Genomic DNA, 227,473 nt, shown 5'->3' on the forward strand with positions numbered 1-227,473 from the left:
CGCCTGGACTTTTTCGGGGCTGGGCGCGGGGAGGGTCGGCTCGGTCGAGGCTTTACGCTTTCCGAGATAGGCAAGTGACCGAAGAGCGGTGTGAAGATCCTCAATGTCTGCGATGGCCTCACGCGGGTCCTCGTCGAGATGGAACCGAGGTCGCCACGAGCGCATCTCAGCGCGGACATCTTCCGCTTCCTCAGAGTTGTCGAGTTGCCCTGAGATCTCCTCGATGAGCAACAGCACATGTTCTCGCGTAGCCGTCGAGACATGCTCTCGCATGAAACGATCTCGTGCACGGTTGATGCGACTGGAAACCCGTTCGACACTCCCAGCGCGGACAGCTTTTCGCTGCCTGACACCGAGCGCTTCGAATAGCTGACGGAAGTTCTTGGCTAGGGTCTGGCGATCCTGCTCTCGCGTGGCGTCGCTTGCGAGTTCGGCGAGGACGCTCCGAGCGAAGCCGATCTTGTTCAGTTCGAATTTCTCCTGGGCTGTGAGCCTGCGGATCGTTTGCTCCAGAGCGTCAATCGTTCCCTTCGCTCCTGCAGTCGGCAACTCTCCTCCTGAGCCCTCACCGAACACCATCTTGGCGCTCAGTCCGAGCTTCGGGATGTCTATATCGGGAACAAACTCGGCGCAGTAGCTGCTCGCAGCTGCAATCGCGATGTCGATCGGTATCAGGTCCTCAATGGCGACTCTGCCGTGCGGGTTGTCGGTTGTGACACCATCGAGTTCTTCGTCAGATAGTTGAAGCACAAGGTCGTCGGCAATGAGCGCCTTGCGCCGAGCACCACCCCTACGGATTGTTGCCCGAGCTTCGTTGCCTGCTTTATCGCCGTCCAGGAGCGCGATCACTGCCGGCTGTTCAATGTCACGCCCTCTGGCGAGATAGATCAGATACGGGACTTGACTGACACCCCCGGCAGGGACGAGCGTGATGCGGTTGAGATCGAGCCTTTCGCGGTCGGGAGCGTTCTGGCGGCCCAGCCAGCTTGAGATCCCAGCGAGCAGAATCTGATCAGATGGACCCTCCAGCATCAGGTTGCAGGTTCCGATGAAGGCGGTCTCACCGACGAAGCTCCCGAACGCAGATCTGAGTGGCTCGTAGTGGTTCTGCGCAACGCTTGCGACGATGCGTGTCCCCTCGTCGTGTTCACCTTTTTCGAGTACTCGAATTCGCTCGGCATGGTTCTTGTCGATCAGGAACGGTGAATGGGTGACGTAGAGGACCTGTACTGGAGCGCGGGCCTCGTCTTCGGGGTCAGCGAAGTCTGCGAACACTCTCAGGAGATCCTGTTGACCAGAACTAGATAGGAAGCGGTCAGGCTCGTCCATCAGCAGAATTTCCGGTCGCCCGTCGCTGGGAGCCTCGTGGGCGAGGTACTGCACGAAGTAGCTCAGGAAGTACTTGAGGCCATCGCTTCTCTCATCGAATCCGTAGGAGCGTCCAGTCCGATCCCGGATCATGAAGACCAAGTCGTATTCGAAGAGTGCGACGAACAACTCGAACTGACTGTCTTGCGTCCACCAGTGCGGGAAGTTGAGGGCCTTCGACAGCTCACTGTTGATCGTGTCGACGATGCTGTTCGCGTATCCGTTCTTGGTGCGAACTGCGTTCTGCAACTCCACGAACTGGGAACGGTCGAGGCCTGCGACCTTGAGCAACAGATCGGCAGCGAGATGGTACTTCTTGAGTTCCTCTTCGTCGATTGATGTCGAGGTCTTGAAGGAAGTCGAAATCTCATTCGCCTGGCTGACAACGGAGTCTTTCGAGTCGAACCAGTTGGAGTTGTTCGTGAAGGCATCCCAGATGCTGCGAAGCACGCTGCGTCCGACAGCTGCCGTCGTTTTGCCTGTGGCCAGGAACTCCAGGGGGACGCTATCTGGCAGGGGCACATCGGCGTCTATGTTGAACGGCGCTGGAAGTCCGGTTTCGTTCAAGAGCGTCGGCTTCTTGACATGACTGGGTTCCAGCCACTGATCCCCGCGATAAGCGTAAAGACGAAGTTGCGGGGTCGTGTTCATCCGGAAGATGGCAACACGATCAGTTCCGCTGAGTCCTGTCTCGCCGGTCGCTTCCTCGATCGCCTTGATGTCAGCATCACTGATGTCTCGGAACTCGGCCCCGAACTCTGGCCGAATGAGTGTCTTGTCCACGGAGAAGAACGGCGAGTAACGGCAGAAGTCGCTTCTCTCGTATCCTTCGCCGGTAAGTGCAGCGCGCACGGCCGCGAGTACCTGGCTCTTGCCTGACTCATTGCCGCCGACGACAGTAGTGATCTGGTCTTCCAGGCGCAGCCGCACGAACGGGTACTGCGCTCCAGAAGGTGTGCCGTCCCAGGGGTCAGGGCTGTAGTTCGGATTCGACAGTCGAACGTAGTCATAGTTCAGCGAGCGGAAGAATCTTGCGTAAACGGCGGTGAGCTTCATTGCGTCAACCTTTCGGGACAGGTGATATCGGTGGAACTTTCAGGCGGGTAGGTGAACACACGAAAAGCTCATGGCCTTAGAGAGCCTTGCGCAGGGCCTCGAAAAACGACTTGACCGTCGTTTCATTGCTATCAACCCATAGTTCGGCGAGCGCCCTGAGCACGCGCGGACGTCCATATTCTGCCGCGAGGTCATTGACCCAGTCGTGCGCGTCAACGCCTTCCTTTGTGTCGAGGAACCGCGCGAGTTCGCCGTCGGGAACGTTCAGTTTCGCGGCTAGCCGCAGGACGTCTGCTCGAAGTGTCCGGAAGAGGACATCTGGGTCGCTCTCTGTGGGCAGGAAGAGGGCTGGCCACCGATTCTGTTTGGATTCACGGACTTCCGCGCGCTTATCGCCGTCGAAGAGGTATGCGTACACGATCTCGGGCTGAGGAGGCCGAGGGAAGTGCTCTTGAAGCTCGACCATATATCCGGACCCGTTCCCCCAGACAACCACGCTTGCTCTTGCCAACCGTCTGTCATACGCCTCGACGAGGACGTGGGCAAGCATCCATGCCGACTCGTCCTCGACGAAGAAGACATGTCGAATCGGGGGCCGCGCGAGAAGAGTGTCGGCCACTGTCGGGTCGTCCTGGCAATGTGTAGCGATAGCCGTGCCTTCATCGCCAGTACGCAAGAGGACGAATGCCTGCTCCTCGAGCGCGTCCGCAATCATCTCAGAGGAGTGCGTCGTCACAATCAACCGCCATTCGCGGTCCAAGCAGATCCTGAGCAGGCGAACCAGTAGTGCTGAAGCACCAATTGGCGGCAGGTAGGCGTCGGGCTCATCGAGTAGGAGTGTGAGGCCCTCGACATCTCGATACTGCTCGAGGATCCAAAAGAGGAGGTGAACAGAAAACTCGCCCAGCCCCATCTCACGCGATGAGTAGTGAACCCCCTTGTGTTGCACTTCGAAGTACGGGAGCAGTGGCTGCTCGCCGCCCCAGCGGAATCGTTCAGCGACTGCCTTGTCGCTCGGCTCCACCTCGAGCGCATACCAATCAATGAGTTCGTACTCTCGGCCGATGACGCGCTGGACGTCGTCTTGCCGGTCCTCGTCGGGCCCGAGGACATCGAACTCGGCTTTCATCTCGTCGAAGTCTTCGCGTGACCGCAGCACCGTCAGTGCTTGTTCACAGAGAAAGTGAAGATCCAGAAGTAGTCCGTCATCTCCTAGATGGTCTGTGATGGATCGCAAGAGACGCGTCTTTCCAGCGCCGTTGCGTCCCCCAACCACGAGGCACGGCGTCGACAAATCGAGGGTGATCTCGTCGAACTTGGCGATGGCTGGCGGGTCCGCTCGTCGCTTCTTCTTGAGAGAACGCCAGACCTTGACCTCTTCAGCCCCTCTCACGGCGCAGTTTCGGGCTGGATGAGCGGGTCACCCCAACGAACCCTCTCGAGATAGTCCACCACAAGCGTTTGAGCGGAATCTGGTTCCGCGTCAAGTGCCACAAGTAGCTCGCTGGAGGTGCGGTGAGACGGTGTACCGAACTGGGTCTCCGAATAGAGATGGACGGCAAGGTCACGGATTAGCACTGAGGATACATCCGTCACGCGGTATGAGGCGCGGTCATCGTAGAGTCGCAGTATCGCCGCTAGCACCCGGCTTTTCCCGCTATCCGGCAGTTGTTCGCCTCTCTTGACGAGCCCACGGTCTGTCTCAAACTGCGTCAGCAGTGTCGCCGGCACCGATCCGTCAGCAAGCGGAACCCAATGGCAGTAGATCAGCCAGGTCTGAAGAGTGCCCTTGTTGAACTTGACGCGCGAGCCGTTCTCGTCGATCTGTTGAAGCAGCTCAATACCGGACCTGCGAACGCTGTCGATAGTTTTGTCTGAGAACGGTCTCGAAGCTCGGTAAAACTCTTCAACCACGTTGTTATTGATGTGCTGTCGTAGATTCCCTATTTCGAACGCGACACATGTTCGCGCGATGATGTCGTCGTATGCAAGGCGTCCGTTGGTGAAGCCGATCTTGGAGCTGTCCAGTAAACCGATATCGGTGAGGTCGTCGACAGTCTGCCTCACCTGATCGCGGGCCTTACCATGAAGAGCGTTCCGCTTTTCGGGTGGGGTCAGGTTGTACGCCTGATTGAGCCGGAAGAAGAGTTCGTTTGGTTCTTGGGGCCCGTATTCGCTGAGCGTGATGATAGGCAAGACAAATCTGTTCACTGCTTTCCGCACCGAGAACGGGAGCTTCGAGTACTTCAATCCATTGAGGCTCGCGATCAGTTCGTCGTGCGGTTCGATGGTGCCGTCGATCTTCACCTTGTCAGCGAAGAAGTCGCGGATAGCTGCAAGGCGTTGCTGCCCGTCGAGGACAACTTCCTCGCCATCAGTGTCCACGACGATGTGTATTGCCGGGACGTACCATTCACGGAGGATGGTATCGATGAGGCGTTGGCGTCGCTTCGTGTCCCAGATCTCTCCCCGCTGAAAGTCGGGTTGAAGGTCCAGTTCTCCGGCTTCGATTCGGCTCACAATCGTTTCGAGCTGAAGATCGGACTTGTCAAGCTTCACGGGTCTGTTCTCCTGCCAACGGGGGGGCTAGCGTCTCTGCTTCCACGCGTCGCTTGCGAGCCATCTTGTGCAAGTTCACTGGAGTGGCGTCAAGGACACGTTCTACCATCTTCGCGAGGAACGTAGATGGGCTGAGATGGTCCGGAACCGCGTCGTGCCGAATGGTGACGATTGGAAGGTTCGCCAGTGCGCGGTCAACTTCCGACGGTGGGACATCCGAAAGCTCAGCGCCAGCATCCTCGTCAACGGTCAGACCGGCCGCGGCAAGAGGATCTTCGGGTTCTTCACCACTTTCCGTAGGCGGAGTGAGTGTGTCAGCGTACTCGATCATCACTAGACAAGTCGCATGATAGGCGTCGTCTTCACGCCCGAGCTTGCCGAGCAGGTCGATCAGCCACTCGGCGGTATCCGGCTCCTTCTGGAGGATGTCGGAACGCAGTCCGAAGACGAATCCCAGGGCAGCGAGGGGATGTCGCAGGCGCAGGTTCTTGGCGTCGCCGTAGGATTCTTCGACGCGGTTGGCGGCGTTCTTTCCGTACGAAGAGTCCATTCGTTTGGTGGAGATCAGCAACTCTGGTCCGGTTGCCCAGTCAGTCATGATGACGTCGACTTGTTTTAGGTAGTTCTTGCCCAGGATGTTGGCGCTGGCAGAGGTGACTCCGGCAACGGCCGCGCTCCGCGTCAGTCGGGCGTTGAGTTGCGCGCGTTCCTTCGCGGGGACGGCTTTGAGGAGGTTGGCGACGGGCATCGGCAGGATACGGGGATGAGTGCCGCGCGGCCAGGTTGCGTCAGCATCAAAGCCTGCGCGACGGAGTTCGTAGCTCAGCCACACGTCGAGGGATAGAGCTGGCACACCGGTGCGGGTGTCAACGCCGAGGTACAGCGGAACGCCAAGGAGACGTACCAAGGTCTCGTAATCAGGGGCGTACTCCAGTCGCCCGTCGGCGTGCCTGCTCCAAGGGTTCGTGTAGGCCCCGGCGGGAGCAGCTTCCGCGACGATGCGGTCGAAGATGACCCATGCTCTTTCCTTCGCGCTTGGTTCAGCGGCCACTTCGCCCCCTCGCTGTGCGTCGGTCAGTCATGGCCGCATGGGCTTCCCGGACTCGAGCCAGATCAACTTCCGAGACAATGCCCGCCTCTGTAAGTATGACGCGGTCCACGAGATCCACAGCCTGAGCGAGCTTCCCATGCTGCAGCAGTGTCGCGACCCTCGGTTTGATAGCGCGGAGTGCGTCGGCGTGCGCCTGCACGTGTTCGATTGAAGGCATGGCCCAGACATCGGCTTCGCGAGGTTCGAGCTTGAGAATCCCGCCCCCGTACGAACGGCCGACCATTTCAGCATTCAGAAGGGTGACGGAGTTCAGACTGGCGAGAGGCAGCAGCTCTCGCCCCAGCTCCCGAGCATCGTCCTTGAGGTAAACGCCGTGGACGGAATTCAGGTGCCCAGCCTGTGCGCTGTTGGTGGTCAGGCGTGGGGTATCGGCGTTCATGCAGGTCAGTAGCAGGTCCGCTGGCGGCAGAAGCGGGACTCGATACCAGGGCTTACGGACCCGGCACTTGTATGCCTCATCGACGCCGGCGAGATGTCCGGTCGCAATGTATGCCTGAGCCGCGGGAGAGGGAGTATCGGACGGGCGGAACAGCCAAGTAGCCTTGCCCTTCTGCCCCAGTCGGGTCATGGCATCGCTGGAAAGCTCCAGTCCGCGGAGATGGGAACTCCCTGGCGGGGAAAGCCGGACCAGGTCTCTGCGGGTGAGACCAAGCTCTTTCACCCGTGCGGGCGAGAGGGCGAAATACCGGTTGTTGCCAGTCACCATTCCGAGGGTGGTGTCGCCCCAGGCTTCGAGGTTAGTGAAGTGTCCGCTGGCTTTCAGGGAGCGGAGCGGCTCGATCGCGTCCGGGTCGACGAGTACGCCGGTCCACTTGGCTGCGGGGTCCAGCGGTGTCCAGGTCAGCGGGCCACTGAGCGTGGAGAGGGCTTCGGCATCTTGTGCTTGATAGATGGTGGCGTGGTCGGTCGGTCCTTCGTCAAACCCTTCGGCCAGCAGCAGGACGACGTCCGCCTCGGCCTCGGGGAACACCTGCTCGGTGAACAGCACCAGCTCGACACTGCGAAAGCGATCGAAGAGGAACTGCCTCACAGCGGCGGCGTAGTTCACGCTGAGCAGTTCGGCGGGCAGCACGAGACCCATCCGGCCGCCAGGTTTAAGGAACAGGGCGGAGTGGATGGTGAAGGCAGCCCAGCTGGAGGCGAGCGCCGTCAATGCGACGCCGGCTTTGAGCGCGGCAGCGCGGGACCGTGTGCGGGACTCGCCGGTGAAGTCTTGGTAGCGGATATACGGCGGGTTTCCGATCACCACGGAATAGCGGGGCTCGGGTTCGACGAGGAAGAAATCACTGACAATCAGGTTAGGGTCACCCCCGGCCTCCTTGACACGGGCGCGGGCGACGCGGGCGCTATGCGGGTGGATCTCCACCCCATCCACACGGGGTGCCGAGGCGCCACCTTTACCTACTTCTTGGAGACGCCGAACGGCTTGCACAAGGAACGCGGCGTCGCCGGCTGACGGCTCCAGCACGGAGTCCTCTGATGTGCGGATTGCCCAGTTCGTTATGTAACGAGTGATCGAGTCCGGAGTGAAGAACGCGCCGCGAGCCTTCCGCAGCTCAGCCGTGTCGACAGCGGCGGGTGCAGAGGAATCGAACATGTATCCATTCTGCCGCACGCATCAGACAACGGTCGTGAGGCCGCGCTCAACAGCGCGGGGCAAGTGCCGCCCATGCCCCCAGCCGGGCGTTGGTTTGCCGGGACACGGTCGTTGTGCCCAGGTCGACAGAAAGCGCGCCAGATCACGTGGTCCAGGCACGATTTCTGTCGATCAGTCGCTCAGATTGCTTGGGCGAACGCCTCGTCAAGCAGTTCGGCTGTGACGGGGTTCACGGTCTCGTCTCGCTGGATGTAGTGCTGCATCGTGATCCGCGGGTCGGTGTGCCCGAGAAGCTCGGAGGCAAGGAGCGCGCCCTGCGCGTCGTTGACGACAGTCGCGACAGTGCGGCGGAAGCGGTGCGGGGTCACGTTCTCGATCCCGGCCGCGTCCATCACGTCCCGCAAGAGCCGGCGGATGTTGTTCGTCGTGTGCGGTGTCCCCACCCTCGTGCTGAACAGGAGCCTGCCCGGCTCGGTATCGCCGCTACGCAGCAGGCGCGAGCGGATCGCCTGCAGCGCGAACGACGGCAACGCGACACGGCGAACTGAGCGATCCGTTTTCGGATGAATCTGGCGATGCGTCGGTTCGCCCTTTCGGGTGATGATCCTCCCTGCGATTCGCGCCGTCGGGATCGGGCCATCCAAGTCAAGGTCCTGGACTCGGATGGCGAGGACTTCGCCGATGCGGGCGGAGGTGCCGAGCATGACCTCGACGATCTGCCCGAGTTGGCCATCCGGCCTCGGTCCCGCCAGTATCCGCCGGGACTCCCAGGCCTTGATCGCGGCGCGGATGTCCTGTACCTCGTCGATCGTGAACGCGTCGGGGATGGTCTTCCTTCGGTGGAGTCGGGAGACGTGATCCATCGGGTTGCGAGGAAGGATCTCGTGGCGGACCGCGAGCGCGAGTGCGAGGCGGAGGACGGCGCGGGCGTGCTTGGCGCGACTGTAGCTGCGTCTGGCGAGTTGTTTGAGGAAGTAGTCGCAGCGGGCGACCCCGATCTCCCGGAGGGTGAGGTCTTTGAATGCGGGGAGGACGAGGGTGCGCATGTCGCGCTCGTAGAGGTTCCTCGTGGTTCGTGAGAGGCGGTCTTCGATCTCCATGTCTTCCAGCCAGTACGTGACGAGCTCCGGGAACGAGCTGTCGGCGCTCATGCCGTTGAATCCGGGCTGGTACAGGGAGCGTTCGGCGAGCTTCTGCTTGAGCTTGCGCTCCGCGGCGGCCCGTGACGGGCCGGTGGCCTGGACGAGTCGGTTGCTGCCGTCCCAGTCCCGGTATCGGGCGCGGGCCACATGGTTGCCGTTCGGCTGGGCGCGGGTGGCGATGATTCCGAAAGTTCCGATGGGGGTGCGGGGCCTACCCACGTGTGCCCTCCCCCGCTCCGGGAAAGGTGGCAGCGCCAGTAGGGGCAGCGGGCTCGCGCATGGTGTCCATCCAGGCTCGGATGTCGGTGATGCCGAACATGATGCGCTTGCCGAAGCGGTAGGCGCGGGGGCCTTTGCCGTTGGTGCGCCAGTCGTAGATAGTAGAGACGGGCACGCCGAGATAGCAGGCGAGTTCGTCGATGTTCAGGAGCGGTTCCAAGCCGTGCGGGCTGGACTGGTGTTGATTCATCCCTCCAGTCTCGAAGGACAAACGAGCGGGCCCGTTTCCCCCTGCTCCCCGGTCGAGTTCCCCCCGCCCGGCAAGCGAATCACCGCGTGCAGTTGCGGCATCGCTATTCGAACGGTGCAGGAGAGGTGACAGTGCAGTTCCTATCGCGTGCGCGCTGTTGTCTGTTCAGCAGGATCGATCGGCCGAAGTGCGCGGCGGTCGCGGCGTCGGGTCACCCACTCCTCAAGACGAGCGCGGATGAGGAGGACGAGGCTGACCGGGCCCATGATGAGGAACTTGAGCGCGTTCCAGCAGAACAGGAGCACGAGGAGGTTGAGCCAGCCGGGGCCGCCGTCCTCGATCAGCGTGATGCAGTAGTTCGCTGCGAAGAGGTACGGCACGGCGAGGAGCATCGCGGGGATGCCCCACTTCAGGCCGCGGCGGGTGCGGATCGCGTCGAGCGCGATGTTGGTGAGCGTGTAGCGCCGCAGGTAGTAGCGGGCGTGGGCGCTGAGCGCCCAGAGCAGTCGGATCATGGCGTTGTCCTCTCGTGGCACAGCCTGGTGACGAGACAGTGCGTAGAGAGTGGCCCGAGGGCCTGTCCGCGAGGGACGCCATATCAAGGAGGAATCTGCCTCCCTTTCAGAGTACGACTCTCGGCCGACATTCGTACGAGGTGCGCCTGCTCGTTCGGACGGTGCTCGCGCACCTGCCTGGCACACACGGATGGAGTCGGCATGGTCACGATCACTCCTCTCGCCAAGGACGAACGCTCCGCACGGGTCGCCCTGGCTGCGACCTTGGAGCCCGACGACGCGGTGACCGGCAGGCTCCTCGCCGCGGTCGGCGCCGTCGAGACCGTGCGCCTGGCGGCCGGTACCGGCGCGTTCCCGAAGAAGGTCGATTCGGTCGAGGCCGGGATGTGGCGCAACAAGGTCGCCCCGCGAATGGATGCCCGCACGGTCACGCAGGCACTCTCGGAGAGCGACCGTCTCGGGCTGCGCATCCTCATCCCCGGCGACCGTGACTGGCCGACCTCCCTGGATGACCTGGGCGACCGGACCCCGACTGTCCTATGGGTGCGCGGCGCGGCGTCGTTCCTCACCGCGCCGCTGAGCGATCGTGTGACGATCACCGGAGCCCGCGCCGCCACGAGCTACGGCGAGCACGTCACGAGCGAGCTCGCCTCCGACCTGACCAACGCCGAGCGGATCATCGTGGCCGGCGGCGCCTACGGCATCGACGCCGCCGCACACCGTGCCGCACTCGCCGCTGGCGGGCAGACTCTCGTCGTGATAGTCGGCGGCTTGGATCGGCTCTACCGTCCGGCAACCGTGAGCTGCTGGAACGCGCCGGAGACCTCGGCCTGCTCGCCAGCGAGATGCCGCCCGGCGCAGCGCCGACCAAGTGGCGGTTCCTCGCCCGCAATCGCCTCCTTGGCGCCCTGTCCGGCGCGACCGTGATCGTGGAAGCCGGCTACCGCTCCGGTTCCCTCAACGTCGCTGCGCGCGCCGCTGAACTCGGTCGGCCAGTCGGAGCGGTGCCCGGCCCCGTGACCAGCGCGGCCAGCGCGGGCACGCACCGGCTCCTGCACGAGGGAATCGCCGCCCTCGTCACCGACGCTACAGACATCACCGCACTCTTCGGTTCTGCGGATGAAAGCTCGCAAGCGTTCTCACGCGAACCTAGCGTCAGCCATCCCATGCGGAGACCGCCCCGCAGCCTCTAGCCCCACCGCTCCGAGCCTTGGCCGCCCTTCGTTCTCGGCAGCCGTGAAGGATTCCGAACCTGGCAGAGTCACATCCCTGGTGATGCCCTCACCGTTCAGGCTGCGATATAGGCAGCCCGCGCTGCCTTGGCCTTCTCCCAGTCCTCCTGGACATCTCCGACGGTCGGTTTGGTGCTCATGTACTCGGCCGCGTGAGAGTGCCCGGTCATCCGCTCGCACGCGCGGTCAAAGAGAGGTTCGATGACCGCGATCGCGTCGTCGAGTCGGGAACTGTCGATCTTGGACAGGCGCGTCATCATGATGTTCTTGCGATAGCGTTGCGTGACATTTTGCAGCAGCTCCTGCTCTACGAACGCCTCGCACCAGGCTCGGATTAAGTCGTACGTCTCCTTGATGAGCGCATCTTGCACCACGGGTTCGGCACTGGGCATCTCGTGCAGTTTGACGTTGATCCGTTTCGCGAGGTCAGCGGGCGTGTCCAACCTCGGCTCGACGTCCGGCGCCAAGATCCCCTTGGTCTCGCCGCCATCGCGGACCTCGTAGATGCGTGTTCTTAGCTTTTTGTTCTGACGAGCCGTGATGAGCGCAGACGCGAACATGATGTTGTGAGTCAAGACAACGACCTGATGCGTCTCGGCGAGGTTCTGGATTCGGGCCGCGACCTCGTCGAGCCGACGGTAGTCAAGGCTCGTCACCGGGTCGTCGAAAATCAGCGGCGCTTTCGTTCCACGCATCCGGCTTTCGGCGAGGAAGTCCGCCAGCGCCAAAACCTTCTGCTCGCCTTCTGAGAGCACAGCGGACGGCTTGTAGGACGCGACCGCCTTCTTACGTTGAGCCTGCCCGCTCCTGCCTTGGAATCGGAGCGCGACGTGTGGCGCGCGCAAGCGGGCGCACTCTTCGGCGAAGAGCGTCTCGAAGTTCTTGTTCACGAGATCCTCGCTCGCGAGTTTCGACTGCACCGTGAGCTGCTTCGATGCGCCACTCGATATGACACGAGAGAGCTTTTCGAGTTGCTGAGCTCGTCGCGCTCGTCGCACATACTCGCGGGCCGCGGCGAGGTTTCGGTTCAGCTCGATGCGCGCGATCAGCTCTGAGGCGGCCTTTTGCTTCTCGACGAGCGCGGTAGCAGCGTTTGCCTTGTCGTCTGCCATCTGCCGCACGGCAGCACTAGTGCTTTCCAGTTCTGTTGACACGGCAGTAGTAACGGCTCGTGCATCCTCGCGGAGCGTGCTCTGAGTGATGGGCTGTCCATCAGCGGTCTCCTGCGCGATGGCTCGTATCGCCCCGAGAACCTCACCCGCTTGGCCTGCCCATGCAGGAGGTTTCTCGCGGTCCTGCTGCTCAGAGGCAAACTCGATCACGCGAGCCAGTTCTGCTTCGTTGACGGTGAACTTTGAAGCCGCCAGGGTGGCATTCGCATCTTGCACCTGACGGATGAGCGTCTCGTCCAGGAACGTGCGGTAGCGACTGAGCAGGTTCAGAGCCGTCGGGCCGAGTTCCTGCATGCAGTACAAACAGGAGTCGCCGGTGGCCGGGTAGTGCTCGCGGCCAAGGTGTTGTCGATACGAGTCGCCGGCAACGATGAACTCTTGCCACTCTTCATCCGCCGGTCCTGGCAGTTCGTCCTGGTTGAAGAGCTGTTCCCGTGCCTCCGCTCTCCGCTGCTCGGCCTGTTCGAGTTTGGATCGTGCTGTCTCATAGGTGACCGTGTCGAAGTTCTGCGCGGCGTTGAGGGTGCCGAGCAGGCGTGCGAGTTGCCGCTCCGTCTCCTGCGAACTAGAGAGGATCGCGTCGAGAGAGTTCGAACGCAGCGCGGCGACCTCGCCTTCCAGTCGCTCGCGATCGGACTCCGCGTCTTCGGGCAGCGTTGCGAGGGCGTCGAGTTCCGCGAGGTCAGTGGTGGCGCCGAGCGTCTCGATCACTGGGTACACCTTCGTGCCGCGTGTGAACCGTGAGAGCAACGGGTTGCTCCCTGGCGCCAGGGTGCTCACTTCTGCTGCAATCCGCTGCTGCACTCCTTGTATGCCCGTGGCGACGTGAGCAAACAGCGCGAGTTCGGCGGGCGTGTAGACATAGCCCAGGTCACTGTCGACGTGCAGGGACACCGCACTGGCGTCGAACACACTGATGCGAGTGAACGGTGCCAGGCCGGCTTCGTCGCGCCATCGCACCGACGACTCGGTGCCGGACAGGCGATAGGTGATGTCTGCGTTGGGAGATGGCGGGGTATCGAGATGCACGGCGTGCGCGTTCGGCAGGATGTCCTCAGCCGTACGCACGGCCGATATCCGCTTCAGAATTCGCGCATACCCGGTCTTCCCTGATCCGTTCTGCCCGAACAGCACCGTCAGCTCCGAATCGAAACCGAGTTCCTGATCCGCGGCGAGTGCGTTGACACCTTCGATGCTCGCCAGACTGACCAGTTCGAGCGTGTCCTCCTCTGCTGCATCTGCCGCAGCCAGCTCGAGCTTCGGGATTTCGGGGGCTTCACCGTCACCGAGACCCTTCTCGGCGAGGAAGGTGGCGTACGCGGCGTCCAACAGGGCGTCACTCGGGGCCTGCCGCGAGAGGATCGTTTCAGCGGTGATTTGACGCACCCACGCGTCCTGCCCGTTCGCCCAATCCACCAGGAGACGCCGAGGCGTCGCATCCCCCAAGTTGACCGAGACCTCATCAGCGGCCACATCTACCTCCGTCCTGGCGAACGGTGTCAGGAGATACGTGTCGCCGATTCAACTCGAACAGTCATGGTGCTACCCATGATGCCCGACCTCCAGGACCGGAGCGAAGACGACACGGCGTCAAGGCGGGGTGCGCAGTCATCCTGACTCACAGTGATGGCCCGACCTGCTGCGACTGGTCCCTTCGGGTGCGCTCGTGTTCTGGCTGTTCGGCCCGGGTGAGATTCTGTGCCCGGTCGAGCGCGGCGCGGGCACGGGCGGCGTCGATCTTCTGAGTCTCGGCCTCGGCAGGCGCTCCGAGGGGTGCAGGCCCAGTGGCGCCGTAGCGGTCGCGGTAGGCAGCGATGGTGCGAGCAGCGTGCCGCCATGCCTGGGCCGCTCGCGCCTGCTTCGGCTGGACGCCGAGCTTCGCGATCCACTCGTGTTTCTCCGTGAGCGCGGTATCGAGGAGCGCATCAGCCCGGGTCTCGATGAGGTCGCGTCGCTCGGTCAGCGCCTGCCGCATCTCGGACGGCACTGTGCCGGCGGCTTCGGGGATGAGGCCGGCGATCAAGCGTGGTGCCTTCCGCGTGCGACCGGGCCCCGCCGGCCGCGCGGTCACCTTGGCGACGCGGTAGTGCAGGACCGCGGCGATGTCGTCGGCGTCCGCGAACCCACGCGCTCGCACGAGGCGCGGCAGAAGGGTCTCGACGTCGTGCTTGTTCGCCTCGGCCCGCCGTAGCTCGGCGGTCAGTGCTCCGAATGCGGGTGAGGCGATCGCGTCGTCTGCGTCTTCGCCGCTGAGCCCGGAGGAGCGGATGAGCGCGGCCCAGCGGTCGTGTTGTGCGGCGGCGGCCAGGGTCTCGTACTCGGCGGCGAGCTGAGCGATCGAGGCCCGGGCGTCCTGCTCTGTGGTGATCGTCTCGTGAGCGGACAGCTCGGCGCCGACGTGCTGCAGCACCCCGAACAGTACCGACCGGGCGGTGGCCTCTGTGTTGTCGCCGGGATGCGGGCCGTCGTGGGCGGGGTCGGGCTTGTCGACGGCGACGTAGGCGATGTTCTCCTCGCGGCCACGGGTCATGGCGACGTAGAACGTCTCTCGGGTCATCGACGCATCCGCCAGGACGTGGGAGGAGTCGACGGTGATGCCCTGCGCCCGGTGGGACGTGACGGCGTAGCCGAGGTCGAGGTGTTCGGCCGCGTACTCGGCCGGGACGACGACCGAGGCGCCCCATTTGCGTCCGGCGCGGCGGAGGGTGAGGGCGCCGTCGTCGCGGACTTCGGTGACCGTCCATCTGTCGCCGTTGCGAACCCAGGACCGGCCGGCGCGCAGCCGGCGGTCGTTGCGGCGGGTGATGACGGTGTCCCCGGCCGCGGCACGGGTACCGTCGTGCAACTCGACCTCACGGCGAGCGTTCACGGTGCCGTCAAGGATCAGATCAGCCCGCGCCCTGTTGTTGAGCGCCTGGACAGACTCATTCGAGTCGGTCACGAGGACGCTGGCCCGCCCGGCGAGAGTGTCGGAGCGCCAGGCGATGTAGGCGGCGTCGATCATCTCCTCGGTCTCCCCACCGATCACGCGGCTGTGCTCGGCGTAGGTGTCGATGACGTCGGTGCGGCCGTGCCGCAGCGCGAGGGAGGCGGTCTTCTCCCACAGGTTGACGAACCGGCGTACGTCGACCAGCTCCGGCGCGTCGTCGCGGTCCTGAACGAGGAGGGAGAACGCGCCGCCGGCGGTGACGGACTGGAGCTGGGCGTGATCCCCGACCAACAGCACCTTCGCCCCGGCCTCCTCCGCCAAGGTGGTGATGCGGTCGAGGGAGAGCGTGCCCGCCAACGATGCCTCGTCAATGATGACGAGCTGACCCTTGCGGAACGTCTCGCCGGTGCGGTCGTGGGTGTCGAGCCACTTGGCCGTGTTCTCGGTCTGGATGCCGAGGTCATCGGCCAGGACCTGCGCGGCGACCGCAGACGGCGCGAGCCCCACCACGCTGCCGCGCCCGTGCTCGTGCTCCCACGCTCGCCGCAACGCCGACATCGCCGTCGTCTTCCCCGCCCCCGCCGGGCCGACGAGTACATCGACCAGCCGCCCGGAGAGCACGATCTTCGTCAACGCGGCCGCCTGGTCGTCGCCGAGCATCCTCCCCTCGCTGTCCGCTTGTATGGCGATTCGTTCGACGGTTGTCAGCGGCACCGTCGGGGCCGTGGTGGTCCGGGCGCGCTCGAGGAGGCGGTCCTCAGCCTCTAGCAGCACCTCGGAGGAAAACAGCGCGGAGTGCTTCGGCCGGAATACACTCGTGCCGTCCGGCCGACGGAACGCGGCCGGGCTGGATGCAAGCTCGGGCGGCGTCAGGCGCAGCGACGCGGCTTCGGCGGCGTCTACGACCAGGCCGACGACGGCTTCGCGGTCCTCGGTCGACGCGAACCGGTAGCCCATCGTCTGCCGCGCCGCCTCGGCGGTCAGGTTCCACCGGTGCCAGGTGGAGCGCTTCTCACCGACCGCGGCCACCACGTCCTGCCCCAGCGAGGCGATCACGTCCAACGGGACGTCATCGGCGCACAGCAGCAATGGCTCCTCCTTCGCCGTCACGGTTCGCGCCCACAAGGTCGCATCCGACCCGAGCACCCGCCCGGCCCGTTCCCGCCACGAGGCGGTTAGGTCGGCCAGCGACCGCACCTCCTTCTCTGGGCGGGTGGATAGGGTGGCCTGGGCGCGCAGCTTCATGATCGTCGCAGGCGTCGGCCGCCGCCCATGCGCCTCGACGTAGCACTCGATGAGGCGATCGGTCTCGGCGTCGATGTGCCGGGCACGGGTGGAGAACTCCTTGACCAGCGCCTCCGGCACCCCGGTGATCGACCACGCGGGGTTGCGGTCGCGGCCCATGTCGCGGGCCTCCCACTCAACTCCGAAGGTGCGGGCGAGGTGGTCAGCGAAGACGGACTCGTGCAGTTCGGACAGAGCGACGACCGCGGCGTGTATCGGACGCCCATCGAGAGAGCGCCACTTGCCATCGAGGACGGTCTGCACCTTGTTGCTGATGACGACATGCGTGTGCAGGTGCGGGTCGCTCGCCCGGCTGTCGTAGTGATCGAACGCCGTGGCGACCAGACCGCGGACATCGACTTGTGCAACCGCTCCGTCGCGTCCGGTTGCGCCCATGCGGGTGGCTGCAACCTCCCGCTCCATGAACGCAACCACCTCCGCAATCGCCGCGTGGTGCGCGTCCGCGATCAGCGTCTGCGTCCCGGCATCCGCAACCGCCCACAGCACACTCGCGGACTTCGGGATCGAGAACGTGAAGTCGAACCCCGCAACCGCCCGTCGCGTTCCGCGCTCGGCTTCCTCCGTTTCGATGGCTGCGACCGCTTCTGCGCGTGACGCTGGCCCGAGCGATGGATCGAGTGCCCCGGTGCGCGCCTCGATCCGCTCGGCCACGCTCCGGTACTCGGGGTACACGCGGCCGAGCGGTTCCCCAGTGATGGGGTCGCGGCCCATGCCGACCAGGAGCTGGAGCTGGGCTTCGGAGACCTGATCGCCCACGCTGATCCGTCCGCCGCCGAGCGTGGCGACTCCGGCGCCGAGCCAGCGACCCGGCGGAGTGCCCTCGGCGTTGTAGTAGCGTGTCAACGGGGTCGAGAGCGAGCGGTCGCCGTCGCCGGCCGCGACGATGCGCAGCAGGTACTTGTATCCGTCGCCCGCGCTCATCACGCGCATCGAGACCGTCATCCGGGCCGTCTCCTTTCGCTCACTCGGGAGGTGAGCGGAACGATGCCTGTCGCATCAAATGCGACGCGGCGGAACGCGCAGTGCCCTCGATCTGCAAGAGGCGTGGTAGCTCGGAAAGCCGGGATCGGCTGAGACCGACGGCGGGTAATCCGGCGAGTGGCGGGGGCGGCTGGCGAGGCGTGGATGGAGCACCTGGCAGGTGACCAGCTCGGTCGAAGTCTCAGCGCGAGGCGACGACCGGGGATCACAGATCTGCCGGAGCGCTCATGCCGAAACCTGTTCTTCCTCGTCCTCGGATTGGGTCGCTGTTCTCCGGGTACGGCGGCCTCGACCTCGCCGTCGAACACCTCACCGACGGCAGCACGGTCTGGTTCTCCGAACTCAACGAGAACGTCGCCCGCGTGTTCTCCCACCACTGGCCGGACGCCCCGAACCTCGGCGACATCTCCACCATCGACTGGAGCACCGTGCCACCCATCGATGTGCTGTGCGGCGGATTCCCCTGCCAGGACGTCTCAACCGTCGGCAAGCAAGCCGGCCTCGCACCCGGCACCCGCTCCGGGCTCTGGTCGTTCATGGCCGCAGCGATCGAAGCACTGCAACCCGAGTTCGTGGTGATCGAGAACGTGCGCGGGCTGCTCTCCGCGCCCGCCACCCGACCCCAGACCGAAGGAGAACCCGATGCCGAACGCAACCCCGACGACGCAACCCCTGCCGATGCAACCTCTCGCGGTGTGGAACCCGATCCGTGGATGCTGGGAGACGAGTCAGCCCGACCTCTTAGGGCGCTCGGCGCCGTACTCGGCGATCTGGCCGACCTCCGGTATGACGCGGAATGGATCGGCCTACCCGCATCCCTGGCCGGCGCACCCCACCACAGGTTCCGCATCTTCATCACCGCGCACCGCCAAGGCACTGTTCCGAACCCCGCTCGCTTCGGACTCCTCACGCGGCGGGGAGAGCCTGGACACCGTGAAGGCGAGACGGGGTACGGTGGCGCTGTCGCATCAACTCATCGACTTCGCCCTGCACGGACCGCATGGCTCGCCCGCCAGGCAGAATGCATCGGAGACACTGTTCACCCTGATCGAGACCATATTCGCGAATGGGGAGGCTACGCCGACGCCATAGCCCGATGGGAAAACATCACCGGCCGACCAGCCCCACTCCCGGCGCTCTTGACGGCGGACTCGATGCCGAGGCCGGCGCCGGAGTTCGTGGAATGGTTCATGGGCCTTCCACTCGGCTGGGTCACCGATCCTGAACACGACCTGACCGCGAACCAACAGATCACCGCGCTCGGAAACGGGGTACTTCCGTTGCATGCAGTTGCGGCGCTCATGCTGTAGACGGACGCACGGTGGTCGCGCTCAACGCTGGATGGCCAGTCCACTTCTTCTGATGTGGATCATGCACTCGGTGGGGACCACGCGACACGATGATGACGATCATATTTAAGGAGGCCGAGGTGACTGAGATGGTGACGCTCGAAGAACGCACGACGCGATGGAGGTTCCGGGTCGAGCCTCACACGGCCCCGACTTCGGAGGATGTGTGGGAATGATGACATGGACACCCGCTTACCCTGAGATCACGATCTCTTCGTTCACCGGACCGGAGGACGCTCTCGCGTTCCGCCTCCTGAACGAAGCATGGATTTCTCGGCTCTTCACACTGACCGACGAAGACCGTCGGGTACTTGAACAGCCCGTCGAGCACATCATCCGCCCTGGCGGTGACGTGCTCCTTGCTCGTGCAGAAGGCACCCGCGAGATAGTCGGATGCGTCGCTCTCCTGTCGTATGGCGACGGCGTATTCGAACTGGCGAAGATGGCGGTGACTCCGAGCGCACAAGGGTCTGGGCTCGGGCATCGTCTCGTAGCAAGCGCGCTTGCGCGCGCTTCTGAACTGTCAGGGCGACGGGTCTTTCTCGGAACGAGTACACGCCTGTCGGCCGCCGTGCACATCTATGAGGCGGCAGGGTTTCGGCGAATCACACGAAGCGAACTTCCTGTGGAGGACTACTACGCAAGGGCCGACACCCTGATGGAAATCGGCGTCACTCCTCTCGCCGCGTAAGTGAGCAGCAGTCTCGAAGCCTCGCGCGATGAACATCCCGATCTTGAATCCGAGAACGAACAGCATCGAGCCCCTCGTCGGCCCGAAGATCGATTCCTGCCGCTCCTAAGCGCGTTTCAACCAATCAAGAGCCTTCGGCCAGAAGGTGGTCTCGAATCGCTGGTGGAACAGCCCGAAGTGTCCAATTTCGGATACTCCAAGAGTTCGCGGATGGGGATACCATTCCTCGCATTCCGCCGATGATAGATAGCGGAGTGTTCGTCGTGCAGCATCCCTCGTCGCATACGGATCATCGGTGGGGTTCACCGACAGTACGGGAATCGTTAGTCCGGAAATCCGATGCATGATCCGTTTGCCGTCGGCACCAAGGGTCTTTTCATAGTTCGCTGCTCCGCGAGCCCAGTCGAGCGCGACTCCGCGAGGTAGGTTCTCTAGCCATCCCAGTCTTCTCCCTGGAAAGTAGCCGAGCATCGTCGATACGATAGGCATGAAGAGGTGCCACTTCATAAAGAGCTTCAAGCGTTGGCTCTTGTCGTAGTCCGGCCAGTGCGCGTGCTGAGCGCCGACCAGCAGTATCCGATCCAGCTCGCTGGCGTGCGCTGCCAATAGAGCAGCAAACCCGCCGAAGCTATGACCGACGACCCCTATCCGAGCCTTGTACCCGAGGCGGTCGCGGAACCACAGGATGCAAGCTTCAATATCATGTGTTCCCCACTCATGCCAGCGGGTTTTGGATTTTCGATAGTCCTTGACACTCGACGGGGCGGAACGTCCGATTCCACGGAAGTCGGGTACCAAGACGTCGAATCCGTTCTCAGCTAGGTAGGTGGCAAATCGCCAGTAATACCTACCTTGCACTCCGGTAGCAGGCGCGATGATGACGGCCCGCTGATCTTCGTTCGCCAATTGGACGGAATGAAATCGTCTGGCCTGTAGTAGTTGCCCGTCATTGCATCGTATGCTGACGTCCTCCCAGCCTGGCGACGCCGACTCGCTTGGCTCATGGTCGGTCATCGAGTCCCGCCTGTGACGTCCAGAATCGCTCCGTTGACGTAGCTCGCCTCCGCGCTTGTGAGCCATTCGACGGCGGCCGCGATTTCATCGGGAGTTGCGGGCCTGCCCATCGGCGAGCGCTCTCCGACCTCCGCAGCGCGGTTCGGCCTTCCCGCTTTCGCGTGGATCGTTGTGGCTGTCGTTCCTGGGCTCACGGCGTTCACACGGATGCCGTGCCGTGCGGCTTCGAGTGCGAGTCCGGTCGTGAGCGCATTGACGCCTGCCTTCGCTGCGGCATACCAGACATACTCTCCGGGCGCTCCGGTTTTTGCTGCGATGGAGGATACGTTGACGATGCTTCTCGGCATCTCGTCTCGAAGGTCGGCCCAGTGACGCATCGCCTCGCGGCAGAGCATGATGGTTGCGGTCAGGTTCACATCGACGGCCTGCTGGATGTCGTCTTCGTCGGCGCCTTCGAGGGTGCTGATCCTGCCCGTGATGCCCGCGTTGTTCACCAATACCACGGGAGTGCCGAGTTCACTCGCGCGGCGGAAGATGAGCCGGGGCGCGTCCGGAACGGCGATGTTGCACTTGAAGGGGATGACCTTCGCCGTATTCGTTGCGTACTGCTGAGCCGTAGCAGCAGCGTCGTCTTCGTTGTGGCTGTAGACGAGGAACACATGACGACCAGCGCGTGCGAGGCGTCGGACGACCGCGGCACCGATTCCCCTGCTGCCGCCGGTCACGATCGCCACGGTGCCGCTCATGGCGTCGCGGCCTTGGTGTTGGCTCCCTCCGCGGGTGAGAACACGACGTACATGGAGAGCGGCTCGGTGATGTCTACGAAGGAGTGGTGCTCGCCCGCAGGCACGAAGAGCGCGACGCCCGGCACGGCGGGGGCGTCGCCGCTCTCCGTGCGGAGCACGCCCCGACCGGCGAGGATGACGTAGACCTCATCCTCGGTGTGCGGGCTCTGCGGGTCGATGGCCCCGGTAGGAAGGGTATAGGTGCCGATGCTCATCGTCGGCACTCTCAGCACCTCGGTGTATTCGACCTCGTCGGTCTGTTGTGGCGGGCTCGGAAAATGCTTCATGTCGGGTTCCTCCTTGCCCCCCGAGTCCACCACCACGCCGACCGGGAGCGCATGATCCAGTTGAATGAAGTGGATTGATTGTGAATCAGACCACCGCGGGGAGGCGTGACACACCTGTTCGTGTCGTGTCGCGGAAGGTGAGTTGTTCCCAGGCGCCGGCGAGTAGTGCAACACCGTCTTCCAGATCGGCGATCGGCGAGGTGAATGGCAGTCGGATGTAGCGCTCGAAAGCACCGTCGATGGAGAACTTCGGCCCGGCGACGAGGGAGAGCCCGTGAGCTTCACAGAGGCTCGTCAGAGCGGAGCTGGCGGGCTTGTCGAGTTGCGCCCAGAGGGAGAGTCCTCCTTCCGGGTGAGGGATGGTCCATTGCGGCAGCTGCTCTTCCAGCAGCCGGGTCAGCACGGTGCGGTGCTCGGTGAGGAGTTCCCGTCGACGCTGAAGGAGTCCGGGCATGGCGGCCATGATCTGCTCGCCGAGAAGCTGCTCCATCTGCGGGGTGCCGAGGTCTCCGGCAGGTCGTGCGTGCGCGAGGCGGCGGATCATGGCGGTGTCTGCGCGTATCCATCCCAGCCGCAGTCCGCCCCAGATCGATTTGCTCAACGACCCCACGGTGATGATGCCCGATCCATCCGAGGGTGATCGACGTCGCGAGTGCCGGGCGAACGGCCCGTCGTCCCACGTTCGGTCGATGTTCAAATCGGCGGTCGTCTCATCAATGATCAGTGTCGTGCCCAGTGTGCTGGCAGCCTTCGCGACCTCCGCTCTGTCCTCGGGCAGCATGGAGGCACCCGTTGGGTTGTGGAAGTCCGGTACGAGATAGGCCAAGGCGGGCCTCGCGGAGGCGAGTGTGTCGGACAGGTGTTCGACATCCCATCCCTCGCTTGTCACGGGCGTCGTGACGAGGCGGGCTCCTGCACGCTGGAGCGCGTCGTAGGCATGGGGATACGTGGGTGCTTCGATCAAGGCGATATCCGCGCGCACGAGCAGAGTGTGGGCGATCAGGGAGATGGCGTGCTGGCCACCCATCGTCACCATGACCTGATCCGGTGTCGTCGGGAGCCCGCGATCCGTGTAGCGCTGAGCGATGGCCCGGCGGAGCGCAACGTTGCCGAGCAGATCGAACCCCGGCCCGTCCAGTGCCTCGACCATCCGGAGCCCGACCGCCGCAAAGATGTCCCGCAGTCCCTCCACGGGCGGCGGCACCGCCCTCGCGAAGTCAATTGCCCGAGCCTCCGTCGCCCCTCGCAGCTGCCCCGAATCGGGCAGTACAGCGCGGCTCCCCGAACCCTGTTGACTCACTAGGTAGCCGGCGTCCCGCAGCGCCTGATACGCGGCGACGATCGTGGTGCGGCTCCTCCCCGTTTGGGCAGCCAGCTCCCGCTCAGACGGGAGGCGGGTACCGGCAGGCACGCGGCCATCCGCGATGAGCAGACGCACCCGCTCAGCCAGGGCATCGTACACAGGCCGGTCAGGATCGAGGTCGCCGATCAGACCCACCAGGTGACGTGCGGAGAGGCGAGAACCACTAAGGACTGACATAAGTCCAGTTTAGCAAAGTGGCACTGTTCTGTGGGGGTTTCCGTCAGATTGGATTTCTTCATGTCCACTGGATTGCTCTCTGAGGAACGGCCATGAACGCACTAATCGCAACGACGCTGTGGGGCATCGTCCAAGCAGCCGAACGCACCTGTATCGCGTGCGTCTGCATGAAAGAACTCCGCGGCGAGGGAACCTGCTCGACTCGCGGCGAAGAGCGACAAAGCGTGAGCGAGTTCTTCCTCGCCCCGCCCGCCCTGATCACTCTGGCCTTCATCGGTGTCGTCGTGCTTGCACTCTGCATCTATTCGCTATGGCTCGTGAAGCGCGATGGCTATGGGCCGCGTCCGACACGAGACGACTACGACACGAGGAGGCCCGAGCCGTGAACCACCCACCGGAGACGAGAATCGAGCCTGTCGGGTTCATCGGCCTGGGTCTCATGGGGTCAGCGATGGCCCAGAACCTGCACAAGCAAGTGCCGCTGGTCGTGTGGAACCGCACCCCATCTGCGAGCGAGCCGCTTCACGCGGCAGGTGCTACAGTCGCGCCCTCCGCACAGGCGATCTTCGAGAATACGCGCATCATCTTCGTCATGCTCTCCGATGAGACCGCCATCGACACCGTGCTGTCATCGATGAGCCACGACGTCCTCCGGGGCCGGATCATCGTCCTGATGAGCACGGTATCCCCGCACTTCTCAACGGAACTCGCGCGCAGGGTGACGGATGCCGCTGGGATGTATGTGGAGGCTCCGGTGTCAGGATCACGACAGCCCGCCGTCGACGGCACGCTCATCTCGATGCTCGCTGGAGATGACGACGTGTTGGACCGCATCGAGCCCCTGGTTCACGCGATGTGTGCGACGGCGTTTCGGTGTGGCGCGGTTCCGTCTGCGCTCACCATGAAGCTCGCTGTCAACACCTTCCTGATCACACTCGTCACCGGCCTCGCGGAGGCGTTCCACTTCGCCGAAGCCAACGGCGTTGATCCGGCATTGCTGAGCAAGGTGCTCGATACCGGCCCGATGGCCTCGGCTGTTTCCCGCGCGAAGGGCGCCAAGTTCACGGCAGAGGACTGGACCCCTCACGCAGCGATCCCAGACGTTCTCAAGAACAGCCGCCTGGTTCAGGAACACGCCCGACACACCGGGAGCGCCAGCCCGCTCATCGACGTGTGCACCGCGCTATACGCGGAAACTGCGTCACTCGGACATTCGGCAGACGACATGGCCGCCGTGATCGCCGCCTTCCGGGAGCGCACTCGAACAGCAGCCGAAACAACCACACGAACGAACGCATAGCCTGATCGGAGGTACCCACCATGACCGAACCACTCGCACGCGGACAACAGGATCGCGCAGAAGGTCCGTATCCGGCGCTTCATCACGTCGGTCGCGGAGTCGCACGGGAACTTGACATCCGCCTCGATGACCTGGCGATGCTCCGTCCTGTCCTGAGGCTCCCTGACTGGCGATCGAACCTGCGAGTCGGGGAACTTGCCTACGACAGTGTGGCGCTCTCGTCACTCGCGATCAGCCTGCTCGGAGATGATCGTGGCGAAACCGGCGTGCTGGAGAATCCAGTCTCCCTCGATGCGGCGAGAATTCAATCGTCCTTCGGCAGCGAGAAGGTGTTCCGCCTCAATGGTGAAGCCCCCTCGATCTGGGCGCCGCTTTCTGGGTTCTGGCGGGTGGCAGACGGGTGGGTGCGCACGCACGGCAACTACTCCCACCACGCGGAACGTCTCGCCCGGCTGCTCGGACTGCCCGCAGATGCCGAACGTTCCGCTGTCGAACAGGTGATGCTCGGCTGGTCGCGTTTCGATCTCGAAGAGCGGGCTGCCGCCTCCGGTGCTCTGGCCATCGCCGTGCGTGATCCTTCCGAATGGTGGGAGCATCCGCAGTATCCGGTGCTCCGTGAAAGCCCGGTCGTGCAGTTCTCCAGGGTCGGAGCTGCTTCGCCCCGCCCCTGGCGTGCGCACGGAATGCTGCCGCTCTCCGGTGTCCGCGTGCTCGATCTGACCCGGGTGATCGCCGGCCCCGTCGCCACCCGAGACCTCGCCGTCGCCGGGGCCGAGGTGCTGCGCATCGATTCGCCGCGGCTTCCCGAGGCAGGGTGGCAGCACCTCGACACCGGCCACGAGAAACGCTCCGCCCTGCTCGACCTCGATGACCCGGCGGACTTCGCCCGCTTCGAGGCGCTGCTCGCCGACGCCGACGTCGTGGTGCACGGCTACCGCCCGAATGCGTTGACACGCTACGGCCTCGACGCCGAGGCGTTGCACCGGCGTTTTCCCGGCATGGTCGTCGCCCAGCTCTCCGCGTGGGGCACGCACGGACCCTGGGGTGACCGCCGCGGTTTCGACAGCCTCGTGCAGGCCGCGACCGGCATCGCCGTCCTCGAAAGCCGCGACCGCGGCGCAACGCCCGGAGCGCTCCCCGTGCAAGCCCTCGATCACGCCACGGGGCACTTCCTCGCCGCCTCCATCGCCACCGCACTCCGCGCCCAACACGCCAACGGCGGCTCCTTCGACATTCGCCTCAGCCTCGCGCGCATCGCAAACGAACTCCTCGCTGCAGGACCCGCAGACGGCACAGCAGATACCACCGATACGCAGGAGCCGCTCATCACGCAGGTACCGCTTGCTTCCGTGGCTGGCGAACCTACGTCCGTCGTCACATGCGCGCCGCCCGTGCTCGGCTTCCCCGGCGCACCGTCGGATTATCCTTCACCGTTACATGGCTGGGGCAGTGACCAGCCGCGATGGAACAAGTGAACGCGGCTGTCCGCAAGAATGGGCTCTCACTCGACAGCGAGAGCGAGGGCCTTGTTATGTCATGCTTCCGTTTCAGCCCCTTATCGCGCGGACGCGCTCGCTTGCGCGCGCCGAGCGGCCGCAGGCGCTCGACTGTGTGCGTATGGTGTTCGTCCGGGCAGGTTCAGCGGACTTGTTCGGCGAGTTCGGGCGATACAGCGTCGACGTGGGAGACGCTGTGCTCATCGGACCGAGCGTTTCGTGCGGAGCGGTCCCAGACGGCCTCCTGACGTTCACGACGGTAGCTGTTGACACCGACTACGCGATCGATCAAGTCTTCTGGCAGCATGCCGAGGTTCTTCGCGACAAGTACGACGCTGAGGATTTTGCCGCAACGCTCTATCCCGACTCGTTCCAGGTGATGAGGTTGGGTGCTCAGTTTGGGGACGTGGTTTCGAGCCTGGATGAACTGGTGGCATTGAGCCGAACGGGCCAGTACCGTGAGCGTTTCAACCGGATGCAGTCACTCTGGTTCTCGGTGGCCGATATTCTCGCACTGCATCTGAGCACAGTGCCATTCGACGCCGTGGCATCGAGCCGTGCTCCTCTGCGGAACACACGGCCTCATATGCGTCGATTCGTCCCGATTCGGGCGGAGGCGCAGGCTGCCGCCTACCTGCTGGAGAATGAACCCGCGCGTCGTTGGACGTTAGATGACCTTGCTGCTGAAGTTCATCTATCTCGGTCGCATCTCGCTTTCGTCTTTGCGGCGACGTTCGGGAAGCCTCCGATGGCATACCTATCAACAATCCGGGCGAAGAAGATGGCCAAGTATCTGCGAGAGACCGACCTGCCGGTAGAGACCGTCCTGAGAATGGTCGGATGGCGCAGCCGGACACATGCGGCCCAAGTCTTCAGGGAGTTCTCTGGGGTGAATCCAAGCGAGTATCGCAGGCTCCGTGCTCGCGTGTTCTGACCTCTACAGTCCGGCCTTGCCCTGCTTCGTATGGACATCGCAGGCTTACCGGTGGTGCGGCCGGAAGCTCGGCTATGACTGTGCTACGTCGGGCGTCCCCGATCCGAGACCCTGACAGTTGGCATAGCTGCTGCTGCGCTGACTGCCGATGACTCGTTCCGGGCGAACCGTTCGGCGTACCTCATGGTGACAGGGCCGCCACCACTCCGGTGCGCGACCCGCCAGGGAGGAGGCGGATCATGGCTGCACCGAGGAGAAGTCCGGACGAGGCGCGCGCTGCGCGTGATGCGAAACTCGATGAGCTGCATGAGCAGTTGAGCGCGCAGGTCGAGAAGCTGGTCACGGATGATGACTGGAAACGTGCGCTCGAGTTCACCGCCCGGTTCCGGGCGCGCTCGTTCCGTAACACGTTGCTGATCTTCGTCCAGCATCTCGACGCGTATGAGCACGGCCGGCTCACGGCGCCGGAGCCGTCCTATGTCGCCGGGTACAAGCAGTGGCAGACGCTGGGCCGGCAGGTGGAGAAGGGGCAGCCGGGGTACATGATCTTCGCGCCGGTCACTGGCCGGTTCGCGTCCAGCAACCCTGCCGATCTGGAGTCCTGGCGTCGCCTCGGGCGGTTCGAGAAGCCGAGGCCCGGTGAGGTGACGCGGTCCCGGATGGTCGGTGTGCGGCCGGCGTATGTGTGGGATGTGTCGCAGACCAGCGGCGACCCGGTGCCGGAGCGGCCGAGCCCGATGCTGTTGGAGGGGCAGGCGCCGGACGGCCTGTGGGAGGGACTTGCGGCGCTGGTGGAGGCCGAGGGGTTCACAGTGCTGCGGGTCGATCACGAGGGCATGATCGGCGGTGCGAACGGCGTCACGGACTATTCGAACCGGACGGTCGCGGTGCGGTCGAATATGGACGACGCGGCGCAGGTGAAAACGCTCGCGCACGAGCTCGCGCATGTTCTGCTGCACGGTCCGGACAATCCGGACGCGGCCAGGCATCGCGGTGTCGGTGAGGTCGAGGCGGAATCGATCGCGCTGATGATCGGCGCCGCACACGGCATGGACACCACCGCCTACACGATCCCGTATGTCTCGGGGTGGGCGGGCACGGTGAAGGACCAGGAGCCGGCGGAGGTCGTGCAGGCCACCGGTGAACGCGTCCGTAAGACGGCCGGAACGATCCTCGACACCCTACCGACGGTCCAGGTCGGCACCGGTGACCCGCCCGGTCTTGCCCGTGAACCCGCCACGGCCGACCGTCCCGCACACCCAGGGCGCACTGCGGCCGTGCCTGCGGAGCAGCCGCGGCGGGTCGCGGATGCGCTGGTGAGGGGCCTGTGATGAGTGTCGCCAGTGTCCTCGCCGCGCTCGACCAATCGTCGTTGCAGCAGGCTGCGGCACGGCTCGCGGATGCCGGGGTGCCGGTGTTCCCGTGCGTGCCCGGCGAGAAGCGTCCGCTCATCTCGCACGGGTTCCACGAAGCGACCCCCGACCCGTCCCAGGTGGCGGCATGGTGGCGGAGGTGGCCGAGCGCGAACATCGGCATCCCCACCGGCAGCGCGTCGGGTGTCGATGTCGTCGATGTCGACCGCAAGCCGGGCGGCAATGGCTTCGACGCGTTCGGTCCCGCCCGAAGGGCGGGCCTCGTGGACGGATGGGCGGCGGTGGTGCGCACCCCGTCCGGTGGCGCGCACTTCTACTACCCGGCAGACCCTGGCCGGCCGCAATCGTCGTGGCAGGCCGCGGCGGCGCACGTGGACTTCCGTGGCACCGGCGGATACGTCATCGTCCCGCCCTCTGTCGTCACCACCGCGCATGGCCCCGCCAGGTACGCGATCGCGGCGGGAGCCGACCGAGCACCGGGCGTCGTGGATGCGGGCCGGCTGCGGGACTTCCTCAATCCGCGCCCGGCCGCGGCCGAGCATCGCGTGCGCGGCCCGCTCCGTTCGGAGGATGCGAAGCGGCTGGCCGCGTGGGTAGGGATGCGTGCCGAGGGCGAACGAAACCGGGGCCTGTTCTGGGCCTCCTGCCGCCTGGCCGAGGCGGGGCTGTCGTTGCCGGAGATGGTGGACGCGCTGGCCCCGGCCGGCGAACAGGTCGGGTTGCCGCCGCGGGAGGTCGTCACGACGATCCGCTCCGCCTACCGCGCCACCCACACCCACCCTGAGCCCTCCGGCCGTGAGCCCGGTGATGCTCCCCGGCAGATGCCGCGACTCGCTGGACGGGTGCTGTCATGACCTCGACCACGCCTGCGGCGGCGCGATTGAGGGGCGGCCGGGTGGCGGTAGCGACCGCGGTTGCGGGGACGGTGTTCATCGCGGCCGGCGCATTCTGGCTGTCATTCACTGCCCTGGCGGATTTGGCGCGCCGGTCTGGGATCGAAGCGGGGCAGGCGTGGGCGTGGCCGTTGATCGTGGACGGGATCATCGTCGTGTCAACGGTCGCCGTCGTCGCCCTCGCACGGCAAAGATCGGCGTGGTATCCCTGGGTGCTGCTCGCCGCCGGCGCGCTGGTGTCTGTCACGGCGAACGCGATCCACGCTGTTGTCGCCGCGGACGCGGACGTACCGGGTGTGCTGGCGGCGGCGGTGGCGGCGGTGCCTCCGCTGGTGCTGCTGGCGATCACGCACCTCACCGTCATCCTCACCCGCCCCGCACCCGGCGACGCTGCGCCCGGCTCCGTCGCCGCGACAAGTGCGCCGCCGAATGATGAGGGGCCTGAGATGCAGGTGATCGCCTCAGAGCCGGCGTCAGCGCGGACGCCGATGCGGGAGCTCGCGGCACGGCTGCGGGATGAGGAGGGCTGGTCGAACAAGGCGATCGCCCGGCACCTGGGCGTGCACCCGTCCACGGTGGGCCGCTGGTTCGCCCGCCCCGAACTAACCGCCCCGGACAGCAATGAGGAGACGCCATGAACGACGACCAGAACGCCCGCACCGACCACCATACTGCCCTGCACGAGCGCGCGGCACGCGAACCGGATCGGGCCGACGAGATGCCGCACGCGGGTGAGGCATCGCATGAAGGTGAGGTGTCGGCGCTGGCCCGTCACCGTGACCCATCGCTCACCGCCCGCACCTCCAAACCCGGCGCGGGTGCGAAGGTGCGGCCGGGGGTCGAGTGGGTGCGGCCGAGCGAGCTGATGGCGTCCCGGTCAGGTCGAGTCGCCGGGCGCGGCATCGACTTCCAGGCCGAGCTCGCCCGCCGTGCCCGACACGTGCCCGGCCAGACCTACCGGGCAGCACGGAGCAGTGCACGGTCGGGGGCACGGTTCGTCAGTGAGCGAGCACGGAGACTGCCGCCGGTGACCGCGTTCGGTCGCGGCGGCGGGGAGCAGTTCTCGTGGGTGTCGCGCTCGGGGATCGGGCTCGGGTAACCGTCATGACCGTCCCCAGCCGATCCGTGAGCGCGCCTGCTGGGGAGCGTGTGCGCACCTGCCTGTCAGGAGGTGCCGAATGAACACTGCAGCACCCCGCACCCACGCGGGGCGGGATCGTTTCGAGGACTCGGAGGCGCTGCGCGCCCTCCTCACCCGGCTCCATGAGGCCGGGCGTGGAGCGTGGCGGAATGACCCCGAGGCGGCGGCGCTGATGGAGCACGCCGCGAATAAGTACGCGGCCCTGGCCCGCAAGCATGGCCTGGATCCGTGGGAGGCCGCATCGGCCGCGTTCGAGGCGATGCGCGGGGCGGCAACCCGGCGGGCGGACGACCCGTGGGCGGTCGTGACGCGGGCGGTGCAGGTAACCTGCATCGGGGAGGAACGCGGCAACGGGCTGCTGTGCTCGGTGCACCAGGCGCGCCGCCCGAAGTATTCGGTGTTCCACGACGCCGAGCGCTTCAGCGACCGAGAGAACCCGCTGCCCGACTACCACCCGGCCTTCCGCTTCGACCCCTTCGCCGACCCGAGCGACGACGGCGAGGGCGACGGGGTTGGGGTGCGGGAGCGGGTGATGAACGTCACCGCGGCCGTCGAGGACACAATCGCGTTCCTGTCGTGGGTCGGGTGGGAACCGGCGACGGCGCGCGCGGCGGTCGAGTACATCACCACCCGGCTTGCGGAGACCTCCTCGCGGGCGTCGGCGTTCGAGGTGCTGCGCCGTGACCGGCAGGCCCGCGCCCTCCTCGACCTGCCCGGCACCTCGTGGACGGCGCTGCTGCGGATCGTGCTCGGCACCCCCGACCCGGCCCTCGCGCACACCAATACCGGGCGGGGCATGCTCGTGCGGCTGCTGATCGGCCAGCCCCTGCGCGCGCTCCTCACCGACGATGATCTGGTGATCGCGGCCGGGCTTGCCGCGCCACGCCTCGGAGACGATCAGGCATGAGCACGGTGCCGGCGGGGCATATCGAGTTGGAGCGCGCGGTCGACTCCATCATCGTGGGGCGCCGGCACCGGGGGGACTACGGCGATCTCGCACCCCTGGTCGAGTCGATCCGCCGCAACGGGCTGCTCCAGCCCATCACGATCACCCTCGACGGGCACCTGATCTGCGGTGCCCGCCGGCTCGCGGCGATCCGCCAGCTCGGCATCAAGACCATCAACGTGTGGGTGCGCAGCGGGATCTCCGACCGGCTCGGGGAACTCCTGGCCGAGCAGGACGAGAATCTGCTGCACAAGCCGCTGACCCAACTGGAAGCCGCCGCCCTTTACCGGGAACTGAAAGTGCTGCTGGCCGAGAACGCCGCCCGTCGGCAGGAAGCCACCCGGTTCCGGCCCGCTGGCGATGACGGAGAGGATGGTGGTGGAAATTTGCCACCACCGCAGTTCGAGCACGGCAAGTCCCGTTCGCAGGCGGCGATCATGGTCACCGGCCGTGACTCCCACAAGACGCTGGAGCGCATCGGCCGGCTCGAAGACCTCGCCGCCGACCCCACACAGCCCGCCACGGTCCGGCAGCGCGCCACGGAGGAGGTCGAACGGATCAGGGCCGGCGGCAGCGTCCATCCGTCCCACCTGCGTGTGAACGCCGAAGTGCGCCTCGCGGAACTCGACCAGCTCGCCGCCGACCTCGCCCAACCTGCCGAGGTGCGTGAGCAGGCACGAGCCGGAGCGGCGCAGATACGGGCAGAAGAACAGCAGACAAGGGCGGCGGAACTGGAGCAGCTGGCGAAGGCCGCGCTCGCCCGCGTCAAGGCCGCCAAAGCCACCGGGAAGAAAAAGTCGCAGCGTCCGACGCTGACAGCGGTGAACAGCGGCGCCCCGGTGCCGTTCCCGCTGAGCGTGTTTCTGGCGACCTGGGACGACATGACCGAATGGTGGACCCACTACGACCCCGCCGAGGTCGGCCCCGCCCTCACTCCGGAGCAGTGGACCCGGTTCGAGCAGACCATCGCCGGCACGCTCGCGTTCACCGACACCGCCCGCGCGGCCCGGCAGGACTAGGCCGAGCACATCGCCTGATTCCCGGTGACCTCTGCGGGGTGTGGGGTGTGCACCTTCCTGGCAACCACGACCTGCCGTTTGGGAAGGAACCCCGTTTCATGGACTCCGCCGCCCCTGATCGTCGCCGTCGCCGCGTCCTGATCGCCGCCATCGCCGCAGGCCTGGCCCTGCTGATCCTCGTCGGCGTCGGCATCTACGGACTCGTCCGCGGCCCCGTCACCCCCACCGACCCGGCGCCGCCCGAACACTCCACCAGTTCGACGGTGAGACCTGTCCCGGCACCCGGGAGGGAGCTGGAGGCGCTGGAGCAGAACGTGACCCCGGAGGTGTTCGCGCACGCGGTCGCGGAGGCGCTGTTCACCTGGGACACGGCCGCCGGGCACACCCCGTCGGAGTACGCGCAGGTGCTCGCGGACGCCGCGCACGTCAGCGAGGCCGACGCGTTCGTCGGCGACGTCCGCGCCTACCTCCCCACGACCGACGCGTGGGCGCAGCTACGCCAGTACGCCACCCGCCAATGGCTGACCATCGACCGCGTGTTCATCCCTACCGCGTGGGAGACGGCCGTCGCCCAAGCAGCCCCCGGTCAGATCCCGGCCGGGGCGGTCGCGTACACGATCGAGGGGACCCGGCATCGCGACGGCACCTGGGGCACCGCGCCCGTATCCGCCTCCCGCCCGGTGACGTTCACCGTGTTCCTCGCCTGCACCCCACCCGGCCGGAGCTCGGGCGCGGGTGAGTGTGAGGTGCTGCGGCTCTCCGAACTCGACAACCCCCTCCGCTAACGAGAGAGGACACTGTCGTGAAGAAGTTTGCGCTGGTCGCTCTCGCCCTGCTGCTGCTCACCCCCTCGATCTCGCTGATCGGGGTGGCGACCCTCGCCGGGACGTCGGCGACCGCGGCAGTGTGCACGCCGGGGTCGCTGGCGGTCGGCCCGATCCCGGACTCGTTGACGGCGACGACCCGGAACGGGGAGACCGTCACGCTGAATCGGACCCAGCTCACGCGTGCGGCGACGATCATCACCGTCGGCGGGCAGACCTCAGGCGTCGGCCGGCCAGGGGTGCAGATCGCGCTCATGGCCGCGCTCACCGAGTCCACGCTGCGGATGCTCGCCAACACCGGCGCCTACCCAGAAAGCGGCGACTACCCGAACGATGGCAACGGCTCCGATCACGACAGCCTCGGCCTGTTCCAGATGCGGCCCGCCAGCGGGTGGGGCACGGTCGCAGACCTCATGGACCCGATCTATCAGGCTCGAGCGTTCTACGGCGGCCCCACCGGACCGAACTACCCGAGCCCTCGGGGCCTGCTCGACATTCCCGGCTGGCAGCAACTCGACCCCGGCGAAGCCGCCCAAGCCGTCGAAGTGTCCGCCTATCCCGACCGATATCAGAACTATCAGCCGGTGGCCGACGCGATCCTCACCGCCCTCACCCGCCCCGCCCCCGACAGCAACGGCGGTGGTGGGGGTGAGACGCCGGTAGTGCCTGAGGCCACCCGGATCGTGTTCCCGCTCCCGGAAGGCACCTGGGTGCGGACCAGCCCGTTCGGGTGGCGCAGCGACCCGATCACCGGAGAGCGCCGCTTCCACGCCGGCTCCGACTTCGCCGCCGCCGATGGCACCCCGATCTATGCCGTCGCCGATGGGGTCGTCGTGCACGCGAACTACACCGACGGGGGCGGCGGTGTCATCATCATCGACCACACCGTCCGGGGTGAACGGGTCGCGTCGATGTACGTGCACATGTGGGCGCACGGCATCCACGTCGCCACCGGAGACACGGTGACCGCTGGCCAGCACATCGGCGATGTCGGCTCCTCCGGCCACTCGACCGGCCCGCACCTGCACCTGCAAATCCACCCCGGCGGCGCCGGGCATGATGCGGTCGACTCCGACGCCTGGCTCACCAACCATCACGCCGAAGGCATCACTGGCGGCGAATCGGCCCCTGCCATGTGTACCGCGACCGGGGGTGGGGTGTGATGGACGTGTTTCCCGACTTCGGCGGCGTCGGCGGCGCCGCCGAGCTGCGCTCCATCGTCGGGGCGTTGCTCATGTTCGTCCTCGTCACCGCCGTGCTCATGCTCATCATCTGCGCCATCGTCTGGGCGATCGCGTCCTCCACCGGCAACTACCAGACCGCGACGAAAGCCCGCACCGGCCTGTTCGTCGCCATCGGCGCGGCCGCCCTCGCCGGCGCCGGAGTCGCATGGGTCAACTTCCTCCTCGACCTCGGCGCGGAGCTCTGAATCATTGCGTTGGGGAGGCTTACTGGGCTTCCCTGACTTCACATTTGTCGAGAAGTCGTGCGAGGTAGCTGTACGCGGCGAGGCGTTCCATGCCTTCCTGCTCGGTCAGCTCGTCGCGCGTGTGCGTCGTCACATTCCGCACGGTCAGGTTCAGGCCGCTCGCGAGCCCGTTGAGCGCTTTCGCGAGTGGTTCCAGCCCACCTCTCATGCTCCGCGTGGTCTTGTCCGCAGGATCACCCGGCCAGGCGAGTTTCGGCTTGCCCTGCTCGGGCTCACCGGGCGAGAGGGTCTGTTGCCAGAACACGGTGTCATCCACGTCGGTGCGTCCGAGCTTCGCCTTCCAATGCACGGTCAGCGCCTCGGCCGACTCGCGAACCGCGACTCGATACTGATGCGTCGTCCAGTGCGCTGCGGCGGCGGACCAGATGAGCGGGTGTAGTTGGGAAGGCGCGAAACCGGGGAGTCCTGAGTCTTCAGCGGCCTCGGCCTCCGTCAGCAGGGCCCGTAGCCGGCCTCGGATCGTTGCCGCGGTAGAGCGGATGTCCTGTGGTGTGAGAAGCGCTTTGGGCGCAGACATGAGCGACCAATTAGCAATCGGGTCAATCACCCCGACCCCGGCGACCGCGATGTGAGCACCCGTGACCGGCACGGCTTGCGCTGCCGCTCCCGCCGTCTCCGCGACCCGGAGCGCGAGCTGTCGGATCGCCGCCTGATCCTCGCCGTCCTTCGCCCAGACCGTCGGGAACAATCCCCTCGAACTCATGTGATCGGACTCCACCTGGGTTTCCATCCATGCTTCGAACGCCTGCTCGAAATCTTCGACCGCCGCCATCAAACGTCGGAGGTAATCAGCACCATAGGCGGTCACGCCACGCCATCCTTTCCCAGGAACTCGTCGCGAACAGCGACCAGGTTCAGGAAACCATGCACCCCTGACACTTCGGGGATACGTCACGCGCACCTGACCGTCGAAAACCCGTCTCGACCAGTCAAGGAGCATCCCGTGATCGACATCGACCCCAACAGCTCGGGACTTCCCGGCATCGATCAGCTGCGCATCATCGTCGGCGCGGTCATGACCGTCGGCCTGATCCTCTCAGTGCTCGCGCTCATCGTCAGCGCGATCGTGTGGGGGTTCGGCGCGAACTCCTCGAACCCGCACCTCGCCAGCCGCGGGAAGGTCGGCGTGCTCGTCTCGTGCGGGGCGGCGATCATCTGCGGTGCCGCCGTGACACTGATCAACTTCTTCTGGGGCGTCGGGCAGGCCGTCTGATGCACACCCGACATGATTCCCGGCCGCGGGGGTGGCTGCGGTGAGCGTGTGCGATGTCCCGGTCATCTCCTCCGTCTGCGACGCCGTCGGCGAAGGCACCGCATCCCTGGTCGCGGCACCGTTCGACTGGCTCGCCCAGGCGATGGCCGGTGCTGCCGCATGGTTGTTCGAGGCCGTATGGGCCGTGTTCGACACCACCACCCTCGTCGAGGTCACCAGTCCCGAGTACGTCGGGGTGTACAACGTGCTGTTCGGGGTCGCGGTGTTCATCATGCTGGTGTTCTTCTGCTTGCAGCTCATCACCGGCCTCATCCACCGCGATCCCACCGCCCTCTCCCGCGCCGCCCTCGGCCTCGCGAAGAGCGTGCTCGGGTCGTTCCTGGTCATCACGCTCACGGCGCTGCTGTTGGAGGTGACCGACCAGCTCGCCGTGGGGATCGTGCAGGCCACCGGGAACACGATGGAAGGGATGGGGACCCAGATCGGGCTCCTCGCCGCGGGCCTCGCGACGATCAACATCGCCGCTCCCGGCGTCGGCGCGATCCTGACGATCTTCCTCGCCGGCCTCGCCATCAGCGCGGCGGCGATCGTGTGGTTCTCCCTGCTGATCCGCAAGGCACTGCTGCTGGTCGCGGTCGTGTTCGGACCGGTCGCGCTGGCCGGCGCGACATGGGATGCGACCAAGGGCTGGTTCGGGAAGTGGGCGGCATTCGTCATCGCCCTGATCTTCTCCAAGCTCGTCCTCGTCGTGATCTTCCTCGTCGCCATCGGCCAAGTGTCCGCGCCGATCGAGGCGGACCTGGCATCCATCTCGGACCCGATCGCGGGCGTAGTGCTGATGTTCATCGCCGCATTCGCCCCCTACATCACCTACAAGTTCCTGTCCTTCGTCGGTTTCGACATGTACCACGCGATGTCCAGCGAGCAGGAGGCGAAGTCGGCGCTCAACCGGCCCGTCCCGGTGCCGTCTGCCGCGAAGGCCGACTCCGCGAAGAAAGTCCTCGACGGCGGCGCCGACCCCGGCAGCAAACCCACCGGCAGCGGCGGCGGGTCGACGCCGCCACACTCCGGGCCACCGTCTGGCCCGCCCGCCGCTGGCACTGGTGCTGGTGCGGGTGCGGGATCCGCGGCAGGAGCCGGCGCCGGAACAGGAGTCGGGGCTGGTGCGGCGGCGGGTCCGGTCGGTGCCGCCGTGGTCGCCGGTGGTGCCGTGGTCGTGGGGGCTGCGACCGCAGGCCCGAAGGCGGGGAACGCGATCGGCGGTGCTGCGGACGCACAGGCCGGCGCCGCCGGCGAACAGGCCTCCCCGCCGCCCCCGGCCGCGCAGTCCACACCGCCGGCCCCGTCCACACGTCCTGGGGGCGCCCCGTCGTCGGCCACTCCACCGTCGGCCGCACAGACCCCGCCGGCGCCGCGGAAGTCGGACCCGCCGCCCCCGCCTGCCTCCAAGCCGACCGGGAAGGAGTAACCGATGTCTGCGAACGCGCACGCGTCCTCAAAGAGCGAGTATCCGCTGGCAGCGGTGCAGTTCTCCCGCCTGACCAAGCGCGGGATCATGCTCGGCCTGTCCCTGCCCCAACTCATCGTGCTCGGCATCGCCGTACTCACGGTCGTGTTCTCCCTCTACCTCGGCGGCGGCCTCGGGTTCGCATGGACCGCGCCGGTCTGGGCGTCCTGCGCCCTGCTGGCGGTGATCCCAGCCGGCGGGCGGAAGGTGATCGAGTGGGTGCCCATCGTGGCGCGCTGGCTGACCCGCACGTATCTCGGGCAGCTCATCTACCGGCGCCGCATCATCCGGCCCCGGCCCGCCGGCACCCTCGCCTTACCCGGCGATGCGGCACCGCTTCGGGAATGGGAGGACCCGGAGACCGGCGCGGCGATGATCCACGACCCGCACGCGCAGACCCTCACCGCGATCCTCGGCGTGTCCCATCCGGCGTTCGTGCTGCTCGACCCCGGCGAGCAGCAGCGCCGCGTCTCCGGGTGGGGGCGGGTGCTGGCCGCCACCTGCCGGTCCGGGAGGATCGCCCGCATCCAGGTGTCCGAGCGGACCCTGCCCGATTCGGGCACGGGGCTCGCGGAATGGTGGCGCACCCATGGCACGGACGACGGCTCCTGGGCGGCGACCACTTATGCGGAACTCATCGACCGGGCAGGGCCCGCCGGGGAGAGGCATGCGACCACGATCAGCGTCGCCCTCGACATGAAAACCTCCGCCCGGCAGATCAGAACCGCCGGTGGCGGGATCCGCGGTGCCGCTGCCGTGCTGCGGCAGGAGATGACCACCCTCACCACGGCGCTGCGCGCCGCGGAACTCACCTCGGCCGGATGGCTGACACCCGGACAGGTCGCCGTCATCCTCCGCGGCGCCTACGACCCCGCCGCCGCACCCGCCCTGGAACGCCACGGCTACCTCGGCCGCGACCTCGCCACCGCCGGGCCGGTCGCCGTCACCGAAACCTGGGAACGGCTGCGGTCCGACAGTGCGCATCATGCGGTGTTGTGGATCAGCGAATGGCCCCGCTCGCAGGTGTATCCCGGGTTCCTCGCCCCGGTCGTGCTCACCGGCGGCATCCTCCGCACCCTCGCCCTGCACTATACCCCGGTGCGCGCCGATCAGGCCGCTCGTGACCTGCGGAAGAAGAAGACCGAACTCATCTCCGACCAGGCACAGCGCCGCAAGATCGGGCAGATCGAAGACGCCGCCACCAGCGCCGAACTCGATGACGTGCTGCAACAAGAAGCCGACCTGACCGCCGGGCACGGCGTCCTGCGCGTTTCCGGGCTCGTCGCTGTCTCCGCCCCGACTGTCGATGAACTCGACGCGGCCGTCGCCGCCGTCGAGCAGGCCGCCATCCAAGCGTCCTGCGAAACCCGTCGCCTCGTCGGCCAGCAAGCCCAAGCCTTTACCGCCACAGCGTTGCCGCTGTGCCGCACCGTCTGACCCGTATCCATCGCTTCTTGTGAGGAGTCCCGCTCATGCCCACCTTCGATGACCCGCTCTCGGACGCCAGTGAGACGTCCGCCGCGCTGCGGGGCCTCGCCCACGCGACCCGCGCCTTCGCGAACCCGGCGGACACGTACCCGGTGATCGGTGACCTGCTCGCCGGGGTCCGGTCGCTGCGGCAGGTGCTCGACCAGGTCGCCGCCGCGCACATCGCGCCCCGCGCCCGCGCCCATGACGACGCCGGTAACCAGCATGCGGGGGCGACCTTCGCTCTCGCCGCCGCGCACGAGCTGCACCAGGCCGGCACCCTGCTCGATGACGTGGGGGCGCGGCTGGATGCCGCCTCCCAGCACTCCGGCCGCATCGCCTGGCACCCCACGAACCCCACCGAGCTGTCGAACGAGAGTCTCCAGTCGGCCGTTTCCGGCGAGGGTTCGGGGGTGAGGTGGATCAGCGTCGTGTTCCTCCAGGGCTCCGACGCCGACGCGGTGCTGGATCTGATCGATCGGGAGGGGACGGATGCGGCGATCGAGCACTTGGCCGGGTTCGACTACGGCGACGACCCCGTGCAGGCCGCGCTCGAGAACGGGTATGTGTACGACCAGCCCCCGGCCGGGCAGCTCGATAAGATCGCGACGCGGGATGTCTACACCCTCACCTACAACCCGTTCCTCGGGCATGTGTCCCTGCTGCGCGAGCACGGTGCCCTGCCCGACCCCGCCCTCCTGGGCATCACCACCCCCGCGTCGACTGTGACGGCGGTGCGGGAACCGGAGCGTGTCGCGCACCGGTCGGGACGGTCAGCGACGCCGGCGGTGGGCCGGGAGCGGGGCGGGGGCGAATGGTTCACCCGGAGGCCGGGGGCTACGAGTGCGCGGGGGTTGGCGCGGTGACCGGGCGGGAGGATGGACGCCTGCACACGGCGGTGCTCGTCGGCCCGGAAGGTGAACGCCGCCGGGCACGCAAAGCCCGCCGTCAGGCCGCGACCCGGATCGAGACTACTGCCCGCGAGACCCGCAAAGCCGACGCGAAAGCACGGTGGGAGGCCGAACGCGCCGAACGACGAAACACCACCTATCTGCCCGCCGCCGGCGAGCCGGGGCCGGCGGCGCTGCGGACCCCTGGCCGGTTCCGGCTCCCCAAGCACCAGGACACCTCCGCGACTCTGTCCGGGCAGTACCCGTTCCTCGCCGAAGGCGGCCTCGGATCGGAGGGCATCTTCGTCGGCCAAGACCTCTACTCCGGCGGCTCATTCGTGTATGACCCGTGGGTGCTGTACCGGCGCGGGATCATCACCGCCCCCAACGTCGTCCTCGCCGGCATCGTCGGCTCCGGCAAGTCCTCCCTCGCCAAGAGCCTCTATACGCGGTCGTTGCCGTTCGGTCGGCGCGTGTATGTGCCTGGCGACCCGAAAGGCGAACATACCGCCGTCGCCGAAGCGGTCGGCGGGCGGGCGATCATCCTCGGCCACGGCCTGTCCAATCGGCTCAACCCGCTCGATGAAGGCCACCGGCCATCCACCGTCAGCGACGCGGAGTGGGCGCTGCAGGTCGCCTCCCGCCGCCGCGACCTCATCGGCGCCCTCGCCGAAACCGTGCTCGACCGGCCACTGTCGCCGTTGGAGCACACCGCCATTGACCTCGCACTGAGGGATGCGGTGCGCTCGGCGGAGGTGCCGATTCTGCCGATGGTCGTTGACCGCATCCTCACCCCGAACCCTGCCGATGACGAGGACGGGCGCCTCGCAGAGGATGGCCGCCTCGTCGGGCACGCGCTGCGCCGCCTCGTCGCCGGTGACCTCCAAGGACTGTTCGACGGCCCCTCCACAGTGAGGTTCGATCCGTCGTTGCCGATGGTGTCCCTCGACCTCTCTCGCGTCGCGGAGAACTCGACGCTCATCTCGGTGCTGATGACCTGTTCGTCGGCGTGGATGGAGTCCGCCCTGTCGGACCCGAGCGGTGGGCAGCGGTGGGTGATCTACGACGAGGCGTGGCGGCTGATGGCGTACCCGTCGCTGCTGCGGCGGATGGATGCCCAGTGGCGGCTGGCCCGGCACTTCGGGATCGCGAACATGCTGATCTTCCACAAGCTCAGCGACCTCGACAACGTCGGCGATCAAGGCTCAGCGATGCGTGCCCTCGCCTCGTCGCTGCTCGCGAACGCGGAAACGCGGATCGTGTACCGGCAGGAAGCCGACCAGCTCGGCTCGACCGCGACCGCGCTCGGCCTCACCGGCACCGAACAGAAACTGCTCCCCGGGCTCGGCACCGGGCAAGGGCTGTGGCGGATCAAAGACCGATCCTTCGTCGTGCAGCACCAGCTCCACCCCGCCGAGCTCACCACCTTCGACACCACGAGCCGCATGACCACAGACACCCGCGACCCCCAGCGCGGCGAGGCGACCGCGGGCGCGGGTGGTGAGGCATGATGGCCCGGCCCCGCTACAAGCGCACCACCGCCCCCGGTACCCGGCATCAGGAGGAGGCGGTGCCGGTGGTGCTCCCGCACGTGGTCATGACCATCACCGGTGATGGGGCGATGAGTGTCACGCTCGACGGTGCGCCGTGGGAGCCGGAACCGTTCGCGCCGGCCTGGCGGCGGGAAGATTTCGCCCGTCTGCTCGATCAGCTCACCGAGCAGCACCGGTCCCCGGTGCGGGTCGAGGTGCGCGAAGCCGACGGCACCGTGTTCACCGACATCATCACCCCCGGAAAGCCCCGCCACCCCGAACCTGGACCCGCGCCCGAGGCCGCAACGTCTGTGCCGCGTATGGTGCCGGAGCTCGTGGCATTGCGCGGGGAGGGGTTCGTTCCGGGTGAAGATGTGGCGATCGCCGTGATCGTCGCTCACGGCGACGCCGCCCCGGACGGCACCACGCGCGGGCTGATCACCGCCGACCAGCTCGCGACCAGTCCGACCCGTGAGGTGATCCTGTTCGGCCGCATCTCCGGCACCCTCACCCTCGGACGTCCGCAATGAACACGCCCAGGCCGGCGGGCTCGCTCGGGGACGAGCTGAGCAACGTCGGCATCAGTATCCTCGTCGGCGAGGCGATCCTCGCGGCCGTCCTCCGAGGTGCCGGCTCGATTGCCGCCGGGGTCACCGGCACAGCCCAGCCCGTCGGCGGGATCGAAGCCGGCCTCGGCGTCCTCCTCAACCCGGGGGACCCGGCATCAGCGCTTGACGCTCCCGCCCTGAACCCTGTCGCCTATTGGATCACCGCCGCGCTCCTGATCCTCGCCGCGGGTGCCGGAGGGTGGTGGGCGTGGCGGTTCTTCCGTGACCACGGCCGCCACGTCAAGAACGACCCGTACCGGATCGCCGGGATCGCCACGCGCACCGAAGTCGCGAAAGCCGCTTCCGAGGCGGCCCTGCTGCGCCGAGCCGGGCACCTGCGGCCCTCGCTCGACCAACCGGCCCCGGAGAATGTCGGCTACCGGATCGGCACCTCACGAGGCAAGAGCGTATGGGCGTCCGTGGAAGATTCCATCCTGCTAATCGGCCCGCCCCGCTCCGGGAAGGGCGCTCACATCGTCATCAACTCGATCCTCGACGCGCCCGGCGCCGTGGTCACCACCTCCACCCGGCCCGACAACCTCACCGCAACCCTTCGTGCACGTGAGCGGGTCGGGCCGGTCGCGGTGTTCGACCCGCAGCACCTCGCAGAGGGCGTTCCGGCGGGGCTTCGATGGTCGCCGATCCGGGGGTGCGTGGACCCGCTGACGGCGATGATCCGCGCGACCGGACTTGCCGCCGGCACCGGCCTGTCCGCCGGCGGTGTCGAAGGCGGCGGATTCTGGGAAAGCAAGACCCGCACCGCCCTCCAAGCCCTTCTCCACGCCGCAGCCCTCGACCATCGGCCGCCCTCTGAACTGTTCCGGTGGACCCTCGACCCGTCCGCCGCTGCCGATGCGGTGGCGATCCTCACCGCGAACCCGGGAGCGGCGACGGGGTGGGCGGAGTCGTTGCAGGCGATGATCGACTCCGACCCGAGAACCCGAGACTCCATCTGGCAAGGCGTCTCCCTCGCCCTCGCCGCCCTCGCCGACCCCCGCGTCCTCGATGCCGTGTCACCTCGGCCGGGTGAGGACTTCGACCCTGAAGCGTTCCTCCACGCCAAAGGCACCCTGTACCTGCTGGCCACCGGCGCCGGCGCCAACAACAGCGCGGCGCTCGTCGCGGCGTTCGTGGAAGACGTCGTAGAAGCCGCACGCCGCATCGCCGCGACCAGCCCCGGCGCCCGCCTCGACCCGCCGCTGCTGCTCGCGCTCGATGAAGTCGGCAACATCGCCCCGCTCCCGTCACTGCCGACACTGATGGCTGAGGGCGGCGGCACCGGAATCACAACCATGCCCGTGCTTCAAAGCCTCGCGCAGGCGCGCGAGAAGTGGTCGGAGAACGCGGCCGGCGCGATCTGGGACGCCAGCATCGTGAAGATCATCCTCGGCGGGGCCTCCAACTCCAAAGACCTCCATGACCTGACCACCCTCATCGGCGAACGTGACGAGGTGACCGACTCCACCACGATCGGCGACCACGGCTCCCGCACCGCGCAACGCTCCATCCGCCGCGTACCGATCATGCCGCCCGACACGATCCGCACCCTGCCGTTCGGGACTGCGCTGGTCATGCTGCGCTCTGCACCACCCATCGTCACCCGCATGCGGACCTGGACGGACCGCCCCGACGCCAAGACCCTCCGCGCTGACCGCACCGGCATCGAGCACCTGCTGCAACGTCGTCAGCAGGAGGAGCCGGGCGCACCTGCCTGACACAAGGGCGATCCCGGCCGTGGGGCCGCCCGTGATGTCAGAAAGAGGACAGTCCGATGGCTCTCCACACGCAGCAATCTCTCTCCGGGTTCATCGCCTCCGACCCGCAGCTCACCTACACCGAACGCGGCGACGCCCGCCTGTACGTCAAGATCGGGCAGGAGCACTACCGCAAGGAACCGGACGGGTCGTTCACGCAGACTGAGACGACCTTCCACGACCTCGTCGCATTCAAGAAGACCGCCGAGCGCGCCCACGCCCGGCTCGCCAAGGGCGACAAGTTCGTCGCCGAGGGCTACACCCGCGAGTACGACCGCCCCACACCGGACGGCGAGATCGTGACGGCCGAAGAATTCGTAGCGAAGAAGCTCGGCCACGACCTCGCGCGCACTCGCTACGAGGTCGACCGTACCCGGCGTCAGACCGCCGTCGCGCAGGAGGCCGCCGGGCAGACCGTGGATAACGGGGCCCACCGCGAGACACACAGCGCAGAGCCGGCGCTCGGGCTCTGAAGGGCAGTGACCGCGATGAACGAGAACGACGCAGTCCCCGAGACCGACGAACTCGATCTGAGCGACGAGGCTGATGAGTTCGACGGGCCGTTGATCCCGGAGCCGCCGCACCCGATCAACTGGAGCCTCCTGACCGGAGAGGAGGCCGAGGCCGAGTGGCTGGAGCTCAACCGCTGGGTCGACTGGTTGCGCCGCACCTACGGCCTACCTGCTTCGGTGGTTCCGCCGTTCTGGTACCGACATTCAGAATTGCTGTGGGAGTTGAGCGCGCTGCATCTCCATTGGCTGTCTGCCTACGATCCTGAGCAGAATGGCTCCGCGCCGCTGGGCTGGCATCGCGACTTCGCCGACGCCCGCCAGCGACTCCGCGACTGGGTCGCCGCTTCCGGAACTCGCCTCGACCGAGACCGCCCCACCCGGCAGACCACCTGGCCCGGCGAGGACCCAGCAGGCCCAGTCGAGGACACGATCATCGCTCACCGAGATCAGGACTTCGTGCAGTTCGTCCTCGACGATGTCGCCGCACGCCGCCATGCTGAGGAGGACTTCTATGCCGGACTCGCCCCGGACACCGGAGAAATCTCATGAACGAGAACAGCAGCACGATCGTGGTCTCTCCGCTGATGGACAGTCGCGAGATCGCCGCGTACCTCAAGGTATCCGAATCGACCCTGTCGAGATGGCGGTCCGCAGGCCAGGGGCCCCCGTTCCTGAGGCTCGGCGGGATCGCCCGGTACCGGATCGACGCGGTCGACGCCTGGCTGGCGAGCCTGGAGCACGGCCATGCCCAGGAAGGATGAACCGCTCCCGCAAGCGCAACCGAAGCCGGTGCCTCCGGTCGGCGTGAGGATCTCCACCGACCTGGAACGTCGCTCCTACGGCATCCGCGCCCGCGCCCGCTGGACGGACCCAATCAGCAAGCGCCGCGTCATCCGCTCCGAGATCGTCGCTGACGAGGCGGCCGCGCACGAGTTCTTCGACTCCCTGCGGCAGTCATCGGCCAGGGGCATGGACGTATCCATGACGCTCACCGAGTTCGTCACCGCGATCGGCGACCGCTGGGCGCGCGGTCTCGACCCAACCTCCACCGGCGAAACCTACGGGTACGGGCTCAAACTCCGAGTCCTGCCCGCGCTCGGGCACCTGCCCGTCACGCAGATCACCGCCGGGGTGATCGACCGCACTATCGACGCATGGGAGAAGCGCCACGGGGCGTCAACGATCAAGAACTCGATCGCGCCGCTCGTGCGGATCCTCGACGAGGCAGTCCGCGACGGGCTCATCGCGATCAACCCAGCTAAGAACCGTGCCAAGCGCAGCCTGAACCGAAATGCGTTCCGCCTTCAGCCTGCCGAAGAGTCCTCACCGCGTGCTCACGCGATCCCCGATATGAGCACTCTGACGGAACTAGCTAAGGCATGTGGAAAGATTCATCAGTCCTACTCCGACTTCGTCATGCTCGCAGCGCTCCTCGCCGCACGCTCTTCCGAAATATCCGGCCTCCAGTCACGCGACGTCCGGTTCGACAAGAACATCGTGGTCATCGCCCGGCAGACATACCCCGGCAAGGGCGGGCTCATCACGAAACAGACCAAGGGCCGCAGAGAACGCCGCGTCCCGATCCTCGACCCGCTCCGGCCGATCCTCGAACGTCTCACCGAGGGCAAGGAGCCTGAGGACCGGCTACTGGTCGGCCCGAAAGGCGGCGCGCTCACCACCGCCACCGTGCGGGACGCTACGAACTGGGACCAGATCGTCAGCGATCTCGGGCTGCCGGACCTCACCCGCCACGGGCTCCGGCACACCGGGGCTACCTGGATGGCCGACGCAGGCATCCCGCTGCACGTCCTCCAGGACATCCTCGGTCACGCCTCCGTGGAGACCACGCGCGGATACCTGCACCCCGACGACCGCCACCTCGCATCAGCCGCGGAGCAGGCCAACGCCTTCCTCGCCCGATCCGCCAAAGCCAGCGGGCCGACCCGGCGCGGGGCGTCGAGGTCCCTGTGACAGGTAGCTGAAGTCACGATCGGGCGCTCTGGTCCCCTTTTGGTCCCCTTATCCACAGGCAAGGGCTACCGGAGACCCAAATCCGCCGTCCGGGCTCTCGACCCACACGCCCTCGCGTCGGCGAGGGGACCAGAGGGGACCAACGAAAACCCGTCGCCAGACACGACGAAGCCCTGATGAAAATGGCTTCTCATCAGGGCTTTCCCGTCGGGCTGACAGGATTTGAACCTGCGACCCCCTGACCCCCAGTCAGGTGCGCTACCAAGCTGCGCCACAGCCCGTGGCATGGATATTCAGTTGTTCGGGCGACCAGAGCGGGGTAAACCCCTTAACCCCCAGTCAAGTGCGCTACCAAGCTGCGCCACAGCCCGTTGTTCTGCACTCTCGCGCAGGCAACTCCCCTATCTTAGCCGCATCTCGGCCGCCTCCGCGAACCGAGGCGTTGCGGGTGTCGGAGGTCGCGCGTACCGTCACGTGCATGGCGACGATCACGACCGAGCTGGCGACCGCTCCCCGCTGGGACGATGTCCAGCACGCGCTCACGGGCGGCGGCGACGGGGCGAGCTGCCAGTGCATCTGGCCGGTGCTGACCAACAAGGAGTGGAACGCGACGACGACGCCGCAGCGCACCGAGATGTTCCGCGCCGAGATCGACGAGGGACCACCGCCGGGGATCGTCGCGTACGTCGACGGCGAGGCTGCCGGATGGATCCGGATCGGCCCCCGCACCCGCCAGGCACGGATCCCCCGCACCCGCATCATCGCCGCCGCGACGACCGAGCCCTTCGACGACGAGTCGGTCTGGGCGGTGACGTGCTTCGTCGTCCGGCGAGAGCATCGCGGAGCCGGACTCAACCGCATCCTGCTGGACGCCGCCGTCGAGTATGCACGCGGATCCGGCGCTCGCGTGATCGAGGGCTACCCGGTCGACACCGGGGGCGAGAAGCAGCGCGCCAACGAACTGTTCCACGGCACGCTCGGCACATTCCTGGCCGCCGGCTTCACCGAGAGGTCGGAACTCAAGCCGGGGCGCACTCTCGTCGCGCTCGACCTCGCCGCATGAGCGTGCAGCGGGCTCGCCAGCCACTAGCGTGAAAGCATGACCGATGCGCACCCGACCATCGACGACCCCGAGCTCGGCGCCTTCACCCGGGCAACGTCCGAACTCACCGATGGCTCCGTACTCACCCATGACTGGTTCGTCGGCACGGTCTCGGTCGCAGGCACGGAGCTCGACCTCATGCTCGAAGGAACGACTGTCGATGAGGTGACGCCGCTCCTCCCCCGTCTGCGCGAGGTCGTAGCGCGGCTCGACGTGTTGCGACGGCTCGCGACCGACGCCGTGGTCACGAACTTCAGCACCGGTGAGCCCGAGCCACACGAACTCGATGATGCCTTCGCCGACCTCGCACTCGAGACGATCGAGGCCTCCTCCGACGGAACCGTGGTCCTGCACCTGACGGACACCTGCGGCGAACACTTCCCCGAGGGCTACTGGCCCGCTGCACACCTGGGCGTCGACGACACCGTCGATCAGGTCACCGTCGAATCCTGAGTGTCCGCGTGAAGACCACGACCCCTGCGACTGCAACGCCGCGCCCCTACGATGGGGAGATGCAGCGGCGGACGCCTTCCTCGTCGATCATGTGGGCGTTCCTCCCGTACGCCGCGGTCTCGCTGTTGCATGTCGTGCTCCTCGCGGTGGACAGTCCGCTCGCCAGCCCGACCAAACTGCTCCTGATGCCGCTGCTGGCGGTTCCGGTGGTGCTGTCCGCGCGCTGGCTGAAGCCTCCGGCGACACTGATCCTGCTCCTCGCAGCGGTCCTGTTCTCCTGGCTCGGCGACGGTGCGGGCGCCCTCTTCCCCGGCGCGCCGGAGCTGCCGCTGATGCTGCTCTTCTTCGGTATCGCGCACCTGGCATACATCCTGTTGTTCGCTCGCCACCTCGCACGGCGGCGGATGCCGTGGTGGGCGTTGGTCTACGTCGGCTGGTGGATCGCGATGATCGCGGTCGTGGGCCCGCACACGGGCGACCTGCTGATCGCGGTCGCCGTCTACGGACTCGTGCTCGGCGGCACGGCGGCATTCGCGGCCCGCTGCCACCCGCTCATCGCGGTCGGTGGAGCGTTCTTCCTCGCCAGCGACACGCTCCTCGCATTCCGACTGTTCCTCCCCTCGGGGCTCCCGACTTGGAGCAGCCCGGCGGTGATGCTCACCTACACCCTCGGCCAGGGCCTCATCGTCGCCGGCGCCCTGATCGCGTTATGGAAGCGGACCACGTGATGGATGCCGCACGTGTCGACAGCTGGCTCTGGGCGATCCGTGTCTACAAGACGCGGTCGGCGGCGACCACCGCATGCCGTGCGGGGCATGTACGAGTGAACGGCGACAAGGTGAAGGCGGCGCAACAGATCAGGGTGGGCGACGAACTGCGCATCCGCATCGCCGGATTCGACCGGATCCTCATCGTCCGCCAGCTCCTGGTCAAACGCGTCGGAGCTCCGCTCGCGGCGCTCGCTTACGAGGACAAGACGCCCGAACGCGAGCCGCAGGCCGCCCTCGGCCTTCGGGACCGAGGCGCGGGGCGCCCGACCAAACGCGAACGCCGCGACATCGATAAGCTGCGCGGTCGCCACGACGACCGCCTTAGCTGATATCCCGGCATGCGTCGCCTCCGACACCTCGACAGCTTCGAACATACGTTCTAAACTGGAGGCATGGCGAACACGACCGATCTCGACCTCCACGAGAGGCGTCGCATCGTGGATGCGTGGGTCGCGACGAGGCGTCGGATCGCGGCGCTCGAAGCCGAAGCAGCAGAGTTGCTCGTCGAGCAGATCGCCCTCTACGACGCCGATGTCACCGCAAGTCCCTTCCATCGCGAGGCGATCCACCGCTCGATGGTCGCGGAGTTCTCCGCGGCCGGCCATCTCTCGAAGGGCTCCGTGGAGTTCGCCTTTGCCGATGCGCAGGCGTTGCAGGCCCATCTCCCCGCCGTCCGAGCCTCGTTCGCGAGTGGCGCCGTCAGCGTCCAACACGTGCGCGAGATCGCGAGGGCGGGTGCCGTCGTCGCCGAAGCCATCCGCAACCGCAAGGTCGATGCCACCGTCATGGAGCTCTTCGAGGCCGCGGTTCTCGTTGTCGCCGAACAAGACACAGCTGCGCGCACGAAAGCGCATGCACGTCAGGTCGCTGCCGCCCTCGTCGGCGAGACGCTGGTTGAAAGACACCGACGTGCCGCCGAAGAACGGTGCGTGACGGTGAAGTCGCTCGACGACGGGTTGGCGCTGCTCACCGCCGTACTCCCCGAGTGGATCGCCACCGCGATCGCCGACAGGCTGAACCGCATGACCCGCGCGGTCGTACGCGCCCGAGACAACCGCGAAGTCACGCCTCTCCCCTGGTGGTTCGACGACGACGGTGAAGGTATCGATCCCGGAGATCTCTCGCTCGACGACCCGGCGTTTGACCCGTACGACAGCGGGGTGATCCAGGGCGCCGACGGTGACACGTTCGCGACCGACCCCACAGTCGAGCATCTCCCTGTCGACACGCGGACGTGGGCGCAGACGGAAGCCGATCTCTTCACCGATCTTCTCCTGACCGCAGACCCCAGCGCCGCGCACGGAGACGGCCTCGACGGCATTCACGCTCGGGTGCAGGTCACGGTCTCGGCGACCACGCTCACCGGTGCGGATGACAACCCCGCTGAACTCGACGGTCACGGACCGCTGCATCCCGACATCGCCCGCGACCTCGCGGGTCGTAACACCGGCTGGACCCGGCTCTTCCTCGACCCGTCCGGCATGGTGGTCGAGACCGACACCTACACGCCCACCGAAGGGATGCGCCGGTTCCTCCGCGCGCGGGACCGTCATTGCCGGTTCCCGGGGTGCCGCATGCCAGCCCACCGGTGCGAGATCGACCACAACCATGATCACGCCAAGGGCGGAAAGACAAGCCTCGACAACCTCGGCCACTTCTGCCGCAGCCATCACACCCTCAAGCATCCGGACATCCCCGACACGCATCGCTGGAACGCACAGCAGGAGAAGGACGGCAGCGTCACCTGGCACAGTCCGCTGGGGCGTGACTACGCCGACCCGCCACCCCGACGCGTGATGTTCGTCTGAATGACGGTGTCGGAGAAGCTGGAGCAGAAGTCAGTCGTGCGCCGCGAGGAGTTGGAGCAGCCACCCGGCAGATCGGACCTTCACGGCACCGGCGCGCTCAGCTCGTTCGCTGAGCTCCCGGTCGCTGGTGACCACGACGACTGTGCGCACATCAGCGACGCGACGCTCGACTTCGGCGACGATCGCGTCGTCACCCGCAGCCTCGGCTCGAACGACGGCGACCGTGCTCGCTTCGTCATCGATGTCCCGTGCCTGACCCTCGACCACCATCGAGACCTCGGGGAACCACTCGTCTCCGCCGAGATCCAGATCCTCCGCGGGGACCACCAGCGCCTCCAGCCGGAGACGAAGGCGCGCCGCCGCTCCCGCACGGTCCTTCCACCAGCCGTCGGGCACGGACCCCACGACATTCGCGGCGTCGACCACGACCACCGGCCGCACCTCGAGCAGCGCCCGCAGCATCGGCCATGCCGCGGCGAACCCGGGGTGCAACGGTCGCTCGTCGACCTCATCGCTGGGCACCCACTCGAGGGCCACGCTCTCCGGGTCGCTGATCACCGGGTCAAAGGGCACCTGCACATCGGCGATGACCGTCGTGTACGACCAGATGCCCAGATCGAGCACGCTGGTGAACCGAGGACGGACCGCCCCATCAGGCACCCCCGCTTCCTCCTGCGCCTCACGGATCGCCCCGACAATCGCGCTCTCGCCCTCGTGCAGAGCCCCACCGGGCAGCCCCCAGGTGCCACCGAAGTGGCTCCAAGAGACGCGATGCTGCAGCAGGATGCCCCGGGCCGGGTCAAAGGCGAGAAGACCGGCAGCGCCGAAACGCCCCCAGTACTTCTCACCCGACTCCGCGATCACCCAGGCATCACCCGGGTTCCGCGGCCCGTCCGGGCGACGCGGCTCACCAGAGGCAGGAGGTACGACCGTCACCCCTTCAGCCTTTCACAGCATCGGGGTCGTGGCGCCACGGCGCGACACGCGTCGGAACAGATCAGCGCTGACGCTTCTCGCGCACCCGCATGTTGATCACGATGGGCGTGCCCTCGAAGGAGTACAGCTCACGCAGGCGGCGCTGGATGAACCGGCGGTACCCCGGGTCGAGGAACCCGGTGGTGAACAGCACGAACGTCGGCGGGCGGGTCGATGCCTGCGTCCCGAACAGGATGCGCGGCTGCTTGCCACCGCGCAGCGGGTGCGGGTGCTCGGCGACGAGCTCGGCGAGGAACGCATTGAACTTGCCGGTCGGGATGCGGCGGTCCCAGTTCTCCAGCGAGGTCTCCAGCGCGGGGACGAGCTTGTCGAGGTGACGCCCCGTCTTCGCCGAGATGTTCACGCGCGGCGCCCAGGCGACGTGTGCGAGGTCCTGCTCGATCTCACGCTCCAGGTAGCGGCGGCGATCGGCGTTCTCGAGGTCATCGTCGTTCAGGCGATCCCACTTGTTGAACGCGAGGACGAGCGCACGGCCCGACTCGAGGACGAGGTCGATGATGCGCACGTCCTGCTCGCTGATCGTCTCCGAGACGTCGAGCACGACGACGGCGACCTCCGCCTTCTCCAGCGCGGCCGAGGTGCGCAGCGAGGCGTAGAAGTCCGCGCCCTGAGCCATGTGCACGCGACGGCGGATCCCCGCGGTGTCGACCAGGCGCCACATCTTCCCGCCGAGTTCCACGACCTCATCCACCGGGTCGCGGGTGGTGCCGGCGAGGTCGTTGACGACCACGCGCTCCTCGCCTGCCGCCTTGTTCAGCAGCGACGACTTCCCGACATTCGGGCGACCGAGGATCGCCACTCGACGCGGGCCGCCGATCTCCTGCTTCGCGACGGCCGAGACCTCGGGAAGCTTCTTCAGCACGGCATCCAGCAGGTCGGCGACACCACGCCCGTGGATGGCCGAGACGGGATACGGCTCGCCGAGCCCGAGGCTCCACAGCGGTGCCGTCTCCGGCTCCTGCCGGGCGTCATCGATCTTGTTGGCGACGAGGAACACCGGCTTACCGCTCTTGCGCAGCAGCTTCACGACGTGCTCGTCGGTCGAGGTGGCTCCGACCATCGCGTCGACGACGAACAACACCATGTCGGCCAGGTCGATCGCGACCTCCGCCTGCATCGCGACCGAGCGGTCGATGCCACGCGCATCGGGCTCCCACCCGCCGGTGTCGACGAGCGAGAAGCGACGGTCGCCCCACTCGGCTTTGTAGGTCACGCGGTCGCGGGTCACGCCAGGTGTGTCCTCCACAACGGCCTCACGGCGTCCGAGGATGCGGTTCACAAGCGCGGACTTGCCGACGTTCGGGCGTCCGACGATCGCCACCACGGGCAGAGCCGGGCTGTAGTGGATGCCGTCCTCGCCGAGCGTGACACCGGCGAGGAGCGCGGCGTCCTCGTCGTCCAGCTCGTAGTCGGAGAGGCCGGCGCGCAGGGTCTCCGCGCGCTGCTCGGCGAGATTCTCGTCGAGCTGGTCCATCTTCTCGGCGAGCTGGTCGGGGCCGCCTTCGTATTCGTCGTCAGCCACGGTGTGCTCCTTGGATTCGCTCGATCACCGTGAGCACGGCGTCGATGGTCTGGGGGAAGTCGAGTTCCGTCGAGTCGACGACCTCGACGCCGTCCGCGGCGTTGAGGAAGTCGACGACGGCACTGTCTGAGGCATCGCGCTTGTGGAGCGCCGCGGCGACAGCAGCCGCGTTCTCGCCGGCGAGTTCGCCGGCGCGTCGAGCAGCACGCACTTCGGGTGCCGCGGTGAGCAGGATCCGCACGGGCGCATCCGGAGCGACGACGGTCGTGATGTCACGGCCTTCGACCACCACGGCGGGGTAGGCGGATTCAGCGACCAGTGCGCGGAACAGCTCGTTGACCTGCGCGCGCACCTCGGGCACGCGCGCCACGCCGCTCACTGCGGCGGAAACCCGAGAATCACGGATGGCCTCGGTGATGTCAGTGTCGCCGACGCGAACCGTGCGGTCGTCGGGGTCGAGTCCCAGACGCACGGGGAAGTCGGATGCCGCCGCGCGAACCGCCTCGGGGTCCGAGGTGTCGGCGCCGCGATCGAGCACGTGCCAGGCGAGTGCGCGGTAGGCGGAGCCGGTGTCGAGGTATCCGAAGCCGAGCATGCGCGCGACGGCCTTCGACACGCTGGACTTGCCCGAACCGGCTGGTCCGTCGATCGCGATGAACTTCGTCGCATCGGCCACGTGTGCGGGCGCCGTGGACGCGTTCGAGGTGTCAGTCATTGGTGTTCCCTGCAATCCGCCAGCCGCGTTCCTGGAGTCCGGTGATCGCCCCGTGCAGCGCGGCCGGGTCGACGCTGATCTCGGCGAGGCCGAACTGGGCCCCTGGCGAGTGCTCGAGTCGGAGGTCTTCGACGTTGACGCCCAGTTCGCCGAGCTCGCCGAACAGGCGACCCAGCTGACCGGCGGTGTCGTCGACCATGACGACGAGCGACTCGAAGCGCTGGTTCTGTCCGTGCTTTCCGGGGAGGCGGTCGACGCCGTCGTTGCCCTGGCGGATCGTCTCGGCGACCACGCGTCGGGCTCCGGGCGCGCTCGGCTCTCGCAATGCGTCCGCCACTTCTCCGAGGTCGGCGGCGAGAGCATCGAGGATCTCGACGACGGGGCCGGCGTTGGCGCCGAGGATCTGCACCCACAGCTCGGGAGCCGAGGCCGCGATGCGTGTCGTGTCACGAACGCCCTGGCCTGCAAGACGGAGCGCACCCTCCTCCGCCTCCGCGAGGCGGGCGGCGAGCAGGCTCGCGACGACCTGAGGCACGTGCGACGTGAGCGCGACCGAACGGTCATGCTCCTCCGGCGTCATCTCGAGCGGCATCGCCCCGACGTCGAGCGCGAGCGCTTCGACCAGGGCGAGGTCCGTCGCCTTCGTGTCCTCGTCGCGGCACACGACCCACGGTCGCCCGACGAACAGATCGGCGCGGGCGGAGATGGCCCCGCCGCGCTCACGGCCGGCGAGCGGATGCGATCCGATGTACCGGGTGAGGTCGACGCCCCGCGACTGCAGGGTGCGGAACGGCTCGAGCTTCACACTCGCCACGTCGGTCACCACGGCGTCCGGGAAGCGCTGGAGTTCGGCTTGGATGACGTCCGCGGTCACGTCCGGCGGCACGGCGACGACGATGAGCGAGGGGGTGTCGTCGTCGGTGGCGAGGCGGCCGGCCCCGTAGTCGACGGCGAGGCGCAGCTGTGCGGGCGATGCATCCGTCAGAACGACGTCGATGCCCTTCGACCGGAGTGCGTGGCCGACGCTCGCCCCGAGCAGACCGGCGCCGACGACGCGGACGGTCCCGGAGAGACGAGGCGCGACGGCGCCTGCCCTCCGCGCCGTGGGCGCACTCGTCGTATCGGTCATTCGTTCTCCTGCTCGCCTGGCGCCTCGGCGACACCGGAATCACGGCGCGACAAGGTCAAAAGCGCGCCGAGTTCGATTTTAGTCAGTTCCCGCGTCTTCCCGGCCGGGAGGGTTCCCAGGTGGAGCGGCCCGAACTGCCGGCGCACGAGTTCCGTGACCGGATGACCGACCGCGGCGAGCATCCGACGGACGATCCGGTTGCGTCCGGAGTGCAGGGTCAGCTCGACCAGGCTCGACCCGCGCGAGGTGTCCAGCAGCCGCGCCTTGTCCGCAGCGATGGGGCCGTCTTCGAGCTCGATGCCCTTGGTGAGCTTCGAGATCGTCTGGGGCAGCACCGTCCCCTCGACCTTCGCGATGTACACCTTCGTCACGCCGAACGAGGGGTGAGCGAGCACGTGAGCGAGAGCCCCGTCATTCGTGAGGATCAAGAGACCGCTCGTCTCGGCGTCGAGGCGTCCGACGTTGTACAGGCGCTCCTCGAACTGCTCCGTGAAGCGGCGAAGGTCGGGCCTGCCGTTTTCGTCCTTCATGCTGCTGACGACCCCGGTCGGCTTGTTCAGCATGACGTACCGCTTGGAGACGTCGAGCTGCACCGCGGTGCCGTCGACGTCCACGAGGTCGTGCTCGGGGTCGATCCGGCGTCCGAGCTCCGTGACGACGACGCCGTTGACGCGGATGCGCCCTTCCGTGATGTACTGCTCCACCACTCGGCGCGATGCCACACCCGCGCCGGCGAGGACCTTCTGGAGGCGCACACCCTCGGGCGCACCCTCGAATCCTGCGGATGCCTCGAAACCGGTCATCGGATGGTCCCTTCGTCGAAACCGTCTGCGCCGTCATCGAGCAGAGGGGAGATCGGTGGCAGCTCGTCGAGCGAGTTGATGCCCAGGTGCTGCAGGAGCGCGTCGGTCGTGCCGTAGTTGATCGCGCCGGTCTCGGAGTCGGCGAAGAGTTCGGTGATCAGGCCGCGGGCGAGCAGCGTGCGCACGACGGAATCGACGTTCACTGCACGGATGGAGGCGACCTGGCTGCGGGTGACGGGCTGCTTGTAGGCGATCACGGCCAGCGTCTCGAGCGCGGCCTGCGAAAGCCGCGCGGGCGCCTGTCCGCCGACGAACGCCGCCACGAGCGGGTCGAGCTCCTCGCGGACGTACAGTCGCCAGCCGCCGCCGACCTCGCGCAGCTCGAATCCGCGCCGCGGGCCCGTGCCGTTGCCGTCGTAGTCGTCGACGAGCGTCTCGAGCGTCTGCCGCACCGCCGGCACCGGCGAACCGACGGCGGCGGCGAGAGCCACCAGCCCCAGCGGCTCGTCGACGATCAACAGGATGGCCTCGATGCGCTCGGAGAGCGGGATCTCGGTGGACCCGCCGATCCCGTCGTCCGCCGTCTCGGTATCGGTCTCCGCGTCGATCGACGTCTCGGTCTCGGTCAGATCATCGGTCATAGTCGGCCCCCAGGCTCGCGAGTGTCTCGTCCGACCAGGAGTCGGCTGCCCAGCGCAGCGTGAGCTCGCCGAGCGGTTCCAGTTGTTCGAAGGTCAGCGCCGCGTGCCGGTACAGCTCCAACACCGAGATGAAACGCGCCACGACGATGCCCGGCTCGCTCACGCCCGCGACGAGTTCGCGGAAGCTCAGCGACTCGGTGCCGCGCAGGAGGGTGACGACGATCGCCGCCTGCTCGCGGATGCTGACCAGCGGTGCGTGCAGATGGTCGAGTCCGACATGCGGGATCTCTTTGGGCGCGAAGGCCAGCAGCGCCAGCGCCGCGAAGTCGTCCACGGTGAGCGACCACACGAGCTCGGGTGTCTGCGAGCGGTGCTTCTCATCGAGGCGTGCCGCGCGGACGTGCCGCTTGTCTTCGCGTTGCAGGCAACGGGAGAACCACGCCGACACCTCTTTGAAGGCCCGGTACTGCAGCAACCGGGCGAACAGCAGGTCGCGTGCCTCCAAGAGCGCGACGGCCTCAGCGTCCACGAGCTCGCCCTGCGGGAGGAGTCCGGCGACCTTCATGTCGAGCAGGGTCGCCGCGACCACGAGGAACTCGGAGGCCTGATCGAGTTCCTCATCGTTCTCGAGCTCGCCCAGGTAGGCGATGAACTCGTTCGTGACCGCGCTCAACGAGACCTCGGTGATGTCCATCTCATGCTTCGAGATGAGGTTCAGGAGCAGGTCGAACGGTCCGTCGAAATTCGACAGGGAGACCCGGAAGCCCGGTTCGATCGCCGCGGATCCGACGGGCTCGTCCGATCCGCTGCTCACGTCTTCGGCGCGCTCGATGGCCGAAGGGTCGACGGACTCTCCGCTAGGCGACAGCGCCACGGGCGACCAGCTCCCGCGCCAGCCGCAGGTATGCCTGAGCGGCCGCGTGCTCGGGGGCGAACTCGGTGATGGGCACCCCCGACACCGAGGCGTCGGGGAACTTCACGGTGCGGCCGATCACGGTCTCGAGCACGTCGTCTCCGAATGCTTCGACGACACGCTCGAGCACCTCGCGCGAGTGCAGGGTGCGCGGGTCGTACATCGTGGCCAGCAGGCCGTCCATCGTGATGGACGGATTCAACCTGTCGCGGACCTTGTCGATCGTCTCGATGAGCAGTGCCACGCCGCGCAGCGCGAAGAACTCGCATTCGAGCGGGATGATCACACCGTGCGCCGCCGTCAGCGCGTTGACAGTGAGGATCCCGAGGGAGGGCTGGCAGTCGACGAGGATGACGTCGTACTCCCCCGCCACCTGGCGCAGCACCCGGGCGAGGATCGTCTCCCGTGCGACCTCGTTGACCAGGTGCACCTCGGCAGCCGACAGGTCGATGTTCGCCGGCATGACGTCGAGACCCTCGACGCTCGACTTCACGATCGCATCGTGGGCGTCGCGCTTGGTGTCGAGCAGGAGGTCGTAGATCGTCGGCACATCGTGGGTCGGGATGCCGAGCCCCGCGGACAGGGCGCCCTGCGGGTCGAAATCGACCGCGAGCACCTTGCGGCCGTACTCGGCGAGTGCCGCGGCCAGGTTGATGGACGTGGTCGTCTTGCCGACGCCGCCCTTCTGGTTGCACAGCGCGATGATGCGCGCGGGCCCGTGGGACTTCAACGGTTCGGGGGTCGGGAACCCGTGATACGGACGGCCCGTGGGTCCCATGGGGGTCTCGTCGGCCTTCTGCGCCTTCGCCCTGGACTTCGCCACTTTCTCAGCCACCGATTCTCCTGCTCCGTTCGTGCTTGGTCGATTGTACCGGGCGGCCCGTTCCGCAGCCGCCTCGGCACGCGGCAGGGGGCTCTCCCGGATGGGCGGTGTCAGCGGGCGCGGGGATGCGAGGTCGCGTAGATGTCACGCAACGTATCGACAGAGACGTGGGTGTAGATCTGGGTCGTCGCGACCGAGGAATGTCCGAGCAGCTCCTGCACGACACGGACGTCGGCTCCCCCCTGCAGCAGGTGTGTGGCGAACGAGTGACGCAGGGTGTGCGGCGACACCTCCGACGTGATCTGCGCCTTCTCCGCCGCGGCACGGATCACCAGCCAGGCGCTCTGTCGTGACAGGGGCGCTCCACGGGCACCGAGGAACAGCCGCGCCGATGCCCGTCCTTTCGCCGCGAGCGCCGGCCGCACCCTCGTGAGATAGGCGTCGACCGCCTCTCGCGCATAGGAGCCGATCGGCACGATGCGCTCCTTCGAGCCCTTCCCGCGCAGCCGCAGCACATCGCCGTGGGCGAGGTCGTCGACGTCGAGCCCGGTCGCCTCCGAGACGCGGGCGCCGGTGGCATAGAGGAGCTCCAGGAGAGCGCGATCCCGCACCCCGATCGGGTCCTCGGGCGACGGTGCGGCGAGCAGCCTCTCGACCTGGTCGATCGTCAGCGCCTTGGGGAGCCGACGAGGGGCCTTGGGCGGACGCAGTCTCCCGCTCGGATCGTCGACCTCGATGCCCTCACGAGCCAGGAACCGGTGCCAGCCCCGCACGGACGACTGCAGGCGCGCCAGCGAGGTGGAGGCCGGGGCGGGGTCTGCCGACGCACGCTCCGTGATGAAGCGGTCGATCACGGCCGGCGTCACCTCCGACGTGTCGGCGATCCCCTCCCCGGCCAGCCACTCGCAGTACCCACCGAGGTCACGCCGGTAGGCCGCGATCGTGTGCTCGCTCAGACCGCGCTCGATCGTGACGTGACGCAGGTAGGCGTCGAGAGCGCGCTCCAGCAGCATGCGTCAGCCCCGGTCGCGCAGCCTCTGCGCCGCAGCCAGCACACCGATCGTGAGGATGCCGTTGTGCATCCGTCCGCCGAGGACGGCGTCCACCGCATCCGCCAACGGCACCCACTCGACGCGGATGTCCGCCTCTTCGTCCTCCCGATCGTGTGCCGAAGGCGCCGCGGCGACTCCGGTGGCCAAGAAGATGTGGATCATCTCGTCGTTGCCACCCGGGGTGGTCCAAGACGAGACCAGCGGCTCCCAGTGCGCGGCGACGAGGTCAGCCTCCTCGGCGAGCTCGCGACGGGCGGCGTCCAGCGGCGCCTCTCCGTCCACGTCGAGCAGACCGGCGGGCAGCTCCCAGTCGCGGTGACGGATCGGGTGGCGGTACTGCTGGATCAGCAGCACACGGTCCTCGTCGTCGAGCGCGAGGATCGCCACGGCACCGGTGTGCGCGACATACTCGCGCACGATCTCCCCGTCGCCGTAGCGCACCCGGTCGGAGCGCACGTCCCAGACCCAGCCCTTGTAGACGCGGTCGCTCTGGAGGACCTCCGGCTCGAAAGACTCGTCGCGGAGGTACTCCGCCGACTCAGTCATCGGCACTGACGTCGAACAGCTCGCTCGCGCGGTGACGCTCGATCGCGGCGCCGACCAGCCCGCGGAACAGCGGGTGCGGGGCGGTCGGACGCGAACGCAGCTCCGGGTGCGCCTGCGTGGCGATGTAGTACGGGTGCACGTCACGCGGCAGCTCGACGTACTCGACCAGGTCGAGTTCCGGGTTGAGCCCGGAGAACACCAGGCCGGCGTCGGTGAGACGATCACGGTAGGAGTTGTTGACCTCGTAGCGGTGACGGTGCCGTTCCGCGGCCTCCGGCGCCCCGTACAGCTCGCGCGCGAGGGATCCCTCGGCGAGTGCCGCCTGGTACAGGCCGAGACGCATGGTGCCGCCGAGGTCGCCGCCGTCGAGGATGTCCACCTGCTCCGCCATCGTCGCGATCACGGGCTCGGCGGTCTCCGGGTCGAACTCACTGGAAGACGCGCCCGCGATGCCGGCGACGTCCCGCGCGTACTCGATGACCATGCACTGCAGGCCCAAGCACAGCCCGAGGGTCGGGATGCCCTGCTCTCGTGCGAACTTGAGCGCACCGAGCTTGCCCTCGATGCCGCGGATGCCGAAGCCGCCGGGCACGCAGATGCCATCGAGCTCGGCCAGCTGCTCCTGGGCGCCTTCCGGCGTCTCGCACAGATCCGAGGGGATCCAGCGGATGTTCACCTTGGTCTCCTGTGCGAAGCCACCCGCCTTGAGCGCTTCGGTCACCGAGAGGTAGGCGTCGGGAAGATCGATGTACTTGCCGACCAGGCCGATCGTCACCTCGTGCTTGGGGTTGTGCACGGCGTGGAGCACCTTGTTCCAGCGCGTCCAGTCGACGTCGGCCGCCTTCTGGTCGAGTCCGAGCCGACGCACGATGTACGAATCGAGGCCCTGCTCGTTCAGCGTGGAGGGGATGTCGTAGATGCTCGGCAGGTCGACCGTGTTGATGACGCCTTCCACGTCGACATCGCACATGAGGGCGATCTTGTTCCGGTTGCTCGCGCTCACCGGACGGTCGCTGCGGAGCACGAGCGCGTCGGGCTGGATGCCCACTTGACGGAGAGCTGCGACGGAGTGCTGGGTGGGCTTGGTCTTCTGCTCCCCCGAGGCGCCCATGAACGGCACCAGCGAGACGTGGACGAAGAACACGCTGTCCCGTCCGAGCTCGTGACGAAGCTGGCGGGCGGATTCGAGAAACGGCTGCGACTCGATGTCTCCGACCGTGCCACCGACCTCGGTGATGATCACATCGGGGCGCGGGTCCTCGCTCGCCTGCAGACGCATGCGACGCTTGATCTCGTCGGTGATGTGCGGGATGACCTGGACGGTGTCGCCGAGGTACTCGCCGCGACGCTCGCGCGCGATCACCTGCGAGTAGATCTGGCCGGTCGTCACGTTGGCGGCCTCGGACAGATTGATGTCGAGGAAGCGCTCGTAGTGACCGATGTCGAGATCGGTCTCCGCGCCGTCGTCCGTGACGAAGACCTCACCGTGCTGGAACGGGTTCATCGTGCCGGGATCGACGTTCAGGTACGGGTCGAGCTTCTGCATCACGACGCGCAGACCGCGGGCCGTGAGGAGGTTGCCGAGACTGGCCGCCGTCAGTCCCTTACCCAAAGACGAAACGACACCACCAGTCACGAAGATGTGCTTGGTCGTGTCGTTCTTGGGTCCCGCGGAAGAAGAGTTCATCACGGGCTTCGATCCTATCAGGCGGCGGGGGCGCGGAGGCTGAGAAGTTCGCGCGCGTGGGTGAGAGCAGCGTCGGAATCGGCGAGTCCCGAGAGCAGTCGGGCCATCTCCGCTTCGCGCTCACCGCCTTCCAGACGCCGGACGCTGGAGGCGGTGACCGCGCCGTCATTGGCTTTGACGACGGAGAGGTGGTTGTTCGCGAAGGCCGCGACCTGCGCGAGGTGGGTGACGGCGATGACCTGCGACTTCTCGGCGAGTCGGGCGAGTCGCCGTCCGACCTCGATCGCGGCGGCGCCTCCGATGCCCGCATCGACCTCGTCGAAGACGAAGGTCGGCACGGGGTCGGTCGCGGCGATGACGACCTCGATGGCCAGCATGACCCGGGACAACTCGCCACCGGAGGCCCCCTTCGAGACCGATCGCGGCTCGGCGCCCGGATGCGGAGCGAGGAGGATCGCGACGTCGTCGCGACCATGGGTGCTCTCCGCCCCTTCGGAGACCGCGACCTCGAGTCGCGCATCGGGCATCGCGAGGGCGTGGAGCTCTGCAGTCACCGCCTCGCCGAGGCGGACGGCGGCATCGGTACGTGTCGCCGTCAGCGTCGCCGCGTCGGCGTCCAGCTCGGTTCGTGCCGCATCGCGCTCGGCGATGAGCCGCTCGAGGCGGTCGCCGTCGTCATCGAGTTCCGCGAGCCTCGTGGATCCCGTCTGCCAGAGCGCCAACGCCTCGTCGAGGGAGCCGTGAGCGCGCACGAGGGTACCCAGCGCCGCGCGACGTTCTTCCACGGCGGCCAGTTCATGAGGGCCGGACTCGTCGAGGTCAGCGAGGTAGGCGGACAGGAGTCCCGCAGCGTCCGCGATCCGGTAGCCGATGTCCGCGAGGCTCTCCCCGATCTCGGTCAGCTTGGCGTCGGACGCACGCTCGATCACGCGACGGGCCTCCGCGACGAGGGCGGAGGCGTCAGGTTCGCCGTCCTCGTTGGAGAGCGCTCCGTGCGCGAGAGATGCCGCGACACGAAGTTCTTCGGCATTCGCGAGACGCTCGGCCCGATCTGCGAGTTCCTGGTCCTCGCCCGGCTCCGGTGCGGTCGCCTCGATCAGTGCAAGGTCTTCCCGGAGGCGGGAGGCCTCCTCGGCACGACGGTCCCGGTTCTCGGTGATCTCGGAGATCTCGGAGTCCAGTGCCCGCCAGCGGGTGAAGGAGTCCGTGTACTTCGCGAGCGCGTCCGCGATCGGCGTCCCACCGAAGCGGTCGAGCGCGTCGCGCTGTGCCGCGGCGGAGCGCAGACGCAGCTGCTCGGACTGTCCGTGCACCACGACGAGCTCTTCCGCCAGCGACGACAGCACCCCTGCGGGCGCCGCCCGCCCTCCGACGCTCGCCCTGCTGCGTCCTTCGGCGCTGAGCGTGCGCGAGACGTACAACTCCGCGGTTCCCGCTCCTGCGGGCTCCAACTCGCCGCCGGCCTCCTCGACGATCTCGGCGACGTCTCCGCCCTCCGGAACGATCCAGACACCCGCCACCGACGCCTGTGCGGCACCGGCCCTGACGGCCCCGGAGTCGGCGCGCTGGCCCAGCAGCAGCCCCAGTCCGGTGACGACCATGGTCTTCCCCGCGCCGGTCTCTCCGGTGATCGCGGTGAACCCCGGGCCCAGAGGCAGCACCGCATCGGCGATGACGCCGAGCCCCTGCATGCGCATCTCCTCGATCATGACGGCGTCCCCAGGGTTTGGCCGCGCCATCCTTCGACGGGCAGCTGGAACTTGCGCACGAGCCTGTCGGTGAAGGCCGTGGGGTGCAGACGCGCGAGCCGCACGGGGCGCGACGACCGGCGGACGACGACCCGAGCGCCGGGCGGGAGATCGTGGGAGCGACGCCCGTCGCACCAGAGGATCCCCGACCCGTCGGTGCGCTCGAGCATCTCGATCGCGACCGCGGCACCGGGGCTGACGACGAGCGGTTTGGCGAACAGCGCGTGCGCCGACAGTGGCACCACGGCGATCGCCTCGACGCTGGGCCAGATGACCGGTCCCCCGGCCGAGAAGTTGTAGGCGGTCGAGCCGGTGGGAGTGGAGATGACCATGCCGTCGCATCCGAAGCTCGACAACGGCCTGCCGTCGATCTCCAGGACGACCTCGATCATCCGCTCCCGGCTGGCCTTCTCCACGGTGGCCTCGTTCAGTGCCCAGGTCTCGTACACGACCGCGCCGGCGGCGTCTTTCACGCGTACCGACAGGGCGAGTCGCTCCTCGACCTCGTAGTCGCGGTCGATCACCCGGCGCACGGCTTTGTCCATGTCGTCTCGATCGATCTCGGCGAGGAACCCGACATGGCCCATGTTGATGCCGAGCACGGGCGCTCCCGTATCGCGGACCAGCTCGGCCGCGCGCAGGATCGTGCCATCTCCGCCCAGCACGATCGCGAGCTCGAGGTCCGCCGGATCGATGGAGCGACCCAGAACATCGGTGCCGGCGAAGAAAGCGTCCACCGCCGTGAGGGCCTCGTGGTCGTCGGCGGCCAGGACCGGCCGTGCTCCTGCTTCCCGCAGGGCATCGATCACGCGTCGCGCCGCGTCGACGGTGTCGACCCGGCCGGCATGGGCGACGACCAGGATGTTGCGCTCGTTCATCGTCCTCCTGCCAGTCGATTGATGGTGTCCAACCATTCTGTCGGATTGCTGCCGCGCCCCGGCGCGAGGTGCACGAGATATTCCGCGTTGCCGTGCGTTCCCAGAAGTGGTGAGGGAAGGATGCCGAGCATCCCCATGCCGACGTCCCAGGCGCTCCACACCGTGCGCGCGACTGCATCGGCACGGGTGGCGGGATCGGTGACCAGTCCCCCGCGCACCGCCGTCCGTCCGACCTCGAACTGCGGTTTCACGAGCAGCAGGATGTCGGACTCCGCGGTCGCGACCGCCGGGACGGCCGGAAACACGAGTTCGAGGGAGATGAAGGAGAGGTCGCCGACCACGAGGTCGGGGCGCTCCATGACGCCGGTGGCCTCGGCGAGATTCTCGCGCGTCATGTGTCGGACGTTGAAGCCCTCCACGGTGATCACCCCGGGGTCGGCGGCGATAGACGGAGCCATCTGGCCGTGCCCGACGTCGACAGCGAGCACGGTTCGGGCGCCCCGCTCGCGCAACACCTGCGTGAAACCTCCCGTGGACGCCCCCATGTCGAGCGCGAGTCTTCCCGCCACCGGGATGCCGAATCCGTCGAGTCCGGCGATGAGCTTGTGGGCCGCACGGCCGACGTAGTGGTCGGAGCCCGCGACCGTGATCTCGGCCTCATCGTCCACGGCGGTCGAGGCCTTCACGACCTGGCGGCCGGCGACACTCACGAGGCCTTCGGCGATGAGAGTCGCCGCATGACTGCGCGAACGGGCGAGTCCTCGGGCGGCGAGGGCAGCGTCGAGTCGCGTCATCGGGATCCCGAGGTCTCCCGATGATCGAGCTTCGCGCCGCTCTCGAGGCGGCGGGAGAGCTCATCGTGCATGGCCGCGTAGGCGGCGGCGCGCACGGGAAGCGGCTGCCCCTCGATCAGGCGCAGACGGCTCCACAGGCCGTCGGTCGGCTCGCTCGTCGTCTCTTCACTCACGGTTCCACTGTACGCGGCCCCTCCGACGCGCGAAGGAGCCACGCGAGATCGCTCAGGGGCGGTGGAAGGGATCGTCGTAGAGGCGCTCGGGAACACGAAGGACGAACACCGGGGTACCGGACGCCCAGATCGCGGCGGCGCCGGCGCGTAGCAGATCGATCTGCGACCCGGACTCCGACACGATCTCGACGTCAGCCCCGGAGACCCGTACGGCGGCACCGTTCACGGCAAAGATACCGTCTCGCTCCGTCACCTCGGGATAAGGCTCGTGCAGTTCGCGGAGGTCGCCGAGGATGTACGTCGGACGCGAGCCTTCCGGTGCCGCAAGGACGTGCTTGGGGCGGTCGATCCCTGTCAGCACCAGCGCCGAGTCGATGCCGACACGGCTCGCCCCCATGATGTCGGTGTCCAGGCGGTCGCCGATGAACAGCGCCTTCTCGGCACCGAAACGAGCGAGCGCCTCTTCGAAGATGGGCGTCTCCGGCTTGCCTGCGACGGTCGCCAGCCGACCGATGGCTGTGTGGACGGCAGAGACGAGGGTTCCGTTGCCCGGAGCCACTCCCCGTTCACGAGGAATCGTCCAGTCCGTGTTCGTCGCGATCCAGGGGATGCCGCCCTCTTCTTCGGGAAGCTTGAGTGCGAACGCCGCCTCCGCGAGATCGGTCCAGGCGACCTCGGGAGCGAATCCCTGCACCACTGCACTCGGCGCGTCGTCCGCGCTGCGCGTCACCGTGTACCCGGCCTTCTGCACCTCATCGACGAGACCGGCACCACCCACGACCAGGATCGTCGCCGGTGCCGGCACGATCGTCGCCATCAGACGCATCGCGGCCTGCGGGCTCGTCACGACCTCCGAGGCCTCGACCTGGAGCCCGAGACTGCTCAGATGCTCCGCGACAGAGACATCAGTCCGCGCCGCGTTGTTCGTGATGTAGCCGAGCCGTGCGGACTTCGCCGCCTCGTTGAGGCTGTCCACCGCGAACGGCAGCGCACCGGGTCCGGCGTAGACCACGCCGTCCAGGTCAGCCAGCACGGTGTCGACCCCGTCGAGAGGCGTGCGGAGCGGGCGCCGGCGAGAGAACAGCGCCACTACGCCTCCGGGTCCGTGTCGTCGGCCTCGTCTTCGCCCAGGAGCTCGCGCACCTCGTCCTCGACCGTGGGCTCCACAGTCTCGGGTTCGGCCGGCGCGGGCTCGGCCGGCGCAGGCTCAGCCGGCGCGGCCTCGGCCTGAACAGGCTCAGCCGGCGCAGGCTCTACCGGCGCATCGGTGTCGTCCTCGTCGAGGTCGATCTCGATCATGCTGTCTTCGATGAAGATCTCTTCGTCACCGGCCTCATCGACTCCCAGAGCTTCAGCGGCGACCTCGGCCCGGTGCGACCAGAACTCGGCCTCCTCGGTGCGGCCGAGGTCTTCGAGCACAGCAGCGCGCGCTGCGAACAGTGCGGGGCTCCACTCGAACGCACGATCCGGATCCAGCTCCGGGATCTCCAGCTCGCCGAGGGCGAGTTCAAGGTCGCCCTGATCCAGGCGCGCACCTGACATCGCGATCGCCAACGCGACGCGGACGGGCGTGTCCAGCGTCGAACGATCGACCGCCCTACCAGTCTCGAGCGCACGATCGGACCGGCCGATGCCACGCTCGCTGTCCACCATCAGAGCGATCTGGTCGTCCTTGCCCGAGATCCGTCGGTAGGTCCGCAGCTCACGCAGTGCGAGGGCGAAGTCCTCAGTGGCATAGGCGGTGATGCCGAGAGTCTCACGGACGATCGCGATACGGCCGGCACGGCGCGATGCGGCCAGCGCGTGCTGGTGGGCGAGCGCAGGGTCCTCGTCGATGAGGCGGGAGGCCATCGCGAGGTGACGCGCGACGTGCTCGGCATTCTCCTTGCTCAGCGTCTTCAGCTCATTGCGAGCCGCGCCGTTGAGATCACGAGCGGTGACGTCGTCCGGGATCTGCGGCTCATCGAACCGCGGACGCTCGTTCGCCGCCTGCGCGGGACGTTCACGTCCGGCTCCCCCACGTTGCGGGTAGGAGCGCGAACGCTCCCGGTCGCCACCCTCGCGACGCGGGGCGGCGCCATCACGCTTGTACCCGCCCTCACGGCGAGGAGCAGCGCCATCACGCTTGTACCCGCCACCTTCACGACGAGGAGCAGCGCCATCACGCTTGTACCCGCCACCTTCACGACGAGGGGCGCCGCCGTCGCGGTTGTACCCGCCACCTTCACGACGAGGAGCGGCACCATCGCGGTTGTACCCGCCACCTTCACGACGAGGGGCGCCGCCGTCGCGGTTGTACCCGCCACCTTCACGACGAGGAGCAGCACCATCACGGTTGTACCCGCCACCTTCACGACGAGGGGCGCCGCCGTCGCGGTTGTACCCGCCACCTTCACGACGCGGAGCAGCACCATCGCGCTTGTACCCGCCACCTTCACGACGAGGAGCAGCACCATCGCGCTTGTACCCGCCGCCCTCGCGGCGAGGAGCAGCGCCATCACGCTTGTACCCGCCACCTTCACGACGAGGGGCGCCGCCGTCGCGGTTGTACCCGCCACCTTCACGACGCGGAGCAGCACCATCACGCTTGTACCCGCCGCCCTCACGACGAGGGGCGCCGCCATCACGACTGCGATCGGGACCCTTGCCGGAAGGGCGATTGCTGCGCGATCCCTTGTCGTCGTTGCGACGCGGACGGCGCTCTTCCTCTTCCGGCATGATGATCCCTGTTCTCTTCGTATAAACGCAAAATGGCCACCCAGCGTTGGGTGGCCATTTTGTTTAAAAGGAGTCCGGCGGTGTCCTACTCTCCCACAGGGTCCCCCCTGCAGTACCATCGGCGCTGTGAGGCTTAGCTTCCGGGTTCGGAATGTAACCGGGCGTTTCCCTCACGCTATGGCCGCCGAAACACTATTGATGTTTCAATCAAACACATAACAAAGTCATTGTTGTTATGCGGTTCTCGACCGTACATCGAGAACCACTCAGTGGACGCGTAGCACCAACAAACGGTGTGTTATCAAGTCATCGGCTTATTAGTACCAGTCAGCTGCATGCATTACTGCACTTCCACATCTGGCCTATCAACCCAGTAGTCTGGCTGGGAGCCTCTCACCCGAAGGTATGGAAATCTCATCTTGAGGCCGGCTTCCCGCTTAGATGCTTTCAGCGGTTATCCATCCCGAACGTAGCTAATCAGCGGTGCTCCTGGCGGAACAACTGACACACCAGAGGTTCGTCCAACCCGGTCCTCTCGTACTAGGGTCAGATCCTCTCAAATTTCCTACGCGCGCAGCGGATAGGGACCGAACTGTCTCACGACGTTCTAAACCCAGCTCGCGTACCGCTTTAATGGGCGAACAGCCCAACCCTTGGGACCTACTCCAGCCCCAGGATGCGACGAGCCGACATCGAGGTGCCAAACCATGCCGTCGATATGGACTCTTGGGCAAGATCAGCCTGTTATCCCCGAGGTACCTTTTATCCGTTGAGCGACAGCGCTTCCACAAGCCACTGCCGGATCACTAGTCCCGACTTTCGTCCCTGCTCGACCTGTCAGTCTCACAGTCAAGCTCCCTTGTGCACTTACACTCGACACCTGATTGCCAACCAGGTTGAGGGAACCTTTGGGCGCCTCCGTTACTTTTTGGGAGGCAACCGCCCCAGTTAAACTACCCACCAGGCACTGTCCCTGAACCGGATTACGGTTCGAAGTTAGATATCCAGAGTGACCAGAGTGGTATTTCAACAATGACTCCACACGAACTAGCGTCCATGCTTCAAAGTCTCCCACCTATCCTACACAAGCCACACCGAACACCAATACCAAGCTGTAGTAAAGGTCACGGGGTCTTTCCGTCCTGCTGCGCGTAACGAGCATCTTTACTCGTAATGCAATTTCGCCGAGTTCGCGGTTGAGACAGTTGGGAAGTCGTTACGCCATTCGTGCAGGTCGGAACTTACCCGACAAGGAATTTCGCTACCTTAGGATGGTTATAGTTACCACCGCCGTTTACTGGGGCTTAAATTCTCAGCTTCGCCTTACGGCTAACCGGTCCTCTTAACCTTCCAGCACCGGGCAGGCGTCAGTCCGTATACATCGTCTTGCGACTTGGCACGGACCTGTGTTTTTAGTAAACAGTCGCTACCCACTAGTCTCTGCGGCCTCCAAACGCTTTCGGGAGTAAATCCCTATACGCCGAAGGCCCCCCTTCTCCCGAAGTTACGGGGGCATTTTGCCGAGTTCCTTAACCACGATTCTCTCGATCTCCTTGGTATTCTCTACCTGACCACCTGAGTCGGTTTGGGGTACGGGCAGCTAGAACCTCGCGTCGATGCTTTTCTCGGCAGCATAGGATCACCCACTTTTTATCCGCATCGTGTCTCAGCCTCAATGAATCGCGGATTTGCCTACGACTCGGCCTACGCACTTGCACCAGGACAACCATCGCCTGGCTTGGGCTACCTTCCTGCGTCACACCTGTTAATACGCTAACCGCACCAGAATGGGGTCGTACGCTAGGCCCAGAGCGTCACCCCGAAGGGATCAGTCACTGGGATTCAGATACTTAGCACTACTGGATTAGCTTGGGCGGTTCTTCGCCGGTACGGGAATATCAACCCGTTGTCCATCGACTACGCCTGTCGGCCTCGCCTTAGGTCCCGACTTACCCAGGGAAGATTAGCTTGACCCTGGAACCCTTGGTCTTTCGGAGGACGTGTTTCTCACACGTCATTCGCTACTCATGCCTGCATTCTCACTCGTGTAGCCTCCACGGCTGGTTTACACCGCCGCTTCGCTGGCCACACGACGCTCTCCTACCCATCAACACGGCTGGACCACGAAGGCCTACCAATAATGTCAATGCCACAACTTCGGTGGCGTGCTTGAGCCCCGTTACATTGTCGGCGCGGAATCACTTGACCAGTGAGCTATTACGCACTCTTTCAAGGGTGGCTGCTTCTAAGCCAACCTCCTGGTTGTCACAGCAACTCCACATCCTTTCCCACTTAGCACGCGCTTTGGGACCTTAGTTGGTGGTCTGGGTTGTTTCCCTCTCGACTATGAAGCTTATCCCCCACAGTCTCACTGCTGCGCTCTCACTTACCGGCATTCGGAGTTTGGCTGACGTCAGTAACCTTGTAGGGCCCATCGGCCATCCAGTAGCTCTACCTCCGGCAAGAAACACGCAACGCTGCACCTAAATGCATTTCGGAGAGAACCAGCTATCACGAAGTTTGATTGGCCTTTCACCCCTATCCACAGCTCATCCCCTCAGTTTTCAACCTAAGTGGGTTCGGTCCTCCACACGCTCTTACACGTGCTTCAACCTGGCCATGGATAGATCACTTCGCTTCGGGTCTAGGACATGCGACTGAATCGCCCTATTCAGACTCGCTTTCGCTACGGCTACCCCACACGGGTTAACCTCGCCACATATCGCTAACTCGCAGGCTCATTCTTCAAAAGGCACGCTGTCACCCCTACTAAGGAGGCTCCAACGGTTTGTAAGCAAACGGTTTCAGGTACTATTTCACTCCCCTCCCGGGGTACTTTTCACCTTTCCCTCACGGTACTTGTCCGCTATCGGTCATCTGGGAGTATTTAGGCTTATCAGGTGGTCCTGACAGATTCACACGGGATTTCACGGGCCCCGTGCTACTTGGGATACTCTTCGCGCCAAGAGAAGCATTTCGACTACGGGGTTGGCACCCTCTATGACCGGCCTTTCAAGACCGTTCGTCTATACCTTCTTGTAACGCCGCCACCTCGGCAGAGATGACTGAAAAGTCCCACAACCCCCAACGTGCAACGCCTGCCGGCTATCACACACGCTAGGTTTAGCCTGATCCGGTTTCGCTCGCCACTACTAACGGAATCGCGGTTGCTTTCTCTTCCTGTGGGTACTGAGATGTTTCACTTCCCCACGTTCCCTCTACCCGCCCTATATATTCAGGCGGGAGTCACTAGGTCGGCACGCCGCCCAGCGGGGTTTCCCCATTCGGACACCCTCGGATCAAAACTTGCTTATCAGTTCCCCGAGGCTTATCGCAGATTGCTACGTCCTTCTTCGGCTCCAGATGCCAAGGCATCCACCGTTTGCTCTTAAAGACTTGAAATCACATGAGTTTGAATCAAAAACCCGACCAGTCCGAAGACTGAATCAGAAATTGACTAATGATCTTTAAGATCATCTTGTGCAACAACCCGAAGGCTGCTGCAAGATGCTCGCGTCCACTGTGTAGTTCTCAAAGTACGGGCGGTACCCCTCACCGCTTCCCCACCGGGGAAACAACGAAAGGCCCAGAGTAACCAAATGCTTCCAACCCGAAGGTCAAAGCGCATCCGGTCCCTCAGGACCCAACAGCGTGCAGGCACCGACCCCCTCACCCAGAACCTTCCAACCGCAAGCGGCGTACTCATTCCAAGATCAGATCTCGATGCCATGTCAAATGTTCCACCCATGAGCTCCCAGCGAAGAACGTATGCCTTCGATCTGGGTTCTGGACGCCGAAGCGTCAGATGCTCCTTAGAAAGGAGGTGATCCAGCCGCACCTTCCGGTACGGCTACCTTGTTACGACTTAGTCCTAATTACCGATCCCACCTTCGACGGCTCCCTCCACAAGGGTTAGGCCACCGGCTTCAGGTGTTACCGACTTTCATGACTTGACGGGCGGTGTGTACAAGACCCGGGAACGTATTCACCGCAGCGTTGCTGATCTGCGATTACTAGCGACTCCGACTTCATGAGGTCGAGTTGCAGACCTCAATCCGAACTGGGACCGGCTTTTTGGGATTCGCTCCACCTCACGGTATTGCAGCCCTTTGTACCGGCCATTGTAGCATGCGTGAAGCCCAAGACATAAGGGGCATGATGATTTGACGTCATCCCCACCTTCCTCCGAGTTGACCCCGGCAGTATCCCATGAGTTCCCACCATTACGTGCTGGCAACATAGAACGAGGGTTGCGCTCGTTGCGGGACTTAACCCAACATCTCACGACACGAGCTGACGACAACCATGCACCACCTGTTTACGAGTGTCCAAAGAGTTGACCATTTCTGGCCCGTTCTCGTATATGTCAAGCCTTGGTAAGGTTCTTCGCGTTGCATCGAATTAATCCGCATGCTCCGCCGCTTGTGCGGGTCCCCGTCAATTCCTTTGAGTTTTAGCCTTGCGGCCGTACTCCCCAGGCGGGGAACTTAATGCGTTAGCTGCGTCACGGAATCCGTGGAATGGACCCCACAACTAGTTCCCAACGTTTACGGGGTGGACTACCAGGGTATCTAAGCCTGTTTGCTCCCCACCCTTTCGCTCCTCAGCGTCAGTTACGGCCCAGAGATCTGCCTTCGCCATCGGTGTTCCTCCTGATATCTGCGCATTCCACCGCTACACCAGGAATTCCAATCTCCCCTACCGCACTCTAGTCTGCCCGTACCCACTGCAGGCCGGAGGTTGAGCCTCCGGATTTCACAGCAGACGCGACAAACCGCCTACGAGCTCTTTACGCCCAATAATTCCGGATAACGCTTGCGCCCTACGTATTACCGCGGCTGCTGGCACGTAGTTAGCCGGCGCTTTTTCTGCAGGTACCGTCACTTTCGCTTCTTCCCTGCTAAAAGAGGTTTACAACCCGAAGGCCGTCGTCCCTCACGCGGCGTTGCTGCATCAGGCTTGCGCCCATTGTGCAATATTCCCCACTGCTGCCTCCCGTAGGAGTCTGGGCCGTGTCTCAGTCCCAGTGTGGCCGGTCACCCTCTCAGGCCGGCTACCCGTCGACGCCTTGGTGAGCCATTACCTCACCAACAAGCTGATAGGCCGCGAGCCCATCCCCAACCGAAATTCTTTCCAGACGCAGACCATGCGATCACGTCACATATCCAGTATTAGACGCCGTTTCCAGCGCTTATCCCAGAGTCAGGGGCAGGTTGCTCACGTGTTACTCACCCGTTCGCCACTGATCCCACAGAGCAAGCTCCGTGTTCACCGTTCGACTTGCATGTGTTAAGCACGCCGCCAGCGTTCATCCTGAGCCAGGATCAAACTCTCCGTAAAAAAGAAATGCATACGAACACCGGGAAAACGATGAACGCAGCGAGTTTGATGCTGACCAAAGAGACAAATTCATTGCTGACTTCATCCATTGCCAGCCCCCGGAAGGGCTGGTCTTTGATCCAAAGGAATTCTCACCCAGCCGAAGCTAGACGAGGATAATTTGGCATTTGACAAGTGCACGCTGTTGAGTTCTCAAGGATCGGATGCTCCCACGACCCAGTCATCACAACCAGGCCCGCAGGGCAACTTCTCTATCTTAGCCACCCTGTCCCGCTTGTCAAATCGGCGCGCCGTGCAGATCAGTGATCCGCAGCGCAGCTGTTGACAGCCGCAGAAAGGTGGACTCCCTATCCTAGACGCAAGCGCCAGATCTCTCAAGAGAGAGTGGAAGGGATTCGTTCTCCGCTTGAGGGGGGTGAAGCTCTCGGCTCCTCCGCGTCCCTGTGGGGCGAACAAGTAATAAGTTACGTGGGTTCCCGGGTTCTGGCAAATCGAGGGCCACCGCCCGGGCGTGTCGACGCCTCGCCCGTCAGGTTTCCACCGGATCAGGGGATGTTTCGGCTGCGTCAGGTGCTGCGGAGTACGATCGCGCCATGCCCACGCCCCCGGATGAGCCGCTCCTCGAGACGGCGCTCGCACATGCAGATGACGACGATCGTCGGGGCTCGCGTGACGGCGGTGCGCTGTTCGAGCGTGTGCTCGGCGAGCTCGGCATCGCGGTCACTGACCGGTCGTCTGCGGCGCTCCCTGTCGTCCCGCTCTCCTCGCGGCTGGACACCGCCGCTCTCGCCTGTGCCAGTGTCAGCGCCGTGATGGTCGCCGCCGGTCGCTCACCCGAGGCCCTCGACCCCGCGCGGGTCGCCGTCGCGTACGGAAGCGACCGTGTGCTCACCGTCGACGGCGCCGCTCCGCCGGTGTGGTCGCCGTACTCCGGGTTCTGGCGAACCTCCGACGGCTGGATCCGCACCCACGGGAACTACCCCCATCACGCGGCCCGCCTGCGCGCAGGTCTCGGCCTGCGGGAAGGGGCAGGTGCCGAGGCGGTTCGCGACGTGCTCGCGGAACAACAGAGCGCACCGGCCGTCGCCGCCATCACGGCCGCGGGAGGCCTGGCCGTTCGGGTGATGGCGGAGGCCCCCGCGACCGACCGGCTCCTCGGTGCGCGCCCGCTGCTCGAGATCAACCGCGTGGAGGCGGTGTCGCCCTCCCCCTCGTCGCGCTCGACACCGGCCGATGCCCGTTCAGAGCACCGCCCCCTCCAGGGAATGCGCGTACTCGACCTGACGAGGGTGATCGCCGGCCCCGTGTGCACGCGGACACTCGCGCTGCTCGGTGCCGATGTCCTGCGGATCGATCCGCCGCAGCTGCCCGAACCGGAATGGCAGCATCTCGACACGGGACACGGCAAGCGGTCTGCGGTGCTGGATGCGCGTGACCCGCAGCTTGAGGAGCTGATCGAGCGGGCCGATGCCGTCGTCCTCGGATACCGTCCGGCCGCGCTCGATCGGCTCGGGCTGAATCCAGCGGAGCTCGCCCGCCGCCACCCCGGGCTGGTGGTCGCCCAACTCAGCGCTTGGGGCACGGAGCATCCGGATCGGGCCGGGTTCGACAGCCTGGTCCAAGCCGCGTCCGGCATCGCGCTCATCGAATCTCCCGATGGCGACCGCCCGGGGGCACTCCCCGTGCAGGCCCTCGATCACAGCGCCGGTTACCTCCTCGCGGCAGCGGTGACGACGCTGCTTCGACAGCGTCCCCCTCGCCCGGATGGCTCGTGGGTCGTTCGGACATCGCTGCGCCGGGTCGCCGCAGAACTCCTCCTGATGCCGCGACGTCGGCAGTCGAACGCGGCACGCGGCTTCGACGTCGATCCTCACGTCGCCCGCTTCGTCCTCGGAGACACGAGCCTCACGACCGCACGTCCGGCGCTGCCAGGATTCGAGTTCGACGCTCCCCACCCCTGGGGGTCGGATCAGCCCCGCTGGTGACGACGCCCGCGCACCGCGAGCACGACGCAGAGCACCACGGTGATCACGCCCCAGAGTGCACACGCCGGAGGCAGCACACGGTAAGCGAGGTGCTGAACCGTGAACTCCGCATCGAGCGGACCGAACACGGCGAGACCCACCGCCCAGGCTCCGACCAGGATGACCGGCAGCGACACCCACCACGCCAGGCGGACCCCGTGCGGGATCGATTGCGCGGTGTCCAGCCGCGGCACACGACGACGGAGCCAGAGCAACGCCCAGATCCCGATGATCGCGAGACCGATCAGGCTCGATCCGTGCTGAAGCCACTTGAACCCGGGAAGCGGGCCCCACATCTCATCGAGAGCGGGGATCTGCTGCACCCCCCATCGGCCCTCATGCGTGAACAGGTCCCACACGATGTGTGAGAGCACACCGATCAGGAACGACACCGCGAGAAGGACCGGATAAGAGCGCTTCTCCCCCACCCCGACGGCACGTCCCGCCGCGACGGACCCACCTTCACTCCACTCACGGGGAAGTCGGCGGGCCAGCCAGAGCGGAGCGAGCTCGGGTACTGCCGGGCGCAACAGCACACGCCACACCAGGAACAGGACGAACGCGAGCAGCGCCGTCCACAGCACGTTCCCGAACGTGTGGGTGAAGGTGTAGTTCAGTCCGACGCCCCGCACGAACAGCGGAAGATCCGGGGTCATCGCACCGATCGCGATCGCCGCGGGCACCAGGGGCGTCCGCACGAACGGCAGCGCGACGAGCGCGTGGCTGGGAGTGAACGGCATCCGTCTGGATCAGCCGATGAAGACGCCGGCGAGGGTCTTCTTGCCGCGACGCAGCACCGACACGCCTCCGGGGAGCGTCCCCCGGACGGTGGCGCCGTCGTCTTCCACGCGTTCGCCGTCCAGCGTCACGCCACCCTGGCCGATCGCACGCCGAGCCTCGGAGAGGCTCGCCACGAGTCCGGTCGCCACCAGCGCTTCAGTCACCGGGGTATCCGCGGCGACCGTGGCATTCGGGAGTTCCTCGAGCGCGGTGCGGAGCGTGCCGGCATCGAGCGCAGTCAGGTCCCCCTGCCCGAACAGTGCCTCGGATGCGGCGATCACAGCTGCCGTCGCATCGATGCCGTGCACGGTCGCGACCACCTCGAGCGCGAGACGCTTCTGAGCGGCGCGACGGAACGGCTCCGTCTCGACGAGCGCGGCGTACTCCTCGACCTCGGCCCTGCCGAGGAACGTGAAGACCTTGAGCCTGTCGATGACGTCACTGTCCGCCGTGCTGAGCCAGAACTGGTACATGCGGTACGGGCTGCACATCGCGGCATCGAGCCAGATGGCGTTCCCTTCGCTCTTGCCGAACTTGGTCCCATCGCTGTTCGTGATCAGCGGGGTGCCGATCGCATGCACGGAGACGCCTTCGGCGCGACGGATCAGGTCGGTGCCGCTGGTGAGGTTGCCCCACTGGTCGGATCCACCCGTCTGCAGGACGCAGTCGTACTGGCGGTACAGCTCGAGGAAGTCCATCCCCTGAAGGATCTGGTAACTGAACTCGGTGTAGCTGATGCCTTCGTCGGAGTTGAGGCGCGCGGCGACCGCATCCTTCTTCAACATCGTCCCGACGCGGAAGTACTTGCCGATCTCGCGCAGGAAATCGATCGCGCTCAGCGGCGCGGTCCAGTCCAGGTTGTTGACGATGCGAGCCGCGTTGTCCCCCTCGAAGCTGAGGTAGCGCTCGACCTGCGTCCGCAGGCGCCCGACCCACTCCTCGACGGTCTCCCGCGTGTTCAGGGTGCGCTCCGCCGTGGGGCGGGGGTCGCCGATGAGTCCGGTCGATCCGCCGACGAGCCCGAGCGGCTTGTGACCGGCGAGCTGGATGCGGCGCAGCGTCAGCAGCTGCACGAGATTGCCGAGGTGCAGGCTGGGTGCCGTCGGGTCGAACCCGCAGTAATACGTGATCGGGTCCCCTGCGAGAAGGGCGCGCAGCGCCTCCTGGTCGGTGGACACATGGACCAGGCCACGCCACACGAGCTCGTCCCACACGTTCTCGAACGTGGGGTCGATCGCCTGGGGTGCGGTCGTCAGATCAGCAGTTGACACGCGCTCCAGGCTATCAGCGCGGGCAGGGGCGAATCGCCTCACAGCGGTCCGTCGAGGAGTGCGATCTCGTCGACGGACAGGGCGATCGCGGCGGCGTCCATCGCGACCTCCAGCTGGTCGAGCTTGCTGCCACCGAGGATCGGGCGGATGCCCCGCGCGAGCTGCCATGCCAGCACGATCTGACCCCGTCCGAGACCCCGTGCGTCCGAGACCTCATCCAGCGCGGCGAGCCGACGTGCGGTTCCCGGGTGCTCATACACCTCGGGCACGGGCTTCGCGGGGTTGTCGTAGGCGCCGGAGAGCAGCGGGGTGTACGCCCAGATCTCGATCCCGTTCGCCACCGCGAAGTCCCGCTGCTCGTCGCTCAGCACGCCGAAGGGATGGGCCACCCCGGGCGGAAGCGTGCCCGGGCGCGTGCGCAGGTACGTGCTGTTCAGCTGGAACGCGTCGATGGGGGTGCTTCCGAGGGACTTCGCGTGCGCACGGGCACGCTCGATGCGCCAGGCCGGGTGGTTCGAGGCGCCGACGCGGCTCACGGTGGCGTCGGCGGTGAGCGCCGCGAGAGCATCCACGGTCTCCTCGATCGCCACCGTCCGATCCTCCTGGTGGAGCCAGAGCAGATCGATCCGGTCGATTCCCAAACGCTCGAGGCTCCCCTCGACGGCAGCGCGGATCGCACGCGGAGAGAGCCCGGCCCGGTGCTCGGGCCACGACCCCGGCCACAGGGGCTCGGCGCCGACCTTGGTCGAGATGCGGATCTGCCGCCGCGCATGTGGTCGCGCCGCGAGCCACCGTCCGAGCACCTCCTCGGACGCTCCGCCCTGCCCCGTGTCGCTCGCCCAGAAGCTGTAGCAGTCGGCGGTGTCGATCCAGACTCCTCCGCGCTCGACGAAGCGGTCGAGCAGAGCGAACGAGGTCTCCTCATCGACGAGTGTGCCGAAGGACATCGCTCCCAGGACGAGCGGGGATACAGGGGTGTTCCGAGTGGTCATGACCTCACTCTGCAACCTGGAGTGCGCTCCAGGTCAAGCTCTATGCTCGGACCATGACCACGTACACGCCGGCGGAGGCTGCGGCACGCTCCGGTTTCAGCATCGATACACTGCGCTACTACGAACGCGAGGGCATCCTGCCCGCGGTGTCTCGCACGGCCGGCGGCCATCGCGCGTACACCGATACCGAGCTCGGACTCCTGGAGTTCCTCAAGTGCCTCCGGGAGACCGGTATGCCGGTGGAACGCCTGCGTCGCTACGGCCAGCTCTGCCAGCGCGACGACACCGTTCCGGAGCGGATAGCTCTTCTCGAAGAGCACGCCGCAACAGTCGAGAAGCAACTCGCCGACGTTCTCGCGCAGCAGCGGCGTCTCCAGGAGAAGCTGGACTGGTACCGGTCGTCGAGCTGACTCCGTCAGCTGTGCGCCGCCCACCAGACCAGGAAAGCGGCGCCGAGGGCGATCACCCAGCTGACGAGGCTGCCGACGAGGAAGTACTCCGCCCGAGCACCGGTTTCGCCGTCGCGGGAAATCTCTGGGAATCGGACGATGCCCTTCGCGGCGAGCATCGCGGCGAGGATCGGATACGCCGCAGCGAGAGTGAGGATCAGGACGAGGATGCGCTCCAGCGGTCCGATCAGTCGTCCGCCCTTGAATCCGCCGCGAGGATCGCGGGGTGCTGACGCCACCTCATCATCTGTCTCCGTGGCGGCGGCAGTTTCACTGGCGGCGGCGGTTTCTGCGGCGGCGGCGGTGTCGGCGACCGCTGTCACCGGCGTCGCGGCCGGGTCTGCCGGGCGCCAGGTGTGCTCCCCGTCGAGCGCCGCACGGACCACGAGGTTCGCGGATTCCAGGAGGAACACCCCGGCGCCCAGTGCCAGCAGAGCAAGATCGAAGGGGACCTCTCCGAACGGTGACCGGAGGCGCCAGACCGCGCCGATCAGGCCGGCGTCTGGACGAGCACCGAACCCGACGACGGCACCGACGCTCACGACCGCGAGCAGGACGGCGGGCCAGAACCCCAGAGGGGCGGGGCGCTCAGTGGGCATGCTCCACACCCAGAGCGCTCCGACCACCAGCGCGAGCGCCATGGGGAGAAGCGCGTCGCTGACGCTGCCGAGCAGGAGCAGGACCACGGTGACGGTGAGGTAGCCGATCCACCGGCGCGGGGCGGATTGACGCACCAGGTCGGCGGCGCCGACCGCCAGCAGGATGAAGCCGGCGACGATCATGCGCGCTCCCCTCGGAGCGCGGCCACTCCCTCGATGAGCGCGGCCGTGCCCGCGGTGCGCAGCGACTTCGAGACGCTGGGCTGCGTGATCCCTTCCTCGGCCGCGAGCTCCTGCTGCGATCGACCCAGCAGACGGCCGTAGGTGAGTCGCCGTTCCCGCTCGCTCATCGCGCCGACCAGCTCGTCGCGGACGAGGAGGTAGGCGTTCGATGCGGCGATCGTGCTCTCCATGACCTCATCCTGCCCCGGGGCTCCGACAATCCAGGACCGCGTGCGCGGCACGGCGCGACCCTCGCGCTCATGCACGGTCTCGATCGCGGCGCGGGCCGCGTACCAGCCGGGCCCGTCCGCGAGCTCGCGATGGACGGATTCGACCTGACGCACCTCCCCCACCCCGATCCCGAACCGGAAGGCGATACCGTCCGGCAGCCGCAGCTGGATCATCAGGAGCGACACCATCGCGTCGCTCAGATCGAGGTAGACACCCTGTTGCTCGTCTCCTACGGTGGGCGTGAGCGGCTGCGCGGCCAGCGGGAAGTCGACCTCGACCCTGGCTATGGTGTCGTCGAGGACGTGCTGCGCGGCGGTGCGATCGTCGAGCCGGCGAGAGCCCACGATGTCTGCGAGTACCGCGATGACCATGGCATAACCATAACACGCATAACTCTCGACTTATGCTCTAAATGGCTATATTCTGCGAACATGCCTGAATCGCACATCATCCCCTGGTCCCAGGGGACATGGACCACCGCCCCCGCTTCCCCCTCCGGTCTCCCCGACGGCTCGGCTCCCCTCGACATCACCGCCGTGGAGGGCAGCGACGCCTGGCGGCACACCGCCTACGGCTTCGTGCACGACACCGAGCACGCCCTGCTCGCACCCCTCGCGGTCGGCGAGGCGATGGAGGTGTCGTTCCGCGCGCCCTGGGACGGACAGTTCGACCAGGCGGGTGTCTTCGTGCGGATCGACGACGAGCACTGGATCAAGACCGGTCTGGAGTACGCCGACGATCACCTCGGACTCGGCGCCGTGGTCACCGCCGGGGGCTCCGACTGGTCGGTCGGTCACGTCGATGAGTGGCTCGAGAGTGAGATCACGGTACGCGTCAGCCGCTGGGCGGACTCCGTGATCGTGCGCGCCCGTGCCGATGACGGACCGTGGCGTCTCGTTCGGGTCGCCCCGTTCGACGGCACGGCGACGGCATCCGCCGGACCGTTCCTCGCCGCGCCGACGCGCAGCGGACTCACGGTCCGGTTCACCCGGTGGGAACGGTCGTCGGCAGACACCGACCTCCACTGATCCGCTGCGGGCCGGCGGCCCCGCCGTCGACTAGAGGCCGAGGGCGTGGGCGGCCGCCTGCGCGCGAGCGATGAGCTCGGCGCGCTGCTCGGCGACCCGCTCCGGAGCGGTGCCGCCGACGCCGGTCCGCGATCCGACCGAACCCTCGATCGTGAGGACCTCACGCACCTCGGGCACGAGATGCGGGGACACCGAGAGCAGCAGCTCATCGGAAGCGTCCTCCAGTCCGATCCCCTGCTCCTCGCACGCGCGCACGAGCGCACCCGAGATCTCATGGGCGTCGCGGAAGGGCACCCGGCGCTTCACGAGCCACTCGGCGACGTCGGTCGCGAGCGAGAAGCCCTGCGGTGCGAGTTCCGCCATCCGCGCGGTGTCGAAGCGGAGCGTCGCGATCATGCCGGCGAACGCGGGGAGCACGACCTCCAGCGTCTGCACCGAATCGAAGACCGGCTCCTTGTCCTCCTGCAGATCGCGGTTGTACGCGAGCGGGAGGCCCTTCAACGTGGCCAGCAGCCCCGACAGGTTGCCGATGAGACGGCCGGACTTGCCCCGGGCAAGCTCGGCGATGTCGGGGTTCTTCTTCTGCGGCATGATGCTGGAACCGGTCGAGTACCCGTCGTCGAGGGTGACGAAGCCGAACTCGCGGGTGTTCCAGAGGATGATCTCCTCCGAGAGGCGCGAGAGATCGACACCGGTCATCGCCGTGATGAAGGCGAATTCCGCGACGACGTCACGAGCGGCAGTGCCGTCGAGCGAGTTCTCGGCCGGGCGGTCGAGGCCCAGCTCCGTCGCCACGAGCACGGGATCGAGACCGAGCGTGGAACCCGCCAGCGCTCCCCCGCCGTAGGGCGAGACACCGGCGCGGCGACGCCAATCCACGAGCCGTTCCAGCTCCCGCACCAGCGGCCACCCGTGCGCCTGCAGGTGGTGGGCGAGCAGGACGGGCTGTGCGTGCTGCAGATGGGTGCGCCCGGGGAGGATCGCCGTCGGGTGCGCCTCCGCCTGGGCGACCAGTGCGTCGACGACGCGCAGGATGTCTCGTGCGATGACCCGAGCGTGGTCGATCAGATACATGCGCACGAGCGTCGCGATCTGGTCGTTGCGGCTGCGACCCGCACGCAGACGCCCGCCCAGCTCCGGTCCCAGCTCGGCGATCAGTGCCTGCTCGAGCGCACCGTGCACATCCTCGTCCGTCGGCACCGGGCGGAGGGAACCGTCTGCGACACGGCGAGCCACGGCATCCAGCCCCTCGTGCATCCGTCGTGCCTCGTCGGGTTCGAGGTATCCCGCGGCCTCGAGCGCGGTCGCATGGGCATGCGAGCCGGCGATGTCGTACGGAGCGAGGATCCAGTCGAAATGCGTGGAACGGCTGAGCTCGACCAGCTCGGGCGAGGGCCCGGTGGCGAAACGTGCGCCCCAGAGCGCCCCTTCGTTGGTGCCTTCATGCGTCGAGTCGGTCATCACGCGTCCTTCTTGCCGAGCAGCCACACGAGAAGCGCCTTCTGCGCATGCAGCCGGTTCTCTGCTTCATCCCAGACGACGCTCTGCGGTCCGTCGATGACCGAGGAATCGACCTCGTAGCCGCGGTCCGCCGGGAGGCAGTGGATGAAGATCGCCTCCGGGTCGGCGAGCGTCATCGTCTCGGGGGTGACCTTGTAGCCGCCGAGGTCACGGATGCGCGCGATCTTCTCCTCCTCCTTGCCCATCGAGACCCAGGTGTCGGTCACGACCACGTCGGCCCCGGCGGCGGCCTCGACCGCGTCGGTGTACAGCGTGATCGATCCGCCGGTCTCGGCCGCACGGCGGTCGGCTGCCTCGATGACGTCGGCGCGCGGTGCATAGTCCTCGGGCGACGCGATGCGCACGTGCATCCCCGCCGTCACGCCGGCGAGGGCGTAGGAGTGCGCCATGTTGCTCTGCCCATCACCGAAGAACGTGAGCGTGAGACCCTTCAACTCGCCCTTGTGCTCACGAATCGTCAGCAGATCAGCGAGCAGCTGGCAGGGGTGGAAGTCGTCGGAGAGCGCATTGATCACCGGCACGCGCGTGCCGGCGGCCATCTCCTCGAGTCCGGACTGCGCGTAGGTGCGCCAGACGATCGCGGCGACCTGGCGCTCCAGCACCCGTGCGGTGTCGGACGGTGTCTCCTTGCCCCCGAGCTGACTGCTGGCGGTGGAGATGATGAGCGGCGAGCCACCGAGGTCGGCGATGCCCACCGCGAACGACACCCGAGTGCGCGTCGAGGACTTGTCGAAGATCACCGCGACGGTCTGCGGCCCCGCAAGACTCTTGTCCGCCCAGCGGTCCTTCTTCAGTTCGAGGGCGAGGTCGAGGATCTCGGCCTGCTCGGCGGGCGTCAGGTCATCGTCACGCAGCAGGTGGCGGGTCATGCGGATACCTTTCCGGAGAGGGAAGCCTGTACGTCGGCGAGGGCAGCGGTGAACAACTCACGGAACTCTGCGAGCTCGGCGTCACCGATCGTGAGGGCGGGCGCGATGCGGACCGTCTCCGGATTGGCGGCGTTGACGATGAGGCCGCGCTCCTGAGCAGCGGCGACCACGGCTCCGGCCACCGGCGCGGACAGCGCCACGCCGATGAGCAGACCGCGTCCGCGCACGCCGTCGACGAGCGGGGAGTCCATGCCGAGCAGGAACTCACGCAGCTCGGCGCCCCGGCGGGCGGCGTTCTCGACCAGCCCGGCACTCTCGATCTCGGCGAGCACCGCGTCGGCGACCGCGGTCGCGAGCGGGTTCCCCCCGAAGGTGGAGCCGTGGGACCCCGGCGTGAAGAGCGCGCTGGCGGAACCGTAGGTGACCAGAGCACCGATCGGGAAGCCACCACCGATGCCCTTGGCCAGGGTGATCGCGTCGGGCGTGATGCCCTCATGACTGAACCCGAACCATGCGCCCGTGCGGCCGGCACCGGTCTGGATCTCGTCGACGATCAGCAGCGCGCCGTGCGCGAGGGTCAGCGAGCGTGCAGCGGCGAGGTAGCCCTCCGGCAGCTCGACCACACCGGCCTCGCCCTGGATGGGCTCGACGATGACGGCGGCCACCCGATCATCCATCGCCGCCTGCAGCGCCTCGATCGTGGCCGGAATGTGCTCGACGCCACCCGGCATCGGCTCGAAGGGCGCGCGCATGGAGGTCTTCGCCGTCAGGGCGAGCGAGCCCATGGTGCGTCCGTGGAAGCCGTTCTCGAGCGCGAGGATGCGCGGCCGCTCGACGCCGCCGTGCAGACGGGCGAGCTTGAACGCGGCTTCGTTCGCTTCCGCACCGGAGTTCGAGAAGAACACGCGTCCGTCGATTCCGGCACCGGCGAGACGCTTGAGACGTGCGGCGAGGGCGAGCTGGGGCGGAGTGGCGAAGTAGTTCGATACGTGGGCGAGCGTCGCCGCCTGGGCCGACACCGCCTGCACGAAGGCCGGGTGCGCATGCCCGAGGGAGGTCACCGCGATTCCCGCGAGAAAATCGAGGTGGCGTCGGCCGTCGGCATCCCACAGGTACGAACCCTCGCCGCGGACCAGCAGCGCGAGCCGCTCCCCCGCGTTGAGCACGAGATCGCGTGCCGCATCGTCCTGCCAGACGGTCATGCCGTCACCTCATTCCTTCCCAGGACCACTTCGGTCCCGATTCCTTTGCTGGTGAAGAGTTCGACGAGCACCGAATGCGGCACCCGTCCGTCGATGATCGCCGCGGCATCGACGCCGCCCTCGACCGCATCGAGACACGCGCGCATCTTCGGGATCATCCCCGACTCGAGCGTCGGAAGCATGTCGATGAGAGCCTCCGATGTGAGGTGCGAGACGAGCGAGTCGCGGTTCGGCCAATCGGCGTAGAGTCCGGGCACGTCGGTGAGGATCACGAGCTTGCGGGCGTTCAGAGCAACCGCCAGCGCCGCCGCCGCGGCATCCGCGTTGACGTTCAGCGACTGACCGGGGTGGTCGAGGTCGGGCGCGATGCTCGAGACCACGGGGATGCGCCCGGCCACGAGGTGGTCGTGCACCGGGGTCGGGTCGACTTCGACGACATCGCCGACGCGTCCGAGATCGACCTCTTCTCCGTCGATCACGACGCCGCGACGGCGTCCGCCGAAGAGACCGGCGTCCTCACCACTGAGCCCGGTGGCGATCGGCCCATGGGAGTTGATCTTGGAGACGAGCTGCGGGTTCACCTGACCGGTGAGCACCATGCGCACGACGCTGATCGCCTCGGTATTGGTGACGCGGTATCCGCCCTTGAACTCGCTCGGGATCTCGAGTCGCTCCAGCATGTTCGAGATCTGCGGACCGCCGCCGTGGACGACGACCGGCAGCACGCCGACGTACCGGAGATACGCGATGTCCTGCGCGAAGGCGTCCTGCAGCTCTTCCGAGACCATCGCGTTGCCGCCGTACTTGATGACGACGATCTGATCGCGGAACTTCTTCAGCCACGGGAGGGACTCGATGAGGGTCGTGGCCTTCTGCGCGGCGACCTCGGCCGGAGTGTCCTGGATGTCGGTCATGAGGCGTACGCGCTGTTCTCGTGCACGTAATCGTGCGTGAGGTCGTTGGTGAGCACCGTGGCCGCGGCCTCGCCCGACTTCAGATCGATCACGACGTGGGTGGCGCGCGGGGTGAGGTCGACCTCTTCCCGCGGACGGTCGGGACCGCCTTCGGTGCACACGCGGACGCCGTTCATCCAGACGTCGACGTCATAGGGATCGAACTGCGCGTTCGTGGTGCCGATCGCGGCGAGCACACGTCCCCAGTTCGGGTCGTTGCCGAAGATCGCCGCCTTGAAGAGGTTGTTGCGTGCCACGGACCGGCCGACCTCGACCGCGTCCTGCTCGGACACCGCCTGCCGGACCTCGATCGTGATGTCGTGGCTCGCGCCTTCCGCGTCACCCTGCAGCTTCAGCGCGAGTTCCTGACACAGTTCCCTGAGGGCGGCGGCGAAGTCCTCGAGGTCCGGGGCTACCTCCGAGGCACCGTTGGCGAGAAGCGTGACCTGATCGTTGGTCGACATGCACCCGTCCGAATCGAGCCGGTCGAACGTCTTCCCGGTCGCGCGGCGCAGGGCCTCGTCGGCCTGCAGCGGTTCGAGGACGGCATCGGTCGTGATCACCACGAGCATCGTGGCGAGTCCGGGCGCGAGCATTCCGGCCCCCTTGGCCATGCCGCCGATGGTCCAGCCGTCGCGGCTGATCACCGCCGTCTTCGCGACCGTGTCCGTGGTCATGATCGCGTGAGCGGCGTCGTCCCCGCCGTCTGCGCTGAGCTCGGCGATCGCCTGCTCCGTGCCGGCGAGCACCCTCGCCCGGAAGGTCTCGTCTCCGGTGCCGATGAGCCCCGTGGAGCAGATCAGCACATCGCCGGCGCTGACACCGAGGAGTTCGGCTGCCTTCTCCGCGGTCTGGTGGGTCGTCTGGAAGCCGAAGGAGCCGGTGAAGCAGTTCGCCCCTCCGGAGTTGAGCACGACGGCTTCGACGACGCGATCGGCCACGGCCTGCTGCGACCAGATGATCGGATTCGCCTTGGCACGGTTGCTGGTGAAGACGGCGGCGCCGACCTTGCGCGGTCCCCGGTTGACGACGACGGCCACGTCCGGCTTGCCTGTCGACTTGAGTCCTGCGGCGACACCGGCCGCTTCGAATCCTGCGGGGGCGGTGACGCTCACGGCGCGACTCCGTTCAGTGAGAGGGCGCGGGCCTCGGGCAGTCCCAGCGCGATGTTCATGGATTGGATGGCAGCGCCGGCGGTGCCCTTGACGAGGTTGTCGACGGCGGTGACCACGGTGACGCGGTTGGCGGAACGGTCGATCGCGAGACCGATCAGTGCGGTGTTCGCGCCGACCACGTCGGCGGTCCGCGGGAATCGTCCTTCCGGGAGCAGCTGCACGAAGGTCTCATCCCCGTACGCGCTCTGCCAGGCGTCCCGGATCTGCGCATCGGTCGCGCCGGACGCGATCGGCGCCGTCGAGGTCGCGAGGATGCCGCGCGACATCGGGACCAGCACCGGGGTGAAGGAGATCCGGATGCCGTCGGGGTCTGCGCCCGAGGCTGCGGCGAGCGCCTGACGGATCTCGGGAATGTGCCGGTGGGTTCCACCGACGGCATACGGGTTCGCGGATCCGAGGATCTCGCTCGCCAGGAGATTCGTCTTGAGGCTCTTCCCCGCACCGGACGGGCCGACCGCCAGCACCGAGACGATGTCGGAGGCGTCGATGACCCCGGCGGCCACTCCCGGGGCGAGGCTGAGGCTCACGGTGGAGGCGTTGCAGCCGGGAGCGGCGATGCGCGTCGCACCCCGGAGGTGCTCGCGCTGCTTCACGCCGTCGACCAGGAGCTCCGGCACGCCGTAGGTCCACGCCTCATGGAACGCGCCGCCGTAGAACGCGTCCCAGGCCGCGGCCGACGTGAGCCGATGGTCGGCTCCGGCGTCGATCACGAGCGGGGTGTCGCCCAACGCGTCGGTGTACTGACCGGACTGCCCGTGCGGGAGCGCCAGGAAAACGATGTCGTGGCCGGACAGGATGTCCGGTGTGGTCTCCTGCAGCGTGAGGTGCGCCAGGGAGCGCAGGTGCGGCTGGTGATCGACGAGGGGTTGCCCGGCGTTCGAATGCGCCGTGACGGTGCGGATCTCCATGTCGGGATGGTCTGCCAGGAGGCGTAGGATCTCGCCGCCTGCGTAGCCGGATGCGCCGGAGACGGCGACGGAATACGTCATGCTTCTACCTTAACGGTCGGGTCTTCCTCGAAAGGAGGACCGAGGGGCGGGGCCGGAGGCGGCGACACCGGCACTCACCGCCGCAAGGGGGCAGGCAGGAGGGCGGGGTCGCCTACAGTCGGCGGCCGCGGCGTCGGCGCACAGCGATGACGCTCGGAGCGAGCGTCGGAGAAGCGGTGGCGGCCGAAGGCATGTCGCGACAGTAGCGCGGCCCCGGCGGCCACCGCAAATCCGGGCCGTCATCCGGCGGGCGAGAACTCCATCGGCGCGGCGAAGAAGGCCAGCTCGTGCGCGCTCGAGACCTCGAACACGCGGCTCATCCTCGCGCGGGTCGCGGCGTCCGCCCGTGCGGCTGCTCCGGAGGCGTAGAGGATCGCCGTCTCGGTCGCCTCCTCGAACGCAGGGTCGGCGTATGTCGCGAGCCAGGAGGCGAAGGGATGCTGCGGATCCCGCGCATACTCGCCGAACTCCCCGGCATGCAGGCGCCGGCCGAGGTCGGTGTAGAGCCAGAAGCAGGGAAGGACGGCTGCGACGATCTCGGCGTAGTCCCCGCCGAATGCGACCGACCTGAGGTGATCGAGGTAGGCCGTGGTCGCCGCCGACGGTTCCGCGGCGAACGTCGCCGCGCTCACCCCCTGCTGCGGCGTCAACCACGAGGCATGGAGTTCGAGCTCGCCCACGATGGACCCGTGGGCGGAGTGTGCCCAGAACGCCTGCTCAGCCGACGTCGGGGCTCGTCGCGCCGCCTCCGACAGCACCCGGGCGTACTCGCGCAGGTACAGGGCATCCTGCGCGAGGTACGAGAGGAAGGGCTCGCGCTCCAGCGAGCCGTCAGCAAGAGCACGGATGAACGGCAACTCGTCGATCTGTGCGCGGATGTCGGCGATGCGCTGCCACCACTCGGATGCGACCTCCGAGGCAGGGACGTCCGAGGCGGCGACCTCCGACGCAGCGACTCCGCTCGTCGTGTCCGCCCGTTCCCACAGTCCGGCGAAGTGGTTGATGGGGCCGTGCCCGCGCCCCACCCGCAGTGCCTCCCCCGCACGGAGCGATTCACGCAGCCAGCTCCGCGCCGCGCGGACCGCGTGCTCCGGCTCCAGACCCCGTGCCAACAGCGTGGCGAGGGCGGAGGAGAGCGAGCAGCCGGTGCCGTGGGTGCTCGAGGTGACGATACGCGCCCCGCTGTACTCCTGACGTCGCCCGTGACGAGCGTCGATCAGCGCGTCCGGGGCGTCGTTCCCCGCGAGATGTCCGCCCTTGACCAGCACGGCGACCCCGACATCCGTCGACAGGTCTTCCGCGGCGGCGATCGCCTCCGGCCAGTCCCCGACGTCGCGCCCCGACAGGACGGCGAGCTCGGCCAGGTTCGGAGTCACGAGCGTGGCGCGACGGAGCAGATCCCGCAGTTCCCGCTCCGCATCCGGCTGCAGGAGCCGATCCCCCGAAGTCGCCACCATCACCGGATCGAGGACGACGATGGGCGGACGGACCCGATCGAGCCACGCAGCGACCGTCCGGATAACCTCGGCGTCGGCGAGCATCCCGATCTTCACCGCGTCGATCACGATGTCATCCGACACCGCGTCGAGTTGGTCGCGGAGGAACTCTGCCGGCGGCACGTGCACACCGCGCACGCCCTGGGTGTTCTGCGCGGTCAGCGCGGTGAGCACGGCCATGCCGTATCCGCCGTTGGCCGCGATCGACTTGATGTCGGCCTGGATCCCTGCGCCACCGGACGGGTCGCTCCCGGCGATGCTCAGCACACGCGGAACCGAACCTGCGAGCCACCGCCGCCGGAAAGCACGGGCGGTCGCCGCAGGGTCTTCCGCCGCGCACAGCGCCGAGACCACGGCGATGCCGGCTGCACCGGCATCCCGCAGTGCCTCGGCATCGTCGAGCCCCACGCCGCCGATCGCGACGCACGGGAGCGGACTGCGTGCGACGAAGTCACGGAATCCGTCGACTCCGAGCGGCGCCGGGTGATCCGGTTTCGTCGCGGTGGGCCGGATCACGCCGACACCCAGGTAGTCGACCGTCCCCACCGGCAGCGCGAGCACGGCCTCGAGGTGCGCGGCACTGTTCGCCGTGAGGCCGATCAGCGCATCGGGTCCGAGTACCTCGCGCGCCCGCCGCACGGACGCATCGCCCTGCCCCAGATGCACGCCGTCGACGCGCGCACCCCGTTCGCGGGCGGCGACGGCAGCATCCAAGCGGTCGTTCACGACGAGGAGCGCCCGTCCGTCGATCGCCCGCGACACCGCGATCAGCTGTTCGACGATCTCGGCCTCCGTCGCCGTCTTGTCCCGCACCTGGACGACGCGCACACCACCCTCCACAGCCTGACTGACGGTCTCGACGACACCACGATCACCGCAGAGTTCGGGATCGGTCACGAGATAGAGCGAGAGATCGGCGGTCACCGCGCACCGCTCTCGACGCGAGCCTCGGCGACGAGGTCTTCCGGGCGCAGCGCTGCGAGTGCATCCAGCAGCGATACCGCGAAACTGCCCGGACCCCGTGCTGTCGTTGCGGCATGCTCGGCGGCGATCGTGTATCCGAGGCTCGCGGCGGCGACCGCCGTGAGCGCATCGTGCCCCGTCACCCTGGCGGCGCCGAGGAGCGCGGCCATGACTGCGCCGAGGGCACAACCGCCGCCGGTGACCCTGGTCAGGAGCTCATGACCGTTCGCGAGTCGCAGGACCCGCTCGCCGTCGGTGAGGAGATCGACCGGACCCGAGACCGCGACCACGGCACCCGTCCTCGTCGCCAGGGCAGCCGCAGCGTCGGCAGCGGCATCCGTACTGTCCGTCGCGTCGACACCTCGGCCACCCGCGCTGACTCCGGCGAGGGCGAGGATCTCGGAGGCGTTGCCTCGGATCGCGGTCGGGCGCTGATTGGCCAGGTCATGCGCCAGCGTCGTGCGGATCGGCAGGGTGCCGATCACGACCGGATCGAGCACCCACGGTGTCCCGGACGCGGTCGCGCCGGCGACGGCTTCGAGGATCGCAGCCCGCTGCTCCGGCGTGGGCGTGCCGAGGTTGATCAGCAGGCCGGAGGCGACCCCGGCGAACGGCTCGGCCTCGCCGACGATGTCGACCATCGCGGGTGCCGCACCGGCGGCGAGCAGCACGTTGGCGGTGAACCCCGTGACGACCGCGTTGGTGATGCAATGCGTCAAGGGCGGAGCCTCACGCACCACCTCCCACAGCGCCGCGGCGGAGCCGACGAGATCGGTGGTGGATTCAGGACGCAGAAGATCGCTCATCGCGACATCCCTTCGCTAGTACGAACTAGATCAGGTTCGACGGGTCTGTTCTCAGCCGCGGATGCGGCACCCCGTGTCACTGCTCGCAGTCTAGCGATCGGCCAGGAGCGCGCGTTCCTCCGCCCGGGTGAGTCCGGCACGTCGCGGCCGATCGACGCCGCGGGCGCGCTCGTCGACGATGACCCGCCCGATCGTGTCGGCGAGGGCGCGGAGCGAGCCTCCCGACGCACGGAACGCTGCGTTGGACCGCGTCATGAATCCCGTCATCTCCGGCGGCAGCCACAGTGGAAGCGACCGCGGTCCGGCCCAGTGCTCGACCTCCCGAGCGACGAGCCAGTCCTCGTCGGCGACGGCCGTGTCACCGGTGTGCCCTGCTGCCGAACGTACCGCCTCCAGCACGTCGGAGAGCGAATGCCTGTCACCGATCGCGTTCACCACCCCGCTCCGAGTCACCGTCACGATGAACTCGGCCAGGTCGTCGACATCGATCACCTGCGCAGCTCTCCCCTCGAGCGGTGGCAGCAGCACCGGCTCCGCGCCGGCGCGCGTGAACGCCGCCGCCCAGTATCCGAACCTGTCGCTCGGATCTCCGTCCCCGACGATGAGCCCGGGGCGCACGATGAAGGCCCGCGCTCCGAGCGCCGAGACGGCGTCTTCGGCCGCGGCCTTCTGCGCCCCGTACTCGTAGACGTCTCCGGGACGGGCGGGCGGATGACGGGGAGCTGATTCGTCGGCCCCGACCGTCTCATCATCGGCGTACACCGACATCGAGGACACATACGTCCACCGTGCGGCACGCTCACCGAGAGCGTCGACGGCACGAGCGACGTGCGACGCTTGCGAGGAGATGTCGACCACATGGTCCCAGTCGCGCTGTGCGAGTGCGTCGTACGCCTCGGCAGCCTCCCGGTCTCCGCGCACGAGCTCGGCACCCTCGGGCGCAGGTCGTGTTCCGCGGGCGAGACAGGTCACTGCCGCACCGGCATCGACCCATCGACGCGCGATCCGCCCCGAGAGCCAGCCCGTACCGCCGAGGATCAGCACATCCGACATGGCTCCATGTCAGCAGGAATCGACCACACGCGAAAGAGCTTCCGCTCAGAGCAGATTGCGCCCGAGGTCGTGCTCAGTCGCGCAGCGCCGCCCCGAACCGTTCGGCCGCCACCGCGACGCCCGCGAGCTTGGCCTCGGTGGCCTCCGCAGCGGTGAGGGTGCGGTCGTCGGCACGGAACCGCAGGGCGAACGTCAGGCTCTTGGAGCCTTCCGGCACGCCCTCCCCGCGATAGTCGTCGACGAGACGCACGGACTCGAGCATCGCACCGGCGCCCTCAGCGAGAGCCGCCTGCACATCCGCGGCGGGAACCTCGGCCGGCAACGTCAGCGAGACGTCCTGCGTGGCAGCAGGGAACGTCGACAGCGACGCGGCCACGACACGGCCGCCCGCGAGCGACAGGACGCGGTCGAGGTCCAGCTCGAACACGGTCGCACGGCCGGGGAGGTCGGCGCCCTCCGCCACCGCGGGGTGTAGCTCGCCGACGTAGCCGACCTCTTCCTCGGCGATCCGGAGGGATCCGGTGCGGCCGGGGTGGAGTGCGGCACGCTCGGCCTGCACGACGTCGATCTCGACTCCGGCGGCGGCGGCGATCACACGGACGGCGTCCAGCGCCTCGACCAGACCGGCGGGTTCGGCCGGGCGACCGGGCTGGCGCGGTGACACGTGGCCGGTGAGCAGCGCCGAGACGAACCGGTGCTGCGGCGGGATCGAGGCGTTCAGCGCGGCGAGCGTCTCTTCCGACGGGCGCTCCCCCAGGGGCGGCACATCCTCCGTACCGTACTCCACACCGGGCTCGGGCAGGAAGACGACGCCCGTCTCGAAGATCGCGAGGTCGGTGAGCCCGCGCGAGATGTTGCGGTGCGCGGTCTGCAGCAGACCGGGGATGAGCGATCGACGCAGGGAGGGCGCCTGACCATCGAGCGGATTCGCCAGGCGGATGCTCGGCAGGTGCTCCCCCGACGCGGAACCGTGCAGGTCGTTCTGCACCTCGGTGGTGAACGGGAACGACGGTGTCTCGACGAGCCCCGCGGCGGCCAGGGCATCGGCCACGCGACGGCGACCCTGCTGATGCGCGGTGAGCCCGCGACCGGACGGCGGCGTCGGCAGCACCGAGGGGATGCGGTCGAGCCCGTGGATGCGGGCGACCTCCTCGGCGAGCGTCCACTTGTCGGTCAGGTCGGGACGCCAGGTCGGCGGGATCACGATCCAGCCGGACCCTGTCTCGGAAGCGGTGACGTCAGCGCCGATGGTGGTCAGCGCCCCGGTGATCTCGTCGTCGGTGTAGTCGACGCCGATCAGACCCTGCACGAATCCGGCCGGGAGCTCGATCTCGCCGACGAAGACCTCGGCGAACAGTGCGCCACCCTCCTCGGTGAGCGTGCCACCGGCGAGCTCGACCATCAGGTCTGCCGCCCGGCGCGCGGCCGCGAAGGGGATGAGCGGGTCGACGCCGCGCTCGAAGCGCTTGGACGCCTCGCTGGGCAGCTTGTGACGGCGTGCCGAGCGGGCGATGGTCGTCGGGTCGAAGGTCGCGGCCTCGATGAGCACGTTCCTGGTGGTGTCGCTCATCTCCGTCGTGCCGCCGCCCATGACACCGGCGAGGCCGATCGGACCCGACTCGTCGGTGATGAGCAGGTCTTCCACGTGCAGCGCGCGCTCGACGCCATCGAGCGTGGTCATCTTCTCGCCCGGGGTCGCACGCCGCACGGTGATGCCGCCGGTGAGCTTGTCGAGGTCGTATCCGTGCAGCGGCTGGCCGAGTTCGAGCATCACGTAGTTGGTGATGTCGATCAGCACGCCCAGCGAACGCATGCCCGCGAGGCTGAGCCGCGCGACCATCCATGGCGGAGTCGGACGCGAGGGGTCGACCCCCCGGACGACGCGGGTCACGAACTCGCTCGCACCGACACGGCCACGGACCGGCGCGGTGTCGTCGACCACGGTGGTGTGGCCGGTGCCCGGCTGCAGTTCGGCGAAGTCACGCTCGGCGGGATCGCGGAAGTCTGCTCCGGTGGCGTGCGCGTATTCGCGGGCCACACCGCGCAGCGAGAACGCGTAGCCGCGGTCAGGCGTGACGTTGATCTCCACTGCCACGTCGTCGAGACCGAGCAGCGCGATCGCGTCGGTACCGACAGGAGCATCGATGCCGAGATCGGACAGCACGACGATGCCGTTGTGCTCGTCGCCGAGGCCCAGCTCCCGCGCGGACGCGATCATGCCGTCGGAAACGTGACCGTAGGTCTTCCGTGCGGCGATCGGGAACGGGCCGGGCAGCACGGCACCGGGCAGCGTCACGACGACCTTGTCACCGGCCACGAAGTTGTGCGCACCACAGACGATGCCGCGGATGCCGCCGTTCGCCTCGCCCACATCCACCTGGCACCAGTTGATGGTCTTGCCGTTGGACTGCGGCTCGGCCTCGAGCGACACGACCTGTCCGACCACCACGGGACCCGTGATGTCGAAGCGGTGCACGTCCTCCTCTTCGAAGCCGACGGTCACCAGCGCGCCGAGGACGTCCTCGGGCGTGGCATCCGCTGCCAGATCGACGTATTCACGCAGCCACGAAAGCGGGACGCGCATCACACCACCATCCCGTACTGCTCGCTGAATCGGACATCGCCCTCGGCCATGTCGCGCATGTCCTGGACGTCGCTGCGGAACATCAGGCCCCGCTCGATGCCCATACCGAACGCGAAGCCGCTGTACTCCTCCGGATCGATCCCAGCCGCGCGCAGCACGTTCGGGTTGACCATGCCGCAGCCGCCCCACTCGATCCAGCGCGCGCCGCCCTTGAAGGTCGGGTGCCACAGGTCGAGCTCGGCGGAGGGCTCGGTGAAGGGGAAGTAGTTGGTGCGGAAGCGGGTCTTGGCCTCGGGGCCGAAGAGCAGCTTCGCGAAGTGGTCGAGTGTGCCCTTGAGGTGCGCCATCGTGATGCCCTTGTCGATCACGAGGCCCTCGAACTGGGTGAACACCGGCAGGTGCGTGGCGTCGAACTCATCAGTCCGGTACACCCGCCCGGGGCACAGCACGTAGATCGGCACCTCGCGGTCGAGCATCGAGCGCACCTGCACGGGACTCGTGTGGGTGCGCATCACGAGATGGCGCGATGTCGGGTCCACGTAGAACGTGTCCTGCTCCTGACGCGCGGGGTGATCGACGTCGAAGTTCAGGGCGTCGAAGTTGAACCACTCGTGCTCGAGCTCCGGTCCCTCCGCGATCTCCCAGCCCATTCCGACGAAGATGTCGCAGACCTGGTCCTGGAGGAGCGTGAGCGGGTGCCGGGCACCGACGCGGGTGCGAGAAGGCACGGCCGTGATGTCGATGCGCTCGGCCTCGAGTCGCGCAGCGACCTCCGCCTCGGCGAGCTCGGCCTCCTTGGCGGCGAGCGCCTTCGTCACCTGCCCGCGCCCCTGCCCCACGAGCTTGCCGAACGCGGCCTTGTTCTCGGGGGCGACCTGTCGCATCGAGGCGTTCAGGACGGCAAGCGGCGATCCGTCGGCAACGTGTGCGGCGCGGGCCGCCTTCAGCTCGGCGGTGTCGGCGGCTGCGGCGATGGCCGCGAGGGCATCGGCGACCGCGGCTTCGACCGCTTCCGGGGTGATTTCAGGAGACTCTGACACGAGAGTCGAGTCTACCGGCGCGTCGCCCCACCGACCGACGGCGCAACCGCATCAGATGCCCTGAGGCGGTGGTCCGCCGAACCCGCCCCCACCGCGCTGCAGCGTGATCAGTTCGGTATCGGTGCCGTCCTGGTGCGGACGCGGATCCACGCCGCCGGCCGGAACGCCGTCGTGCCCACGCGGCGAGCGCCGGGTGCGGATCTCCAGCCACTTGGCGATCCCGGAGAGGATCAGGCACATGATGATGTAGATGCCGCCGATGACGAACGCCGACTGCAGCACGGGGCGTCCCTGCTGAGACGTGAGCTGCTTCGCGAAGTAGAGGAGTTCGGGGTACGTGATGATGAAACCGAGCGCGGTGTCCTTCATCGTCACGACCAGCTGGGCCACGATCACGGGGAGCATCGCCCGGATCGCCTGCGGCAGCAGGATCAGACGCATCACGCCGCTCTTGCGCAGACCGATCGCGTAGCCGGCCTCCTTCTGCCCTCGGGGCAGGGATTCGACGCCGGCGCGGAGCACCTCGGCGAGGACGGATCCGTTGTACGCCATGAGCGCGATGACGACGGCCCAGTACGGGTCCATCTTGACGCCTGCGACGGGCAGACCGTAGTAGAGCAGCATCATGAAGACGAGGACCGGCACGGCTCGGAAGATCTCGGTGATCGCCGTGACGGGGACACGCACCCAGGCATGATCGGACATCCGACCGATGGCGAGCACGAATCCCAGCGCGATGGCGAGGATCGCTGCGAGCCCGAACGCCGCGAGAGTTCGGCCGAGAGCACCGAAGATCTGCTCCCAGACGGCGCTGAAGGTGAAGACGTACCACCGGGACGCGTCGAACTGTCCGCTCACGTAGAAGCGGTAGCCGATGAAACCGAGCAGGGCAAGCACCACGACGACGGTGGCGACACCGATCAGACGGTTGCGCAGGATCGCCTTGGGGCCCGGGACGTCGTACAGGACGGAAGTCATCGCGCGATCCTCCACTTGTTCTCGAGATACCGTTGGAGCCAGCTGAGGAGCAGGACGAGCGCGACGAAGATGACGGCCACCCAGAGCAGCACCGAAAGCGCATTCTCTCCGCGTTCACTGAGGTAGGAGCGGACGGCTCCGAGCTCGAGGATCGAGAAGCCCGCCGCGACGGTCGTGTTCTTCAGAAGCGCGATGAAGACGCTCATCATCGGTGGCACGACCGAGCGGAACGCCTGCGGGAGGACGACCAGAGTCATCACCTGTCCGAACGGGAGGCCGATCGCCCTGGCCGCCTCCGCCTGGCCGACGGGGACGGTGTTGATACCGGCGCGCAGCACCTCCGCCACGTACGTGGCCGTATAGATGCCGATGGCCAGGATGCCCAGCACGGTGGTGCTGAGCTTCGGCAGCCCGAGCTGCGGGTAGCCGAAGATGAAGAAGAAGAAGACGAGGGTCAGCGGGGTGTTGCGGATCAGGTTCACGTACACCGTGCCGACACCGCGCGCGATGGGCACGGGTGAGACGCGGGCCGCCCCGACGATGATCCCGAGGATGAGCGCGAGCAGTCCACCGCCGAAGAAGATGATCAGCGTGTTCTTGAGCGCTTCGCCCCACAGGTCGAGGTTTCCGAAGATGACGTCCACGCCACCCTCCCCTTCACGATTCGGAGAGGGGGCGGCCCTGGAGCCGCCCCCTCTGTTCGATCAGTCGACGGCCGGCTGGCTGACTTCGATGCCGGACGATCCGAGGTTCTTGTCGAAGATCGCCTGCCAGATGTCGCCGCCGTCGGTGAACATCGTGTTGATGAACTCCTGCAGCGCGGCGTCGTCCTTCGCCAGGCCGACACCGTAGCGCTCCTCGGTGAAGGGCTCACCGACCACCTTCAGGTTGTCGGGGTCCTGAGCCGCGTAGCCGATGAGGATGGCCTGGTCGGTCGTGACCGCCTGGACCTCGCCGGAGAGCAGCGCCTCGACACAGGCCGAGTACAGGTCGAACTCCTTGGTGGGGACATCCGGGTAGTTCTCGCGGATGTTCTGGATGGGTGTGGAGCCGGTGGCCGAGCACACGGTGGTGTCGGCGTTCAGGTCGTCCTCGCTCTTGATGGTGTCGTCGTCGGCCGCGACGAGCAGTCCCTGCCCGGTGATGAAGTACGGGCCGGCGAAGGCGATCTGCTCCTTGCGCTTGTCGGTGATCGAGTACGTGCCCACGTAGTAGTCGATGTCGCCGTTCACGATGGCCTGCTCGCGGTTGGCGGAGGCGATCGGCTTGAACTCGATCTTGTCCTCGTCGTAGCCGAGCGAGGCGGCGATCCAGCGGGCGATGTCGACATCGAATCCGGTGCGCTCACCGGTGGTCACGTCGAGGTAGCCGAGACCGGGCTGGTCTTCCTTGACACCGATGACGACCTGGTCGCGGTCCTTGATGTTGTCGAACGTGGGGCTGCCCTCGAGCTGGACGTCGGTCGCGACCTCGAACCAGGTGCTGTCCTCTCCGGCGTCACCGCCATCGGTGCCACCGGGCGTCGACGGGCTGCCGCTGTTGCAGGCCGTGAGCGCGAGCAGTGCTGTCGCCGCGATTCCGATGCCCGCCAGTGTCCGTGTGCGTCGCATGTGCGTCTCCTTCGTGTGCTGTGTGTGCAGGGTCTGTGTGGTCGGTGTGTGGGCCGTCAGTGCGTGAGGAGCTTCGAGAGGAAGTCCTTGGCGCGGTCGCTCTTCGGGTTCGTGAAGAACTCCTCGGGCTTGGCCTCCTCGACGATCCGGCCGTCGGCCATGAAGACGACGCGATCGGCGGCCTTGCGCGCGAAGCCCATCTCGTGGGTGACCACGATCATCGTCATGCCGTCCTGCGCCAGCTCGACCATGACGTCGAGGACCTCGTTGATCATCTCCGGGTCGAGGGCGCTGGTCGGCTCGTCGAACAGCATGACCTTGGGCTGCATGGCCAGAGCACGGGCGATCGCCACGCGCTGCTGCTGACCACCCGAGAGCTGAGCCGGGAGCTTCGACGCCTGCTGCTCCACGCCCACGCGCTTGAGCAGGAGCATCGCCTCGGCTTCGGCATCGGCCTTCTTGAGCCCACGGACCTTGATCGGACCGAGGGTCACGTTCTCGAGGATGGTGAGGTGGGCGAAGAGGTTGAACGACTGGAACACCATGCCGACGTCCGCCCGCAGGTGAGCGAGCCCCTTGCCCTCGGCGGGCAACTCCTTGCCGTCGATGCGGATGCTGCCGCTGGTGATCGTCTCAAGGCGGTTGATCGTGCGGCACAGGGTCGACTTGCCGGAGCCGGACGGGCCGATCACGACCACGACCTCTCCCGGGTTCACGCTCAGGTCGATGTCGGTGAGCGCCTGGAACTCGCCGTAGTGCTTCTGGACGTTCTCGACCACGACGAGCGGGGTATCAGAGGTCATCATTTCTCCAAGCTAGCCACGTCGTACCCCGGGTTCCAGGGTCATCGGTGAGATTTACACGTTCGTAATCACCTGATCGCGGCACCAATGCAGCTCTGCATGGGTACCCCACGGCCCGCCCCCACGGGCCGCGGGATGGTCCTGCCGCCTCGCCCCCCAACGACAGCTGAGCAGCAGGATCCGATCGTGTGCGATCGACCTCACCTTGGCAGAGCGTCGAGCCCGGTGTCAGACTTCTTGAGGATTTCTTGAGCCGTCAGCCGCGGAAGTCCCGGTAGTAGTCGATCGCGCCGGGATGCAGCGGGACCGGGGCGGTGAAGATCGCCGAGCGACGGTCCAGCAGCGCGGCCGTGGGCACCTCCGCCGCGAGACGCAGGCGTGCTTCGAACAGCCCTGCGAGCATGTCCCTCGCGACGGCGTCCGGGGTTGCGGACGCCGTGACGAGATAGTTCGGCACTGCCATGGTCGGCGCGGAGGCGACGAGCCCATAGGTCCCTGCCGGCACTTCCGCGGGCCGGTACGCGTGCGAGTATCCGTCGTTCACCTCGTTCACCCACTCTTGCTCGATCGGGAGCAACCGGACGGAGGAGGTGTCGGCGAGTTCCGCCACACCGGGTGTAGGCAATCCGCCGACCCAGAAGAAGCCGTCGATCTCTCCCCGACCCATCGCGTCGATGGACTCGCTGAGATCGAGTTGCGGGTTCCGGATCGTGGTGATGCCGACGCCGGCCGCGTCCAGCACGCGTCCGGCGATCACCGTCACCCCGGAGTTCTCCGCCCCGAGCGAGATCGTCCGACCCGCCAGGTCGCCGATGTCATCGATCTCCGAGTCCCCGCGCACGACGATCTGCACGTACTCGTCGTACAGACGCGCGAGAGCGCGCACCGGGAGCGGGTCATCGAACGCGCCCGTTCCCGCCACGGCATCCGCGGCCGCGTCGCCCTGGGCGAACCCGATCACGGCCTCTCCGGAGCTCACGCGCAACAGGTTGTCGACGGATCCGGCCGTCTCGTCGGCCGACATCGCGATGTCCAGCGAGCCCGACAGCTCCTCGGCGAGATGACTGCCGTAGTCGTAGTAGACGCCGGTGGACCCGCCGGCGGCGATCACGTACTCCCCGTCGGTCCATTCGTTCGCGCGCTGACTGCACGCGGCCAACGCTCCCACCAGGAGGATCGAGAGGAGGCCAGCGGTGAGTCGCCGCAGCACCGGCGCGGTCATGGCCTCGTCCTGTCGTGGAGCAGCAGCGAGACGAGGAGACCGCCGCTCTCGGCCGACGAGACCGTCAGTTCCCCGCCCACCGTCTCGAGCAGGTCGCTTGCGATCGCGAGCCCGAGACCGGAACCGGGCGTGTCCTGAGTGTCGGCGTTCCGCCAGAACCGGTCCGTCGCCGCGGCCGCCTGCTCCGGCGTCAGCCCGGGCCCGTGATCGCGGACCGTGACCCGGCAGACGTCACCCGAGCGCTCCGCACCGATCTCGATCCCTGAGCCTTCCGGCGAGTACTTCACGGCGTTGTCGATGACGGCATCCAACGCGCTCTCCACGATCGTCCGGTCGGTGACGCTCATGACGGACGACTCCCCTGACGTCTGCAACGAGATCCCCCGCTGTCCTGCCACGTCCCGCCAGGCGTCGAGACGACGGGCTGCCAGCGTCGCGAGGTCGACCGCGGAGATGGTCGAATCGGTGCGTCCGCCGCGGGCGAGGCCGAGCAGCGTCTCCAGGATCCGCGTCATCCGGCGTCCCTCCTCCCGCGTCTCCTCGACGTCGTCGTCCCACTCGCGTCCGAGTCCGGTCGCCAGGTGCTCGACGCGCAGGAGGAGAGCGTTGAGGGGGTTGCGCAGCTCGTGCGAGGCGTTGAGCGCGAACTCCTGCTGTCGGGTCATCACCCGCTCGATCTGGTCAGCCATCCCGTTGAACACCCTGGCCATGCGACGCAGCTCCGGAGGACCGGCATCCTCCGCGACACGCGCATCCATCTCGCCGCGCTCGATCGCTGCCATCGCCTCGTCGAGCCGCCCGACCGGCGAGAGGACCCACCGGGCGAGACGGAACACCAACAGCACTCCAAGGGCGATCAGCACCAGCGCGATGGCGGAGATGAGCAGAAGCTGTTGCAGGATCGCCGCGCGCGGCGCGTCGGCGTCACCGGCGACAAGCACCGCCCCGATCACATCCCCGTCGTCGAAGACCGGCTCGGCGAGGGCGGCATCGGCGACCGTCCACGGGTACACCGCCGCGGGCTGCTCCGCGCGCCGGCCGGACAGCGCCAGTCTGACTCGTTCCGCGTCCTCCTCCGCGAGCACCCCTGGGCTGTCGTCGCCCGCCGCCCAGATACTCCCACCCAGGTCGAACACCGTGACCTCGATCCCGTAGACCTCCCGGAACCTCGCCGCCTCCGCCTCGATCACCGCGGCACTGCCGGAGCGGAGGGCCTGCCGGGCGCTCGTGACGAAGTAGCCAAGATCACCGAGCTGCTGCGTGTAGAAGGCCTGCTGGACGCTGCGCGCAGCGCTCCAGCCCGCGGCGCCTCCCAGCGCGACCAGGATCGCCACGAGGGGCACGAGGAAGACGATGACCAGACGCCGGCGCATGGCTCAGGAGCCCGCCAGCCGGTAGCCGACTCCGCGGACCGTCTCGATGAGACCCCGGGCCCCGCTCTTCTTCCGGATCGCCCCGACGTGCACTTCGAGCGAGTGGCCGAAGCCCCGCCAGTCCGTGTTCCACACCTCGCGGATCAGACGCTCCTTCGGCACGGCGACACCCGGATAGCGTGCGAGCACGGCGATGATGTCGAACTCCTTGCGCGTCAGGTCGATCGGCACCCCGTCGACCGACAGTTGACGTGCCACGAGATCGATCTGCAGCTCGCCGCCGTGCAGCAGGACCCGCGCGTCGGACTCCGGGCGTATCGGACGCGATCGTCGGGTCACGGCCTCGATCCGGGCGAGGAGCTCATGCACGTCATACGGCTTCACCACGAAGTCGTCCGCGCCCGCGCGCAGTCCCTTGATGCGCTCGGCGACCTGGTTGCGCGCCGTCACGATCACGATCGGCACCTCCGACCGCCCGCGGATGCGGCGACACAGATCGATGCCGTCGACGTCGGGAAGCCCCAGATCGAGGAGGACGACCTCGGTGTCCGCACCGAGGAGTTCCAGCGCTGCCGCGCCGTCCGCGGCACGAACCGTGGCGTAGCCGGAGCGGGCGAGGAACGCTTCGAGCGCGCCGGCGACCCGGTCGTCGTCTTCGACGATCAGAATCCTCATCGACTCGGCTTCCCGCTTCCTTCGTGTGCTTCGCTCAGCCCGCGGAGTCCGCCCGCTGAGCGAAGGCGCTCTCGTAGAGGCACACGCTGGCGGCGGTCGCCAGGTTGAGAGACTCGGCGCGACCGAAGATCGGCAGCTTCAGCACCCGATCGGCGAGCGCGAGCGCATCGTCTTCGAGACCACGGGCCTCGTTGCCGAAGAGCCAGCCGGTCGGCTCGGCGAGAGTGCCCTCCGCTCGGGCTTCGAGCAGGTCGTCACCCTTCACGTCTGCCGCGAGGATGCGGAGGCCTGCCGCGTGCGCACGGGTGACCACGTCGGCGAGATCGCCCCCGACCGACACGGGGAGGTGGAACAGCGAACCGGTCGTGGCACGGACGACCTTCGGGTTGTACGGGTCGACGGTTCGCCCCGTCAGCACGACCGCATCGGCACCCGCGGCATCGGCCGCGCGGATGATCGTGCCCAGATTCCCGGGATCGCGGACCTCTTCGCAGATCGCCACGAGTCGCGGAGAGGCCTCGAAGATGTCACGCACCGATGTCGGCGTCTGGTGGACGACCGCGACCAGCCCCTGCGGAGTCACCGTGTCGGCCATCGCGTTGAGCACGTACTCGGTCACATACTCGACGTCGATGCCGGCGTCAGCAGCCTTCCCCCGGATGTCGGGGTGCTTCTCCCAGCCGCTCGGTGTCGCGAACAGCTCGACGATCGCCTCCGGACGGTAGGTAAGCGCCTCACGAACGGACTGCGGCCCCTCGAGGAGGAACAGGCCGGTCTCGGTGCGCGCGCTGCGCTTGGTCAGCTTGGCGACGGCACGGACTCGGGGCGAACGCGGGTTCTCCAGCACGATCACAGTCTAGGGAACGCACAGCCGGTTCCCGCACCATCCACGCAAGGGCCACCCTCCCCCGAGAAACGCCACAGGGCGCCCTCCCGAAGGAGAGCGCCCTGTGTGAAGAGGTGCTTACGCAGCAGACTTCGGCGCGTTGACGTCGGAGGGCAGAGCCTTCTTCGCCGTCTCGACGAGCGTCGTGAACGTCGCCGCGTCGTTGATCGCGAGGTCGGCGAGCATACGACGGTCAACCGTGACACCCGCAAGGCCGAGGCCCTGGATGAAGCGGTTGTAGGTCATGCCGTTCTGGCGAGCCGCAGCGTTGATGCGCTGGATCCACAGACGACGGAAGTCGCCCTTGCGCTTGCGACGGTCCCGGTACGAGTAGACCAGGGAGTGGATGACCTGCTCCTTGGCCTTCCGGTAGAGGCGCGAACGCTGACCGCGGTAACCGGAGGCGCGCTCGAGGATGACCCGGCGCTTCTTGTGGGCGTTTACTGCCCGCTTGACTCTTGCCATTTTCCTGTGTTCCTATTCGTGCGTTCGGACGCGTCAGCGGCCGAGAAGCTTCTTCGCGACCTTGGTGTCAGCCTTCGACAGCACCTGGTCCTGGTTCAGACGACGGGTGCGACGGCTCGACTTGTGCTCGAGGTTGTGGCGCATCCCGGCCTGCTGCTTCTTCAGCTTTCCGCTACCGGTGATCTTGAAGCGCTTCTTAGCACCCGAGTGGGTCTTCTGCTTCGGCATCTTCTCTTCCTTCGTATGGCGCCTTCTCAGGCGACGGTGTCAACCCGCGGTGCGGGAGTTCTGGGGGCGGGAGCTACTCCGCCGGAGCTGCGGCCGGGGCGTCGGCCTTCGCGTCGCGAGCAGCCTGCTTCTTGTCGGCGCGCTGAGCATCGCGGACGGCGTTCTGCTCCTGCTTGGCCTCCGACTTGCTCTTGAGCGGCGCGACGACCATGACCATGTTGCGACCGTCGATGGTCGGGTTCGACTCGACGGTGCCGAACTCGGCCACGTCTTCGGCGAACTTGCGCAGCAGACGCACACCCTGCTCGGGACGCGACTGCTCGCGACCGCGGAACAGGATCATGGCCTTGACCTTGTCGCCCGCCTTGAGGAAGCCCTCGGCGCGCTTGAGCTTGGTCGTGTAGTCGTGAGCCTCGATCTTCAGACGGAAGCGGACTTCCTTGAGGATCGTGTTCGCCTGGTTGCGGCGAGCTTCCTTTTCCTTCTGGGCGGCCTCGTACTTGAACTTGCCGTAGTCCATGATCTTGACGACGGGCGGCTTCGAGTTCGGGGCGACCTCGACGAGGTCGAGATCGGCTTCCTGTGCGAGGCGCAGCGCGGCCTCGATGCGGACGACGCCGATCTGCTCACCCGCGGGGCCGACGAGGCGGACCTCGGGGACGCGGATGCGCTCATTGGTACGGGGATCGCTGATGCGGAACTCCTTAGACGATGTGATTCGGCCACCGTGACGCTCTCTGCATCACGGGCGAAATCGGAATCGTCCCCGCCCACCGGCATTCAGACGCCGGCTCCGCACCCTGTCTACCGGGTCCGTCTTTGCGAACGGAGCCGGTGGAGTGCAAGACCCGGTAGCCTTGAACGGCAAGCGCGGGTGGGAAGTGAATCCTCTTTCGATCCGGAGCATGACGCTCCGGAGCCCGCCAAAGTCTAACAGAAAGCAAGGCGAAGTGACGAACCAGGCATCGGACGAGGCTGCACGCGAGCGCGAAGAGCGCTGGGCACGTCAGGAGGAGGCCGCGTCGTCGGCCACCCGAGACATCGCCGACGTCCCCGCTGTCGAGGTGATCACCACTGCGGCCGTGCACCTGATGAGCGCGGCTGCCGTCAAACTCGGCCTCGCCGACGACCCGGATGCGGCAGCCCAGCTCGACCTCGACGAGGCGCGCAAGCTCATCAACGCCCTCGCCGGACTCATCACCGCCGGCGCCCCCGAGATCAGCGACATGCACGCACGCTCGCTGCGCGACGGTCTCCGCTCGCTTCAGCTCGCCTTCCGCGAGGCCTCCTCCATCCCGGACCCGATCGGCAAGGGACCCGGCGAGAAGTGGACCGGTCCGGTCAACTGACAGCCGGAACGCAAGCGAGACGCGACGCTCAGGCGCTGCGGCGGAGCTTCACGGTCAGCGAGTCGGCGAGCACGGCGATGCGGTCATCGGACGCCCAGCGCTGGGCGAGGCGGGCGAGAACAGCATCGAGCACCTCGCGCTCGAGCCCATCGACCAGTTCGAGGATCACGACCAACTCCGGACCACGCAGGCGCGCGTCGGGGTCGCCGGCAGCGACGGCCACATCGATCACCGCCAGCTCGTGCGCGACGCTCTCCTGCAGCGCGGAGACCACCTCGGTCGAGAGGAAGCTCGGCACCCAGGGGTGCCCCTGAGCGATCGCCCAGACGGCGGGGCGCCGGAAGACGAACTCGGTCTCGGAGGTCGGGTCGAGCACGATCAGATCGGTGTCTTCGGCGGAAGCCGCCAAGGCGGCACGGAGCGCCTCGACCGGGATCGGTCGCGCCGTGGCATCCCACGCCTGCATCGTCTCGACGGACGAGAACACCGGCTGCACTCGACGCCCATCGGGAGCGGCAACCGTGACGATCGAGAGCTCCTGCGTCTTGTCGACCGGCAGGCCGTTGGGCGCGACGCCCTCCTCACCCTTCTCGGCGATGAGCGGGATCAGCACGCGCGCGGAACGGAACGCGTCGACGACCTCGACCTGACTCCCCTCCCCCGCACGGAAGCGGAGCAGAGCGGCCAGCAGGGCGGGGTCCGCGGAGCCGTCGTCCGCCGCGTGGGGGTTCGACTCGAAGCTGCGCCCCTCCCAGGGGACACCGGCGGAGTCGCCGTGGTTGTGCGACTCGGGCCCGCAGGAGTGCGCGTCAGTCTCCTGCGACATCCAGGGCCTCAGCCAGTGTGAAGGCGCCGGCGTAGAGTGCCTTGCCGACGATCGCACCCTCGACGCCCAGCGGCACGAGCGCACGGAGCGCGGCGATGTCATCGAGGTTCGAGATGCCTCCGGATGCGACGACCGGCTTCGGCGTGCGGGCGGTGACCTCGCGCAGCAGTTCGAGGTTCGGACCGCGAAGCGTGCCGTCCTTCGTCACGTCCGTGACCACGTAGCGGCTGCAGCCGGCGTCTTCGAGACGACCGAGGACCTCCCAGAGGTCTCCGCCCTCTTTGGTCCACCCGCGGGCGGCGAGCGTCGTGCCGCGCACGTCGAGGCCGACCGCGATCGCCTCGCCGTAGCGGCCGATCACGTCGGCGGCCCACTCGGGGTTCTCGAGCGCGGCGGTGCCCAGGTTGATCCTAGCGGCCCCGCTCTCGAGAGCCGCTTCCAGGGTCGCATCGTCACGGATGCCGCCGGACAGCTCGATGTCCACACCCTTGAACTGCTTGATGACCTTGCGCAGGATCGGCGCGTTGCTCCCCCGACCGAACGCCGCATCGAGGTCGACGAGGTGGATCCACTTGGCGCCCTGCGCCGCCCACTCACCCGCCGCGTCCAACGGGTCGCCGTAGCTGGTCTCGGTCCCGGCCTCCCCCTGGGTCAGCCGGACGGCCTTGCCACCGGCGACATCGACCGCGGGAAGGAGCGTGAGCGAGGGAGACTGCGCGAAGTCGTTCATGGATTCCTTGGTTCGGGAAGCTCTGCGGCCCGGAGCGGGCACGAGAACCGAGGGTAGTCCGCCCGAGGGCGGGTGACAAAACGGATGACGTCCACGGGAGGAGTCAGAGGCTGCCGATCCAATTGCGCAGCAGTTGGATGCCCGCTTCGCCCGACTTCTCCGGGTGGAACTGCGTGGCCGAGAGTGGGCCGTTCTCGACGGCGGCGAGGAACGGATCGCCGTACGTCGTCCAGGTGAGGACCGGCTGCGGGAAGGGCGGGATCACATCGAGCTCCCACGACTGTGCGGCGTAGGAATGCACGAAGTAGAACCGCTCCTTCTCGAGTCCGCGGAACAGGACGCTGTCCGCGCCGGGCTCGACCGTGTTCCACCCCATGTGCGGGAGCACGGGAGCGTTCAGTTCGGTGACTGCCCCCGGCCATTCGCCGAGCCCCGCGGTGTCGTGTCCGCGCTCGACACCGTGCTCGAACAGCACCTGCATGCCGACACAGATCCCCAGCACCGGTCGCCCACCGGCCAACCGCCGGTCGATGATCTCGTCGCCGCCGTGGGTACGCAGTGCCTCACGGACGGCCTGGAACGCACCGACGCCGGGGACGAGCAGTCCGTCGGCCTCGAGAGCCGTCTGACGGTCTCGGGTCAGCACCGCATCCGCGCCGGCCTCGGCCAGTGCCTTCACCGCGGAGTGGACGTTGCCGGAGTCGTAATCGAAGACGGCGACGCGGGGCGCGCTGCTCACAGCGCACCCTTGGTCGACGGGATGCCGTCGACCAGCGGGTCCAGAGCCTTGGCCTGGCGGAAGGCGCGTGCGAAGGCCTTGTACTCGGCCTCGGCGATGTGGTGCGGGTCGCGCCCGCCGAGGACGCGCACGTGCACCGTGAGTGCGGCGTTGAAGGTGATGGCCTCGAACGAGTGGCGCACGAGAGACCCGGTGAAGTGTCCACCGATCAGGTGGTGCTCGAACCCGGCCGGCTCGCCGGTGTGCACGAGGTACGGACGCCCGGAGATGTCGACGACCGCCTGCGCGAGGGCTTCATCGAGGGGCACGAGCGCATCGCCGTACCTCGAGATGCCCGACTTGTCGCCGAGCGCTTCGAGGATGGCTTGTCCGAGCACGATCGACACGTCTTCGACGGTGTGGTGCGCGTCGATGTCCGTGTCGCCCGAGGCCCGTACCGTCAGGTCGGTGAGCGAGTGCTTCGCGAAGGCGGTGAGCATGTGGTCGAAGAACGGCACCGAAGTGTCGATACGGCTCGCACCGGTCCCGTCGAGGTTCAGTTCGAGCTCGACGGTGGACTCCGACGTGCTGCGCACACGGCTGGCGGTGCGCGGGGTCAGTGCGGGGCTGCTCATGATGCCGATCCTATCGAGGCCAAGGCGTCGAGGAATGCGGTGGTCTCGGACTCGGTTCCTGCGCTCACCCGGAGGTGCCCGGGGATGCCGACGTCACGCACCAGCACACCACGGTCGTACAGCTGCTGCCAGGTCGCGCGCGGGTCGGCGACTCCTCCGAACAGGACGAAGTTCGACCACGTCTCGTGCGGCGTGTAGCCGAGGGCCTCCAGGGTCGCAGTGATCCTGTCGCGCTGCTCGACGATCTCCTCGACCATGCCGAGCATCACGTCGGCGTTGCGCAGCGCAGCAACGGCGGCGGCCTGTGTGAGCGCGCTGAGGTGATACGGCAGTCGGACCAGGCGGAGGGCGTCGATGAAAGCAGGATCGGCCGCGAGATAGCCCACCCGCGCGCCCGCGAACGCGAATGCCTTGCTCATGGTGCGGGAGATCGCGAGCCGAGGCCGCCCTTCGAGGAGCGTGAGCGCGGAGAGCGCGTCGTGCGGAGCGAACTCCTGGTACGCCTCGTCGACGATGACGACGCCGCGCGCAGCGTCGTAGACGGCTTCGACGACATCGAGACCGAGAGGCGTCCCGGTCGGATTGTTCGGCGAGCAGAGGATGACCACATCGGGATCAGCGGCGCGTACCTGCGCGGCCGCATCCTCGGGCGTGATCGAGTAGTCGGGCTCCCGGGTGCCGGCAATCCACCGTGCCCCCGTTCCCTGCGCGATGAGCGGATACATCGAGTACGTGGGCGCGAACCCGAAGGCGGTGCGCCCGGGTCCTCCGAACGCCTGCAGGATGTGCTGCAGCACCTCGTTGGATCCGTTGCCCGCCCAGATCTGGTCGGCGGTGAGCCCATGACCGAGGTAATCCGCGAACGCCTCGCGAAGCGTCGTGAACTCCCGGTCCGGATACCGGTTCACATCGCGGATCGCCACCGCGATGTCGTCGAGGATGTCACTCGCGACCGCCTCCGGGATCGGATGAGTGTTCTCGTTGACATTGAGAGCGACCGGGAGAGGGGCCTGCGGGGCACCGTACGGCTTCAGCCCGCGAAGGTCGTCACGGAGCGGCAGATCGTGGAGGGAGAGCGTCACCCTTCCCATGCTAGGCCGCCGGTCGGGCGGATGACGCACATCCCGGTGAGGGCTCAGTCCACGTACTGCGCCGGGATCGCGAGCTCCTGACCGATCTGGAGCTCGCCACCACGGAGCACGTTCATCCGGCTGATCTCTCCGATGACGACACGCGGGTCGGCGTTCGGCGCGACCGAGGTGGCGATCGACCACAGGGTGTCCCCGGGCAGGACCGTCAGCGTCTCGACACTCGCGGCGGGAGCATCGACACCGGAGGCGATGGCGCTGCCACCGCTGAGTGCCGCGAAAGCGATTCCGATCGCCAGCGGCACCGAGGCGAGAGCCAGCAGCACACCGCGACCCCGTGCCGTCAGCCGCAGTCGCGTGTGGGGGCGTGCGGGTGCCGGGAGGATCGTTGCGGTGCTGACGCTGATGCTGCTCATGTCGTGCTCCTTAGCCTGTCTCGGGGCGATGGGCCCGGAGGAAGTTGGCGTAGCGTTCGCATTCCCGTCTCGGCCGGGAGCCGTGAATGCGAAGCTACGTTCCGAAGATATCTTCGAGTTCGAACATCTGTCAAGTGTTCTTCGAAACCGGAAACGCGATTCGCCCGACACGCTCGAACAGATCTTCCAGATCGGACTGTTTCTCGGATACGGTTTCGATGAGAACACCACACCACGGGCCTCCGACATTCGAAGAGCGACGTCGGAACACGCACTTAAGGAGCACCATGAGCGAGTACTCAGCCCCCGAGTCGGAGGCACCGCGGACCCGCCGTCGCAAGAGCCTGAGCCCGAAGCAGATGGCGATCCTCGAGGTCATCCAGAATTCGATCGCCCACCACGGGTACCCGCCGAGCATGCGGGAGATCGGTGATGCCGTCGGCCTCAAGTCACTCTCGAGCGTGACGCACCAGCTCGGACAGCTCGAGCTCAGCGGCTACCTGCGCCGCGACCCCGGGAAGACGCGCGCGATGGAGGTCCTGATCGATCTGCCCGGTGCGAGCGGCGAGAACCCTGCCGATGTCGCGACCCCCGTGGGCGATGCCGCGCTCGTACCCCTGGTCGGGCGCATCGCCGCGGGTGTGCCGATCACGGCGGACCAGCAGGTGGAGGAGATCTTCCCCCTGCCACGCCAGCTGGTCGGCAAGGGCGACCTGTTCATGCTCAAGGTCTCCGGCGAGTCGATGATCGACGCCGCGATCTGCGATGGCGACTGGGTGGTCGTCCGCTCCCAGAACAATGCGGAGAACGGGGAGATCGTGGCCGCGATGCTCGACGGGGAGGCCACCGTCAAGGTCCTGCGCCGTCGCGACGGGCACACCTGGCTCCTGCCCCGCAACTCGTCTTTCGAGCCGATCCTCGGTGATGAGGCCGTCGTGCTCGGCAAGGTCGTGGCCGTGCTCCGAGCGGTCTGACGTGCCCCTCTGACCGTCGAGGCCCCCGCTGACCGTCGAGGCCCCCTCCCAGATACGTTTCTGAGAGGGGGCCTCGACGCTGGGCGGGGGTGTCGACCCGCTGCGGGGGTGTCGACCCTGCGCGGGGGTGTCGACCCGGGGTGGGCTACACCCGGACGCTCACGTCCTCACGCACCCGGCGCGTCGCCTCGACGATGTTGCGCAGCGAGGCGGTCGTCTCGTCGTAGCCGCGGGTCTTCAGGCCGCAGTCCGGGTTCACCCAGAGCTGACGTGTCGGGATCTCCTCCACCGCGCGACGCAGCAGCGACTCGACCTCCTCGACCGTGGGCACGCGCGGCGAATGGATGTCGTAGACGCCCGGACCGATGCCGTGGTCGAACCCGACCTCGGCGATGTCGGCGACGACCTCCATGCGACTGCGCGCCGCCTCGATCGAGGTCACGTCGGCATCGAGCGCCCGGATCGCATCGATCACGACACCGAACTCGGAGTAACAGAGGTGCGTGTGCACCTGGGTACCCGCAGCGGCACCACCGGTCGCGAGTCGGAACGAGTCGACGGACCAGCGGAGGTACGCGGGCTGGTCCGCCTTCTTCAGCGGCAGGAGTTCACGCAGCGCGGGCTCGTCGACCTGGATGATCGCGATGCCGGCAGCCTCCAGGTCCGCGATCTCATCGCGCAGCGCCAGCGCGACCTGGTTCGCGGTCTCACCGAGCGGCTGGTCGTCGCGTACGAACGACCAGGCGAGGATCGTCACGGGACCCGTGAGCATGCCCTTCAGGTGCTTGCTCGTCAACGACTGCGCGTAGGCGGACCATCCCACGGTGATCGGAGCCGGTCGCGAGACGTCGCCCCAGAGGATCGACGGACGTGTGGCCCGGGATCCGTACGACTGGACCCAGCCGTGCTCGGTCACGGCGAAGCCATCGAGGTTCTCGGCGAAGTACTGCACCATGTCGTTGCGCTCGGGCTCACCGTGGACCAGCACATCGAGCCCGAGGTCCTCCTGCAGAGAGACGACGCTGGCCACTTCGCGACGCAGGAAGTCGTCGTAGTCCTCGGCGGGGATCTCGCCACGCGTGAACCGGGCGCGCGCACGCCGGATGTCGCCGGTCTGCGGGAAGGAGCCGATCGTCGTCAACGGCAGCACGGGCAGGCCGAGCGCCTCCTGCGCGGTCTCACGCTCCTCGTACCCGACGCGGGAGAAGTCGGCCGTGCTGAGCGCGCGATCGCGGACGGCACCGTCACGAACGCCCGGTGCGGCGAGACGATCAGCCAGGGCCGCGGACGACGCGTCGAGCTCGGCGGCGATCGACGCGCGGCCGACGCTGAGTCCCCGTGCGAGCACACCGACCTGCTCGACCTTCTGGTCGGCGAACGCCAACCACGAGACCAGACGCTCGTCGAGCCGGGACTCGTCGGTCACATCGTGGGGCACATGCAGCAGCGACGTCGACGTCGACGCGGACACGGCCGCGCCGAGCGCACGGAGAGCCTCGAGCCGGTCGAACGCGTGCGCGAGGTCGCCGCGCCAGATGTTGTGCCCGTCGACCACCCCGCCGACGAGGGTCTTGCCCTCGAGCCCTGCAGCCGGGGCGGGCACGCCGCCGCGCACGAGGTCCACAGCGATCGCCTCGATCGGCGCGGCCGCGAGCACCGGGAAGACCTCACCGAGGTCGGCGTACGGGGCGGCGACGAGGATCGCGGGGCGTTGCGTTGCACGTCCGAGCACGTCCAGCGCTCGGGCGGCAGCATCCGCCAGCTGCGCAACGGATGCAGGGAGCGACTCGCTCACGAGCGCTGGCTCGTCGAGCTGCACCCACTCGGCTCCCTCGGCGCGAAGTCGCGCGAGCAACTCCACGTAGACCGGGAGGAGGTCATCGAGGCACGACAGCGGGTCGAAGCCCTGCGGGGCGTCATCCGAGGCCTTCGCCAGCGCGAGGAGGGTGACGGGGCCCACGATGACCGGTCGCGTGACCAGTCCCGCCTCGGCAGCCTCGGAGACCTGCCGGACGAGGCGGTCGCTGGAGAGCGAGAACACCGTCTCCGGGCCGATCTCCGGCACCAGGTAGTGATAGTTGGAGTCGAACCACTTGGTCATCTCGAGCGGCGCACGATCGCCCTCCCCGCGGGCGATCGTGAAGTAGGCGGGGAGTCCCACCGTGCCGTCGGCACCGCGGAGGTCCTCGAAGCGGGTCGGGATGGCCCCGACGGTCACGGCGGCATCGAGCACCTGGTCGTAGTACGAGAAGGACTCGGGGATCGCGGAGTCCTTGCGTCCAAGCCCCAACTCGGCGAGGCGCTCACGCGTCGATGCGCGCAGCTCACGGGTGGTCCGCTCGAGCTCCTCCTCGTCGATGCGGCCCGCCCAGAACGCCTCGACGGCCTTCTTGAGCTCACGGCGACGGCCGATCCGGGGATAGCCGAGGATGGTGCCCTCGGGGAATGCGGTCATGATCTTTCCTTTCGGCGGGGTCTAGTGACGCAGGGCCGGGAGGATCCCGGCTTCTGCGAGGACGGTGAGGACGGTCTCGTGTTGGTTGAAGGCGTAGAGGTGCACGCCCGGCGCTCCCCCGGCGACGACCTCGCGAGCGAGGCGTGCGGCCCACTCGATGCCGATCTCTCGACGACCCTCCGCGGTCGGCTCGACGTCGAGCGCGATGGCGAGCTCGCTCGGCAGGTCCTCCCCCGTGAGCTCGAGCACGCGTGTGAGCCGCGCCGGTGAGGTGATCGGCATGATGCCCGGCAGGATCGGGATCGTGACCCCGGCGCTGCGAGCCCGTTCGACGAACGCCAGGTAGTCGTCAGGGTGGAAGAAGAGCTGCGTGATCGCGAAGGTCGCCCCGGCGGCCTGCTTGGCGAGCAGCGCCTCCACATCCTGCGTGCGGTGCGTGGCCCGCGGATGCCCTTTCGGGAATGCGGCGACCGCGATGTTCACCTTGCGGCGGGGATCGACCCTCGCGGCACCGGGGAGTCCAGGGACGGGTGCCTCCTCGTAGGGAGCCCGTTCGGCCTGCACGCGGTCGATCAGCTGCACGAGCTGGGCCGCACTCTCCAGATCGCCGAGGTCGCCCTCGGTCTGCCCGGTGGGCGGGTCTCCGCGCAGGGCGAGGAAGCTGAGGATGCCGGCATCGAGGAACTCGCGGATCAGCGTCGCGGCGCCCGCGTAGCTGTTGCCGACGCAGGTCAGGTGCGCGAGTGGCTCGACGTCGGTCTGCGTGCGGATGAACCGGAGCACGTCGAGGGAGCGGCCACCGGTCGATCCGCCCGCCCCGTAGGTGACCGAGAGGAAGTCGGGCCCCGCGGCGGCGAGGCGTCGGACGGTGTCGTGCAGCGCTTCCTCGCTCGACGCCGAACGCGGTGGGTAGAGCTCGAAGGAGAACGGCACGCGAGGAGTGCCTGAGGTCTCGGTCTCGGAAGACATCTTCTCTCCTGGGGACAAGTCGGGCCGGGGGCCGCGCACGACACAGAGGACGTCGTTCGCGGGCGGGTGCCGGGCTCGGCTGTCGCTCCACGCTCCGGGGCGAACCGGGGCGTTTCCAGAAACCTAGATCACCCTGTCGGGTCGCCGCACGTGTGTGACGCCGTGTGTCATCGGCCCATAGGCTCGAAGCATGTCGTCCCCTTACGGTTCCTGGCCCTCGCCCTTCTCCGCCGCATCCGTGGCGGTCTCGTCCCCGCGCATCGACGGCGCCCGCTTCGTCGGCTCCGAGATCTGGTGGGGGGAATCCGTCCCGTCCGAGAAGGGGCGCGTGACGGTGCGGAGTTCGTCCGGGGACGAGATCCTTCCCGCCCCCTGGAGCGCACGTTCGCGGGTGCACGAGTACGGGGGCGGCGCATGGACAGCCGATCGCCAGGGCACGCTCTACTTCGTCGATGCGGATGATCAGCGGGTGCGTCGACTCGTCCCTGGCACCGAGCCTGTCCCCCTCACCCCGCAGGGCGCGGCGCACGGAGGCCTGCGGGTGCAGGCCGGGCGTCTGCTGGCCGTGCGTGAAGACCTGTCGACGACCCCGCACACCCGATCGATCATCGAGATCCCGGTCGACGGTTCGGCGGCGGACGACGCGAGCGCGATCCGGGTGATCCGGGAGAGTGAGGGCTTCGTCGCCCATCCGGCGCTCTCCCCCGACGGCAAGCGGATCGCCTGGGTCGAGTGGGACACCGGCCGGATGCCGTGGGAAGAGGCACATGCTCGGATCGTCGCTCTCCCCGCAGGCGACGTGCACACCGTGCCCTCGCGAGCGGCTCTGCAACCGGAGTGGCTCGGCGACGCGGAACTGGTGTTCGCCGATGACTCCGCCGGCCGATGGGGGCTGCACCGCGTCGCTCTCGACGGCGACGTCCCGGGCGCCGAGCCGCAGCCGCTCGCACCGGCGGATGCCGACACGGGCTACGGGCTCTGGGTGCTCGGCAACCGCTGGTACCAGCCGCTGAACGACGGGCGGATCGTGGCCGTGCGGACGAACGGCCGTGACCTGGTGGTCGTGATCGATGCGGATGGCGCCGCACGTCCGATCGATGTCCCCGCGGACGGGCATGTCAGCGTGGACGACGCCGAGGGCACCCGGGTGCTGCTCTCCGGGAACGGCTCACACGTCACACCGGGCCTGTGGGTCGTCGACGTCGACTCCGGAGAGACCGTCACGGTGCGCGGCGGGGAGCCCGTGGACGCCCGGTGGATGCCGCGCGCGGTGCCGATCGAGGTCGATGGTGCGCATGGTGAGGTGCACGCCTTCGCGTATCCTCCCGCGAACCCGGATGCGAGCGCACCCGACGACGAGCTCCCGCCGTACATCGTGCTCGTGCACGGGGGGCCGACGGCGCACGTCTCCGGCGCCTCCTCGACGGCGATCGCCTACTACACGAGCCGGGGCATCGGCGTGCTCGACGTGAACTACGGCGGATCCACGGGCTACGGCCGGGCCTACCGCGAGCGTCTGAACGGGCGATGGGGCGTCGTCGACGTCGATGACGTGATCTCCGCAGCCCGAGGTCTCGCGGACGCGGGACTCGCCGACCCCGCCCGCATCGCCATCCGCGGAGGGTCGGCCGGAGGCTGGACGGTCCTGTCGGCGCTGGTCCGTGGCGGGGCGTTCGCCGCGGGGATCAGCCGCTACGGCGTGGCGGATCTGCGGCTGCTGGCCGCGGAGACCCATGACTTCGAAGCGACATACCTCGACGGACTCGTCGGCCCCCTCCCCGAATACGAAGACGTGTACATCGAGCGTTCGCCGCTGACCCACGCCGACCGCATCGACGTTCCGGTGCTTCTCCTCCAGGGCGGCGAGGACCGCGTGGTCCCGCCGTCGCAGTCGGAGTCGATCCGCGATGCCCTGGCGGCGCGCGGCGTCGATCACGAGTACGTGCTGTACCCGAGCGAGGGCCACGGTTTCCGCAGTGCGGAGACGATCGTCGACTCCCTCGAACGCGAACTCGCGTTCCTCGGCCGGGTGTTCGGGTTCGAACCGCGCCGCTGAGGGCGGGGCGCTACTCCCCCACGCGGTTGCGCAGGCGCATCGCGCGCTCGGCCTCGCGCGTGTCCTGACGCTCTCGCAGGGTCTGACGCTTGTCGTACTCGCGCTTGCCCTTCGCGAGGGCGATCTCGACCTTCGCGCGGCCGTCCGAGAAGTAGAGCTTCAGAGGGATCAGCGTGTATCCGCCCGCCGAAACCGCGTGCGCGATCTTCGCGATCTCCTCGCGATGCAGCAGCAGCTTGCGGACGCGCTTCGCCGAGTGATTGGTCCAGTGCCCCTGCGAGTACTCCGGGATGTGCACTGAATCGAGGAAGACCTCATTCCCCTTGACGAACGCGTAGCCATCGCTGAGGTTGGCGCGTCCCTGACGCAGCGACTTCACCTCGGTGCCGGTGAGCACCATCCCCGCCTCGTACGACTTCTCGATCGTGTAGTCGTGACGTGCGCGACGATTGGTCGCGACGACCTTCTCTCCGCGTTCCCTGGGCATGATGCTCTCCTGTTGCCGTGATGAGCTCGATCGATCTTTCCGGCCGAGCAGCCTTTCAGGCTATCAGGTACGGAGCCAGCGGCGGATCGCGAACCCGGCGGACAGAGCAGCCAGCACCACCCCGATGCCGATCAGCACGGGCACGACGAGCACCGCATCCTGCATCGTCACCCAGGTCGTGATGAAGGGGACCCGACCTCTCAGGTAGCCCTCGACGCCGAAGTGCATACCGGCGACGACCGCAGCGCTGGCGAGCGCCGAGCCGAGGAACGCCGCGAACACGCCCTCCAGGACGAAGGGTGTCTGGATGAATCGGTTCGAGGCACCGACCAGACGCATGATCCCGATCTCCTTCCGTCGGGCGTACGCCGACAGCCGGATGGTCGTGCCGATCAACAGCGTCGCAGCGATGAGCATCAGCACGGCGATGCCGACCGCGATGTAGGTGGCGACGGTCAGTGCTGAGAACAGCGGATCGAGATACTGCAGCTGATCCGTGACCTGTTCGACCCCCGCCTGGCCGCTGAAGGCTTCGGCGAGCACCTGTGACTGGCCCGGATCCTTCATCGTGACGAAGAACACCTCGAACGCCTGGTCCGGCGTGAGAACGCTCGCCTGCTCCGCGCCGAGCTGGTCGACGAGCTTGGCGTAGGTCTCTTCCTTCGTGTCGAAGGTGATGGAGCTGATCAGCGGCGCCAAGGCCTCGCCCTCGAGCTGGGCGCGGACCGCGGCGACCTGCTCCTCGCTGGCCGCACCATCGATACAGGTCTCCGACTCGGACACCTCCGAGCACATGTACACGGCGACCTGGGCGCGCTCGGCCCAGTACCCGCGCATGACACCGATCTGCCCCTGCATCAGGATCGCTGCGCCGACGAAGGTCAGCGACACGAAGGTCACGAGAACGACGGAGATCACCATCGAGATGTTCCGCCGGAGGCCGCCCAGGGCCTCGGCGAGGATGAGTCCGATTCTCATGAGGTCGGGCCCACTTCCTCGTCGTCTTCGTCGGAGAGGCCGAGGCGGTCGGCGACTCCGAGCTCTGCGACATCGACATTCGGGAGGGTGATCGGATGCGTGCGGGGCCGGTTGACGGCGGGCGGCTCGACCACGGCGGGCGGTTCGACGATCCGCGCGGCCTCGGGCGTGAAGGCCTGCTCCGGAGGTTCGACGGTCTGCGGAGGCTCGACCGTCCGCAGGGACGGCTCGGCTTCGACATCCGGGCCCCGGTCCGCGGCCGCGGTCCGCTGCGCGGCGAGCTCCTCGGCGAGGGCAGCGCGCACCACCGAGAGGTCGGCCGTCTGGCGCTGCACCTCCTGCACCGCGGTGAGGGCGGCGGCCGCAGCGGCACCGCGCACCTCCTCCGGCACGAGGCGCGGGATGTTCGAGGTGTCGCCGTAGCCGCCGTGCACCTCGTCGCGCACCATCTCCCCGTCGCGCAACTCGATCACGCGACGCTGCATCTGGTCGACGAAGCCGGCCTCGTGCGTGGCCATCAGCACGGTGGTCCCTCCCGCGTTGATGCGGGCGAGGAGCTGCATGATGTCGACGGAGGTCGCGGGGTCGAGATTGCCGGTGGGCTCGTCGGCCAGCAGCACCTGGGGGCGGTTCACCAGAGCGCGGGCGATCGCGACGCGCTGCTGCTCCCCACCGGACAGCTCGTGCGGCATGCGCTTCTGCTTGCCGTCGAGTCCGACGAGAGCGAGTGCCTCCGGTACGGCCTGCTGTATGAATCCTCGAGAGGATCCGGTGACCTGCAGCGTGAAAGCCACGTTCTGATACACGGTCTTCGAAGGGAGGAGGCGGAAGTCCTGGAACACCGAGCCGATGTGGCGCCGGAAGTACGGCACCTTGCGGTTGGCGAGCGAGCGGAGATCACGACCGAGGACCGCGACGCGGCCCGAGGTCGGCACGTCTTCACGCAGGATGAGGCGCAGACAGGAGGATTTCCCGGACCCCGAGGCACCGACGAGGAAGACGAACTCCCCGCGCTGCACTTCGAAGTCGACACCGGAGAGAGCGGGCTTCGTCGTCCCTCTGTAGCGCTTGGTGACGTTCTCGAACCGAATCATGGCGATTCGAGCCTAAGCGCGCCCCTCCGGCTGGTCGCGAGCGACACCCCGCACACCGTGTCCCTGTGCGCACGAAATGGGGACTATTCCCCATCCGGAGGCCTCACCCCGGTCACCGCCCACTGCTATACATGAAGGGGTCGCCGCACCAGGGAGCGATCGCATTCATCGAGGGGGAATCATGACCACGACACCAGCAGGCTGGTACGACGACGGATCCGGACGCCAGCGCTGGTGGGACGGCCAGCAGTGGACCGAGCACTTCGCTCCCGAGGCTGCGGCTTCGGTCGAGTCCGAGGCCCCCGCTGCGGCTGAGACTCCGTCAGCCCCCGAGGTCCCCGCCTCCGAAGCCCCCGCCGCCGAGGTCCCCGCCGCCGATGTTCCGGAATACGGCTCCCCGGCTCAGCCGGCCGCCGGTTACCCGGGTTCCGCCCCGACCTACCCTGCGGGGTACACGACGTCGCCGTCGGGCTACCCCGCCGCTTCGCCGTACGCTCAGCCCGGCCAAGACGCTCCGAAGAAGATCTCGATCCTCGGACTCGTCGGCCTCGGCCTCGCCGCCATCGGAACGATCCTCGCCTTCATCCCCCTGATCGGATTCTTCGGGTTCATCCTGCTCGGTGCCGGCTTCATCGTCTCGCTGATCTCGCTGTTCCTGAAGGGCAAGAAGTGGCCCGGCATCGCGGGCCTGATCCTCGCCGTCGTCGGCACGATCATCGGCGTCGTGATGTTCTTCGTGTTCGTCTTCGCGGTCGCGCAGACGGCGAGCGAAGAGATCGACAACCTCCCGAGCACCTCCCCGTCGATCGAGGCGACCGACCCGGGCGAGACGGACGGTGCCGACGACGGCACCCGCCCGACCACGTCCGAGGTGGCGGCAGGGCTGACGGCGATCCTCATGCTGGACGGCACCGAGGGGTACACCGAGGAGCAGGTCCTGTGCCTCGCCGACCTGCTCGTCGTCTCCGACCTCGACAACGACACGCTGCGTGCGATCGCCGAGAGCGACGGCACTCTGACGGATCTCGACGCGATCAACGGTCTGGCCGAGGTCCTCGGGGACACCGAGGCCATCACCGCCTGCTTCGTCTCCTGAGACACCACGACAGCGGGAGCGCGAGATGACTACGCCTGCGGGGTGGTACGACGACGGTTCGGGGAACCAGCGGTGGTGGGACGGACAGCAATGGACCGAGCACGTCGTGGCCGCTCCCCCGCGGCCCGCCGAGCCCGCTCCCGCTCCCGAGCCCGCTCCCGCTCCCGAGCCCGCTCCCGCTCCCGAGCCTGCTCCCGAAGGTGATCCCGTCCCGGCCACACCGGAACCTGCTCCGTTCGCTCCGCCGTACATGATGGCGCCTGCGGATCCGACACCCGTCGCGGGCCCGACCATGACCGGCTATCCGGGCGCTTCCGGCGTCGTCGGTGATCCGTGGGCGGTCCCGGCCGCTCCCCCTGCCGCGACCGGGACGCCGGTGCTCGGCATCATCGGCCTGGTGACGGTGGTCGTCGGCGTGATCGGCGCCTGCGTCCCCGTGATCGCGATCGCGGGCTGGAGCCTGCTCGCCATCGGGTTCATCCTGTCGCTCATCTCGCTCTTCCTGCGGGCTCGGAAGTGGCCGGGCATCACCGGGATGGTGGTGGCGGCGATCGGCGCCGTCCTCGCGGTCGCCGTGTCGCTCGTCCTGCTGGGAGTCGCGTCCGCAGCGGGAGGAGCCGGCTCTCCGAGCGGAGCCCCGGGCGAGCGCCCGTCGACGGACGACGGTTCGAGCGCCATCGAGGGTGCCGAGATGGTGAGCTTCGCCGATCTCCGCGTGGGCGACTGCCTGCCGTTCGTCGACTACTCCGACGAAGAGGGGAACATCTACGAACTCCCCGTGGTGCCCTGCGCCGACCCCCACACGGACGAGGTCTTCTTCATCTACGACCTCGAAGGCGAGGAATTCCCCGGTGACGGCGCCCTCCAAGACCAGGCATGGGATGGCTGCCTGTCGGAATTCGAGGCCTACGTGGGCACGTCCTACATGGATTCGGTTCTCGACTACTACACGTATCAGCCGACGGAGTCGTCGTGGGTCCGTGGCGACGACCGCACCGTGCACTGCATCCTCTACAGCTATGAGGACGTGACCGGCACGCTGAAAGATGCCGCGTACTGACTCCTGCGCTGTCGCCGAGACAAGAAGAACGGCCCCGGGATCACTCCGGGGCCGTTCTTCTTTGTCTCAGTCCTCGATCTTGCGCTTGCGCCAGCGGATGCCCGCCGAGATGAAGTCATCGAGATCGCCGTCGAACACGGCGGCCGGGTTCCCGGACTCCTGTCCGGTGCGGAGGTCTTTCACCAGCTGCTGTCCGTAGAGAAAGTAGGAGCGCATCTGGTCTCCCCAGCTCGCGGTGATGTTGCCGGCGAGTTCCTTCTTCTTCGCTGCTTCCTGCTCCTTCTGGAGCAGCAGGAGCCGCGTCTGCAGCACGCGCATGGCGGCTGCCCGGTTCTGGATCTGCGACTTCTCGTTCTGCATCGACACGACGATGCCGGTCGGAAGGTGGGTGAGGCGCACCGCGGAGTCGGTCGTGTTGACCGACTGTCCGCCGGGGCCGGACGAGCGGAAGACGTCGACACGGATGTCGCTCTCGGGGATGTCGACCTCGGTCGCCTCCTCCATGAGCGGGATGACCTCGACCGCGGCGAACGACGTCTGGCGCTTGTCGGCGGATCCGAACGGACTGATACGCGCGAGGCGGTGCGTGCCGGCTTCGACCGAGATGGTTCCGAAGGCGTAGGGCGCATCGATCTCGAAGGTGGCGGACTTGATGCCCGCACCCTCCGCGTACGACGTGTCCATCACCTTGACGGGGTATTTGTGGCGCTCTGCCCAGCGCAGGTACATGCGCATCAGCATCTCGGCGAAGTCGGTGGCGTCGTCGCCCCCCGCGCCGGAGCGGATCGTGATGATCGCTGCCCGGTCGTCGTACTCGCCATCGAGGAGCGTCTGCACCTCGAGCTGGTTGATCAGGTCGGTGAGTGCCGCGAGCTCGGTGCGCGCCTCCTGCGCGGAATCCTCGTCGTCCATCTCGTTGGCGAGACCCACGAGCACCTCGAGGTCGTCGAGGCGCTGCGCGATGCCGGTGATGCGGGCGAGCTCGGACTGACGGTGGCTGAGCGCGCTGGTCACCTTCTGCGCGTTGTCGGTGTCGTCCCAGAGGTCGGGGGCACCGGCCTCTTCGCTGAGACGCGCGATGTCGTCGCGGAGACGGGAGACATCGACGACCTCGCTGATGTCGCCGAAGGTGTGCCTGAGCGCCTGGATTTCGGCGGAGAGATCTAGTTCGAGCATGACACCTCAGCCTAACGTGCCGTCTGCCCACGCGGGGACCGGGTCCAGGAGCACCTCCCTGCGGGGAGTAGCGTGAGGGCGTGAGCAGTGCATCGACGGTCCTTCGGCAGTTCGGACCGATGGTGTATCTGCCGACGGTCCTCTTCGCCCTCGGCGAGGGCGCCGTGATCCCGCTCATCCCGGTACTGGCAGCCGCCATGGGCGCCGACGTCGCTTTCGCGGCCCTCGTCGCCTCCGCGCTCGTCATCGGCCAGCTCTGCGGAAACCTCCCTGCCGGATGGGCGGTCGGGCGCATCGGCGAGCGGTTCACGATGGTGATCGCCGGCGTGATCGCGATCCTGGCGGCCGTGGGAATGGTCTTCGCGCCGACGCTCGGCGTGCTGGCGGCCTCGGTCTTCGTCCTGGGCGTGTGCGCGGCCGCATTCGGCCTGGCCCGTCACGCGTTCATGACGACCAGGGTCCCGGTCGCCTTCCGCGCGCGCTCGCTCTCGCTGCTCGGCGGCAGCTTCCGCCTCGGCATCTTCATCGGCCCGTTCGTGGCAGCGGGTCTCCTGCAGCTGTTCGGCACCGAGAGCGCCGCGATCTGGTTCTTCCTGGGCTGCCTCGTGGTGATGGTGCTTCTCGTGCTCTTCGGCCCCGATCCGGAGAAGACGACACCGCCCGCTCCGCTCACCCCGGCCGAGCGTTCCATGGAGGACTCCGGCGAGGCGGTGAGCGGATCCATCCCGACCGTCGAGCGCACGGGCATCTTCCAGACCATGTGGCGACAGCGCGCGGTGCTCGGCCGTCTCGGACTCGCCGCGGCGTCGCTGTCGGCAGTGCGCTCCGCCCGGCAGGTCGTCCTCCCGCTGTGGGGGCTCTCCCTGGGGCTGGACGCCTCGACGATCGCCCTCGTGGTCGGCGTCTCCGGGGCGATCGACTTCGCGCTCTTCTACGCCAGTGGGCAGGTGATGGACCGATTCGGACGACTGTGGGCGGCGATGCCCGCGATGGTGCTCATGGGCGCCGGCTTCCTCGCGCTGTCGTTCACGCACGAGCTCGATGCGGCGGTGCTGTGGTTCGGGATGTTCGCCGCGGTGCTCGGCGTCGGCAACGGCCTGTCGAGCGGGATCCTGCTCACCCTCGGTGCGGATGTCGCCCCGAAGCGCGAGCCCGCCGCCTTCCTCGGATCCTGGCGCACGCTCACCGACGCCGGAGGTGCGATCGCGCCGCTGTTGGTGTCGGCGATCACCGCTTTCTCGGCGCTCCCCTTCGCGGCCGCAGCGATGGGCGTCATCGGCCTCGTCGGGGCAGCCGGATTCCTGCGGTGGATCCCGAAGTTCATACCCAGATCGCGCCCGGAGCCCGGAGCCGAACCGAACCACGGCTGACTCCCTCCGCAGTCGATCCACTCCCGGCCTCACCACAGGGCCGTGCGGCTCGTGGCCGTGGACTCCAAACGCACACCGTCCGGGACGAAGGGCGACAGCAAGGGCGGACGCCAGTCGACGCCGACCGTCACACGTGCCGACACCCCATCGGGTGTTCCCGCCGCGACGAGGTCCGTCGCGCCCGGCACCCCCTCGACCAGGGCTGCCGCTTGCTCCTCGACCCCGGTATCCGTCAACTCGGCGCGGACGCCGTCGGCCGTCACCGCGAGGATGAAGCCATCCGCCCCGGCGAGCGCCGCCGAGTCCGCGAAGGCGTCCAGCCGCTTCTGCGCGATGTAGAGATCCGTCGCGCAGACGCAGACGTAGATCACCACGAGCGCGAGGAGCACGTAGCCGAGCGTCAGCAGGAGGACGCTGCCCTCGTCCTGCCCCGGCACCGCTGTGTCCGTTGACCGGACGGCGCGCGTCATCGCGCACCCCACAGCCGCGACACCTTCTGCGCCGAAGTGGCCTGGACGGCGACCGCGGTGGAACGGTCGAGCCCGAAGAGCTCCGGCACGAGGGGCAACCGCACCCGGGTGCTGACGGTGACGAAGACGGTCGCTCCCGACGATGGGCATTCGACGCCCGACGGAGTGCATGTCAGCGTCACGTCCACCGCGTCGGCATCCAGACCGTACTCGTCGATCACCCCACGGAGCACCACATCTCCGCGTTCAGTCGCGGATGCGGCGTCCGGAGCCCGCGCGATGACGCGCGCCATGTGCCTCGCCGCCGCTTCTGCGCCGAGCGTCTGCTCCTGGATGCCGCCGAGCGCGATCACGAGGTAGACCATCGGCACCAGGAGGATGACGCCGACCGCGATGAACTCGAGCGCCGCTGATCCTTCCTCACCGGCCACCGAACGTCTCCACGGGTGCATGGGCCTCCACCTCCATCGCGAACGGGATTCCGATCAGGCCCAGCAGGGGGAAGGTCGAGCGCACTCGCACGTCGACGGTTTCTTCCTCCGGGAGCCCCGAGGTGCCGATCCGGATGTCCTCGGCATATCCCGCGCCGATCGCACGCGTGATCACCTCGCGGGTGCGCTCGACTCCTTCGGCCGGACTCGTGTCGGCGAGAGCAGCGTGATACGCGCCTTCGACGGCTGCATCGTGGACCACGTTTCGCACATAGACGGCGAGCGCGAGTTGGAGGACGGCGAGTGTGAGCGCCGTGAGCAGCGTTCCCACCAGCAGGAACTCCACCGGGCTCGAACCGCGCTCATCCGCGAACCGGGGCCCCTCCGCCATGTCAGAGCCCCGACACCCGTTGGATCGCCTGTTCGAACAGCGCGGTCAGCGCGGGTCCTGCGACCGCCCAGATCAGCGCCACCAGGCCGGCTGTCATCAGTGTCACGAGCACCCAACCGGGGACGTCACCGGATTCGTCGGCCGACAGAGCGCGGAAGAACGAGCGCAGGCGTGTGATCATACGGTCAGTCTGCCCGGGGTGAGATCACCCGCGCGGAAGTTATCCACAGCCCGCAGGACGCGGCCGTCCGCGCCTCCCCTGCCAGAGAGCTCGCGTCAGTCGTTCCGCTCCTGCCAGCGGTGCAGCAGAGCGGGAATCTCGCCCCGCAGGAATTCATAGAACGCGTGCATCTGCGCAAGGCGCTGATGCGCCGGATCATCGTCACCGGTGACGGAGACGCCTTCCGAAGCGACCTGGAGCATGGCGTCGATGATCGTGTTCTGGCCGGTGAACAGGGTCGCCCAGGCATCGTCGCGAAGTCGGAAGTGCTCCCGGCGACTCCCGGGAGCGGGCAGACGCTCGATGAGCCCCACCGAGAGCAGCGACTTGATCGCACTGGAGACCGCGCCGGCGCTGGCATCCAACCGCTCGACGATCTCACCCGCTGTGACCGTCTCCTGGTCGGTGAACAGGAAGACGGCGAGCGTGCGCGCAGCCATCCGCTGCATCCCGCCCTCGGTCAATGTCAGCGCCAAGCGTTCGGCGGTCTGCCACTGCGTGTGCCTGTCGGTCATCTCACCCTCCAGGCAGCACGATATCAAATATCATGACTGTTCAATAATTCCTGAAACTTCGATACTGTCGGAAGCGCGTCATCTCGACCACGACGCGAGGAAGGACGACACCCATGCGCGCAGTCATCATCGGAGCCGGCATCGCCGGACTCTCCACCGCCCTCCGCCTGCACCAGGCCGGGTGGGAGACTCTCCTCGTCGAACGCGCACCCGCACGCCGCGACGGGGGCTATGCCGTGACCTTCGGCGGCATCGGGTATGACGCCGCGGAGCGAATCGGCATCCTGAGCGATCTCCAGGCCCGCTCGTTCGAGACCACGGAGCTCAGCTATCACCGGTCCGACGGCTCACGCCTCTTCGCTCTGGATCGCGCCACGATCGCTGCCACCACCGGCGCGCGCTCCTTGACGATCCTGCGGGGCGACCTCGAGTCGGTCCTGTACGAAAGGGTCCGGGATCACACGACCATCCGCTTCGGCACCACGCTCACCTCCTTCGAGCAGGACGACCGAGAGGTCCGCGTCGCACTGGCCGACGGCACCGTCGAGACAGCCGATCTGCTGATCGGCGCGGATGGGTTGCACTCGGCCACCCGCACCCTGCTGTTCGGGCCGGAGGAGGACTTCCTCGTCGACCTGCAACACAAGATCGCCGTGTCCATGCTCGATCGGCGCCCCGCGTCCATCGCACCGGGCACCACGGGCACGCACTCCTCGCGCGGTCGCACCGTCGCCGTCATCAGTGCCGGCGACGGTCGCACCGTTGCCTTCTTCGGCTACCGCGCCGATCATGCGCGCCCGGGCGCCGACGTGCACGCCGAGCTGAGACGCATCTACGGCGATCTCGGTTGGATCGTCCCCGAAGTACTCACCGGCCTCCAGGAAGCCGACTCCGTCTACTTCGACACCGTCAGCCAAGTGGTGGTGCCGTCCTGGAGCAAGGGTCGAGTCGCGCTCCTCGGCGACTCCGCGTGGTGCGTCACGCTGTTCGCCGGCTACGGCTCATCTCTGGCCGTGGGCGGAGCGGACCGGCTCGTCACAGAGCTCACCGCCAGACCTGACGACATCCCGGCCGCGCTGCAGGCATGGGAGACGGCGATCCGCCCCGAAGCGGAACGCAAGCAGAGGCTCGGACGACGGGTCAAAGGAATCTACGCCCCCGCCCATCCCCTGTCCCTCTGGCTGAGCATGCTGCCCCTCCGCCTCGCCTCCTTCCCTCTCGTCCGCAGCTACATGACGCGGCGGTACATCAAGGGCTGAGGCCCCTCCCCTGCCAGATGGTCAGCCGATGCCGAGTCGCAGGATGAACAGTCCTGGATACACGGCGAAGAGCACCGACAGCGGCAGGATGAGGAAGACCAGCGGGAAGAGCATCAGGATCTCCTTGCGCCCTGCCTGCTCGATGAGGGTGCGTTTCGCGTCCTCGCGCGCATCGCCGGCCTGTGCGTGCAGCACCGCGGCGAGCGGCGCTCCGTGCTCGAGAGCCGCGATCACCTGGTCGACGGCGCGCGAGAGCCCGGGCAGCTGCAGACGTCGCGCCGTCTCGCTCAGCGCGTCAGCCAACGGCGACCCGGTCCCGACCGCGAGGACGACCTGGCGGAGTTCGGCTGTCAGCTCACCGGTGCCGACGGCGGCGACACGTCGGAGGGAGTCGAGGAACCCTTCGCCGGCGGCAAGGCACAGCGCCAGGAACTCCAGCGTGGTCGGAAGCTCGTCGGCGAGACGCACCCGGCGAGCCCTGGCCCGTGCGGAGAGCTGCATGTCGTACACGACGGCGGCGAGCGCCCCGAACACCACCGGGATGACACTCGTGGGCACCGACATCCGCCCCGCCAGTGCGAGGAGGATGACCACGATGGCACCTCCGCCGATCCCGGCGAGCGTCCACCCCAGTTGCTTGCCGCGAAACACGGACGGTTCGATCGCCACTCCGGCTTGGGACAGTCGCTGTCGAAGGGCGGCTCCCCCGCCGAGCAGACGCTCGAACCGCTCTCGAGCGGCGTCCCACAACGTTCGAGAACGTGCGGGGAGCACGCCGGAGGAAGGCAGGATGCCTGGGGGCAGCCGCTCGTCGGTCACGACGTCACGGACGTAGGGCCCGATACGGACGATCAGGGATGCTGCCCGCCAGCGCGGAAGCACGAACAGGACGCTCAGCACACCGGCCGAGAACGTGCCACCGACCAGCACCGCGACCGCGACGACCGACACCTCCGTCACCCGAACCACCGCCGCGGCTCGGGAAGTCGACCGATGCGGACCATGATCCGGAAGGCAGCGACCGAGATCGCGGCTCCGACGCAGATCACCAGAACCCCCTCGGGCGTGCCGTATGCCGAAGCCCCCTCCGGCCGCATGACGAGCAGTCCGAGGATGATCCACGGCGCGACGGCCCCGAGGATCGCCGCACCGCGGATCCACGACTGCCGCGCCTCGACTTCTCCCCGAAGCGCGGCGTCTGCGCGGACCGATGCCGACAACGCTCGGAGCACACTGATCAACTCGGTGCCGCCGACCTGACGGGCCATGCGCAGAGTCTCGACGATCCGATCCCCGATGGGATCAGCGAGGGACGACTTCAACCGGTCGAGGCTCGTCTCGAATCTGCCGCTCGCCCGGAGGTCACGGGCGAACACGACGAAGGCCGGTCGGAGCATGGTCGGCGCGGACTCGGCCAGGCTCGCCACCGCGTCGGGGAGCGAGAGCCCCACGCGGATCGAGGCGATCAGGAGGTCACAGATGTCCGGCCAGAGCTGCCGACGTACGCGAAGCAGCCGAAGCCGTCGACCACGCAGGAACAGGATCGGCGCAGACGCCCCCGCCGCTCCGGCGAGCAGGGCAAGCACAGGCAGGCCGCTCAGGAGCCAGACCACAGAAGCAGCCAGCATCCCCGCGGCCACGATCACCGCGATGAGCACGCGCGGCACGAGCGCGACGAGGCCTGCTTCCTCGATCAACCGCGTGAGTCGTCCGTCTCTGCCGGCCGGCTGCGCGTTCACACGAGGCGGCCACATCCACGGCGAGACGCACAGGAGCACACCTGCGGCGAGCGCGGCCCCGAGCAGCACCGTCACGAGTTCACCCCGATCCGGTGAACGGGGCGGCTGTCGGTATCGGCATGCCCTTGCGTCGTCGAGCCGTCGAGATAGACCCGCGCTGTGCGGATGCGTCCCTCGACGATCTCCCCGGTGGGCGCGACGATCTCCTGCACGAAGCGGCGGCCCGAGCGGTCGCGCACGCAATGGACGACGAGGTCGATCGACGTCGCGATCGCCGGCGCGATGAAACCGCGATCGATGTTGCGGCCGGCCAGGAGCGGCAGCATGCTGAGCTTCTCGAGGGCCTCCGTCGCGGAGTTCGCGTGCACGGTGCACGCTCCCGGCACTCCGGTGTTGAGCGCGAGCACGAGGTCGAGCGCTTCGGCATCACGCACCTCACCGAGGACCAGGCGGTCCGGCCGCATCCGGAGCGCTTCCTTCACCAATCGACGCAGGGTGATCTCCCCTGTCTGGTGGAACTGCTCTATTACATTGAGAACTATTCGTCGATTCTTGGTTATGGTGCAACCACGCTAATTCGGTTGTCGTCGCGGATTGCAGGAGTGCCGGCAGGTGTGGGTCGTTGGGGAACGATCCTGTCAGCGGGAGCAGCCCGCATCGGTATCGTGGAGCCCATCGGGACGGTCGCTGACGAAACCTGGCCGTCACCGCTTGACCGGGGAAGAACGGCTATGCGAGCCGTAGTTGGTTTGCGCCGGAGCGGTAGTGCTTGCTGAGGGCGAGCGCGTGTTCGCGGAGGCTGTGTTCCACACGTGCGTCGTTGGTGGGCGTTGCGGGGGTGTCCATGCTGATGGCGACTGCTCCGACGACAAGTCCGGACGGGTCGCGCACGCCGACCGCGGCGCAGGTCTTGCCGGAGATGAACTCGTCTCGCTCCCAGGCGATGCCGCGCAGGGCGACGGTCGAGAGGACTCGCTCGAGCCCCTCCTGGTCGGTAATCGTCGAGGACGTCAGCGAGGGCATGCGGTGGGCGGAGAGGTAGTCGTCTCGTTGCTCAATGCTCATGGCTGCGAGCATGATCTTGCCGAACGCGGTCGCGTGCGCGGCTTCGTGGAATCCGAACCTGAGCGGGGTGAGCCGGGGGTGTTCGGCGCAGTCCGAGACGTAGGTGAGGACGACGTCGGCCCCGCGGTAGATGGCGTAGTAGGAGGCCATGCCGAGGCCGTTGTGGAGTGTGTCGATGGCGGATCGCACGACCCCGGAGACGCCGAGCTGCTGGTGGAGGGAGAGTCCGAGCCCGTGCAGCTTGTATCCGAGTTCGAATCGTCGCTCTGACTTCAGGTGCACGAGGTAGCCGTTGGCGACGAGTTCTTGCGCGAGCCGATACACCGTGGGCAGCGGGAATCGAAGGATGTCGGAGAGCTCTTTCGCGGTGCAGCCACCGCGGTCGGCGATCGATTCGAGCAGCTGCAGGGATTTGCGGACGGTGATGACACGTTCGGACGCTCCCGGGTCGAGCACGTCCTCATCGTCGAGGAGAACACCAGTGTTCATCTTGAGATGATCGCACCCGCCCGACGCGGTCGGCCACTTCTTTTTCTCATTCTCCGAGAAGTTTCGGTCGGGCGGGTGCGGTCCGCTGCCGTGACCCGAGGCTCTGGGCCACGGCAGCGGATCGGTCAGTGGTGATGGTAGGGCTGGGGTTCGGGAAGGGCGGCTTCGGTGCGGACGGTGCGGGCGAAGCGCTCGATGGACTTCAGTGCCGAGACGAGTTCGGTGGGGCTGATCTCGAAGGGCATGTTGTGGATGGTCTCTCCCGGTGCGAGCGCGGCGGCGGCGATGGTCGCCAGTTCCTGGTCGTCGTCGGGTGAGAGGCCGACCTCGGTGAGGGTGTTTGGCAGGCCGACGCGGGTGGTGAACTCGATGAACTCGCGGATCTCGCCGGTGGGTGCGCCCTCGAGGACCAGTTGAGTGACGGAGCCGATATTCACCTTCTGGCCGTGCGCGAGCCCATGTGTCTGGGGCACCGCGGTGAGGCCGTTGTGGATGGCGTGCGCGGCAGCAAGGCCGCCGGATTCGAAGCCGATGCCGGAGAGCAGCGTGTTGGCTTCGACGACCTTCTCCACGGCGGGGGTGACGACGTTGTCGCGGACGGCGTCGAGTGCGGGGAGCGCGTTGTCCCACAACACGTCCCAGGACAGCCGCGCCAGGGCGGTGCCGGTGAGGGTGGGCAGTCCGCCGGCCATCGTCGATGCGTGGGCGGCGGCGGTGGCGCGGGCCTCCAGCCAGGTGGCGAGGGCGTCGCCGACACCGGCGGCGAGGAAGGCGGCGGGGGCGTTGGCGACGACTTGGGTGTCGACGAGCACGAGGTCGGGGTTCTTGGGGAAGAACCGGTACTCCTCGAACTCCCCGTTCTCCGTGTAGACGACTGCCAGCGCGGAGGTGGGTGCGTCGGTGGAGGCGACGGTGGGGACGGTGACCCAGTTGATGCCGGCGAGGTGGCCTGCGGCTTTGACCGCGTCGATGGTGCTGCCGCCGCCGATCGCGACGATCACGTCGGCGTTGCGGGTGCCGATGATCTGGACGAGGCGGTCGATCTCGGCCGCGGAGGGGACGCCGTTGAACTTCTCGCGGTGCGTGGGAAGCCCGGCCGAGCCGAGGGAGGCTTCGATGTCGTGGCCGACGAAGCCCCAGACGACGTCGTCGGCGACCAGCAGCGGCGTGCTGCCGAGGGAGGTGAGGTAGGTGCCGAGGCTGTGGATGGCGCCGGCGCCTTGCACGTACCGGCGGGGGCTGATGATGGTTCTGACCGGGATGGTGTCGGACATGGTCAATCTCCTTTGATCGGGTGTGGCGCGGTAGCGCCATGGGTGGCTCTGCAGCCGCAGACGACGTTAGCCCTGAGGCAGACCGGGTCGTAGCGGCTTGTTCGGACTGTGAGAAAGCAGGCTACGGTCAGGTGAGGACGGGCAGCAGGAAAGTGGAGGACCACCCGGCGAGGACGCCGCCGATCACCGGTCCTACGACCGGCACCCAGGCGTAGGTCCAGTCGCTGGGGCCCTTGCCTTTGATCGGGACGATGGCGTGCACGATGCGCGGGCCGAGGTCGCGCGCCGGGTTGATCGCGTACCCGGTCGGGCCACCGAGTGACGCGCCGATGCCGATCACGAGCAGCGCGACCGGCAGCGCGCCGAGTGCGGCGAGCCCGCTGGAGTCGCCGTTGCGTCCGAACCCGATGACGACGAACACGAGCACGAAGGTGCCGAGGATCTCGGTGACGAGGTTCCAGCCGTAGTTGCGGATGCCGGGACCGGTGGAGAAGACGGCGAGCTTGCCTGCCGGGTCGCCGTCCGCGTCGAAGTGCTGCCGGTACGCGAGCCAGGCGAGCACGGCGCCGAGCATCGCGCCGAGGAACTGGGCGACGATGTAGGTGCCGATGGAGAGCAGGTCGACCGGAACCCCGGGGACGAATTCCTTCGCGCCGGTGGCGACGATGCCGAGGGTGACGGCGGGGTTGAGGTGGGCGCCGGACCGGTAGGCGACGATGACGCCGGCGAACACGGCGATGCCCCACCCCATGTTGATGAGCAGGAACCCGCCGCCGTTGCCTTTGGTCTTGGCGAGCACGACGTTCGCGACGACGCCGCATCCCAGCAGCAGCAGAAGCGCGGTGCCGACGATCTCCGAGGCGAAGACCCCGAGCAGTGTGTCCATAAGAACTCTCCTTCGAGTCGATGTGCGCGGCGCACGTCTGGCGCCGGTGCGCCGCACGGTAACGACGCGCCGGAATGGCGCGAAAGGGTCCTTACCGGAGTGTGAGAACGCCCCTTCTGGTGCTGTCAGGCGGGCTTTCTCGCGATCTGAGAACGCGGCTTCCCTTCCCCCCGACGGGCGCTGAGCCTTGTCGCACGGCACCCGCCTCGACGGTGCGTGCTGGTTGACGAACTCGATGAGGAGAAGCGATGAGAGCAGTCCGGTTGCATCAGTACGGGCAGGCGCCCACGATCGATGAGGTCGCCGAGCCGCGCCCGCTGGGTCCGTGGGATGTCGTGATCGACGTCGGCGCGGCGGGGTTGTGCCGCACTGACCTGCACATCATCGAAGGACAGTGGGAGCCGATCCAGCACCCTCGCCTGCCCTACACGCTCGGGCATGAGAACGCCGGCTGGGTACGGGCGATCGGCTCCGCCGTCACGAACGTGGAGGTCGGTGACACCGTGATCGCCCACCCGCTGACCAGCTGCGGACTGTGCCCGGCCTGCCGGGTGGGCCAGGACTCGCATTGCGAGAACGCGACATTTCCCGGCGTGAACGTCGACGGCGGGATGGCCGATCAGCTGCTCACCAACGCCCGCGCGGTCGTCAAGCTCGACCCGTCGCTGCAGCCACGCGACATCGCGGCCCTCGCCGACGCCGGCCTCACGGCCTACCATGCGGTGCGCAAGGCGGCCGAGGTGCTCTACCCCGGCACGCACGCGGTCGTCATCGGCGCCGGCGGCCTCGGGCATATCGGTGTGCAGGCGCTGGCGGCGATCACTGGAGCCGAGATCACGGTGGTCGACCGGTCGGAAGAGGCCCTCGCTCTGGCCGCCACGCTCGGCGCCCACCACACTGTGCTCGCCGCCGACGACGACACGGTGGCCCGGGAGGTGTTGGAGATTACCGGTGGGGGCGCGCAGGTCGTGTTCGACTACGTCGGCGAGCACGGCACCGAGTTGCTCTCCCCCCGGCTGCTGCGCGGCCGCGGCTCGCAGTACGTCATCGGTTACGGCGGCGAGGTGCGGCTGCCCACGATCGACATCATCTCCCGGGAGATCAATGTCATCGGCAACCTCGTCGGGACCTACAACGACCTCGTCGAGCTGATGACTCTCACCGCGCAGGGCAAGGTCACCCTGCACACCAAGGTCTACCCCCTCGACGCAGCTCTCGACGCGATCGCCGACCTCGACGCCGGCCGCCTGGTCGGCCGCGGCATCCTCGTCCCCTAACCCAGATGGCACCACCCGAATCGAAGGAGATCACCGTGGTCACACCCACACCCCCGGACGCCGCCCCGGCGTCACTCGCCCGGATCATCCGGGCGATCTTCCCCCACGACCGTCTCAGCGACGGGCCGTATCTGCGCTCGGCCGAGACGATTCTGCGCAACGTCACCGGCTCGGCGCACCAGTACGGTGTCGTCGCCGAGGGCGTGCGCAGCCTGGAAGCCGTCGTCGGCGGCGACCTGCAGGCCGTCGCGGTGGACGAGCTGTCCCGGATCCTGCAGAGCATCCGGCAGACGGAGTTCTTCCAGATCCTGCTCACCAGCAGCGTCGTCACCCTGTACAGCGACCCGGAGACGTGGGAGCTGCTCGGCTACGAGGGCGCCTCGTTCGACCAAGGCGGGTACCTGCACCGCGGATTCGACGACCTGGACTGGCTGCCCGAACCGCGGATCACCGAGTACGACGGTGAGCCGCTCGTCGAGTACCTGCCGCCCGTGCCGGGTCTGCAGGTCAGTTTCAGCGACACGAAGAAGGTGGCGACGATATGAGCGCGATCGATCACGACGACGAAGCGGTCGTCATCGTCGGCTCCGGCGCGGGCGGCGGCACCCTCGCCTACGAGCTGACCGCGAAGGGGATCCCTGTCGTTCTGCTGGAGGCGGGGCCCTACCTGCGCAACGAGGACTACATCAACGAGGAATGGGAGTCGTTCGCCCAGCTCGCCTGGACCGACTCCCGCACCACCTCCGGGTCGTGGCGGGTCGGGCAGGACTTCCCGAATCTGCCCGCCTGGGTCGTGAAGGCCGTCGGCGGCACCACGACGCACTGGTCGGGGGCGACGCCGCGGTTCAAGGCGCACGAGTTCAAGGCGCGCACCGCGTACGGGCACGTCGACGGGGCCACCCTGCTGGACTGGCCGATCGACCTCGACGACCTTGCCCCGTACTACGACCGGGCGGAGATCGCGATGGGCTCCACCCACCGTCACGGCCGCAAGCCGTTGCCGGCGAACAACAATTACAAGGTGTTCGCTGAGGGCGCCAAGCGCGTCGGCTACAAGCACTACGCGACCGGCCCCTACGCGACCAACGCCGAGGAGTACGACGGCCGACCCGCCTCCATACAGGACGGTTTCAACTTTCAGGGCGACAAGAACAAGTCCAAGTGGAGCACCCTGGTCCGTGAGATCCCGCGCGCCGAGGCGACCGGGCTGCTGGACCTGCGGCCGGACTCGCAGGTCGTTCGGATCAGCCACGACGCCCACGGCAGAGCGGATGCGGTGCTCTACGTCACCAAGGACGGGTCGCTGCACCGCCAGAAGGCGCGCCTGGTCGCGGTGGCGGCGAACTCGATCGAGACCGCACGGCTGCTGCTGCTGTCGGAGTCGGCGATGTTCCCCGACGGGCTCGCGAACTCCTCCGGGCAGGTGGGACGCAACTACATGCGGCACATGACCGGCTCCACGTACGCGCAGTTCGAGCAGCCCGTCCGCTTCTACCGCGGCGAGACGATGGCGGGGATCATCGCGGACGAGTCCGTGCACGACACCAGCCGCGGCTTCGCGGGCGGCTACTACATGGAGACGATCGCGCTCGGCCCCGCGTTCCTGGCGAAGTTCCTCAGCCCGGGCGCGTGGGGACGCGAGTTCACGACGTTCCTCGACTCGTACGCGCACACCGCCGGGATGTGGCTCGTCGGCGAGGATCTGCCGCAGTCGACCAACCGGATCACCCTCGATCCGTCCGTCCTGGATGCGAACGGGCTGCCGGTCGCGAACGTGCACTTCGACGATCACCCCAACGACATCGCCATGCGCGAGCACGCGTACACGAAGTCGGCGGAACTCTACCGGTCCGTCGATGCCATCCGCACCCACCGCACCCCGCCCTACCCGTCCACGCACAACCTCGGCACCGCCCGGATGAGCGCCAAGCCCGACGACGGCGTGGTCGACAAGTGGGGCCGCGCGCACGACGTGCCGAACCTGTTCATCAGCGACGGCTCCGTCTTCACCACCGGCGCGGCAGCCAACCCCACCCTCACCATCGTCGCCCTGGCGATCCGGCAGGCCGACTACATCGCCGACCAGCTGGCCGCGCAAAACCTCTGACACGGAAGGAACACCCTCATGACCACGCCCTACGACGCGATCGCCGAAGTGCCCGCGTTCACCGTCACCAGCGACGACATCCCCGCCGACGGCGCCCGCCTGCGAATCCCGCAGGTCAGCGGCATCTTCGGCGCCGGCGGTGAGGACCGATCCCCGCAGTTGAGCTGGAGCGGCTTCCCGCCCGAGACGAAGAGCTTCGTCGTCACCGTCTACGACCCCACCGCTCCCACCGGCAGCGGCTTCTGGCACTGGGCCGTCGCAGACATCCCCGCCACGACCACCCAGCTCGCCGCGGGCGCGGGAGACGCGGAAGGATCCGGGCTGCCCGCCGGAGCCTGGCAACTCGCCAACGACGCGGGACTCACGCAGTACCTCGGCGCCGCACCGCCCAAGGGCAGCGGCAAGCACAAGTACTACGTCGCAGTGCATGCTGTCGACGTCGACAGCCTCGGCCTCGACCACGCCGCGACCCCCGCGTTCCTCGGATTCAACCTGTCCGGACACACGCTCGCACGCGCAGTGCTCGTCGGGTGGTGGGAAGCACTCTGATCCCACCTGATGTCCGCCGCGGAGTCGCCCTTGGGGAGGCGGCTCCGCGGCTTCGTCGCTACCGAGATGAGCGAGGACCTGGTTCTTGACTGTTCCGATGACCACCGAGGCAGAGATCGATCTGGGCAAAGTGTTCGCCGCTCTCACCCACGACGATCGTCGCGCCATCCTGCACCTGCTCCGACGCGCCCACGAAAACGGCCAGCCGGGCCTCAGCATCACGCAGATTGCCGTAGGAGCGGAGATCTCCAGGTTCGGCGCCAGCCACCATCTCGGCGTGCTGCGCGCGGCCGGACTCATCCGTACCGTGCCTGAGAATCGCGCCCAGATCAGCAGCATTGTTCCACACGCCGTCGTCGAAGCGATCGACTGGCTCATCCCCTTTACCGACGGCACCATCTGATCGATCACCTACGGCAAGACACGTCCCCGCAACAGGGTTTCGTTCGGTGGGCTCAGATACGTATCGCAGGGTAGTGCGCGTAGGCGGATGCGGCCACGACCTGCCAGCGTGCGGCGACGTTCGATGACATGCCGGTGAGGTCGCAGAGCGGGGCGAGGGGCATTGTCGCGGCGAGGTTGAGCAGCGCGGCGCCGCGAAGTCCAACCACCCGACAGTTCAGGCGCTGCAGGTCGACCGCGAATCGGCTGGCATGCACGTGTGCTCCAGCGCGCAGTCTAGATGGGAACATCCAGGTCGATTCCGTGTCCCATCGCCGTGGGGCGGCGAGTTGCCGTCTGATCAACGCGGGTATGGGCGGTGGCAGTTGGACGGGCGAGGTCCCGAGGCGTAGCAGCATCTCGTCGCCGTCGTCGATGATGCTCGCGGTGGTCAGGCCGGCGATGGTCGTGATTGGCCTGCCGGTGATCCCCGCGATAAGCCCGCAGATGCGGGCCCTGAGTGGGATCGTATCGTCGGTCGCGAACCGCCGCATCCATGCCCGGTACGTGTCGATCGGGTAGGCGGTGTAGGGGTCGGCGTAGGGAGAAGGGACCGGGTGGATACGATCGGCGGCGCCGCTGTGCGACGCCCACCGCAGGAACACTGCGAGCGGCTCGAAGTGGCGTGGGTGCCGGTCGAGGTAGGACTCTACGGCGTGCTGTGATGCGGTCTTCAGCTCGAGCTGCTGAGCGTCGAGGTCGGCGAGGAAGTGGGCCGCGATCCGGCAGATGCGGCGGGCGCGAACGAAGGTGCCGTCGGTGATCCCGTTGCGCTGGATGAGGAGCCGGGTGCGGGCCGGAACGTGCCACCGGCAGAACGGCCCAAGGATGCGCACCATCTGCTCAGGGTGGCCCTCGAGGAACGTCTCGATCCAGGCCACGAACTGCACCCAAGCGGTGTCCCGCGGATCGAGCACGCCGACGTCGACGAGCGCGTGTCGCAGCAGGCTCACCGCCTGAACGCTCGCCTGCTGGTCCAATGCCTCGTGGGTGAGGTCAATGCGCTCGGTGAGGATCTCGCGCAGAATCTTCGCGGATGCGCTGCGGCCGGGCCAACGCGCCATGCTCTTGGGTTCCGGATGGCGCAGCAGGCGTTGCCGGAGCGGTTCGAGCGCCTGACGGCGGGTGGACGTCCCGGCGGCGAACAGGTCGTCCAGGGCGATGCGGGCCAGGCATGGGAAGCAGCGTTTCCCGTTTCGGACGTCCTCGACGCCGCAGTCGGCGCAGATGAAGCGTGACCGCACCCCGGTGCAGGTGGAGCACGCGAGCGTGCCATCGTCCGCGACGGACGCGACCAGGCCGACCGTACCGCAGCGAGGGCAGGGGCGACGAGTGCGGCGGATGACATTGAAGCAGGGCTCGCAGGTGGCACCGCCGAGGAAGCGGACGCGGACTCGCCGCTTGTGTCCGCAATGCACGCACGGCTCGATCTTGCCGGGCGCGCATTGCGAGCAGACGGGGCCGTCCGGTGTGCGGTTCTGGACGAGCCGGTCGTGGCCGCAGCGGATGCAGGTCTCTTTCGCCTCGGGCCTTTGCCTGCGGCAGGTACCGCAGAGACTTTTCCCGTCGATCCGGTGTGAGATCACCCGGATCTTTTCGCAGCCGTCGCAGCGGCGGGTGTATCGGGCGTCTCGGCAGTTGTTGCAGACCCGCCGCCCGTCCTCGAGTGTCTGCGTGAGCAGCTGATCCCGTCCGCAGCCGCTGCAGAGAGGGAGCGCGACCGAGATCCCACGTTCTCGGAGCATCCGCAGCAACCGCTGCGCTTGACGGGGAAGATTCGGGTCGGCGTCCGTGGTCCAATTCGCGTTCGCGTCGGCGAGGAAACGTCGAAGATGCGCCTGTCCCATGGTCGTGGGGGCAAGCTGTTCGAGCAGTGCGCGCACTCCTTCCTCGCCGATCGTCGTCCACGGATCACCGTGATCGAGCAGGGCGGAGATGTTGTCGAGCAGGGCGGTGGATCGTGGCGAGGTCACGACCTGTCGGGTCGGGTGATCCGTGCGGGCACGGTCTTGAGTGTGCCGATGTCGGTGACTGTGGCGCCACCCACGGCCTTCGGCTGCTTGCGGGCCGCGACGGTGAAGCTGATCAGATCGTTCGGGGTGCAGTCCAGGATGACGCAGAGCGCGTCGAGGACCTCGATGTTCAGGCGTTGTGGCGGGGAGGTCACCAGCCGGTAGACCTGCTCACGGGAGAGCTGCACGCCCTGTGCGGCGAGCAGCGGCACCAGCTCGGTGGTCTTGTAGATGCCTCGCTCTGCGAGCTGGCGGCGTAGATGCCAATCGAACTGTCGGCTCATGCGGTCGCTCCTTCTCCGAGCACGCGCCGGAGCGCTTCCTGGAAGATCCGGTTCTTGAAATCGTCGCCGACGGATGTGTAGATCGCGGTCGTTGACGAGTGATTGTGTCCGACCTGCTCCTGGACGAACTGGGCGGCGTAGCCGAACTCGATCAGGTGGGTCACGTAGGAGTGGCGGAGGCTGTGCAACGTCAACGCACGATCCAGGCCGACCGCGTCGCGGATCTCCGCGAACCGCTGGTCGACTGCGCGGGTCGTGATGCGGGTGCGCCTCTCGCTGATCCAGAGCGCATCGCTTTCGCCAGCAAGCCGGGGCCGCACCTCCTCGACCCAGTAGCGCAGCCCCTCTGAGGCCCACGCGAACTCCGGGCAGGCCAGCACGGTGCGGCGGCGCGGCGGCGATCCCTTCATCGCCTTGCCGTATCGGACCTGCACCTTCGCATACGCGCCCCACTCGGGAACGTAGGGATTGGGGCGGAGATCATTCAGGTCGAGCATCACGGCCTCCCGACGCCGTAGCCCGAACGCATAGACCGTCTTGAAGAACTGCGCATCTCGCAGCGCCGGCAACGCACCCTTCCTGCGGTCCTCGAGCAGATCATGGGCGCGCTGATCCGCGTGCTCAAAGAACGCCTCGAGCTCGTCGTAGCCGAACGGCCGTCGAGCGGGCTTCGCCTCGAACTCGGACAAGTGCGCGAACGTGTTCCACGGATGGCAGATCTGGGCAGGTGTAGACCCGAACCGTTCCATGCAGACGTCGACCCAGTCATAGGCCGGATGCGAGATGTACCCGCAGAAGCCCTTCAGAACTTGGTGATAGCCACGGATCGTGGAATGCGCCAACGGCTCCCCACCAGACAGCAGCGACGACGTGAAGTCCTCGACATCCTGCGGGCGCCACTCCCACGGGTAGGTGCCAGCGAAACGGAAGAACCGCCTCACGCCATACTGACTGCCTCGGATCGTGCTTTCCGACAGGCCACGCGAACGCATTGACACCGCGTAACCGCGCAACATCTCGTCGAACGTCGACCTAGCCGGATCCAGCAGCAACACCGGCGCCAACGACCGGACCTCACGGGTCACCAACCGAGCCTCAAGGTTGCGTTCGATGCATCAAACATGCTGCTAACTTATCATAGAGTCTGCCAGCGCAACCCTTCATCCGAGACCGAGCACTTCGGCACGCAACGGCCGGAGGTGCCGTTACTGAGGGACGATCCTCCGTCTGATCAGGAATATGCAGAGCGAAACACCTCTCAGGACAACGCATAGTGCGCTGCAACCAGCCCCGCGCTAGCCTCGTCGAGTACGCCTCATGGTTTGCCGTGGCGACCTGAAATCACGGCGCTACTGAGACATCCGATGCAACTCCGCTCGCTTGTGCCTTCCAGACTGGACTGGCGCCCCTGCAATGCGACCAGGTCGGGGCCCTCGACCGCGAGCTCGAACGTCTCCTCGACGGTGACGATGCGCTGTGACTCGGCGCACGAGGCCAGCAGCGCACCGAGGACCGTGGTCTTCCCTGCGTGGGTCGCTCCGGAGACGATCACCGTGCGACCCTCGTTCATCGCCACCCGCAGACGCGCCGCCACCGCCTCGGGCATCATCCCCTGGGCCGTCAGGGCCTCGAGCGACCGGTACTTCGGGAGGAACTTCCGGATGTTGACGGCCCAGGATCCGCGCACGACGTCGGCGATCGCGACGTGCAGCCGAGAGCCGTCGGGAAGCGAAGCGTCGACGAAGGGCTGACTGATGTCGACCCGTCGACCGGTGGCCTGCAGCATCCGCTCGACGAGGTCGCGCACCGTCACGTCGCTGAGACGCAATCCGGTCCGCTCCGCCACGCCCTCCCGGGCAACATGGACGTGCCCGGTGCCGTTGAGCCAGATCTCCTCGATCTCGGGATCATCCAGCAGAGGCTGCAGCGCTCCGAAGCCGCTGAGCGACGCCAGCACGTCACGGACGCAGGCGGCTTCGTCTTCGATGAGGCCGCCGCCGCGTGCGAGAGCAGCGTCATCGTGACGGCGCACCTCTGCGTGCGCGATGCGCCGCGCGGCCTCGGGATCGATCGTGGGATCCACCCCTTCCGTTCGCAGGCGACGCCGCACCTGCTCGGTGACCAAGGCAGACGGATGACTCACCCCGGCATCCTCGCAACGATCGGTTCCCCCGCGCCGGAGTTATCCACAGGCACGCCGACCTCCGGCCGCTCCGGGGTGCGATGAACTGCGGGCTGATGCTCAGACAGGGGGTTTCGCCGGTCAGTAGACTGATCCCACCGCGCGGGAGTGGTGGAATTGGCAGACACGCAGGATTTAGGTTCCTGTGCCCCAGGGCGTGTGGGTTCAAGTCCCACCTTCCGCACGAGAGACGATGGTGCCGTCGCGAGACCACCCTGACGTCGCTCCGCTCTGACGCCGACCACTCACGACCGACGGGAATCCCGCCAGTGCTCGAATCCATGTTGCACGCTCCCACCGCCCTCATCCCCTGGCTCGACCCCCAGACGATCATCGGCGCGGCGGGCCCCTGGGCGCTTCTGGTGGTGTGCTTCATCGTCTTCGCCGAGACCGGTCTCCTGGTCGGATTCCTCCTCCCCGGCGACACCCTGCTCATCATCGCCGGGCTCTTGACGCACACCAGCAATGTGTTCGGCGTGAACATCTGGGTCGTCTCGCTCCTGATCGCGCTGTCGGCCTTCATCGGCGGCGAGGTCGGCTATCTGATCGGTCACAAGGGCGGACCGGCGGTGTTCGAGCGCAAGGAGTCGGGCCTCTTCAGCAAGAAGAACGTCGAGCGCACGAACGCGTTCTTCGAGCGCTTCGGCGGTCTCACGGTCATCCTGGCCCGTTTCGTCCCCATCGTGCGCACCTTCGCCCCCGTCGCAGCCGGTGTGGGACACATGCCGTGGCGCCGCTACTCGCTCTACAACTTCATCGGCGCCATGATCTGGGGCTTCGGGCTCACGATGGTCGGGTACCTCATCGCCTACATCCCGTGGGTGCGCGAACTCGTGGTTCAGTACATCGACGTGATCCTGCTGATCGCCGTCGGTGGCACCGCCCTCGTCACCCTGTGGCACTACTTCTCGGAGCGCCACAAGGCGAAGAAGGCCGCGGCGGCAGGCGAAGACGTCGTGACCGATGCCGAGGAGGCACAGGAGCTCGTCCTGGATGCCGACGTGTTCGACCGCGCCCCCGACCTGGACGGCGACGGCAAGCACTGATCCTGACCTCGTGCGCCGAGCTCTCGGCGGACGACGTCAGCCTGCGTTCTTCGCGCGCTCCTCTTTGGTGCGCGCGACGCTGGCGCGGAGTGCCTCCATGAGGTCGATGACTTCGCCACCCTCCGCAGCCTTCTCGGCCTCCCCGAACGTCTCGGCGACGTCGAACGTGTCCCCCGCCTCGATCTTCGCGTCGATGAGGGTGCGGAGCTCCTTCTGGTACTCGTCGACGAAGTCCTCCGGATCGAAGTCGGCGGAATAGCTGTCGACGAGTGAGGCGGAAAGCTCGAGCTCCTTCTTCGAGATCCGCACGTCCTCGTCCAGTGCAGGGAACTCCGCTTCGCGCACCTCGTCGGCCCACAGCAGGGTCTGCAGCACGAGCACCTTCCCCCGGACCCGCAACGCGGCCAGCCTGGTCTTCTGCCGCAGAGTGAAGCGCACGATCGCGGTGCGATCCGTCTGCTCCAGGGTCTTGCGCAGCAGCACGTACGCCTTCGGGGACTTCGAGTCCGGCTCGAGGTAGTACGGCTTGTCGAGGGTGAGCAGATCGACCTGGTCGGACGGCACGAACTCGACGACGTCGATCTCCCGGCTCTTCTCGGCCGGCAGCGCGGCCAAGTCATCCTTGGTGAGCACCACCGTCTGCCCGTCGTCGACGTACGCACGATCGATGTCGGCATAGGCCACCGTCTCGCCGCACACCTCGCAGGTGCGCTGGTACCGGATGCGGCCGCCGTCCTTCTCATGCACCTGATGCAGCGGCACATCGTGATCCTCCGTGGCGGAGTACACCTTCACCGGCACGTTCACGAGCCCGAATGTCAGCGCGCCCTTCCAGATCGTCCTCATGACACCAGTGAACACCAGTCGAAGCCGTCGCGACCAGTCCCTTGACTACGCTGGCTGCATGGTCGGACCAGGGCAGATCGTGCAGGTGGACGGTCGCCGTCTGCGCGTCACGAATCTCGACAAGGTCGTCTACCCCGACACCGGCACGACCAAGGGCGAGGTCATCGCCTACTACAGCGCGATCGCCCCGCTCATCCTGCCCCTCCTCGACGGACGCCCGGTCACGCGCAAGCGCTGGGTCGAAGGCGTCGGAACGAGGGACGCTCCCGCGGATGCGTTCTTCACGAAGCAGCTCGAACCGGGGGCACCGGCCTGGATCCCGCGGCAGGCGATCCAGCATTCGGACGGCCCGAAGGAGTACCCCCTCGTCGAGGACGTGCCGACGCTGGTGTGGCTCGCTCAGGTCGCCGCGATCGAACTGCACGTGCCGCAATGGCGCTTCGCTCCGGACGGGACCCCGGGTCGCCCCGATCGCCTCGTTCTCGACCTGGACCCGGGCCCCGGTGTCGGACTCGCACAGTGCGCCGAAGTCGCGCGCTTCGCACGGGTCATCCTGACGGACATGGGCCTCGATCCCCTCCCGGTCACGAGCGGGAGCAAGGGTCTGCACCTGTATGCGGCCCTCCCCGGGGAGCAGACGAGCGACGAGATCTCGGCGGTCGTGAAGGAACTCGCCCGCCTGATCGAGAACGACCATCCCGATCTGGCCACGAGCGTCATGTCGAAGGCCGAGCGAGGCGGAAAAGTGTTCCTGGACTGGAGCCAGAACAACGGCAAGAAGACGACCATCTCACCGTACTCGCTCCGGGGGCGGGCACAGCCGTGGGTCGCGGCTCCGCGCACCTGGGACGAACTCGATGACCCGGATCTGGCCCAGCTCGACCTCGACGAGGTGCTCGCCCGCGCAGCCGCGGGAATCGATCCGCTCGCCGGGCTCCGCCCGCAGGAGGCCTCGTCGGCACCAGCACCTGCCCCGGCTCACCGACCCCGCCACCCGCGGGGCACTTCGGCCCCTTCACGGGGCGCCACGGCCGCGCCCCTCGCGCCGATGCTCGCCGAGAACGGCACCGCCGGGGTCGCGCGGGCGCTGAGCGATCCGTCCTGGGTCGAGGTGAAATGGGACGGCATCCGAGCCCTGGGCACCTGGGCCGACGGACGGATGCTTCTGCACGCGCGGCGCGGCACCGACATCACGACCCGCTATCCGGAACTCACCGCCGACGGCGCCCCTTTCCTGCCCGTCGCCGACGCGATCGTGGACGGGGAGATCGTGGCGTTCGACGGCCGGGGACGCCCGAGCTTCTCCCTGCTGCAGAACCGCATGCATCTGACCCGTCCGCGCGAGATCGAGCGGGAGGTGGTCCGCACGCCGATCGTGTACATGCTCTTCGACCTGCTGCGTCTCGACGGGCACGATCTCACGGGCATGCCGCTGCGCGAGCGCCGCATCCTGCTCGAAGACGTCGTCGCGGGTCTCGACGCTCCGATACAGATCCCCCCGGTCTTCGATGACGTCGAGGCGGCCCTCGCCGCCAGCGCGGAGTTCGGCCTCGAGGGCGTCGTCGTGAAGGACCCACGGTCCCGCTACCGCCCGGGACAGCGCAGCCCATCCTGGCTGAAGCTCAAGCACACGCGCATGCAGGAGGCCGTGATCGTCGGGATCCGACCGGGCAAAGGCGATCGGGAGAGCACGCTCGGCTCGCTTCTGCTCGCGGTGCCCGACCGATCCGGCGTCCGAAGCGGATCAGCGCCGTTGCGCTACGTCGGGAGGGTGGGAACCGGGTTCACCGACCGCATCCTCCGCGATCTGCTCGCACGCCTCGATCCACTGCGCAGCGAGACGGCACCCCTGGATGGCGTTCCCGCGCCCGATGCGTCCGACGCGCTCTGGGTGCGTCCCGAGCTCGTGGGCGAAGTCGAATTCGCCAATTGGACCCCCGATGGGGTGCTCCGACACGCACGATGGCGAGGGTTGCGGCCCGACAAGGAGCCGGACGACATCGTCGTGGAGCGCTGACCCCCCGCACCGGCGGGTTCGGAGCGTTCAGGCGTGGTGAGGCTCGCAGTCCGACTTCTCAGCCGGCTCGATCTGGAAGGTCGAATGCTCGACATCGAAGTGATCGGCCAAGCACGCCTGCATGTCGGAGAGGAGCTGCGTCGACCTCCCGTCGGCGAACAGCTGCGGCTCGACGGTGACATGCGCCGTGAACACCGGCGCGCCCCGCGTGAGCTGCCACACATGCACATCGTGCACGCCGACCACACCGTCGTACCCCAGAAGGTGGGTGCGGATGTCACTGACGGCGGTCCCCTTGGGCGCCGACTCGGCGAGGACCGAGAACACCTCGCGCAGCAGCGCGATCGCTCGCGGGATGATCATCGCCGCGATGAACAGGGAGGCGATCGCATCGGCCGGCATCCATCCCGTCAGGAGGATCACGATCGCGGCGACGATGACCGCGGCGGACCCAATCAGGTCGCCCATCACCTCGAGATAGGCGCCGCGCACGTTGATGCTCGTGCGCTGCGCACGGCTGAGCAACCACATCGAGACGGCATTCGCCATCAGGCCGACGACGGCGACCACGAGCATGAGCCCGCCGGCGACCTCGACGTCGCCGGGGTTCAGCAGGCGGCCGATGCCCTCGATCGCCACCCACGTGGCCAGGGCGATCAGGATCACGGCATTGATCAACGCGCCGAACACCTCGGCGCGTTGATACCCGAAGGTCCGTCGATCATCGGCAGGTCGCGCGGCCACGGTCGCGGCGATGAGCGCGATCACGAGCGCGGAGGCGTCCGTGAACATGTGCGCGGCGTCGGCGAGCAAGGCGAGCGAACCGGTCAGGATCGCACCGACGACCTGCACGACCATCACGGTCGCCGTGAGCGTCAGCGAGATCGCCAGCAGGCGTCGACTGTTGGCCGAACGGATGCCGCCGGCGGCGGGTGCGTGATCGTGCATGTCCCCAGGCTAGACCGGGAGTCACGGCCGGAAGGCGTGTTCGCCCTAGTCGGGAAGGGTAACGATTCTCAGCGTCACCAGCAGTTCACCGACGGGTGCGCACGTAGGTGAGCACGACGCATCCGTTGTCGAAGGTCCGGGCTTCCTCGAGGTCGAACGACTTCGGCGCGAACGCGAACCTCGCCATCGGAATCCCGTCTCCCGCGATCACCGGATACTTCTTGACGATGAGGCGATCGATCTCGTCGATCAGCGCTCCGGCGAGCAGAGCGCCTCCGGCGAGGTAGATCCCCAGCCCGTCCTCGGCCTTCACCTGCCGCACGCGTTCGACCGGGTCGGTGCGCACGATCTCGACGTTCGGATCCGCGGGATCGGCGAGCGTGCTGCTGAACACGATGGTGCGCAGGTGCGCGTAGGGGTCGGTCACCCCCACCTGCAACGCCGGCTCGTAGGTCCGGCGCCCCATGAGGACCGTGTCGAACTGCGTCACCGGAGCGTCTGCCCCTCCGCGCCCCGCGCGGGCGAAAGCCGGCTGCACGTCGGCGAACTCCGTGCCGAGCGACTCGGCGAACGCCGGGGTGACGGGATAGAAGTCGACCTCGTCCGCGGGGCCCGCGATGAAGCCGTCGAGGGAGACACCGATGTAATAGGTCAGTTCACGCATGCCTTCACGATAATCACTACACGTGAAGTACGTCAACCGTAGTGGTCACGATCCTTCAGCTTTCAGAGTGCAGCGAGCACCGGCAGCAGCTCCGCGAACGCACGCGCACGATGCGACTGCGACTGCTTCTCCTCCGCGCTGAAGTCGCCCACCGTACGCTCCTCGCCGCGCGGCTGACCGTCGGGGATGAAGATCGGGTCGTAGCCGAAACCACCGCCACCGGACGCCTCGTGTGACAGACGCCCCGGCCACCGGCCCTCGACGACCTGCTCCCGGCCGTCGGGCATCACCAGGGCGATGGTCGAGGTGAAGTGCGCGGTCCGATGCGGGTCGGCAATGTCGCGCAGCTGATCGAGCAGGAGCGCGAGATTCGCCGCGGCATCCTTCTTCTGACCCGCCCAGTACGCGGAGAAGACCCCGGGCGAACCGCCCAGGACGTCGACGCAGATGCCGGAGTCGTCGGCCAGGGCGGGGAGCCCGGTGTGCGTCGCCGCCGCCCGCGCCTTGATCAGTGCGTTCTCGGCGAAGGTCACGCCGTCCTCGACCGGTTCCGGGCCGTCGTAGCCGACGACCTCGAGGTCGGGTCGTGCCTGCGCGACGATCTGCTGGAACTCCGCGACCTTGTGCGGATTGTGCGTCGCGAGGACGACCTTCATCGTCACTCCCCCGCCAACGCGGCGAGCTGCTTGCCCTTCAGCTCGTCGCATCCGGACACCCCGAGCTCGAGCAGCGCATCCAGTTCGCGCTTGTCGAACGGCGCCCCCTCGGCTGTGCCCTGGACCTCGACGAACAGTCCGCGGCCCGTGACCACGACGTTCATGTCGGTCTCGGCGCGCACGTCCTCGACGTATGCCAGATCGAGCATGGGCTCGCCGTCGATGATTCCGACCGACACCGCGGCCACGGAGTCGAGCAACGGCGTGGAGTTCTTGCCGATGAACTTCTTCTCGCGCCCCCACTCGATCGCGTCGGCCAGCGCGACGTACGCGCCGGTGATGGCCGCGGTGCGCGTGCCCCCGTCCGCCTGCAGCACGTCGCAGTCGATGACGATCGTGTTCTCACCGAGCGCCTTGGTGTCGACCACGGCGCGAAGGGCACGACCGATGAGCCGGGAGATCTCGTGCGTGCGTCCGCCGATGCGCCCCTTCACGCTCTCGCGGTCGTTGCGACTGTTCGTGGCGCGCGGAAGCATGGCGTACTCGGCTGTGACCCACCCCTTGCCCTTGCCCGTCAACCAGCGCGGGACGCCGTTGGTGAACGAGGCGGTGCACAGCACCTTCGTGCCGCCGAAGCTGATCAGGGCCGAGCCCTCGGCCTGTGCGCTCCAACCACGCTCGATGGTGATCTCACGCAGCTGATCGGTGGAACGGCCGTCGACGCGGACGATGTCGGTCATGTGCTTCTCTCGGGTCAGGGTGATGCGTCGAGTCGGGATGGCTCGACACGGTGTTACTCGAAGGTGTGCTCGGGAAGGGTGATCACGCCGGTCTGGACGAGCTGCACGTCGCGGACCTCCCGGCCCATCAGGCGATTGGCCAGCGCGGTGAAGTCATCGGCCGAGACGCCGGTGGCCTCGTAGACATAGGTGGCCGTGGCATCGGGCGACGCGAGCAGATCTCCCCGCACCAGCTGGCGGTAGACGTCGCCGGCGGTCTCATCGTCGCTGGAGACGAGCGTCACGCCCTCCCCCATCACGTAGCTGATCGCACCGCGCAGGAACGGATAGTGCGTGCAGCCGAGAACCAGGGTGTCGACGCCGGCGTCGCGCAGCGGGGCGAGGTACTCCTCGGCGACGGCGAGCACTTCGGGAGTACCGGTGATCCCCGCTTCGACGAACTCGACGAATCGCGGACAGGCAGCCGTGAACACCTGCAGCCGCTCGTTCACCTCGAGCATGTCCTGGTAGGCGCGCGATCCGATGGTGCCGACCGTGCCGATCACGCCGACGCGCCCGTTCCTCGTGGTGGAGACGGCGCGGCGGACGGCGGGGCCGATCACCTCGACCACCGGGATGTCATAGCGCTCGCGTGCGTCGCGGAGCATGGCCGACGACGCGGTGTTGCACGCGATCACGAGCATCTTCACGCCCTGCTCGACGAGTGTGTCCAGCACCTCGAGGGAATAGCGACGCACGTCGGCGATGGGCTTGGGGCCGTAGGGGGAATGGGCGGTGTCGCCGATATAGACGAACGACTCACGGGGCAGCTGGGCGCGGATGGCCCGCGCCACCGTGAGCCCGCCGACACCGGAGTCGAAGATCCCGATGGGCGCGTCGTTCATGACTCCCCAGCCTACCCGCGTGCGCACCTCCGCGTGCATCAGCACGCTCAGTAAGCTGAGCGCATGACCACGTCGACGGCGCTGCTCACCGACCGCTACGAGCTGACGATGCTCGCTGCCTCGCTCCGCGACGGGACGGCTTTCCGCCCGAGCGTCTTCGAGCTCTTCTCCCGCCGACTCTCCGGCGGCCGCCGATTCGGAGTGGTCGCAGGCACCGGACGATTCCTCGAACTGCTGCGCGAGTTCCGCTTCGGTGACGACGAGTTGCGATTCCTCCGCGACGAACATGTGGTCGACGCGACATCGCTGAAGTACCTCGAGGAGTACCGCTTCACGGGCACGATCCGGGGCTATCGCGAGGGCGAGCTCTACTTCCCCGGCTCCCCCATCCTCACCGTCGAGGGAACGTTCGCGGATGCCGTGGTGCTGGAGACACTCGCCCTGAGCGTGCTCAACCACGACTCCGCCGTGGCCACGGCCGCATCGCGGATGAGCATCGCCGCGGGCGAGCGTCCGCTGGCGGAGATGGGCTCGCGCCGTGCTGCCGAACGTTCCGCGGTCGCCGCCGCACGCGCCGCGTACATCGCAGGGTTCAGCGCCACCAGCAACCTCGAAGCGGGCCGGAGCTGGGGCATCCCGACGATGGGCACCGCCGCTCATTCCTGGACGCTCCTGCACGACACCGAGGAAGAGGCGTTCCGCGCACAGGTCGACAGCATGGGCATCGGCACGACGCTGCTCGTCGACACGTACGACATCCGGAACGGGGTCGAGACCGCGATCCGCGTCGCGGGCACCGACCTGGGCGGCGTGCGTATCGATTCGGGCGATCTCCCGATCGTCGCCGGTGATGTGCGGGTGCAGCTCGACGAACTCGGGGCGACGTCCACGCGGATCACCGTGACGAGCGACCTCGACGAGTATGCGATCGCGGCACTCGCCGCGTCGCCGGTCGACGCCTACGGTGTCGGGACATCGGTCGTCACCGGCTCCGGATACCCGACCGCGAGCATGGTCTACAAGCTCGTGGCACGGCAGGACGCGGCGGGGGCCTGGATCGCGGTCGCCAAGGCGTCCGCGGACAAGGCCTCGTACGGCGGACGCAAGGCCGCGTTCCGGACGCTCGTCGACGGCGTCGCGACCGCCGAGACGGTCGTGGTCTCCGACGGCTTCGAGGAGCTGAACACGCCAGCGGAGCATCCCGACGGCCGCCCGCTGCAGGTGACGTTCGTCGAGGCGGGCGACATCGACACCGCACACGAGGGGACGGAGGGAACGGCGGCCGCGCGGACGCACCACCTGCGGGTGCGCGAGGAGCTTCCCGTGCGCGCTCTCGCGCTCAGCAAGTCCGACCCGGCGATTCCCACCGTGTACGTCGAGGCCGGCTGAGGTCAGCCGATCATCGACTCGTAGATCTCCTTGCACGTGGGGCAGATCGGGAACTTCTCCGGGTCACGACCCGGCGTCCACTTCTTGCCGCACAGCGCGCGCACCGGCTTGCCGGTGATCGCAGACTCGAGGATCTTGTCCTTCTTCACGTAATGCGAGAAGCGCTCATGGTCGCCCGGTTCGAGATTCTCCTCGCGGAGGAGCTCTTCCAGTTCGCGATCAAGCGTTGCCACGCCGCCCTGATCGGGGCTGTCCAGCGGAGTACTCATCCCGTGAGTCTAGCGGCGTCGAGCCCCTCGCGGGCGGGTGTCACGCGGTCTCGACGAACTCCATCAGCCGCTCACCGCTGCGCTCGAAGATGCGACCGCCGATGACCGCACCCGCGGCGAGGACGCCGAGGCCGATGAGGAGGCCGACCCAGAACGTCGCCGGCGCATACGCCGAACCCTCGACGATCGTGGCCGCGAACAACCAGATCGTCGGGACGCTGAGCACGATCGCGCCGAGGAACGCCGCAGCCGGCCCGTACGCACCGCGCGACGTCGGCCGCTGCGGCTGCTGGAACGGACTGTCGCCGGGACGGGAGACCGCGTACGGCGCGACCACCGAGACGATGCTCGAGATGCCCAGGGCGGAGAAGAGCAGGCTCGCTGCGAGGCCGCCGAGCGGAAGGAGCAGACTCCAGTCTCCGATCAGCAGCAGCGAGAGCGGTACCGCGATCGCGAGGACCGGAATCGCGACGAGCAGCACGGGAACCAGTCGACCGAGGCGATCGGGAAGCCCACGCACGCCGCTCGCGACGTGCGTCCACAGTGCGGTCGAGTCGTAGGCGACGTCGTTGTGGGGCAGCCATCCGAAGAACAGTGCCATCACCGGCACCGGCACGAGCGCGGCGATCTCGACCGGCACACCGGCGACGATCAGCGGCAGCACCGTGAGCACACCGGCGACCGGGACGACGATGATGTTCATGATGTAGCGGCGATCCCGGAGCCAGTACACGAGGCTCCGCGAGGCGATCGCACCGAACGCGTTGGACGGCAGCAGCCCGAACCAGCCGAGTCCGGTGCGCTCTCTCGAGGCGACGGGACGCTCAGTCGTCGTGAGCAGGCGTCGCACGAGCCAGGTCCAGGCCGCCCAGAGGAGACCGACGGTGAGGACGGCGATGATGCCGCTGACCCAGGCAGCCGCGGTCTCGCCCGCCGCGGACGCGAAGAGGAAGGCGGGCGACGCCGCGAACGGGGTGAACCCGAGCACAGTCGACAACGTCGACAAGGAATCAGGCACGAGCCCGTCCCAGCGCAGGGAGCCGAGGAACACCGCCACGGGGAACGCGATCACGAGCAGAGCGAGGGCGAACAACGCCGTGAGCTCCCGGGACCGACGCTCCGGCAGCAGCAGGGCGTTGATGGCCATGCCGATCCGCGATATGAGCACGGTCGTGAGGATGCCGACGATCGTCATCAGCACCGCGAGGGGCCAGGGCGTGCCGTCTCCGATCGCGACGATGCAGACGCTCGTGTAGACGGCGACGAGGGCGAGACTGGGCACACTGACGAATGAGGCGAGGGTGAGCACCCACGGCATCCGGCGCTCGTCCACACCGAACACGGTGAAGCGTCGCGGGTCGAGCTGGTCGACCGCGCCGACGAGGATCGGGCCCACGAGGAAACCCAGGAGCAGCGCGGCTCCACCGAGCACCGTGACCGCCTGCGCGACCGGGACGGGCGCACCCGACAACGTGAACACGGCGATGCACACCACGGTCGTGACGGCGATGACGGCCGCGAACACGAGGAGCGTCCGAAGCCGACGTTCGCCGCGGAGCGCCCCGAGAAGGAGAGCGAGCCTCAGTCGGAGAACGTGTGCAGCCACTCGAGCCCCTCCACCTCACCGCTGGAGCCGGCAAGTTCGACGAAGCGCGCTTCGAGCGTCTGCCCCGCGCGCACCTCGTCGATCGTGCCCTCGGCGAGCACTTCACCACCGACGATGATGGCCACCCGGGAGCAGACACGCTCCACCAGATCCATCCCATGGCTGGAGAGGATCACGGTCCCGCCGTGCGAGACGTAGGCGCGCAGGATGTCCAGGATGACCGCGGAGGAGACCGGATCGACCGACTCGAACGGCTCATCCAACACCAGGACGCGCGGCGAGTGGATCATCGCGCCGGCGAGCATGATCTTCTTCGTCATACCCGCCGAGTAGTCCGAGACGACCCGGCTGAGAGCGTCACCGAGGTCGAATGCGCGGGCGAGATCGGCCGCACGCTTCTCGATCACGTCGGCCGAGAGCCCTCGAAGGAGTCCGTAGTAGTAGAGGAGCTGGCGTCCGGTGAGCCGGTCGAACGTCCGCAGCCGGTCGGGCAGCACGCCCATGAGCCGTTTCGCGGCCTGCGGCTGCGCGGCCTGGTCGACACCGCAGATCGTGACGCTGCCTTCATCGGCCCGCAGGAGGCCTGCGACGATCGAGAGCGTGGTCGTCTTGCCCGCACCGTTGGGACCGACGACTCCGTAGAACGAACCCGCAGGCACCGAGAGGTCGATCCCGCCGACGGCCCGGTTGTCGCCGAACTGCTTGACGAGGCCGCGGACGCTGACCGCTTCCCCGGCGGACGTCGCGTCGGTCCGTCCCGGGGCGTCGGCCACCGCATCGTCGGAGTCGGCGACAGCCTCGACGACTTCGAGCGTCGTCACCTCGTCGGCTGCGTCGGCCTCGGCGACGAGCGTCTGCTCGGCACCGCCCTCACCGCTCTCCGCTCCGGGCACCTCCTGGTCGTCCACGGCCGGAACCTCAGCTTCGGAGGCATCCGTCGTTGCCGATTCGGCCTCGGGGGCGGACTCGAGCTCGGACGACGGAGCAGACTCGGTCACCGGAGCAGACTCGGTCACCGGAGCAGACTCGGTCACCGGCGAGTCTTCGATCACGAGCGCGGCATCGGCCTGCGCGGCCTTCACGTCATCGGCCTCGGCCTTCGCCTTCGCCGCAGCCGCCCTCGCCGCCGCCGACTTCTTCGCTGCCGTGGTCTTCGCTGCAGCCGTCTTCGCGGTCGCCGCGCGGGCCGTGGACTTGGTGGCGGCCGACTTGGCGGCTGCGGTCTTCGCCGCCGCCGTCTTCGCGGCCGTGGACTTCGTCGCGGGCGTCTTTCCCGCAGCCTTCGGCGCAGCGGCCTTCGCCCCGGTGACGGCGGCCCGCGGTGCGGCGACACGCACGGCCGCGGCGCGGTCCGAGGCAGCCGTCGATCCGGAGGACTTCGTCGCGGCAGCTCGCGAGGCGGTGTTCTTCGCCGCTGCCTTCCGCGCGTCCGCTGCGGTTCGCGCGGTGCTGCTCGTCTTCGAGGGCTGCTCGTCCATCGCCTTCGGCAACGGCTCGACCACGACCTCGGCGGTCGGGGCGGCCTTCTCCGCCGCAGCCTTCGTCGTCGTGGACTTCGCGGGAGCCTTCACAGAAGTCTTCGCGGCGGTCTTCGAGGTCGCGGGCTTCTTCGCCGCGCCGGTCTTCGCCGCGCTGGTCTTCGCCGCGCTGGTCTTCGCCGTGCTGGTCTTCGTCGGCGTCGTCCCCGAGGTACTTGCGGTCGTGGTCTTCGTGGCCGTCGACTTCTTGGCGGCAGGCTTCTTGGCGGCAGACTCCGTGGCCGCGGGCTTCTTGGCCGCAGCTTTCTTGGGCGCGGACTTCTTGGGAGCGGGCTTCTCGGCATCCGTCGACGCCTCCGAGGCCTGCGTGGACGATGCCGAACTGCTCGCCGACGTGTCGCGTGGGAAGGCTTCGGTATCGTCCACCTGGGCGGTGCGGTCGTCAGGGGAGGAAGTCACCGTCCTACGGTATCAAGGGGTGGGCGCAAGCCAAGCCGCCGCGCAACAAACCGCCGCCGGATCCGCGCGATCCGGGGCGATCGTGCTCCGTGTGCGAGCCTGTGCGTCCGGTGTGTACTCGGTCACGAAATGGCAACGGGAGCCTTCGCACCCCGAGCTTCCCAGCCTGAATCGCTACCATGAACGCGGCACGACGAAGTGTCTGGTCGGTGAACCGACCGTGAACACAACTTCCTTTAGGAGCACTCGTGACTCTTCAGACCGTCATCCTCGCCGCCGGCATGGGCTCGCGCCTCGGCCGCGCGCTGCCGAAGCCGCTCACCGAACTGAGCGACGGCCGCACGATCATGGGCCAGCAACACGACAACATCCGCGCCGCCTTCGGGTCCGACGCGCGCATCACGACCGTGGTCGGCTACCGCGCAGAGACCATCATCGAAGCCTTCCCCCAGGTCAACTACGTCCACAACGAGCGCTACGACGAGACGAACACGTCAAAGAGCCTGTTGCGCGCTCTCGGCGCCACCGGCAAGGGCGGCGTGCTGTGGATGAACGGCGATGTGGTCTTCGACCCGATGATCCTCGGCCGTGCGGCCGCCTACATCGAGCGCGACCAGTCGTTCGTGACCGTCAACACCTCGAAGGTCAGCGACGAAGAGGTGAAGTACACGGTCACGGCCGAGGGCTTCATCAAGGAGCTCTCCAAGACCGTCAAGGGCGGGCTCGGCGAGGCGGTCGGCATCAACTACATCTCGTCCACGCACAAGAAGGCGTTCATGCGCCAGCTGCAGCGCGTCGAGGACCAGGACTACTTCGAGCGCGGCCTCGAGCTCGCCATCGCGGAAGACGCCCTGCTGCTCGAGCCGATGGATGTCTCCGACCTGTACGCGGTCGAGGTCGACTTCGCGGAAGACCTCGAGCGGGCGAACCTCTTCGTCTGATCCGATCCGTCGTGCGAGAGCCCGGTTCCCTCGAGGGACCGGGCTTTCGGCGTTTTCGCGGCCGAGCTTCGTAAGATCGCTCCATGGCTCGCCAGGTGCACAAGATCCACTCGTTGCCGGATGACGCTCCGTGGGACAAGGGCGTGCCCCCTTCCGGGTCTTCCGAGCACCCGATGATGGTGCGCGGCCTCGACCGCGTGCTCTCGATCCAGCGCCCGCTCGTGCTCGCGCACATCCGCAGCATCCGTCTTCGCAACCCTCAGGCCACGCCCACCGAGATCATCCGGATCCTCGAACGCCGCTATCTCGCCGCCGTGACCACCGGGGGTGCCGCGGTGGGCGCGACCGCCGTCGTTCCCGGCATCGGCACCGGCGTGACTCTCGCGCTGTCCGGTGTCGAGACCGTGGGCTTCGTGGAGTCGACGGCCCTGTTCGCGCAGTCGGTCGCCGAGGTGCACGGCATCGCGGTCGCCAACCCCGACCGTGCGCGCGCCCTGGTGATGACCTTGATGCTCGGCAAGGAGGGCGTCGATCTGGTCGGTCAGCTCGCCGGGCAGGTCGCCGGACGCGGCGGGAGCAGATCGTCGTACTGGGGTGAACTCGTCACGAAGTCGCTCCCCCGCGCCGCCGTCGGCCCACTAGTCGATCAGCTCAAGAGCATGTTCGTGAAGCAGTTCGCCGCGAAGGGCGGCGCCTCCGTGATCGGCAAGGCCCTCCCGTTCGGCGTCGGCGCAGCCATCGGCGGGGCAGGGAACAACATCCTCGGCCGTCGCGTGCTCACGACCTCGCACAAGGCTTTCGGTGCGGCTCCGATCGATCTGCCGCTCGAGCTCGAACCGGTGCCGGGAGCGGAGAAGCTCGAGCTGCGGATGCTCCGCGGCGCGCGGTATGCCGGCAACGCCGTGGCCGGTGCGGCAGGAACGACCGTCCGCGGAGTCGGCTGGGTCGGTCGCAAGGCCCTCTCCCTCGGCCGTTCCCCGAAGTCGGACCCGGAGTTGGAGGAGAACGATCCCGCGAAAACTGCCGACGCGAAGCGGGAGAACGACGACCCGACGGAAGCGGATGCGGACGCCGCACACTGAGCACTGCGCGTAGGTCGCCAAAGGATCGGCCGACCCGTTGTGCCGAGCATCCAACAGACCGGGCCGACCCGACGCTAGGGTGGAATCCGTGACGGACAAGCCCGACCTCTTTACTACCGCCGGCAAGATCGCGGATCTGCGCGCTCGCTACACCGAAGCCGTCGTCGACGCAGAAGCCAAGGCGAAGGAGAAGCAGCACGCCAAGGGCAAGATGACCGCCCGTGAGCGCATCGAACTGCTCGTCGACCCCGGAAGCTTCGTCGAGTTCGACGAGTACGTGCGCCACCGCACCACCGCCTTCGGCATGGACCGCTCCCGCCCCTACGGCGACTCGGTCGTCACCGGTGTCGGCACGATCAACGGGCGCACCGTCGCGGTGTACTCGCAGGACTTCTCGACCTTCGGCGGCTCACTCGGCGAAGTCGCCGGCGAGAAGATCGTGAAGATCATGGAGTTCGCCCTCGCCGGCGGGATGCCCTGCATCGGCATCCTCGACTCAGGCGGTGCGCGTATCCAGGAGGGCGTCGTCGCCCTGGGCAAGTACGGCGAGATCTTCCGCCTCAACACCCGCGCCTCCGGCGTGATCCCTCAGATCTCCATCATCATGGGCCCCGCGGCCGGTGGCGCCGTGTACTCCCCCGCGCTCACGGACTTCGTCATCATGGTCGACAAGACCAGCCAGATGTTCGTCACCGGTCCCGACGTGATCAAGACCGTGACCGGCGAGGACGTCGGCATGGAGGAACTCGGCGGCGCGCTCACGCACAACACGCGCTCGGGCGTCGCGCACTACCTCGCCGAGGACGAAGACGACGCGATCGACTACGCGCGCACGCTGCTGAGCTTCCTTCCGGACAACAACATGGCGGAGCTGCCCTCGTACGAGAGCACCTTCGAGTTCGAGACCACCGACGCCGACCGTGTGCTGAACACGATCGTCCCCGACTCCACGAACCAGCCGTACGACATCCACACCGTCATCGAGCACGTGGTCGACGAGGGCGACTTCCTCGAGGTGCAGCCGCTGTTCGCCCCGAACATCGTGATCGGGTTCGGCCGCATCGAGGGCCGCTCCGTCGGCATCATCGCGAATCAGCCGTCGCAGATGGCCGGAACGCTGAACATCGAAGCCGGCGAGAAGGCGAGCCGCTTCGTCCGGTTCTGCGACGCGTTCTCCATCCCGATCGTCACCCTCGTCGACGTCCCCGGTTACCTGCCGGGAACCGACCAGGAGTGGACGGGTGTCATCCGCCGCGGCGCGAAGCTCCTCTACGCCTACGCGGAGGCCACGGTCCCGCTCGTCACGGTGATCCTGCGCAAGGCCTACGGCGGCGCGTACATCGTGATGGGATCGAAGCAGCTCGGCGCCGACGTGAACCTCGCCTGGCCGACGGCGGAGATCGCCGTCATGGGCGGGCAGGGTGCCGTGAACATCCTGTACCGCGGCGAGATCAAGAAGGCCGAGGACGCCGGCGAAGACGTCGCCGCCGTGCGTACCCGCCTGGCGAACGAGTACACGTACAACGTCGCCTCACCGTTCCTCGCGGCGGAGCGCGGAGAGCTCGACGGCATCATCGAGCCGGCGAACACGCGCGTGTCGATCGCGAAGGCACTGCGTGCGCTGCGGGGCAAGCGCGCCGAGCTTCCGCCGAAGAAGCATGGGAACATCCCGCTGTGACCGCGCGAGAGGCCGGGGCCGACGCATCGGAGCAGGCGGCGTCGATGCTCACGATCACGCGCGGTTCAGCCACTGAAGAAGAGCTGGCCGCACTCATCGCGGTGATCAGCGAGGCCTATGCGTCCGAAGCGGCGGCCGCCGTGGCCGATGAGCCGACCGTGTCCGCCTGGACCCGCACGCAGCGTCCGCTCCGGCGTCCGCTGCGCCGTGACATCCCGTGGGGGCGCTTCTCCGGGTGACGCCCCCCGGCCTGCGCCTCATGCGTCAGGCGGTGAGAGCTCAGCCGTCGAGCAGGAGCCCCGAGGCACGGGGACTGAGTACGGAGTCGAGCACCACGCAGCCGGCGCCCACCGCGCCCACGTCGTCGCCGACGACCGTCCCGTCGACCGGCAGCGTGCGCACCGCCCGTGTCGCGCTCGCCCGATCGAGGCGACCGGGGATCTCGCTGAGGTACACCTCCGCGAGCCGCGACCAGAACGGGCCGCCGAACACGACGCGGTCCACGTCGAGCATGTTCGCGAGCGCGGCGGTCAGGACGGACATATGCACAGCGGCCTGCCGCAGCACGGCCAGGGCGGCGACGTCGCCGCGGCCGGCACGCTCGCAGAGCTCTCCGAAGCGCTCGTCGACGGACTCGACATCGCTCGCCTCGCGATCGTCCTGGAACACCCCCGCACGCTCCGCCTGTTCGACGATGGCCTGTGGCGTGCAGACGACCTCGACGCATCCCCGAGAACCGCAGGTGCACCGCGGACCGTCCGGATCCACGATCACGTGCCCGACCTCTCCGATGTTGCGTGTGCTCCCGGGCACGACCTCCCCCTCCCTGGCGAGGGCGGCGCCGATCCCGGTACCCAGGTAGATGAAGACGAACGAATCGTCGGCCGACGCGCGCCGTGTCCACAGTTCGCCCGACGCGGCGGCAGTCGTGTCCTTCTCGAGCAGCACGGGAAGACCGGTCGCGTCGGCGAGCACCGCACGCAGCCGCACCCGGTGCCAGCCGAGCAGCTTCGGCGGGTCGATCACCGTGCCCTTCTCCGCATCGAGAGGCCCGGGGGCGGCGACTCCCACCCCGGCGATCCGATCCCGGTCCACGTCGGCCTCGGCGATCAAGGCGTCGATGGTGGCCGCCATGGCGGAGATGATCCACCGCGGTTCCTTCGCCGGAGTGCGTATGCTCTTCCGACGCACGACGGCGCCCGACAGGTCGAGCAGGACGAAGGTCATGATGGCGGGGTCGAGGTGCACCCCCACCGCGAAGCGACTGTCCGGGACGAGCCGCAGGGTCACGCGGGGTTTGCCCGGACCGTTGATGGTGCGCCCCGCCTCACGGATGAATCCGTCGTCGAGAAGCCGGCGGGTGATGTTCGTCACCGTCTGCGCGGAGAGCCCGGTGGCGGAGGCGAGTTCGATGCGGCTCAGCCCTTCCCCGGACTGTCGGATCGCCTCCAGGACCACGGACTGATTGAAGTCCCCCATCCGCGGAAGGTTGGTTCCCCGACGCGTTCCCATGGTCCTATGATCCCTCATCGAGCGAGAAATCGTGTCCCCCAAAATACCTACAGACAACGAATGGAAGAACCCCCAGACTGGAGGAGACGCTTCGCGTTCGGCTGGTCTCTCTGTCCCAGGGTAGACAGACGCTGATCGGCCACCAGCGGACGGTTTTCGGGTAACTGTCCGCACGGCGAGGGGCTGGCGATAACGCCGCCCCTCGCCCACTCTCCTCACCTGGTCGGGAGCGCGGCGTCTTCAGACGGCTTCCGCCTCCCGAGCGATCTCATGCCACAGGTCGACCGCGTCATCGTCGCCCGAGGCACGCGTCCCCGCACGCCCGACGACGGTCACCGCGACACGGGCATCGCGAGCCGAACGGATGATGAGCCGCGCGCTCTGTGCCTGCATGAGCACAGAGGCGAGCTCGTCTCGGATCTCACTGCGTCGCGCTTCGTCGATGCCATCGAATCCGCCCTCGTCGAAGACCGTGACGACGGCGCCGCGTAGACGGGCGGCGTCGATCGCGTTGCGCACGGCATCGTTGAGCAGATCCGCTCCGCGCAGCTCGTCGCGCAGCCGACCCTCGGCGAGGCGCGCTTCGAGTCGCTCCCGGTCGTCGAGCACGCCACGGGAGGCGACGACACGACCGAGCACCGGCCCGGCGACCGCCAGGGCGAACTGCGTGCGCAGACGCCTCTCCCGCTGGCGCACGCTCTGGGTGGCGTGCCAGGCCGAGACCGCCTGCTGGATCTCGGCGAGCCGTTCGGTGTCGCGCACCGCGCGATCCCAGAACATCACGAGAAGTCGGGCGACGACGATCCACATGATCGAGCCGACCAGGCCCAGGGTGAGCGCCACGCCGATCCCGAGGTATGCCGAGGAGGCCGCGACGAGAACCGCGAGCGTCAGCCAGCCGATCAGGAACCGACGGCGGACGATGCACACGACACCGAGGAGCCCGAGCCCGCCGATGTACCAGGTGGCGAAGGGAGCGGTGCGGTCGGCGGGCTCCAGAGAGAACGTGACCAGGGCGGGGATGAGGGCGCTCGCGAGCAGGGCCAGCACCGCCGACCACAGGGGCATCCGCACAGACGTCGCGTCGCCCAGAATCGCGATGTTCACGACCACGAGGTAGATGCCGATCGCGACGATCATCAACAACGGCGCCGTCGGCTGCTCGATCCACCAGATCGCGCGCGCGGCGAAGTACAGCGCGAACCCCACGGCGAGCGAGGTGGCGACGCTGCGGACGGTCCGGTTCACGAGCGCTCCCACCCCAGCACGACGGTCGTGCCCTGCTCATCGGATCGGATGTCCGCGGTGCCGGCGACTCCGGCCATGCGGGCGAAGATGGAGGCGCGGATCCCGAGCCGGTCGGCGCCGATCGCCGTGATGTCGAAACCCGGCCCCGTGTCCGACACGGTCACGGAGATCCCTTGGTCACCACACGCCTCGACGATGATGTGCAACCCACGGCTGTTCGCGTGGGACACGGCGTTCCCGATCGCCTGCCGTGCGGCCAGCACGAGGGCTCGCGCCGCCCGTCCGGGGATCATTCCGATCCCGCCGCGCTCCTCGACGATCGCGTCGGCACCGAGCTCCGAGAGCGAACGGCGGAGTTCGACCACGATCTGCGCGATCCCCACGGGCTCGTCGGTGCCCTCCTGGGACACGGCGGCTTCCGTGTTCGCGAGACGTGTGAGAGCTTCCCGTGCCATCGCGACCGCGAGCTCCTCCGCCCGCTCCCCCTCCGCCCGCTCGGCGGCGATCAACGCCGCGAGGACGCTGTCATGCATGAGCGCCGACATCGCCACGCGTTCCTCCTCGGCCGCGGCGGCAGCAGCTGCGGTGGAGTAGGAGGCGACGGCTTGCCCTCGTGCCTCGTCGACGCCGGCCGCGACGGAGCGGAACATCCAGCCGAGCGAGATGATCACCACGCCGAGGATGAGCGTGAAGGAGACATCGAATGCGGTCGTGACCCAGAACTCCCGCGAGAACTCCCCCTGCACGAGACGCACGTAACCGTAGACGAACGGCATCACGGCCGCCCACGCGAACTGGAGCCGCAGGGGGAACGCGAGCATCGCCGCGACCACCCCCACGTTCACGAGGAAGAAGATCCAGGGCTGATCGCCGGCACTCTTGTCGGCGGGGTCCACGACCGTCGGCCACGCGGCGAGCGCCAGCAGGTAGACCACGGCGAAGAGGCCCGAGAAGGTACGCACGCCGCGGCCGACCAGGCAGGCGACCAGCATCGCCGCGAGCGGGACGAACACCACGACGACCATCACGATGTGCACCACGTCCGCCTGGGACAGGGTGTTCACCGCGGCGAACAGCGCCTGGGCGCCCAAGGCGGAGGATCCGATCGCGACGACGATCGCGAGGATCCGCTCCATGCGTTTGCCCGTGAATCGCTCGAACTCGGTCTCCGTGCTGCCCGGAGACGGGATCTTGCTCCAGGCATCGCGGATGCTGAGCGGATCAGCGGGCACTCGACGCCCCGTCTGCCGCGACGATGCCGTCCTCCATCGCTCGACGGAGGAGATCGACCTTCGTGGGTGCGGGCCGACCGACCTCGACGTACTTGACCCGTACGCGCGTGATGTTCTCCTTGGCGGTCGAGTAGGCGACGCCGAGCCGCTCGGCGACCGCCTTCAGCGGAAGGCCCGTGGCATACAACCGGAGCACCTCGCGCTCGCGGCTGGAGAGCTGCGCGTCGGCGAAGGCCCGGTCACCGTCGACGGCGCTGGCCCATTCGACGTTGTTGAGCGCTTCGCCCTGAGCGACGGTCCGGATCGCGTCCATCACGTCATCGAGAGCGGACGACTTGCTGACGACCCCTGCGGCCCCGGCGGACAGAGCCTCACGCACAGCCGCGGGACGGTCGGCGACGCTGTGGATGACCACGCTCGCCCCGTCGTTCACGAGCGATGACACGTTCTCGGTCACGGTGCTGCCGTCGCCCAGGGTGAGGTCGAGGACCACGACGTCGGCAGGAGCGGCAGACGCCGAGGCCCGCCATTCCAGGTATGACACGACTGTGCTCCCGGAGAAGACCACCGTCTGCGAGTCGCGCGCGCACGCGGCCTCGAGGCCGAGGCGAACGGACTCGTGATCGTCGATGAGTGCGACCCTGCTCATCCACCCAGCCTAGTGAGTCGCCGCAGACGGCCGCCGACGGCTCAGCGGGTCAGCAGCGCGACGACCTCGAAGTGGTGCGAGTGCGGGAACAGATCGAAACCTCGAAGACGATCGACGTTCCACCCCAGCGCCCGGAAGGTCCCGAGATCACGGGAGAGGGCGACCGGATCGCAGGCGACGTAGGCGACGGCCTCCGGCGCGAGCGCGTGCACGGCCTCGACGACCTGACGGCCCGCTCCTGCGCGAGGCGGGTCGAGGATCACGGCCCCCGTCCGACCGCTGCTCCGGCGCGTGGACAGGAAGCGGTCGACGCGCGCGGTGACCGCGGTGACCTCGAGCGGTGCGAGGTTGGCGGCCGCGTGCTCAGTGGCCCGTGCGCTCGACTCCACCGTGACGATGTCGGTGCCGCCGAGATCGGCGAGTGTCGCGGCGAAGAGACCGACGCCGCCGTACAGGTCGTAGTGCGTCTTCGCCTCGTCGACGTGTCCGTCGAGGATGCCGTACACCGCGGCGTCGAGCACGGAGGCCGCCCGCGGATGGACCTGCCAGAATCCCGTCGCGTCCAGCTGGAAGGGCCGGTCTCCGACGAGTTCCTGGATCGTCTCGGGAGTCGGACGGCGCCGGAAGCCGCGCGCGACCTTGGCCGGACGCACCGTCTCCTCGCGGCGGATGATGCGCACTCGACCGTCGGCGGGCTCGACGAGCTCGATCCGACCGGGAGCCTCACCGCGGAGCGCGAGCGCGGCCTCCGCGATCGCCGGGCGAGCGAGCGGGTGGGAAGACACGGGGATGACCCGGTGGCTGCGTGCGGCGAACGGCCCCACCGCGCCCGTGTCGTCGACGTGCAGGGTCACGCGCGTACGCCACCCGGTGCCGTCTCCGGATTCGACGGCCTCGATCTCCGGGGCGACGAGTCCCTCCCCGGCGAAACGGTCGAGCGCCTCGGTCAGCACCTGGCGCTTGAGCACTCGCTGGTGGTCGAGCGCGATGTGCCCGAGGTCGGCTCCGCCGGGGCGGTCCGCGGGATCCCTCGAGACGTCGGCCTCGGCCCAGATGTGCGGTCGCCGATGCTCTGACGCCTCCAGCACCTCGATCGTCTCCGCTCGCCAGAAGCTGCGGGTCGAGGCATCGGCCCCGTCCTGCGGGGCGATCAGTCGCGCACGGACGCGCTCCCCGGGGACCGCGTCCGAGACGAAGACCACGCGCCCCTCGTGGCGGGCGATGAAGGTGCCCCCGTGTGCGATGCCGGTGATGTCGAGCTCGAGCACGTCGGCTGCGGAGGAAGTCATCCTTCGAGGATACGGTGGTGGACATGCGCGTCTGCCTCGCCTCGACCTCACCGGCCCGACTCATGCTGCTGCGGCAGGCGGGTATCGAACCGCTCACCGTCTCCCCGGACGTCGACGAAGACGCCGTCGCCGCCGCCGCGGAGGAAGAGCGCGGCACCCCGCTGGCCCCTGCGGAGCTCGTGCTGCTGCTCGCCCGGGCGAAGGCTGCCGCGGTCGCGCGGGGTCTCGCCGAGGAGGGGGTCTTCGACGGCCTCGTGATCGGCGGGGATTCGATGTTCGCACGCGGCGGGCGCGTCTACGGCAAGCCCTACACCCCCGAGGAAGCCACGCGACGCTGGCAGGAGATGCGCGGTGCCACGGGCATCCTGCATTCCGGGCACTCCGTCTTCCGTGTCGCCCCGGGCCGGACACCCGTCGAGGCGACTGCGGTCGCCGAGGCCGCAGTGACCTTCGCCGACGATGTCAGCGATGCTGAGATCGCCGCGTATGTGGCGTCGGGCGAACCCCTGCATGTGGCAGGGGCGTTCACGGTCGACAGCCTGGGCGGGGCCTTCATCACCCGCGTGGACGGCGACCCCTCGACCGTCGTGGGAATGTCCCTGTCGACCGTGCGGCGCCTGGCCACCGAGCTCGGCGTGCCGTGGACGGACCTGTGGTCGTAGACTCCCCTCCACGTTTCTGCCACTTTCTTGTGGGGAGTCGTCAAAGGGATCGGGGTCCTTCTCGCTAGGCTGGCAAGCATGCCTGCTATCGCCAAGGTGCTCATCGCCAACCGCGGCGAGATCGCCGTACGCATCATCCGCGCCGCTCGTGACTCCGGGATCGCCTCGGTCGCCGTCTACGCCGACCAGGATCGGGACGCCCTGCACACGCGTCTGGCCGACGAGGCCTACGCTCTCGGCGGCTCCACCAGCGCGGAGACGTACCTCCAGATCGAGAAGATCCTGTCGATCGCCCGCCGTGCCGGTGCCGACGCCGTGCACCCCGGCTACGGCTTCCTGGCCGAGAACGCCGAGTTCGCGCGCGCGATCATCGATGCGGGGATGACCTGGATCGGCCCGTCCCCCGAGGCCATCGAGGCTCTCGGCGACAAGGTGACCGCGCGCCATGTGGCCGAGAAGGTCGGCGCGCCCCTCGCGCCCGGCACACCCGGCCCCGTCGACGGTGCCGACGAGGTCATCGCCTTCGCGAAGGAATTCGGCCTCCCCATCGCCATCAAGGCCGCCTATGGCGGCGGCGGCCGCGGCCTCAAGGTCGCCCGCGAGCTCGACGAGGTCGCCGAGCTCTTCGAGTCGGCCACCCGCGAAGCCGTCGCCGCGTTCGGCCGCGGCGAGTGCTTCGTGGAGAAGTACCTCGACAAGCCGCGCCACGTCGAGACCCAGTGCCTGGCCGATGCCGCCGGCAACGTCGTCGTGATCTCGACGCGCGACTGCTCGTTGCAGCGCCGTCACCAGAAGCTCGTCGAAGAGGCTCCGGCCCCGTTCCTGACGAACGAGCAGAACGCGCAGCTGTACTCCGCCTCGAAGGCCATCCTGAAGGAGGTCGGCTACGTCGGTGCCGGCACCTGCGAGTTCCTCATCGGTGCCGACGGCACGGTGTCGTTCCTCGAAGTGAACACCCGACTGCAGGTCGAGCATCCGGTCTCCGAAGAGGTCACCGGCATCGACCTGGTCCGCGAGCAGTTCCGCATCGCGGCCGGCGGCACCATCGACTACGACGACCCCGAGCCCCAGGGACACTCGTTCGAGTTCCGGATCAACGGCGAGGACCCCGGTCGCGGATTCCTCCCCCAGCCCGGACCGATCCACGTGTTCAAGACGTTCGGCGGTCCCGGCATCCGCCTCGACTCGGGCGTCACCGCCGGGGACGCCGTCTCGGGGGCTTTCGATTCGCTCCTCGCGAAGATCATCGTCACGGGCAAGGACCGCGCCGAGGCGCTCGAGCGTTCGCGCCGCGCACTCGACGAGTTCGAGGTCGCCGGACTCCCCACTGTCATCCCGTTCCACCGCAAGGTCGTCCGCGATCCCGCGTTCACCGCGGAGAACGGCGAGTTCGGAGTCTTCACCCGGTGGATCGAGACGGAGTTCGTCAACGACATCCCGGCCTGGGACGGTGAGCTCGAAGCCCCGGCACCCGCCGATTCGCGCCACACGGTCGTCGTCGAGGTCTCCGGCAAGCGCCTCGAGGTGAGCCTCCCCGATCGCGTCGCCGTCGCCCCGGGCACCGCGGGTCGCCCGGCTGCCGTCCCGCCGTCCCGTCGCAGCCACGCGACCACCGCCAATGCCGGAGCCTCCGGCGATGCGGTGAAGTCCCCCATGCAGGCGACCGTCGTCAAGATCGCGGTCGAGGACGGTCAGCAGGTCGTCAAGGGCGACCTCGTCGTCGTGCTCGAAGCGATGAAGATGGAGCAGCCGCTCCAGGCGCACAAGGACGGCGTCATCGGCAACATCAACGCGGACGCCGGAACGACGGTCTCCGCAGGACACCAGCTGCTCACCATCAGCTGACCTCCACCGTCCGGTCTCGCCGCGTTGTTCGCCGAGACCCCCGGTGAACGCCGAAACCCCGTGGTGCAGATGTCTGCCACACGGGGTTTCGGCGTCAGGCGGGGGTCTCGGCGATCCGTCGCGCCGCAGAACTCAGCCGCAGAACTCAGTCGCAGAGCTCAGCCGCAGAACTCAGGAGATGTTGACGAGGTGCATCGCCCTGCTCGCATCGGTGATACTGCTCGACAGCGAGGGGTACGCGGCGAACACCCGCGAGACCTGGTCGACCGTGAGACGACGTTCGACGGCCACAGCGATCGGGTAGATCAGTTCCGACGCCTTCGGGGCCACGATCACGCCACCGATCACCGTGCCGGACCCCTTGCGGGCGATGATCTTGACGAAGCCGTCCTTGATGCCCATCATCTTGGCGCGGGGGTTGGCGGCGAGGGGAAGCTTGTAGACGAGACCGTCGGTCACCCCGTCCTCGGCGTCCTTCTGCGAGAAACCCACGGTCGCGATCTCGGGTGCCGTGAAGATGTTCGAGGTGATCTTGATCAGTTCGAGCGGGATCACGATGTCGCCGAGGGCGTGGAACACCGCCGTGCGTCCCTGCATCGAGGCGACGGAGGCCAGCGGGAAGAAGTTCGTGCAGTCGCCGACCGCGTAGATGTTGGGCACCGAGGTGCGGGCGACGCGGTTCACGCGCACGTGACCTGAATCATCGAGCTCGACGCCCGCCTCCTCCAGACCGATGCCCGCGGTGTTGGGGATGGAGCCGACGGCCATGAGGCAGTGGCTCCCGTCGACCGTGCGGCCGTCGGACAGCGTCACGGTCACTCCGTCGTCGGTGACCTCGACCCGGTCGGCGCGGGACTTCGAGAGCACCTGCATCCCGCCGCGCTTGAACACCTTCTCCAGAACGCGTGCGGCGTCCTGGTCCTCCCCCGGGAGCACCTGCTCGCGGCTGGAGATGAGCGTGACCTTCGCACCGAGGTTCATGTAGGCCGAGGCGAACTCCGCTCCGGTCACCCCCGACCCGACCACGATGAGGTGCTCGGGCAGCGCCTTCATGTCGTAGAGCTGGGTCCATGTGAGGATGCGCTTGCCGTCGGGCTTGGCGGAGTCGAGCTCACGCGGCGATGCCCCCACGGCCACGACGATCGTGTCGGCCTCGACCCGGTCGAAGTCGGTGCCGCCCTGACCGGTCGACACGACGATCGCCGTCGGCCCCTCGAGTCGTCCGTGCCCGGAGAGGATGCGCACCCCGGCCTCGAGGAGCGTGGCACGCATGTCCTCCGACTGCTGACCGGCGAGGGCCAGGAGGCGCTTGTTGACGGCTGCGAGATTGATCGCGATCTCGGGCTTGAGGGGCTTGCCGTTCTCGCCCTTGGCGTAGAAGTTGACTCCGAGGTCGCTCGCCTCGGAGATGGCGACGGCGGCATCCGCCGTCGCGATCAGGCTCTTGGAGGGGACCACGTCGGTGAGGACGGCCGATCCACCGACCCCCACCCGCTCGACCAGGGTGACCTCGGCCCCGAGCTGAGCGGCCGCGAGGGCCGCCTCGTAACCGCCGGGACCGCCGCCGAGGACGGCGACGCGCTGAGTGCGCTCGAAAGTGGTGGAAGACATGGAATCCATTCTTCCCCAATCCTGGCCCCCGAGCCTGCACCTTCCTAGAGTGGATCCATGCCCGAAACGCACAGCAACCCCCTCGACGACCCGACCGCGAACCCCTTCGAGGTCGCCGCGCAGGCCGCCGCCGACATCGCGCGACTGTCCGGTGTCGAGAACCATGACATCGCCCTCACCCTCGGCAGCGGCTGGGGCAAGGCCGCCGATATCATCGGCGAGACGGTCGCCACGATCCCCGCCACCGAGGTCACCGGCTTCTCCAAGCCCGCACTGGAGGGCCACGTCGGCACGCTGCGCAGCATCCGCACGCCCGGCGGCAAGAACGTCCTGGTGATCGGCGCACGCACGCACTACTACGAAGACCACGGCGTCCGGCGCGTCGTGCACAGCGTCCGCACCGCCGCGGCCACGGGCGCCAAGATCATGGTGCTCACCAACGGCGCCGGTGGCATCCGTGAGACCTGGCGACCCGGTCAGCCGGTGCTCATCAGCGATCACATCAACCTCACCGCCGATTCGCCGCTCGAGGGCGCCACGTTCATCGACCTCACCGACCTGTATTCGAAGCGACTGCGCGACCTCGCGCGCACGATCGATCCGATGCTCGATGAGGGCGTGTACACCCAGTTCCGCGGTCCGCACTACGAGACCCCGGCGGAGGTGCAGATGGCGAAGCACATCGGCGGACACATCGTCGGCATGTCGACCGCGCTCGAAGCGATCGCCGCCCGCGAGGCCGGCATGGAGATCCTCGGGTTCTCGCTCATCACGAACCTGGCCGCGGGCATCCAGCAGACCCCGCTCAGCCACGCCGAGGTGATCGAAGCCGGTCGTGAGGCGGAGCCGGTGATCTCCGCTCTCCTGGCGAGGGTGGTCGAGGCCCTGTGAACGAGGAGAGACTCGCGCAGGCGCGCGCCTGGCTGCGTCAGGACCCGGATCACCAGACACGCGACGAGCTCGCGGGCCTGATCACGCGGGCGTCCGCCGGTGAGGCGGCAGCGGCCGCGGAGCTCGACGATCGGTTCCGCGGACGCCTGGAGTTCGGCACCGCGGGGCTCCGCGGCGAGCTCGGCGCCGGAAGCAACCGGATGAACCGGGTGCTCGTGGCCCAGGCCGCGGCGGGCTTCGCCGCGTATCTGCGGGAGAAGACGCACGGAACCACCCCGACCGTCGTGATCGGCTACGACGGGCGACGCAACTCGCGCGTGTTCGCGACCGACTCGGCGGAGCTGTTCGCCGGCGCGGGTCTGCGAGCGATCCTCCTGCCGCGCCTGCTGCCGACGCCCGTGCTCGCCTTCGCCGTGCGGCACTTCGGCGCCGACGCCGGTGTGATGGTGACCGCGAGCCACAACCCGCCGAACGACAACGGCTACAAGGTCTATCTCGGCGGCGCCGACCAGGGTTCGCAGATCGTCGCCCCGGCGGATGCCGAGATCGCCGCGCACATCCAGCACACGGCCGATGCCGGCTCGATCGCCGCGCTGCCGCGCTCGACGGACTACGAGACCGCCGGCGAGGACGTCGTCGACGCGTATGTCGCGGCCACCGCCGCCGTGGCCCCCGCACCCGCCGGTGCCACCGGGATGCGATGGGTCTACACCGCGATGCACGGAGTGGGGTGGGAGACGGTGTCGCGCATCGTGCGCGAGGCGGGCTACCCGCAGCCTTTCGTCGTGGATGAGCAGCTCACGCCCGACGCCACCTTCCGCACGGTCTCCTTCCCGAACCCGGAGGAACCGGGAGCAATGGATCTCGCCTTCGCGCGGGCTCGGCGGGTGAAGGCGGACTTCATCCTGGCCAACGACCCCGACGCCGATCGCCTGGCCGTCGCAGTTCCGGACGAGACGGCAGCGGACGGGTGGCGTCGACTCACCGGCAACGAGGTCGGGCTGCTGCTCGGGGCACGTGCCGCCCGCGCGGCCGCCGGCACACCGGGCGCCTCCCTCGCATGCTCCCTCGTCTCCTCCCCCGGTCTCGGCGCCGTCGCCGCCCACCACGGACTCGACTTCCACGAGACGCTCACCGGCTTCAAGTGGATCTCGCGCGCCCCGGGGATCGTCTTCGGTTTCGAGGAGGCCCTGGGCTACCTCGTGAACCCGGAGACGGTTCGCGACAAGGACGGAGTGTCGGCGGCCGTCGCGATCCTCGGGCTCGCCGCCGAGGCCCGTGACCGCGGCGCGACGCTGGTCGACCTGCTCGCCGAGTTGGGCGAGACATACGGGCACTTCGCCAGCGGACAGGTGTCGGTGCGCGTCGAGGACCTCGCGGTCATCGGCAACGTCATGCTCGCCCTGCGCACGCTGCCGCCGACGCAGATCGCCGGACGTTCGATCACCTCGGCCGAGGACCTGATGCACGCCGCGCCGGGCGCACCCTCCGGGGATGTGCTGCGGTACCGCCTCGGCGACGGCTCGCGCGTGATCGTGCGCCCGAGCGGCACCGAACCCAAGCTCAAGGTCTACATCGACGCCCGGGCCGACTCCTCCGAGGCCGCCGCTGCGGCCGTCGTGGAGCTCGAGGCCGGAGTGCGGACCCTGCTCGACGAGCGCACCTGACATGCCGGTCCGACGCGTCATCGTCAGCGCCCACAACGGCGTGCACGCCCGTCCGGTGGCGGAGCTGGTGCGTCTCGCGCAGTCGCACAGCACACCCGTGACCCTGCGGACGGAGGACGGCACCACCGTCGACCTGAGCAGCGTGCTGGCCGTGATGGACCTCGGCATCTCGTCCGGGGATGCGGTGGTGCTCGAGACGACGGCCTCCGACACCGCGGAGGCCGTCCTCGATCAGCTCGTCGAGGTGCTCGCCCCGCGGGGGTGACGGCGGGGGTCAGCCGTCGATCACGGCGACGAGCTCATCAAGGAACGCCTCGAACGTCGACCCCCGACGGACGATCCGCTGCACGCTCTCGCGTTCGCTGAACACCTCGACCAGCTGCTCGAACACCGTCTGGAACGCCGCACGGTCGCTCTCGCTGAACGCGGCAAGGGCGACGACCTGCACCCGGCCGTCCCCCCAGGCGGCCGAGCCGTCCGCCACCCCGATCGCGATGGCCGTGCGGGTCGCGGTCATCTGCAACGCATGCGGGACGGCGAGCGCATCGGTGAACGCGGTCGATGACATCCGCTCGCGCACGATCGTGTTCTCGATGTAGTCCTCACCGATGAGCCCTGCCTGCACCAGCAACCCCCCGAGGCGGCGGATGATCGCCTCTTCCCCCTCGTCCGGCAGCGGGAACACGTAGGCGTCAGCCAGGAAGTAGCGGGCGAGCTCGCCGCGGAGGCGGGTGAGCCGTCGTCCGCGGCGCACCCGGGCGGCGGCCTGCTGGATCCGGTCGACGTCGGCATCGGTCAGGAACGGCTGGATCCGGACGAAACGGTCGCCCGCCTGACCCGGCTCGATCGTGCTGAGCACGAGGTCGGTGTCGAAGGACGCCCAATCGGGGTCGACGTTGGTCACGACGGTGGTGACCTCGATCGCCGACCCCAGCGAGCGGTCGACACTCGAGCGGAGCAGCTCGTGCAGCTCGTGATACCCGGGGCAGACGATCGTGGCCGTGAGGATCGACTCGGCCTTGCGGCTGCGCTCCAGCCTCCCGCCCACGTGCATCGCGATGTACGCGATCTCGTCGTCGTGGATGGGCGTCCCGACGCGGTCGTGGAGGCCGCTCGCGATAGACACCGCCACTTCGAAGATCATCGGATAGGTGGTCTTGAGCGAGCGGGTGAGCGGGTTGCGCGTCAACGCGCTCTCCTCCGCTCGTCGCAACAGGTTCTGCACGTGCAGCGCGAGCCGGAGCACGAACGTCTCGTCGACGAGGTCCACCTGGAAGTCCTCGGCGGCTCTGCTGATCTCCGCACGGACGGCGGCCTCGACCGCGGGGTCCACCCCGCTGCGTGCCACCTCGCGGGTCGCGTCCTCCCCCGGCGCGACGATGCGGGTCAGGACGAGGGAGGCGAGGTGACCGCTGTCGCCCTCCCCGAGCACGACTGCGAAGTGCTCGGACGCCAGCCGGGCGATGACCGCACCCACCCGGGGGATCTCCTCCCGCGCACCGGCCGGTGAGGAGTCGAGCGCGTGTCCGGCGGCGACACGCTCCGCCGCGATGGCGATGTGGAGGAGGACGTCGGCGATCGCGAGCTCGTTCACGTAGTAGCCGAGCTCGCCCAGCTCCCGGACCAGCGCGGACTTGAAGGGACCCACCGCGCTGGCGGCGACCGCGGACCCCGAGAGGGCACGACGGAAGGTCTCGGGGTGGAAGGAAGCGTCGTCCATCTCGTCGTGGGCGAGTCGGCTGAGAAGACGTCGTTGCGCGGCCTCGTCGCCGCGGAGTCGCACGTTCTCCCGGTCGCGCTCGAGCACGAGCTCGGTGCCGTCGAGCAGACCCCGCACGCGGACCAGGTCCGCCTCGAGGGTGGCCTCGCTGACGTGGAGTTCGTCTGCGGTGTCGAACACGTCGATCCCCGCCGGCACATCCAGAAGCCGCCGCACGAGCGTGTGCAGACGGTCACGGGGTGCGGATTCCCCGGCCTGTCGCCTCCGGAGCGCTCCACGAGCCCCGGGTCCCGCGCGGTAGCCCGCCGGAGAGGACTCGATCACGTCGGCACCGGGCGACCGCGCGTTCAGAGCGGCGACGTAGGAGCGGATGCTGCGCGGGGTGACTCCGAGCAGATCGGCGAGGCTGCCCGCCGTCGCCCAGCCCTCTTGTCGCAGCAGCACGGCGAGGAGCTGGTCCTGACGCTGGCGCGACATGAGCCTTCCCTTCCCGCGTGCTGACCGCACTGTCTCGACGTGGTCTCCATGATGTCAGCTTGCCGACGCGCTCGGGCGGAAGGCGCTGTTCCGCGGGGGCGGAAAGGAACGTGTTGGCGCAGGATCCTTCCGGTTCACAGACTGTTCTCAGGAAGGTGGGAGTCGATGAGGATCCTCGTGGTGTGCGGCGCCGGCGCGTCGAGCACGTTCGTCGCACAGCGGCTCCGGAGTGCGGCGGCGACGGCTGGCCTCGGCTGGGAGGCGACGGCGGGGATGGAGAGCTCCGTGTCGGACTCCGATGTCGACCTCGTCCTCGTCGGCCCTCACCTGGGCGACCGGCTGGAAGCCATCCGCGCCCGTGCGCACGCGCCCGTCGCGGTGCTCCCCGGGGACGTCTTCACGGACCGGGACGGCTCCCGCACTCTCGTCTACGCCCGATCGATCCTCGCCGCCGCCGGCGACACCCCGAAAGGAACACCATGACCGCCACCCGCACCGTCCGGATCGGCTCCTCCCACGGATTGCACGCCCGCCCGGCAAAACTCTTCGCGCAGGCGGCGAAGGACTCCGGCGTCGCCGTCACGATCGCCAAGGATTCGGGCAAGCCTGTCAATGCGGCGAGCATCCTCGGTGTCATCGCCTTGGCGGTCGAGTACGGCGACTACGTGACGCTCACCGCCGAGGGTGACGGCGCCGAGGGCGTGCTCGACACCCTCACCGAGCTCCTCACCACAGACCATGATCAGGAGGCCGCCGGATGAGCGAGCTGCGGGGTGTGGGGATCGGTCTCGGAGTGGCACAGGGACCGGTCATCCGCATGTCCGAAGCGATGCCCGCTCCGGAGAACACGCCGAGCACCGCCGGAGCAGACGCCGAGCGCACCCGTGTGCACGAGGCCGTCGCGACCGTCGCCCGGGAGTTGAACGAGCGCGGCCGGACCGCAGGAGGCTCGGCTCAGGAGGTGCTCGAGGCCCAGGCGATGATCGCCGAAGATCCGACACTCCAGGACGAGGTCGACACCCGCATCAATGCCGGCGCGACCGCCGAGTGGGCCGTGCACGACGCCTTCGCCGGCTTCCGCGCGACGCTCGAGGCCGTCGGCGGCTACCTCGGCGAGCGCGCCGCCGATCTCGATGACATCGCTCAGCGTGTGCTCGCGCACCTCCGCGGCGTCGAGGCGCCCGGTGTTCCGAACCCCGGGCACCCGTTCGTCCTGGTCGCACGCGATCTCGCCCCGGCCGACACCGCCCTGCTCGACCTGGATCAGGTGCTCGCACTGATCACGACCGACGGCGGGCCCACCTCGCACACCGCGATCCTCGCCCGGGAGAAGGGCATCGTCGCGATCGTGGGCGTCGCGGACGGCGCGCAGCTGATGACGGGTGAGACGGTGATCGTGGATGCGGCCGCGGGCGTCGTGACCCGCGAGCCCACCGACGAGCAGAAGAGCCGCGCCACGGAGCGCGCGGCCGCCCGTCGTGCAGCCGACGCCGCTCCGCTGACTCCCGGCGCCCTCGCCGACGGCACGCCTGTCGCGCTGCTCGCGAATCTGGGGAAGCCCGCAGACGCCGCGGATGCGGTCGCTCGGGGGGCCGAGGGCGTCGGGCTCTTCCGCACCGAGTTCCTGTTCCTCTCCTCGGCTCAGGCGCCGACGGTCGCCCAGCAGCGCGAGTCCTACCGCGAGCTGCTGGCCGCGTTCCCCGGCAAGAAGGTCGTGGTGCGGATGCTGGACGCCGGCGCGGACAAGCCCCTCGCCTTCCTCAACGACGCCCACGAGGAGAATCCTGCGCTGGGGCTCCGGGGCCTTCGTGCCCTGCGAGCGAGCGAAGACATCCTCCGCGAGCAACTGACGGCCCTCGCCGAGGCGGACGCCGAGACCGAGGCCGACCTCTGGGTGATGGCTCCCATGGTCGCCACCGTCGAGGAGACCAGGTACTTCACGGATCTCGCCCGCGAGTACGGGCTCACGACGGCCGGCGTCATGGTCGAGATCCCGGCGAGTGCTCTGCTCGCCGACCGCGTGCTGGCGCACGCCGATTTCGCCTCGATCGGCACCAACGATCTGACCCAGTACACGATGGCGGCGGACCGCATGCTCGGCTCCGTCGCCGGCTTCCAAGACCCCTGGCATCCTGCCGTCCTGCGCCTCGTGCGCGAGGTCGGCGATGCGGGAGCGCGTCTCGGGAAGCCCGTCGGCATCTGCGGCGAAGCGGCGGCGGACCCTCTGCTGGCGGTCGTGCTCGTCGGGCTCGGCGCCACGAGCCTCTCGATGGCCCCGTCCGCGCTGGCCGACGTGCGACACGCACTCTCCGAACACACCCCGTCCGAGGCACGGAGCCTCGCCGAAGCCGCCCTGGCCGCTGACGATGCCTCCTCCGCCCGAACCGCCGTGGCGACGCTCGCCGCGGAAATCACCCTCCACAAGAAAGAGACGACATCATGACGACGACGTCACCTGCCGCCACGAGAACCGGCGGCGTCCGCGTAGGAGTGCAACGCTTCGGCACGTTCCTCTCGGGCATGATCATGCCCAACATCGCGGCCTTCATCGCCTGGGGCTTCATCACGATGCTCTTCATCCCGAAGGGCTTCTTCGGGGCCGAGAGTCCCTTCGGCTGGCACTGGGCCGGCGTCGCCGAGATCATCGGCGGTGGCGGCGACTCCGCCGTCCTCGGCTGGCAGGGCGCGATGACGGCCGTCACCGAGAGTGCCGACGGAAACGTCCTGGCCTACGTCGGCCTCGTCGGCCCGATGGTCACCTACCTTCTCCCGCTGCTGATCGCGAACACCGCCGGCCGCATGGTCTACGGCGAGCGCGGCGGAGTGGTCGCCACGATCGCGACCGTCGGCGTGATCGTCGGCACGAACATCCCGATGTTCCTCGGCGCCATGATCATGGGGCCGATCGCCGCCTGGATCATGAAGCAGGTGGACCGCCTGTGGGACGGCAAGATCCGCCCGGGCTTCGAGATGCTGGTCAACAACTTCTCGGCGGGCATCCTGGGCATGATCCTCGCGATCGTCGGGTTCTTCGCCTTCGGGCCCGTCATGCTCGGCATCAGTGCCGTGCTGGGGACAGCCGTCGACTGGCTCGTCACGCTCAACCTGCTGCCGCTGGTGTCGATCATCGTCGAGCCGGCGAAGGTCCTGTTCCTGAACAACGCCATCAACCACGGTGTGTTCACCCCGCTGGGCATCGAGCAGGCCGCGGAGACCGGCAAGTCGATCCTCTTCCTCATCGAGGCGAACCCCGGGCCCGGGCTCGGCCTGCTGCTGGCATTCACCTTCTTCGGCGTGGGCGCTGCGAAGGCCTCGGCCCCCGGAGCGGCGATCATCCAGTTCTTCGGCGGTATCCACGAGATCTACTTCCCGTACGCGCTGAGCAAGCCGACCACGATCCTCGCACTCATCGCGGGTGGCGCGGCCGGTGTCACCACGAACATGGTCCTCGGCGGCGGCCTGGCCTTCCCCGCGGCCCCCGGCAGCATCATCGCGGTGACCGCCGCGGCCATCGGACCCGGTGTCGGCAACCTCCTCGTCGTGTACCTGTCGGTCATCATCGCCGCGACGGTGACGTTCCTCATCACCGGCGTCATCCTGCGGGCCTCGCGCAAGCGCGACCTCGAAGCCGAGGGTGACTCCTTCGGTGCCGCGATCGCACAGACCGAGGCGAACAAGGGCAAGTCGTCCGCCGCGATGGACGCGCTGCGCACGTCGACGGCGACCACGGCCTCCGCGGCCGCCCCGAGCACCACTGCAGTCGCGACCACTCCGATCGAGCGCATCGTCGTCGCCTGCGACGCCGGTATGGGCTCCTCCGCCATGGGCGCGAGCGTCTTGCGGAACAAGCTCAAGAAGGCGGGCATCGACGACATCACGGTCACCAACCAGGCGATCGCCAACCTCGACGGCACGGCCGACGTGGTGATCACCCAGCAGCAGCTCACCGAGCGCGCCACGGCCAAGTCGCCGGACTCGGTCCACGTGTCGGTCGACAACTTCATGAACTCGCCCAAGTACGACGAGGTCGTGGACATGGTGCGCGAGCAGCGAAAGGAAGCAGAATGAGCGTTCTCACCCCCGAACAGGTCCGCATCCATCCCGGTAGCGCGACCAGGGACGAGGCCCTGCAGGAGGCGACGGACATCCTCGTGGCCGCCGGAGCCGTCACCCCGGCCTACGTCGATGCGATGCGACAGCGCGAGGAGACGGTCTCGACCTTCATGGGCAACGGACTGGCGATCCCGCACGGCACCAACGACGCGAAGGACGCGATCCTCGCCTCCGCGCTGTCGGTCGTCCGCTACGACGGCGGGGTCGACTGGTCAGGCGATCCCACGACGTTCGTGATCGGCATCGCCGGGGTCGGCGACGAGCATCTGGAGATCCTCTCGCGCATCGCGATCCTGTTCTCCGAGGAGGATGACGTGGCTCGGCTCTCCGCCGCTCAGACACCGGAGGCGCTCTACGCCCTCCTCTCGGAGGTGAACGAGGGATGAAGGCGGTCCACTTCGGGGCCGGCAACATCGGTCGCGGTTTCGTCGGTCTGCTGCTGCGCCAGGGAGGCTACGAGGTCGTGTTCTCCGACGTCGCCGATGCCCTGGTCGACGCGATCAATGCGACCGCCGAGTACACCGTGCACGAGGCCGGCCCCGGAGGGACCGATCACGTCGTCACCGGCTTCCGCGCCGTCAACAGCCGCACCGATCCGGCCGCCGTGGCGGAGGAGGTCGCCTCGGCCGATGTCGTCACGACCGCAGTGGGGCCGACCGTGCTGCGGTTCGTGGCACCGTCGATCGTGGCGGGGTTGGCTCTCCGCTCCCCCGATGCCGCGCCGCTGCAGGTCATGGCCTGCGAGAACGCGATCGGGGCCACCGACCTGCTGCGCCGCGAGGTCGTGGCCGCGGCCGGGGCAGATGCCGACCTGCTGCTCGCGCGCGCCGTCTTCGCGAACACCGCGGTCGACCGCATCGTCCCGGCGCAGCCGGCGGACGGCGGCGTCGACGTCACGGTGGAGCCGTACTACGAGTGGGCCATCGAGGCCGGCCCGTTCGGCGGCGCGCTGCCGAACATCCCCGGTGCCCACTTCGTCGATGACCTGGCGCCGTACATCGAGCGCAAGCTCTTCACCGTGAACACGGGGCACGCCGCCACCGCATACTTCGGCGCACGCGCGGGTATCGAGCGCATCTCGGATGCCCTGGCCGACCCGGCGATCGCCTCGAGCGTCTCGGCCGCGCTGGAGGAGACCTCGGCAGTCCTGGTGGCCGAACACGGGCTCGACCCCGCTGACCTGGCCGCCTATCGGGCCACCATCCTGGACCGCTTCCGCAATCCCGCGCTCGTCGACACCGTGCAGCGCGTCGGCCGTCAGCCGTTGCGCAAGATCTCGCGACACGAGCGCTTCATCGGACCCGCCGCGATGGCTGCGGAACGCGACCTGCCGACGGATGCGCTCGTCGCCGCCGTCGCCGCCGCGCTCGAGTTCGATGACCCCGCCGATGAGCAGTCGGTCGAACTGCAGGCGCTGCTGCGCACCGAGCACGCCACGGCGTTCACGACGCGCACGACGGGACTCGATCCCGAGCACCCGCTGTTCCCTCGCGTGCGCGACGCCGTCGTGGACCGGCAGCAGCACCTCCGGCCCGACTGATCCACGGATCTCGACGCCCCCGCCCACCGGATACGATCGGTGGACGGGGGCGTTTTTTCGAGCACAGCGACGTGCGGGGAGCATCATGAACAGATATGCCGTCATCGGGGCGGGACCATCGGGGTTGGCGGCGGCGCGTGCGCTCCACCGGCGCGGTATCGGGATCGACGGGTACGAGGCGTCCCACGGCGTCGGCGGGCTGTGGGACATCACGAACCCACGCAGCACGATGTACGAGTCGGCGCACCTGATCTCCTCCCGCACCACGACCGAGTTCTCGGAGTTCCCGATGCGCACCCGGGTCGACTACCCCGGCCACCGCGTGCTGAAGGAGTACTTCCAGGAGTACGCCGATCGATTCGGGCTAACCGACCTGTTCCGGTTCGAGACCAAGGTCACGCGTCTCGAACCGCGCGACGGCGGGTGGCACCTCACGTGCAGCGGCCCCGACGGCGAGGAGACCCGCTGGTATGCCGGGGTCGTGCTGGCGAACGGCACCCTCGCGGAACCGAACGTGCCCTCGTTCCGCGGCGAGTTCACCGGCGAGCTGCTGCACACCAGCGCGTACAAATCCCCGGAGATGCTCCGGGGCAAGCGGGTGCTGCTCATCGGCGCAGGCAACTCCGGCTGCGACATCGCGGTGGACGCCGTGCATCATGCCGACTCGATCGATATGAGTGTCCGCCGCGGGTACTACTTCGTGCCGCGCTACCTGTTCGGCAGGCCGAGCGACACCCTCAACCAGGGGCACCCCCTGCCGGCGCGGATCAAGCAGGCTGTCGACAGCCGCGTGCTGCGTGCGTTCACGGGAGACCCCGTGCGGTTCGGATTCCCTCGGCCCGACTACCGCATCTACGAGTCTCACCCGATCGTGAACACCCTCATCCTCAACCACCTCGGGCAGGGCGATCTGCGCATCCGTGCGGACATCGATCGCTTCGACGGGAAGACCGTGCACTTCCGCGACGGGGGTTCGGACGAGTACGACCTCGTGCTGCTGGCGACCGGGTACACCCTGGACTATCCGTTCGTGGATCGCGAACACCTGCACTGGCGCGGCGCGTCGCCTCGGCTGTTCCTCAACGTCTTCCCCGCCTCCTTCAACGGGTTGTACGTGATGGGCATGATCGAGGCCTCCGGGATCGGCTGGCAGGGCCGGTACGAACAGGCCGACCTGCTCGCGACCTACCTCGACGCCGCAGAGCACGACCCGGCGCGGGCCGCACGCTTCCGCGACCGCGTGACCGGCACGGCGTGGCCGGACACCTCCGGCGGCTATCACTACCTCGGCCTCGACCGGATGGCGTACTACGTCAACAAGGATGCCTATCGCAGCGCGGTGCGACGCGAGAAGAGCGCACTGGAGGCCTCGGCATGAACATCGACGACGTCGTCCTGTCGTTCACGCCCGGCACGCTGACGATCCTGAACGTGGTGTTGGGGCTGATCATGTTCGGCATCGCCCTCGACACCTCGCCACGCGACTTCCGTGTGGTGGCGAAGCACCCGAAGCCGTTCGTGATCGCGATCCTCGCGCAGCTGCTCCTGCTGCCCGTCGCGACGTTCCTGCTGACCCTCGTGCTGCCCATCCCCCCGTCGATGGCGTTGGGGATGATCCTGGTCGCGTGCTGCCCGCCCGGCAACATCTCGCAGGTGCTGACACATCGTGCCGGCGGCAACGTCGCGCTCTCGGTCTCGCTCACCGCGGTCGGGAACCTCATCTACATCTTCGCGATGCCCCTCAGCATCACGTTCTGGGCTTCCCTGCATCCCACCGCCAGCGCCCTGTTGCGCGATGTCTCGCTCGACCCCTGGCGGATGCTGCTGGAGATCTTCCTCATCATCGGTCTCCCCTTCGCGGTGGGACTGCTCCTCCGCGCGAAAGTGCCGGGGATGAGCGCGCGGGTGCAGCCGTTCGTGAAGTGGTTCAGCTTGATCGCCTTGCTCGGGTTCATCGTGGCGGCGCTCATCGGCAACTGGGCGGTCTTCGTGCAGGTCCTGGGTGTCATCCTGCTGGTCGTCGCCGTCCACGACGCCGTCGCGCTCGCACTCGGCTACGGCACCGCCGTCGTGGGCGGCCTCGGCACCCGTGAGCGCAAGGCGATGACGTTCGAGGTCGGCATCCGCAACGCCGGCCTCGGTCTGGGCCTGGTGTTCCTGTTCTTCGACGGGCTCGGAGGCATGGCCGTCGTCGCGGGCTGGTGGGGCATCTGGGACATCATCGCGGGTCTCGTGCTCGCCGGGCTCTGGGCCCGCCACACGCGACGCCGCACCGGGACGACGACCGGAGACAGCAGCGGCCGCGCACCCATCGAGGCCGCCTGATGTCGCGGGTGCTCATCACCGGCGGCGGAGGCTTCCTCGGGTCGCATGTCGCCGAGGCCCTCGCCGCGCGCGACGATGTCGAACTCGTCGTCGCCGCGGACCTGCGCCCGGGCACGCCGCGCGACGGCATCATCGACGAGACACTGGATGTGACCGATCCCGCCGCCATCGCTCCGACGCTCCGGAAGCACCGGATCGACACCGTCGTGCATCTGGCGGCGATCGTCAATCCGGGTCGCGACGTCGCCCTCGAGTACCGCGTCGACGTGACCGGCTCGGCCAACGTCCTCGCCGCGTGCGTGGACGCCGACGTCCACCGCATCGTCGTCTCCAGCTCCGGCGCCGCCTACGGCTATCACGCCGACAACCCGGACTGGATCGAGGAGGACCAACCGCTGCGGGGCAACGACGCCTTCCCGTACGCACGGCACAAGCGTCTGGTGGAAGAGATGCTCGCCGAGTATCGTACGGCCCACCCGGAGCTCGAGCAGGTGGTCTTCCGCATCGGCACGATCCTCGGTCCGTCCGTGCGGAATCAGATCACCGCGCTCTGGGACGCAAGGCGGATCCTTCGCATCGCCGGTTCGGATTCCCCGTTCGTCTTCGTCTGGGTGGACGACGTCGCCGCAGCGATGGTCCGTGCGGCGACGGACGGCCCGCCCGGGATCTTCAACGTCGCCGGGGACGGACGCATGACCGTGCCGGAGATCGCGGCTCGACTGCACAAGCTCGAGCTCGTGGTCCCCGCGGGGGTGCTGGCCGCAGGTCTCCGGATCGGACGGACGCTCCGCCTCACGGAGCACGGACCGGAGAAGGTGCCGTTCCTCCGCTATCGGCCGGTGCTGGCGAACGGACGTCTGAAGCGCGAGTTCGGATACACACCGCGACGCACGACCGCTCAGGCTTTCGAGGAGTACCTCCGCACGCACCCTGCCGTCGCCGGCGAGGGCCGCGCCGCGGAGTAACGTTGACGCGTGGAGAAGACTCGTGGCCGTCGCATCCTGAAGCGCGTTCTGTGGAGCCTGGCGATCGTGGTGGTGCTCGCCGTCGGCGGCGTCGTCGCGTGGAGCCAGATCGGTGTCATGGCCGCGGAGCCCGAGCCGCTCGCGACAGTGCAGGAGAACCCCCAGATCACGGTGACGGATGCCGATCAGGGCATCGTGCTCGAGCCGGTGGACGGCGAGTCCGACGTCGGGCTGGTCTTCATCCCCGGGGCCAAGGTCGACCCCTGGGCCTATGCCGCCATCCTCCAGGGCCTCGCGGAAGACGGTGTCACGGTCGTGATCACCCGCCCCTGGCTGAATCTGGCCTTCTTCGACCCTCGGGGCCTCGATGCCTTCACGTCCGCCGCTCCGGAAGTCGGTGCGTGGGCCGTCGGAGGACACTCGCTCGGTGGTGTGCGCGCCTGCCAGCTCGCCCCGGACGCCGATGCGCTGGTGCTGTTCGGTTCCTACTGCGCCAACGACCTCTCGCAGAGCGGGCTCCCGGTCCTGAGCATCTCGGGAAGTGAGGACGGCCTCTCGACGGCGGACAAGATCGCCGATGCACGCGATGAGCTGCCTGCGGATGCCGAGATGGTCGAGATCGACGGCGCCTCTCATGCCTCGTTCGGCGACTACGGGCCGCAGGACGGCGACGGCACCCCGACGATCTCCTCCGAGGAGATGCATGCGGAGGTCACGCGCCTGGTCGACGAATTCCTCGCACCGCTCGCCCCCTGAGCCTCAGCCGATGCGCGAGATCAACGCGTCCACTCCCATTCCGTAGTCGATTCGCACGACGGGAAGGGCGAGCTTGTCGGTGCCGATCCGGACCGTGCCGGGCTCGATGGTCCGCGCCATGTCGTAACCGGCCTTCAGGACACCTTCTTTCGCGGTGTCGTTGTAGTGACCGAACGGATACGCGATGACCTCGCGAACCCCGAGCGTGTCTCCCGAGAGGTTCAGATCTGCCGCGATCTGATCCGCCGTCCAGTTGACCATCAGTCCGTCGCCGTTCGCGCCGGCCTGATGCATGTCGTGCGTATGCGAACGACGCAGCACGTGGATCGAAGGCGGCGGATCGGAGCGGTAGGCGGTGACCATGAACGAGGTCGCGAGCAGCTTGTACTTCTCGACAACGGGTGCCGCGAGGTCGAACCACGTCTGATCGGCATCATCGTCGGTGATGATCACGCTCCGTGCCGGAAGGGAGAGCCGACCGTCGATGAACGCACTGAGTTCATCCCAGGTCGGCAGGTAGAAGCCCGTGGTGGCGATGTGGTTCAGGTGCGCGTCGAAATCACCGATGTAGGCGTAGTTGCCTCGCAGCCACCCCGACTCGCCCTCGGGGTTCGCCGTGAACTGGTGGTACATCAGGATCGGTACCTGAACTCCCTCAGCCGCGTTCTGCTCCGGTGTCTTCCACGCGGCGAAGAGTTCGATCCGCTGCTCTTCGCACACGACCTGGTCCGCGCCGTTCACCCGAGCCGCGACCGTGAAGGCCGCCGCATCCGCCGCAGTTCCGTACCAGCCGGCGAAGACACGGCCGTCGAGGGCCGGGATCGGAAGCGCCTGGTAAAGGCCGCCCTGCCACTGCAGTTGGGGATCGATCGGTGCACCCTCGCCGGTGAACGTCACCGCGCAGGCGAGCGGATCGTCGGTGTCCGCCAGGAGTTGCTCCGCCGGAGTCAGCGGCGGAACCGTCACCGACGCACGAGGAGTGGGGGTGGGCGTCGCCGCCTCCGCCGGAGCGCGGCTCATCCACAGATACGCTGCGAGCCCGCCTCCGCTCGCGACGAGTGCGGCTGCGATGATGATCGCGGCTGTCCGCCAGCGTCGCCTCCCCCCGGAAGCCACGATCAGATGTCGAAGCCCTCGGCGATCAACTCGACGAGCTCTTCCCGCTCCTCGACCGGGAGGAAGGCCGCTGCGGCGGCGTTGAACTGGAACGTCTCGAGGTCGTCGAGATCGTACTCGAAAGTCTCGACGAGCAGCGCGAGCTCGCGCGTGAGCGAAGTGGCGCTCATCGTGCGGTTGTCGACGTTCACGGTCACGGAGAAACCGAGCTGGTACAGCAGGTCGAACGGGTGATCCGCCAGCGTGTTGCCCCAGGCCGCGATCGCCCCGGTCTGCAGGTTCGAGGACGGCGACAGTTCGAGCGGGATCTCGCGGTCGCGGACCCACCGGGCGAGGTCGCCGAACTGCACCTGCACCTCATCGCCTTCCTGCGTCACGACCTGGAGGTCCTCGGCGATGCGGACGCCGTGGCCCAGTCGCAGCGCACGCCCGTCCAGCAGAGCCGAACGGATCGACGCGAGCCCCGCGGCCTCTCCCGCATGTACGGTCACCGGGAAGAACTTGCCGGCGAGATAGTCGAACGCGGCGCGATGATTCGACGGCGGGAAGCCGTCCTCCGGCCCCGCGATGTCGAACCCGACGGCGCCGCGACCGCGGAAGTCGACCGCCAACTCGGCGATCTCCCTGGCCCGATCGGTGTGGCGCATGGCCGTGATCAACTGGCCGACGCGGATGCTCCTACCATCGCGGTCGGCGGCGTCCTCGCCCTCTTCGATACCCTGCTGCACCGCTTCGACGGTCTGCTCGAGCGTGAGTCCACGGGCCTGGTGCTGCTCCGGAGCCCAGCGCACCTCGCCGTAGACCACACCATCGGCCGCGAGGTCCTGGACGAACTCGCGCGCGACGCGGGTGAGCCCTTCCGGGGTCTGCATGACGGCGGTCGTCAGGTCAAAGGTCTTGAGGTACTCCACCAACGACCCCGAGTCGCTCTGCTTCGCGAACCAGGCGCCGAGCGCCGCGGGGTCGGACTTCGGTACCTCGAGGCCGATCGCGTCCGCCAGCTCGATGATCGTCGCGGGGCGCAGGGCACCGTCGAGATGATCGTGCAGCGACACCTTGGGGAGGCTCCGCAGGGAGACGCCCTGCAGCGTGACATCGCCGTTCGCGTCGATCGACATGGTGATCCTCCTCCGTCGCGGATGTGCTCAGTTCAGGCTAGCGGTCCGCAGTCACGCCGTGATGCGCTCGCGCACGATGGGACCGGCCTCCGGCACCTCGCCACCGATCGCCCAGGCGCCCTCGAGAGCTTCGATCGCGCGGGGGAAGCGGGCCTCGTCCGCCGCGGACAGCGTGAAGAGCGGCTGCCCGGCGGTGACGCGGTCGCCCGGCTTCGCGTGCAGGTCGATTCCTGCCTCGAAGATCACGGGGTCCTCAGCCCTGGCACGGCCCGCACCCAGTCGCCAGGCGGCGACGCCGAACGGGAGCGCGTCCAGACGCGTGAGCACACCGTCTTCCGGGGCGGTGACGACGTGCGTCTCGCGTGCCGTGGGCAGCGGGGCGTCGGGGTCTCCATCCTGCGCGCGGATCATCGCCTTCCAGGTGTCCATCGCGCGCCCGTCGTCGAGGGCGGCCTCCACGTCGGCGTCCGGCTGTCCGGCAAGTGCGAGCATCTCCCTCGCCAGGGCGAGCGTCAGCTCCCGCACATCGGCGGGACCACCACCGGCGAGGATCTCCACCGACTCGCGGACCTCGTTGGCGTTGCCGATCGCGAGTCCGAGCGGGACGTTCATGTCGGTCAGGAGCGCGGTGGTCGCCACGCCCGAATCGGTGCCGAGCGCGACCATCGTGCGGGCGAGCTCGCGGGCACGATCGATGTCCTGCATGAACGCGCCGGAGCCGAACTTCACGTCCAGGACCAGCGCGTCCGTTCCCTCCGCGATCTTCTTCGACATGATGCTCGAGGCGATCAGCGGAATGGCTTCGACGGTTCCGGTGACGTCGCGGAGCGCATACAGCTTCTTGTCGGCGGGGGCGAGCCCCGAACCGGCGGCGCAGATGACCGCACCGACGTCGCCCTGCATCTGGGCGAACATCTCCTCGTTGCTGAGCGCCGCGCGCCAGCCCGGGATCGACTCGAGCTTGTCGAGCGTGCCGCCGGTGTGACCGAGACCGCGGCCGCTGAGCTGCGGGACGGCGACACCGAAGGCCGCGACGAGAGGCGCGAGCGGAAGCGTGATCTTGTCCCCGACACCGCCGGTGGAGTGCTTGTCGACGGTCTTCTTGCCGAGGGAGGCGAAGCTCATCCGCTCCCCCGAGGCGATCATCGCGTCGGTGAGCACGCGGATCTCGTCGCGCTCCATCCCCCGCTGGAAGACGGCCATCGCGAACGAGGCCATCTGCGCGTCCGAGACGTAGCCGCGCGTGTACGCGTCCACCATCCAGCGCAGCGCGGCCTCGGGGACCGCGCCTCCGTCGCGCTTGGCGCGGATGACATCCACCGCGTCGAAAGGCTCCACCGTCGTCATCGTGCGTCCTCCAGGTCGCGCGGCCCGAACGCATCGGGCAGCACCTCATCGATCGTGCGGATGCCGGAGACGGTCTCGAGCAGCATCCCGGGCATCGCGTGCTCGAACAGAAGCTGACGGCAGCGGCCGCACGGCATGATCGTCTGCCCTTCGTTGTTCACGCACACGAAGGCGACGAGCTGGCCGCCACCCGACATGTGCAGGTCTCCGACGAGCGCGCACTCCGCGCACAGCGTCACCCCGTAGGAGGCGTTCTCGACGTTGCACCCGGCCACGATCCGCCCGTCCCCGACGAGAGCGGCCGCCCCCACGCGATAGCGCGAGTACGGCGCGTACGCCTTCGTCATGGCTTCCGTGGCGACCTGGCGCAACTCATCCCAGTCGATGTCGGTCATTGCGATACTTCTCTCTTTCCCCGCAGGGCTAGGACTTGATGTACGGCTTGCCGTCGGCGGCAGGGGCCTTGATCTGTCCGGCGAACCCGGCGACCGCGAGCAGAGTCACGACGTACGGCAGCATGAGCATGAACTCGCCGGGGATCGGCGTCTTCAGGATCGAGAGCAGGTTCTGCAGGTTCGTGGCGAAACCGAACAGCAGGGCCGCGAGCGTCGCACGGATGGGATCCCAGCGCCCGAAGATCACGGCCGCCAGGGCGATGAAGCCGAGACCCGCCGTCATCTCCTTACCGAACTGCGGCACCGAGACGAGGGTGAAGTACGCGCCACCCATGCCGGCGATCGCGCCGGCCAGCAGCACGTTCCAGAAGCGGGTCGGGTTCACCTTGATGCCGACGGTGTCAGCCGCCTGCGGGTGCTCTCCCACGGCGCGGACGCGCAGGCCCCACCGCGTGCGGTACAGCCCCCACGCGACGACGGCGACGGTCACGAACATCAGGTATCCGATGAAGGTCTGGTTGAACAGCACGGGTCCGATGATCGGGATGTCGCTCAGCAGCGGGATCTCCACTCGGGGGAACCGCACCGGGGTGTTCAGCGTCTCCTCGTTCGGTGCGAGGAGCGCGCCGTAGAGGAATCCGGTGAGACCCGTGACGAGCACGTTCAGCACCACACCGACGATGACCTGCTCGACGAGGTACTTGATGGCGAACGCGGCGAGCACGCTGGCCACCAGGACGCCACCGACCATCGCGCCGATCAGCCCGACGAACGGGTTGCCGGTGATGCTGGAGAGCAGCGCGGCGGAGAACGCCCCGAGGAGCAGCTGTCCTTCGATCGCCACGTTGACGACGCCGGCACGTTCGCCGATCACCCCGCCCAACGCACCGAACACGAGCGGCACCGACAGGGACACCGCTCCGAACAGCAGACTCGTGACGGGGACCAGTCCCCCGGCGGACGCCCAGACGAGGAACGCGAACACGGCGAGCACGCTGTAGGCGATGACCAGCCAGAGGGACGGCGGACGGTAGATCCAGGCTCGGAGGAACGCCCCGACAGTCAGAACCACCAGGATGCCGAACACGACCCAGAAGGTCGACGCCGTGGGCAAGGCGACATCCGGGAGCCCGAGCGCCGCCGAAGGGTCCGAGAGCCGGAACGTGCTGATGCCGTCGCGCGGCACGGTGAGGAACAGCAGGGCCAGCAGCGCGGTGGCGACGGCGAGGACGATCGGCGCCTTGAGGTGCCGCTCCTTGACGGTCTCGAGCTGGACGGCGCCGCCTGCGGACACGGTCTGTGTGAGCGACATCATGCGGCCACCGCCTTCTTCGCGGCCTTGGCTCTCGCCTTGGCGGCCTTCTCCGCATCGGTCTTCGGCAGGAAGAACACCGAGCGCAGCAGCGGCGGCGCAGCGATGAACAGCACCACGAGCGACTGCACCACGAGGACGATGTCGACCGGGATGTCCTGCGCCTGCATCGAGAACGAGCCCGCCTTGAGCGCGCCGAACAGGATGCCGGCCGCGAACGTGCCCCACGCGCGGCTGCGGCCCAGGAGCGCGACCGTGATCGCGTCGAACCCGATGCCGGCGTCGATGGTCTCGGTGACGCCCGTCGTGACCGCCCCCTGGATCTGGTTCATCCCGGCGAGGCCCGCGAGCCCCCCGGCGAACAGCATCGCGTACACGTAGACGCGCTGCACGCTGATACCCGCGGCGCGCGCGGCATGCGGGTTCTCCCCCACGGCGCGCATGCGCATGCCGAGCGAGGAGCGCTCGATGAGCCACCAGACGAAGAGCGTCGCCACGATCACGATCACGAAGCCGAGGTCCAGCAGCGGGAACTGCGGGCCCAGCAGCGTCGGGAACTGCGCACTCTCGGGCGTCGCCGAGCCGAGCGCCTGGTTCGTGCCCGGCTTCTGCAGCAGGCCCGGCGTGCGGATCATCCACAGCAGCAGGTAGTACGCGATGTAGTTGAGCATGATCGTCAGGATCACCTCGTGCGCACCGGTGCGCGCCTTGATGAGTCCTGCGATCGCACCCCAGAGCGCACCGCCCGCGATACCGGCGATGAGGGTGACCGGGATGTGCAGCCAGATCGGCAGGTCGAGCGAGAACGTGAACAGAGCCGCGACGGCGACGCCGATGAGCATCTGACCGCGGGCACCGATGTTGAACAGCCCGACGCGGAACGCCAGTGCGACGCCGAGACCTGCGGCGATGAGCGGGGCAGCGAAGCCGAGGGTGTTCGTCAGTGGCCGGATCTGCGCCGCGAAATCGGCACCCCTCGCGTTGAAGATCGCGCCGCGGAACAGCGCCTCGTAGCCGTTGTACACGGCGTTCCAGGCGGCGACGAAGGTGTCACCGGGCTGGGCGAAGAAGTAGACGGAGGCCGCCTGCACGTCTTCGTTGGTGACGGCGATGAGGATGCCGCCGACGATGAGCGCCAGCACGATCGCGAGGATCGTCGTCACGGCGTTGCCGCGGAGGATCTCCTTGAGGATGACGTTGCCGCGCGGAGGCGGCGGCACGTCGGACGGGTCGCGCGGAACCGTGCCGGTGCTCGTCGCGAGCTCCTGCGGCGGGATGCCCTTGGTCACATCTCCTGCGCCGGGTGTCGCTCCGCTCACGCGGCCACCTCCCCTTCGGCCGCTCCGGCCATCATGAGTCCGAGCGTCTCCCGGGGCGTGTCGCCGGGGACGATGCCGACGATCGTGCCGCGGTACATGACCGCGATCCGGTCGGCCAGAGCCGCGACCTCGTCGAGCTCCGTGGAAACGACGATCACCGGAATGCCGGCATCCCGCGTCTCGATGATCCGTTTGTGGATGAACTCGATCGACCCGACATCGACGCCGCGGGTCGGCTGCGCGGCGACGAGCAGCCGCAGGTCGCGGCTCATCTCACGGGCGATGACGACCTTCTGCTGGTTTCCGCCCGACAACGTGCCTGCCGCCGTCTCCGGCCCCTGGGTGCGGATGTCGTACTCGGTGATGCGCGCGCGGGCGAACTCGTCGAGCGCGGCGCGGCGGAGTGTGCCCGCACGACTGAACGCCGGATCGTCCGAGCGGTCCAGGATGAGGTTCTCGGCGACGGAGAAGCCGGCGACCAGGCCGTCCTCCGTGCGGTCCTCCGGCACGAACCCGACCCCCGCGTCGAGGATCGCACGCACGCTCCGGCCGACGAGCTCCTTGCCGTCGAGGGAGATGCTGCCTTCCACGCGGGCGGCGAGGCCGACGATGGCCTCCACCAGTTCCGTCTGGCCGTTGCCCTGGACACCCGCGATCGCGAGGACCTCGCCCGGGCGGACGGAGAAATCGATGCCGTCGACCACGATCGCGCCGGTGGGCGTGAGGATGCGCAGTCCCGAGACCTCGAGACCTCCTTCGCCGAGGCGCGGCGGATCCTTCTGAACCGTGAGCTCGACGGCCCTGCCCACCATGAGGGAGGCGAGTTCGGCGTTCGTCGCGGTGGGCGATGCCTCACCCACGACGCGTCCGAGCCGGACGATGGTGATCTTGTCGGCGACCTCGCGCACCTCGCGCAGCTTGTGCGTGATGAACACGATCGCCGTGCCCTCGTCGCGCAGCTGACGCATGATGTTCATCAGCTCGTCGGTCTCCTGCGGCGTCAGCACGGCGGTCGGCTCGTCGAACACGAGCACCTTCGCATCGCGCGAGAGCGCCTTGATGATCTCGACGCGCTGCTGCACACCGACGGGAAGGTCACCCACGAGCGCATCCGGGTCGATGTCGAATCCGAAGCGGGCCGCGACCGACCGCACGTGCTCTCGCGCCTTCGCGATGTCGAGCGTGCCGAGGGCTTTGGTCTGCTCGTGGCCGAGCATGACGTTCTCGGCGACCGTGAAGACGGGAACGAGCATGAAGTGCTGGTGGACCATGCCGATCCCCGCCGCCATCGCGTCACCGGGTCCGCGGAAGCGCTGCACCTCGTCATCGAGGAGGATCTCGCCCTCATCCGCCTGATACAGGCCGTAGAGGACGTTCATGAGCGTGGACTTGCCCGCGCCGTTCTCGCCGAGCAGCGCGTGGATCTCGCCGGGTTCGACCACCAGGTCGATGTGGTCGTTCGCCACGAGGCTGCCGAATCGCTTGGTGATGCCGCGAAGTTCGAGCTTCATATCTGCACCTTATCCAGAAGAGTCATCCAGGAGAATCATCGTCCGTCCACGGCACGGGGCGAGTGGCAGCCTGCTCACCACTCGCCCCGTGCTGGACCTGCGACGACTTACGGGGAGTTCTCGGACTCCACCGTGATGTCGCCCGCGATGATCTGCTTCTGCAGCTCGGCGAGCTCGTCGAGGAGCCCGTCGGGCAGCTGGGACTCGAAGTCACCGAAGCCGGAGAGCTTCACGCCCTCGTTCTCGAGCGTCCCCACGTACGGGGCCGGGTCGAAGTCGCCGGCGGCGGCCGCGATGGTCGCGTCCTTCACGGCGACGTCGATCGCCTTCATGATCGAGACCAGCGTGATGTCGGCGACGCTCGGGTCAGCCACGGCCAGGTCGCTGTCGACACCGAGCATCAGCGTGTCCTTGCCGCTGTCGGCGATCGCCGCTGCCGCGCTCTGGTAGACCGGGCCACCGACGGGCAGGATCACGTCGACGCCCTGGTCGAGCACTCCCTGAGCGGTCTGCTTGGCCGTGTCGTTCGCGTCGAAGCCGCCCGTGAACGAGCCCTTCTGCGTCGCGGCGTCCCAACCGAAGACCTGGACCGAAGCGGACTTGTCCTCGTTGTACTTCTCGACACCGAGCTGGTAGCCGTCCATGAACACGGCGACGGACGGGATCTGCATCCCGCCGAAGGTGCCGACCTTGTTCACGCCGCTCTGTGCCGACCAGGCGGCCGAGGCGTAGCCACCGAGGTAGGCGGCCTGAGCCGTGTCGAAGACCAGCGGCTTGATGTTCGGGGCGTCGACGTTGCCGTCGAAGTCGTTGTCGGCCCAGTCGTCGATGATCGCGTAGTCGATCTCGGGGTTCGCGAGGGCGGACTCGACGGTCGCAGCCGACAGCTTGAAGCCGACCGAGACGATGAGCGAGCAGCCCTCGGAGACCGCGGTCTCGAGGTTGGGCGCGTAGTCGTTGTCGTTCGCCGACTCGAACTCGAGCGGCTTGATGTCCAGCTCTTCGGCGGCGGCGTCCATGCCTTCCTTCGCGGACTGGTTGAACGACTTGTCGTTCCATCCGCCGGCGTCGGAGATGAGGCAGGGGAGGAAGTCGGAGTCAACCGGCTTCTCGGAACCCGACCCGCTGTCGGTCGGGGCCTGGCCGCAGCCGGCGAGTGCGAAGATGACGCCCGCGGCGACCGTCGCGCCGAGCAGCTTCTTGGTGGTGGAGATGGTCAACTGATGCCTCCCTCAACGAACCCGCGGCCATCGCGGATCGATCAAAGTTACCTACTGTTTCAGCTTTTGCACACGCTCGCGCCGCATGTGCTGGCCAAAGGTTACAAAGCTGAAATCAACCCACCGGATGAGCGTGGGATCGTGCTCATCGGCGCACGCCTCAGAGCACGTCCCCCCGGCCGGTGAGCTTGAGTGACTCGACGACGCCCTTCACCCGCTGGGCATGCTCGACCGTCGTGACGAGCAAGGCGTCGGGGGTGTCGACCACGACGATGTCCTGGACGCCCACCAGGCTGATCACCCGCGACGTCTGACTGACCAGGATCCCGCTCGCCCCGTCCGTGAGCACACGTGCGTTCGGCCCCAGGACGGCGAGGTCGTTCTTGCGTCCGTTGTTGATGAGCTTGGTCAGCGAGGCGAAGTCGCCGACGTCGTCCCAGTCGAAGTGCCCCGGGACGACCGCGAGGTGTCCTCGGCGAGCGGCCGGCTCGGCGACGGCATAGTCGATCGCGATCTTCTTGAGGCGCGGCCAGATTCGATCCACGGCGGGTCCGCGCCGATCGCGATCGTCCCAGGCTTCGGCGAGTTCGAGCAGGCCTGCATGCAGTTCCGGCTCGTTCGCCGCGATCTCGTCGAGCAGCACGCTCGCCTTCGCGATGAACATGCCGGCGTTCCAGAGGTAGCCCCTGTCCGCCAGGTACGCCTTCGCCGTGTCCAGGTCGGGCTTCTCGACGAAGCTCTCCACGAGCGCGGCCTCCCTGGCGCCCTCGACCACGAGCTCCGGGCCCTTCTTGATGTAGCCGAAGCCGATCGCGGGTTCCGTCGGTGTGATGCCGATCGTGCAGATGTAGCCTTCGCGGGCGACCTCGACGGCGTCGCGGACGGCGAACTCGAACACCCGGGTGCTGCGGATCACATGATCCGCGCTGAACGACCCGACGATCACGTCGGGCTCGCGGCGATGCAGGATCGCGGCAGCCAGTCCGATCGCCGCCGCCGACTCCCGCGGCTCCGACTCCAGGAAGACGTTCAGATCGGCGATGCCCGGCAGCTCCGCCTCGACCGCGGCGCGATGGGCGCGTCCGGTGACGACGGCGATCCGGTCCGGCCCGGTGAGCGGCTCCAGGCGATCCCAGGTGTCGCGGAGCAGGGAGTGCCCGGATCCTGTCAGGTCGTGCAGGAACTTCGGCGCATCCGCGCGGGAAAGCGGCCACAGCCGACTGCCGATGCCGCCGGCGGGAATGACGGCATAGAAATCCTCGATGGTCTCGCTCACCCTGCCAGGGTACCCGCGGCCTCCTGAGCCGTTGCGGACACTTAGGCTCGCCTTCGTCGCTCCCCGTGTTCGGACAGGAATAGGATGGACAGCGATCGGGCGTGCCTGCCACTTCGACGAGCACACACTTGAACGAGAGCAGCGCACGCGACCGACGCACATCGATCAGGGAGGACGACCGTGTCCACGAGCGCGCGCTTGACACCGTCGATTTCGGAAACCACGTCAAAGACCCCCCGCGGCACCCTCTATCGGGGACGCGAAGGCATGTGGTCGTGGGTGCTTCACCGCATCACCGGAGTCGCCATCTTCTTCTTCCTTTTGGTGCACGTGCTCGACACGGCACTCATCAGGGTGTCGCCGGAGGCGTACAACGCCGTCATCGGCACGTACAAGAACCCCATCATGGCGCTCGGTGAGGTCGTGCTCGTCGCGGGCATCGTCTTCCACGCCATGAACGGGCTGCGCATCATCGCCGTCGACTTCTGGTCGAAGGGTGCGAAGTACCAGCGCCAGCTCTTCTGGGGCGTGCTGCTGGTGTGGGGCATCATCATGGCCGGCTTCGTGCCCCGCCACCTGATGCTCGCATTCGCCGGGTTCGGAGGAGGACACTGATGTCTGCACAGACCGTCGCCGCCCCGGTGCGCCGTCGCCGCGGAGTGAACCTCGAGAAGTGGGGCTGGGTCTTCATGCGCGCGTCGGGCATCGTGCTCGTCGTCCTGATCTTCGGCCACCTCTTCGTCAACCTCATGCTCGGCGAGGGCATCCACGCCCTCGATTTCGCGTTCATCGCCGGCAAGTTCGCCACGCCGTTCTGGCAGTGGTGGGACGTCCTGATGCTGTGGCTCGCGCTCATCCACGGCGCGAACGGCATGCGCACGATCGTGAACGACTACGTCACGAACACCACCGCTCGTAAGGCGCTCACCTGGGCGCTCGGCCTCGCCGCCGGTCTGCTCATCATCCTCGGCACGCTCGTGGTCTTCACGTTCGACCCGTGCCTGGGAGTGACCGAGGACAGCGTCCTGTGGTCCGAGTGCGCCGCACTGGTCGGGAACTGAGAAGAAGGCTAAGAAGAAGTGACTACCGAGACGCAGGATTCCGTCGTCCGTGACGGCGTGCACTACCACCAGTTCGACATCGTGATCGTCGGCGCCGGCGGCGCCGGGATGCGCGCGGCCATCGAGGCCGGACCCGGCGCGAAGACCGCGGTGATCTCCAAGCTGTACCCCACTCGTTCGCACACCGGTGCGGCGCAGGGCGGTATGGCCGCGGCGCTCGCCAACGTCGAAGAGGACTCCTGGGAGTGGCACACCTTCGACACGGTCAAGGGCGGCGACTACCTCGTCGACCAGGATGCCGCGGAGATCCTCGCGAAGGAGGCCATCGACGCGGTCATCGACCTCGAGAACATGGGTCTCCCCTTCAACCGCACGCCCGAGGGCAAGATCGACCAGCGACGCTTCGGCGGACACACGGCCGAGCACGGCAAGACCCCGGTCCGCCGCGCCTGCTACGCCGCAGACCGCACGGGCCACATGATCCTGCAGACGCTGTTCCAGAACTGCGTCAAGCTCGGCATCAACTTCTTCAACGAGTTCTATGTCCTCGACCTGCTGACGGTGAAGGACGCCGACGGGAACACCCAGGTCGCGGGAGTCGTCTCCTACGACCTCGCGACCGGCGAACTGCACGTGTTCCAGGCCAAGGCCGTCATCTTCGCGACCGGCGGGTTCGGCAAGATCTTCAAGACGACCTCCAACGCGCACACCCTCACGGGCGACGGCGTCGGCATCGTCTGGCGCAAGGGCCTCCCCCTCGAGGACCTCGAGTTCTTCCAGTTCCACCCGACCGGTCTCGCCGGCCTCGGCATCCTCCTCACCGAGGGCGCACGAGGAGAGGGTGCGATCCTGCGCAATGCCTCGGGCGAGCGCTTCATGGAGCGCTACGCCCCCACCATCAAGGACCTCGCTCCTCGTGACATCGTCGCGCGCTGCATGGTGCAGGAGGTCCTCGACGGCCGTGGCGCCGGCCCCCACAAGGACTACGTGCTGCTCGACTGCACGCACCTGGGCGCCGAGGTCCTCGAGACCAAGCTGCCCGACATCACCGAGTTCGCGCGCACCTATCTGGGCGTCGACCCGGTCGTCGAGCCCGTGCCCGTCATGCCGACCGCGCACTACGCCATGGGCGGCATCCCGACGAACAACGACGGCGAGGTCCTCGCGGACAACACCACCGTCGTCCCCGGTCTCTACGCGGCCGGCGAATGCGCGTGCGTCTCGGTGCACGGCGCCAACCGCCTCGGCACCAACTCGCTGCTCGACATCAACGTGTTCGGCAAGCGTGCGGGTCGCAACGCGGTCGAGTACGTCAAGACCGCCGAGTTCGTGCCGCTCCCCGAGAACCCCGCGGGATTCGTCTCGGGCATGCTCGAGGATCTGCGCAACAACCAGGGCACCGAGCGCATCGCCGTACTCCGCAAGACGCTCCAGGACGAGATGGACAAGGGCGCGCAGGTCTTCCGCACGCACGAGTCCCTCCAGCACGTGCTCGGTGTCATCGCCGAGCTGCGCGAGCGATACAAGAACGTGCACGTCGACGACAAGGGCAAGCGTTTCAACACCGACCTCCTCGAGGCCGTGGAGCTCGGCTTCCTGCTCGACATCGCCGAGGTCGTCGTCTACGCCGCGCAGAACCGCGAGGAGAGCCGCGGCGGCCACATGCGCGACGACTTCCCGAAGCGCAACGACGACAAGTACATGAAGCACACCATGGCGTACCTGACCGGCGACCCGCACTCCTCCACGCCGAGCGATCACATCAAGCTCGACTGGAAGCCGGTGGTGTTCACGAAGAACGAGCAGGGCGAGTTCAATTACCCGCCGATGGAGAGGAAGTACTGAGCATGTCGACTGCCATCGCAGAAGCACCTGCCGACACGACCGAAGAGACCGCCATCCAGTCCTTCATCGTCACCTTCAACATCCGCAGGTTCGACCCCGAGGTCGACGCCGAGCCGCACTGGGTCGACTACGACGTGGAGCTGTACTCCACCGACCGCGTGCTCGACGCCCTGCACAAGATCAAGTGGGAGGTCGACGGTTCGCTGACCTTCCGCCGCTCCTGTGCGCACGGCATCTGCGGCTCCGACGCCATGCGCATCAACGGCCGCAACCGCCTCGCCTGCAAGACGCTGATCAAGGACCTCGACATCTCGAAGCCGATCTACGTCGAGGCCATCAAGGGTCTGCCGCTGGAGAAGGACCTCGTCGTCGACATGGAGCCGTTCTTCGCGTCGTACCGCGAGGTCCAGCCGTTCCTGGTCGCCAGCTCGGTGCCGGAGAAGGGCAAGGAGCGCGTCCAGTCCATCGCCGATCGCGAGATCTTCGACGACACCACCAAGTGCATCCTGTGCGCCGCGTGCACCTCATCGTGCCCCGTGTTCTGGACCGACGGACAGTACTTCGGCCCCGCAGCGATCGTGAACGCCCACCGGTTCATCTTCGACTCGCGCGATGACAACGCCGCTGTGCGCCTCGACATCCTCAACGACAAGGAGGGCGTCTGGCGCTGCCGCACGACCTTCAACTGCTCCGAGGCGTGCCCCCGCGGCATCGAGGTCACCAAGGCGATCGCCGAGGTCAAGCAGGCGATCCTCCGCGGGCAGCCCTGACGCGCTGATTCAGACTCCTTCGAGAACAGGCGGTTCCCTTCCGGGGACCGCCTGTTCTCGCGTCGGCGCCTCTCTCCCGCCCCACACGCTTGGATAGGGTGGGGATGTGTCTGAACCCGTTGACGCCGCGTCCGAGCCCGGTCGCCTCGATGCGGCCGTCGAACGCGCCACTGCGCTGACCCAGCGCACGCTCGCGCTCTTCCCCGTGCGGGTCTGGCGCCACTTCCTGCAGCACAACGGCTTCCTCCTCGCCGCGGGCGTGAGCTACCAGGCGCTGTTCGCCATCTTCGCGGCGATCTATCTCGCCTTCGCGATCGCCGGCCTCTGGCTCGGCGGCAGCGAGGACGCGGTCAACGGGCTGATCGCCATGATCAACAGCTACATTCCGAACCTGATCCTTCCCGAGGGACAGGGTGGTGTCGTCACCCCGGAGCAGGTGCAGGAGATCGCGGCGAGCACCACCGGAGTGCTGAGCGTCACCGGTCTGATCGCCCTCGGTACCGTGATCTGGACGGCGATCGGCTGGGTGACCTTCTCCCGCCGCGCGACCAGGGACATCTTCGGGCTGCCACCGGACCGCCGCAGCTACGTGATCCTGAAGGCGCGCGACCTGCTGGCTGCGCTGATCTTCGGCATCTCCCTGATCGTCGGCTCGCTCCTCAGCTCGGCCAGCGCCGCGGTGCTGAGCTGGCTGCTCAGCCTCCTCGGCTGGGACTCCGGATCGGACGGCCTCAACCTCGGCATCCGCATCGGCACGGTCATCGTGTCCTTCGCGCTCATGTCATCCGCGCTGGCGGCGATGGTGCGCTTCCTGACCGGAACCTCGCTGCGCTGGCGCACGATCTGGCCGGGCGCGCTCCTCGGCGGTGGCGCGATGACCATCCTCCAGTACGGGGCGGGATTCCTGCTGAGTTACACGCCCTCCAATCCGCTGCTGGCCACGTTCGCCATCTTCATCGGTCTGCTGTTGTGGTTCCGCGTGAACGGGGTCGTCATGCTGGTGGCCTCTTCCTGGATCGCGGTCTCCGCGCAAGACCACGATCTCCCCCTCCTGCAGGAGACCGAGGCCGAACGTCGGATCGCGGAGTATCAGACCCTGCTGACGGCGGCGCGCATCCGGGTGCGGGAAGCGCACGCGGCCCGCACCCAGGCGCCCTGGTACCGCGCCTGGGTGGCGAATCGGGCCGTGCGCGACGCCGAGGAGGAACTCGCCGAGCTCGAAGCGTCCCCTCCCCCACCCGCGGCAGCGACGACGCCGCTCGCGCAGCGTCTGCTGGCGGAGCTGAACCGGTCGGGAAGGGATGTCGGCGGCTCTCGTTAGGCTGGGAGTATGCCTCATCTGCGTATCGCCACGGTCAATGTCAACGGGATCCGAGCGGCGGCTCGCAACGGGATGAGCGGGTGGCTGGACGACGCCGGTGTCGACATCCTGACGCTCCAGGAGGTCCGCGGACAAGACGAGCACATCGAAGCCGCTCTCCCCGGCTGGTCGTTCGTGCACGACGAGGCGACGGCGAAGGGCCGTGCCGGGGTCGCGATCGCGAGCCGCGTTCCGGCTGTGGCTTCGCGCACCGCGTTCGGCCCGGAGGATTTCGACTCCAAGGGCCGCTGGATCGAAGCCGACTTCCTGATCGGCGACCGTCCGCTCACGGTGGTCAGCGCGTACGTCCATTCGGGCGAGGCCGACACCCCCAAGCAGGAGGAGAAGTGGAAGTTCCTCGACGCCTTCGGCACCCGGCTCGGCGAGCTCGGCGCCGACGGAGCACTCGCGCTCGTGACGGGAGACCTCAACGTCGGACACCGTGAGCTCGACATCAAGAACTGGCGCGGCAACCGCAAGAAGGCCGGATTCCTCCCCCGCGAGCGCGCCTACTTCGACCGATTCCTCGGTGAAGCGGGAACCGAGGTCACCGGCGTCGACGGCACCGTGGGCACGGGTCTCGGCTGGGTCGACGTCGGACGGAAGTTCCACGGCGAGGTCGACGGCCCGTACACCTGGTGGTCCATGCGCGGACAGGCGTTCGACAACGACTCCGGGTGGCGCATCGACTACCACCTGGCGACGCCGGCGCTCGCGGAGCGGGTCGAGACCTACCACGTCGCGCGCGCCGCAGCCTACGACCAGCGGTGGAGCGACCACGCGCCTGTCGTGGTCGACTACCGCTACTGATCCGAGCCTGACGCGGTACCGCCTGCGTAGCGGTACCACCCGTGATACTCCAGGACCGTGCCGAGAACGGGGTTCGTCGCGCGCATGTCGATCGTGCGTCGACGGTGAGCCTCGTCCCACCCGTCGACGAGTTCGACATCGATCCGCAGGATTCCACGAAGTGCGATCCGGTGTCCTCCCACCCGCAGTGCGACGGCGCGCGTGTTCATGCGCAGTGCGCCGTCGCCCGTGACCGAGCACTGCTCGAGCATCTGCACGCGGCCGCGGGCACCCAAGGCGTTTTGCACGATGCCGGGACGCCCGGTCGCGCAGAGCCGATCCACGACGTGCTGTGTCGCGCCGGGGAAACGGAACTCGCGGATGGTGTCGAGCGTTGCGCGTCCGCCGTGCGACCGCCCTGACACCGTCTCGATGCGGAACGGCACGTCGCGGGCGAACCGTGTCACGAGCAACCCCGGCCCGACCACCGGCGAGGCGAGACCGGCAAGGCGTCCGAACTTGCTGCCCGCGACCTCGAACAGGCCCTCCGCGCTGTCGTGAGTCGCTTCGACCCTCATCTGCGCGAGGAGCTCGGGATGGAGCCGCTGCGCGTCCTCCCCCAACGCCTCGAGAAACGCCGCGCCTCGTGCGTTCGCCCCTGCGAAGGGCACGGCACCTCTTCCTGTCGACCGCGCGGAAGGAGAAGGAGAGGCCATGCGGCCATCGTAGGCGCAGGGCACGCACCCCATAGGATTGATCCTGTGACGAAACCTCGCCTTTACTCCGGAATGCAGCCCTCCGCCGACTCCCTCCAGATCGGCAACTACATCGGCGCGCTGCTCCAGTGGCGAGATCTGCAGAACTCCTACGACGCCTACTTCTCGGTGGTCGACCTGCACGCCCTCACAGTCGCCCAGGACCCGGCCGAGCTCCGTGAGAAGACGCGCCGCACCGCTGCGCAGTACATCGCGGCAGGCATCGAGCCCTCGCTGTCCACCCTGTATGTGCAGTCGCACGTGCGCGCCCACGCCGAGCTCGCCTGGATCCTCAGCACGATCACCGGTTTCGGCGAGGCCGGGCGGATGACTCAGTTCAAGGACAAGTCGACCCGCTACGGCGCCGATGCGACGAGCGTCGGGCTCTTCACGTACCCGGTGCTGATGGCAGCCGACATCCTGCTCTACCAGACCGACGTCGTTCCGGTCGGCGACGACCAGAAGCAGCACGTCGAGCTCACGCGCGATCTGGCCGAGCGCTTCAACTCCCGCTTCGGCGCGACGTTCACGGTGCCGATGCCGGTCATCCAGAAGGAGACCGCCCGCATCTACGATCTGCAGAATCCGACGGCGAAGATGTCGAAGTCGGCGGAGAGCGATGCCGGTGTGCTGTGGATGCTCGACGACCCCGCGAAATCGGCGAAGAAGATCATGCGTGCGGTCACCGACAACGAGGGCTCCGTGCGCTTCGACCGGGAGAACAAGCCGGGCGTCTCGAACCTGCTCACGATCTATGCCGCACTCAGCGGGCGTCAGGTCGCATCGATCGAAGACGAGTACGCCGGTCGCGGCTACGGAGACTTCAAGAAGGGCCTCGCCGACGTCGTCGTCGAGGAGTTCGAGCCGGTGCGCGCGCGTGCCCTCGAGCTGCTCGACGATCCGGCGGAACTCGACCGCATCCTGGCGGAGAACGCCAGCCGCGCCGATGCCGTCGCCGACGCCACCCTGTCGGACGTCTACGACCGCGTGGGGCTGCTCCGTCGGGTCTGAGCCGCGCCTAGGATGGGGTCGTGACTGATCCACAGCTGCCACCTCCGGTACCGCCCGCGTACCCGGCTCCCGCCGCGTCCCCGGCGCCGTCCGCATATCCGGCGTCTTCCGGGTATCCGGCGCCTTCGGGGTATCCGGCAGCGCCTCCTGGGGCCTACCAGGTGCCCGTCGGAGGCTATGCCGCACCCGCGGGGACGTACGCCGTCCCCGAGACCGCGCCGCGCCCGTCCGCCGTCCTCGGCGTCGTCGCCCTGGTCCTCTCGCTCGTCGCCGCGGTCGTGCCCGCGATCCTGGTGGGGATCAGCGCCTTCGAGATCGGACGCGTCCTTCCGCAAGGCGTCACGACCACGACTTCCGACGATCTCAGCCTGCTGTCCCCCGCACGGGATCAGGTGCTGTGGGCCGAGCTTTCCTTCTGGCTCGGAACGATCCTGGGCATCGCCGCGATCGTGCTCGGCATCATCGCGATCGCCAAGAAGAAGGGCAGGGGCGCCGGGATCGCGGCCCTCGTGGTCGCCGTGGTGGGCGCGGTCCTGTTCTTCATCGTGCTGGTCACGGCCATCGCGGCCGGGAGCGCTGCAGGCTTCACCACGTATACGTCCTGACCCGGACCTCCGCGCGGTCTGAACGTGTCAGCGCGGCGCGTGGTGCTTCTGTTGCGCCGCGAGCAGACCTTCGCCCACGAGCAGTTCGACCGCGTCAGCGGCGTCCGCGATGAGGATCGGTAGGTTGGGCCGCTCCTCCTTCCCGAACGGTGCCAGCACCCAGTCCGCGGGATCCTGACGCCCGACCGGACGCCCGATACCCACTCGCACGCGCGGGAAGTCGGCGGTGCCCAGAGCGCGCGCCACATCGCGAACGCCGTTGTGTCCGCCATGCCCGCCCCCGGTCTTGAGCTTCACCGTGTCGAAGGGGATGTCGAGTTCATCGTGCACCACGATGACCTGCTCAGGGGGAACGGAGTAGAACCGGACCAACGCGGCCACCGGCGTGCCCGAGACGTTCATGAAGGTGTTCGGCTTGACGAGCACCAGCTTGTCCGCACCGGGGCGCAGCCAGGTCTCGACGACCCGCGCTCCGCCCTTGTGCTCGCGGAAGGTCTCGCCGCGTCGCGCCGCGAGCTCGTCCACGACCATCTGGCCGATGTTGTGCCGGGTCGTCTCGTATCGCGGCCCGGGATTGCCGAGTCCGACCACGAGCCAAGTGGATGCCATGTCCTCGTCCTCTCGATACCCGGGTGCGGGCCCCGGGTCAGGATACGACAGAGGGGACGCGATCGGATCGCGTCCCCTCTGTGATGAATCAGTCGGAGATCACTCCGCGGCGGCCTCGTCGGTCTCCTCGGCAGCGTCGGTCTCCTCCGCCGTCTCGTCCTCGGACGGAGCCGCGGGAACGGAGACGGCGACCACGAGGACCTCGGGGTCGGAGAGCAGCGTGGAGCCCTTGGGGAGCTTCACGTCGGCGGCGGTGATGTGCGCGCCCTCTTCCAGGCCCTCGACCGAGACCTCGATGTTCTGCGGGATGTGCGTGGCCTCGGCCTCGATCGACAGCGTGGTCGCGTCGAGGTTGACGATGGTGCCGGCAGCCGACTCACCCGTGACGACGATCGGAACGTCGATCGCGACCTTCTCGCCCTTCTTCACGACGAGCAGGTCGATGTGCTCGATGATCTGGTGCACCGGGTCGCGCTGGACGTCCTTGACCAGGGTGAGCTGGCTCTTGCCCTCGATGTCGAGCTCCAGCAGCGCGTTGGCGCGACGGATGATGAGCGAGACCTGGTGGCCGGGAAGGGCGACATGCACGGGCTCGGTGCCGTGACCGTAGATGACGGCGGGGATCTTGCCGGCGGCGCGGAGGCGGCGGGCGAAGCCCTTGCCGAAGCTCTCGCGGAGCTCGGCCTGGACCTTGGTGTCTTCAGACATGGGGTTCTCCTTCGGGACACGCAGCGAAGGCGCCGCGCGGTGGTCTTGGATATTCGAACTCGCTGACGCAGGAGGAAAGCCACCGGGCTTGCTTCGCCGCGTCGATAACGGATGATCGCGCACGCGCAGAAGCATCCCTCGCCGAGGTACAGCCTCAATGGTACCGGATGACCCGATAGGCTGAGGACACCGGTCCTTTTCTGCAGAACACGGAGAACCCCATGCTCGACGGCGCCTTCCTTTCGCACGCACTCCTCTGGCTGATCGGCGCCATGACCGTGTGCGCCGTCGTGGGCAGCTTCGGCGCCCTCTTCGCCATGGGACGTTCGAGCTACCGCAAGGACTGATCGCGGGGCGCAGGCCCTTCTTCCCTCTGCACGGCTGCGGCGATGGCGGCGGAAGCCGTACGCACATCCGCCGACTCATCGACGCGGATGCCACGCTCATCGGCTTCAAGGGATTCGAGCGCCTCGAGCTGGGAGTCCAGGAGCGCCGCGGGCATGAAGTGGTCGGTACGCACGCGCATGCGCTCCTCGAGCACCGCGCGTGCGATCGTGAGCTCCGCGAAGAAAGCGTCGGGCGCCTCGTCTCTGATGAGGTCTCGATAGGTGCGCCGGAGGGCCGAGCACGCGACGACGATCCGCTCCTCGCCACGCAGTGTCTCGCCGACGAGGCGAAGCCACGGCAGACGGTCATTGTCATCCAGCGCGATTCCCGCCGCCATCTTGCGGACGTTCGCCTCCGGATGCAGATCGTCGCCATCGACGAACCGTGCGCCGAGCGTCTGAGCGAGGAACGCGCCCACCGTCGACTTCCCCGAGCCACTGGGGCCCATCACGACGATGCGCATGCTCCCGCTCAATAGAACTCCTCCGTGTCGACCACCGACATCAGCGGTCGGCCGTCGAGCAGGCGCCCGGCGTTCTCCGCGAAGCGTCGCGCGATCCGCTCTTCTTCTTTCGCGCTGAGGGCCGCGGTGTGCGGGCTCACGAGCACGTTCGGGTGCGTCCACAGCGCAGACGTCTGGTCCAGCGGCTCCTGCTCGAAGACGTCGAGGGCGGCGAAGGCGACGCGACCGTCGTCGAGGGCTCCGAGCAGCGCGTCCTCGTCGATGACGGAGCCGCGCCCGACGTTGGCGATGATGGCTCCCGGCTTCACGGCGGCGAGCACCTCGGCACCGATCAGATGGTGGGTCTGAGCCGTTCCCGGGAGCGTGACGATGATCGCGTCCACCTCGGCCACCGCTTCGGTCAGTTCTTCCATCCGCACCAGGCGATCCACGCCCGCCACCGGCTCACCGGACCGCGTCGTCCCCCAGACCCTCGCGCCGAGCCCGTGGAAGCGCCGCGCGCACTCCGCACCGATGCCGCCGAGCCCGACCACCAGCACGGTCATCTCGTCGAGCTGACGCATCTCCCAACGGTCCGGCCAGGTGCGCGTCCCCTGATCGGCGAGAAGTCGCGGGAGGTTCTTCGCTCCGGCCATCACGCCGAACACCGCGAACTCCGCGAGCGGGCCACCGTGCACGCCGGCGCTCGTGGTGAAGATGACGCGATCGAGCGCGTCCCGGTCGAGACCGGCGGCCTTCACGGTGGCACCGCCGCCCGCGGCAGTCGTCATGATCCAGCGCAGGCGCGTGTTCGCCGTCACGGTCCTCGCCAGTGCCTCCGCGTCCACGTCGGGGATTCCGAAGAGCGCATCGGCGGAATCGACCAGCTCGTCGAACGCCTGCTGCTGGCTCGGTGTCCGCGTGTACTCCGGATCTCCGGACCAGTCAGCGGGACCGCGCATCGGCGGAAGGAGTGCGTGATCGCTGATCACTTCGACGCGGGGCTCGATCTCCTCGATCAGTCGGCACAGGTCCTCCGGCAGCGGCACCGCCACGACCGCGCGCAGCTCTTTCTCGATCCCCGTCACGCTGGTCCTTTCCTCGGCGGCGTCGGCGGCCAGTTGAGGGCCTCCCGCGCACGCACCACGATCTCGCCTCCAGCGTAGACGCCTTGCACCGTGACACAGGTGAGCGCAGAGCGCCCGTACAGCGATACGCTGAATCCACCCCTTCTTCACGATCGAGGAGCCTTCTGTGCCCGAAGCATCAGCGAACATCGGAGTCGTCGGACTCGCCGTCATGGGATCGAACCTCGCCCGCAACCTCGCCAGTCGCGAGGGCAACACCGTGGCGATCTTCAACCGCAGCTACGAGAAGACCCAGACCCTCCTCGACGAGCACCCGGAGGCCGGCTTCGTCCCGGCCCGGACCTACCAGGAGTTCGCCGATTCACTGCAGAAGCCGCGCACCGCGATCATCATGGTCAAGGCCGGTGGCCCCACCGATGCCGTGATCGACGCACTGGTCGAGGTCTTCGAGCCCGGCGACATCATCGTCGACGGCGGCAACGCCTACTTCCCCGACACGATCCGCCGAGAGAAGGCGGTCCGCGAGACCGGCATCAACTTCGTCGGCGCCGGCATCTCCGGTGGCGAGGAAGGGGCGCTCACCGGCCCCTCGATCATGCCCGGCGGCTCGGACGAGTCCTGGGTCACGCTCGGACCGATCCTGAAGTCGATCGCCGCGATCGCCGAGGGTGAGCCCTGCGTCACGCACATCGGACACGACGGTGCCGGCCACTTCGTCAAGATGGTGCACAACGGCATCGAGTACGCCGATATGCAGCTCATCGCCGAGGCCTACGACCTCATCCGTCGCGGCACCGGCAAGTCGCCCGCCGAGATCGCCGAGATCTTCGCCGAATGGAACAAGGGCGAGCTGGAGTCGTACCTGATCGAGATCACCGCCGAGGTGCTCCGTCAGGTCGACGCTTCCACCGGCAAGCCGCTCGTCGACGTGATCCTCGACCAGGCCGGGGCCAAGGGCACCGGAGCCTGGACCGTGCAGACCGCACTGTCGCTGGGCGTTCCCGTGTCGGGCATCGCCGAAGCGACGTTCGCCCGCTCTCTCTCCTCGCACCCCGAGCAGCGCGCCGTCGCCGGTGGACTCCCCGGCCCCGACGAGGAGTTCACGGTCTCGGATGAGGACACCGAGCAGTTCATCGAAGACGTGCGCCTGGCGCTCTACGCATCGAAGATCGTCGCCTACTCGCAGGGCTTCGACGAGATCCGCGCGGGTGCGGCCGAGTACGGCTGGAACATCGACCTCGGCGCGATCTCGAAGATCTGGCGTGGCGGCTGCATCATCCGCGCCCAGTTCCTCAACCGCATCGCCGATGCCTATGCCGCGACTCCCGATCTGCCGGTGCTGATGACCGCACCGTACTTCGCCGAGGCGCTCGCGCGCGGCCAGGCGTCGTGGCGCCGTGTCGTCGTGACCGCGGCCCAGGCGGGCATCCCCGCACCGGCGTTCTCGTCGTCGCTGTCGTACTACGACGGCATCCGCGCCGACCGCCTCCCCGCGGCCCTGGTGCAGGGTCAGCGCGACTTCTTCGGCGCGCACACCTACAAGCGCATCGACAAGCCGGGCACCTTCCACACCCTGTGGTCGGGCGACCGCACCGAGATCGAAGCCGAAGACACGCACTGAGGCTCGCCGTCGAAGGGCCGGGTACCGCGAGGTACTCGGCCCTTCGTGCGTCACACCGTGATGTTGTGGTTGCGGTGGAACAGGTTCTGCGGGTCCCACGTGGCCTTCGTGGCCCGCAACCGCGAGAGGGCGTGTTCCGAGAACATGCCGGAGACGGCCTGCGGCCTCTCGGTGTCGGCGAAGTTGCCGTACTCGGCCAGACGCCCCCGCTCGATCACGCTCCAGTCCGCCTCGATCGCGGCACGGGCCTCGTCATCGATCAGGCCGGGGATGTCGAAAGCGCCGGCGAGGACGAACCAGTTCGCCGCGCGGGCGGGGAACGCCGTGTCTTCCTGCGCGACGTCTTGGATGGCCCCGCCCAGGGAGCGCAAGAAGACGACCGATGCCGGATATGAACGACGGAAGGCCACCAGCTGCGCGATGAGCGCGTCGTCGAGTTCGGCGTAGAGACCGTTGCCCCCGATGAATCCGGGAGGCGCGGCGGGCTCCTCGCCCTCGGGGGCCGGCATCTCCAGCAGCACCTCCCGATATGCCGGCGTCGTGACTTCGGTCTGCACTCCGTCGAGGGCGGAGATCGGTTCCATCACGGCGCGCAGCCGGTCGGGCTCCGGCGCGGCCCACACCGCGCTCAGACGAGCACCCGCCGGCGCGCTCGGATCCATCGGCGGGACGTCCATGTAGGTGACCGTGAGTTCTCGAGGCGCGTCACGGAGCAGGTCTCGGGTGGCCTTCAGCACGGCGGCCTCGTCGCCATCGATGCGACTCTCCGAGAAGGCGATGCCGGGCAGCGGGTGGGCTACGAAATCGAAGCGGGTGACGACGCCGAAGTTCCCTCCGCCACCGCGCAGAGCCCAGAACAGCTCCGGGTGCGCATCCGCCGAAGCCTCGACGACCTCCCCCGTCGCCGTGACGACCTGAGCCCCGATGAGCTGATCGACCGCCAGACCCCAGGCGCGCGCCATCCATCCGATGCCTCCGCCGAGCGTGAGTCCGCCGACTCCCACCGACGCGGTGTCGCCGGAGCTGAGGGCGAGACCGTGCGCGGCCAGCGTCGTCGCGACGTCACCCCAGACCGCGCCGCCACCGATGCGGACGGTGGAGCCGTCGACCTCGACCTGTGACAGCTCGCCGAGCTCGAGACGGATGCCCGCGGCAGGGCCGTGAGACCACGGGCCGTGCCCGCCCGAGACGACGGTCAAGGGCACGGCCTCGCGGGACGCCAGGCGCACGACCTCGGCGACCTCGGTGACGGTACGGGGGCGGTGGACGGAAGGGACAGCAGCAACAGAATCGTCGGCCATGCCGACACTGTAGTCAGCGGCGCCGACATCGCCTCTCCCGTTCTCAGGCAACACATAGCCATCTCCATAGAAATCACATAGGAGATTCCGCAGAATAGGGATATGACCAGTGACCTGCCCGAACTGCGCCGTCCCGACGGCTCCCCCCTGCGGATCCTCGCCGTCGACGACGAGCAGATGCTCACCGATCTGCTTGCGATGGCCCTGCGGATGGAGGGGTGGGAGGTGCGCACCGCGTCCTCCGGCATGGAGGCGCTGCAGGTGGCCAGGGAGTTCGAGCCCGACGCGCTCGTGCTCGACATCATGATGCCGGATCTCGACGGCATGTCCGTGCTGAGACGGCTCCGCGAATCCGGGAACCTCGTCCCCGTCCTGTTCCTCACCGCGAAGGATGCCGTGGGCGACCGCGTCGCCGGGCTTACGGCGGGCGGCGACGACTATGTCACCAAACCGTTCAGTCTGGAAGAGGTCATCGCGCGTCTCCGGGCGATCATCCGCCGCACCGGTCACGCCACCGCCGATGACGGGCAGTCGATCCTGCGCGTCGCAGACCTCACCCTCAACGAGGACAGCCATGAGGTCGTCCGCGACGGCACCGAGATCGAGCTCACCGCGACCGAGTTCGAGCTGCTGCGGTACCTGATGCGCAACGAGCGCCGTGTGCTGTCGAAGGCCCAGATCCTCGACCGGGTATGGAGCTACGACTTCGGGGGCAAATCCTCCGTGGTGGAGCTGTACATCTCGTACCTGCGCAAGAAGATCGACGCCGGACGCACGCCCCTGCTGCACACCGTCCGCGGCGTGGGGTACATGATCAAGGCTCCGCAGTGAGCTCTGCGGCGGTGCGGAGGAGGCCGATGAGCCTGCAGACGCGGCTGATGACGGCCGTGATCGGGTTCGTGTCGCTGATCCTCATCATCGTCGCCATCATCACGAGCGCGACACTGGGGAAGACAATGGAGGATCAGCTCGATCAGAAGCTGAGCACCTCCGCGCGCCAGGTCGCGGGATGGGCGCAAAATTTCTCCCCGAGCGACGCGACCGCGTCCAACATCCTGTCGGGGCAGAACGTGCGGTATTCGGGGCTCCTGCTGGCCGTGGTCAGCCCCCTCACCGGCGCCTCCGGAGTCGTCGTGACGAACACGCCCGGCGACGAGCTCACGGGCACACTGCAGCCGCTCGACGCGACGCAGATAGCCGAGATCGCCGCGGCGCTGCACGGCACCTCGGTGGCCACGGTCTCGATCTCCGATCTCGGCTCCTACCGGGTCATGGCACTGAACACCGCGAGCGGCGTCGGCGTCGTCACGGGTCTCCCCCGCGACGAGATCCAGAATCAGCTCGCCCAGCTGCTCACCGTCATCGCCCTCGCGACGATCGGCGGGCTCATCCTGCTCGCGTTGACCACGGCGGTCACCATCCGCGTGGGACTGCGACCACTCCGTGCCGTCGCGATGACGGCGACCCGGGTCGCGAACCAGCAGCTCGATCGCGGTGAGGTGACCATCACGGAACGTGTTCCTTCGTACGAGGCCGATCCGCGCACCGAGACCGGACTCGTCGGGGCATCGCTGAACAAGCTCCTCGATCACGTGAACAGCTCGCTCGCCTCGAGGCAGAAGAACGAAGAGCGGATGCGACGCTTCGTCGCCGACGCCAGTCATGAGCTGCGCACCCCACTCGCCTCCATCCGCGGCTACTCGGAGCTGTCGCTGCGCGCGCTGCATCAGTCCGATCGGAGCGCTGAGCGCCCCGAGGTGATCGAGAGCACCACGACCTCCCTCGAGCGCATCCAAGCGCAGTCGCTGCGGATGACACGACTCGTCGAGGACCTGCTCCTGCTGGCGCGCCTCGATGAGGGACGCGAGCTCGTCTACAGCACGGTGGACCTCACGCAGCTGGCCCTCGAAGGCCTCTCCGATGCGCGTCCCACGGCCGTGGACCACCACTGGCAGATCGAGGTCCCCGAAGAGCCCGTCACCATCGTGGGCGACGCGGGGCGGATGCACCAGGTGGTCGCTAACCTCCTGGCGAATGCGCGCACGCATACCCCCGCAGGGACGACCGTCACGCTCAGCGTCATGCAGGACGGCGAGGACGCGGTGCTGCGGGTCCACGACGACGGCCCCGGCATCGACCCCGCCATCCGCGACGAGCTGTTCGCGCGCTTCGCCCGCGGTGACAGCTCACGAGCCCGTCAGACCGGCGGCACCGGGCTCGGCCTCGCGATCGTCAAGGCCATCGTCGAAGGGCACCACGGCACCATCGACGTCACCAGCGAACCGGGCGACACGACCTTCACGGTCCGCATCCCGGCCACCCCGGCGAGCGCGGCCTCCGAGGCCTGAGGCGCATCGGACCGCGCGGCTCCCGCCCCGTCCCGTCCCCTCCCGTCCTGCCCGTGCGTTTGTCGGGAGATCGAACGGTTGCAGGTCGGGGCGGGCCCTTCCTCCCGACATCCGTCCGATCTCCCGACGGACGCGCACAAGGATGGTCCGCAGATCAGTCACGCCCCCGGAGACGGAGGATGGCCGCGATCACCGCTGCTTCGACGGTCGGCCACGCGTGCACGATCTGCGCGTAGTCGAACCGCAGTGTCTCGTAGCCGAGGACCGAGGCGGCAGCATCCCTCACCAGATCCCGATGCCGGTGCCCGGGGGCCTCATGATTGCCCTTCCCATCCGCCTCGAGGATCAGAAGGCCGTCGAGGACGAAGTCGACCTTGCCGACGGTGGGGATGCGCACCTGGCACTCCAGCGTGATGCCGCTCAGATGCAGTCGGAGCCTCAGGAGCGACTCGAGGCCGCTGTCGGCGTCGGACCGCGCCAGATCGACGAGCCAGTGAGCGCGAGCGGGCAGGCGGCGGCGGATGCGTTGACGCGCGGCGGAAGAGATCTTGCGCTGCGTCAACGCGGACTCGAGCGCGGCGAAGAACACCTCATCGCCAGCGCAGCGGTACACGTGGATGAGCACCTCCTCCAACGGTGCGAGGCCGACTCCCGCCCGGCCTGCGTCGTAGTGCCCGACGCACTCGCAGTCCGCGTGATGAACACGCCCGTTCCCTCCGAGCCACACGTGCGGGGGACCGTCCGCGGACAGCACCCAGATGCCGTGCAGCCGCAGGGCGTGCGTGCAGGTCAGCGCCCCGCCGTGAGCCGCGGCCTCCTGCAGACTCAGGTCAGTGGTCGGCACGGCGAACACGCCCGGTCTCACCCGCACGAGCGCGCCCGCCCGCACCTCGTCGGCCCGCATCCGACGGGTGATCCCGTAGCGCTGAAGAAGGGTTCCTCGGACGACTCCGCCGTGCTGGGCGGTCACTGCTGCAGCTCTGAGCATTCGACGATCCTGCCTTCGCTGCGGCGGCCTCCGACGCCCGGAATGCCCGTTTGTGGACAGACGGCGACCACGTTCGCGATCTGCACGAAGACACGCCTCGCACGCCTGCCGGGAGGTTTCACGGACGTCGGGTCGAAACCGGGAGATCGCCCGACATCCGTTCAAACTCCCGACGGATGCACCACACGCGGGGGGCGGGCCGGGGCAGGGGGCGGGGGCCCGGGGGCGGGCGGGGGCTCAGTAGCCCGCGAAGGCGTCGGTCGTGAGGCTGCGAGCCTTCTGCAACGCGGGGGCGAGGTCGGCGATCAGCCGCGGCGGGCCCGAGATGAAGGCGTGGCGCGTGCCGAGGTCGGCGACCGTGCGCTCCAGGATCTCCGCATCCAGCCGCGCTCCCTGCGCCCAGGCCCAGTGCGCGGGCAGATCCGTGGGCTCGTCGCGAGTGAACACGACCGTCCGTACACCGGTCGCGGCGAGCTCGTCGCGGAACGCGAGCTCGGAGGCCTGGGACGCCACGTAGACGAGCACCACATCGCGCTGCTGCCCCGTGGCCCGCAGCTGACGCAACTGCGACACGAACGGCGTCACCCCGATGCCCGCCGCCACCATCAGCACCGGACTGTCTCCGCGCGGCAGGATGAAGTCGCCCCAGGTGCCGGTGACCGCGAAGGTCGCTCCGGGCTCTGCCTCGGCCAAGGCGCGCTTGTAGCTCGAGGGATGCTTCTGGTCACCGTTCTTGTACGCGATGCGCAGCGTCGGCAGATCAGCCGGGGCGGACACGATGCTGAACTCCCGCCGGGTTCCGCGGGCATCGGGACGGCGGTGCGGAACGTCGAGCTCGAGATACTGGCCGGGGAGGAAACGCACGCGGCCCTTCGCTCGGAAGGTGAGCTCCTGAGCGGTCGGGGTGACGAACGCACGACGCTCGAGCACCAGCCGCACCGAACCGCGGAGGGCGAAGACGAAGGCCACGAGGTTGCCGATGAGCAGCGCGCGCTCCTGCCCGAGGGTGAAGAGACCAGCCACCGAGATCGGCCAGCCGGCGAGCACGCCCACGACGACGGCCACGACGAGCTGCTGGCGACGCCGAGGCGGGAGGGTCAGCGGCTCAGAGAGCATGAACGCACCGAGGAACAGGAAGGGCGACTGCAGCGCGGCGAACTGCAGTGCCGTCGACAGCTCGAATCCGATGTCGAACTGCGTGGCCTGCACCGCCTGGCGCACCACCGAGGTCGCCACCGCGACGAACAGGAAGACCAGCACCACACGCACCTTCTCGGTGCGCCACAGCACCGCGAGGCCCAGCACCGCCACGGGGATGGTCAGCACCGGCGTCCCCACCCACCACGACGAGGAGGTGCCCAACCACTCGAAGGCTCCGAAGGCTCCCAGGATCGAGACCACGGCCGCACCGAAGGCAGCGGGGTTGAAGATGTGTCGGCCGCGCCACGCGATCAGGTACTTCGACACGCTCGCCACGGCGCCGGCGAGGGCGAGCCCCAGCAGTGCGCCGGGGGCGAGGCCGGGGCGGAGCACGAACAGCAGGATCAGGGCGGTGACGAGCGACGATTCGATGCGCCAGGGGAGGCGGAGGATGCGCTGAGCCACGGCGTCGACCGCGGAGATGACGACCGCCAGCACCAGGAAGGACGCCACCATCTCCCCCGGTGTCGGTGTGACGATGACCCCGAGCAGCGACAGCACGAAGGCCGTGACCGCGAGCGCGATGAGCGCGAAGAGCACGAGGCGGTACATCGACAGGGAACCCAGCACCGCGAGGACCCGTTGGCGTGCGGCGGCGAATGACGTGATCACGGTGTCCACTCTTCCCTAATTCGTCGCTGCAGGGCGCTTCTTCGCGGTGACGAGGAACAGCTCCGCCGGGCATCCGGGCGAGCGCTGCACCGTGCCGTCGGTGCTCATGCGGACCCATTCCACACCCCAGCCCGCGGCGAGTTCGGGGCCGCCGTCGAAGAAGAGCGCGGTGGCGACCGCATCCGCCGTCATCGCTTCCGCAGCCAGCGCCCAGGTCGCCGCCCAGGTGCGCACCGGGAGGCCCGTCCGGGCATCGAGGACATGGTGCAGCCCGCTCCCCCACGCCCGCCGGTTCACGGCCGAGGCACACAGCGCCTGGTCCTTCACCTCGACGACCCCGATCGCCTTCCGTGCGTCGTAGGGATGCTCCAGACCGATCCGCACCCCCGCACCGCGGACCCGGATGTCGCCGCCGGCGTCGACCACCACATCGCCGGGCACGGTCGACAGGGTGCCCATCACGAGATCGACCAGGCGCCCCTTGCCGAGTGCCCCGACGTCGAGGAGGGCGGGGACGGATGCGGTGGCCGCGCCTGTCGTCCAGGTCACGTGTCGCTGCCAGTCACCCGGAGCGCGCACCGGATCGCCGGCCACGAGCGAATACCCGGCGTCGTACCCGAGCGCGCTGAGGCTGTCGGCCACGAGCGGGTTCACCGCGCCCCCGGTCGCCCGGGAGAGCTGCCCGTACGCCTCGAGCATCGGACCGGCATCGGCCGAGACGAGCGTTCCCCCCTCGCGCCCCAGCCGCATGACCTCCGAGTCGTCGCGGAAGCGGGACCACTCGCGGTCGAATCGTGCGATCACGGCCGAGACCTCGACGCGCTCGGCGTCCGGGAGCGGATCGCCGGTCTCGATCTCCCAGTGCGTTCCGATCGCCTCGAAGCGCCAGGTCGCCATGGGCGTCAGGCGCCTAGGCGGCCGCCTGCTCCTTGATCGACGCGACGGCCTCGTTGAACCCGCCACTGGTGAGCGAGGAACCGGCGACGCGACTCACGTTCAACTCGTCGAGCGCGACGCCCTCGACCTCGTCCGCGATTCCGGCGATGAACTGGCCCTGGTACTGCTCGGTCTCGGGTGCCTTCGGGTCACCCGTGACCTCGACGTCGGTCACGACGCCGTCCGCGAGGGTCAGGGTGACGGAGATCTGCTCGACCGTCTCGGGCGTCTGGTACGAACCGTCGGCCGTGTAGGTGCCATCGGCGTAGTCCCCCGTGGAATCGCCGCCGGAGGACGATGACGAACCGGTGTCGGCCGTCGCCCCACCGTCGGCCGGCGGCTCGGCGTCGGCAGTGCCGGAGCATCCGGCGAGGACGAAGAGCCCTGCGATCCCGACGATCGCGGATCCCTTGCGGACAGAGGTCGGTACGGTCGTGCGGATCATGGTGTGGTCCTCCCGGCTCGGCGTCGGTCGACTCCGGTGGTCGACCCTTCGACCGTAAGCACCGTGGCTATGCGCGGGCTGTGCCACGACGATGCGTTACGCGTCGCCGCCGAACATGCTCGTCACCGAGCCGTCTTCGAAGACCTCGTGGATCGCGCGGGCGAGCAGCGGCGCGATCGGGAGGATCGTCAGCTTCTCCCACCGGCGCGACTCCGTGAGCGGGATCGTGTCGGTGATGACGACCTCGTCGATGGACGAGTCCTGCAAGCGCTCGGATGCCGGGTCGCTGAAGATCGCGTGGGTCGCCGCGACGATGACGCGGTGAGCGCCGTTCGCCTTGAGCGCCTGGGCGGCCTTGACGATCGTGCCGCCGGTGTCGATCATGTCGTCGACCAGGAGGCACGTGCGCCCCTCGACGGCACCGACGATCTCATGCACGGAGACCTGGTTGGCGACCTTGGGGTCCCGACGCTTGTGGATGATGGCGAGCGGGGCACCGAGACTGTCGGACCAGGTGTCTGCCACGCGCACACGCCCCATGTCCGGGGAGACGACGGTGAGGATCTCACGGTCCGCCGGCGACAGCGTGCGCTCGAAGTAGTCGAGGAGCACGGGCTTGGCGAACAGGTGGTCGACGGGACCGTCGAAGAAGCCCTGGATCTGCGCCGCGTGCAGGTCGACGCTCATCACACGGTCGGCGCCCGCGGTCTTCAGCAGGTCGGCGACGAGTCGGGCGCTGATCGGCTCACGGCCGCGGCCCTTCTTGTCCTGACGCGAATACGGATAATACGGGGCGACGACGGTGATGCGCTTGGCCGACGCGCGCTTGGCCGCGTCGATCATGATCAGCGTCTCCATGAGCCACTCGTTGACCGGCTCACCGAACGTCTGGATGAGGAAGAGATCCACTCCACGGATCGACACCTCGAAGCGGGCGTAGATCTCACCCGATGCGAACGTGCGGTGCTCGACCGGCGCGATCTCGGTGCCGAGCGCCTCGGCGACGGCTGCGGTGAGCTCGGGGTGCGAGCGGCCACCGGCGACGACGAGCCGCTTCTTGGTCTTGGCGATGATCCCCGGTGCCACGCCGTTGTCGCGATCCAGATCGACCGTCTTCTTCTTGCGCGCCATGTCCGCCTATTCCGCTGAATTCTCGCGGGACGCAGCATCCGCCGCGCCCGTGCCTGCTCTGTTCTTCTCGACCCAGCCCTCGATGTTGCGCTGGGGGGCGACGCTCATGGCCAGAGCGCCGGCGGGGACGTCCTTGCGGACGACGGCGCCTGCACCGGTCTTCGCACCGGCTCCCAGCCTAACGGGCGCCACGAGCACCGTGTGCGACCCGGTGTGCACCTCGTCGCCGATCTCGGTCCGGTGCTTGTTGACGTCGTCGTAGTTGGCGGTGATCGTGCTCGCGCCGAGGTTCACGCCGCGTCCGATCGTGGCGTCGCCCACGTAGGAGAGATGGGGCACCTTGCTGCCTTCGCCGATATCGGCGTTCTTGGTCTCGACGTACGCGCCGATCTTGCCCTTGGCGCCCAGGACCGTGCCGGGGCGGAGGAAGGAGAACGGGCCCACCGTCGCCTCGGCGCCGATCACCGCGAGCGTGGCGTCCGTACGGCGGACGACCGCATCCTCGCCGACCTCGCAGTCGACCAGAGTCGTGTCTGGACCGATGACCGCGCCGGAGGCGATCGCCGTGGCCCGAAGGATCTGTGTGTTCGGGAGGATCGTGACGTCGGGCGAGAGCGTCGCATCGTCATCGATCCAGGTCGTGGCCGGGTCGATCACGGTGACGCCTTCGAGCTGCCAGCGGCGCACGATGCGCTGATTGAGCAGACGGCCGACCTCCGCGAGCTGAGCACGATCGTTGACCCCGAAGGTGACGGAGACGTCGGAGACGACCGAGGCCGCCACCCGATCGCCGTCGCGGCGGAGCAGTCCGGGGACATCGGTCAGGTACATCTCGCCCTGGGCGTTGTCGACCCCGACCCGAGGGAGGTAGTCCCGCAGCGTCGCAGCGCGGAACACGTACATCCCGGCGTTGATCTCGCGGACGGCAGTCTCTTCGGCGTTCGCGTCCTTCTGCTCCACGATGCGGTCGACTCCCCCGTCGGCATCGCGCACGACGCGGCCGTAGCCGGTCGGGTCGTCGACCAGTGCGGTCATCAGGGTGGCCGGCGCACCGGAGGCCCGGTGCTCCGCCAGGAAGGCGGAGAGCGTCTCCGCATCCGCCAGCGGGCAGTCGCCGGAGAGGACGAGCACATCGCCGTCGAAGTCGGCGGGGAGAGCGTCGACGGCCACCTGCACAGCGCGTCCGGTGCCGGGGATGTCGTCCTGGTCGACGAACACCACACCGGGGTAGTCCTCGGTCAGGGCGGCGACGACCTGGTCGCGCTCGTGCCGCACGACGACCTCGACGTGCGCGGCCTGCAGCCGTCCGGCGGTGGTGAGCACGTGCCCGACGAGCGGGCGTCCGCTGATCGGATGCAGCACCTTCGGGAGGCGCGACTTCATTCGGGTGCCCTGGCCCGCGGCCAGGACGATGATGGCGAGGTTGTTCCCAGTCATGCTCCGCCGCCAGGACTCGAACCTAGACCTCACAGCTCCAAAGGCTGTCGTGCTGCCATTACACCACGGCGGACCGCGCCGTCCCGAGGACGCCACCGGTCAAGTCTGCCATGCTCCGGCCCCGGATCCGCTGACACGCCCCCCGTCATCCTTCCGAAACACCGCTCTGGGATGCTGGCGTCATGAGCATGTCGATCGAACGGGTGGTGGGTGCACGCCCCGACCTCGCCGAATTCCTGGTCGCCCATCACGCAGAACTGGAGCACACCGCGCCGGCGGAGAGCCGCCATGCACTGGCGTTCGAGCGTCTGCTCGCCCCGGGCGTGCGCTTGTTCGCCGGGCGCCTCGACGGCCGCCCCGTCGCCACCGGTGCTCTGGCGGCCGTCGAAGTCGGGCACGAGGAGATCAAGTCGATGCGCACCGACCCCGCTCTGCGCGGACGTGGTCTCGGTCGCACCATGCTCGCGTTCCTCCTGGCTGACGCCGAGGCCCGCGGCATCCGCCGGGTCTCGCTCGAAACCGGGAGTGCGGAGTTCTTCGTGCCGGCGCGCGCGCTGTACGCCGCGGCCGGCTTCCGCGTGTGCGGGCCGTTCGGAACCTACGTGCTCGACCCGCACAGCACCTTCATGGCGGTCGACCTGCCCGCAGCGTCCGGGGTCACCTCTCCGCACGCGCGATAATGGGCGGATGAGCGAGGTGGATGAGGTCGACCGGATCGTCGGCGCGTGGAACACGCAACGGCCGGACCTCGACTTCTCCCCCCTCGAGGTCCTGTCGCGGATGGACCGGCTGTCGAAGCACCTGGACCGCGCGCGGCGTGAGGTCTTCCGCCGCAGCGACCTCGAGCACTGGGAATGGGACGTGCTGTCCGCGCTGCGCCGCGCCGGTGCCCCGTTCCAGCTCTCCCCCAAGCAGCTCCTGCAGCAGACGCTGGTGTCGAGCGGCACGATGACGAACCGGATCGACCGCCTGGTCGGGCGTCGCTTCGTTCGCCGGGAGGCCGACCCCGGGGACGGACGCAGCGTGCTGGTGACCCTCACCGACGACGGCCGGATCCGCGTGGATGCCGCCATCACGCGTCTCGTCGATGTGGAGGCCGATCTCCTGCAGGCTCTCTCCCGGTCGGACCGCGAGCGCCTCGCCGGACTCCTGCGCAAACTGAGCCTGAGCTTCGACTCGTGACCGGAGGCCGCTGATGGGCATGCCCTCTCCCCTCCCCGTCCGCGACGGCGTGGGCGCGACGCGGCTGCACGTGCCGCTCACCGGCCCGTGGCCGACGGCTGCCGCCTACATGGTCGAGCGCTTCTTCCACCTCGACCCGGAGCGACTGCTCGAGCGTTTCGACCGCGGCGACATCGTGCGTGCCGACGGCTCTCCCGTCCCGCGTGATGCGCCGCTGGGCAGCGTCGAGTTCGTCTGGTACTACCGCGAGCCCGCCGTCGAGACACGGATCCCGTTCGAGATCGAGATTCTGCATCAGGACGACCATCTCGTCGTCGTCGACAAGCCGCATTTCCTGCCCACGACCCCCGGCGGGAAGTTCCTGCAGAATTCCGCGCTGGTCCGACTGCGCAACCTGCTCGACAACCCCGACCTGGCCCCCATCCATCGCCTCGATCGGGCCACAGCCGGGCTGCTGATGTTCGCGACACGTCCGGCGACGCGCGGCGCGTACCAGCTGCTGTTCGAGAACCGGCAGGTGCAGAAGGTGTACGAAGCCGTGTCCGCACGCCCTGCGAGCGGGACGCTCCCCCCGTTCCCCGTGGTCTACCGCAACAACATCGTGAAGGCGCGCGGTCAGGTGCGCGTGCAGGTCGACGACACGAAGGAGCCGAACTCCGAGACGCTCGTCGAGCTCATCGACAGCGACGAGCACGTCGTGCACACCCTCCTCCGCCCGCACAGCGGCAAGATGCACCAACTGCGTGTGCATCTCGCCGCCCTCGGCATCGGCATCCTGAACGATCGGTTCTACCCCGACCTTCTCGACGATCTGCCGGACGACTTCGAGCGTCCGCTGCAGCTGCTCGCTCGCGAACTGCGCTTCGTCGATCCGCTCACCGGCACGGAGCGGGTGTTCCGCACGCGCCGCGCGCTGCAGCACGCTCCCCGCACCGGCGCTCCCGTCAGCGACGCATGACCTTGCGCGCGAGCCGCGTGCCGAGCATCTGCACGAGGTGCACGAACACCACGATCAGGACGATCGCCACCCACATCACGACCGGTTCGAACTGCCGGAACCCGTAGATCTGGGCGAACGCGCCGAGACCGCCGCCGCCGATGAGTCCGGCCATCGCCGTCATGTCGATGAGCGCGACCACGATGAACGTGTAGCCGAGGATCAGCGGGCCGAGCGACTCGGGGATCGCCACGGTGAAGAGGATGCGCCACGGACCGGCGCCCATCGAGCGGGCGGCTTCGATCACGCCGGGCGAGACCGAGACGAGGTGCTGCTCGACGATGCGTCCGATCGCGAAGGCGGCGGCGAGAGCGATCATGAACGCGCCGGCGGTGGTGCCGATCCCCGTGCCGACGACCGCACGGGCGAACGGCTGGGCGACGGCCACGAAGAGGACGAACGGGATCGGGCGGAAGAAGTTCACCCCGAGGTTGGCGATGAGCGCGACCGGCTTGTTCTGCGCGAGTCCGCCGGGGCGGGTGACGTAGAGGATGACGCCGATCGCCAGGCCGAGGATGCCGCCGAGGACGAGCGCGAACGTCGTCATGTAGAGCGTTTCGAGCGCGGCCTTCCACAGCTCGGGCCACAGTTCGTTCAAGCGATCCATCAGCGGGCCTCCTCTCCGGCGATCTCGGTGACTTCGACGCGCTGCGCGATTTCGGCGAGCGTGCGATCGATCACGGCGTCGTCGCCGCGGATCGCGAGCGTGAGGTGTCCGAACGCGCGCCCGCGGATGTCGTTGATCCCTCCGTACACGAGCTCGAAGTCGAGCCCGGAACCGGCGAGATCGAGGAAGACCTGAGCCTGTGAGGAGTCGCCGTCACGGAACGAGAACGTGACCAGGCGCCCCTGATGCCGCTCGCGCAGAACGGCGCGCTCGGACGGCGAGGGCACGCCCTTCACCACCGTCCCGACGAACCGTTGCGACGCCGGGTTCTGCGGCGAGGAGAAGACGTCGAACACGTCGCCCTGTTCGATCACGCGGCCGTTCTCCATCACGGCCACCTTCGTCGCGATCGTCTGGATCACATCCATCTCGTGCGTGATCACGACGATCGTGACGCCCTGCTCCCTGTTGACCCGTTGGAGCAGGTCGAGCACCTCGTGAGTGGTCTGGGGGTCGAGAGCGCTGGTGGCCTCGTCGGCGAGCAGGATCGCGGGGCCCGTGGCGAGAGCGCGGGCGATGCCGACGCGCTGCTTCTGCCCGCCGGAGAGCTGCTCGGGGTAGGCCTTGGCCTTGTCGGCGAGGCCCACGAAGCGGAGCAGTTCGGCGACGCGCTTCTCGATGTCGGGCTTCGACCACCCGGCGAGCGTGAGCGGGTAGGCGATGTTGGCCTTGACCGTTCGCGAGGAGAACAGGTTGAACTGCTGGAAGATCATGCCGATCCCGCCGCGGACCGTGCGCAGCTGGCGCTCGGTGAGCGCGGTGATGTCGACGCCGTCCACCGTGATGGTGCCACTCGTGGCCGGTTCGAGCGCGTTGATCAGACGCACGAGCGTGGACTTGCCCGCCCCGGAATAGCCGATGATGCCGAAGACGTCGCCCTTCTCGATGGAGAGGGAGACGTCGTCCACGGCGACGACTTCGGCGCCCTCACGGGTGCGCGGCGGATAGGTCTTGGAGACGTTCGTCAGAGTGACGATCGACATGTGCTGCTCCGGTCCCGGTCCTACTTCTTGTCCGCGGCGTCTTGCTGAACCTTCTTCAGTGAGGCGACCAGATCCTCCACCGGCGTCTGCAGCGCCACCGCGGTGCCACCGGAGGAGTCGAGCAGACCCTTCTGCACGGCCTCGTTCGTCTGGAAGATCTCGACCAGCGTGCGGTACGTCTCGTTGTCGGCGTCTTCGGCGCGGGCCGCGAACACGTTCACGTAAGGAAGGGCACTGGCGTCTTCGGGGTCATCCTGCGCGATCGCGTCATCGAACGTGAGACCCGCGTCCTGCACGAAGTCGTTGTTGATGATCGCGGCGGCCACGTCCGGGAGCGAGGTCGGGATGAGCGCGGCCTCGAGCGCCGTGACCTCGACCTTGGACTTGCCGGTGTCGACGTCGGCGAGGTCCGAGTACGGTGTTCCACCGCTCTTGAGCTCGACGAGGCCGGCCTGCTGCAGCACGTTCAGCGCACGGGCCTGGTTGGAGGCGTCATTCGGAACCGCGACCGTCTCCCCCTCGGGGATGCTGTCGACGTCGTCGTACTTCGTCGAGTACAGGCCGAGCGGGTAGATCGCGGTCGAGCCGATCGGGGTGAGGTCGGAGCCCGAGGCGTTGTTGTACTCGGCGAGGTAGACGATGTGCTGGAACTGGTTGAGGTCGATCTCCCCCTCGGTCAGCGCGGGGTTCGGCTGCTCGTACGATCCGAAGTCGACCAACTCGACCGTGATGCCCTCTTCGGCCGCGGCGTCGACGAACGCCGGCCACTGCTCGTCGCTCTTGCCGACGACACCGATCTTGACGACCTCGTTCCCGGACGATCCCTCGCCTCCGGAACCGGCGTCGGAAGACGCCGTGGCGCAGCCGGAGAGCGCGACGAAGAGCGGAACGGCGGCGAGCGCGGCGAGGATGTTGGTGGTGCGGCGAGACATGCGAGAGGAGTTCCTTCCTGGTGGGACTCGCCTACGTTAGACAGGCCTCCCGCCGCACGCGGAATCGGTCTGTCACACGGCGTCACGAGCGGGTGCCGCCCGGCTCAGTCGAACTCCTCGATGCCCTGCAGCCGCACCTGCTCGAGGTCGAGGCGGGCGGAGATCCGGCGCACCACGACGTCATCGACGGTTCCGGCACCGCGGAGCCCCAACAACACCTCCCGCTTCCGGTCGAGGAGGGCGAGCTTGAGCCGCGTGTGCTCCTCGTGCCGGACCAGCGGCGAGCGCTGCGCGATGTCGACGTCGGTCGAGGTCGCGATCATCTGCAGGACCGTGCCGTCGGGCGGGTCGGCCTGATCCACCCCGGTATCGGCGACGCTCGGAGGTGCGGCGGTGCCGGCACCCAGCGGGTCCGGCTCCCCCAGCATCTCGTCGAGGGCGTCGGCTTCCGCATCCACCAGCGCCTGCTCCCGCGCCAGGGCGCGCGCATTCGCGAACTCGAGCATCTGATACCCCTCGGAGCGCACGCGGTCGCGCACCTCCTGCCCCACGCCGTGTTCGGCGGCGAGGTCGTCGAGAGCGGCCAGGGCGGCCCCGGAGATCGCGCGCTCGGCGAGCTCGTACTCCTCGTCCTCGACGTGGTCGGCTGGGAAGCGGGCCCAGCGCACGATCGCGGGCAGGAACGGGCCCTGGACGAGCAGGCTCAGCAGGATGACACCAGCGGTGACGAACACGATCTCATCGCGTCCGTTCAGAGCGCCGCCTTCGGTGATGCTCGCCGGCACGGACAAGGCGATGGCGAGAGACACCGCCCCGCGCATCCCCGCCAGAGTGGACACGACCCGCGCCCGAGATCGTGCGCCTCTCGCCGGTCGAGGATCGGTCCGCCGCTGGAACGGCACGTTCAGCAGCTGGAAGAGGTATCGCACGACCAGGAGCGTCGCCCAGACCGCGAGCGTGATGAGCACGAGGCGGCCGATCGCCGCGGCCGAGATCTCGTGCACGACGTATTGCACTTCGAGTCCGATCAGCACGAACAGCGCACCGTTGAGCAGGAAGACTCCGAACGGCCAGGCCGCATCAGCCTGGCGGCGGGAGGACGCGGTCGTGACCCGCGGCGACACGTAGGCGACGATGAGTCCGGCGACGACGACCGCGAGCACACCGGAGGCGTGCACCGTCTCGGCGAGGAGGAACGCCGTGAACGGGATCAGCAGCAGCGCGACGTTGATCACGATCGTCGAGGCCGTGCGGCGCAGCAGCAGGTAGCCGAGAGCGGCGACCACGGTACCGGCCGCGATCCCCCCGACATACGAGATCAGCAGATCGACGGTCACCGACAGCGGCGTGATCTGACCGCCGAGCGCGAGCGAGACCGCGATCGCGTAGAGCACCAGAGCCGTGCCGTCGTTGGTCAGGCTCTCCGCTTTGAGCTTCATGAACATGCGTCGCGGGAGGAGGCGCCCGAGGGCGGCGACGGCCGTGGCGTCGGGCGGAGCGACGGCGGCACCCAGGATGAGCGCGATCTCCCACGGCATCCCGAACAGCACACCGATGCCGGCCACGGCGAAGGCCGAGGCGACGACCAGCACGGTGCTCATCGGCAGGATGTAGCGGAAGTCGCGGCGGATCGACCGCAATGAGGTCGTCAGACTCTCCCAGAACAGCATCACCGGGAGGAACAGCAGGAGCACCGTCTCCGGCGGCAGCTGCACCTCGCGCAGCGGTGGCACGAAGCCGAGGAGCAGCCCGAAGATGACCAGGACGAGGGGCAGCGCGAGACGCACGCGCGGGGCGATCAGGGTTCCGACGAGAATCGTGAGTCCGAGCAGGACCGTTACTTCGAGGCCTTCCATCCCTACCTCCCAACAGCGGTGAGAGAAGGATATTCCTCCGTCAGCCGATCTCCTCGGTGAGTTCGAACCAGCGCAGCTCCAGCTCCTCGATCTCGGCCTGCTGCTCGCTGATCTTCTTCATCCGCTCGCCGAGGCCCTCATAGTCGGACTGGTCGTGGTCGGCCAGCGCGGTCTTGGCGGCGTTGACCTGCTGCGTGAGCTTCTGGATGCGCCGCTCGAGGGCCGACACCTCCTTCTGCGCCGTGCGCAGGGCCGCGCCGTCGAGACCTTTGGAGGTGGCGGCGGTCGTCGCGGTCGCTGCGGCCGTGGCAGTCTGCTTCGGTCCGGTCGAAGACTGGAGGTGGCGCAGCCGCAAGTACTCGTCGACCCCGCCGGGCAGGTGCCGCAGATGCCCGTCCAGGATCGCGTACTGCTGGTCGGTGACGCGTTCCAGGAAGTAGCGGTCGTGGCTGACGACCAGGAGCGTACCCGACCAGGAGTCGAGAAGGTCCTCGATCGCGGCGAGCATGTCGGTGTCGAGGTCGTTGGTCGGCTCGTCGAGGATCAGCACGTTCGGCTGGTCGAGCAGCACGAGCAGGAGCTGCAGGCGACGCTGCTGCCCACCCGAGAGGTCTTTGACCGGAGTGGAGAGCTGGGCCGAATCGAAGCCGAGCCGTTCGAGCAGCTGACCGGGAGTGAGGTCCTGCGCCTTGGAGCCCGTTCCCATCGTGTAGGAGGTGCGCAGTCCGGAGATGATCACCCGCACCGGGTCGTTCCAGTGCTGGGTGAGCTCGTCGAGGCGCTGGGTGAGAGTCTGCACCTTCACGGTCTTGCCGCGCTTGACCCGACCCGTGGTCGGTTCGACCGTGCCGGAGATGAGCCCGAGGAGCGTCGACTTGCCGGCGCCGTTGACGCCGAGGATGCCCGTGCGCTCCCCCGGTGCGATGCGCCACTCGACGTCGCGCAGCACGACCTTCTCGCCGCCGTCCGCCGTCGGGTAGGTCACCCCGACGTCGAGCAGATCGACCACGTCCTTTCCCAGCCGCGAGACCGCGAGGGACTGCAGCGACACCTTGTCGCGGATCTCCGGCACGTCGGCGATCAGCTCGTTGGCCGCGTCGATGCGGAACTTCGGCTTCGCCGTGCGGGCGGGAGCGCCGCGACGGAGCCACGCGAGCTCCTTCTTGGCGAGGTTCTGGCGCTTCGCCTCGGTCGCCGCCGCCATGCGGTCGCGTTCGACGCGCTGCAGGATGTACGCCGCGTAGCCGCCCTCGAAGGGCTCGACGATCCGGTCGTGCACTTCCCATGTCTCGGTACTGATCTCGTCGAGGAACCACCGGTCGTGGGTCACGACCATGAGGGCCCCGGCGTTCGGCGACCAGCGCTTCTTGAGATGCCCCGCGAGCCAGGTGATGGCCTCGACGTCGAGGTGGTTGGTCGGCTCATCCAGCGCGATGACGTCCCAGTCTCCGGTGAGGAGCTTGGCGAGCGACACCCGGCGCCGCTGACCACCGCTGAGGGAGCCGATCTCCGCATCCCAGGGCAGGTCGGTGAGCAGTCCTTCGATGACGTCGCGGATCCGCGCGTCGCCGGCCCACTCGTACTCCGGGGTGTCCCCGACCACAGCGGCGCTGATGGTCAGGTCGTCCGGGAGGGTGTCCGCCTGATCGAGCACACCGATTCGCGTGCCGCCGCGCACCGTGACGCGGCCCGAGTTCGGTTCCTTGATCCCCGCGAGCATGCCGAGAAGACTCGACTTGCCGTCGCCGTTGCGGCCGACGATGCCGATGCGATCACCCTCTTCGATGCCGAGGGTCACGGAGTCGAAGACGACCCTGGTCGGGTATTCGAGATGCAGGGCTTCAGCCCCGAGAAGATGTGCCATGTTCCTTCCAGGGTAGTCGCGCGCGGTCGGCGTGTTCTCCGACCGGCTCCTCGCGCTCTAAGATCGACGGGTGCCGAAGAGTCGCCGGGTGTTCTCCCTTCTGCTCGAGGATCGCAAGGCGAAGCTGGTGCAGTCGAGAAGGCGGCCCGGTCGCTACGAACTCAGCGTCGACGGAATCCCGCAGTCCGTCGTCTCGATGACCGACCCCACCGATCTCGAATACGACTACACGCAGCACATCGCCAGAGTGATGGATGCTGCCGCTGAGCCCGGTGCGCCGCTGTTCACCGTGCACCTGGGAGCCGGTGCCCTCACGCTGGCACGCTACGTCGAGGCCACGCGCGCCGGATCGCCGCAGCTCGTGGTCGAGTTCGAGCCCACCCTCTACGAGGCGGTGATCGCCGCGCTGCCGCTGTCTCCGGGTACCGATCTGCGCGTCATCTTCGGTGATGCGCGCGCGGTCGCGGACGCGGAGCTCGCCGGCGAGTGGATGGGTGCGCGGTTCACGGTCGTCGATCTCTGGGATGCCGCCGTCATCCGGCATCGCGTGGCCAGCCAGGAGTTCTATCGCCGTGTCGCCGCGCGCTCCGCAGCGGAGGGGGTCGTGGCGGTCAACCTGCTCGACGGACACCCCTTCGAGTACTCACGGCGACAGGCAGCCACCCTGCGCACGGTGTTCGACCATGTCGCCGTCGTCCTCGACGCAGAACCGAACGATGACGAAGGGCCGCTCGGCAACGTCGTCGTCTTCGCGAGCGACGAGCTGCTCGCCGTCGCGACGAACCCCGACCTCCTCGGCGTGCCGCACCCTCATACGCTCCACGGCGACGCACTGACCTCGTGGATCGCCGGCGCGCGCATCATGACCGATGCGGACGGCACCGACTCCCCCGACCCCGACGATCCGATCTGGGACTAGCACCGCCCGTTGATCGCGTTCGTCACCGTTTCGTGACCCCGGAGACGTGAATCTCAATCGAATCCATCTTCGAATGTCGGTGGTCGGTGATGGACTGAAGTCATGACCGCACTGCTCGACGCGACCGATTCCCAGATGGCGATGCTCGCCGATCTGGTGGCCTCGTTGGAAGCGGCCGAGTCGACCCTGAGCAGTATGCAGGCGGCTCGCGACGGCATGCTCGCGCTGGCCGGACGCCTGGCCGTCGACATCGCCCGGACAGCTTCGCATCCCGACCACGGTGACATGGCGATCCGCACGGTCGCTGCCGAGATCGGCGCTGCGCAGCACCTGAGCGACCGCACGATCGAGCGCAAGATGGCCAAGGCCACGTGGCTCGTCGAGCGATTCCCGGCGGTATGGAAGGCACAGGGCGAAGGGCGCATCAGTGCCGCGCACTCCCGGGTCATCGTCGAGGCGGGCGCGCATCTCGACGAGGCTGCGGATCGCGCCGCCTACGCCGCGGAGGCCGTGGAGGTCGCCGTGACGGAATCCCCGAATCGGCTTCGGCGGATCGTGCGGCGTCTTGCCGAGCGGTTCCAGGAGCGCAGTCTCACCGAGCGGCATCGCGATGCCCGCGAGCTGCGCCGCGTGTGGGTGAAGGACCTCGACGACGGGATGGCCGAGCTGGGGGCGCGCGGACCCGCGGTCCTCCTGCACGGCATGCTCGACCGGCTGTCGCAGATGGCGCATGCGGTGAAAGAGGAGAATGCACGAGCGGCACAGGATGCTTCAGCCGCCGGACTCCCCGCCGACGACCGCACGGTCGATCAGTTGCGCGCCGATCTGCTCGCCGACCTCGTTCTCACAGGATCCCCCGCGGGCCATGACACGGCGGACAGCCTGCTGGGCGAGGTCCGCGCCCGCGTCGAGGTCACGGTGCCGGTGCTCACTCTGATGGACGATGACGCTCCGACGACCTCATCACCGGCCGAGCTCGACGGAACGATCCCCATCGACGTCACGACCGCTCGCACGCTGGCAGGTTCCGCGACCGGCTGGGACCGCGTGCTGACGCATCCGATCTCCGGCGAACTGCTCGCTGTCGACCGCTACCGCCCGAGTGAACATCTCCGGCGGCATCTCCGCGCGCGGGACCAGCGGTGCCGGTTTCCCGGATGCGGGATCACGGCGCGCAAGTGCGACCTCGACCACAATCATGCGGCCTCGACCGGAGGGGCGACCGCCCACGGAAACCTTGCCGCCGTCTGCCGACGACATCACATGCTCAAACACCACTCCCCCTGGCACGTCGACCAGACCTCGGGCGGCGTGCTGGAGTGGACGAGCCCGACCGGTCGCACGTACATCGACCGGCCGCCTCCGCAGAACACTGTGACCTTCACGAGTGCCGATCCGGTGACCGCACCGTTCTGAGCGCGTCCCGGGCATGTGCACCGGTTGAACGACGAACCGCCCGGACCCGAGGGCCCGGACGGTTCGCGTATCCGTGAGGATGTGTGCGGTGCGAGTTACTGGTACGACTTCACGATCTCGAGGAGGCTCGGGACGTTGGCGTATGCCTCTGCCGCGTTCTCCTTGGTCACGATGATCGGGTCGAGCAGGTAAGCCGGAACGACCTTCACGCCGTTGTCGTACTGCTCGGTGTCGTTGACGTCGACCTCTTCACCCTTCTGGAGCTGGCCGACCATCTTGATCGACTGCTCGACGAGGAGCGTGGTGTCCTTGTTGATCGTGGAGTACTGGATGCCCTCCATGATCGACTTCACCGACTCGACCTCGGAGTCCTGACCCGTGACCACCGGGACCGGCTTTCCGGCCTGCTGCACCGAGGTGATGATGGCGCGAGCGAGCGTGTCGTTCGGCGAGAGGACGCCGTCGAGCGTCTCGGAGCTGTACGTCGAGGTGAGGATCGAGTCCATGCGACGCTGGGCGTTCTCGGCCTTCCAGCCCTCGGTCGCCGTCTGGGCGATCTCGGTCTGGCCGGAGACGACGTTGAGCGTGCCGTCGTCGATCTTCGGCTGGAGCACGTCCATCGCGCCGTTGAAGAACACAGCGGAGTTCGCGTCGTCCGGCGAGCCCGAGAACAGCTCGATGTTGTACGGAGCCTCGTGTCCCGCACGCTCGGCGAGTCCATCGAGCAGAGCCTGGCCCTGCAGCTGACCGACCTTGAAGTTGTCGAACGCGACGTAGTAGTCGACGGCCTCCGTGTTCTCGATCAGACGGTCATAGGCGATGACGGTCACGCCCGCGTCACGAGCGGCCTCGACCTGCGTGGCGAGCTGCTTGCCGTCCTTCGCACCGATGATGATGACCTTGGCGCCACCGGTGACCATCGCCTGGATCTGGTTCTGCTGCTCCGCGACCGTGTTGCTGGCGGGCGCGTACTGCACGTCCGCCTTGAAGCCGGCCTCCTTGAGACCGTCCGTGAACAGCTGACCGGCGAGGACCCAGTTCTCCGAGGTCTTGTCCGGAAGGGCGACACCGATCGTGGCGTCAGCGGCGAAACCCTTGGCCTCGTCCCCCGATCCCGAGTCCGTGCCACCGCCGCGCTCCGAGGAGCAGCCGGTGAGGGCGAAGGCGCCCGCGACGACAAGCGCTGTCGCCGACAGAAGAATCTTCTTCATGTGATCTCTTTCTCTGGTGTGTGAAGGTCGTGTCACGCGAG

General features: G+C 67.8%; 214 protein-coding genes, 3 tRNA genes, 3 rRNA genes, 2 pseudogenes and 1 riboswitch (1 of these 223 only partly in view). Of the genes and pseudogenes, 87 read left to right on the top strand and 135 right to left on the bottom strand.

Translation table 11 applies throughout. The features are described 5' to 3' along the window. The 8 genes from LRQ07_RS11120 to LRQ07_RS11155 all read right to left on the bottom strand — a co-directional run. On the bottom strand, positions 1–2,424 hold the 5' portion of the coding sequence (locus LRQ07_RS11120; protein WP_256534630.1) for an AAA family ATPase. The gene continues 102 nt to the left of window position 1, outside the view; the window shows 2,424 of its 2,526 coding nt (coding positions 1–2,424); its start codon is at positions 2,422–2,424; its stop codon lies off the left edge, out of view. A 76-nt stretch (positions 2,425–2,500) separates the two neighbouring features. Then, positions 2,501–3,817 (bottom strand): hypothetical protein, encoded by a 1,317-nt coding sequence (locus LRQ07_RS11125; RefSeq protein ID WP_256534631.1) that lies wholly within the window; start codon positions 3,815–3,817, stop codon positions 2,501–2,503. Beyond that, positions 3,814–4,983 (bottom strand): DUF262 domain-containing protein, encoded by a 1,170-nt coding sequence (locus LRQ07_RS11130; RefSeq protein ID WP_256534632.1) that lies wholly within the window; start codon positions 4,981–4,983, stop codon positions 3,814–3,816. Before LRQ07_RS11130 ends, LRQ07_RS11125 begins: the two co-directional genes overlap by 4 nt. After that, positions 4,973–6,034 carry a hypothetical protein gene (locus LRQ07_RS11135; RefSeq protein ID WP_256534633.1) on the bottom strand — a complete coding sequence of 354 codons (1,062 nt, stop codon included), beginning with the start codon at positions 6,032–6,034 and terminating at the stop codon, positions 4,973–4,975. Before LRQ07_RS11135 ends, LRQ07_RS11130 begins: the two co-directional genes overlap by 11 nt. Beyond that, positions 6,024–7,691: a class I SAM-dependent DNA methyltransferase gene (locus LRQ07_RS11140; RefSeq protein WP_256534634.1), complete on the bottom strand. Its 1,668-nt coding sequence runs from the start codon at positions 7,689–7,691 to the stop codon at positions 6,024–6,026. The genes LRQ07_RS11135 and LRQ07_RS11140 overlap by 11 nt, the downstream gene beginning before the upstream one ends. Positions 7,692–7,870: 179 nt before the next feature. Further along, positions 7,871–9,052 (bottom strand): tyrosine-type recombinase/integrase, encoded by a 1,182-nt coding sequence (locus tag LRQ07_RS11145; protein WP_256534635.1) that lies wholly within the window; start codon positions 9,050–9,052, stop codon positions 7,871–7,873. Next, positions 9,045–9,302 carry a helix-turn-helix transcriptional regulator gene (locus tag LRQ07_RS11150; RefSeq protein WP_256534636.1) on the bottom strand — a complete coding sequence of 86 codons (258 nt, stop codon included), beginning with the start codon at positions 9,300–9,302 and terminating at the stop codon, positions 9,045–9,047. Before LRQ07_RS11150 ends, LRQ07_RS11145 begins: the two co-directional genes overlap by 8 nt. 140 nt (positions 9,303–9,442) lie before the next feature. Further along, positions 9,443–9,817 (bottom strand): sulfate permease, encoded by a 375-nt coding sequence (locus tag LRQ07_RS11155; RefSeq protein ID WP_256534637.1) that lies wholly within the window; start codon positions 9,815–9,817, stop codon positions 9,443–9,445. A gap of 411 nt (positions 9,818–10,228) precedes the next feature. On the opposite strand from LRQ07_RS11155, the pseudogene LRQ07_RS11160 reads away from it, so the two are divergent. Then, positions 10,229–11,010 (top strand): annotated as a pseudogene (locus LRQ07_RS11160) (DNA-processing protein DprA). 95 nt (positions 11,011–11,105) lie between these two features. Here LRQ07_RS11160 and LRQ07_RS11165 read toward each other — a convergent pair. Beyond that, a complete protein-coding gene (locus tag LRQ07_RS11165) occupies positions 11,106–13,694 on the bottom strand; it encodes an AAA family ATPase (RefSeq protein WP_256534638.1) in 2,589 nt (862 codons plus the stop codon). A gap of 145 nt (positions 13,695–13,839) precedes the next feature. After that, positions 13,840–17,397 carry a MobF family relaxase gene (gene mobF, locus LRQ07_RS11170; RefSeq protein ID WP_256534639.1) on the bottom strand — a complete coding sequence of 1,186 codons (3,558 nt, stop codon included), beginning with the start codon at positions 17,395–17,397 and terminating at the stop codon, positions 13,840–13,842. Between the two features lie 266 nt (positions 17,398–17,663). On the opposite strand from mobF, the gene LRQ07_RS11175 reads away from it, so the two are divergent. Both LRQ07_RS11175 and LRQ07_RS11180 read left to right on the top strand, forming a co-directional pair. After that, positions 17,664–18,746: a DNA cytosine methyltransferase gene (locus tag LRQ07_RS11175; protein WP_256534640.1), complete on the top strand. Its 1,083-nt coding sequence runs from the start codon at positions 17,664–17,666 to the stop codon at positions 18,744–18,746. Between the two features lie 211 nt (positions 18,747–18,957). Beyond that, on the top strand, positions 18,958–19,476 hold the full coding sequence (locus LRQ07_RS11180; RefSeq protein WP_256534641.1) for a GNAT family N-acetyltransferase: 519 nt from the start codon (positions 18,958–18,960) through the stop codon (positions 19,474–19,476). Positions 19,477–19,581: 105 nt separating this feature from the next. On the opposite strand, the gene LRQ07_RS11185 is transcribed toward LRQ07_RS11180, so the two are convergent. From LRQ07_RS11185 to LRQ07_RS11200, 4 genes are all read right to left on the bottom strand, one after another. Further along, positions 19,582–20,490, bottom strand: coding sequence for an alpha/beta fold hydrolase (locus LRQ07_RS11185; protein ID WP_256534642.1), 909 nt, complete (start codon positions 20,488–20,490; stop codon positions 19,582–19,584). Continuing rightward, positions 20,487–21,236: an SDR family NAD(P)-dependent oxidoreductase gene (locus LRQ07_RS11190; RefSeq protein ID WP_256534643.1), complete on the bottom strand. Its 750-nt coding sequence runs from the start codon at positions 21,234–21,236 to the stop codon at positions 20,487–20,489. Before LRQ07_RS11190 ends, LRQ07_RS11185 begins: the two co-directional genes overlap by 4 nt. Beyond that, on the bottom strand, positions 21,233–21,562 hold the full coding sequence (locus LRQ07_RS11195; RefSeq protein WP_256534644.1) for a cupin domain-containing protein: 330 nt from the start codon (positions 21,560–21,562) through the stop codon (positions 21,233–21,235). The genes LRQ07_RS11190 and LRQ07_RS11195 overlap by 4 nt, the downstream gene beginning before the upstream one ends. A gap of 85 nt (positions 21,563–21,647) precedes the next feature. Further along, positions 21,648–23,102, bottom strand: coding sequence for a PLP-dependent aminotransferase family protein (locus LRQ07_RS11200; protein WP_256534645.1), 1,455 nt, complete (start codon positions 23,100–23,102; stop codon positions 21,648–21,650). Positions 23,103–23,194: 92 nt separating this feature from the next. On the opposite strand from LRQ07_RS11200, the gene LRQ07_RS11205 reads away from it, so the two are divergent. The 13 genes from LRQ07_RS11205 (at position 23,195) to LRQ07_RS11265 (ending at position 34,457) form a co-directional block, all read left to right on the top strand. After that, complete coding sequence (locus tag LRQ07_RS11205) at positions 23,195–23,488, top strand: hypothetical protein (RefSeq protein ID WP_256534646.1); 294 nt, start codon at positions 23,195–23,197, stop codon at positions 23,486–23,488. After that, complete coding sequence (locus LRQ07_RS11210) at positions 23,485–24,402, top strand: NAD(P)-dependent oxidoreductase (protein ID WP_256534647.1); 918 nt, start codon at positions 23,485–23,487, stop codon at positions 24,400–24,402. The genes LRQ07_RS11205 and LRQ07_RS11210 overlap by 4 nt, the downstream gene beginning before the upstream one ends. A 20-nt stretch (positions 24,403–24,422) precedes the next feature. Continuing rightward, positions 24,423–25,877: a CoA transferase gene (locus LRQ07_RS11215; protein ID WP_256534648.1), complete on the top strand. Its 1,455-nt coding sequence runs from the start codon at positions 24,423–24,425 to the stop codon at positions 25,875–25,877. Positions 25,878–26,019: 142 nt separating this feature from the next. Continuing rightward, entirely contained in the window at positions 26,020–26,832 is an 813-nt protein-coding gene (locus LRQ07_RS11220; protein ID WP_256534649.1) for a helix-turn-helix transcriptional regulator, read from the top strand. 239 nt (positions 26,833–27,071) lie between these two features. Next, positions 27,072–28,163: an ImmA/IrrE family metallo-endopeptidase gene (locus LRQ07_RS11225; RefSeq protein ID WP_256534650.1), complete on the top strand. Its 1,092-nt coding sequence runs from the start codon at positions 27,072–27,074 to the stop codon at positions 28,161–28,163. Beyond that, the gene (locus LRQ07_RS11230; RefSeq protein ID WP_256534651.1) at positions 28,163–29,059 is read left to right on the top strand and encodes a bifunctional DNA primase/polymerase; all 897 of its coding nucleotides are present in this window, start codon (positions 28,163–28,165) and stop codon (positions 29,057–29,059) included. The genes LRQ07_RS11225 and LRQ07_RS11230 overlap by 1 nt, the downstream gene beginning before the upstream one ends. After that, positions 29,056–29,736 (top strand): DUF2637 domain-containing protein, encoded by a 681-nt coding sequence (locus LRQ07_RS11235; RefSeq protein WP_256534652.1) that lies wholly within the window; start codon positions 29,056–29,058, stop codon positions 29,734–29,736. Before LRQ07_RS11230 ends, LRQ07_RS11235 begins: the two co-directional genes overlap by 4 nt. Then, positions 29,733–30,197 carry a hypothetical protein gene (locus LRQ07_RS11240; RefSeq protein WP_256534653.1) on the top strand — a complete coding sequence of 155 codons (465 nt, stop codon included), beginning with the start codon at positions 29,733–29,735 and terminating at the stop codon, positions 30,195–30,197. Before LRQ07_RS11235 ends, LRQ07_RS11240 begins: the two co-directional genes overlap by 4 nt. A 79-nt stretch (positions 30,198–30,276) precedes the next feature. Then, entirely contained in the window at positions 30,277–31,146 is an 870-nt protein-coding gene (locus LRQ07_RS11245; protein WP_256534654.1) for a hypothetical protein, read from the top strand. Beyond that, positions 31,143–32,204, top strand: a complete 1,062-nt coding sequence (locus LRQ07_RS11250; RefSeq protein ID WP_256534655.1) for a ParB N-terminal domain-containing protein — start codon at positions 31,143–31,145, stop codon at positions 32,202–32,204. The genes LRQ07_RS11245 and LRQ07_RS11250 overlap by 4 nt, the downstream gene beginning before the upstream one ends. 98 nt (positions 32,205–32,302) lie before the next feature. Then, positions 32,303–32,989, top strand: coding sequence for a hypothetical protein (locus LRQ07_RS11255; RefSeq protein ID WP_256534656.1), 687 nt, complete (start codon positions 32,303–32,305; stop codon positions 32,987–32,989). A gap of 17 nt (positions 32,990–33,006) precedes the next feature. Further along, positions 33,007–34,191 (top strand): M23 family metallopeptidase, encoded by a 1,185-nt coding sequence (locus LRQ07_RS11260; RefSeq protein ID WP_256534657.1) that lies wholly within the window; start codon positions 33,007–33,009, stop codon positions 34,189–34,191. Then, entirely contained in the window at positions 34,191–34,457 is a 267-nt protein-coding gene (locus LRQ07_RS11265; RefSeq protein WP_256534658.1) for a DUF6112 family protein, read from the top strand. Before LRQ07_RS11260 ends, LRQ07_RS11265 begins: the two co-directional genes overlap by 1 nt. Before the next feature lie 19 nt (positions 34,458–34,476). On the opposite strand, the gene LRQ07_RS11270 is transcribed toward LRQ07_RS11265, so the two are convergent. Further along, positions 34,477–35,325, bottom strand: a complete 849-nt coding sequence (locus tag LRQ07_RS11270; protein WP_256534659.1) for a TIGR02391 family protein — start codon at positions 35,323–35,325, stop codon at positions 34,477–34,479. A gap of 135 nt (positions 35,326–35,460) precedes the next feature. Between LRQ07_RS11270 and LRQ07_RS11275 the strand changes: the two genes are divergently transcribed. The 11 genes from LRQ07_RS11275 to LRQ07_RS11325 are packed head-to-tail and all read left to right on the top strand — an operon-like array spanning position 35,461 to position 45,971. Continuing rightward, complete coding sequence (locus LRQ07_RS11275; protein ID WP_256534660.1) at positions 35,461–35,730, top strand: DUF6112 family protein; 270 nt, start codon at positions 35,461–35,463, stop codon at positions 35,728–35,730. A 40-nt stretch (positions 35,731–35,770) separates the two neighbouring features. Next, a complete protein-coding gene (locus LRQ07_RS11280) occupies positions 35,771–37,198 on the top strand; it encodes a conjugal transfer protein TrbL (RefSeq protein ID WP_256534661.1) in 1,428 nt (475 codons plus the stop codon). Positions 37,199–37,201: 3 nt separating this feature from the next. Beyond that, entirely contained in the window at positions 37,202–38,674 is a 1,473-nt protein-coding gene (locus LRQ07_RS11285; protein ID WP_256534662.1) for an SCO6880 family protein, read from the top strand. 35 nt (positions 38,675–38,709) lie between these two features. After that, positions 38,710–39,570: a hypothetical protein gene (locus LRQ07_RS11290; protein ID WP_256534663.1), complete on the top strand. Its 861-nt coding sequence runs from the start codon at positions 38,710–38,712 to the stop codon at positions 39,568–39,570. Continuing rightward, positions 39,567–41,105 (top strand): ATP-binding protein, encoded by a 1,539-nt coding sequence (locus tag LRQ07_RS11295; protein ID WP_256534664.1) that lies wholly within the window; start codon positions 39,567–39,569, stop codon positions 41,103–41,105. Before LRQ07_RS11290 ends, LRQ07_RS11295 begins: the two co-directional genes overlap by 4 nt. Further along, the gene (locus LRQ07_RS11300) at positions 41,102–41,656 is read left to right on the top strand and encodes a hypothetical protein (protein ID WP_256534665.1); all 555 of its coding nucleotides are present in this window, start codon (positions 41,102–41,104) and stop codon (positions 41,654–41,656) included. Before LRQ07_RS11295 ends, LRQ07_RS11300 begins: the two co-directional genes overlap by 4 nt. Further along, positions 41,653–43,449, top strand: coding sequence for a type IV secretory system conjugative DNA transfer family protein (locus tag LRQ07_RS11305; protein ID WP_256534666.1), 1,797 nt, complete (start codon positions 41,653–41,655; stop codon positions 43,447–43,449). Before LRQ07_RS11300 ends, LRQ07_RS11305 begins: the two co-directional genes overlap by 4 nt. A gap of 56 nt (positions 43,450–43,505) precedes the next feature. Then, positions 43,506–43,961, top strand: coding sequence for a single-stranded DNA-binding protein (locus LRQ07_RS11310; protein ID WP_256534667.1), 456 nt, complete (start codon positions 43,506–43,508; stop codon positions 43,959–43,961). Between the two features lie 15 nt (positions 43,962–43,976). Beyond that, positions 43,977–44,549 (top strand): hypothetical protein, encoded by a 573-nt coding sequence (locus tag LRQ07_RS11315; RefSeq protein ID WP_256534668.1) that lies wholly within the window; start codon positions 43,977–43,979, stop codon positions 44,547–44,549. After that, positions 44,546–44,761: a helix-turn-helix transcriptional regulator gene (locus tag LRQ07_RS11320; protein ID WP_256534669.1), complete on the top strand. Its 216-nt coding sequence runs from the start codon at positions 44,546–44,548 to the stop codon at positions 44,759–44,761. The genes LRQ07_RS11315 and LRQ07_RS11320 overlap by 4 nt, the downstream gene beginning before the upstream one ends. Then, a complete protein-coding gene (locus tag LRQ07_RS11325) occupies positions 44,745–45,971 on the top strand; it encodes a tyrosine-type recombinase/integrase (RefSeq protein ID WP_256534670.1) in 1,227 nt (408 codons plus the stop codon). Before LRQ07_RS11320 ends, LRQ07_RS11325 begins: the two co-directional genes overlap by 17 nt. Before the next feature lie 207 nt (positions 45,972–46,178). On the opposite strand, the gene LRQ07_RS11330 is transcribed toward LRQ07_RS11325, so the two are convergent. Beyond that, positions 46,179–46,252, bottom strand: a tRNA-Pro gene (locus LRQ07_RS11330). A 197-nt stretch (positions 46,253–46,449) separates the two neighbouring features. Between LRQ07_RS11330 and LRQ07_RS11335 the strand changes: the two genes are divergently transcribed. From LRQ07_RS11335 to LRQ07_RS11355, 5 genes are all read left to right on the top strand, one after another. Further along, the gene (locus LRQ07_RS11335; RefSeq protein WP_256534671.1) at positions 46,450–47,034 is read left to right on the top strand and encodes a GNAT family N-acetyltransferase; all 585 of its coding nucleotides are present in this window, start codon (positions 46,450–46,452) and stop codon (positions 47,032–47,034) included. 36 nt (positions 47,035–47,070) lie between these two features. Further along, on the top strand, positions 47,071–47,526 hold the full coding sequence (locus LRQ07_RS11340) for a hypothetical protein (RefSeq protein WP_232761584.1): 456 nt from the start codon (positions 47,071–47,073) through the stop codon (positions 47,524–47,526). A gap of 59 nt (positions 47,527–47,585) precedes the next feature. After that, a complete protein-coding gene (locus LRQ07_RS11345) occupies positions 47,586–48,254 on the top strand; it encodes a lysoplasmalogenase (protein WP_256534672.1) in 669 nt (222 codons plus the stop codon). Then, positions 48,254–48,625, top strand: coding sequence for an RNA-binding S4 domain-containing protein (locus LRQ07_RS11350; protein ID WP_256534673.1), 372 nt, complete (start codon positions 48,254–48,256; stop codon positions 48,623–48,625). Before LRQ07_RS11345 ends, LRQ07_RS11350 begins: the two co-directional genes overlap by 1 nt. Before the next feature lie 63 nt (positions 48,626–48,688). Next, complete coding sequence (locus LRQ07_RS11355) at positions 48,689–50,104, top strand: HNH endonuclease signature motif containing protein (RefSeq protein ID WP_256534674.1); 1,416 nt, start codon at positions 48,689–48,691, stop codon at positions 50,102–50,104. 30 nt (positions 50,105–50,134) lie between these two features. Here the strand turns inward: LRQ07_RS11355 and LRQ07_RS11360 are convergent, their stop codons facing one another. From LRQ07_RS11360 to LRQ07_RS11460, 21 genes are all read right to left on the bottom strand, one after another. Next, positions 50,135–51,040 carry an NUDIX domain-containing protein gene (locus LRQ07_RS11360; protein WP_256534675.1) on the bottom strand — a complete coding sequence of 302 codons (906 nt, stop codon included), beginning with the start codon at positions 51,038–51,040 and terminating at the stop codon, positions 50,135–50,137. Positions 51,041–51,101: 61 nt separating this feature from the next. Continuing rightward, positions 51,102–52,574, bottom strand: coding sequence for a ribosome biogenesis GTPase Der (gene der / locus LRQ07_RS11365; protein WP_231555022.1), 1,473 nt, complete (start codon positions 52,572–52,574; stop codon positions 51,102–51,104). Positions 52,575–52,614: 40 nt separating this feature from the next. After that, positions 52,615–53,337: a (d)CMP kinase gene (gene cmk / locus LRQ07_RS11370; RefSeq protein ID WP_131491335.1), complete on the bottom strand. Its 723-nt coding sequence runs from the start codon at positions 53,335–53,337 to the stop codon at positions 52,615–52,617. Then, the gene (locus LRQ07_RS11375; RefSeq protein ID WP_256534676.1) at positions 53,330–54,466 is read right to left on the bottom strand and encodes a prephenate dehydrogenase; all 1,137 of its coding nucleotides are present in this window, start codon (positions 54,464–54,466) and stop codon (positions 53,330–53,332) included. Before LRQ07_RS11375 ends, cmk begins: the two co-directional genes overlap by 8 nt. Further along, entirely contained in the window at positions 54,463–55,269 is an 807-nt protein-coding gene (locus LRQ07_RS11380) for a pseudouridine synthase (RefSeq protein WP_134351625.1), read from the bottom strand. The genes LRQ07_RS11375 and LRQ07_RS11380 overlap by 4 nt, the downstream gene beginning before the upstream one ends. Beyond that, positions 55,266–55,910: an SMC-Scp complex subunit ScpB gene (scpB, locus tag LRQ07_RS11385; RefSeq protein ID WP_256534677.1), complete on the bottom strand. Its 645-nt coding sequence runs from the start codon at positions 55,908–55,910 to the stop codon at positions 55,266–55,268. Before scpB ends, LRQ07_RS11380 begins: the two co-directional genes overlap by 4 nt. Beyond that, positions 55,900–56,724, bottom strand: coding sequence for a segregation and condensation protein A (locus LRQ07_RS11390; protein ID WP_194239374.1), 825 nt, complete (start codon positions 56,722–56,724; stop codon positions 55,900–55,902). The genes scpB and LRQ07_RS11390 overlap by 11 nt, the downstream gene beginning before the upstream one ends. Before the next feature lie 43 nt (positions 56,725–56,767). Continuing rightward, positions 56,768–57,601: a ParA family protein gene (locus tag LRQ07_RS11395; RefSeq protein WP_194239375.1), complete on the bottom strand. Its 834-nt coding sequence runs from the start codon at positions 57,599–57,601 to the stop codon at positions 56,768–56,770. A gap of 155 nt (positions 57,602–57,756) precedes the next feature. Continuing rightward, entirely contained in the window at positions 57,757–58,659 is a 903-nt protein-coding gene (xerD, locus tag LRQ07_RS11400) for a site-specific tyrosine recombinase XerD (RefSeq protein WP_047521825.1), read from the bottom strand. Positions 58,660–58,662: 3 nt separating this feature from the next. Then, a complete protein-coding gene (locus LRQ07_RS11405) occupies positions 58,663–59,244 on the bottom strand; it encodes an NUDIX domain-containing protein (RefSeq protein WP_256534678.1) in 582 nt (193 codons plus the stop codon). Beyond that, positions 59,237–60,931 carry a CTP synthase gene (locus LRQ07_RS11410; RefSeq protein WP_134351629.1) on the bottom strand — a complete coding sequence of 565 codons (1,695 nt, stop codon included), beginning with the start codon at positions 60,929–60,931 and terminating at the stop codon, positions 59,237–59,239. The genes LRQ07_RS11405 and LRQ07_RS11410 overlap by 8 nt, the downstream gene beginning before the upstream one ends. A gap of 17 nt (positions 60,932–60,948) precedes the next feature. Continuing rightward, positions 60,949–62,640, bottom strand: a complete 1,692-nt coding sequence (gene recN, locus LRQ07_RS11415) for a DNA repair protein RecN (protein ID WP_256534679.1) — start codon at positions 62,638–62,640, stop codon at positions 60,949–60,951. Beyond that, positions 62,637–63,557: an NAD kinase gene (locus tag LRQ07_RS11420; protein ID WP_256534680.1), complete on the bottom strand. Its 921-nt coding sequence runs from the start codon at positions 63,555–63,557 to the stop codon at positions 62,637–62,639. The genes recN and LRQ07_RS11420 overlap by 4 nt, the downstream gene beginning before the upstream one ends. Then, on the bottom strand, positions 63,554–64,351 hold the full coding sequence (locus LRQ07_RS11425) for a TlyA family RNA methyltransferase (RefSeq protein WP_256534681.1): 798 nt from the start codon (positions 64,349–64,351) through the stop codon (positions 63,554–63,556). The genes LRQ07_RS11420 and LRQ07_RS11425 overlap by 4 nt, the downstream gene beginning before the upstream one ends. Continuing rightward, positions 64,348–64,524, bottom strand: coding sequence for a hypothetical protein (locus tag LRQ07_RS11430; RefSeq protein ID WP_256534682.1), 177 nt, complete (start codon positions 64,522–64,524; stop codon positions 64,348–64,350). Before LRQ07_RS11430 ends, LRQ07_RS11425 begins: the two co-directional genes overlap by 4 nt. A gap of 52 nt (positions 64,525–64,576) precedes the next feature. Next, positions 64,577–65,614 carry an HAD-IIA family hydrolase gene (locus tag LRQ07_RS11435; protein WP_256534683.1) on the bottom strand — a complete coding sequence of 346 codons (1,038 nt, stop codon included), beginning with the start codon at positions 65,612–65,614 and terminating at the stop codon, positions 64,577–64,579. Then, complete coding sequence (locus LRQ07_RS11440) at positions 65,614–66,375, bottom strand: hypothetical protein (protein WP_256534684.1); 762 nt, start codon at positions 66,373–66,375, stop codon at positions 65,614–65,616. The genes LRQ07_RS11435 and LRQ07_RS11440 overlap by 1 nt, the downstream gene beginning before the upstream one ends. Positions 66,376–66,422: 47 nt before the next feature. Then, positions 66,423–67,148, bottom strand: coding sequence for a hypothetical protein (locus tag LRQ07_RS11445; protein WP_256534685.1), 726 nt, complete (start codon positions 67,146–67,148; stop codon positions 66,423–66,425). Positions 67,149–67,314: 166 nt separating this feature from the next. After that, positions 67,315–67,431, bottom strand: a 5S ribosomal RNA gene (gene rrf, locus LRQ07_RS11450). A 108-nt stretch (positions 67,432–67,539) separates the two neighbouring features. After that, positions 67,540–70,644 (bottom strand): 23S ribosomal RNA (locus LRQ07_RS11455). Positions 70,645–71,058: 414 nt separating this feature from the next. Beyond that, positions 71,059–72,582, bottom strand: a 16S ribosomal RNA gene (locus tag LRQ07_RS11460). Together the 16S, 23S and 5S rRNA genes form the textbook arrangement of a ribosomal RNA operon. Before the next feature lie 593 nt (positions 72,583–73,175). On the opposite strand from LRQ07_RS11460, the gene LRQ07_RS11465 reads away from it, so the two are divergent. Beyond that, on the top strand, positions 73,176–74,567 hold the full coding sequence (locus LRQ07_RS11465; RefSeq protein ID WP_256534686.1) for a CoA transferase: 1,392 nt from the start codon (positions 73,176–73,178) through the stop codon (positions 74,565–74,567). On the opposite strand, the gene LRQ07_RS11470 is transcribed toward LRQ07_RS11465, so the two are convergent. The 3 genes from LRQ07_RS11470 to LRQ07_RS11480 are packed head-to-tail and all read right to left on the bottom strand — an operon-like array spanning position 74,552 to position 77,649. Further along, positions 74,552–75,346: a DUF4184 family protein gene (locus LRQ07_RS11470; protein ID WP_256534687.1), complete on the bottom strand. Its 795-nt coding sequence runs from the start codon at positions 75,344–75,346 to the stop codon at positions 74,552–74,554. The genes LRQ07_RS11465 and LRQ07_RS11470 overlap by 16 nt on opposite strands. A gap of 9 nt (positions 75,347–75,355) precedes the next feature. Continuing rightward, positions 75,356–76,657 (bottom strand): tyrosine--tRNA ligase, encoded by a 1,302-nt coding sequence (gene tyrS, locus LRQ07_RS11475; RefSeq protein WP_256534688.1) that lies wholly within the window; start codon positions 76,655–76,657, stop codon positions 75,356–75,358. A 38-nt stretch (positions 76,658–76,695) separates the two neighbouring features. After that, on the bottom strand, positions 76,696–77,649 hold the full coding sequence (locus LRQ07_RS11480) for an aldo/keto reductase (RefSeq protein WP_256534689.1): 954 nt from the start codon (positions 77,647–77,649) through the stop codon (positions 76,696–76,698). 53 nt (positions 77,650–77,702) lie between these two features. On the opposite strand from LRQ07_RS11480, the gene LRQ07_RS11485 reads away from it, so the two are divergent. After that, complete coding sequence (locus tag LRQ07_RS11485) at positions 77,703–78,059, top strand: MerR family transcriptional regulator (RefSeq protein WP_248541345.1); 357 nt, start codon at positions 77,703–77,705, stop codon at positions 78,057–78,059. Between the two features lie 5 nt (positions 78,060–78,064). Here LRQ07_RS11485 and LRQ07_RS11490 read toward each other — a convergent pair whose 3' ends face one another. Together LRQ07_RS11490 and LRQ07_RS11495 are read right to left on the bottom strand one after the other, a co-directional pair. Beyond that, positions 78,065–78,880: a hypothetical protein gene (locus LRQ07_RS11490; protein WP_256534690.1), complete on the bottom strand. Its 816-nt coding sequence runs from the start codon at positions 78,878–78,880 to the stop codon at positions 78,065–78,067. Further along, complete coding sequence (locus LRQ07_RS11495) at positions 78,877–79,521, bottom strand: SatD family protein (protein WP_134351652.1); 645 nt, start codon at positions 79,519–79,521, stop codon at positions 78,877–78,879. Before LRQ07_RS11495 ends, LRQ07_RS11490 begins: the two co-directional genes overlap by 4 nt. A 60-nt stretch (positions 79,522–79,581) precedes the next feature. On the opposite strand from LRQ07_RS11495, the gene LRQ07_RS11500 reads away from it, so the two are divergent. Further along, on the top strand, positions 79,582–80,178 hold the full coding sequence (locus LRQ07_RS11500; RefSeq protein ID WP_256534691.1) for a DUF1349 domain-containing protein: 597 nt from the start codon (positions 79,582–79,584) through the stop codon (positions 80,176–80,178). A 30-nt stretch (positions 80,179–80,208) separates the two neighbouring features. Here LRQ07_RS11500 and argH read toward each other — a convergent pair whose 3' ends face one another. The 22 genes from argH to infC all read right to left on the bottom strand — a co-directional run bounded on the left by argH (position 80,209) and on the right by infC (position 103,787). Beyond that, entirely contained in the window at positions 80,209–81,639 is a 1,431-nt protein-coding gene (gene argH, locus LRQ07_RS11505) for an argininosuccinate lyase (protein ID WP_131492600.1), read from the bottom strand. Continuing rightward, positions 81,639–82,568 carry an ornithine carbamoyltransferase gene (gene argF / locus LRQ07_RS11510; protein ID WP_131492602.1) on the bottom strand — a complete coding sequence of 310 codons (930 nt, stop codon included), beginning with the start codon at positions 82,566–82,568 and terminating at the stop codon, positions 81,639–81,641. The genes argH and argF overlap by 1 nt, the downstream gene beginning before the upstream one ends. Further along, on the bottom strand, positions 82,565–83,770 hold the full coding sequence (locus tag LRQ07_RS11515) for an acetylornithine transaminase (protein WP_256534692.1): 1,206 nt from the start codon (positions 83,768–83,770) through the stop codon (positions 82,565–82,567). Before LRQ07_RS11515 ends, argF begins: the two co-directional genes overlap by 4 nt. Beyond that, positions 83,767–84,684 (bottom strand): acetylglutamate kinase, encoded by a 918-nt coding sequence (gene argB, locus LRQ07_RS11520; RefSeq protein WP_232763629.1) that lies wholly within the window; start codon positions 84,682–84,684, stop codon positions 83,767–83,769. Before argB ends, LRQ07_RS11515 begins: the two co-directional genes overlap by 4 nt. Further along, positions 84,681–85,838, bottom strand: a complete 1,158-nt coding sequence (argJ, locus tag LRQ07_RS11525; RefSeq protein ID WP_256534693.1) for a bifunctional glutamate N-acetyltransferase/amino-acid acetyltransferase ArgJ — start codon at positions 85,836–85,838, stop codon at positions 84,681–84,683. The genes argB and argJ overlap by 4 nt, the downstream gene beginning before the upstream one ends. Further along, positions 85,835–86,887: an N-acetyl-gamma-glutamyl-phosphate reductase gene (gene argC / locus LRQ07_RS11530; RefSeq protein WP_256534694.1), complete on the bottom strand. Its 1,053-nt coding sequence runs from the start codon at positions 86,885–86,887 to the stop codon at positions 85,835–85,837. The genes argJ and argC overlap by 4 nt, the downstream gene beginning before the upstream one ends. A gap of 239 nt (positions 86,888–87,126) precedes the next feature. Further along, positions 87,127–89,307 carry a bifunctional hydroxymethylpyrimidine kinase/phosphomethylpyrimidine kinase gene (locus LRQ07_RS11535; RefSeq protein ID WP_256534695.1) on the bottom strand — a complete coding sequence of 727 codons (2,181 nt, stop codon included), beginning with the start codon at positions 89,305–89,307 and terminating at the stop codon, positions 87,127–87,129. After that, positions 89,304–90,152, bottom strand: coding sequence for a hydroxyethylthiazole kinase (gene thiM / locus LRQ07_RS11540; protein ID WP_256534696.1), 849 nt, complete (start codon positions 90,150–90,152; stop codon positions 89,304–89,306). Before thiM ends, LRQ07_RS11535 begins: the two co-directional genes overlap by 4 nt. Further along, a riboswitch (TPP riboswitch) is annotated at positions 90,143–90,236 on the bottom strand. (Overlaps the previous gene by 10 nt.) A gap of 6 nt (positions 90,237–90,242) precedes the next feature. Further along, a complete protein-coding gene (locus LRQ07_RS11545; protein WP_256534697.1) occupies positions 90,243–91,205 on the bottom strand; it encodes an NAD-dependent epimerase/dehydratase family protein in 963 nt (320 codons plus the stop codon). Positions 91,206–91,278: 73 nt separating this feature from the next. Continuing rightward, positions 91,279–93,789, bottom strand: coding sequence for a phenylalanine--tRNA ligase subunit beta (gene pheT / locus LRQ07_RS11550; RefSeq protein WP_256534698.1), 2,511 nt, complete (start codon positions 93,787–93,789; stop codon positions 91,279–91,281). Continuing rightward, a complete protein-coding gene (gene pheS, locus LRQ07_RS11555; RefSeq protein WP_047524337.1) occupies positions 93,789–94,829 on the bottom strand; it encodes a phenylalanine--tRNA ligase subunit alpha in 1,041 nt (346 codons plus the stop codon). The genes pheT and pheS overlap by 1 nt, the downstream gene beginning before the upstream one ends. A 51-nt stretch (positions 94,830–94,880) precedes the next feature. Then, entirely contained in the window at positions 94,881–95,807 is a 927-nt protein-coding gene (locus tag LRQ07_RS11560) for an amino acid ABC transporter permease (RefSeq protein ID WP_131492618.1), read from the bottom strand. Continuing rightward, the gene (locus tag LRQ07_RS11565) at positions 95,804–96,451 is read right to left on the bottom strand and encodes an amino acid ABC transporter permease (RefSeq protein WP_047524336.1); all 648 of its coding nucleotides are present in this window, start codon (positions 96,449–96,451) and stop codon (positions 95,804–95,806) included. Before LRQ07_RS11565 ends, LRQ07_RS11560 begins: the two co-directional genes overlap by 4 nt. Before the next feature lie 60 nt (positions 96,452–96,511). Then, positions 96,512–97,417 carry a glutamate ABC transporter substrate-binding protein gene (locus tag LRQ07_RS11570; RefSeq protein WP_047524335.1) on the bottom strand — a complete coding sequence of 302 codons (906 nt, stop codon included), beginning with the start codon at positions 97,415–97,417 and terminating at the stop codon, positions 96,512–96,514. Between the two features lie 56 nt (positions 97,418–97,473). Continuing rightward, positions 97,474–98,220, bottom strand: coding sequence for an amino acid ABC transporter ATP-binding protein (locus LRQ07_RS11575; RefSeq protein ID WP_194239376.1), 747 nt, complete (start codon positions 98,218–98,220; stop codon positions 97,474–97,476). 256 nt (positions 98,221–98,476) lie between these two features. Further along, positions 98,477–99,442 carry a TAXI family TRAP transporter solute-binding subunit gene (locus LRQ07_RS11580; protein ID WP_256534699.1) on the bottom strand — a complete coding sequence of 322 codons (966 nt, stop codon included), beginning with the start codon at positions 99,440–99,442 and terminating at the stop codon, positions 98,477–98,479. Next, on the bottom strand, positions 99,439–100,815 hold the full coding sequence (locus LRQ07_RS11585; RefSeq protein WP_131492620.1) for a sensor histidine kinase: 1,377 nt from the start codon (positions 100,813–100,815) through the stop codon (positions 99,439–99,441). Before LRQ07_RS11585 ends, LRQ07_RS11580 begins: the two co-directional genes overlap by 4 nt. 3 nt (positions 100,816–100,818) lie before the next feature. Continuing rightward, positions 100,819–101,490, bottom strand: coding sequence for a response regulator transcription factor (locus LRQ07_RS11590; protein ID WP_047524331.1), 672 nt, complete (start codon positions 101,488–101,490; stop codon positions 100,819–100,821). 34 nt (positions 101,491–101,524) lie between these two features. Then, positions 101,525–102,337 carry a TrmH family RNA methyltransferase gene (locus LRQ07_RS11595; protein WP_256534700.1) on the bottom strand — a complete coding sequence of 271 codons (813 nt, stop codon included), beginning with the start codon at positions 102,335–102,337 and terminating at the stop codon, positions 101,525–101,527. Positions 102,338–102,454: 117 nt separating this feature from the next. Further along, positions 102,455–102,841, bottom strand: a complete 387-nt coding sequence (gene rplT / locus LRQ07_RS11600) for a 50S ribosomal protein L20 (protein WP_047524330.1) — start codon at positions 102,839–102,841, stop codon at positions 102,455–102,457. Positions 102,842–102,874: 33 nt separating this feature from the next. Beyond that, entirely contained in the window at positions 102,875–103,069 is a 195-nt protein-coding gene (rpmI, locus tag LRQ07_RS11605; protein ID WP_017828564.1) for a 50S ribosomal protein L35, read from the bottom strand. 73 nt (positions 103,070–103,142) lie between these two features. Further along, positions 103,143–103,787: a translation initiation factor IF-3 gene (infC, locus tag LRQ07_RS11610; RefSeq protein ID WP_081997100.1), complete on the bottom strand. Its 645-nt coding sequence runs from the start codon at positions 103,785–103,787 to the stop codon at positions 103,143–103,145. A gap of 232 nt (positions 103,788–104,019) precedes the next feature. On the opposite strand from infC, the gene LRQ07_RS11615 reads away from it, so the two are divergent. Continuing rightward, positions 104,020–104,418 carry a DUF1844 domain-containing protein gene (locus LRQ07_RS11615; RefSeq protein ID WP_047524328.1) on the top strand — a complete coding sequence of 133 codons (399 nt, stop codon included), beginning with the start codon at positions 104,020–104,022 and terminating at the stop codon, positions 104,416–104,418. Between the two features lie 28 nt (positions 104,419–104,446). Here the strand turns inward: LRQ07_RS11615 and LRQ07_RS11620 are convergent, their stop codons facing one another. From LRQ07_RS11620 to LRQ07_RS11645, 6 genes are all read right to left on the bottom strand, one after another. Then, positions 104,447–105,244 (bottom strand): SseB family protein, encoded by a 798-nt coding sequence (locus tag LRQ07_RS11620; RefSeq protein WP_256534701.1) that lies wholly within the window; start codon positions 105,242–105,244, stop codon positions 104,447–104,449. Then, complete coding sequence (priA, locus tag LRQ07_RS11625; RefSeq protein WP_047524326.1) at positions 105,228–105,974, bottom strand: bifunctional 1-(5-phosphoribosyl)-5-((5-phosphoribosylamino)methylideneamino)imidazole-4-carboxamide isomerase/phosphoribosylanthranilate isomerase PriA; 747 nt, start codon at positions 105,972–105,974, stop codon at positions 105,228–105,230. The genes LRQ07_RS11620 and priA overlap by 17 nt, the downstream gene beginning before the upstream one ends. Before the next feature lie 103 nt (positions 105,975–106,077). Further along, positions 106,078–106,713, bottom strand: a complete 636-nt coding sequence (gene hisH / locus LRQ07_RS11630) for an imidazole glycerol phosphate synthase subunit HisH (protein WP_047524325.1) — start codon at positions 106,711–106,713, stop codon at positions 106,078–106,080. After that, a complete protein-coding gene (gene hisB, locus LRQ07_RS11635) occupies positions 106,710–107,327 on the bottom strand; it encodes an imidazoleglycerol-phosphate dehydratase HisB (protein ID WP_047524324.1) in 618 nt (205 codons plus the stop codon). The genes hisH and hisB overlap by 4 nt, the downstream gene beginning before the upstream one ends. Next, complete coding sequence (locus LRQ07_RS11640; protein ID WP_197055679.1) at positions 107,324–108,418, bottom strand: histidinol-phosphate transaminase; 1,095 nt, start codon at positions 108,416–108,418, stop codon at positions 107,324–107,326. The genes hisB and LRQ07_RS11640 overlap by 4 nt, the downstream gene beginning before the upstream one ends. A 44-nt stretch (positions 108,419–108,462) precedes the next feature. Continuing rightward, positions 108,463–108,831: a LysM peptidoglycan-binding domain-containing protein gene (locus LRQ07_RS11645; protein WP_134351672.1), complete on the bottom strand. Its 369-nt coding sequence runs from the start codon at positions 108,829–108,831 to the stop codon at positions 108,463–108,465. Positions 108,832–109,118: 287 nt separating this feature from the next. On the opposite strand from LRQ07_RS11645, the gene lexA reads away from it, so the two are divergent. Beyond that, the gene (lexA, locus tag LRQ07_RS11650) at positions 109,119–109,805 is read left to right on the top strand and encodes a transcriptional repressor LexA (protein ID WP_047524321.1); all 687 of its coding nucleotides are present in this window, start codon (positions 109,119–109,121) and stop codon (positions 109,803–109,805) included. 145 nt (positions 109,806–109,950) lie between these two features. Here the strand turns inward: lexA and metE are convergent, their stop codons facing one another. Next, complete coding sequence (metE, locus tag LRQ07_RS11655) at positions 109,951–112,260, bottom strand: 5-methyltetrahydropteroyltriglutamate--homocysteine S-methyltransferase (protein ID WP_256534702.1); 2,310 nt, start codon at positions 112,258–112,260, stop codon at positions 109,951–109,953. 21 nt (positions 112,261–112,281) lie between these two features. Further along, positions 112,282–113,229 (bottom strand): methylenetetrahydrofolate reductase, encoded by a 948-nt coding sequence (locus tag LRQ07_RS11660; RefSeq protein ID WP_232763646.1) that lies wholly within the window; start codon positions 113,227–113,229, stop codon positions 112,282–112,284. Between the two features lie 190 nt (positions 113,230–113,419). On the opposite strand from LRQ07_RS11660, the gene LRQ07_RS11665 reads away from it, so the two are divergent. Then, a complete protein-coding gene (locus LRQ07_RS11665) occupies positions 113,420–115,285 on the top strand; it encodes a S9 family peptidase (protein ID WP_256534703.1) in 1,866 nt (621 codons plus the stop codon). A 10-nt stretch (positions 115,286–115,295) separates the two neighbouring features. Here LRQ07_RS11665 and smpB read toward each other — a convergent pair whose 3' ends face one another. The 3 genes from smpB to ftsE form a co-directional block, all read right to left on the bottom strand. Then, positions 115,296–115,772 (bottom strand): SsrA-binding protein SmpB, encoded by a 477-nt coding sequence (gene smpB / locus LRQ07_RS11670; protein ID WP_047524317.1) that lies wholly within the window; start codon positions 115,770–115,772, stop codon positions 115,296–115,298. A gap of 63 nt (positions 115,773–115,835) precedes the next feature. Next, positions 115,836–116,750 (bottom strand): permease-like cell division protein FtsX, encoded by a 915-nt coding sequence (gene ftsX, locus LRQ07_RS11675; RefSeq protein WP_047524316.1) that lies wholly within the window; start codon positions 116,748–116,750, stop codon positions 115,836–115,838. Then, positions 116,747–117,844 carry a cell division ATP-binding protein FtsE gene (gene ftsE / locus LRQ07_RS11680; protein WP_256534704.1) on the bottom strand — a complete coding sequence of 366 codons (1,098 nt, stop codon included), beginning with the start codon at positions 117,842–117,844 and terminating at the stop codon, positions 116,747–116,749. The genes ftsX and ftsE overlap by 4 nt, the downstream gene beginning before the upstream one ends. A 181-nt stretch (positions 117,845–118,025) precedes the next feature. Here ftsE and LRQ07_RS11685 point away from each other — a divergent pair, with 181 nt between their 5' ends. After that, a complete protein-coding gene (locus tag LRQ07_RS11685; RefSeq protein ID WP_256534705.1) occupies positions 118,026–118,940 on the top strand; it encodes a DUF2510 domain-containing protein in 915 nt (304 codons plus the stop codon). A 25-nt stretch (positions 118,941–118,965) separates the two neighbouring features. Continuing rightward, a complete protein-coding gene (locus tag LRQ07_RS11690) occupies positions 118,966–120,000 on the top strand; it encodes a DUF2510 domain-containing protein (RefSeq protein ID WP_256534706.1) in 1,035 nt (344 codons plus the stop codon). Between the two features lie 66 nt (positions 120,001–120,066). Here LRQ07_RS11690 and prfB read toward each other — a convergent pair whose 3' ends face one another. Beyond that, positions 120,067–121,176, bottom strand: coding sequence for a peptide chain release factor 2 (prfB, locus tag LRQ07_RS11695; protein ID WP_047524313.1), 1,110 nt, complete (start codon positions 121,174–121,176; stop codon positions 120,067–120,069). Between the two features lie 119 nt (positions 121,177–121,295). On the opposite strand from prfB, the gene LRQ07_RS11700 reads away from it, so the two are divergent. Further along, entirely contained in the window at positions 121,296–122,546 is a 1,251-nt protein-coding gene (locus tag LRQ07_RS11700) for an MFS transporter (RefSeq protein ID WP_256536434.1), read from the top strand. A gap of 29 nt (positions 122,547–122,575) precedes the next feature. Here the strand turns inward: LRQ07_RS11700 and LRQ07_RS11705 are convergent, their stop codons facing one another. The 5 genes from LRQ07_RS11705 to LRQ07_RS11725 form a co-directional block, all read right to left on the bottom strand. After that, the gene (locus tag LRQ07_RS11705) at positions 122,576–123,016 is read right to left on the bottom strand and encodes a hypothetical protein (RefSeq protein WP_256534707.1); all 441 of its coding nucleotides are present in this window, start codon (positions 123,014–123,016) and stop codon (positions 122,576–122,578) included. Further along, the gene (locus LRQ07_RS11710) at positions 123,013–123,468 is read right to left on the bottom strand and encodes a TadE family protein (RefSeq protein WP_232763652.1); all 456 of its coding nucleotides are present in this window, start codon (positions 123,466–123,468) and stop codon (positions 123,013–123,015) included. The genes LRQ07_RS11705 and LRQ07_RS11710 overlap by 4 nt, the downstream gene beginning before the upstream one ends. Beyond that, positions 123,437–123,838 carry a TadE/TadG family type IV pilus assembly protein gene (locus LRQ07_RS11715; RefSeq protein ID WP_131492645.1) on the bottom strand — a complete coding sequence of 134 codons (402 nt, stop codon included), beginning with the start codon at positions 123,836–123,838 and terminating at the stop codon, positions 123,437–123,439. The genes LRQ07_RS11710 and LRQ07_RS11715 overlap by 32 nt, the downstream gene beginning before the upstream one ends. Position 123,839: 1 nt before the next feature. After that, positions 123,840–124,019, bottom strand: a complete 180-nt coding sequence (locus tag LRQ07_RS11720; RefSeq protein WP_256534708.1) for a hypothetical protein — start codon at positions 124,017–124,019, stop codon at positions 123,840–123,842. A gap of 95 nt (positions 124,020–124,114) precedes the next feature. Next, positions 124,115–124,573, bottom strand: a complete 459-nt coding sequence (locus LRQ07_RS11725; RefSeq protein ID WP_232763653.1) for a GbsR/MarR family transcriptional regulator — start codon at positions 124,571–124,573, stop codon at positions 124,115–124,117. Between the two features lie 113 nt (positions 124,574–124,686). Here LRQ07_RS11725 and LRQ07_RS11730 point away from each other — a divergent pair, with 113 nt between their 5' ends. Continuing rightward, positions 124,687–125,832, top strand: coding sequence for an FAD-dependent oxidoreductase (locus LRQ07_RS11730; RefSeq protein WP_256534709.1), 1,146 nt, complete (start codon positions 124,687–124,689; stop codon positions 125,830–125,832). Between the two features lie 21 nt (positions 125,833–125,853). Here LRQ07_RS11730 and LRQ07_RS11735 read toward each other — a convergent pair whose 3' ends face one another. The 6 genes and pseudogenes from LRQ07_RS11735 to LRQ07_RS11760 all read right to left on the bottom strand — a co-directional run bounded on the left by LRQ07_RS11735 (position 125,854) and on the right by LRQ07_RS11760 (position 131,285). Further along, on the bottom strand, positions 125,854–126,801 hold the full coding sequence (locus LRQ07_RS11735; RefSeq protein ID WP_256534710.1) for a type II secretion system F family protein: 948 nt from the start codon (positions 126,799–126,801) through the stop codon (positions 125,854–125,856). Continuing rightward, positions 126,789–127,646 carry a type II secretion system F family protein gene (locus tag LRQ07_RS11740; protein ID WP_256534711.1) on the bottom strand — a complete coding sequence of 286 codons (858 nt, stop codon included), beginning with the start codon at positions 127,644–127,646 and terminating at the stop codon, positions 126,789–126,791. The genes LRQ07_RS11735 and LRQ07_RS11740 overlap by 13 nt, the downstream gene beginning before the upstream one ends. Next, positions 127,643–128,080: pseudogene (locus LRQ07_RS11745) on the bottom strand (ATPase, T2SS/T4P/T4SS family); the annotation flags it as partial. The gene LRQ07_RS11740 and the pseudogene LRQ07_RS11745, both read right to left, overlap by 4 nt. Before the next feature lie 220 nt (positions 128,081–128,300). Continuing rightward, positions 128,301–129,125, bottom strand: a complete 825-nt coding sequence (locus tag LRQ07_RS11750) for an IclR family transcriptional regulator (RefSeq protein WP_256534712.1) — start codon at positions 129,123–129,125, stop codon at positions 128,301–128,303. Between the two features lie 125 nt (positions 129,126–129,250). After that, positions 129,251–130,399, bottom strand: coding sequence for a glycerol dehydrogenase (locus LRQ07_RS11755; RefSeq protein ID WP_256534713.1), 1,149 nt, complete (start codon positions 130,397–130,399; stop codon positions 129,251–129,253). A 127-nt stretch (positions 130,400–130,526) separates the two neighbouring features. Further along, the gene (locus LRQ07_RS11760; protein WP_256534714.1) at positions 130,527–131,285 is read right to left on the bottom strand and encodes an MIP/aquaporin family protein; all 759 of its coding nucleotides are present in this window, start codon (positions 131,283–131,285) and stop codon (positions 130,527–130,529) included. Between the two features lie 248 nt (positions 131,286–131,533). Here LRQ07_RS11760 and LRQ07_RS11765 point away from each other — a divergent pair, with 248 nt between their 5' ends. The 5 genes from LRQ07_RS11765 to LRQ07_RS11785 all read left to right on the top strand — a co-directional run bounded on the left by LRQ07_RS11765 (position 131,534) and on the right by LRQ07_RS11785 (position 135,621). Further along, complete coding sequence (locus LRQ07_RS11765; RefSeq protein ID WP_256534715.1) at positions 131,534–132,562, top strand: NAD(P)-dependent alcohol dehydrogenase; 1,029 nt, start codon at positions 131,534–131,536, stop codon at positions 132,560–132,562. Positions 132,563–132,597: 35 nt separating this feature from the next. After that, the gene (locus tag LRQ07_RS11770; protein WP_256534716.1) at positions 132,598–133,107 is read left to right on the top strand and encodes a hypothetical protein; all 510 of its coding nucleotides are present in this window, start codon (positions 132,598–132,600) and stop codon (positions 133,105–133,107) included. Then, on the top strand, positions 133,104–134,669 hold the full coding sequence (locus LRQ07_RS11775) for a GMC family oxidoreductase (protein ID WP_256534717.1): 1,566 nt from the start codon (positions 133,104–133,106) through the stop codon (positions 134,667–134,669). The genes LRQ07_RS11770 and LRQ07_RS11775 overlap by 4 nt, the downstream gene beginning before the upstream one ends. An 18-nt stretch (positions 134,670–134,687) precedes the next feature. After that, the gene (locus LRQ07_RS11780) at positions 134,688–135,218 is read left to right on the top strand and encodes a YbhB/YbcL family Raf kinase inhibitor-like protein (protein ID WP_256534718.1); all 531 of its coding nucleotides are present in this window, start codon (positions 134,688–134,690) and stop codon (positions 135,216–135,218) included. 97 nt (positions 135,219–135,315) lie between these two features. Next, entirely contained in the window at positions 135,316–135,621 is a 306-nt protein-coding gene (locus tag LRQ07_RS11785; RefSeq protein ID WP_256534719.1) for an ArsR/SmtB family transcription factor, read from the top strand. 52 nt (positions 135,622–135,673) lie between these two features. Here the strand turns inward: LRQ07_RS11785 and LRQ07_RS11790 are convergent, their stop codons facing one another. The 4 genes from LRQ07_RS11790 to LRQ07_RS11805 form a co-directional block, all read right to left on the bottom strand. Then, positions 135,674–137,632 carry a hypothetical protein gene (locus tag LRQ07_RS11790; protein WP_256534720.1) on the bottom strand — a complete coding sequence of 653 codons (1,959 nt, stop codon included), beginning with the start codon at positions 137,630–137,632 and terminating at the stop codon, positions 135,674–135,676. After that, complete coding sequence (locus tag LRQ07_RS11795; protein WP_256534721.1) at positions 137,629–137,955, bottom strand: helix-turn-helix domain-containing protein; 327 nt, start codon at positions 137,953–137,955, stop codon at positions 137,629–137,631. The genes LRQ07_RS11790 and LRQ07_RS11795 overlap by 4 nt, the downstream gene beginning before the upstream one ends. Then, positions 137,952–139,010, bottom strand: a complete 1,059-nt coding sequence (locus tag LRQ07_RS11800; protein ID WP_256536436.1) for a tyrosine-type recombinase/integrase — start codon at positions 139,008–139,010, stop codon at positions 137,952–137,954. The genes LRQ07_RS11795 and LRQ07_RS11800 overlap by 4 nt, the downstream gene beginning before the upstream one ends. Positions 139,011–139,270: 260 nt before the next feature. After that, a complete protein-coding gene (locus LRQ07_RS11805) occupies positions 139,271–140,098 on the bottom strand; it encodes an ATPase, T2SS/T4P/T4SS family (protein ID WP_256534722.1) in 828 nt (275 codons plus the stop codon). A gap of 141 nt (positions 140,099–140,239) precedes the next feature. Between LRQ07_RS11805 and LRQ07_RS11810 the strand changes: the two genes are divergently transcribed. Together LRQ07_RS11810 and LRQ07_RS11815 are read left to right on the top strand one after the other, a co-directional pair. Continuing rightward, positions 140,240–140,321: transfer RNA gene (locus tag LRQ07_RS11810), tRNA-Leu, on the top strand. Positions 140,322–140,418: 97 nt separating this feature from the next. After that, positions 140,419–141,183, top strand: a complete 765-nt coding sequence (locus LRQ07_RS11815) for a DedA family protein (RefSeq protein ID WP_131492725.1) — start codon at positions 140,419–140,421, stop codon at positions 141,181–141,183. Positions 141,184–141,219: 36 nt separating this feature from the next. On the opposite strand, the gene LRQ07_RS11820 is transcribed toward LRQ07_RS11815, so the two are convergent. Beyond that, on the bottom strand, positions 141,220–142,029 hold the full coding sequence (locus LRQ07_RS11820) for a Ku protein (protein ID WP_047524296.1): 810 nt from the start codon (positions 142,027–142,029) through the stop codon (positions 141,220–141,222). Positions 142,030–142,087: 58 nt separating this feature from the next. Between LRQ07_RS11820 and ligD the strand changes: the two genes are divergently transcribed. Further along, positions 142,088–144,046, top strand: a complete 1,959-nt coding sequence (ligD, locus tag LRQ07_RS11825; RefSeq protein ID WP_256534723.1) for a non-homologous end-joining DNA ligase — start codon at positions 142,088–142,090, stop codon at positions 144,044–144,046. Positions 144,047–144,073: 27 nt separating this feature from the next. Here the strand turns inward: ligD and LRQ07_RS11830 are convergent, their stop codons facing one another. From LRQ07_RS11830 to murI, 5 genes are all read right to left on the bottom strand, one after another. Continuing rightward, the gene (locus tag LRQ07_RS11830; RefSeq protein ID WP_047524452.1) at positions 144,074–144,994 is read right to left on the bottom strand and encodes a cation diffusion facilitator family transporter; all 921 of its coding nucleotides are present in this window, start codon (positions 144,992–144,994) and stop codon (positions 144,074–144,076) included. An 85-nt stretch (positions 144,995–145,079) separates the two neighbouring features. Beyond that, entirely contained in the window at positions 145,080–145,658 is a 579-nt protein-coding gene (locus LRQ07_RS11835; protein ID WP_232763672.1) for a dihydrofolate reductase family protein, read from the bottom strand. A 62-nt stretch (positions 145,659–145,720) separates the two neighbouring features. After that, complete coding sequence (gene rdgB / locus LRQ07_RS11840) at positions 145,721–146,314, bottom strand: RdgB/HAM1 family non-canonical purine NTP pyrophosphatase (protein ID WP_256534724.1); 594 nt, start codon at positions 146,312–146,314, stop codon at positions 145,721–145,723. Positions 146,315–146,316: 2 nt separating this feature from the next. Next, positions 146,317–147,054, bottom strand: a complete 738-nt coding sequence (rph, locus tag LRQ07_RS11845; RefSeq protein WP_131492658.1) for a ribonuclease PH — start codon at positions 147,052–147,054, stop codon at positions 146,317–146,319. A gap of 53 nt (positions 147,055–147,107) precedes the next feature. Next, complete coding sequence (gene murI, locus LRQ07_RS11850; RefSeq protein WP_131492660.1) at positions 147,108–147,938, bottom strand: glutamate racemase; 831 nt, start codon at positions 147,936–147,938, stop codon at positions 147,108–147,110. A 63-nt stretch (positions 147,939–148,001) separates the two neighbouring features. On the opposite strand from murI, the gene LRQ07_RS11855 reads away from it, so the two are divergent. Continuing rightward, entirely contained in the window at positions 148,002–149,327 is a 1,326-nt protein-coding gene (locus LRQ07_RS11855) for a nicotinate phosphoribosyltransferase (protein WP_256534725.1), read from the top strand. A 2-nt stretch (positions 149,328–149,329) separates the two neighbouring features. On the opposite strand, the gene LRQ07_RS11860 is transcribed toward LRQ07_RS11855, so the two are convergent. The 3 genes from LRQ07_RS11860 to LRQ07_RS18525 are packed head-to-tail and all read right to left on the bottom strand — an operon-like array spanning position 149,330 to position 153,139. After that, positions 149,330–149,596, bottom strand: a complete 267-nt coding sequence (locus tag LRQ07_RS11860) for a DUF3039 domain-containing protein (protein ID WP_026049764.1) — start codon at positions 149,594–149,596, stop codon at positions 149,330–149,332. Between the two features lie 40 nt (positions 149,597–149,636). Then, on the bottom strand, positions 149,637–151,202 hold the full coding sequence (locus LRQ07_RS11865) for a hypothetical protein (protein WP_256534726.1): 1,566 nt from the start codon (positions 151,200–151,202) through the stop codon (positions 149,637–149,639). Beyond that, positions 151,178–153,139, bottom strand: a complete 1,962-nt coding sequence (locus tag LRQ07_RS18525; RefSeq protein WP_319944130.1) for an ABC transporter ATP-binding protein — start codon at positions 153,137–153,139, stop codon at positions 151,178–151,180. The genes LRQ07_RS11865 and LRQ07_RS18525 overlap by 25 nt, the downstream gene beginning before the upstream one ends. 248 nt (positions 153,140–153,387) lie before the next feature. On the opposite strand from LRQ07_RS18525, the gene LRQ07_RS11875 reads away from it, so the two are divergent. The 4 genes from LRQ07_RS11875 (at position 153,388) to LRQ07_RS11890 (ending at position 157,079) form a co-directional block, all read left to right on the top strand. Further along, positions 153,388–154,080, top strand: a complete 693-nt coding sequence (locus LRQ07_RS11875) for an NTP transferase domain-containing protein (protein ID WP_047523569.1) — start codon at positions 153,388–153,390, stop codon at positions 154,078–154,080. A gap of 83 nt (positions 154,081–154,163) precedes the next feature. Next, entirely contained in the window at positions 154,164–155,162 is a 999-nt protein-coding gene (locus LRQ07_RS11880) for a hypothetical protein (protein ID WP_256534727.1), read from the top strand. A gap of 88 nt (positions 155,163–155,250) precedes the next feature. After that, complete coding sequence (locus LRQ07_RS11885; RefSeq protein WP_372491404.1) at positions 155,251–156,840, top strand: acyl-CoA carboxylase subunit beta; 1,590 nt, start codon at positions 155,251–155,253, stop codon at positions 156,838–156,840. Beyond that, a complete protein-coding gene (locus tag LRQ07_RS11890; protein ID WP_256534728.1) occupies positions 156,837–157,079 on the top strand; it encodes an acyl-CoA carboxylase epsilon subunit in 243 nt (80 codons plus the stop codon). Before LRQ07_RS11885 ends, LRQ07_RS11890 begins: the two co-directional genes overlap by 4 nt. 40 nt (positions 157,080–157,119) lie before the next feature. Here LRQ07_RS11890 and LRQ07_RS11895 read toward each other — a convergent pair whose 3' ends face one another. The 5 genes from LRQ07_RS11895 to LRQ07_RS11915 form a co-directional block, all read right to left on the bottom strand. Continuing rightward, a complete protein-coding gene (locus tag LRQ07_RS11895; protein WP_232763830.1) occupies positions 157,120–158,319 on the bottom strand; it encodes an ROK family transcriptional regulator in 1,200 nt (399 codons plus the stop codon). A gap of 273 nt (positions 158,320–158,592) precedes the next feature. Beyond that, on the bottom strand, positions 158,593–159,600 hold the full coding sequence (locus LRQ07_RS11900; protein ID WP_256534729.1) for a hypothetical protein: 1,008 nt from the start codon (positions 159,598–159,600) through the stop codon (positions 158,593–158,595). Further along, the gene (locus tag LRQ07_RS11905) at positions 159,597–160,832 is read right to left on the bottom strand and encodes an ATP-binding protein (RefSeq protein ID WP_131492667.1); all 1,236 of its coding nucleotides are present in this window, start codon (positions 160,830–160,832) and stop codon (positions 159,597–159,599) included. The genes LRQ07_RS11900 and LRQ07_RS11905 overlap by 4 nt, the downstream gene beginning before the upstream one ends. After that, the gene (locus tag LRQ07_RS11910) at positions 160,822–161,481 is read right to left on the bottom strand and encodes a response regulator transcription factor (RefSeq protein ID WP_131492669.1); all 660 of its coding nucleotides are present in this window, start codon (positions 161,479–161,481) and stop codon (positions 160,822–160,824) included. The genes LRQ07_RS11905 and LRQ07_RS11910 overlap by 11 nt, the downstream gene beginning before the upstream one ends. Before the next feature lie 41 nt (positions 161,482–161,522). Beyond that, the gene (locus tag LRQ07_RS11915) at positions 161,523–162,770 is read right to left on the bottom strand and encodes a class I SAM-dependent RNA methyltransferase (protein ID WP_256534730.1); all 1,248 of its coding nucleotides are present in this window, start codon (positions 162,768–162,770) and stop codon (positions 161,523–161,525) included. A gap of 23 nt (positions 162,771–162,793) precedes the next feature. Here LRQ07_RS11915 and LRQ07_RS11920 point away from each other — a divergent pair, with 23 nt between their 5' ends. Continuing rightward, entirely contained in the window at positions 162,794–163,432 is a 639-nt protein-coding gene (locus LRQ07_RS11920) for a Maf family protein (RefSeq protein ID WP_256536438.1), read from the top strand. 78 nt (positions 163,433–163,510) lie between these two features. After that, entirely contained in the window at positions 163,511–165,277 is a 1,767-nt protein-coding gene (locus tag LRQ07_RS11925) for an acetyl/propionyl/methylcrotonyl-CoA carboxylase subunit alpha (protein WP_256534731.1), read from the top strand. A 171-nt stretch (positions 165,278–165,448) separates the two neighbouring features. Here LRQ07_RS11925 and LRQ07_RS11930 read toward each other — a convergent pair whose 3' ends face one another. Next, positions 165,449–166,897, bottom strand: a complete 1,449-nt coding sequence (locus LRQ07_RS11930; protein ID WP_047523575.1) for an NAD(P)H-quinone dehydrogenase — start codon at positions 166,895–166,897, stop codon at positions 165,449–165,451. A gap of 48 nt (positions 166,898–166,945) precedes the next feature. On the opposite strand from LRQ07_RS11930, the gene LRQ07_RS11935 reads away from it, so the two are divergent. From LRQ07_RS11935 to LRQ07_RS11945, 3 genes are read left to right on the top strand one after another with little or no spacing between them, the layout of a single operon-like run. After that, positions 166,946–167,779 carry a purine-nucleoside phosphorylase gene (locus LRQ07_RS11935; protein ID WP_131492674.1) on the top strand — a complete coding sequence of 278 codons (834 nt, stop codon included), beginning with the start codon at positions 166,946–166,948 and terminating at the stop codon, positions 167,777–167,779. Further along, the gene (locus LRQ07_RS11940; protein ID WP_256534732.1) at positions 167,776–169,446 is read left to right on the top strand and encodes a phospho-sugar mutase; all 1,671 of its coding nucleotides are present in this window, start codon (positions 167,776–167,778) and stop codon (positions 169,444–169,446) included. The genes LRQ07_RS11935 and LRQ07_RS11940 overlap by 4 nt, the downstream gene beginning before the upstream one ends. A gap of 1 nt (position 169,447) precedes the next feature. Then, complete coding sequence (locus LRQ07_RS11945) at positions 169,448–169,711, top strand: HPr family phosphocarrier protein (protein WP_232763683.1); 264 nt, start codon at positions 169,448–169,450, stop codon at positions 169,709–169,711. Positions 169,712–169,720: 9 nt separating this feature from the next. Here LRQ07_RS11945 and LRQ07_RS11950 read toward each other — a convergent pair whose 3' ends face one another. Then, positions 169,721–171,643, bottom strand: a complete 1,923-nt coding sequence (locus tag LRQ07_RS11950) for a BglG family transcription antiterminator (RefSeq protein WP_256534733.1) — start codon at positions 171,641–171,643, stop codon at positions 169,721–169,723. Positions 171,644–171,808: 165 nt separating this feature from the next. On the opposite strand from LRQ07_RS11950, the gene LRQ07_RS11955 reads away from it, so the two are divergent. The 10 genes from LRQ07_RS11955 to LRQ07_RS12000 all read left to right on the top strand — a co-directional run bounded on the left by LRQ07_RS11955 (position 171,809) and on the right by LRQ07_RS12000 (position 181,342). Further along, the gene (locus tag LRQ07_RS11955; protein ID WP_256534734.1) at positions 171,809–172,126 is read left to right on the top strand and encodes a PTS sugar transporter subunit IIB; all 318 of its coding nucleotides are present in this window, start codon (positions 171,809–171,811) and stop codon (positions 172,124–172,126) included. Next, positions 172,123–172,404: an HPr family phosphocarrier protein gene (locus tag LRQ07_RS11960; protein ID WP_047523581.1), complete on the top strand. Its 282-nt coding sequence runs from the start codon at positions 172,123–172,125 to the stop codon at positions 172,402–172,404. Before LRQ07_RS11955 ends, LRQ07_RS11960 begins: the two co-directional genes overlap by 4 nt. Continuing rightward, positions 172,401–174,086, top strand: a complete 1,686-nt coding sequence (ptsP, locus tag LRQ07_RS11965; RefSeq protein WP_256534735.1) for a phosphoenolpyruvate--protein phosphotransferase — start codon at positions 172,401–172,403, stop codon at positions 174,084–174,086. The genes LRQ07_RS11960 and ptsP overlap by 4 nt, the downstream gene beginning before the upstream one ends. Beyond that, positions 174,083–175,711 (top strand): PTS mannitol transporter subunit IICB, encoded by a 1,629-nt coding sequence (locus LRQ07_RS11970; RefSeq protein ID WP_256534737.1) that lies wholly within the window; start codon positions 174,083–174,085, stop codon positions 175,709–175,711. Before ptsP ends, LRQ07_RS11970 begins: the two co-directional genes overlap by 4 nt. After that, positions 175,708–176,142 carry a PTS sugar transporter subunit IIA gene (locus tag LRQ07_RS11975; RefSeq protein WP_047523583.1) on the top strand — a complete coding sequence of 145 codons (435 nt, stop codon included), beginning with the start codon at positions 175,708–175,710 and terminating at the stop codon, positions 176,140–176,142. The genes LRQ07_RS11970 and LRQ07_RS11975 overlap by 4 nt, the downstream gene beginning before the upstream one ends. Then, on the top strand, positions 176,139–177,296 hold the full coding sequence (locus tag LRQ07_RS11980; RefSeq protein ID WP_256534738.1) for a mannitol-1-phosphate 5-dehydrogenase: 1,158 nt from the start codon (positions 176,139–176,141) through the stop codon (positions 177,294–177,296). Before LRQ07_RS11975 ends, LRQ07_RS11980 begins: the two co-directional genes overlap by 4 nt. Positions 177,297–177,381: 85 nt before the next feature. After that, positions 177,382–178,674, top strand: a complete 1,293-nt coding sequence (locus LRQ07_RS11985) for a flavin-containing monooxygenase (RefSeq protein ID WP_256534739.1) — start codon at positions 177,382–177,384, stop codon at positions 178,672–178,674. Continuing rightward, on the top strand, positions 178,671–179,621 hold the full coding sequence (locus LRQ07_RS11990) for a bile acid:sodium symporter family protein (RefSeq protein WP_131492687.1): 951 nt from the start codon (positions 178,671–178,673) through the stop codon (positions 179,619–179,621). Before LRQ07_RS11985 ends, LRQ07_RS11990 begins: the two co-directional genes overlap by 4 nt. Next, on the top strand, positions 179,621–180,586 hold the full coding sequence (locus tag LRQ07_RS11995; RefSeq protein WP_256534740.1) for an SDR family oxidoreductase: 966 nt from the start codon (positions 179,621–179,623) through the stop codon (positions 180,584–180,586). The genes LRQ07_RS11990 and LRQ07_RS11995 overlap by 1 nt, the downstream gene beginning before the upstream one ends. A gap of 9 nt (positions 180,587–180,595) precedes the next feature. Then, positions 180,596–181,342 (top strand): alpha/beta hydrolase, encoded by a 747-nt coding sequence (locus LRQ07_RS12000; protein ID WP_256534741.1) that lies wholly within the window; start codon positions 180,596–180,598, stop codon positions 181,340–181,342. A 3-nt stretch (positions 181,343–181,345) separates the two neighbouring features. On the opposite strand, the gene LRQ07_RS12005 is transcribed toward LRQ07_RS12000, so the two are convergent. From LRQ07_RS12005 to LRQ07_RS12045, 9 genes are all read right to left on the bottom strand, one after another. Continuing rightward, entirely contained in the window at positions 181,346–182,362 is a 1,017-nt protein-coding gene (locus LRQ07_RS12005; RefSeq protein ID WP_256534742.1) for a polysaccharide deacetylase family protein, read from the bottom strand. Between the two features lie 98 nt (positions 182,363–182,460). Then, positions 182,461–183,576, bottom strand: coding sequence for an adenosine deaminase (locus LRQ07_RS12010; RefSeq protein WP_131492691.1), 1,116 nt, complete (start codon positions 183,574–183,576; stop codon positions 182,461–182,463). 51 nt (positions 183,577–183,627) lie between these two features. Further along, complete coding sequence (locus tag LRQ07_RS12015; RefSeq protein WP_047523596.1) at positions 183,628–184,923, bottom strand: thymidine phosphorylase; 1,296 nt, start codon at positions 184,921–184,923, stop codon at positions 183,628–183,630. Continuing rightward, a complete protein-coding gene (locus LRQ07_RS12020; protein WP_047523598.1) occupies positions 184,920–185,318 on the bottom strand; it encodes a cytidine deaminase in 399 nt (132 codons plus the stop codon). The genes LRQ07_RS12015 and LRQ07_RS12020 overlap by 4 nt, the downstream gene beginning before the upstream one ends. A gap of 28 nt (positions 185,319–185,346) precedes the next feature. Beyond that, positions 185,347–186,633 (bottom strand): ABC transporter permease, encoded by a 1,287-nt coding sequence (locus tag LRQ07_RS12025; protein ID WP_374199087.1) that lies wholly within the window; start codon positions 186,631–186,633, stop codon positions 185,347–185,349. After that, positions 186,630–187,949, bottom strand: coding sequence for an ABC transporter permease (locus LRQ07_RS12030; protein ID WP_047523602.1), 1,320 nt, complete (start codon positions 187,947–187,949; stop codon positions 186,630–186,632). The genes LRQ07_RS12025 and LRQ07_RS12030 overlap by 4 nt, the downstream gene beginning before the upstream one ends. Beyond that, positions 187,946–189,460 carry an ABC transporter ATP-binding protein gene (locus tag LRQ07_RS12035; protein ID WP_047523603.1) on the bottom strand — a complete coding sequence of 505 codons (1,515 nt, stop codon included), beginning with the start codon at positions 189,458–189,460 and terminating at the stop codon, positions 187,946–187,948. Before LRQ07_RS12035 ends, LRQ07_RS12030 begins: the two co-directional genes overlap by 4 nt. 107 nt (positions 189,461–189,567) lie before the next feature. Next, the gene (locus tag LRQ07_RS12040; RefSeq protein WP_047523604.1) at positions 189,568–190,680 is read right to left on the bottom strand and encodes a BMP family lipoprotein; all 1,113 of its coding nucleotides are present in this window, start codon (positions 190,678–190,680) and stop codon (positions 189,568–189,570) included. Positions 190,681–190,840: 160 nt separating this feature from the next. Beyond that, positions 190,841–191,956, bottom strand: a complete 1,116-nt coding sequence (locus LRQ07_RS12045) for a mannose-1-phosphate guanylyltransferase (protein WP_131492692.1) — start codon at positions 191,954–191,956, stop codon at positions 190,841–190,843. A 180-nt stretch (positions 191,957–192,136) separates the two neighbouring features. On the opposite strand from LRQ07_RS12045, the gene sdhC reads away from it, so the two are divergent. The 6 genes from sdhC to LRQ07_RS12075 all read left to right on the top strand — a co-directional run bounded on the left by sdhC (position 192,137) and on the right by LRQ07_RS12075 (position 197,802). Continuing rightward, complete coding sequence (gene sdhC / locus LRQ07_RS12050) at positions 192,137–192,571, top strand: succinate dehydrogenase, cytochrome b556 subunit (RefSeq protein WP_072591539.1); 435 nt, start codon at positions 192,137–192,139, stop codon at positions 192,569–192,571. Continuing rightward, entirely contained in the window at positions 192,571–193,017 is a 447-nt protein-coding gene (locus LRQ07_RS12055) for a succinate dehydrogenase hydrophobic membrane anchor subunit (RefSeq protein WP_047523606.1), read from the top strand. Before sdhC ends, LRQ07_RS12055 begins: the two co-directional genes overlap by 1 nt. 18 nt (positions 193,018–193,035) lie before the next feature. Beyond that, positions 193,036–194,862 (top strand): succinate dehydrogenase flavoprotein subunit, encoded by a 1,827-nt coding sequence (gene sdhA / locus LRQ07_RS12060; RefSeq protein ID WP_047523607.1) that lies wholly within the window; start codon positions 193,036–193,038, stop codon positions 194,860–194,862. Between the two features lie 2 nt (positions 194,863–194,864). Beyond that, on the top strand, positions 194,865–195,632 hold the full coding sequence (locus LRQ07_RS12065; RefSeq protein WP_047523608.1) for a succinate dehydrogenase iron-sulfur subunit: 768 nt from the start codon (positions 194,865–194,867) through the stop codon (positions 195,630–195,632). A gap of 106 nt (positions 195,633–195,738) precedes the next feature. Next, the gene (locus LRQ07_RS12070) at positions 195,739–196,953 is read left to right on the top strand and encodes a YihY/virulence factor BrkB family protein (protein ID WP_256534743.1); all 1,215 of its coding nucleotides are present in this window, start codon (positions 195,739–195,741) and stop codon (positions 196,951–196,953) included. 9 nt (positions 196,954–196,962) lie between these two features. After that, entirely contained in the window at positions 196,963–197,802 is an 840-nt protein-coding gene (locus tag LRQ07_RS12075) for an exodeoxyribonuclease III (RefSeq protein WP_256534744.1), read from the top strand. Here LRQ07_RS12075 and LRQ07_RS12080 read toward each other — a convergent pair. Next, positions 197,796–198,497: a DUF4166 domain-containing protein gene (locus LRQ07_RS12080; protein WP_256534746.1), complete on the bottom strand. Its 702-nt coding sequence runs from the start codon at positions 198,495–198,497 to the stop codon at positions 197,796–197,798. The two genes, LRQ07_RS12075 and LRQ07_RS12080, sit on opposite strands and share 7 nt — an antisense overlap. A gap of 45 nt (positions 198,498–198,542) precedes the next feature. Here LRQ07_RS12080 and trpS point away from each other — a divergent pair, with 45 nt between their 5' ends. Together trpS and LRQ07_RS12090 are read left to right on the top strand one after the other, a co-directional pair. Then, on the top strand, positions 198,543–199,547 hold the full coding sequence (gene trpS / locus LRQ07_RS12085) for a tryptophan--tRNA ligase (RefSeq protein ID WP_081997047.1): 1,005 nt from the start codon (positions 198,543–198,545) through the stop codon (positions 199,545–199,547). A gap of 20 nt (positions 199,548–199,567) precedes the next feature. After that, the gene (locus tag LRQ07_RS12090; RefSeq protein WP_256534747.1) at positions 199,568–200,152 is read left to right on the top strand and encodes a hypothetical protein; all 585 of its coding nucleotides are present in this window, start codon (positions 199,568–199,570) and stop codon (positions 200,150–200,152) included. A 27-nt stretch (positions 200,153–200,179) separates the two neighbouring features. On the opposite strand, the gene pth is transcribed toward LRQ07_RS12090, so the two are convergent. Then, positions 200,180–200,761, bottom strand: coding sequence for an aminoacyl-tRNA hydrolase (gene pth / locus LRQ07_RS12095; protein WP_256534748.1), 582 nt, complete (start codon positions 200,759–200,761; stop codon positions 200,180–200,182). A 99-nt stretch (positions 200,762–200,860) separates the two neighbouring features. Continuing rightward, on the bottom strand, positions 200,861–201,469 hold the full coding sequence (locus LRQ07_RS12100) for a 50S ribosomal protein L25/general stress protein Ctc (protein WP_256534749.1): 609 nt from the start codon (positions 201,467–201,469) through the stop codon (positions 200,861–200,863). 221 nt (positions 201,470–201,690) lie between these two features. On the opposite strand from LRQ07_RS12100, the gene LRQ07_RS12105 reads away from it, so the two are divergent. Then, entirely contained in the window at positions 201,691–201,816 is a 126-nt protein-coding gene (locus LRQ07_RS12105; RefSeq protein ID WP_256534750.1) for a hypothetical protein, read from the top strand. On the opposite strand, the gene LRQ07_RS12110 is transcribed toward LRQ07_RS12105, so the two are convergent. Both LRQ07_RS12110 and LRQ07_RS12115 read right to left on the bottom strand, forming a co-directional pair. After that, positions 201,801–202,331 (bottom strand): gluconokinase, encoded by a 531-nt coding sequence (locus LRQ07_RS12110; protein WP_256534751.1) that lies wholly within the window; start codon positions 202,329–202,331, stop codon positions 201,801–201,803. The two genes, LRQ07_RS12105 and LRQ07_RS12110, sit on opposite strands and share 16 nt — an antisense overlap. Continuing rightward, complete coding sequence (locus LRQ07_RS12115) at positions 202,328–203,386, bottom strand: D-2-hydroxyacid dehydrogenase (protein ID WP_256534752.1); 1,059 nt, start codon at positions 203,384–203,386, stop codon at positions 202,328–202,330. Before LRQ07_RS12115 ends, LRQ07_RS12110 begins: the two co-directional genes overlap by 4 nt. A gap of 166 nt (positions 203,387–203,552) precedes the next feature. On the opposite strand from LRQ07_RS12115, the gene gndA reads away from it, so the two are divergent. Further along, on the top strand, positions 203,553–205,007 hold the full coding sequence (gndA, locus tag LRQ07_RS12120; protein WP_131492707.1) for an NADP-dependent phosphogluconate dehydrogenase: 1,455 nt from the start codon (positions 203,553–203,555) through the stop codon (positions 205,005–205,007). Between the two features lie 50 nt (positions 205,008–205,057). On the opposite strand, the gene LRQ07_RS12125 is transcribed toward gndA, so the two are convergent. Then, positions 205,058–206,308, bottom strand: a complete 1,251-nt coding sequence (locus LRQ07_RS12125) for an FAD-binding oxidoreductase (RefSeq protein ID WP_256534753.1) — start codon at positions 206,306–206,308, stop codon at positions 205,058–205,060. A gap of 102 nt (positions 206,309–206,410) precedes the next feature. Here LRQ07_RS12125 and LRQ07_RS12130 point away from each other — a divergent pair, with 102 nt between their 5' ends. Continuing rightward, positions 206,411–207,139: a response regulator transcription factor gene (locus LRQ07_RS12130; RefSeq protein ID WP_047523621.1), complete on the top strand. Its 729-nt coding sequence runs from the start codon at positions 206,411–206,413 to the stop codon at positions 207,137–207,139. Positions 207,140–207,165: 26 nt separating this feature from the next. Continuing rightward, positions 207,166–208,656: a sensor histidine kinase gene (locus tag LRQ07_RS12135; RefSeq protein ID WP_153244505.1), complete on the top strand. Its 1,491-nt coding sequence runs from the start codon at positions 207,166–207,168 to the stop codon at positions 208,654–208,656. A 154-nt stretch (positions 208,657–208,810) separates the two neighbouring features. Here LRQ07_RS12135 and LRQ07_RS12140 read toward each other — a convergent pair whose 3' ends face one another. The 7 genes from LRQ07_RS12140 to LRQ07_RS12170 all read right to left on the bottom strand — a co-directional run bounded on the left by LRQ07_RS12140 (position 208,811) and on the right by LRQ07_RS12170 (position 215,478). After that, a complete protein-coding gene (locus LRQ07_RS12140; protein ID WP_256534754.1) occupies positions 208,811–209,644 on the bottom strand; it encodes a DUF559 domain-containing protein in 834 nt (277 codons plus the stop codon). A gap of 237 nt (positions 209,645–209,881) precedes the next feature. Next, positions 209,882–211,456: an FAD-dependent oxidoreductase gene (locus tag LRQ07_RS12145; RefSeq protein WP_256534755.1), complete on the bottom strand. Its 1,575-nt coding sequence runs from the start codon at positions 211,454–211,456 to the stop codon at positions 209,882–209,884. Between the two features lie 15 nt (positions 211,457–211,471). Next, on the bottom strand, positions 211,472–212,353 hold the full coding sequence (locus tag LRQ07_RS12150; RefSeq protein WP_256534756.1) for an FAD:protein FMN transferase: 882 nt from the start codon (positions 212,351–212,353) through the stop codon (positions 211,472–211,474). A gap of 13 nt (positions 212,354–212,366) precedes the next feature. Further along, positions 212,367–212,837 carry a hypothetical protein gene (locus LRQ07_RS12155; RefSeq protein ID WP_256534757.1) on the bottom strand — a complete coding sequence of 157 codons (471 nt, stop codon included), beginning with the start codon at positions 212,835–212,837 and terminating at the stop codon, positions 212,367–212,369. A 96-nt stretch (positions 212,838–212,933) separates the two neighbouring features. Further along, positions 212,934–213,968: a ribose-phosphate diphosphokinase gene (locus LRQ07_RS12160; RefSeq protein WP_047519209.1), complete on the bottom strand. Its 1,035-nt coding sequence runs from the start codon at positions 213,966–213,968 to the stop codon at positions 212,934–212,936. Positions 213,969–213,974: 6 nt separating this feature from the next. Then, positions 213,975–215,405, bottom strand: a complete 1,431-nt coding sequence (gene glmU / locus LRQ07_RS12165; RefSeq protein ID WP_256534758.1) for a bifunctional UDP-N-acetylglucosamine diphosphorylase/glucosamine-1-phosphate N-acetyltransferase GlmU — start codon at positions 215,403–215,405, stop codon at positions 213,975–213,977. Position 215,406: 1 nt separating this feature from the next. Next, positions 215,407–215,478, bottom strand: a tRNA-Gln gene (locus tag LRQ07_RS12170). A gap of 109 nt (positions 215,479–215,587) precedes the next feature. On the opposite strand from LRQ07_RS12170, the gene LRQ07_RS12175 reads away from it, so the two are divergent. The 3 genes from LRQ07_RS12175 to LRQ07_RS12185 are packed head-to-tail and all read left to right on the top strand — an operon-like array spanning position 215,588 to position 217,545. Then, positions 215,588–216,085, top strand: a complete 498-nt coding sequence (locus tag LRQ07_RS12175; protein WP_256534759.1) for a GNAT family N-acetyltransferase — start codon at positions 215,588–215,590, stop codon at positions 216,083–216,085. 7 nt (positions 216,086–216,092) lie between these two features. Continuing rightward, a complete protein-coding gene (locus LRQ07_RS12180; RefSeq protein WP_047519203.1) occupies positions 216,093–216,587 on the top strand; it encodes a MarR family winged helix-turn-helix transcriptional regulator in 495 nt (164 codons plus the stop codon). Between the two features lie 19 nt (positions 216,588–216,606). Beyond that, a complete protein-coding gene (locus tag LRQ07_RS12185; protein ID WP_256534760.1) occupies positions 216,607–217,545 on the top strand; it encodes a pseudouridine synthase in 939 nt (312 codons plus the stop codon). On the opposite strand, the gene LRQ07_RS12190 is transcribed toward LRQ07_RS12185, so the two are convergent. The 5 genes from LRQ07_RS12190 to LRQ07_RS12210 form a co-directional block, all read right to left on the bottom strand. Next, positions 217,532–218,191 carry a methionine ABC transporter permease gene (locus LRQ07_RS12190; RefSeq protein ID WP_153244511.1) on the bottom strand — a complete coding sequence of 220 codons (660 nt, stop codon included), beginning with the start codon at positions 218,189–218,191 and terminating at the stop codon, positions 217,532–217,534. The two genes, LRQ07_RS12185 and LRQ07_RS12190, sit on opposite strands and share 14 nt — an antisense overlap. Further along, complete coding sequence (locus tag LRQ07_RS12195) at positions 218,191–219,234, bottom strand: methionine ABC transporter ATP-binding protein (RefSeq protein WP_256534762.1); 1,044 nt, start codon at positions 219,232–219,234, stop codon at positions 218,191–218,193. The genes LRQ07_RS12190 and LRQ07_RS12195 overlap by 1 nt, the downstream gene beginning before the upstream one ends. Before the next feature lie 20 nt (positions 219,235–219,254). Beyond that, positions 219,255–220,166, bottom strand: coding sequence for a MetQ/NlpA family ABC transporter substrate-binding protein (locus LRQ07_RS12200; RefSeq protein ID WP_256534763.1), 912 nt, complete (start codon positions 220,164–220,166; stop codon positions 219,255–219,257). Positions 220,167–220,270: 104 nt separating this feature from the next. Then, the gene (locus tag LRQ07_RS12205) at positions 220,271–222,022 is read right to left on the bottom strand and encodes a Na+/H+ antiporter (protein WP_256534764.1); all 1,752 of its coding nucleotides are present in this window, start codon (positions 222,020–222,022) and stop codon (positions 220,271–220,273) included. A 40-nt stretch (positions 222,023–222,062) separates the two neighbouring features. Then, the gene (locus LRQ07_RS12210; RefSeq protein WP_232763712.1) at positions 222,063–223,886 is read right to left on the bottom strand and encodes an ABC-F family ATP-binding cassette domain-containing protein; all 1,824 of its coding nucleotides are present in this window, start codon (positions 223,884–223,886) and stop codon (positions 222,063–222,065) included. Between the two features lie 70 nt (positions 223,887–223,956). On the opposite strand from LRQ07_RS12210, the gene LRQ07_RS12215 reads away from it, so the two are divergent. Next, a complete protein-coding gene (locus LRQ07_RS12215; RefSeq protein ID WP_256534765.1) occupies positions 223,957–224,805 on the top strand; it encodes a spermidine synthase in 849 nt (282 codons plus the stop codon). Positions 224,806–224,907: 102 nt separating this feature from the next. Beyond that, complete coding sequence (locus LRQ07_RS12220) at positions 224,908–226,221, top strand: HNH endonuclease signature motif containing protein (RefSeq protein WP_256534766.1); 1,314 nt, start codon at positions 224,908–224,910, stop codon at positions 226,219–226,221. A 95-nt stretch (positions 226,222–226,316) separates the two neighbouring features. Here LRQ07_RS12220 and LRQ07_RS12225 read toward each other — a convergent pair whose 3' ends face one another. Next, a complete protein-coding gene (locus LRQ07_RS12225; RefSeq protein WP_047519173.1) occupies positions 226,317–227,432 on the bottom strand; it encodes a sugar-binding protein in 1,116 nt (371 codons plus the stop codon). Positions 227,433–227,473 lie beyond the last annotated feature (41 nt).

It is taken from the genome of Microbacterium sp. J1-1, from assembly GCF_024498615.1.
GTDB classification, from domain to species: Bacteria; Actinomycetota; Actinomycetes; order Actinomycetales; family Microbacteriaceae; genus Microbacterium; species Microbacterium aurugineum.

Excerpts from the sequence above, each read along its gene's own strand:
- LRQ07_RS11420 (WP_256534680.1), bottom strand. The coding sequence starts at position 63,557 with ATGAACGAGCGCAACATCCTGGTCGTCGCCCATGCCGGCCGGGTCGAC.
- LRQ07_RS11980 (WP_256534738.1), top strand. The coding sequence starts at position 176,139 with ATGAAGGCGGTCCACTTCGGGGCCGGCAACATCGGTCGCGGTTTCGTC.
- LRQ07_RS11660 (WP_232763646.1), bottom strand. The coding sequence starts at position 113,229 with ATGTCTTCCGAGACCGAGACCTCAGGCACTCCTCGCGTGCCGTTCTCC.
- LRQ07_RS11220 (WP_256534649.1), top strand. The coding sequence starts at position 26,020 with ATGGTGTTCGTCCGGGCAGGTTCAGCGGACTTGTTCGGCGAGTTCGGG.
- LRQ07_RS11225 (WP_256534650.1), top strand. The coding sequence starts at position 27,072 with ATGGCTGCACCGAGGAGAAGTCCGGACGAGGCGCGCGCTGCGCGTGAT.
- LRQ07_RS11465 (WP_256534686.1), top strand. The coding sequence starts at position 73,176 with ATGCCCACGCCCCCGGATGAGCCGCTCCTCGAGACGGCGCTCGCACAT.
- LRQ07_RS11190 (WP_256534643.1), bottom strand. The coding sequence starts at position 21,236 with ATGAGCGGCACCGTGGCGATCGTGACCGGCGGCAGCAGGGGAATCGGT.
- LRQ07_RS11725 (WP_232763653.1), bottom strand. The coding sequence starts at position 124,573 with ATGACCGACAGGCACACGCAGTGGCAGACCGCCGAACGCTTGGCGCTG.
- LRQ07_RS12100 (WP_256534749.1), bottom strand. The coding sequence starts at position 201,469 with ATGTCTGAAGACACCAAGGTCCAGGCCGAGCTCCGCGAGAGCTTCGGC.
- ftsE (WP_256534704.1), bottom strand. The coding sequence starts at position 117,844 with ATGATTCGGTTCGAGAACGTCACCAAGCGCTACAGAGGGACGACGAAG.
- LRQ07_RS11795 (WP_256534721.1), bottom strand. The coding sequence starts at position 137,955 with ATGAGCCGACAGTTCGATTGGCATCTACGCCGCCAGCTCGCAGAGCGA.
- hisB (WP_047524324.1), bottom strand. The coding sequence starts at position 107,327 with ATGAGCAGCCCCGCACTGACCCCGCGCACCGCCAGCCGTGTGCGCAGC.
- LRQ07_RS11935 (WP_131492674.1), top strand. The coding sequence starts at position 166,946 with ATGCCCGAAACGCACAGCAACCCCCTCGACGACCCGACCGCGAACCCC.
- LRQ07_RS12200 (WP_256534763.1), bottom strand. The coding sequence starts at position 220,166 with ATGTCTCGCCGCACCACCAACATCCTCGCCGCGCTCGCCGCCGTTCCG.
- LRQ07_RS11310 (WP_256534667.1), top strand. The coding sequence starts at position 43,506 with ATGGCTCTCCACACGCAGCAATCTCTCTCCGGGTTCATCGCCTCCGAC.
- LRQ07_RS12195 (WP_256534762.1), bottom strand. The coding sequence starts at position 219,234 with ATGTCGATCGTCACTCTGACGAACGTCTCCAAGACCTATCCGCCGCGC.
- LRQ07_RS11835 (WP_232763672.1), bottom strand. The coding sequence starts at position 145,658 with ATGCGTGAACTGACCTATTACATCGGTGTCTCCCTCGACGGCTTCATC.
- LRQ07_RS11410 (WP_134351629.1), bottom strand. The coding sequence starts at position 60,931 with ATGAACTCTTCTTCCGCGGGACCCAAGAACGACACGACCAAGCACATC.
- pheT (WP_256534698.1), bottom strand. The coding sequence starts at position 93,789 with ATGCGCGTCCCGCTTTCGTGGCTGCGTGAATACGTCGATCTGGCAGCG.
- argC (WP_256534694.1), bottom strand. The coding sequence starts at position 86,887 with ATGACGTATTCCGTCGCCGTCTCCGGCGCATCCGGCTACGCAGGCGGC.
- LRQ07_RS11265 (WP_256534658.1), top strand. The coding sequence starts at position 34,191 with ATGGACGTGTTTCCCGACTTCGGCGGCGTCGGCGGCGCCGCCGAGCTG.
- LRQ07_RS11245 (WP_256534654.1), top strand. The coding sequence starts at position 30,277 with ATGAACACTGCAGCACCCCGCACCCACGCGGGGCGGGATCGTTTCGAG.
- xerD (WP_047521825.1), bottom strand. The coding sequence starts at position 58,659 with ATGCTGCTGGAGCGCGCTCTCGACGCCTACCTGCGTCACGTCACGATC.
- LRQ07_RS11185 (WP_256534642.1), bottom strand. The coding sequence starts at position 20,490 with ATGACCGACCATGAGCCAAGCGAGTCGGCGTCGCCAGGCTGGGAGGAC.
- LRQ07_RS11320 (WP_256534669.1), top strand. The coding sequence starts at position 44,546 with ATGAACGAGAACAGCAGCACGATCGTGGTCTCTCCGCTGATGGACAGT.
- LRQ07_RS11495 (WP_134351652.1), bottom strand. The coding sequence starts at position 79,521 with ATGGTCATCGCGGTACTCGCAGACATCGTGGGCTCTCGCCGGCTCGAC.
- LRQ07_RS11860 (WP_026049764.1), bottom strand. The coding sequence starts at position 149,596 with ATGAGTACTCCGCTGGACAGCCCCGATCAGGGCGGCGTGGCAACGCTT.
- pth (WP_256534748.1), bottom strand. The coding sequence starts at position 200,761 with ATGGCATCCACTTGGCTCGTGGTCGGACTCGGCAATCCCGGGCCGCGA.
- LRQ07_RS11290 (WP_256534663.1), top strand. The coding sequence starts at position 38,710 with ATGCCCACCTTCGATGACCCGCTCTCGGACGCCAGTGAGACGTCCGCC.
- LRQ07_RS11205 (WP_256534646.1), top strand. The coding sequence starts at position 23,195 with ATGAACGCACTAATCGCAACGACGCTGTGGGGCATCGTCCAAGCAGCC.
- LRQ07_RS12210 (WP_232763712.1), bottom strand. The coding sequence starts at position 223,886 with ATGGCACATCTTCTCGGGGCTGAAGCCCTGCATCTCGAATACCCGACC.
- LRQ07_RS11955 (WP_256534734.1), top strand. The coding sequence starts at position 171,809 with ATGAGGATCCTCGTGGTGTGCGGCGCCGGCGCGTCGAGCACGTTCGTC.
- LRQ07_RS11380 (WP_134351625.1), bottom strand. The coding sequence starts at position 55,269 with ATGACCGGTTTCGAGGCATCCGCAGGATTCGAGGGTGCGCCCGAGGGT.
- LRQ07_RS11715 (WP_131492645.1), bottom strand. The coding sequence starts at position 123,838 with ATGGCGGAGGGGCCCCGGTTCGCGGATGAGCGCGGTTCGAGCCCGGTG.
- LRQ07_RS11240 (WP_256534653.1), top strand. The coding sequence starts at position 29,733 with ATGAACGACGACCAGAACGCCCGCACCGACCACCATACTGCCCTGCAC.
- argB (WP_232763629.1), bottom strand. The coding sequence starts at position 84,684 with ATGACCGACATCCAGGACACTCCGGCCGAGGTCGCCGCGCAGAAGGCC.
- LRQ07_RS12225 (WP_047519173.1), bottom strand. The coding sequence starts at position 227,432 with ATGAAGAAGATTCTTCTGTCGGCGACAGCGCTTGTCGTCGCGGGCGCC.
- LRQ07_RS11230 (WP_256534651.1), top strand. The coding sequence starts at position 28,163 with ATGAGTGTCGCCAGTGTCCTCGCCGCGCTCGACCAATCGTCGTTGCAG.
- LRQ07_RS11880 (WP_256534727.1), top strand. The coding sequence starts at position 154,164 with ATGGCTCGCCAGGTGCACAAGATCCACTCGTTGCCGGATGACGCTCCG.
- LRQ07_RS11925 (WP_256534731.1), top strand. The coding sequence starts at position 163,511 with ATGCCTGCTATCGCCAAGGTGCTCATCGCCAACCGCGGCGAGATCGCC.
- LRQ07_RS11960 (WP_047523581.1), top strand. The coding sequence starts at position 172,123 with ATGACCGCCACCCGCACCGTCCGGATCGGCTCCTCCCACGGATTGCAC.
- LRQ07_RS11995 (WP_256534740.1), top strand. The coding sequence starts at position 179,621 with ATGTCGCGGGTGCTCATCACCGGCGGCGGAGGCTTCCTCGGGTCGCAT.
- LRQ07_RS12205 (WP_256534764.1), bottom strand. The coding sequence starts at position 222,022 with ATGGAAGGCCTCGAAGTAACGGTCCTGCTCGGACTCACGATTCTCGTC.
- LRQ07_RS11140 (WP_256534634.1), bottom strand. The coding sequence starts at position 7,691 with ATGTTCGATTCCTCTGCACCCGCCGCTGTCGACACGGCTGAGCTGCGG.
- LRQ07_RS12080 (WP_256534746.1), bottom strand. The coding sequence starts at position 198,497 with ATGGCCTCTCCTTCTCCTTCCGCGCGGTCGACAGGAAGAGGTGCCGTG.
- recN (WP_256534679.1), bottom strand. The coding sequence starts at position 62,640 with ATGATCGAGGAGATGCGCATGCAGGGGCTCGGCGTCATCGCCGATGCG.
- LRQ07_RS11665 (WP_256534703.1), top strand. The coding sequence starts at position 113,420 with ATGTCGTCCCCTTACGGTTCCTGGCCCTCGCCCTTCTCCGCCGCATCC.
- LRQ07_RS12035 (WP_047523603.1), bottom strand. The coding sequence starts at position 189,460 with ATGAAGCTCGAACTTCGCGGCATCACCAAGCGATTCGGCAGCCTCGTG.
- LRQ07_RS11340 (WP_232761584.1), top strand. The coding sequence starts at position 47,071 with ATGACCGATGCGCACCCGACCATCGACGACCCCGAGCTCGGCGCCTTC.
- LRQ07_RS11515 (WP_256534692.1), bottom strand. The coding sequence starts at position 83,770 with ATGACCGTCTGGCAGGACGATGCGGCACGCGATCTCGTGCTCAACGCG.
- LRQ07_RS12175 (WP_256534759.1), top strand. The coding sequence starts at position 215,588 with ATGAGCATGTCGATCGAACGGGTGGTGGGTGCACGCCCCGACCTCGCC.
- LRQ07_RS12065 (WP_047523608.1), top strand. The coding sequence starts at position 194,865 with ATGTCGACTGCCATCGCAGAAGCACCTGCCGACACGACCGAAGAGACC.
- LRQ07_RS11765 (WP_256534715.1), top strand. The coding sequence starts at position 131,534 with ATGAGAGCAGTCCGGTTGCATCAGTACGGGCAGGCGCCCACGATCGAT.
- prfB (WP_047524313.1), bottom strand. The coding sequence starts at position 121,176 with ATGCTCGAACTAGATCTCTCCGCCGAAATCCAGGCGCTCAGGCACACC.
- LRQ07_RS11855 (WP_256534725.1), top strand. The coding sequence starts at position 148,002 with ATGACCACGTCGACGGCGCTGCTCACCGACCGCTACGAGCTGACGATG.
- LRQ07_RS11215 (WP_256534648.1), top strand. The coding sequence starts at position 24,423 with ATGACCGAACCACTCGCACGCGGACAACAGGATCGCGCAGAAGGTCCG.
- LRQ07_RS12025 (WP_374199087.1), bottom strand. The coding sequence starts at position 186,633 with ATGATGTCGCTCACACAGACCGTGTCCGCAGGCGGCGCCGTCCAGCTC.
- LRQ07_RS11250 (WP_256534655.1), top strand. The coding sequence starts at position 31,143 with ATGAGCACGGTGCCGGCGGGGCATATCGAGTTGGAGCGCGCGGTCGAC.
- LRQ07_RS12135 (WP_153244505.1), top strand. The coding sequence starts at position 207,166 with ATGAGCCTGCAGACGCGGCTGATGACGGCCGTGATCGGGTTCGTGTCG.
- LRQ07_RS11175 (WP_256534640.1), top strand. The coding sequence starts at position 17,664 with ATGCCGAAACCTGTTCTTCCTCGTCCTCGGATTGGGTCGCTGTTCTCC.
- LRQ07_RS12140 (WP_256534754.1), bottom strand. The coding sequence starts at position 209,644 with ATGCTCAGAGCTGCAGCAGTGACCGCCCAGCACGGCGGAGTCGTCCGA.
- LRQ07_RS11720 (WP_256534708.1), bottom strand. The coding sequence starts at position 124,019 with ATGATCACACGCCTGCGCTCGTTCTTCCGCGCTCTGTCGGCCGACGAA.
- metE (WP_256534702.1), bottom strand. The coding sequence starts at position 112,260 with ATGACCGCATTCCCCGAGGGCACCATCCTCGGCTATCCCCGGATCGGC.
- LRQ07_RS12220 (WP_256534766.1), top strand. The coding sequence starts at position 224,908 with ATGACCGCACTGCTCGACGCGACCGATTCCCAGATGGCGATGCTCGCC.
- LRQ07_RS11575 (WP_194239376.1), bottom strand. The coding sequence starts at position 98,220 with ATGACCTCTGATACCCCGCTCGTCGTGGTCGAGAACGTCCAGAAGCAC.
- smpB (WP_047524317.1), bottom strand. The coding sequence starts at position 115,772 with ATGCCCAGGGAACGCGGAGAGAAGGTCGTCGCGACCAATCGTCGCGCA.
- LRQ07_RS12130 (WP_047523621.1), top strand. The coding sequence starts at position 206,411 with ATGACCAGTGACCTGCCCGAACTGCGCCGTCCCGACGGCTCCCCCCTG.
- LRQ07_RS11950 (WP_256534733.1), bottom strand. The coding sequence starts at position 171,643 with ATGTCGCGCCAGCGTCAGGACCAGCTCCTCGCCGTGCTGCTGCGACAA.
- LRQ07_RS11480 (WP_256534689.1), bottom strand. The coding sequence starts at position 77,649 with ATGACCACTCGGAACACCCCTGTATCCCCGCTCGTCCTGGGAGCGATG.
- argH (WP_131492600.1), bottom strand. The coding sequence starts at position 81,639 with ATGACCGACTCGACGCATGAAGGCACCAACGAAGGGGCGCTCTGGGGC.
- LRQ07_RS12190 (WP_153244511.1), bottom strand. The coding sequence starts at position 218,191 with ATGGATCGCTTGAACGAACTGTGGCCCGAGCTGTGGAAGGCCGCGCTC.
- LRQ07_RS11350 (WP_256534673.1), top strand. The coding sequence starts at position 48,254 with ATGGATGCCGCACGTGTCGACAGCTGGCTCTGGGCGATCCGTGTCTAC.
- LRQ07_RS12155 (WP_256534757.1), bottom strand. The coding sequence starts at position 212,837 with ATGATCCGCACGACCGTACCGACCTCTGTCCGCAAGGGATCCGCGATC.
- LRQ07_RS11830 (WP_047524452.1), bottom strand. The coding sequence starts at position 144,994 with ATGCACGATCACGCACCCGCCGCCGGCGGCATCCGTTCGGCCAACAGT.
- LRQ07_RS11155 (WP_256534637.1), bottom strand. The coding sequence starts at position 9,817 with ATGATCCGACTGCTCTGGGCGCTCAGCGCCCACGCCCGCTACTACCTG.
- LRQ07_RS11570 (WP_047524335.1), bottom strand. The coding sequence starts at position 97,417 with ATGCGACGCACACGGACACTGGCGGGCATCGGAATCGCGGCGACAGCA.
- LRQ07_RS11970 (WP_256534737.1), top strand. The coding sequence starts at position 174,083 with ATGACGACGACGTCACCTGCCGCCACGAGAACCGGCGGCGTCCGCGTA.
- LRQ07_RS11785 (WP_256534719.1), top strand. The coding sequence starts at position 135,316 with ATGACCACCGAGGCAGAGATCGATCTGGGCAAAGTGTTCGCCGCTCTC.
- LRQ07_RS11315 (WP_256534668.1), top strand. The coding sequence starts at position 43,977 with ATGAACGAGAACGACGCAGTCCCCGAGACCGACGAACTCGATCTGAGC.
- LRQ07_RS12020 (WP_047523598.1), bottom strand. The coding sequence starts at position 185,318 with ATGACCGACATCGACTGGGATGAGTTGCGCCAGGTCGCCACGGAAGCC.
- cmk (WP_131491335.1), bottom strand. The coding sequence starts at position 53,337 with ATGACTGACACCTCGAACGCGTCCACGGCGCCCGCACACGTGGCCGAT.
- der (WP_231555022.1), bottom strand. The coding sequence starts at position 52,574 with ATGGACCAGCTCGACGAGAATCTCGCCGAGCAGCGCGCGGAGACCCTG.
- LRQ07_RS11640 (WP_197055679.1), bottom strand. The coding sequence starts at position 108,418 with ATGGGAAGGGTGACGCTCTCCCTCCACGATCTGCCGCTCCGTGACGAC.
- ftsX (WP_047524316.1), bottom strand. The coding sequence starts at position 116,750 with ATGAGAATCGGACTCATCCTCGCCGAGGCCCTGGGCGGCCTCCGGCGG.
- LRQ07_RS11755 (WP_256534713.1), bottom strand. The coding sequence starts at position 130,399 with ATGTCCGACACCATCCCGGTCAGAACCATCATCAGCCCCCGCCGGTAC.
- LRQ07_RS11545 (WP_256534697.1), bottom strand. The coding sequence starts at position 91,205 with ATGTCGGATGTGCTGATCCTCGGCGGTACGGGCTGGCTCTCGGGGCGG.
- argF (WP_131492602.1), bottom strand. The coding sequence starts at position 82,568 with ATGACCCGCCACCTGCTGCGTGACGATGACCTGACGCCCGCCGAGCAG.
- LRQ07_RS11975 (WP_047523583.1), top strand. The coding sequence starts at position 175,708 with ATGAGCGTTCTCACCCCCGAACAGGTCCGCATCCATCCCGGTAGCGCG.
- LRQ07_RS11930 (WP_047523575.1), bottom strand. The coding sequence starts at position 166,897 with ATGGATTCCATGTCTTCCACCACTTTCGAGCGCACTCAGCGCGTCGCC.
- LRQ07_RS11915 (WP_256534730.1), bottom strand. The coding sequence starts at position 162,770 with ATGACTTCCTCCGCAGCCGACGTGCTCGAGCTCGACATCACCGGCATC.
- LRQ07_RS11815 (WP_131492725.1), top strand. The coding sequence starts at position 140,419 with ATGTTGCACGCTCCCACCGCCCTCATCCCCTGGCTCGACCCCCAGACG.
- LRQ07_RS11895 (WP_232763830.1), bottom strand. The coding sequence starts at position 158,319 with ATGGGGGACTTCAATCAGTCCGTGGTCCTGGAGGCGATCCGACAGTCC.
- LRQ07_RS11700 (WP_256536434.1), top strand. The coding sequence starts at position 121,296 with ATGGTGTATCTGCCGACGGTCCTCTTCGCCCTCGGCGAGGGCGCCGTG.
- LRQ07_RS11985 (WP_256534739.1), top strand. The coding sequence starts at position 177,382 with ATGAACAGATATGCCGTCATCGGGGCGGGACCATCGGGGTTGGCGGCG.
- LRQ07_RS12105 (WP_256534750.1), top strand. The coding sequence starts at position 201,691 with ATGCTCGACGGCGCCTTCCTTTCGCACGCACTCCTCTGGCTGATCGGC.
- LRQ07_RS11560 (WP_131492618.1), bottom strand. The coding sequence starts at position 95,807 with ATGACTTCCGTCCTGTACGACGTCCCGGGCCCCAAGGCGATCCTGCGC.
- LRQ07_RS11620 (WP_256534701.1), bottom strand. The coding sequence starts at position 105,244 with ATGTCGCAGGAGACTGACGCGCACTCCTGCGGGCCCGAGTCGCACAAC.
- LRQ07_RS12055 (WP_047523606.1), top strand. The coding sequence starts at position 192,571 with ATGTCTGCACAGACCGTCGCCGCCCCGGTGCGCCGTCGCCGCGGAGTG.
- LRQ07_RS11235 (WP_256534652.1), top strand. The coding sequence starts at position 29,056 with ATGACCTCGACCACGCCTGCGGCGGCGCGATTGAGGGGCGGCCGGGTG.
- LRQ07_RS11910 (WP_131492669.1), bottom strand. The coding sequence starts at position 161,481 with ATGAGCAGGGTCGCACTCATCGACGATCACGAGTCCGTTCGCCTCGGC.
- LRQ07_RS12005 (WP_256534742.1), bottom strand. The coding sequence starts at position 182,362 with ATGAGCCGCGCTCCGGCGGAGGCGGCGACGCCCACCCCCACTCCTCGT.
- LRQ07_RS12150 (WP_256534756.1), bottom strand. The coding sequence starts at position 212,353 with ATGGCGACCTGGCGCTTCGAGGCGATCGGAACGCACTGGGAGATCGAG.
- murI (WP_131492660.1), bottom strand. The coding sequence starts at position 147,938 with ATGAACGACGCGCCCATCGGGATCTTCGACTCCGGTGTCGGCGGGCTC.
- LRQ07_RS11355 (WP_256534674.1), top strand. The coding sequence starts at position 48,689 with ATGGCGAACACGACCGATCTCGACCTCCACGAGAGGCGTCGCATCGTG.
- LRQ07_RS11590 (WP_047524331.1), bottom strand. The coding sequence starts at position 101,490 with ATGAGGATTCTGATCGTCGAAGACGACGACCGGGTCGCCGGCGCGCTC.
- LRQ07_RS11685 (WP_256534705.1), top strand. The coding sequence starts at position 118,026 with ATGACCACGACACCAGCAGGCTGGTACGACGACGGATCCGGACGCCAG.
- ligD (WP_256534723.1), top strand. The coding sequence starts at position 142,088 with ATGGTCGGACCAGGGCAGATCGTGCAGGTGGACGGTCGCCGTCTGCGC.
- LRQ07_RS11490 (WP_256534690.1), bottom strand. The coding sequence starts at position 78,880 with ATGATCGTCGCCGGCTTCATCCTGCTGGCGGTCGGCGCCGCCGACCTG.
- LRQ07_RS11445 (WP_256534685.1), bottom strand. The coding sequence starts at position 67,148 with ATGGCGGCGCCCCTCGTCGTGAGGGCGGCGGGTACAAGCGTGATGGTG.
- LRQ07_RS11200 (WP_256534645.1), bottom strand. The coding sequence starts at position 23,102 with ATGTCAGTCCTTAGTGGTTCTCGCCTCTCCGCACGTCACCTGGTGGGT.
- LRQ07_RS11345 (WP_256534672.1), top strand. The coding sequence starts at position 47,586 with ATGCAGCGGCGGACGCCTTCCTCGTCGATCATGTGGGCGTTCCTCCCG.
- LRQ07_RS11580 (WP_256534699.1), bottom strand. The coding sequence starts at position 99,442 with ATGACCGCGCCGGTGCTGCGGCGACTCACCGCTGGCCTCCTCTCGATC.
- LRQ07_RS11405 (WP_256534678.1), bottom strand. The coding sequence starts at position 59,244 with ATGACTGAGTCGGCGGAGTACCTCCGCGACGAGTCTTTCGAGCCGGAG.
- rph (WP_131492658.1), bottom strand. The coding sequence starts at position 147,054 with ATGACCGACATCGTCCGCGTCGACGGCCGTTCCACCGATCAGCTGCGT.
- LRQ07_RS11255 (WP_256534656.1), top strand. The coding sequence starts at position 32,303 with ATGGACTCCGCCGCCCCTGATCGTCGCCGTCGCCGCGTCCTGATCGCC.
- LRQ07_RS11920 (WP_256536438.1), top strand. The coding sequence starts at position 162,794 with ATGCGCGTCTGCCTCGCCTCGACCTCACCGGCCCGACTCATGCTGCTG.
- lexA (WP_047524321.1), top strand. The coding sequence starts at position 109,119 with ATGAGCGAGTACTCAGCCCCCGAGTCGGAGGCACCGCGGACCCGCCGT.
- LRQ07_RS11180 (WP_256534641.1), top strand. The coding sequence starts at position 18,958 with ATGATGACATGGACACCCGCTTACCCTGAGATCACGATCTCTTCGTTC.
- rdgB (WP_256534724.1), bottom strand. The coding sequence starts at position 146,314 with ATGAAGGTCGTCCTCGCGACGCACAATCCGCACAAGGTCGCGGAGTTC.
- glmU (WP_256534758.1), bottom strand. The coding sequence starts at position 215,405 with ATGACTGGGAACAACCTCGCCATCATCGTCCTGGCCGCGGGCCAGGGC.
- LRQ07_RS11440 (WP_256534684.1), bottom strand. The coding sequence starts at position 66,375 with ATGGCCTCCCGCCTCATCGACGAGGACCCTGCGCTCGCCCACCAGCAC.
- LRQ07_RS11375 (WP_256534676.1), bottom strand. The coding sequence starts at position 54,466 with ATGACCGATACGACGAGTGCGCCCACGGCGCGGAGGGCAGGCGCCGTC.
- LRQ07_RS11585 (WP_131492620.1), bottom strand. The coding sequence starts at position 100,815 with ATGCGCCGGCGTCTGGTCATCGTCTTCCTCGTGCCCCTCGTGGCGATC.
- LRQ07_RS11690 (WP_256534706.1), top strand. The coding sequence starts at position 118,966 with ATGACTACGCCTGCGGGGTGGTACGACGACGGTTCGGGGAACCAGCGG.
- LRQ07_RS11325 (WP_256534670.1), top strand. The coding sequence starts at position 44,745 with ATGCCCAGGAAGGATGAACCGCTCCCGCAAGCGCAACCGAAGCCGGTG.
- LRQ07_RS11305 (WP_256534666.1), top strand. The coding sequence starts at position 41,653 with ATGAACACGCCCAGGCCGGCGGGCTCGCTCGGGGACGAGCTGAGCAAC.
- LRQ07_RS11945 (WP_232763683.1), top strand. The coding sequence starts at position 169,448 with ATGCCGGTCCGACGCGTCATCGTCAGCGCCCACAACGGCGTGCACGCC.
- LRQ07_RS11335 (WP_256534671.1), top strand. The coding sequence starts at position 46,450 with ATGGCGACGATCACGACCGAGCTGGCGACCGCTCCCCGCTGGGACGAT.
- LRQ07_RS11760 (WP_256534714.1), bottom strand. The coding sequence starts at position 131,285 with ATGGACACACTGCTCGGGGTCTTCGCCTCGGAGATCGTCGGCACCGCG.
- LRQ07_RS11645 (WP_134351672.1), bottom strand. The coding sequence starts at position 108,831 with ATGAGCAGCATCAGCGTCAGCACCGCAACGATCCTCCCGGCACCCGCA.
- rpmI (WP_017828564.1), bottom strand. The coding sequence starts at position 103,069 with ATGCCGAAGCAGAAGACCCACTCGGGTGCTAAGAAGCGCTTCAAGATC.
- LRQ07_RS11730 (WP_256534709.1), top strand. The coding sequence starts at position 124,687 with ATGCGCGCAGTCATCATCGGAGCCGGCATCGCCGGACTCTCCACCGCC.
- LRQ07_RS11195 (WP_256534644.1), bottom strand. The coding sequence starts at position 21,562 with ATGAAGCATTTTCCGAGCCCGCCACAACAGACCGACGAGGTCGAATAC.
- LRQ07_RS11470 (WP_256534687.1), bottom strand. The coding sequence starts at position 75,346 with ATGCCGTTCACTCCCAGCCACGCGCTCGTCGCGCTGCCGTTCGTGCGG.
- LRQ07_RS11710 (WP_232763652.1), bottom strand. The coding sequence starts at position 123,468 with ATGCACCCGTGGAGACGTTCGGTGGCCGGTGAGGAAGGATCAGCGGCG.
- LRQ07_RS11300 (WP_256534665.1), top strand. The coding sequence starts at position 41,102 with ATGATGGCCCGGCCCCGCTACAAGCGCACCACCGCCCCCGGTACCCGG.
- LRQ07_RS11285 (WP_256534662.1), top strand. The coding sequence starts at position 37,202 with ATGTCTGCGAACGCGCACGCGTCCTCAAAGAGCGAGTATCCGCTGGCA.
- priA (WP_047524326.1), bottom strand. The coding sequence starts at position 105,974 with ATGAACGACTTCGCGCAGTCTCCCTCGCTCACGCTCCTTCCCGCGGTC.
- LRQ07_RS11500 (WP_256534691.1), top strand. The coding sequence starts at position 79,582 with ATGCCTGAATCGCACATCATCCCCTGGTCCCAGGGGACATGGACCACC.
- LRQ07_RS11820 (WP_047524296.1), bottom strand. The coding sequence starts at position 142,029 with ATGAGGACGATCTGGAAGGGCGCGCTGACATTCGGGCTCGTGAACGTG.
- LRQ07_RS11485 (WP_248541345.1), top strand. The coding sequence starts at position 77,703 with ATGACCACGTACACGCCGGCGGAGGCTGCGGCACGCTCCGGTTTCAGC.
- LRQ07_RS12185 (WP_256534760.1), top strand. The coding sequence starts at position 216,607 with ATGCCCTCTCCCCTCCCCGTCCGCGACGGCGTGGGCGCGACGCGGCTG.
- LRQ07_RS12180 (WP_047519203.1), top strand. The coding sequence starts at position 216,093 with ATGAGCGAGGTGGATGAGGTCGACCGGATCGTCGGCGCGTGGAACACG.
- LRQ07_RS11775 (WP_256534717.1), top strand. The coding sequence starts at position 133,104 with ATGAGCGCGATCGATCACGACGACGAAGCGGTCGTCATCGTCGGCTCC.
- LRQ07_RS11425 (WP_256534681.1), bottom strand. The coding sequence starts at position 64,351 with ATGACGCGACTCGACGCTGCCCTCGCCGCCCGAGGACTCGCCCGTTCG.
- LRQ07_RS11780 (WP_256534718.1), top strand. The coding sequence starts at position 134,688 with ATGACCACGCCCTACGACGCGATCGCCGAAGTGCCCGCGTTCACCGTC.
- mobF (WP_256534639.1), bottom strand. The coding sequence starts at position 17,397 with ATGACGGTCTCGATGCGCGTGATGAGCGCGGGCGACGGATACAAGTAC.
- LRQ07_RS12075 (WP_256534744.1), top strand. The coding sequence starts at position 196,963 with ATGCCTCATCTGCGTATCGCCACGGTCAATGTCAACGGGATCCGAGCG.
- LRQ07_RS11705 (WP_256534707.1), bottom strand. The coding sequence starts at position 123,016 with ATGACGCGCGCCGTCCGGTCAACGGACACAGCGGTGCCGGGGCAGGAC.
- LRQ07_RS12015 (WP_047523596.1), bottom strand. The coding sequence starts at position 184,923 with ATGACGACGGTGGAGCCTTTCGACGCGGTGGATGTCATCCGCGCCAAG.
- thiM (WP_256534696.1), bottom strand. The coding sequence starts at position 90,152 with ATGAGCGATCTTCTGCGTCCTGAATCCACCACCGATCTCGTCGGCTCC.
- LRQ07_RS11150 (WP_256534636.1), bottom strand. The coding sequence starts at position 9,302 with ATGAATCAACACCAGTCCAGCCCGCACGGCTTGGAACCGCTCCTGAAC.
- LRQ07_RS11750 (WP_256534712.1), bottom strand. The coding sequence starts at position 129,125 with ATGAACACTGGTGTTCTCCTCGACGATGAGGACGTGCTCGACCCGGGA.
- LRQ07_RS11395 (WP_194239375.1), bottom strand. The coding sequence starts at position 57,601 with ATGGGACCCACGGGCCGTCCGTATCACGGGTTCCCGACCCCCGAACCG.
- LRQ07_RS12125 (WP_256534753.1), bottom strand. The coding sequence starts at position 206,308 with ATGGCCGACGATTCTGTTGCTGCTGTCCCTTCCGTCCACCGCCCCCGT.
- scpB (WP_256534677.1), bottom strand. The coding sequence starts at position 55,910 with ATGACCGATGATCTGACCGAGACCGAGACGTCGATCGACGCGGAGACC.
- ptsP (WP_256534735.1), top strand. The coding sequence starts at position 172,401 with ATGAGCGAGCTGCGGGGTGTGGGGATCGGTCTCGGAGTGGCACAGGGA.
- LRQ07_RS12010 (WP_131492691.1), bottom strand. The coding sequence starts at position 183,576 with ATGTCGATCGACGCGAACGGCGATGTCACGCTGCAGGGCGTCTCCCTG.
- LRQ07_RS12160 (WP_047519209.1), bottom strand. The coding sequence starts at position 213,968 with ATGGCGCGCAAGAAGAAGACGGTCGATCTGGATCGCGACAACGGCGTG.
- LRQ07_RS11990 (WP_131492687.1), top strand. The coding sequence starts at position 178,671 with ATGAACATCGACGACGTCGTCCTGTCGTTCACGCCCGGCACGCTGACG.
- rplT (WP_047524330.1), bottom strand. The coding sequence starts at position 102,841 with ATGGCAAGAGTCAAGCGGGCAGTAAACGCCCACAAGAAGCGCCGGGTC.